This is a genomic window from Pseudomonas sp. zfem002 (genome assembly GCF_032621685.1).
GTDB classification, from domain to species: domain Bacteria; phylum Pseudomonadota; class Gammaproteobacteria; order Pseudomonadales; family Pseudomonadaceae; genus Aquipseudomonas; species Aquipseudomonas japonica.
Map to the genome: position 1 here is coordinate 169,706 of NZ_JAVYJH010000002.1, position 224,652 is coordinate 394,357.

Consider the following 224,652-nt stretch of genomic DNA (forward strand, 5'->3'; position numbering starts at 1 on the left):
TCCCCGCCGGCATCGCCCTGAGTCGACCGCAGCGGATCGACCGCGCCGAACGCTTCATGCAGGTCTTCAACATCGGCAACACCGTTCCACCCCTCGCCGTCCTCGCCATCGCCCTGAGCATCCTTGGCATCGGCGCCGGCCCCGCGATCTTCGCGCTGTTCCTCGCCTCGCTGCTGCCCATCGTGCGCAACACCTACGAAGGCCTGAAGAACGTCCCCGCCTCGCTCAAGGAAGCCGCCACCGGCATCGGCATGACCCCGCGCCAGACGCTGTACCAGGTCGAACTGCCGAACGCCGTGCCGATCATCGTCGGCGGTGTGCGCGTGGCCCTGGCGATCAACGTCGGCACCGCGCCGCTGTCGTTCCTGATCGGCGCCAACAGCCTGGGCAGCCTGATCTTCCCCGGCATCGCCCTGAACAACCAGCCGCAACTGCTGCTGGGCGCGGCCTGTACCGCAGCCCTGGCGTTGCTGCTCGATGCGCTGGTCAGCCAGTGCAGTCGCCGCTGGCTGGAACGCGGCCTGACCCACTGACCGAGGGACCCTCATGAAAAGAATCGCCTTGTTCCTGGGCGCGGCCCTGCTGTTCGCCGGATTTGCCCAGGCCGCCGACAAACCGCTGATCCGCATTGGCGCGCGGGTCTTCACCGAGCAGACGGTGCTCGCCGAAATCACCGCGCGCTACCTGCGCCAGCACGGCTTCGACGTGCGCATCACCGGCGGGCTGGGCAGCAACCTGGCGCGCAGTGCCCAGGAAAGCGGCCAGCTCGACATGGTCTGGGAATACACCGGCGTCTCGCTGGTCTCCTACAACCATATCGACGAACGCCTGCCCAGCGCCGCGGCCACCTATGCACGAGTCAAGCAACTGGACGCGCAGAAGGGCCTGGTCTGGCTCGCGCCATCGCGCTTCAGCAACACTTATGCCCTGGCCCTGCCGCGCTCGGTGGCCGAGCAGTACCCACAGGTGAACAGCATCAGCCAGCTCAACCAGGTGCTGCGCGACGAAGCGGGCAAGCCCCACGTCCTCGCCCTCGACACCGAGTTCGCCAACCGCCCGGACGGCCTCGCCGGCCTCACCGAGACCTACGACCTGCAGTTCACCCGCAAGGACATCCGCCAGATGGACGCCGGCCTGGTCTACACCGCGCTGCGCAACGGCCAGGTGTTCAGCGGCCTGGTCTACACCACCGACGGCCGCCTCAGCGCCTTCGACCTCAAGCTGCTGGAAGACGACCGCCACTACTTCCCCGACTACACGGCAGCGCCCGTGGTGCGCAAGGCCGTGCTCGACGCCCACCCCCAACTGGCAACCCTGCTCAAGCCACTGGCCGACCAGCTGGACGACGAGACTATGCGCCGGCTCAACGCCAGGGTCGACGTCGAACACCAGAGTCCGGGCCAGGTGGCCGACGACTTCCTGCGCGAGCATCCCCTGCAAGGAGGTGGGCAATGAACCTGCTGGAGACCTTCGCCCACCTCGACTGGGCGCAAGTACTGCAACTGACCGGCCAGCACATCACCCTGGTGGGCATCGCGGTCGGCCTGGCGATCCTCGTCGGTGTGCCGCTGGGCATCCTCATGACCCGCTTCCCCAGCCTCGCCGGCCCCTTGCAGGCCAGCGCCACGGTGCTGCTGACGGTGCCGTCGATCGCCCTGTTCGGCCTGCTCCTGCCGTTCTACTCGAAGTTCGGCCAGGGCCTCGGTCCGCTGCCGGCGATCACCGCGGTGTTCCTCTATTCCCTGGTGCCGATCATGCGCAACACCTACCTGGCCCTGACCAGCGTCGAGCCGGGCATCCGTGAAGCCGCCCGCGGCATCGGCATGACCTTCGGCCAGCGCCTGCGCATGGTCGAACTGCCGATCGCCGTACCGGTGATCCTCGCCGGGGTGCGTACCGCCGTGGTGATGAACATCGGCGTGATGACCATCGCCGCCACCATCGGCGCCGGCGGTCTCGGCGTACTCATCCTGACCTCCATCAGCCGCAGCGACATGTCGATGCTGCTGGTCGGCGCCGTGCTGGTGAGCCTCCTGGCCATCCTCGCCGACCTGCTGCTGCAAGCCCTGCAACGTTCGCTGACTCCAGAAGGACTGCTCAAATGATCGAACTCCAGAACCTCTCGAAAACCTTCCAAAGTAACGGCAAGGAGGTCAAGGCAGTCGACGCGGTCAGCCTGACCGTCAACGAAGGCGAGATCTGCGTGTTCCTCGGCCCGTCCGGCTGCGGCAAAAGCACCACGCTGAAGATGATCAACCGCCTGATCGAACCGACCTCGGGCAAGGTGCTGATCAACGGCGAGGACACCACCGGCCTCGACGAAACGACTCTGCGCCGGCGCATCGGCTACGTGATCCAGCAGATCGGCCTGTTCCCCAACATGACCATCGAGGAAAACATCACCGTGGTTCCACGGCTGCTCGGCTGGGACAAACAGAAATGCCACGAGCGTGCCCGCGAACTGATGAGCATGATCCGCCTGGAGCCCAAGCAGTACCTGCAGCGCTACCCGCGCGAGCTGTCCGGCGGCCAGCAGCAGCGCATCGGGGTGATCCGCGCGCTCGCCGCCGAGGCCCCGTTGCTGCTGATGGACGAGCCGTTCGGCGCGGTCGACCCGATCAACCGCGAGATGATCCAGAACGAGTTCTTCGAGATGCAGCGGGCGCTGAACAAGACGGTGATCATGGTCAGCCATGACATCGACGAGGCGCTCAAGCTGGGCGACAAGATCGCCATCTTCCGCGCCGGCAAGCTGGTCCAGCTGGACCATCCGGACACCCTGCTGGCGCATCCGGCGGATGAGTTCGTCAGCAATTTCGTCGGCCAGGACAGCACCCTCAAGCGCCTGCTGCTGGTGCGTGCGGAGGATGCGGCGGACAACGCGCCGTCGGCGAGTCCCGGGATGGCGGTGGCGGACGCCCTGGAACTGATGGACGAGCACGACCGCAAGTATGTGGTGGTGACCGATGACGACAACTGCGCGCTGGGTTATGTGCGGCGGCGTGACCTGCATCGCCAGCAGGGTACCTGTGCCGATTTCCTGCGCGAGTTCAATGCCACGGCGGCCCATGACGAGCACCTGCGCATCCTGTTGTCGCGGATGTACGAGTTCAATCGGGCGTGGTTGCCGGTGCTGGATGGGCAGCAGGTGTTCCTGGGCGAGGTGACCCAGGAATCGATTGCGGCGTACCTGAGTTCGGGGCGCTCGCGAGGGGGCAAGACCAGCATCGTGTCGCCGGCCGAGACAGCGGAGTCGTAAACGGCGCTCCTCTCCCCCGGTAGGAGCGTGGCTTGCCCGCGAAGGACCGCGTAGCGGTCCCGGATTTCAGCGCTAATGGGACCGCTGCGCGGTCCTTCGCAGGCAAGCCAGCTCCTACAAGTCCTTCGCAGGCATGCCACGCGCCTACGGGGAGCGCGCCAGCCTGGGTCAGAACCCTACACTGGCCTGCACATAGAAGGTCCGCGGCTCGCCCAGGTAGATCCCCGAGTTGTTGTCGCTGGAACGGGTGTAGTACTGCTTGTCGAAGATGTTCTTCACCCCCACCCCCAGCTTCAGGTTCGACAGTTCCTTGCCGAAGTCATACCCGCCGCGGGCACTCCAGGTCACGTAGCCGGGAATGTCGCCGTACTGCCCATCGGCGCTCGGTGTGGTGATGTAGTTGCCGTTGAAGCTGCCATCGGTATTCATCCCGGTACCCGGCGCGCGCTGTTTCGATTGGGCGAAGGCATCCAGGTTCCAGGTCCAGCGGTCCACCTGGTAACGCAGCCCGGCATTGACCACCTGACGCGAGTAGAACGGCAGGTCGCGGCTCTTGAAGCCGGGGATCTCGCCTTCGTAGGTGGCACGGGTGTAGGTGAACCCGGCATTGGCGCTCAGGCCATCCAGGCGCGGGTCCAGCCCCGACAGGTCGTAGTGCACCGACGCCTCGATGCCCTGGTGCTTGGTCGCGCCGAGGTTGGTCCAGCCGATGTCGTTGCTGATGTACTGCAGTTCGTCGTCGAAGTCGATGTAGAACGCGGTCAGTTCGCCACCCCAGGTGCCGTCGTTGTAGCGGGTACCGATCTCGTAGGTCTTGGCCTTTTCCGCCTCCAGGCCGTTGGCGGTCGCGTCGCCGGTGCCACCCTGGCCCAACTGGAAGTACTGCAGGCTGCCGAACGACGTTTCGTAGTTGGCGAACAGCTTCCAGGCATCGGACAAGTGGTACATCACGCTCAGCGCCGGCAGCGGTTCGTTGCTGGTCACGCTGCGGTTCTTCTCCTGCACGCGCACGCCGTTGGTGCCACGCACCGCGCGCTCATGCCAGTCGGTGTTGATGTGCTCGAAGCGCACGCCCGGGGTGATGGTCCAGTTGCCGACGTCGATCTTGTCGTCGATGTAGTAGGCGCTGGCCTCGGTGCCGCCGGTGCGGTCCTGAAACACGTGGCCGTCGGACGTCGGGGTGATGGTCGGCACATTGTTGACCAGGGCCAGTCGGCTGGACTGCTCGTGCATGGCTTCCTTCAGGTAGCGATAGCCGACGCTGACTTCCTGGGTCGCGGGGCCGGTGAAGAAGATCCGCGAGACCCGCGGCTCCACGGCGAAGGTGTGGTAGCTGCGCGGGAAGGAACTGAGGGTCTTCTGGTCGCGGGCGGCGATGGTGCTGCCGCGGAAGCTGTCGGTGTAGTAGGTCAGCACTTCGAACTGGGTGACGTCGTCGATCTGCCGCAGGTACTTCAGCGACACGTCCTTGCGCCGGCCACTGAAGCTGTCGTAGTCGCGGTCGGACTGGTACGGGTCGGCGTCGAACTGCGCCTGGGTCAGGCCGCCGGGCATGTCGGCCTTGCCGTCGTAGTAGTGGAAGTTCAGCGACAGCTCGTCCTGCTCGGTGACGGCCCAGTGGGTCTTGAGCAGCACGTCGTCGATGTCGTTGTCATTGTTGCTGCTGCGGTAGCCGTGGCCATTGACCCCGGAGTACAGCAGTGCCGCGCCCAGGCCGTTGTCGGCGGTGCCGCCGATGAAGGCCGACTCGATGTGTTTCCAGCCGCCGTGACGGGACGTTTCCAGGGTCGTGGCGACCTCGCCGGTGGCTTCCTGCGGAATGGCGCGGGTGACGAAGTTGATCACCCCACCGACGTTCTGCGGCCCGTAACGCACGGAGCCCGCGCCGCGGACCACGTCGATGCTGTCGAGGTTGCCGGACGAAATCGGCGCCATCGACAGCTGCGGTTGACCGTACGGCGCGAACGCCGCGGGAATGCCGTCGATCAGCACGGTGGAGCGCGGCGACAGGCGCGAGGTCAGGCCGCGCACGCCGACGTTGAGCGACAGGTCGCTGCCGCCGGTGCCGTTGGAGTCCTGCACCTGCACCCCGGGAATGCCCTTGAGCACGTCGCGCACGTTCATCGCGCCCTGCTCGATCATCGCCTCGCGGCGGACCACGGTACGCGCACCGGGGTGGTTCTGCACCACGCGCTCCTCGGCGTCGCCGAGCCAGTCGCCGACCATGCTGACATCGGTAGGCGCCAGCTCCAGGGTGCCGCTGGCGGCCTGGGTGTCGGCCTGGGCCGGATGCAGGACCACAGTGCCCTGGGAAATCTCGTAGGTCAGCCCGCTGCCTTGCAGCAACGCCTGCAGCGCCTGCTCCGGCGACAAGCTGCCGGACACCGCCGGCGCCTGCTTGCCGGCCACCAGCGCGGGGCTGAAGAACAACTGCAGCGAAGTCTGCTGGCCCAACTGATTCAGCGCCGTGGCCAGCGACTGGGCCTGGATCTGGATGCTGGTCGGGGTCGAATCGGCGTAGCTGGTGCCGATGCTGGCGCTGACCGCCAGGGCCAGGGCCAGTGGCAGCCAGCGCGAGCGGCCGGCGGAACGCGGGGAAAGCTTGTTGTTGTTCACGTCTTCGAGAGGTCCTGAGGGGCGGATCGGGATCAACTGCCTGCGAATGAAAATGCTTGGCAATTACAAGTCGGACAGGAAGACGAACAACTCGAAAAATACCTGAATCTATTTCGCGATTATTTCCCGGGAGCCATCGGCATGGGCCACCACGGTGACCGGCAGGATGCTCGGCAAGGCACGCAGCAGAGCGTCCGTATCGTCGACGCGGAAGGTGCTGCTCAGGCGCAGGCCAGCGACTTTTGGCGCCACTTTCAAGGGCTGCTGGCGGTAGCGCGAGACTTCTTCGGCCACCTGCGCCAGCGCGGCGTCGTTGAACACCAGCTTGCCGGAGCGCCAGGCGGTGAGCGCGGCGGCGTCCACCGCATAGGGCGCGGCGACCTTGCCCCGGGCATCGATATGGGCACCGAGGCCGGCGCTCAGCAGGGCCTGCGACCCGCCCTGGCCCTGTACCCGCACCGAACCCTGCTCCACCGCGACGCGGGTCTGCGCTGCATCGCGGCGGACGTCGAAGCGGGTGCCGGTCACGGTGACCGTGCCATTGCCGGCATCCACCACGAAGGGCCGGGCACTGTCGTGGGCGACGCTGAACATCACTTCGCCTTGCTCCAGGCGTACATCCCGCTGCCCGGCGCTGAAACGCACCTCCAGGCGGGTACGGCCGTTGATCTCCAGGTGCGTGCCGTCGGGCAACTCCACCTGGCGCCGTTCGCCAAGGGCGGTCTGCAGTTGTTCGGAATAATCGAGGCGCTGCTGCTGCCAGCCGAACCAGCCCAGGCCCAGCGCGGCGGCGGCCATACCGGCCGCGAGGGCCTGGCGGAGGAAGCGACGGCGCGGCAGGGCGCGCACCGGGTCGGCGACGCAGAGTTTTTCCAGGCGCTCGGGCGACAGCAGATCGCTGGCCCGCCACAGTCGCGCCAGCAGCTCGTATTCGTCGCGATGAAGGGGATCCGCGGCCAGCCAAACCTCGAAGCGCGTCTGCTGCTCGGGCGCCAGCGGCGCATCCTGGACCCGGGCGAACCATTCGGCCGCCTGCTCGCGCGCGGCCTCGTGCGGCCCGGAACTCGCGCCCTGATTCATGAATACATTCGCCTGACTCATCTCGTCGACACATCCAGGTGCTCACGCAGATGACGGAGCGTGCGGATCATATACTTTTCGACCATGTTCTTGGTCAATCCCATGCGTTCGGCGATCTCCGCCTGGGTCAGCCCCTCGAGCTTCTGCCAGACGAACACCTTGCGACAGTTCAGTGGCAGCTCGGCCAGCGCGCGCTCGACGCTGTCGGCCAGTTGCAACGCATTCATGAACGCCTCCGGGTCGTCGCCCGGCACCGGGCCGAGGTCCACGGCCTGCTGTTCGAGCAACTGGCGGCGATCCTCGCGGCGGTAACCGTCGACGGCGATGTTGCGCGCGGTCTGGTGCAGGTAGGCGCGCGGCTGCTCGACGCCGGCCTGTTCGCTTTCCAGCACCCGGACAAAGGCATCGTGCGCCAGATCCTCGGCCTGCTGGCGACTGCGCAGCTTGCGCGTCCAGGTGCCGATCAGCTCGTGGTAGTGGTCGAGGAAGCCTTTGTGTCGAGACACGGTGTGGAGGTCATCGTCAGGCGGAGAGAAGGTGCGCGAATAGTAATGTTTCTTATTAAGAGCGGCAAATATCTCGTCACTTCGTCCGATCGGAGGTGTGCGGGCTAATTTTTTTCACCTCGGCTATCGCTGCAACGGGTGGCCATAAATATGAACAGTCGGACCCGGCACAGGGATGACCGGCGGGTTACGACAAATGGTCACTTTGATTCAATCAAAGACACTTGGTGGCGAAACTCGGCGAATGAAACAGCTGCGGAACAACTTCGGCGAACATCGGCAAATCGCCAGCTATTCCACAATTCTTTACGCAGCGACGATTCTCGGGAACATATGGCTGTCACCTGAGTCGGTTATGAAGGAAACAAGCCGACAACGCACCGCCGAGGAGTACGAAAACGCGACATTTTTAGTTGATCTTGAACCCCTCAGGTCCTAAAGTTCGCGCCGAACGTCCATGCTGGAAACGATCCATCCGGCTCAAGTACTGACGACGAGACAGCAAGGTCACCCGTGGAGCAAGTTATCGCGCGCGGTTGACCTTTTTGCTTTCGGCGACATGCCTTGGGAAGTAGGCGAACCAAAGTGGGGATACGGAGGGCGTTCAGTTGCAGCCACTTATTTATTCAGTTTGCCCATGGAGTCCCCCGGTATGTCGATTCAGGTCGAAGACTACTTCGCGCGCGAAACCTTCCAGAAAATGAAGGCGTTCGCCGACAAGCAAGAAACCCCGTTCGTACTCATCGACACCCAGATGATCAGCCAGGCCTACGACGACCTGCGCGCCGGCTTCGAATTCGCCAAGGTCTACTACGCGGTCAAGGCCAACCCAGCAGTCGAAATCATCGACCTGCTGAAGGAAAAGGGTTCGAGCTTCGACATCGCCTCGATCTACGAGCTGGACAAGGTCCTGGGCCGTGGCGTCAGCGCCGACCGCATCAGCTACGGCAACACCATCAAGAAGTCCAAGGACATCCGCTACTTCTACGAGAAGGGCGTGCGCCTGTATGCCACCGACTCGGAAGCCGACCTGCGCAACATCGCCAAGGCCGCGCCGGGCTCGAAAGTCTACGTGCGCATCCTCACCGAAGGCTCCACCACCGCCGACTGGCCGCTGTCGCGCAAGTTCGGCTGCCAGACCGACATGGCCATGGACCTGCTGATCCTTGCCCGTGACCTGGGCCTGGTGCCGTACGGCATCTCCTTCCACGTCGGCTCGCAGCAGCGTGACATCTCCGTGTGGGACGCCGCGATCGCCAAGGTCAAGGTGATCTTCGAGCGCCTGAAAGAAGAAGACGGCATCGAACTGAAGCTGATCAACATGGGTGGCGGCTTCCCGGCCAACTACATCACCCGTACCAACAGCCTGGAAACCTACGCCGAAGAGATCATCCGCTTCCTCAAGGAAGACTTCGGCGACGACCTGCCGGAAATCATCCTCGAGCCGGGCCGTTCGCTGATCGCCAACGCCGGTATCCTGGTCAGCGAAGTGGTACTGGTCGCGCGCAAATCGCGTACCGCCGTCGAGCGCTGGATCTACACCGACGTGGGCAAGTTCTCCGGCCTGATCGAAACCATGGACGAGTCCATCAAGTTCCCGATCTGGACCGAGAAGAAAGGCGAAACCGAAGAAGTCGTGATCGCCGGCCCGACCTGCGACAGCGCCGACATCATGTACGAGCACTACAAGTACGGCCTGCCGCTGAACCTGGCGATCGGCGACCGCCTGTACTGGCTGTCCACCGGTGCCTACACCACCAGCTACAGCGCCGTCGAATTCAACGGCTTCCCGCCGCTGAAGGCGTACTACCTGTAACATCCACTCCCTTGTAGGAGCTGGCTTGTCGTGTGACGAACCACGCTCCTACAGGGGTAGCGTCTCCAATTCGGTGAGACGAGCCCGATAAGCCCCCGCCATCGCCCTGACCTCCGCCTGCGACGCCTGCTCCAGCGCCGGCCCGGCTACCCGCAGGAAATTCGCGTTGCCGCCTTCCAGCGCCCGCTGCAGCCACAGCAGCGCTTCATCGAGCTGCCCCTGCCCCGCCAGCATCGCCGCATGGCTGAACTGACCGCGAAAATCGCCGCCCTCGGCCGAACGCCGATACCACTGTCGCGCCGCCGGCAGGTCGGCCTGGCAGTGCCGGCCCTCCTCCAGATAGCGCCCGAGCAGGTTCATCGACTTGGCATGGCCCATCTGCGCCGCGCGGCGATAGCAGGCCAGCGCCAGCTGATGGTCCTGGGCCACGCCACGTCCGGTCGCCAGCAGGTTGGCCAGGTTGTAGATGCCCCAGTCCAGCCCGGCATTGGCCGCATGGCGGTAATGCAGCGCGGCCTGGACCACGTCCTCGGCACCGCCCCAGCCATGCTCCAGGCAACGTCCGAGCATGTTGTGCGCCATCGCGCTGCCCTGCTGCGCGGCAATGCCGAACCAGCGCCGGGCCAGGGCCGGATCCTGTTCGATGCCGCGCCCATCCAGGAGAATCTGCCCCAGCAAGGCCTGGGCCTCGACCACGCCCTCGGCCGATGCCATCAACAAGGCCTGGGCCGCCTTCGCCGGACTCTGTTCGAGCATCTGCCCCAACTCGTCGGAACCCACCACCTCCTCGCGCCGCAACTGAAACGTCATGCCTCAGACCTCGACCCAGCGCCGCAGCAGGTTGTGATAGGTGCCGGTAAGCTGCAGCAGGGACGGATGCTCCGGCACGTCGGCGGTCAGTTGCTGGATCGCGTTGTCCATCTCGAACAGCAGGGCGCGCTGGCTGTCCTCGCGGACCAGGCTCTGCGTCCAGAAGAACGCCGCATAGCGCGCGCCACGAGTCACCGGGTTGACCCGATGCAGGCTGGTGCCCGGATACAGCACCAGGTCCCCGGCCGCCAGCTTGACCCGCTGCATGCCATAGGTGTCCTGGATTTCCAGCTCGCCGCCGTCGTAGTCCTCCGGGTCGCTGAAGAACAGGGTCGAGGACAGGTCGGTACGCACCCGCTCCACGCTGCCGCGCGGCTGGCGCACGGCATTGTCGATATGGAAGCCGAAGCTGCCGCCTTCGCGATAGCAGTTGATCAGCGGCGGAAACACCTTGTGCGGCAGCGCCGCGGACATGAAGCGCGGGTTGCTCCACAGCCGCTCGAGCATCGCCGTGCCGATTTCCTTGGCCAGCGGATGGGCCTCCGGCAACTGCAGGTTGTGCTTGGCCTTGGCCGACTGGTAGCCCGCGGTGATCTTGCCGTCGGCCCAATCGGTCTTCTCGAGTGCCTCGCGGATGCGCAGCACTTCCTCGCGGTTGAACAGGCCGGGAATGTGTAAAAGCATGGCGATCTGGCACCTGATGGAAAAGATGCCAATGGTATTGATTCTTATCCAGTAGCCACAAGCCCCATCCGAGGGGCGGACATTGATCCGCGACAAAATTCCCTGACAAAGGTGTAAAGAATGTAAATGCCAGTCTTTCTCAATTGTGACTGTCAATCACTTGCTCTTATATTCCGCCCCCTCGAAACCTTGGGAGGGGGTCCACCTGATGTCGCGTCAATTCGTACCAGCCACTGTCAGTTCACCGCGCTTGCTCGCATCCGCCATCGGTGTCGCGCTCACCGCAACGTCCGCCGCGCACATGGCCTGGGCCGCCGAGCCAGCGCCTGCCAGCCAGGACGGTTCGATCGCCCTCGACGCCACCAGCGTCACCGGCCAGGCCGAACAGGCCAGTACCGACTACAAGGTGGAAAAGGCTTCTTCGCAGAAGTACACCGCGCCGCTGGTGGACACGCCGCGCTCGGTCACGGTGATTCCGCAGCAGGTCCTCAAGGACACCGGCGCCGTCTCGCTGCAGGACGCCCTGCGGACCGTACCGGGCATCACCTTCGGTGCCGGCGAAGGCGGCAACCCGCAGGGTGACCGTCCGTTCATCCGCGGCTTCGACGCGCAGGGCGACACCTCGATCGACGGCGTGCGCGATACCGGCGCGCAGACCCGGGAAATCTTCGCCGTGGAATCCATCGAGGTCAGCAAGGGCCCGAACTCGGCCATCAACGGGCGCGGCGCCGCCGGCGGCAGCCTCAACCTGGTGAGCAAGGCGCCGAAACAGGCCGACTTCACCAACGGCGCCTTCACCTACGGCTCCGACCAGACCCGTCGCTACACCCTCGACGTCAACCGCCAGTTCCTCGACACCGCGGCGTTCCGCCTGAACCTGATGAGCCACGAGCAGAACGTGGCCGGACGCGACGCGATCGACTACGACCGCTGGGGCGTGGCACCGTCGGTGACCTTCGGCCTCGGCACGCCGACCCGGGTCAACCTGAACTACTACCACCTGGAAAGCGACGACCTGCCGGACTCGGGCATCCCCTATGGCTACAAGCTGGCCGGCGCCACCGCGCCACACGTCCACGACAAACCGGACGACGGCGGCGACAGCAGCAACTTCTATGGCCTGAAGGGCCGCGACTTCCGCAAGACCCGCGCGGACATCAGCACCATCAGCATCGAGCACGACATCAACGACTCGATGACCCTGAAGAACACCCTGCGCCATGGCAACACCGGCCAGGACTACGTGCTGACCCAACCCGACGACAGCGCCCACAACGTCAGCCAGTACGGCACCGTATGGCGCCGGGCCAATACGCGGATCAGCAACACCGCCACCACCACCAACCAGACCGACCTGTTCGGTGAATTCCAGGCGCTGGGCTTCAAGCACAGCTACTCGACCGGTCTCGAGTTCACCCAGGAAGACACCATGACCAGCAGCTACGTGGTCACCCCGAACAGCAAACTGACCTGCAACCCGGGTACCCGTCCGTATTGCACCTCGCTGGCGAACCCGAACCCGAACGATCCGTGGACCGGCAGCGTCAAGCGCAACTACGCCAGCGTCACCAACACCGACTCCACCACCCGCGCGGCCTATGCCTTCGACACCATCGAGCTGGACCCGCAATGGCAGTTGAACCTCGGCACCCGCTACGACGCCTTCGACACCACCGCCAAGAGCAGCACCACCGGCAAGGCCAGCAACAACAGCCACTTCTGGAGCTGGCAAGCGGGCCTGGTGTGGAAGCCGGCCGAGAACGGCAGCATCTATACCTCCTTCGCCACCTCGGCCACCCCGCCGGGCGGCCTGGTCGACGGCGCCGAGCCTAACCCGCTGACCGCGGGCAACAGCACCCTGGTCAGCGACCTCGAACCGGAAACCACCAAGAACTACGAGATCGGCACCAAGTGGGACGTGTTCCACAACCGTGTCGCCCTGACCGCGGCGATCTTCCGCACCGAGAAGGAAAACACCCGCATCCTGGTGTCCAACAACACCTACCAGAACGCCGGCACCACCCGCGTCGACGGTATCGAACTGGGTGCCAGCGGCAAGCTCACCGACAAATGGCAGGTCTTCGCCGGCTACAGCTACCTCAAGAGCGAAGCCGTGGACCCGGGCCTGGCTGGCCGCAGCGGCGTGGTGACCGCAGGTCCGAACCCGGCCAAGGGCAACGAACTGCCGAACACGCCGAAGCACAGCTTCAGCCTGTGGACCACCTACGACGTGACCGACAAGCTGACCCTGGGTGGTGGCGCGTTCTATGTCGACGATGTCTGGGGTGACGTCAACAACACCGTCTACGTGCCGTCCTACGTGCGCTACGACGCCATGGCCAGCTACAAGCTGACGAAGAATGTCGACCTGCAGCTCAACGTGCAGAACCTGACCGACGAGGTCTACTACGACAAGGCCTACGCCGCCCACTTCGCCAACCAGGCCGCGGGCCGCACCGCCCTGCTGACCACCAGCTTCCACTTCTGAGGTCGCTGACGGTCCAGCCCCGCTCACTCAAGTGAGCGGGGCTTTTGTGTATCAAGGCATAATAGGCGAATCAATTCGCATTCCCTGTAACGACTAGGTGGTCGCTGTGGTGAAAAAGACGTTGTTCCAACTGCACTGGTTCTTCGGCATCACGGCCGGCCTGGTGCTTGCACTGATGGGCATCACCGGGGCGGCCTATTCGTTCCAGGACGAGATTCTCCGGGTGATCAACCCGCAGGTGCTCAAGGTCCAGGTCCGCGACAGCGGCGTGCTGCCGCCGGCCGAACTGGTGCGGCGGGTCGAGGCGAGCGAGGGCAAGAAGGTCGCCATGCTCTGGGTCGAGACCCACAGCGACGCCGCCGCCCGCGTGTTCTTCACCCCGCCACCGGGGGAGCGCCGCGGCCAGCTGCGCTATGTCGATCCCTATACCGGCGAGTTCCAGGGCGATGTCGCCGGTCTCGGCTTCTTCAACCTGATGCTTAACCTGCACCGCTTCCTCGCCATTGGCGATATCGGCCGGCAGATCACCGGCGCCTGCACCCTGCTGCTGGTGTTCTTCTGCCTCTCCGGCCTGTACCTGCGCTGGCCGCGCCAGGCACTGAACTGGCGCGCCTGGCTGACCCTCGACTGGGCCAAGAAAGGCCGCGCCTTCAACTGGGACCTGCATGCGGTGTTCGGCACCTGGTGCCTGCTGTTCTATCTGCTGTTCGCCCTGACCGGGCTGTTCTGGTCCTACGAGTGGTATCGCGCAGGTCTCAACAAGCTGCTGGCGGACAAACCGGCCGCCGGCCAGGAACAGAAACGCGGCGAGGGTCGCGGCGGACGTGGCGGCCCGCCCAAGGCCGATCCGAACGCGCCGGCGCTGGTGGTCGACTACGACGCCATCTGGGCCAGCCTGCAGAAAGCCGCGGGGCCGGGCCTCGCCGCTTACAACCTGCGTCTGCCGCCGGTCGGTGGCCAGCCGGCGACGCTGTTCTATCTGCTCGACGATGCCGCCCACGAGCGCGCCCTCAACAGCCTGACCATCGATCCGGCCAACGGCCAGGTGAAGCGTCAGGAGGTGTACACCGACAAGTCGTTCAAGGCGCAGTTGCTGACCAGCGTCTACGCGCTGCATGTGGGCAGCTACTTCGGCCTGCCGGGACGGATCATCGTCACCCTGGCCAGCCTGACCATGCCGTTGTTCTTCGTCACCGGCTGGCTGCTGTACCTCGATCGCCGGCGCAAGAAGCGCCAGGTCCGCGCCGCGCGCGGCGGTCTGAAGCCGTCTGCCGACCAACAGAATGGCTGGCTGGTGGGCTTCGCCAGCCAGAGCGGTTTCGCCGAGCAACTGGCCTGGCAGAGTGCCGGGCAATTGCAGGCCGCCGGGCTGCCGGTGCGGGTGCAGTCGCTGGCCAGCCTGAGCGAAGAGGACTTGCGCCAGAGCCAGCGTGCGCTGTTCGTGGTCAGTACCTTCGGCGACGGTGAAGCGCCCGACAGTGCCCGCGGTTTCGAGCGCAAGGTGCTCGGCCAGCCGTGGGCCCTGGGTGACCTGGACTACGCCCTGCTCGCCCTCGGCGATCGCCAGTACCCGCATTTCTGCGGCTTCGCCCGCCGCCTCGACGCCTGGCTCGGCGAGCGTGGCGCCCGCGCCCGGTTCGCCCCGGTGGAGGTGGATAGCGCCGACCCGCTGGCGCTGCAGCGCTGGCAGCAGCAGTTGGCCGAACTGAGTGGCAGCAGCACGGTGCCGGCCTGGCAGGCACCGACCTTCGAGGCCTGGACCCTGGCGCGTCGCGACCTGCTCAACCCTGGCAGCCAGGGTCAGCCGGTGTTCCTCCTTGGCCTGACTCCGCCGTCGCCGGCGCAATGGGATGCCGGTGACCTGGTGGAGATCCTGCCGCGCCAGGCGCCGCAGCGGATCGAGCAGTTCCTCAAGGGCCTCGGCCTGGATGCCACCACGCCGGTGCAGGTGGACGGCCTGCGGGAGCCGTTGTCCGTGGCCCTGGCCAGCCGCCAGTTGCCGGTCAGCCGCGAGCATCTGGTCGGCCTGCACGCCCAGGCGCTGGTGGATGCGCTGATTGCGCTGGATGCCCGCGAGTACTCCATCGCCTCGATCGCCGCCGATGGCGTGCTGGAACTGATCGTGCGCCAGGAGCGGCATCCGGACGGATCGCTCGGCCTTGGCTCGGGCTGGCTGACCGAACACCTGGCGATTGGCGGCACACTGAGCCTGCGCCTGCGTCGCAACAGCGGCTTCCATCTGCCGACGGAACCGGCGCCGATGATCCTGATCGGCAACGGCACCGGCCTGGCCGGGCTGCGCAGTCTGCTCAAGGCGCGTATCGCCAGCGGCGAACAGCGCAACTGGCTGCTGTTCGGCGAACGCAATCGCCAGCAGGACTTCCTCTGTGCTGATGAATTGCAGGGCTGGCTGGACAGCGGCGACCTGGCGCGCCTGGATCTGGCGTTCTCGCGGGACCAGGCGGACAAGGTGTATGTCCAGGACCTGCTGCGCGAGCAGGCGGGCAAGCTGCTGCACTGGTTGAACCAGGGGGCGTCGATCTATGTCTGCGGCAGCCTGCAGGGCATGGCCGGGGGTGTGGATGCCGCGCTCGACGAGCTGCTGGGCCGGGCGAAGGTCGAGCAGTTGATCGAGGACGGGCGTTATCGGCGGGATGTGTATTGACCGCCGCCTGACTCCTGTAGGAGCGTGGCTTGCCCGCGAAGGACCGCGCCAGCGGTCCCAGACCTCACCGCTATCAGGGACCGCTGACGCGGTCCTTCGCAGTGGTTCGTCACACGACAAGCCAGCTCCTACAACCCGGTCACGCCGCAATCACATCAGTGCAATTCGAAACTATCGGCATCCAGGTTGGCCGGGAACTTCGTCCGGTAGGCCGCCAGCTCCGCCGCTTTCAGCACCACGGTAAACACCCCGTCCGCCTCCCCCGCGCTCAGCAGGCTTTCGCCCTGGAAGTCCAGGACCTGGCTGTCGCCGGTGTAGGCAAAGCCCTTGCCATCGGTGCCCACCCGGTTCACCGCCGCCACGTAGCACAGGTTCTCGATCCCCCGCGCCGGCAGCAGGCGGTTCCAGTGCTGGCGCCGCGCCGCCGGCCAGTTGGCGGTGTACAGCAGCAGGTCGGTGTCCTGGGCATCACGGCTCCACACCGGGAAACGCAGGTCGTAGCAGATCAGCGGACGCACCCGCCAGCCCTTGAGCTCGAACTGTACCTGGCGCTCGCCCGGGGTGTAGTGCTTGTGCTCGCCGGCCATGCGGAACAGGTGGCGCTTGTCGTAATGCAGGATCTCGCCGTCCGGACGCGCCCAGAGCAGGCGGTTGCGATGGCTGCCGTCGGCGGCCTGGATGATCACGCTACCGGTGATCACCGCGTCGATCCGCTTGGCCTGGGCCTTGAGCCAGGCATAGGTCGGACCGTTCTCCGGTTCGGCCAGACGCTCGGATTCCATGGAGAAGCCAGTGGTGAACATCTCCGGCAGGATCACCAGGTCGGCGCCGCGGGCCTGGTCGAGCAGGCTTTCGAAGTGCTCGTAGTTGGCCTGGCGGTCCTGCCAGATCAGGCTGGTCTGGACCAGGGCAAGGCTCAGGTTGGGCAGGCTGCTCAGATCGCGCATAGTTTTTCCGCTGCCTCGCGCAGCGTCTCCTCGCGTTTGGCGAAACACAGGCGCACCAGGCGCTGTTCGGGAATGGGCTGCTGGTAGAACACCGACACCGGAATGGTCGCCACACCGTGCTCGCGGGTCAGCCACAGGGCCATGTCGACGTCGTTCAGGTCTGGGCGGATCGCCGAATAGTCGACCAACTGGAAGTAGGTGCCGGCCGAGCGACGGAACTGGAAGCGCGACGGCGCCAGCAGGTCGCAGAACAGATCGCGCTTGGCCTGGTAGAAGGCCGGCAGCTCGTCGATATGCTCGGGATGACTGGCCATGAAGTCGGCCAGCGCCCACTGCAAGGGGGTCACCCCGCAGAAGTTGACGTACTGGTGGACCTTGCGCAGCTCGGCGCTCAGGGCCGGCGGCGCGATCACATAGCCGGTCTTCCAGCCGGTGACGTGGTAGGTCTTGCCGAACGAGCTGACCACGAAGGCGCGCTGATACAGCGCTGCATAGCTCAGCACGCTGGCGTGGGTGACGCCGTCGAACACCAGGTGCTCGTAGACCTCGTCGCTGATCAGGTAGATATCGCGCTCGGCGATCAGCGCCGCCAGCTGGTCCAGGTCGGCGCGGGTGATCAACGCGCCGCTGGGGTTGTGCGGCGAGTTGATGATGACCATGCGCGTCTTCGCACTCAGGGCATCGCTGAACTTCTGCCAGTCGATGCTGAAGTCGACCGGGTCCAGCTGCACATGCACGCAGCGGCCACCGGCCAGTTCCACGGAAGGCTCGTAGCTGTCGTAGCTGGGGTCGAAGACGATCACTTCGTCGCCGGCGCGGATCACCGCCTGGATGGCACAGAAGATGCCCTCGGTGGCGCCCGGAACGATGGTCACTTCATGATCGGCATCGACACTGACGCCGTAGTGACGGGCGATCTTCGCCGCCACCTGCTGGCGCAGCGCCGGCAGCCCGGTCATCGGCGAATACTGGTTGTGCCCGGCGCTCACATGCCGCCCCACCGCATCGAGCAGGGCCTGCGGGCCATTGAAGTCGGGGAACCCCTGGGACAGGTTCAACGCGCCGGTCTGTACGGCGAGCTGAGACATGGTGGTGAAGATGGTCGTGCCGACATTCGGCAGCTTGCTGCTGATCATGAAGCCCTCTTTCCTGCGGACCCGGCCCACGCGCGGTAGACCACCGAGCATAGCGGATCGACGGGGCAGGAAAAAGGTTGTAACACGCGGCCGGCGGAGGGCGCTGACCGGGATCAACAAGGCGTGCGGCGCAGGGGCTGGCCCTGCGCCGCGACGCGCTTACTTGCGCTTGTCCTTGCGCTTCTTCTCGGCTTTCTTGTGGTGCGACATCAACCGGCGCTTCTTGTTGACCTGGCGGTCGGTGAGGGTGTTCTTGTTGCCCTCGAACGGGTTGTCGCTGCCCTTGTACTCGATGCGGATCGGCGTACCGACCAGCTTGAGCACGCGGCGGTAGGTGTTTTCCAGGTAACGCGAGTAGGAACGCGGGACCTTCTCCACCTGGTTGCCGTGGATCACGATGATCGGCGGGTTGGCACCACCGAGGTGGGCATAGCGCAGCTTGATGCGGCGACCGTTGACCATCGGCGGCTGGTGCTCGCTGACCGCGTCCTCGAGGATCTGGGTCAGGCGGCTGGTCGGCCAGCGGGTGACCGCCGACTTGAAGGAGTTCTGCACCGACTGGTACAGGTTGCCGACGCCGGTGCCGTGCAGTGCGGAGATGAAGTGGATGTCGGCGAAGTCGACGAAGAACAGCCGGCGCTCCAGCTCGGTCTTCACGTAGTCGCGCTCGCCCGGCTGCATGCCGTCCCACTTGTTCAGGGCGATGACGATGGCACGGCCGGCCTCGAGGGCGAAGCCCAGCAGGTTGAGGTCATGGTCGACCACGCCTTCGCGGGCATCCATGACGAAGATCACCACGTTGGCGTCCTTGATCGCCTGCAGGGTCTTCACCACCGAGAACTTCTCGACTTCCTCGTGGATCTTGCCGCGCTTGCGCACCCCGGCGGTGTCGATCAGGGTGTACTTCTCGTCGTTGCGCTCGAACGGAATGTAGATGCTGTCGCGGGTGGTGCCGGGCTGGTCGTAGACCACCACGCGCTCTTCACCGAGCATGCGGTTGACCAGGGTCGACTTGCCGACGTTCGGCCGGCCGATGATGGCGATCTTGATGCCGTCCTTTTCGCTCGGGCCGGGGATGCGCGTGGCTTCCTCGCCTTCGGCGACGTTTTCGTCGAGGGACTCTTCTTCCTGGTCGCGCGGTACGTCACCGAGGACGATTTCCATCAGCGAATTGATGCCACGGCCTTGCGAGCCGGCCACCGGGATCGCGTTGCCCATGCCCATCGGGGCGAATTCGGCGCGGGCGGTGTCCGGATCGATGTTGTCGATCTTGTTCGCCACCAGGAACGACTGTTTGTTCCGCTTGCGCAGGTGCTCGGCGATCATCTGGTCGGCGGCGGTCAGGCCGGCGCGGGCGTCCACCAGGAACAGCACGTAGTCGGCTTCTTCGATGGCCATCAGCGATTGCTCGGCCATCTTCTCGTCCATGCCCGCCTCGTCACCGGTGATACCGCCGGTGTCGATCAGGATGTAGGAACGGCCCTGCCAGCGCGCTTCGCCGTACTGGCGGTCACGGGTCAGGCCCGAGAGGTCGCCGACGATGGCATCGCGGGTCTTGGTCAGGCGGTTGAACATGGTGGACTTGCCGACGTTCGGGCGACCCACCAGGGCGATTACGGGAACCATGCGGCTCTCCATTGCGTAAATTCAGAAAATACAAAGGCCGCTGCGGGGCAGCGGCCGGAGTTTGGGGCGTCGTCTCACGACGTCGCGGCCCGGGGCCCGAAGGCCCCAAGCATAGACTTACTTGATGGTCAGCGCCTCGAGGGTACCGCTGTTGCCATACACGTAGATCATGTTGCCATCGACCAGCGGACGGGCGCGCAGGCCGTCGCTGTCGATACGCTCACGGCCGACGAAGCGGCCGTCCACCTGGCTCAGCAGGTGCAGGTAACCTTCCAGGTCACCGACCGCCACGTAGCTGGAGAACACTTCCGGCGCCGACAGTTGACGGCGAGCCAGTTGGTCGTTGCTCCACAGCGCCGAGGACGAACGCTCGTCGATCCCTTCGACGGTGCCCGAGGCCCCGCTCACATACACGTTGCCGAAGCCCTGGGCCACGCCGGTGTAGCTGGAGGCATCGCGCTGCCAGAGGACACGACCGCTTTCCAGGTCGAGGCCGGCGACGCGGCCCTGGTACGTCGAGACGTACAGGGTGCCAGCCGACAGCAGCAGGCCGCCGTCGATGTCGACCACGCGGTCCAGCTCCGAACGACCTTGCGGAATCGCGACACGCTGCTCCCACACCGGCACGCCGTTGCGGGTATCCAGGGCGACCACCTTGCCGCTGGACAGGCCAGCGACCGCCAGTGCGTTGGTCACTACCGGCGCACCGGTGCCGCGCAGGGTCAGGACCGCCGGGGTGCTGTCGTAGATCCAGCGACGGTCGCCGGTGGCGGCGTCGAGACCGATCACCCGGTCATCCTGGGTCTGCACCACGACGATGTCGCCGTTGGTCGCGGGCGGGGCCAGCACTTCGCTGGTCACGCGGGCCGACCATTTCTTCTCGCCGGTGCTGGAATCCAGGGCGATCACTTCGCCCTTGAGGGTGCCCAGCAGGACCATGCCGTAGCCGACACCGACCGCGCCGGAAACCGGCAGCTCCAGGTCCTTCTTCCAGATCACGTCGCCGTTCATGCGATCCAGGGCCATCACCACGCCGGTGACGTCGGATGCGTAGATACGGTCGTTCTCGATCGCCGGAACCAGCATGTTGAAGGTTTCGCCCTGACCGTCACCGATCGAACGACTCCACTGTTTCTGCAATACCACCTCTTCGGTGAACTTGGTCAGCTCGGCCGGGGGCAGTTCCTTCTTGCTGTTGCTGCTGCAACCCACGGCCAGGATGGCCAGGCTCAGCACTGCTGCATGTTTCCAACCGATCACGTCAGGCATCCCCTTTGGCCAGGTCGTCGAGCTTGAGTTGCAGGCCACCTACCGCGTCGTCATCGGACAGCGCGGCCTTGGCCTTTTCGTATGCGGCATGGGCATCGGCGGTACGGCCCAGTTGCACCAGCAGGTCGCCCTTGAGCTCCTCGCGGGAGGCAACGAACGCCTTGTCGGCATCGCCGTCGAGCAGCTTCAGGGCTTCGTCGGCCTTGTTCTGCGCGCCCAGCACGCGGGCCAGGCGCTGACGGGCGATTTCGCCCAGGGTCGCGTCGGCCGGCTTGTCGTAGATGCTCTTCAGCTCGGCAGCGGCATCGTCCAGCTTGCCGCCGTCCACCGCGACCTTGGCCACGAACAGGCTGCCGTACTGGGCGTAGGCGCTACCACCGAACTCGCTCTTGAGCTTGCCCGACAGTTCGGCGACCTTGGCCGCGTCCGGCGTGCCGGTCGGCGTCAGCGAAGTTTCCAGCAGGGCCTGATAGAGGTTCGAGGCGCCTTGCGACTGGTTGTTCTGGTACTTGTGCCAGGCTTGCCAGCCAAACACGATCACCAGGGCCAGCAGACCGCCAGTGACCAGTGGCTTGCCATTGCGCTCCCACCAGTCCTTGACCGCGGCCAGTGTTTCATCATCGGTACTCGACACCCCAATACTCCTTTCGACAATTCGGCTGTGGGCGCTTCACGCCTGCGCGAGGGAAGCTTCCAGGTGCTCGGCCAGAGCATCCCAGGCAATGTTTTGTTGTTCGCCCTGACCACGCAGGGGTTTGAAACCTACCACTTGTTGCGCCAGCTCGTCCTCCCCGAGGATCAGGGCGAACAGTGCGGCGCTCTTGTCGGCCTTCTTGAACTGGCTCTTGAAGCTGCCGCCACCGGCGTTGACCTGCAGGCGCAGGTTCGGCAGGCGATCACGCAGACGCTCGCTCAGTTGCAGGCCGGCCAGCTCGGCCGCTTCGCCGAAGGCGCAGAGGTAGACGTCGACCTGGCGGGAGATCGACTCGGGCACCAGCTCCAGGGTTTCCAGGAGCAGGATCAGGCGCTCGATCCCCATGGCGAAACCGACGCCGGGGGTCGGCTTGCCGCCCATCTGCTCGACCAGGCCGTCATAGCGGCCACCGGCACAGACGGTGCCCTGGGCGCCGAGTTTGTCGGTGACCCACTCGAACACGGTCTTGCTGTAGTAGTCGAGGCCGCGCACCAGCTTGGTGTTGATCACGTAGGGAATGCCGGCGGCATCCAGGCGTGACTTGAGGCCTTCGAAGTGAATGCGCGACTCTTCGTCCAGGTACTCTTCCAGCTTCGGCGCGCCGACCAGGGCGGCCTGTGTCCGGGCGTCCTTGCTGTCGAGGATGCGCAGCGGGTTGGTCTTCAGGCGGCGCAGGCTGTCTTCGTCCAGCTGGTCGAGACGGGCGGAGAGGAATTCCACCAGGGCCTCGCGGTAACGGGCGCGGGCTTCGCTGGTGCCAAGGCTGTTGAGCTCCAGGGTCACCGCGTCGCGCAGGCCGAGCTGGCCCCACAGGCGCCAGGTCAGGGCGATCAGTTCGGCGTCGATGTCCGGACCCTGGAGGTTGAACACCTCCACGCCGATCTGGTGGAACTGGCGATAGCGGCCCTTCTGCGGACGCTCGTGGCGGAACATCTGGCCGATGTACCAGAGTTTCTGCACCTGCTCGTTGCCGCTGATACCGTGCTCCAGCACCGCGCGCACGCAGGCGGCGGTACCTTCCGGACGCAGGGTCAGGGAGTCGCCGTTGCGGTCGGTGAAGGTGTACATCTCTTTTTCGACGATATCGGTCACTTCACCGATGGAACGCTTGAACAGCTCGGTGAACTCGACGATCGGCGTGCGGATCTGGCGATAGCCATAGGTATCCAGCAGGCCCGCCACAGTGCTCTCGAAATAGCGCCACAGGGGCGTCTGCTCGGGCAGGATGTCGTTCATGCCACGAATGGCTTGCAGCGATTTGCTCACGAAAAATCCTTAACGAAAACGGTAGCGGTCAACCGCGGGCAATCACTGCCGCGTCGGCCTCGGCCTTCTCGGCCGCTTTCTGGCGGATGAGCCTTTCCAGGTCATCCACCAGGTTGTCATTGGTCAGTTTCTGCGCCGGCTTGCCATCGATGTAGATCAGGTTCGGTGTGCCGCCGGTCAGCCCGACATGAGCTTCCTTGGCTTCACCGGGGCCGTTGACCACGCAACCGATCACCGCGACGTCCAGCGGCACCAGCAGGTCTTCCAGACGGCCTTCGAGCTCGTTCATGGTCTTGACCACATCGAAGTTCTGCCGCGAGCAGCTCGGGCAGGCGATGAAGTTGATGCCACGGGAACGCAGGTGCAGCGACTTGAGGATGTCGTAACCGACCTTCACTTCCTCGACCGGATCGGCCGCCAGCGAGATGCGGATAGTATCGCCAATCCCCTCGGCGAGCAGCATACCCAGACCGACCGCCGATTTCACCGTGCCCGAGCGCAACCCACCGGCTTCGGTGATGCCCAGGTGCAGCGGCTGCACGATCTGTTTGGCCAGCAGGCGGTAGGCTTCGACGGCCATGAACACGTCGGAGGCCTTCACACTGACCTTGAAGTCCTGGAAATCCAGGCGATCGAGGTGCTCGACATGGCGCAGCGCCGATTCCACCAGCGCCGCCGGGGTCGGTTCGCCGTATTTCTTCTGCAGGTCCTTTTCCAGCGAGCCCGCGTTGACGCCGATGCGGATCGGGATGCCGCGGTCACGCGCGGCATCGACCACCGCGCGCACACGGTCTTCGCGACCGATGTTGCCCGGGTTGATGCGCAGGCAGTCGACGCCCAGCTCGGCCACGCGCAAGGCGATGCGGTAGTCGAAGTGGATGTCGGCGACCAGCGGCACGCTGACCTGCTGCTTGATACGGCCGAAGGCTTCGGCGGCATCCATGTCCGGTACCGAGACGCGGACGATGTCGACGCCGGCGTCGACCAGACGGTTGATCTGCGCCACGGTGGCGGCGACGTCGTTGGTATCGGTGTTGGTCATGCTCTGGACGGCGATGGGAGCATCGCCGCCGACAGGTACGTTACCGACCCAGATTTTCCGGGATTCGCGACGTTTGATCGGAGATTCGCCGTGCATGACTTATTGTCCCAACTTCAGGCGAGCGGTCTCGCCACTGGTGAACGGAGCGACATCGACCGGCTGGCCGTTCCAGCTGATCTGCGCGCCGCGGGCAACGCCCAGGCGCACGGCGAACGGCGGCTTGCCGGCCAGTTCGAGGGTTTCACCCTTGCGCTTGATGCCGCTGTACAGGACCTTGCCGTTGCCGTCGGTGACCGAGGTCCAGCAATCGGCGGTGAACTGTACATGCAGTTGGCCACTGCCGGCTGGCGCTGCGACAGGCTGGGTGGTCGCAGCCACAGGGGCCGGCGTGGCGGCGGCGACGACCGGAGCGGTCACCGGCGCAACCGGGGCGACCGGTGCAGCAGGTGCGGGCGTTGCGGCAACCTGGGCAACCGGTGCGGTAGCAGCGCTCGGCGTGGCCGGTGCGGCGGTCACGGCTGGCGCGCTGGTCACCGGCGCGACCGGGGTGGCGGCTGCCGGGGTTTGCGGCGCGGCTTCGGCAGCGCCGGCTGGCGCCTGCTCGGTGAGCGGAAGCACGGTTTCAGGTTGTTCGCCCGCGGTCACGGCCTGGTCTTCCGGCTCGTCCAGCGGATGGATCTGGGTCGTGCCGTCGGCACTTTCCACTTCGATATGTTCCGGGGCGATGCTGAACAGTTCCTTGCCGGCGTTGCCGCTCTGGTCTTTCCACCAGACGAAGCCACCGCCGACGACGACCACCAGCAACAGCAGGCTGACGATGCGCAGGATGTTGTGCGACAGGCGCACCGGCTCCTCGATGCGGCCCAGCGCGTGCACGTCGCTGCCCTGGGCATGGGTGCCGGTGCAGTGGTCGAAGGACTGGACCAGGGCGGCCTGGTCCATGTCCAGCAGTTTGGCGTAGGCGCGGATATAGCCGCGGGCGAAGGTATGCCCAGGCAGCTTGTCGAAGGCGCCGTCTTCGAGGTTGTTCAGGGAACTCACGGTCAGATTGAGCTTGCGGGCCACTTCGGCCTGCTCCCAGCCCCGCTTTTCACGGGCCTGACGCAGAATCTCACCGGGATTTTCGCGAGTCGCTGCTGCTGCTTCGGGATGCGCCGCTTTCATCATTGCTCCGACAGGTATTGCTGGTATTCCGGCGTACCGGGATAAAGTCGTTGTAATTGCAGGCCCAGTTCGCTGGCCTTGGTCGTTTCTGCGAAGACCGTTGCCAGGCGACTGCCAAGCAACAGGCTGCGGGCGCTCGGTTCACTCAGACGGCTGTGCCGGTCGTAGAAATCGCGAGCCGGCACATAATGCCTGTCTTCGTAAGACATCTCAGCCATTTCCAGCAGGGCTTTGGGCTGCGTCCGGTCGAGACGCAAGGCTTTCTCCAGGTATTCCCGCGCCTGGTCGCGCTGCCCCAGCTTCAGAGAGGTCAGGCCGAGGTTCTCGAACACCCGGGACCGCTCAGGATACAGGGTATCGGCCGCGGCTTGGCGAAACATCTGCTGTGCCTTGGCATATTGCCCGTGAGCGTAGAGAAAGCTGCCGTAGTTGTTGCGGATCCGCGCATCGGAGGGCGTGGCCGACAGGGCCTTGCGAAAGTGCGCCTCGGCCAGTTCGGTCTCGCCTTCGCGCTGGAACACCAGGGCCAGTGCCGCATTGGCCTGGGCATCGTCGGCACCGAGTTCGAGGGCCTTCTTCAGCGGAATCTTCGCCCGCTCGGTCTGGCCTTGCTGCAGATACCCCAGGCCCAACTGCACATAGGCCTGGCGCGCTTCGTCACGCGCCTTGCCGCTGAACTTTGCGCCGGAACCGCCGGAGCTGACACAGCCGCACAGCAGCGTCGTCAGCAGAACAAGCGGCAGCGCGGCGCGCAGGGTCATGGCGATCCTCGTCTCAGTTGCCCGCCACGCCGTTGGAATCGGCGTCGGCGTTCAGTTGCCGCACGGCGATGTAACGCTCACTGCGACGGGTGCGGTCCATCACCTGGCCGACCAGCTGGCCACAGGCGGCGTCGATGTCCTCGCCACGGGTGGTGCGCACGGTGACGTTGAAGCCCGCGTGGTGCAGGTGATCCTGGAAGCGACGGATGGCGTTGTTGCTCGGACGCTCGTAGCCGGAGTGCGGGAACGGGTTGAACGGGATCAGGTTGATCTTGCACGGCACGTTCTTGAGCAGCTCGGCCATTTCCACGGCGTGTTCGAGCTTGTCGTTGACGTCCTTGAGCAGGGTGTACTCGATGGTCAGCACGCGCTTCTCGCCCAGTTCCGACATGTAGCGCATGCAGGAGTCGAGGACGACCTTGAGCGGGTACTTCTTGTTGATCGGCACCAGTTCGTTGCGCAGCGCGTCGTTCGGCGCGTGCAGCGACAGGGCCAGGGAGACGTCGATGTGCTTGGCCAGCTCATCGATCATCGGCACCACGCCGGAGGTGGACAGGGTCACCCGGCGCTTGGAGATGCCGTAGCCGAGATCGTCCATCATCAGGTGCATGGCAGCGATCACGTTGTCGAAGTTCAGCAGCGGCTCGCCCATGCCCATCATCACCACGTTGGTGATGGCGCGGTCGATGGTGGCCGGCACGGAGCCGAACGACTTGTTGGCAATCCACACCTGGCCGATCACTTCGGCGGCGGTGAGGTTGCTGTTGAATCCTTGCTTGCCGGTGGAGCAGAAACTGCAGTCCAGGGCGCAACCGGCCTGGGACGATACGCACAACGTACCGCGCTTGCCCTGGGGGATGTAGACGGTTTCGACGCAACTGCCGGAGGCGACGCGCACGACCCACTTGCGGGTGCCGTCCGAGGAAATGTCCTCGCTGACCACTTCCGGGCCGCGAATCTCGGCGCGAGCCTTGAGTTTTTCGCGCAGGGCCTTGCCGACGTTGGTCATGGCGTCGAAATCATCGACGCCAAAGTGGTGAATCCATTTCATTACCTGGCCGGCACGGAAGCGCTTCTCCCCTATCGAGTCGAAGAACTTTTCCATTTCCGGTTGGGTCAGCCCCAACAGGTTGATTTTGTCGGTAGATGTCGTCATGGATTCACCCTCACTCGTCAGCCGTGGCTTAGCGAGTGGTTACCTCGGTAGCTGCGAAGAAGTAGGCGATTTCGCGAGCGGCAGCGGCTTCGGAGTCCGAACCGTGGACGGCGTTGGCGTCGATGGACTCGGCGAAGTCGGCACGGATGGTGCCTGGAGCGGCTTCTTTAGGGTTGGTGGCGCCCATCAGCTCACGGTTGCGAGCGATGGCGTTTTCGCCTTCCAGAACCTGAACGACAACCGGACCGGAAGTCATGAAGGCAACCAGGTCGCCGAAGAAGCCGCGCTCTTTGTGCTCGGCGTAGAAGCCTTCGGCTTCGGCCTTGGACAGTTGCTTGATTTTCGAAGCGACGATTTTCAGGCCGGCGTCTTCGAAACGGGTGGTGATCTTGCCGATCACGTTCTTGGCAACGGCGTCAGGCTTGATGATGGAGAAAGTGCGTTGAACAGCCATGGTGTAACTCCAGAAACAGTAAGTGATGCGAAAAATTAAACCCGCGAATTATACGCGGGTTCCGGGGGATTGCCTAACCTGCCGAGCGCGCGTCAGTCGGCTTCTTCGATCCAGGCGGCCTGGATGGCTTCCAGGACCTTCTCGCCACCGCGGGACGGATCGTCGCTGAAGTCCGGCAATGCCAGCACCCAGCTGTGCAGATCGACGAAATTCAGGTAGCGAGGATCGACTTCCGGCTTGCTTTCGGCAAGCTGGATAGCAATTTCAAGTACATCAACCCATTTCAGACTCATGTCGACTCCGGGAATCAGTGCGGCGCTTCGGCGGCGTGGTTGAGCGAGTACTTCGGAATTTCGATGGTCAGGTCTTCGTCACCGACCTTCACCTGGCACGCCAGGCGCGACTGTGCTTCCAGGCCCCAGGCCTTGTCCAGCATGTCTTCTTCCAGTTCGTCCGCTTCTTCCACCGAGTCGAAGCCTTTGCGCACGATGCAGTGGCAGGTGGTGCAGGCGCACACCCCGCCACAGGCGCTTTCGATCTCGATGTGATGGTCATGGGCCAGTTCGAGAATGGAAGTCCCCGGTGCTGCCTCGACGGTCAGGCCGTCCGGACAGAACTTCTCATGGGGCAGAAATGTTACCTGCGGCATCAGTTATCCTCGATCTCATTCAGGTTGCGCCCGGCCAGTGCGGCTTTTACCGTCGAATCAAGGCGCCGGGCGGCAAAGGCATCGGTCACCTGCGACAGACGCTTGGTCTGCTGCTCGATGGCCGCGCCATCGGTGCCGTTCATCAAATCACGCAAGTCTTGCATCTGTTGTTCGATCGCCGCGCGCTCCTCGGCATCCAGCAGGCGCTCGCCATCGGCGTCGAGGGCGCCCTGCACCGCTTCGAGCAGGCGCTCGGCGTCGACCTGGTGCTCACGCAACTGCCGCGCGGCCTTGTCGTTGCCGGCATGTTCGAAGGAGTCCTTGAGCATGCGCGCGATCTCGCCGTCGGTCAGGCCGTAGGACGGCTTGACCTGGATGCTCGATTCGACGCCCGAACCCAGCTCCCGTGCCGAGACGCTGAGCAGGCCGTCGGCGTCGACCTGGAAGGTCACGCGGATCTTCGCCGCACCGGCGACCATGGCCGGAATGCCGCGCAGCTCGAAGCGCGCCAGGGAACGGCAGTCGCTGATCAGTTCGCGCTCGCCCTGGAGCACGTGGATCATCATCGCGCTCTGGCCGTCTTTATAGGTGGTGAATTCCTGGGCGCGGGCGACCGGGATGGTGGTGTTGCGCGGAATCACCTTCTCCATCAGCCCGCCCATGGTTTCCAGGCCCAGGGACAGCGGAATCACGTCGAGCAGCAGCAGCTCGCCGCCTTCACGGCGGTTGCCGGCCAGGGTATCGGCCTGGATCGCGGCGCCGATGGCGACCACCTGGTCCGGGTCGATATCGGTCAGCGGCTGACGACCGAACAGCTCGCCCACGGCGCTGCGCACCCGCGGCACACGGGTCGAACCACCGACCATGACCACCGCGCTGACCTCTTCCAGCTCGATGCCGCTGTCGCGCACGGCGCGGCGGCAGGCCTTGAGGCTGCGGGCGATCATCGGTTCGATCAGCGCATCGAAGGCAGCACGGGTCAGCTCGGCCTGCCAGGCGTCGTAGCGCACGGTCACGGCGTCGGCGTCGGTCAGGGCTTCCTTGGCCGCGCAGGCGGTTTCCAGCAGGCGACGCTGGGCGCCCGGGTCGAGGTCGGAAGACAGTCCGGCGGACTGCACGATCCAGCTGGCGATGGCATGGTCGAAATCGTCGCCGCCCAGGGCGGTATCGCCACCGGTGGCCAGCACTTCGAAGACCCCGCCGGTCAGGCGCAGGATGGAAATGTCGAAGGTCCCGCCACCCAGGTCATAGATGGCCACGACGCCTTCGGCGTTCTGGTCCAGGCCATAGGCCACGGCAGCCGCGGTCGGCTCGTTGAGCAGGCGCAGGACGTTGAGACCGGCCAGACGCGCGGCGTCCTTGGTGGCCTGGCGCTGGGCGTCGTCGAAATAGGCCGGAACGGTGATCACCGCCCCCACCAGCTCGCCGCCGAGGCTGTCTTCGGCACGCTGACGCAGCACCTTGAGGATGTCCGCCGACACTTCCACCGGGCTCTTCGCGCCCTGCACGGTGTCGATGAACGGCATGTGCGACTCGCCGCCGACGAAGCGGTACGGCAGTTGCTCGCCGAGCTGCTTGACGTCCGCCAGGCCACGGCCCATCAGGCGCTTGACCGAGAGAATGGTGTTCAGCGGATCGGCCGACGCGGCCTCGCGGGCGGCATGGCCGACGTCGACGCGGTCGGCGTGGTAGCGCACCGCGGACGGCAGGATGACCCGGCCTTCGGCGTCGGGCAACGGAGCGGAAAGACCACTGCGCAGGGCAGCGACCAGCGAATTGGTGGTGCCAAGGTCGATACCCACGGCCAGACGACGCTGGTGGGGTTGAGGGCTCTGACCGGGTTCGGCGATCTGCAGTAGGGCCATGCTTATCTGAATACCAAAGGTGTCGCCACGGGCGGCACCGGGTTAATCGTCGAGGCGCTCTTCCAGCTGGCGCACTTCGTAGGCGAGCTTGTCGAGGAACTGCATGCGGCGCATCAGGCGCTCGGCCTGATCACGCTGCGCGGCATCGTTCCAGCAGGCGGCGAACTCCTCGTTGAGGGCTTCCTGGGCGACTTTCAGGCGGCGCTTGAACGCGGCAACGCCATCGAGGTCGGCACTGTCCTGGAGGTCTTCGAGCTCTTCGCGCCATTGCATCTGCTGGAAGAGGAACTCGGGATCGTGGACGGTGACTTCCTGCGGCACTTCGTGACCGCTGATCGCCAACAGGTAACGCGCCCGACGGGGCGCGCTCTTGAGGGTCTGGTAGGCCTCGTTGAGACCGGCGGAGCGCTCCAGCGCCAGGCGCTGCTCGCGCTCGGAGGCATCGGCGAAACGATCCGGGTGCACGGCGCGGGCCAGCTCGCGGTAGCGGGTGGCCAGCTGGTCCAGGTCCAGGCGGAAGTCCGGTTGCAGGTCAAACAGGGCGAAATGACAAGGAGTACCCACGCGCAGCCTCAGACGTTGAAGCTTTCGCCGCAGCCACACTCACCGCGCACGTTGGGATTGTTGAACTTGAAGCCTTCGTTCAACCCTTCCTTGACGAAATCCAGTTCGGTGCCGTCGAGGTAGACCAGGCTTTTCGGATCGATGATCACCTTCATGCCATGGCTTTCGAAGACCTGGTCTTCATCGTTCGGCTCGTCGACGAACTCCAGCACGTAGGCCAGGCCGGAGCAGCCGGTAGTGCGCACGCCCAGGCGAATGCCATCGCCTTTGCCGCGTCCTTCGAGGGAGCGCCGCACGTGGTTGGCGGCGGCTTCTGTCATGCTGATAGCCATCGAGACTCCTTGACCTGCATCCAGGCTGTTAGATCAAACCTTTCTTCTGCTTGTAATCGCGGACAGCCGCCTTGATGGCGTCTTCAGCGAGTACCGAGCAGTGGATCTTGACCGGCGGCAGGGCCAGCTCTTCAGCCAGCTGGGTGTTCTTGATGGTTTCGGCTTCGTCCAGGGTCTTGCCCTTCATCCACTCGGTGGCGAGGGAGCTGGAAGCGATGGCCGAGCCACAGCCGTAGGTCTTGAACTTGGCGTCTTCGATGACGCCCTGCTCGTTGACCTTGATCTGCAGGCGCATCACGTCGCCGCACGCCGGAGCGCCGACCATGCCGGTGCCGACATCCGGGTCTTCGGCATTCATCTTGCCGACGTTGCGCGGGTTTTCGTAGTGGTCGATGACCTTTTCACTGTATGCCATGGTGCAATTCCTTCCTCATCAGAGAGCCGCTCTTGCCGGCGACTACTTAGTGCGCAGCCCACTCGATCTTGGAGATGTCGACGCCGTCTTTGTACATATCCCACAGCGGCGACAACTCACGCAGCTTGGTAACGGCCTCGCAGACTTTCTGCGCGGCGTAGTCGATTTCTTCTTCGGTGGTGAAACGACCGAAGGTGAAGCGGATCGAGCTGTGCGCCAGCTCGTCGTTGCGGCCCAGGGCGCGCAGGACGTAGGACGGCTCGAGGGATGCCGAAGTACAGGCGGAACCGGACGAAACGGCCAGGTCCTTGAGCGCCATGATCAGCGACTCGCCTTCGACGTAGTTGAAGCTCAGGTTCAGGTTGTGCGGAATGCGCGAGGTCAGGCTGCCGTTGACGTACAGCTCTTCCAGGCCCTGGACCTGCTTGAAGAAGCGATCGCTCAGGGCCTTGATGCGCACGTTCTCGCTGGCCATCAGTTCCTTCGCCACGGCGAAGGCTTCGCCCATGCCGACGATCTGGTGGGTGGCCAGGGTGCCGGAACGCATGCCGCGCTCGTGACCGCCGCCGTGCATGGCCGCTTCCAGACGCACGCGAGGCTTGCGGCTGACGTACAGCGCGCCGATGCCTTTCGGACCGTAGGTCTTGTGCGCGGAGAAGGACATCAGGTCGACCTTCAGCTTCTGCAGGTCGATCTCGACCTTGCCGGTCGACTGCGCGGCATCGACGTGGAACAGCACGCCGCGGGAGCGGGTCAGTTCGCCGATGGCAGCGATGTCGTTGATGGTGCCGATCTCGTTGTTTACGTGCATGACCGAGACCAGGATGGTGTCGTCACGCAGCGCGGCTTCCACCAGCTGCGGCGTGATCAGGCCATCTTCGCCCGGCTCCAGGTAGGTGACCTCGAAGCCTTCGCGCTCCAACTGGCGGGTGCTGTCCAGGACCGCCTTGTGCTCGATCTTGGAGGTGATGATGTGCTTGCCCTTGCTGCCGTAGAAGTGCGCAACACCCTTCAGGGCCAGGTTGTCGGACTCGGTGGCACCGCTGGTCCAGACGATCTCGCGCGGGTCGGCGTTGACCAGGTCGGCGACCTGGCGGCGGGCGTTTTCGACCGCTTCCTCGGCTTTCCAGCCGAAGACGTGGGAGCGCGACGCCGGGTTACCGAAGTTCCCGTCGACCAGCAGGCATTCGCTCATCTTCTGGGCGACACGTGGGTCGACCGGAGTGGTCGCGGAGTAATCGAGGTAGATCGGCAACTTCATTGAATATCTCCTATCAGGCAGGCGCGTCGCTCGTTCGATACGGTCATTCGACGGCGGACGTTTCAATCTTGTCCAGATGCGGGGCACGGCCGGCGATGCGGCGCAGGTCCTGGCGCTGGGCGACTTCCTGGACCTCACGGCGGGTCACGAGGTCGGCCAGGCTGATTCCGCTGAGGAATTCGTGGATCCGCGCGCTCAGGTCGCACCACAGGTGGTGGGTCAGGCAGGTATCACCGGCATGGCAATCACCGAGCCCCTGGCAGCGGGTGGCATCGACCGATTCATTGACCGCATCGATGACCTGGGCAACCTGGATGCTTTCCATGGTCCGCGACAGCTGGTAGCCGCCACCCGGACCGCGCACGCTGGACACCAGGTTGCTGCGGCGCAGCTTGGCGAACAGCTGTTCCAGGTAGGAAAGGGAAATGCCTTGGCGCTCGGAAATGTCGGCCAGGGAGACCGGCCCATTCTGCGCGTGCAATGCCAGGTCGAGCATGGCAGTCACGGCGTATCGGCCTTTGGTAGTCAGTCGCATGGCTATTTGATACCACGGAGGTTACGGAATGTGTGCGAGTATGCGATTCCCGAGCATTTAAGTCAACTATAAGACCCACTGCTTTAGTCGGGTTTACGCCTGGAGGGCGGCGCAGATCATAGCAAAGTCGGGGCGTGAGCACACGCCCCAATGTCGCGCACAGCTGTCAATGCGTCGTCGCGTCGCCGCGCACTTCGCCCTTCACGCAGGCGAAGTCCTCGTCGTGCAAGGCCGGCAGCTCCTTGGCGCAGTAGTCGCTGCCGAGCCTGGTCAGGGCACCGCACATGTCTTCCAGGCGGCCGTCGACGGCCTGCAGGTGGTCGAGCAACTGACCAATGGCGCGGGCCACCGGGTCCGGCATGTCCTCGCTGACGCCGTAGGCATCGAAGCCGATCTTCTCGGCCATGGCCTTGCGCCGGGCTTCCTGCTCGCCATCGCTCTTGACGATGATGCGCCCGGGAATGCCCACCGCGGTGGCGCCGGCCGGCACCGCCTTGGTCACCACCGCGTTGGAGCCGATCTTGGCCCCGGCGCCGACAGTGAACGGGCCCAGCACCTTGGCGCCGGCGCCGACCACCACGCCGTCCTCCAGGGTCGGGTGACGCTTGCCCTTGTTCCAGCTGGTGCCGCCCAGGGTCACGCCCTGGTAGAGGGTGACGTCGTCGCCGATCTCGGCGGTCTCGCCGATGACGATGCCCATGCCGTGGTCGATGAAGAAGCGGCGGCCGACCTTCGCCCCCGGGTGAATCTCGATACCGGTCAGCCAGCGCCCGAAGTTGGACACCAGGCGGGCCAGCCACTTCCAGTCCCTCTTCCACAGGCTGTGCGCCGCGCGGTGCAGCCAGATCGCGTGCATGCCCGGATAGCAGGTCAGCACCTCGAAGGCATTGCGCGCCGCCGGGTCACGGTGGAAAACGCTTTGGATATCTTCACGCAGACGCTCGAACATCTATTGATCCTTCCGCTTGTGCGCATCGCCCCGGGCCGCTTTCTGGGTTTCGGTGAGGATGCCGCGCAAAATACTCATTTCCGAACGATTCACCGCGCTGCGCCCGAACAGGCGCCGCAGACGCGGCATCAGGTGCTTGGGCTTGGCCGGATCGAGGAACCCGATCTGCACCAGGGTGCTTTCCAGATGGCCGTAGAAACGCTCCATTTCATCCATGGTGGCCAGTTCTTCGACCGCTTCGTCCTTGTTCACAGGCACGGCCTGGGGCTCACGGGCGAGCCAGGCCATGCGAACTTCGTAAGACAGCACCTGCACCGCAGCCGCCAGGTTCAGCGAGCTGAAGTCCGGGTTGGAGGGGATATGCACGTGGTAGTGACATCGCTGCAGCTCGTCGTTGGTCAGGCCGGCGTGTTCACGGCCGAACACCAGGGCCACTTCCTCGCCCTGCGCCGCCCGCTTCACCGCCTCGGCGCCGCACTCGCGGGGATCGAGCATCGGCCACGGCAGGCTGCGACTGCGGGCGCTGGTGCCGACCACCAGGGTGCAGCCGACCAGGGCGTCTTCGAGGGTGGCGACCACTTGCGCGCCCGCCAGCACATCGTCGGCGCCAGACGCGCGGGCGCTGGCCTCGGGAGAAGGGAAATCCGCCGGATCCACCAGGACGAGGCGCGACAGTCCCATGTTCTTCATGGCACGCGCAGCCCCGCCGATGTTGCCGGGATGACTGGTACAGACCAGGACGACACGAATATTTTCCAGCACGTCAGGCGCTCACAGGCATCAAATCAGGGGGAGCAAATCTTACAGAAGGGACCGGCGCAACGCTACGTAAGCAAATGTTACCCTTCTGCCCCGGAAGTTTTCTGATAGAATGTTCGGCTTTCTTTAACATCTCAGGTGAAACGTCCATGCAGCCCATGCTGAATATCGCGCTGCGCGCCGCCCGCAGCGCCAGCGAACTGATTTTCCGCTCAATCGAACGCCTGGATACCATCAAGGTTGATGAGAAGGACGCCAAGGACTACGTGTCCGAAGTCGACCGCGCGGCGGAAAAGGTCATCATCGACGCCCTGCGCAAGGCCTACCCGACCCACGCCATCCAGGGCGAAGAAACCGGTCTGCATGCCGGTAGCGGCGAAGGCGAAGACTACCTGTGGATCATCGATCCGCTGGATGGCACCACCAACTTCCTGCGTGGCGTTCCACATTTCGCGGTGAGCATCGCCTGCAAATACCGTGGCCGCCTGGAACACGCCGTGGTTCTCGATCCTGTCCGCCAGGAAGAATTCACCGCCAGCCGTGGCCGTGGCGCCCAGCTGAACGGTCGTCGCCTGCGCGTCAGCTCGCGCACCAGCCTGGAAGGCGCGCTGCTCGGCACCGGCTTCCCGTTCCGTGACAACCAGATGGAATACCTCGACAACTACCTGGGCATGTTCCGCGCCCTGGTTGGCCAGACCGCCGGCATCCGCCGCGCCGGCTCCGCCAGCCTGGACCTGGCCTACGTCGCCGCTGGTCGTTTCGATGCCTTCTGGGAATCGGGCCTGTCCGAATGGGACATGGCTGCCGGCGCACTGCTGATCCAGGAAGCAGGCGGTCTGGTCAGCGACTTCACCGGTGGTCATGACTTCCTCGAAAAGGGTCATGTGGTCGCCGGCAACATCAAGTGCTTCAAGGCCGTTCTCACCGCCATCCAGCCGCACCTGCCGCCTTCGGTCAAACGCTGAGTTTCGCCTGAAATGAAAAAAGCACCTTTCGAGGTGCTTTTTTTGTGCCTGCAATTCTGGGAGGGTGCCGTGTTGACTGGACCGGCCTCATCGCGGGCAACGCCCGCCCCCACAAGGCCCAGTGGCGCACGCGGTCCCTGTGGGAGCGGGGCATTGCCCGCGATGAGGCCATCAGCCACACCACTTATTGTGCAGACTGCCCCGGCTGTGCCTGACCCAGAACCAGATTGCCCTGCTTGTCCAACGGAATCTGCGAGCCTGGATCACGATCCATGCGCACCTGCCCCACCTTGTCGCCGATCGAGTACTTCACGTCATACCCGATGACCTTCTCGCTCACGTCATTCACCGTGTTGCAGCGAGTCTGGGTGGTGGTGTAGGTGTCGCTGTTCTGCATGTGTTCCTGGACCTTGTTGCCGGCGTAACCGCCGCCGACCGCACCCGCCACCGTGGCGATCTTCTTGCCGGTGCCGCCACCGATCTGGTTGCCGAGCAGGCCACCGGCCAGCGCACCGACCACCGTACCGGCGATCTGATGCTGGTCCTGTACCGGCTTCTGCCGCGTGACCGTGACGTCCTTGCAGACTTCCCGTGGCGTCTTGACGGTCTGCTTGACCGGTTGCACACCCACCACCTGGGCATACTCCGGTCCGCTGTTGACCAGGCTGTAGGTCGCGACAGCACCTCCGGCAGTCACACCGACAGCACCCAGTACCGCACCCACGAGCATCGACTTGTTCACGTGAACCTCCTGATTTACCCCGCGGATTTCACCGCGCTTCTCCCAGCCTTGGAGCAAAAAAAAGGGCGCGAGTTCAATACTCGCGCCCTCTTCTTCCGCCAGAGGCGTAGGAAAAAGCCTTATGGACGGTCGTCCACACCCTCGGTTTTCGCCGGAGGAATCAGGTCTTCACTGCTCAGGTTCAGCCAGATCAGCACCACGTTGGCGATGTAGATCGACGAGTAGGTACCCGCCAGGACACCGATGAACAGTGCCAGGGAGAAGCCGTACAGGTTGTCGCCACCGAACACCAGCAGCGCGGCGATGGCCAGCAGGGTCGACACCGAGGTCGCCACGGTACGCAGCAGGGTCTGGGTGGTCGAGATGTTGATGTTCTCGATCAGCGAAGCCTTGCGCAGGACCCGGAAGTTCTCGCGAACCCGGTCGAACACGACGATGGTGTCGTTGAGCGAGTAACCGATGATCGCCAGCACCGCCGCCAGCACCGTCAGGTCGAAGGTGATCTGGAAGAACGAAAGGATGCCCATGGTCACCACGACGTCGTGGATCAGCGAGACGATTGCGCCCACGGCGAACTTCCACTGGAAGCGGAAGGCCAGGTAGATCAGGATGCCGCCCAGCGCCAGGAGCATGCCGAGGCCGCCCTGGTCGCGCAGCTCCTCACCCACCTGCGGGCCGACGAACTCGACGCGCTTGACCGTGGCCGGGTTGTCGCCGCCCGCCGCCTTCAGCGCATCGGCGACCTTGTTGCCCAGTTGCGGATCATCGCCCGGCATGCGCACCAGCAGGTCGGTGGTCGCGCCGAAGCTCTGCACCACGGCCTCATGGAAACCGGACTTGACCAGCTCCTCGCGCACCTGGCCGAGGTCGGCCGGACGCTCGTAGGTCAGCTCGATGAGCGTACCGCCGGTGAAGTCCAGGCCGAAGTTCAGGCCCTTGTGGAACCAGCTGAACAGGGCCAGCACGGTAAGGAGCATGGTGATGGCGAACGCAACGTTGCGCACGCCCATGAAGTTGATCGTACGTAGCATGGCAGCCCCTTAAACCCACAGCTTCTTGACGTCGCGGCCGCCGTAGATCGAGTTGACGATCGCACGGGTAACCAGAATGGCGGTGAACATCGAGGTGAAGATACCCAGCGACATGGTGACCGCGAAGCCCTTCACCGGGCCGGTGCCCATGGCGAAGAGGATGCCGCCGACCAGCAGGGTGGTCAGGTTGGCGTCGAGAATCGCCGTGTAGGCACGGTCGAAACCTTCGTGGATGGCGCGCTGCGCGGACATGCCATTGGCCAGCTCCTCGCGGATCCGCGAGAAGATCAGCACGTTGGCGTCCACCGCCATGCCCATGGTCAGCACGATACCGGCGATACCCGGCAGGGTCAGGGTCGCGCCGAGCAGCGACATCAGCGCCAGCAGCAGGACCATGTTGCCCGCCAGGGCGACGGTGGCGATCAGACCGAAGAAGCGGTAGATGGCCATGATGAACAGCGAGACGAACAGCATGCCCCACAGGGAAGCGTCGATACCCTTGGTGATGTTGTCGGCACCCAGGCTCGGGCCGATGGTGCGCTCTTCGGCGAAGTACATCGGCGCGGCCAGGCCACCGGCACGCAGCAGCAGGGCCAGCTCGGAGGATTCGCCCTGGCCGTTGAGACCGGTGATGCGGAACTGGCTGCCCAGCGGCGACTGGATGGTCGCCAGGCTGATGATCTTCTTCTCTTCCTGGAAGGTCTGGATCGCCACGTCCTTCTCGACGCCGCCCACGGTCTGCTTCTCGTAGCGGGTGACCGGACGCTGCTCGATGAAGATCACCGCCATGCTGCGCCCGACGTTGCTGCGGGTGGCGCGGCTCATCAGCTCGCCGCCATGGCCGTCGAGACGGATGTTCACCTGCGGACGGCCGTGCTCGTCGTAGCTGGCCTGGGCATCGGTGACCTGGTCACCGGTGATGATCAGGCCACGCTCGACCATCGCCGAACGCCCGCCTTCACGGAACTCGAAGACCTCGGTGGTGGCTTTCGACGCACCAGGCTCGGCGCCCAGGCGGAATTCCAGGTTGGCGGTCTTGCCGAGGATACGCTTGGCTTCGGCGGTGTCCTGCACGCCCGGCAGCTCGACCACGATGCGGTTGGCGCCCTGGCGCTGTACCAGTGGCTCGGCGACACCCAGCTCGTTGACGCGGTTGCGTACCGTGGTCAGGTTCTGCTTGATCGCGTATTCACGGATTTCCGTGATCTTCGCCGGGGTGATGGCCAGACGCAGCACCGACAGCTCGTTACGCTCGGTGGTGGTCAGGTCGAAATCGTTGAAATTCTTGCGGATCAGGCTGCGTGCCTGTTCGCGGGTCGCGTCGTCGGAGAAGCCCAGCTGGATGCCACCATCCTGCTGCGGCAGGCTGCGGTAGCGGACTTTTTCCTTGCGCAGGAGGCTCTTCACCTCACCTTCGTAGACTTTCAGGCGCGCGGCCATGGCCTTGTCCATGTCCACTTCGAGGAGGAAGTGCACACCACCGGACAGGTCCAGACCCAGCTTCATCGGGTGTGCCCCGAGGTTGCGCAGCCATTGTGGGGTGGTCGGGGCCAGGTTCAGCGCCACCACGTAATCGTCACCCAGTGTCTTGCGCACCACATCCTTGGCCGGAAGCTGGTCTTCCTGCTTGCTCAGACGCAGCAGCGCGCCCTTGCCGTTCTCGCCCAGGGTGGCTGCCTTCACCGCGATCCCGGCGTCGGTCAGCGCCTTGCTGGCACGGTCCAGATCGGCCTGGCTCACCTGCAGCGCGGTGCTGGCGCCGCTGACCTGCACCGCCGGGTCGTCAGGATAGAGGTTGGGAGCGGAATAAATAAAACCGATCACCAGTACGACCAGGATCAGTGCGTATTTCCATAGAGGAGTTTTGTTCAGCATCACGCCGCCCGTTCAAGACGCGGGGCGCCTTGCGCGCCCCGTCGATTGGTGAAAAACGTAACTTAGATCGCTTTCAGCGTGCCTTTCGGCAGGGTGGCCGCTACAGCGCCTTTCTGGAACTTCAGTTCGACCGAGTCGGACACTTCCAGAACGACGAAGTCATCGCTGACCTTGACGATCTTGCCGGCGATACCGCCGTTGGTGACGACTTCGTCGCCCTTTTGCAGGTTGCTCAGCAGGTTCTTCTGCTCTTTGGCCCGTTTGGCCTGTGGGCGCCAGATCATCAGGTAGAAGATGACCAGGAAACCGACCAGGAAGATCCATTCGAAACCGGTACCGGCCGGGCCGGCAGCAGCGGCAGGGGCTGCGGCGTCCGCGTAAGCGGCAGGGATCAGAAAGCTCATTTAGCACTCCAGTTTGCAGAAGTTGTGTTTGTCAGGATGGCAAAACATCAATCCAAAGGCGGTACGGGAAGTCCGCGTTTGGCATAAAAGGCGTCGACAAAGGCGGCCAATGTACCCTGTTGAATAGCCTCGCGCAAACCAGCCATCAAGCGCTGGTAATGCCGCAAGTTGTGGATCGTATTCAACATGGCGCCGAGCATTTCGCCGCATTTATCCAGGTGATGCAGATAAGCGCGGGAGAAGTTCTGGCAGGTGTAGCAGTCGCAGGTCGGATCCAGGGGCGAATCATCATGACGATGGAACGCATTGCGGATTTTCAGCACGCCGGTGTCGATGAACAGATGGCCGTTGCGCGCATTGCGCGTAGGCATCACGCAATCGAACATGTCAACGCCGCGGCGCACACCCTCCACAAGATCCTCCGGCTTGCCAACACCCATAAGGTAACGAGGTTTGTCAGCCGGCATCTGGCCGGGCAGGTAGTCCAGCACCTTGATCATTTCGTGCTTCGGCTCGCCCACCGACAGGCCGCCGATGGCCAGGCCGTCGAAGCCGATCTTGTCGAGGCCTTCCAGGGAGCGCATGCGCAGGTCCTGGTGCATGCCGCCCTGGACGATGCCGAACAGCGCCGCGGTGCTGTCGCCGTGGGCATTCTTCGAGCGCTGGGCCCAGCGCAGCGAGAGTTCCATGGAGATACGCGCCACGTCCTCGTCGGCCGGGTACGGCGTGCATTCGTCGAAGATCATCACGATGTCCGAGCCCAGGTCGCGCTGGACCTGCATCGACTCTTCCGGGCCCATGAAGACTTTCGAGCCGTCCACCGGCGAGGCGAAGGTCACGCCCTCTTCCTTGATCTTGCGCATGGCGCCGAGGCTGAACACCTGGAAGCCGCCGGAGTCGGTGAGGATCGGGCCTTTCCACTGCATGAAATCGTGCAGGTCGCCGTGGGCCTTGATCACTTCGGTGCCTGGGCGCAGCCACAGGTGGAAGGTGTTGCCGAGGATGATCTCGGCGCCGATGGCCTCGATGTCCCGCGGCAGCATGCCCTTGACCGTGCCATAGGTGCCCACCGGCATGAAGGCCGGGGTTTCCACGGTGCCACGGGGGAAGGTCAGGCGGCCGCGACGGGCCTTGCCGTCGGTGGCCAGCAACTCGAAGGACATACGACAGGTGCGACTCATGCTTGATCCTCGGGCCCGCGTGGCGCCGGATTGCGGGTGATGAACATGGCATCACCGTAACTGAAGAAGCGGTACTCGTTGGCCACGGCGGCGGCGTAGGCGGCCATGGTTTCCGGGTAACCGGCGAAGGCCGAAACCAGCATCAGCAGCGTGGACTCGGGCAGATGGAAGTTGGTGACCAGGGCATCGACCACATGGAATGGCCGGCCCGGGAAGATGAAGATATCGGTGTCGCCGCTGAACGGCTTGAGCACGCCATCGCGCGCCGCGCTTTCCAGCGAGCGCACGCTGGTGGTGCCGACCGCCACTACCCGGCCACCACGGGCACGGCAGGCGGCGACCGCATCCACCACATCCTGGCCGACTTCCAGCCATTCCTTGTGCATGTGATGGTCTTCGATGCGCTCGACCCGTACCGGCTGGAAGGTGCCGGCGCCGACGTGGAGGGTGACGAACGCGGTGTCGACGCCCTTCTCGGCGATCTTCGCCAGCAGTTCCTCATCGAAATGCAGGCCCGCGGTCGGTGCCGCCACCGCGCCGGCGCGTTCGGCGTAGACCGTCTGGTAGCGCTCGCGGTCGGCGCCCTCGTCGGGGCGATCTATATAAGGAGGCAGCGGCATGTGGCCGACGCGGTCGAGCAGCGGCAGCACCTCCTCGGTGAAGCGCAGTTCGAACAGCGTGTCGTGGCGCGCCACCATCTCGGCCTCGCCGCCGCCGTCGACCAGGATCTGCGTGCCGGCCTTGGGCGCCTTGCTGGCGCGCACGTGGGCGAGCACGCGGTGGCTGTCGAGCACGCGCTCGACGAGGATTTCCAGCTTGCCGCCGGAGGCTTTCTGGCCGAACAGGCGTGCCGGGATGACCCGGGTGTTGTTGAACACCATCAGGTCGCCGGGGCGCAGGTAGTCCAGCAGATCGCCGAAATGCCGGTGGGCCAGTGCGCCGCTCGGGCCATCGAGGACCAGCAGCCGGCTCGCCCGGCGTTCGGCCAGGGGATGGCGGGCGATCAGGGAATCGGGGAGTTCGAAGGAAAAATCGGCGACGCGCATGGCAATGGGGTACGGGTTCGACAGGGCCGGGAAGTTTAGCCGAAAGCGGAAAAATTGACCATGAAAGCCGATTGACCAACGGTAGGCCCCTCTTTATACTGCGCCGCCACAAGCCCTGATGGCGGAATTGGTAGACGCGGCGGATTCAAAATCCGTTTTCGAAAGGAGTGGGAGTTCGAGTCTCCCTCGGGGCACCAAGACGCAAAAAGAAACCGACCTTAGAGTCGGTTTTTTTGTTTCTGCATTTTGAGTTCGAATCGGCGAGTGAAACCCGCGTGTTAGCATCCGCGCCCCCTTGGGAGGGGAATCGTTTCACCTACATTCAGCAAGGAACTCGCCTGTGAAAGATTTCGTTATCAGTGTCAACAACATCGTCCTTTATGTCTCCCTGGTCGTGATCTGGCTGATCGCGTTGTTCGTCATGTTCACCAACGGCTTTTGGAGCGGTCTGGGGACGCTGGTGGGCGGCACCCTGGGCTGGTGCATCGTTTCCGGATTCTGGTTCGTCCAGTCGGCGACTTACCAGGAACTGCACAAGCTCAACGCCAACAACGGCTGATCGGCCATCGCGATGCTCCTGCGTACCACCGTAGGAGCTGGCTTGCCTGCGAAGGGCTGCGAAGCGGCCCCGAAACCTGCCAACCCATATGCCCGCTGGCATGCCCTGATTTCCCTTCTCTTTCTAAGCTGTCTGTGCGGCAGTGAACGACAGTGTGCTCTTGGCAGCGCCTATGGCTGTTTTCTGAGCTACCTATACGGCAGTGAACAGCTCTGGCTGTAGGCTTGGAGGTCCCGGCGGTTTCTGAGCTGCCTATACGGCAGTGAACAACCACTGGGCAGGCGGGCGTGTGGTCGGTATTTTCTGAGCTGCCTATACGGCAGTGAACTTCATGGGCGCCTCGGCGCCCTCGCTTTTCGATTTCTGAGCTGCCTATACGGCAGTGAACTAACCCGAAACCTTACCAATCCTTTGATAAGAAAGGCAAAACCGCGATTCAGCGGTTCCAGCCCCTTTTTCCATCTGTTGCGTAACTTATTGATTTTCCTAAGCCCAATCCTTCGCTTCAAAAAAAGGTCAGGGCTGTCGAGTGAAAATATGACTCAAGGGACACAAAGAAGCCCTTTCGTGAACTTTGATTCTGTCATTGAGGGCCCGTCGGCTGGGTTTGGGGCTGCTTTGCAGCCCTTCGCAGGCAAGCCAGCTCCTACAGAAATCGAGCTAGCTCCCATCACAACCTGTCGCATACGGCTACGAAACTTCCCCCATCTCCGACTTTCTTGTAGGCAATTTCCCAAGCATACTCCCCACCCCCGCCTGGCGGTTGCGTCCTGTGGAAACGCTGCCTAATCTCCGCCGGTCGTTGCCAAATCAACGACCGGATTAGCAGTCCGAACACACCGGTTCGCACCAGCTCCTTTATGGCGGCTGTACGTGTGGGCACCTTCGGGTGCGCCGGGTTTCTCCTGTGTCTCGGTCTGCTAACCCTCGTACAGTCGCCACCATTCGTTTAGCGGCGAAAGGTGGCTACTCCCGTCAACACAGGAGATCCACCATGAAAAAACTCGTCCCCGATCCACCCCCAACCCTCTCCGTCCGCCCCGGCCTCACCCACGACGAAGCCATCCGCACCGCCGACGAACACTTCAAAAGCGCCCTCAATTCCCTGACCCGGCTCCCCCTGCAACTGCTCCCGCGCAACCAGGACCTGCTCGACGCCGCCGTCATCGATCTGCGCATCGGCAAGGCCCTGCTGAGCATCGCCCTGGCCCCGTCCACCACCAGCATCCCCATCGACTGACCACCCCGGCCGCGGGCCCGCCCCGCGGCACCATCCTGTTACACCGCGAATTGATTTGATAATCGTTATCAATTAACGTGCCGCCATTCACCCCCGAGGACTGCACGTGATGCACGACGATCTGAGTCAGGTCTACGCCGAGCACAACAGCTGGCTCAAGCAGTGGCTGTACCGGCGCCTCGGCTGCTCGGCGCAGGCGGCGGACCTGGCGCAGGACACCTTTCTGCGTATCCTCCAGGCCCAGCAGAAGGCCGGCGCCCGCCTCAGCCTGGAAAAACCCCGGGCCTACCTGGCCACCGTCAGCCGGCGCCTGGTCTACGACCATTTCCGCCGCCAGTCCCTGGAACGGGCCTACCTGGAAATGCTCGCGCAGCTACCGGACGTCTTCGCGCTGTCCGAGGAAGACCACTACTGCCTGCGGGAAACCCTGCAGCAACTCGACGCGCTGCTCGACACCTTCAAACCGGTGGTGCGCTCGGTGTTCCTGCTGGTGCAACTGGAAGGCCTGACCTACGTGCAGGTCGCCCAGCGCCTGGGCATCGGCGAGCGCACGGTCAAGCGGCACATGGCCAACGCTCTCGAAGCCTGCATCCTCTGCGACGACGATTTCTGATGGCCGCCGAACCCGCCCGCATCGCCCCCGAAGTCGCCCGGCAAGCCGCGCACTGGCACATGCTGATGCTCGACCCGAGCACCCACCCCGCCCAGCGCGAGGCCTGTGCACGCTGGCGTGCGGCGGCGCCGGAACACGAACGCGCGTGGCAGAAGGCGCAACGGGTGCAAGCCCGCCTCGGCCTGCTGCCGCCACAACTGGCCATGGGCACGCTGAACCGCGAACGCCGCCAGGTGATGAAGCAATTGCTGGTGCTGGCCCTCGTCGCGCCCGCAGGCTACGTGGGCTATCGCCAGATAGCACCCGCCGGGGACTACCGCACGGCCATCGGCGAGCGCCGGCGCCTGGAGCTGGCCGACGGCACCGTGCTGCAACTCAACACCGACACGGTGGTGGACGTGGACTTCGACGACCAGCAGCGCCTGATCACCCTGCGCCGCGGCGAAATCCTCGTCGACAGCGGCAAGGATCCGCATCGCCCGCTGCGCGTCGCCAGCGCCCAGGGCGTGATGGAAGCCTTGGGCACCCGCTTCCTGGTCCGCCAGCGCGAGGGCCGCACGCAGTTGAGCGTGTTCGAAGGCGCGGTCCTGGTGACGCCCGCCAACCAGCGTGTCGACGCCGGCCAGCAACTGATCTTCGACGGCCGCAACCCATCGACCACCACCCCCGCCCGCGAACAGGACAGCCAGTGGACCCGCGGCCAGCTGATCGTCGAGGCCATGCCCCTGCGCGACTTCCTCGGCGAACTGGGTCGCTACCGCAGCGGCTGGCTGCGCTGTCAGGACGAGGTGGCGCCACTGCTGATCAGCGGCGCCTTCCAGCTGGACAACACCGATGCGATCCTCGCCGCCCTGCCCGCCACGCTGCCGGTGCGCGTCGGCTACCGGACCCGCTACTGGGTCACGATTGCCCGACGCTGATGAGAATTGGCCCCTTTTCCATCGTCGTCAGTCCTTGTCTGTGAAACTGCCAACACATAAGGACAATCCCTCGATGATTCGCGCCGCGTCACCCCATCCGCGCCAGCTGCTCGCCCTCAGCCTGCTGACCCTCGCCCTGCATGCCGCCACCGCCAGCGCGGCTCCCGCCACGGCGCCCCACGCCTACAGCATCGGCGCCGGCAGCCTGGCCCAGGTGCTGGCGCGCTTCGCCAGCGAAGGCGGGATCACCCTGCAGTATTCCCCGGCGCTGACCCAGGGCCTGAGCAGCCCCGGCCTGTCGGGCAACTACGGTATCGAGGACGGCTTTCACCAGGTCCTCGCCGGCAGCGGCCTGCGCGCGGTGCTGCGCGGCGATGGCGTGTACGGCCTGGAACCCCTGCCCCTCGGCGGCTCGGCGCTGAACCTGGAACCGCTGAACATCGACGGCCGCGCCATGGACGCGACCACCGAAGGCTCCGGCAGCTACACCAGCAACGCGGTCAGCATCGGCAAGTCCACCCACCGCCTGAAGGACATCCCGCAGTCGGTCAGCGTGGTCACCCGCCAGGCCATGGACGACCAGCGCCTCGACACCCTCGACGAGGTGCTGGAGAAAACCACCGGCATCACCACCTTCCAGAGCCCGTCCGGCGGCAAGTACATCTACTCGCGCGGCTTCGAGGTGGAGACCATCCAGTACGACGGCGTGCCGCTGGACCGCCGCTACTACGCGATCGGCAGCAGCTTCACCGCCGACACCCTGCTCTACGACCGCGTCGAGGTGCTGCGCGGCGCCAACGGCCTGCTGCAGGGCAGCGGCAACCCGGGGGCAGCGATCAACCTGGTGCGCAAGCGGCCGAAGGCCGAGCCGTCGCTGTCGGTCACGGCCAGCGCCGGCTCCTGGGACAGCTACCGGCAGACCCTCGACGCCAGCGGCCCGCTCACCCCCGACGGCAGGCTGCGCGGGCGCCTGGTGGCCGGGCATGAGGACCAGGATTACTTCTACGACACCGCCGAAAGCCGCAAGAACGTGCTCTACGGCATCCTCGAATACGACCTCGCCGACACCACCACCGTGGCCGCCGGCGCCAGTGTCGAAGACCTGCACTCGACGCCGTTCTTCAGCGGCCTGCCGCGCAACAAGGACGGCAGCGCGGTGAACGCTGGCCGCTCGACCTTCACCGGCGCCGACTGGAACCAGTGGGACAACAAGCAGGTGACCTACTTCGCCGACATCACCCACGACTTCAACGAGGACTGGCGCCTGAAGGCCTCCGGCAGCTACATCCGCGAGACCAACGACATCCTCTACAGCTTCGGCCGCGGCGCGGTGGATCCGGCCACGGGCAATGGCATGCGTTCGCGGGCCTATCTCTACGACTTCGAGAACGTCAACAAGGGCGCCGACATCAACCTCACCGGCAAATGGCGCGCCGCCGGCCGGGAACACGAAGTGGTGGTCGGCGCCAACGCCAGCGACCTGCAGACCGACGACCTGCAGGCAGGCCTGCTCAACCTCGGTCCGATCAATCTCTACGACCCGGTCTCGCCGCAGCGCCCGACCATGGAGCAGTTGCTCGGCACCACCTACGCCGGCACCTCCCACGGCAAGATCCGCCAGAACGGCCTCTACGGTGTGGTTCGCTACAAACTCACCGAGCCGCTGACCCTGGTACTCGGCGGGCGCTCCAGCAACTACCGCTACGACTATGAGTTGAACCGCTTCAACACCGGCTCCCCGGCGCCAGCGCATTCGAAGCACACCGGCGAGTTCACGCCCTACGGCGGCCTGATCTATGCACTCAACGAGCAGTGGTCGGTCTACGCCAGCTACGCCGATATCTTCAAGCCGCAGACCGAGCTGACCGTGGACAGCGCCGCGCTCGATCCCATGGAAGGCGCCAACTACGAGCTCGGCCTGAAGGGCGAACTGCTCGACGGCCGCGTCAACACCAGCTTCGCCCTGTTCCAGATCGACCAGGAGAACCGTGCGCTGTACGACGGTGCGTCAGGCTGCGACGACTGCTACGTGGCGGGCGGCAAGGTGCGTACCCAGGGCTTCGATGCGGAAGTGAGCGGCGAAGTGCTCGATGGCCTGCAACTGTTCGCCGGCTACACCTACACCAGCACCGAGTACCGCAACGATCCGAACGACGGCGTGTCGGGCGCCGGTGCCGCGTTCAACAGCTACACACCGCGGCATCTGCTGCGCTTCTGGGCGGACTACACACTGCCGGGTGAACTGCAGCAATGGAGCGTCGGCAGCGGCGCCAACATCCAGAGCCGCAACTACCACAGCAACTTCGGCGGCACCGATGGCGTCGGCGATATCGAGCAGGCCGGGTATGCGATCTGGAATGCGCGGGTGGCGTACAAGATCAACAAGAACTTCAGCGTGGCGCTCAACGGCAACAACCTGTTCGACAAGAAGTACTACTCGACGATCGGCTGGTTGTATGCGGCGAACCACTATGGCGATCCGCGTAACTACACGGTGACGTTGCGCGCGGATTTCTGAGGGATCGGAGCCTGTGGAGGGCCGGGCCGGCGATCAGATAGCGGCTAATTGACAGCAACGATTGACCAGCTAAGGTCTTTCACGGGGTCGAAATGGATATGGAAAGTCCGTTCACCGCAACTGCGCACTTTGCCGTCCCGGTCCTTGCTGCCCCTCCCCAACCACGCAGTTGATAAATAAAGGAATATTTATGGCGACCGAACGCGATAACCAACTTTCCTTCAAGAAAACCGGGATTACCCGTGCGGACTACAAGGTGCTCGACTATTCGATCACCTCCGGGCAACCCTTCGACGGCGTCAAGACCCAGGCTGTCAGTGATGGCATCGATTTCGATTTCTATGCCGGCCGCAAAGGCAACAAATCGAATGCGGAGTGGTTCAAGAACCACGCCAGCGGAGGCGCTGCCATTGCCACCGAGGATTTTGACAGCTGGCCCGGTGAACTGAACTTCGCCACGCTAGGCACCCTGACCATTACCCTCAACGGAAAGATCTACGTCGCCGAGAACCTGCTGATCGCCCAGGGGCATTCGTCGAGAGACAGAAACAACTGGTGGATCGCTTCGGCAAAAGGGGAACAGGTTGTAGGGGACAACCCCATCTATCAGATGCTGCTGGTCCCGGTCAGCGGCTGGGTGATCGGCAAATTGAAATTCCAGGCCGTCGTTGGCCAGGTGTCGAACTTCAGCATGGACCTCCTCTCGGTGTAGTGAGCGGCTCGGCGCCTTGCAAGACTGAACGACGACGGTGCCGCAAGCCTGCTTGCGGCACCGTTTTCATTTGCGCGGCAAACGCGCCGTCCCGCATCACCGAGCGCTGCGCCTGGAGAACCGACAGGCCTGGAAAGTCCCGGTTTCAGGGCCGTCAGGCGACCCCAAACAACGATGGTCAGAACTTGCTGCGCACGGTCAGCACGAAGTTGCGCGGCTCGCCGTAGAAGTTGCCGTTAGCCGACGTCCCGACGGTCTGGTAGTAGCGCTTGTCGAGCAGGTTGTTGGCATTGAGCGTGGCGCTCCAGTTCTGGTCGATGCGGTATTCGACACTGGAATTCCACACCGCATACCCCGCCTGGCTGAACTTGTAGTCGCGCGTGGGCCCGCTGTAGTCCTGGGTCGCTTCGTTGAACGTGGCCACCTGCCCGGCACGGTAGTTCACGCTCTGCGCACTGACCCCCGCCCCGACCTTGAAACGCTCCAGCACGCCAGGCAACTGGTAGGTGCCCCACAGCTTGAACAGGTGCTTCGGCGTGACGCCGCTGTAGATGGCGCGGGTCTCGTCGCTCTTCTGGTCGACGGTGTGATTGTAGGTGTAGCCGGCGAACAGGTTGAAACCCTCGGCCACTTCGCCGCTGATCTCGGCGTCGAAACCTTCGCTGACGACCATGCCCTGGTTGAGGTAGCAGCAGGTGGTGGCACCGTACTCCATGGGGTAGTTCGGGTCCTGGATCGCCGCACCGTCCTGCTCGATGCGATAGATCGCGAAGCTGGTGTCGAGACGGTTATCCAACAGCTGACCCTTGATACCCAGTTCGTAGTTCTTCGAGGTCACCGCAGCCAGCGGCGTGCCCGGCGCCGGCCCTTTGACCTGCTGGAACTGCGGCTTGTAGGTCTCGGCATAGCTGACGTAGGCGGTCCACTGCTGATTCAGGTCGTAGGTCAGGCCAGCGTAGGGCGTGAACTTATCGTGGGTACGGAAGGTGGGAAGGATCGAGTCGGAATTGTACGAGCCGTCTTCGTTCTGGAAGATCTGCGTGTCGTGGTAGTGGTAGCTCGACAGGCGCCCGCCCAGGATCAGTTTCAGCGGATCGGCCAGGGACAGGCGGAGCATGCCGTAGCCGGCGTACTTCTCGGTCACGTTGTCGTCGGTCTTGTTGGCGGTGCTGCCGGTGTCGACGGGCCGGGTGAAGTCGAAGACGTTGAACGGGGCGAAGTTGTCGTTGCCCCAGCGCTGCACGGTGTAGCCCTTGCTGTGGGCATAGTCGCCGCCGAGCAGCACTTCATGGTTGCGGCCGAGCAGGTCGAAGTTGCCTTTCACGTAGGTGTTGATCGCCTTGCGCTCCAGGCCGGTTTTCGCCGGGTAGTGCAGCCAGCGCGCGCCGTCGCCGGTGAGCGGGTCGATGCCGCCGTTGGCGAACAGCGAGTTGGCGTCGCGGTCCATGTCCATCCAGGTCAGGTCGGTGGTCCAGCTCCAGTCATCGTTGAAGGCGTGTTCCAGCTTGAGGTACGCCTGTTTGGTGGTTTCGTCGACGGTGTCCCAGCTGGTGACCAGCGCGGTGTCTCTCGGCAGGCCGATGTCGTCGCCATTGGTGTAGCGCGGCAGGCCGCCGAAGTTGGCCACGCCCTCGCCCGTCTGGTAGCTGCCGCCGACGGTGAGCAGGGTGTCCGGGCTCAGGTCGAACTCCAGCGCGCCGTAGACCAGTTGCTTGTTCATGTTGGCGACATCGTAGAAATAGCGGTTGTCCTGGTAGGCCATGCCGAGGCGCCCGCGGATGTTGCCCTGCTCGGTCAGCGGACCGGTGGCGTCCAGCTCGGTGCGGTAGGTGTCCCAACTGCCGGCGGAGGCGGAGAAGGTCAGTTGCCGCTCGGGCAAGGCGCGCTTGCGCACCAGGTTGATGGTGCCGCCGGGGTTGCCGCTGCCGGAGTACAGGCCGTCGACGCCACGCAGGAACTCGACGTGGTCGAACTGCGCCAGGTCCAGCTGGCTGGTCGAGCCATAGCCGGAAATGGTGGTGTCCAACGGCGCGCCGCCGTCGATCTGGATGTTCGACACGGCGAAGCCACGGGAGAAGAAGTTGCTGTCGTTACCCAGGGATGAGCCGCTGGCGCCATTGCGCTGCAGGGTCACGCCGGTGGTCTTGTCGAGGGCGTCGGTGAGCGTGGTGAGGTGCTGCTCCTCGATGCGCTGGCGCGTGACCACCGACACCGAATGCGGCACTTCGCGCACGGATTTGGCAGTCTTGCTGCCGACGGCAACCTGGTCGGCGTTGTACGACCCGGTGTTCTCGGTAATGCCGCTCAAGCCAACGGCGGTGACCGGCGTTGCGCCCAGCTCCAGGGCATCACCGCTGGGCGCATTGTCGATGGTCAGCACGTTGGCGCTGCTGCGCCGCCATTGCAGGCCGGTGCCGCGCAGGAGGATGTCCAGCGCCTGCTCCAGGCTGTAGCGACCGCGCAGGGCGGCCGGGCTGTGCTGCTCGAAGATCCGCTCGTTGCTGTACAGCAGTTGCTGGCCGGTGGCCAGGGACAGTGCGGCGATGGCTTGCGGCAAGGGCCCGGCGGGGATATCCAGCTGGTACTGGCGAGCGGCGGGCTGCGCCTGCGGCTGCTCCGCGGCCTGCACCAGCTGCGGCGCCAGCAGCCATAGCGCTGAACTGGCGGCAATCGCCCTGACCTGCCCGTTGAAACTGAAACCCTTCATACCGCGTGCTCCCCGTTGCGTCCTGAGCCGTGCAAATGCCATTCATTCGCGTTCTGCAAGACAACGAAGCAGCGTGGGGTTCTCCCCCACTGTTGTCGGAAAAATATTTTTCGCGGGTCAGCGCAGGATGACGACACCCAGGCCGAGACGGGTGACCTTGACGCCGAGGGTATCGTGCAGCGCCTGCAATACCGCATCCGCCGAGGCGGTGGCGAATACCCCGGACACCGGCAGGCGGGCCAGCGCTTCGCCCTGGATGAACACATGGCCACGGTGATAGCGCTCCAGCTCGGCGATCACCTGCTTGAGCGGCGTGCGGTAGAACACCATCTGGCCCTGGCGCCAGGCATGGGTGACCTGGCTGTCGAAACGTGCGGTGGGGCACAGGCCGCTGGCGTCGAGGCAACTCTGCTGGTCGGGCAGCAGCTCGGCGTGCTGGCCGGCACTGTCCAGCTCGACCCGGCCCTCGACCAGGCTGACAGTGCTGCGCTGCTCGTCCAGGCGCACGTTGAAACGGGTGCCGGTGACGGTGACCGTGCCCTGGGGCAGCTCGACCACGAAGGGCCGCGCGGGGTCCTTGCGCACCTCGAACCAGGCCTCGCCGCGCAGCAGGCGCACGTGCCGGCGACCGTCGCTGAAGGACACCGCCAGGGCGCTGTGGGTATTGAGTTCGACCAGGCTGCCATCGGCGAGGGTGACGCTCTGCCGCTGGCCGACGGCGGTGTGGTAGTCGCTGCGCAGATCCTCCAGCGCCCCGCCCTGCCAGAGCAGGCCGGCGCCGAGGGCGAGGACCAGGCAAGCCGCGGCGGCCAGCGGGCGGAACAGACGATGGCGCTGGCGCCGGGCCCGCCAGTGCGCCTGTTCCTCGGCGCGGACCCGCGCCACCGGCTCGGCCAGCCGGTCCCACAGTTGCCCGGCCTGGGCGAAGGCCTCGGCGTGCCGTGGATCGGCCGCCAGCCAGCGTCGATGGGCCTCGCGCAGCGTCTCGTCGGCCCCCGGCTCGCGCAGGCGGACATACCAGAGCGAGGCCTGCTCGTGGATATCGTCGGAAGGGCGAGGTGGCTGGGTCATGGGCGGCCTGGACGGGAGAAGTCGAAGTGCGGACGGCGGGCATTATTTCCGAAAACGCCGGGCTTTGCCTGCTGCAGGTGGCGAATCACGACAATCGCCCCAGACGCTGACGGCAATGCTGCAGGGCCTTGGCCACGTGCTTTTCCACGGTGCTTTCGCTGATCTGCAGGCGCGCGGCGATCTCACGCATGGTCAGGCCCTCGCCACGGTAGAGCAGGAACACTTCGCGGCACTTGTCCGGCAGGTCGCGCACCGCGTCGGCGAGCAGTTCCAGCTCCTCGCGGATGCCGGCGGCTTCGTCGGGGGCAACCCGCGGGCATTCGCGGTCCTCGGGCGGTTCGACATCGCTGAAATGGCGGCCATGGAGCTTGTCCTGGCGCAGCTTGTCCAGCAGCAGGTTGCCGGCGATGCGATAGAGGTAGCCGAGGGGATTGTCCGGCACCTTGTCCGAGTGGCGGGCGGCGCGCAGCCAGGTTTCCTGAACGATGTCCGACGCGGTGGACGACGAGCCGGTGCGGCGCTGGATATAGCGCTTGAGCTCTTCGTAGTGGGTCTCGACCAACCGGGTCAGGGGGTGACGCTCACGTGGGGTCATGGCGCGACGTTCAGGGACCGGAAAGGAGCGGCACATTACTACAAGTGATATAGATTCTCAAATAGGTGAAATTCTCGATTCACTGCCGGGGTCCGGCGACGCTCTTGGTGAAGCTCCCGTTGAACGTCTCGGCGATCCGCTCGCGCAGCCAGCGATGACTCGCCCCCGCCGCATAGCGCGGATGAAAGAACGCCTTCAGGTAGCACACCGGCGTGACGAATGGCGCCTCGAAGTAGGTGAGGCTTTCGCCACGGACGAAGTGCTGCACCGCCCGCCGCGGCAATGTCGCCAGGTAGTCGGTGTGACTGACGATGGCGGGCGCGGCCATCATGCTGGGCAGCTCGACCGCCACGTCGCGGTGCACCGCGTGCACGCTCAGGGCCTGGTCGATGATGCTGGTGGAGTCCTTCCACGGCAGCACCACGACGTGCCGCTCCGCCAGATAGCCCGCCAGGCTCAGGCCGTCGTTCAGCCGCGGGTGACTGGCGCTGGCGAGGACCACGTAGTCGTCGGCATAGCAGTCGATCGCTTCGAGTTCTTCGACCCGCGCCTGCGCGTCGTGGGTAAAGCCCAGGGAGAAATGCACCCGCCCCGCCGCCAGCTCTTCCAGGGCGTCCTGCTGGGTCGAGTACACCACGCGCACGCGGACATGCGGCGCCAGGCCTTCCAGGCGCCGCAGCAACAGCGGCAGGAGAGAGAAAGCGGTGAAATCGGTGACGGCGAGGATGAAGGTCTCGTCGCTGCGCGCCGGCTCGAAATGCCCACGCTGGCTCAGGCGCGTGCCGAGCAGGCTGAGCGCCGCCGAGACATCGTCGGCCATCTGTTCGGCCTGCACGGTGGGTTGCATCGCGCTGCCGTAGCGCACGAAGAGTTCATCCGCCAGGGCCTGGCGCAGGCGCGTCAGCGCATGGCTGCAGGCGGACGGGCTCATGGCCAGTTCGTCGGCGGCGGCGACCACGCTGCGGTGCCGGTAGATGGCGTCGAAGACCAGCAGCAGGTTGAGGTCCAGGTTGCGCAGCGAGGAATGCATGACGTGCAGTACCGACTGAAAAGAATGCAGCGTATACAGCAGAACGCTGCATTACCATGGTGGCGTTTCCCTCTTCACAGGAGCCCCGCCATGCTTTTCCGCCACCCCGACGCGCGGGACGCCGAGCGCTGCCACGCCATCGAAATCGGCGCCTACGAAGGCGACGAAGCGGCCACCGCGGAGAAGATCCGCACCCGTATCGAGCAGTACCCGCAGGGCTTCGTGCTGCTGGAAGTGGACGGGGCGATCGTCGGTTTCATCAACAGCGGCTGCGCCCATGAGGTGGTGATGTCCGACGAAGCCTTCAAGGAACTGGTCGGGCACGACGCCGCAGCGCCCAACGTGGTGATCATGTCGGTGGTGGTCGATCCGGCGTTCCAGGGCAAGGGTTACGCGAAGGCGTTGATGAACGAGTTCATCCGCCAGATGAAAGCCCTGGACAAGGCCACGATCCACCTGATGTGCAAGCAACGGCACGTCGAGCTGTACCGCCGGATGGGCTACGCCTATGTCCGGCCTTCGCCGTCCGATCACGGCGGCATGGCCTGGCATGAAATGCTCATGCGGCTCTGAGGTTTCCCGCGATTCGATGTTTGACCCACAGGACAATGGACTTCTGCCATGAAAGCGAGCGACACCGATTTCTCCCTGGCCACGCAACTGACCCGCCTGGGTCGCGACCACGAGCTGCAGCAGGGCTTCGTCAACATGCCGGTGTTCCGCGGCTCGACCGTGGTGTTCAAGACCCTGGCGGACCTGGAACAGGGCAACGCACGCTTCACCTACGGCACCCTCGGCAGCCCGACCATCGAAGCGCTGGAAAACGCCTGGAGCGAGATTTCCGGGGCCGCCGGCACGGTCATCTCGCCGTCCGGCCTGGGCGCGGTGGCGCTGGCCCTGTTCAGCACCCTGAAGAGTGGCGATCACCTGCTGATGCCCGACTCGGTCTACCGCCCCACCCGCCGGCTGTGCCAGAACCTGGTGGAGAAGTTCGGCGTGGAGATCAGCTACTACGATCCGCTGATCGGCGCCGGCATCACCCGGCTGCTGCGTGACAACACCTCGACGATCTTCCTCGAATCGCCGGGTTCGCAGACCTTCGAAGTGCAGGACGTGCCGGCGATCACCGCCATCGCCAGGCAGCGCGGGATCAAGACCATCCTCGACAACACCTGGGCCACGCCGCTGTTCTTCCGCGCCCACGAGCACGGTTGCGACCTCTCGGTGGAGGCCGGCACCAAGTACCTGGGCGGGCATTCCGACCTGCTGATGGGCCTGGTCAGCGCCAATGCCGAGACCTGGCCGCAGCTGCGCAAGACCTACGACGCCATGGCCATGCTGCCCGGCGCCGAAGACTGCTTCCTGGCCCTGCGCGGCCTGCGCACGATGAACCTGCGCGTGCAGGAAGCGCAGCGCCGCGGGCTGGAGATGGCGCAGTGGATGGCGCAGCAGCCGGAGGTGACGCGCGTGCTGCATCCGGCCTTCCCGGATTGCCCGGGACATGAGATCTGGAAACGCGACTTCAAGGGTTCGACCGGGTTGTTCTCGGTGATCCTCAAGCCTGGCTACAGCAAGCAGCAGCTCGCCCATATGCTGGATAACCTGGGGATCTTCGGCATGGGTTATTCGTGGGGCGGCTTCGAGAGCCTGCTGATTCCGTTCGACTGCCGCGACTACCGCACCGCGACCCGCTGGGCCCCGGAAGGCCAGGCCCTGCGCCTGCAGATCGGCCTGGAGGACATGGAGGATCTCAAGCGCGACCTGCGCAGCGGACTGGATCGCCTGGGGCAGTAGATTCACATCCAGAAACATCCAGCCCTTTGCCATCATTGCCCGGCTCTGCTTGCATGCCCGATTCCGCCCATCTCGTAGGCACCAGCTTGCCTGCGGACCCGTAGGAGCTGGCTTGCCTGCGATGGACCGCACAGCGGTCCCCATAGCGCTGATATCTGGGACCGCTACGCGCTCCATCGCAGGCAAGCCAGCTCCTACAGGTTCGCAGGCAAGTCAGTTCCTACGGGGTGGGCACCGGACCTACACAGGAGTGCAGCGATGAAAACCATGGTGATCGGGGCCAGCAAGGGCCTGGGCAAGGCGTTGATGGAGGGGCTGGGCAACCGCGGCGATACGTTGATCGGCGTGTCCCGCCGCCGCCCGGCGGCACTGACGACGCAAGCCGGGGTCGCCCTGCACTGGCTCGAAGCCGACCTCGGCGACCCGCTCGGCGCCGCCACCCTCCTCGCCCACTGCGCCGGCGAAAGCGGCCTGGACACCCTGATCTACAACCTCGGCATCTGGGAAGACCAGGCCTTCGACGACACCTACGATTTCCTCGCCGACCGCGACCAGCAGTTGCAAGATATCGTCGCCTGCAACGTCACCGCGCCGATCCTGCTGATCAAACACCTGCTGCCGGTGCTGCTGCGCAGCGAGCGTCCGCGCATCATCCTCACCGGCTCCACCTCGGGCCTGCCGCAGAGCGGTCGCCCGGAAGTCACCTTCGGCGCCAGCAAGTTCGCCTTGCGCGGCATGGCCGATGCGCTGCGCGAGGGCTATCGCGACCAGCGCCTGGGCGTGACCTGCCTGAACCTCGGTTACCTGAATACGCAAGACGACCTGAGCCAGCCACGCGATATCGCCGCACAGCACGGCGACGGCGAGCTGATCCCGGTGCATGACGTGGTGCAGGTGGTGCGGATGGCCCTGAGCCTGTCAGCCGCGAGCTTCGTCAAGGACATCACCCTGCCGGCGATCCTCGACCCGCGCTTCTGATTCGGCCATCTCGCGCAACTGACGCTTGATCACCGCCACCGGCGGCGCATAGAGGAAGCCGAACGACACGCTGTTGCGCCGCCCCTTCACCGCGTGGTGCATCAGGTGCGCCTGGTACAGGCGGCGCAGGTAGGGGTGGCGCGGCTTCGGCCGGGTCGGCCAGTGGCGATGGACGATGCCGTCGTGGATCACCACATAGAGAACGCCGAACGCCGCCACGCCCGCGCCGATCCACTGCAACGGATCGTGCCCGGCATTGCCCAGCACGATCAGGGTGATCGCCGCCAGGGCGAGGATCACCAGGTAGACGTCGTTGGTCTCCAGCACACCGAGGTGCGGCTCGTGGTGCGAACGATGGAGAAACCAGCCGGGCCCGTGCATCACGTACTTGTGCGCAAGGAAACCGACACCCTCCATGGCGACCAGGGTGCAGAGGAAGATGGCGAGGTGGCTGAGCATGCGACGTCGGGTACCGGGGAAAAGGTGCGCGTCAGATTAGGGGAAGTGGCGGCGAGAATCCATGACGGGTTTGTCATGTGCGGTTTGGGCTGACGGGCTGTTGAAAGGGTGTAAGCCGTTGTAGGAAATGGGCCGCGGGACTGCTCCCCACGGCATGTTTGCCGATTATTTCGTCGGCTCTTTTTCTTCCTGCAGCGCGATCTGCGCTTCCATGTACTGGCGCAGCAACTGGTTGATGCGGGTCTGGTAACCCGGGCCCTGCTGCTTGAACCACTCCAGCACGTCCGCGTCGAGGCGGATGGTCATGGCTTGTTTGACCGGCAGCCTCAGCCGGGCATTGCGGAAAAAGTCGTCGCCCAATTCAGGGATATCGGAGAAATCGATGTCCTCGTCTTTCATGTTGGCGAGGCGGTCCCAGTCAGTTTTGGAATGTCTTGGCATAGGTTCGGCTTTCCTCTCTGGTGGCTTTGCGCACAGAAATGATGCGAATCACATCACCTTGTCGCTCGGTGTATACGACTACGCCAACGTGCTCCTTGAGCCAGCCGAGGCTGACCGTCCGCTCCTCGCCGTAGTCGTCTCGCGTATCGGGCAGGATCAGCATCGGGTAGCGGAACATGTCCTCGACGCTGGCGAAATCGATACCGTGCTTACGAATATTGGCCTGGTTCTTGTTCTGGTCCCATTCGAAAAAGAACGGGCCCGTGTATTTACAGCTGTACATACACGATAGCCTCCATGCTTGATCTGTTCAGCCCCCGCTCGTCAGTACGAGGGCCGCGTCCTCTCATCCGTGAGGGTCGACTTCGCTCGCGACCCGCGCCGTTGAGCGAGGCGAGCCTGTCATGACGGCAGCCTGGAAATGGCAGGCCAATGAAGTCGGAATGTTTCCCCGGCAAAACCCGCTTGACCTCAACCTAAGTCGAGGTCCGAGACTCCCCGCACGTTCGTCCTACGGAGTTTCGCCATGACCTCTGCTTTCCAGCTGTTCAACCCTGAAGGCCTCTACGATCCCAGCGCCAATGCCTATTCCCATGTCGCCGAGGTGAAGCTCGGGACGCGGCTTCTGTTCATTGCCGGGCAAGGCGGCGAGGACCGCAGCGGTGCGCTGTCGCCGCTGTTCGCCGAGCAGGCGCGGCAGGCCCTGGAGAATGTGCGCACGGCACTGGCATCAAGGGGCGCGGAGATGGGCGATGTGTTCAAGCTGACGCTGCTGATCGTCGATCACTCGGAGGAGAAGCTGGGTCAGTGGGCGGCGGTGGCGGGGCGAGTCTGGGAAGGGAGGATGGCGCCGACCTGCACGCTGATTCCGGTGCCAAGACTGGCGCTGGACGGGATGCAGATCGAGATCGAGGCAGTGGCGGTCGGAATCTGACGTACTGCCGTAGGAGCGTGGCTTGCCCGCGAATGGACCGCGCAGCGGTCCCAGACGGCAGCGCTATCCGGGACCGCTATGCGGTCCTTTCGCGGGCAAGCCGCGCTCCTACGGGTGTTGTGATAGGAGCTGCCTCGGCGTCAGGGCCGCACCACCACCGTACAGGTCGTCCCCGCCGCCAGCAGAAACCCTTCCGGCACTTCGTCGATATGAATCCGCACCGGCACCCGCTGCGCCAGGCGCACCCAGTTGAAGGTCGGGTTCACGTCGGCGATCAGCTCGCGGCTCTCCGGGTTGTCGCGGTCATAGATGCCGCGGGAAATGCTCTCCACATGCCCGCGCAGCACCTCGCCGCTCATCATCTGCAGCTCGGCCTGATCGCCCACCTTCACATGGGGCAGCTTGGTCTCCTCGAAGAAGCCGTAGACCCAGAACGAATCCCGATCCACCACCGCCATCTTCGGCTCGCCGGTGCGCGCATAGTCGCCACGGTGCACATTGAGGTTGGTCACGTAGCCATCCACCGTGGCCAGGATCTCGGTGCGCTTCAGGTCCAGCTGCGCCGCCGCCAGCTGGGCCTGGGCCTGCTGGTAGTCGGCCAGCGCCGAGTTGGCGATGTTGCTGGCGTCGTCGCGGTTCTCCTTAGAGATCACCAGGTTGTCCAGGTCGGCCCGGCGGCTGGCGTTGACCTTGCGCATCTCCCAGGTGGCCTTGCGCGAGGCCACCAGCGCCTCGGCCTGGCGCACCGCGACCTGGTAATGCTCGGGGTCGATGCGCAGCAGCACATCGCCCTTCCTCACCAGCTGGTTGTCCTTCACCGGCACCTCCACCACGTAGCCGGGCACGTCGGCGGCGACGTTGATGATGTCGGCACGCACCCGGCCGTCACGGGTCCACGGCGTGGTCATGTAGTTGATCCACAGTTGCCGGCCGATCACCACGGCGGCAGCCAGCACGAGCAGGGTGGCGATCAGGCTGAAAAACTTCTTCATCGACGGGCTCTCAACGGTAGACGGTCAGCGCCATGGCGCCGAACAGGCAAAGAAACAGGCACAGGCGCAGCAAGGCCGGGTGCCAGAAAAAACGGTAGCCATCGACGCTGGCGATAAAACGGTCCAGCCCCCAGGCAAGGCCCGCCGCGAACAGGAACATCAGGGTCACGGTGGGCATGTACAGGCCATGGAAGGCGATTTCACGAAGCATGCGGCAGTCCTTGCACCGCGCCGTATTCGGCCAGCGGCGATTGTGGGTCGAGCAGCGAAGTGCGGATGAAGTGCAGGTAGCTCTGCACCCGGCGCAAAGCCGAGGTATCGAAGTGACGGGCGAACGGTTCGTCGGTGGCCTGCACGCGGCTGATGGCATGTTCCACCGCCACCAGGGCGCGCTCGTGGTTGCTCGCCGACGGCTGCAGGAACAGCCGCGCCAGCGCCCGGCCCATGACCCGGATCGCCTGGCGCCACGGCTGCGCCTGGGCATAGGACGGATGCACCGGAAGGATCGCCTGCTCCTTGCGCAGCTCGATGACGGCGTGACCGACTTCCAGCACCACGAACATCCAGCGCAACAGGCGGCTCTGCACCCGCGGCTGGCCGACCGCCAGGCCATAGGCCTGGTGCAGCAGGTCACGGGTGCGGCTTTCGAAGCCGGAGCCGAGGCCCCGCAGGCGCCCGCTGATGGCGAACAGCACCTGTTCGCGCAGGTCCTGCTCCAGGCGGCTCCACAGCCAGCGGCTGTTGGGCGGCAGGATGATCGCCCCGGCGGCGGCGCAGACCAGCATGCCGATGATCATGCCGATGTAGTCGTTGATGAAGGTGTAGGGGTTGTACAGCGTCAGGTTGTTCGGCACCGAGCCGATGGCGAAGAACACCAGCAGGCCGATACCGTAACCGGCGTAGGCCGGGCGCGAGGCGAGGAAGGCACCAATGGCCAGCACCGGCGCGAGCACCAGGCACAACAGCGTGAAGCCGTCGATCCAGGGGAACACGAAGAAGGTCTCGAAGAAGCCGACCAAGGCGCCGAACAAGGTGCCGCAGGCCATCTGGAAGGACAGCCGCTTGGGGTTCGGCGAGGCCGCCGAGAGGCCCACGGTGACCGTGGCGATCAGGGTCATCATGCCGCCGCTGGGCCAGTCGCTGAGCAGCCAGAAACTGCCGAGCAACAGCAGCACCGCCGCCGCGCGCACCCCGGCGGCGGCCGAGACCAGCCAGCTGGTCTGCGCCACGTAGGGCTCGTCCCACTGCTCGCGCGCGTGGTTGTGCGCGGCCAGCGAGGCGTGGGTCTCGGCGTAGCTGTGCATGTCGTCGACGAAGCGGTAGAGCAGTTCGTAGGCGGTATGGAAATCCAGCAGGTCGGACTCGCTCGGCGCGGTTTCCTCGTAGGCCGCGCGCAGGGCGCGGACCTGTGCCGGCAGACCGTCCTTGTAGGCCGCCAACTGCAGGGCCAGGTGCACTGCATCGGCATCGGTCAGGGCACGGCCGACATAGGGATCGAGCAGTTCGGCGAGGGTCTTCAGGCCCGGCTCGATGGCCCCGACGATCTGCAGCGGGCCACGCAGGCGCAGGCGCTCGAGCAACTGGTGCAAGGCGTTGTAGCGCGTGGTGATGGCCATGAACTCGCTGTTCATGCGCACCAGGCGGCCGCTGCGCCGGCGCATGTGCGGGTCTTCGAAGGCGGTGACGCTGCGCAGGCTCTCCAGGCCCACCGCCTCGGCGATGAAGCGCACGTTGCTGGTCTCCAGGCGATCGCGCTGGCTGTCGCCGCGCAGGCCTTCCACCACCACCCCGGCGAACACGCCGAAGCGCTGGTACAGGGCGTTGCGCATGGCGGCGCTGGCCGATTGCGGCAGGATCGCGGCGCTGACCATGGTCGAGACGAAGATCCCCAGGCCGATCTCCAGCACCCGCCAGACCGCGGCCATGAAGGCCTGCTGCGGCTGGTCGAGAATCGGCAGGCCGATCATCGCCGCGGTGTAGCCGGCGAGGACGAAGCCATAGGCGCGGAAGGTGCGGTAGCGCATCGCCCCCGCCGAACACAGGCCGACCCACAGCGCCAGGCTGGGCAGGAACAGCTCGGTGTTCTGCGGGAAGATGGCGATCAGCGCGACCATCATCGCCGAGCCGGCCAGGGTGCCGAGCACGCGGTAGAAGCTCTTGGCGAACACATGCCCGCTCTGCGGCTGCATGACGATGAACACGGTGATCATCGCCGTGCGCGGCTGCGGCAGCTCCAGGCGCATGGCCAGCCACAGGGTGACGAAGGCGGCGGTCAGCACCTTGAAGATGTACACCCAGGTCACGCCGTCGGTACGCGCCCATTCGAGAAAGCCGCGGCGCCACTCCAGGGAGGCGAGCCAGCGCAGCGGCAAGGTCAGTGCGTTCATGGCTGCTGGCCGGGGGTGTCGAAGATCGCCAGGGTGCGCGGCGTCGGCGGCGGCGCCTGGCGCTCGGCGTCAGGCACGTCGGCGCCCGCGCCAAGGCCGCCGCCCAGCGCCGTGACCAGCCCGGCATGGGCGCTCAGGCGCGCGGCCTGGACCTGCTGCTCGATCATCTGCTGCTTGAACAGCAGGGTCTGCGCGTTGAGCACGTTGAGGTAGTCGGTGAGGCCGCGCTGGAAGGCGACCAGGGCGATGTCGTAGGTCTTGCGCGCCGAGGCCACGGACTCGGCGGCGAAGTGCGCCTGTTCCTTCATCGACTCGCGACGGATCAACTGGTCGGAGATGCCCTTGAGCGCCTCGACCACGGTCTGGTTGTAGCGCGCCACGGCGATGTCGTAGCCGGCCGAGGCGACGCCGAGCTGCGAGCGCAGGCGGCCGCCGTCGAAGATCGGCAGGCTGATGGCCGGACCGACGTTGTAGTTGAACTTGCGCCCCGTGAGGAACTCCAGCGGCCCGCCGCCGGTGGCCATGAAACCGAGGCCGCCGACCAGGTCGACATTGGGGAAGAACCCAGCATGGGCGACCTCGATGCCGCGGGCCTGGGCCGCCACCCGCCAGCGACTGGCGACCACGTCCGGACGCTGGCCGACCAGCTCCGCGGGCAAGGCCGACGGCAGTTTCAGCGGTGCCGCGAGGGACAATTGCGGACGCTGCAACTGCGCGCCCTCCCCCGGGCCCTTGCCGGCCAATGCGGCGAGCTGGTTGCGCGCCAGGGCGATTTCCTCGTTGAGGGCATCGAGCTGGCGATGGGTTTCCGGCAACGGGGTCTGTGCCTGGCTGACTTCGAAATGGGTGCCGATACCGCCGGCCAGACGCCGCTCGGCGAGGGCGAGGATCTGTTCCTGCTGGGCCAGTTCGGCCTTGACCACGTCGCGCTGGGCGAAGTGCAGGGACAGCTGGATGTACACGCGAACCACGTTGTTCTGCAGTTCGAGCTGGGCCTGGCGGGCCTCGGCCACGCTCAGGTGGGCGAGGTCCACGGCCTGCTCGCTGGCGTTCTGCTCGCGGCCCCAGAGGTCGAGGGCGTAGCGAAAACCAAGGGCGGCGTTGTTGTCCCAGGTGTTGGCGCCGGACAGCGCGCCGGGCCCGTAGAACTGGTCTTCCGGCCAGTTGTGGCGCTTGAGGGTGGCGTCGCCATTGACCTGGAGTTTCTCCGCCGACTCGACCACCCCGGCCATGGCCCGCGCTTCGCGAACCCGCGCCGCGGCCATGGCCAGGCTCGGGCTGCCACTCACGGCCAGGCTCATCCAGCGATCCAGCTGGGCATCGCCATAGGCGCGCCACCACTGCTGCTCGGGCCAGTGGGCATCGCGGGCGGCGGCGGCGATGGCCGCGTCGGGGGTCAGGGTATTGGCTTGCAGCGTCTTGCTTTGCGGGGCGATGCCCCAGGTTCCGATACAGCCGCTCAAGGTCAAGCTAAAGGCACAGGCACTGAGCGCATTCAGCGCTCTGATGATGCGACGCGGCACAGCTGCGAATTCCCGACGTAGGTGGATGAAGCCAAGAGAGCGCAATTCTATGAGGGCACCGCGATGGCGATAAGCGTGCTTTCCTGCGAATCTTTGTTACCAAAACGGCGATAATCCGGCTTTAGTCGGAAGACCGGCTTAGTAACTTCATGTCACAATTCCGTCGTCTTCTTTGAGAGCGCCCCATGGACACCCTGCAAAACATGCGTGCTTTCAGCTGCGTCGCGCAGGTCGGCAGTTTCACCGCCGCCGCCGTGCAGCTGGATACGACCACCGCGAACGTCTCGCGGGCGGTTTCCAACCTGGAAGCACACCTGCAAACCCGCCTGCTCAACCGCACCACCCGGCGCATCGCGCTGACCGAGGCGGGCAAGCGCTACCTGATGCGCTGCGAGCAGATCCTCACCTATGTCGAGGAAGCCGAGGCCGAGGCCAGCGACGCCCACGCGCGTCCCGCCGGGCAACTGAAAGTGCACTCGATGACCGGGGTCGGCCAGCACTTCGTCATCGACGCCATCGCCCGCTATCGCCAGACCCATCCGGACGTCACCTTCGACCTGACCATGGCCAACCGCGTGCCGGACCTGCTGGACGAGGGCTACGACGTGTCCATCGTGCTCGCCAGCGAACTGCCGGACTCCGGTTTCGTTTCGCAGCGCCTGGGCATCACCTACAGCATCGTCTGCGCCTCGCCGGAGTACGTGGCCATGCACGGCGGCGCGCACAAGCCGTCGGACCTGCTCAAGCACGCCTGCCTGCGCATGGTCAGCCCGGTGATCCCGCTGGAGAAATGGCTGTTCGACGGCCCGGAAGGCCAGGAAGTGGTGAACATCACCCAGGCGCCGTTCCAGGTGAACTCGGCCGATGCGATGAAGGCGGCGATCCGCAGTGGCATGGGGGTCGGCGTGCTGCCGATCTACTCGGCCATCGACGGCCTGCGCGACGGCACCCTGGTGCGGATCATGCCGGAGTACCGCCTGCAGGAGCTGAACCTGTACGCGATCTACCCGTCGCGGCAGTACCTGGATGCGAAGATCAAGACCTGGGTCGAGTACCTGCGCAACTCGCTGCCGGAGATTCTTGCGGCCCATGAGGCCGACCTGAAGACCCACGAGCTGCGTGTGGCCAACTGAAATCTCCGCACACAGCGGCGGCGGGGAATGGTAGCGTGCTACCCATTTCCCGACGCCCGCTGAGATTTCGCTGATGAAAAAGACGGTACTCGCTTTCAGCCGCATCACCCCGACCATGGCCGAGCGCCTGCGGCAGGACTTCAACGTCATCGTTCCCGACCCGAAGCACGGCGATATCGCCGCCCAGTTCAACGAAGCGCTGCCCGAGGCCCACGGCCTGATCGGCGCCGGGCGCAAGCTGGGCCAGGCGCAGCTGGAAGGCGCGCTGAAGCTGGAAGTGGTGTCCAGCGTCTCGGTGGGTTACGACAACTATGACGTCGCCTACCTGAGCGAACGCGGCATCGCCCTGACCAACACCCCCGACGTGCTCACCGAAAGCACCGCCGACCTCGGCTTCAGCCTGATCATGAGCAGTGCCCGGCGGGTCGCCGAGCTGGATGCCTGGACCAAGGCCGGCAACTGGAAGGCCACCGTGGCGCCGTCGCAGTTCGGCTCGGACGTGCATGGCAAGACCCTCGGCATCGTCGGTGCCGGCAATATCGGCGCGGCCATCGCGCGGCGTGGTCGTCTCGGTTTCGGCATGCCGGTGCTGTACAGCGGCAACAGCCGCAAGCCGGCGCTGGAACAGGAGCTGGGGGCGCGTTTCGTCAGCCTGGAGACGCTGCTGGCCGAGGCCGATTTCGTCTGCCTGGTGGTGCCGTTGAGTGCGCAGACCCGCCACCTGATCGGCGCCGAGCAGCTCAGGCAGATGAAGCGCAGTGCCTTCCTGATCAACGTTTCCCGCGGGCCGGTGGTGGACGAGGCGGCGCTGGTCGAGGCGTTGCAGAACGGCACCATTCGCGGGGCCGGGCTGGATGTGTACGAGAAGGAGCCGCTGAGCGAGTCGCCACTGTTCGCGCTGAGCAATGCCGTGACCCTGCCCCATGTCGGCTCGGCGACCGCCGAGACCCGCGAGGCCATGGCCAACCGCGCCATCGACAACCTGCGCGCGGCCCTGCTGGGTGAGCGGCCGCGGGACCTGGTGAATCCGCAGGTCTGGAAGTAGGCCTTGAGGGCCTCATCGCGGGCAACGCCCGCTCCCACAACCGCAAACCTTGTGGGAGCGGGCGTTGCCCGCGATGAGGCCCTTGAGACCACCGAAAAAACCTCTACCTCAACACCGCTTCACCAGCCAGCACCTTGCCCTTCGGCTTCCTGAACACCAGCACGTTCCCCGCCATCACCAGCACCAGCCCCACCAGCGCCGGCGCCGTCCACTCATACCCCTCCACCACCGCCGATACGTTCAGCGCCACCAGCGGAAACAGCACGGTGCAATACGCCGCCCGCTCCGGCCCCATGCGCCCGACCAGGGTCAGGTAGGCAGTAAAGGCGATCACCGACCCGGGAATCGCCAGGTACAGCAGCGAGCCGATGTACTGCGTGCTCCAGTCCATGCCGAACGGCACCCCGCTGACCAGGCAGTACAGGGCCAGCATCGTCGCGCCATAGAGCATGCCCCAGGCATTGGTGGTCAGCGGTCGCAGCCCGGCTTTCTGCTGCACGCTGGACAACATGTTGCCCGCGGAGAAGCACAGGGTGCCGGCCAGCCCCAGGCCAAGCCCCAGCAGGGTCTCGTGGCTGGCGCCATGCCCGGACAGCTCCGGCCAGAACAGCAGGCCCAGCCCGCCCAGCCCCAGCGCCCCACCGAGCAGCACGTTGGCGGCGATCTTCTGGCCGAAGAACAACCGCGCATTCAGGGCGTTCCACAGCGTCGCGGTGGAGAACACCACGGCGATCAGGCCGGTGGTCACCCACTGGCTGGCGCTGAGGAAGCAGATGAAGTTGACACAGAACAGGCACAACCCCTGCGCCACGCAGACCAGGTGCCCGCGCCGGTTCATCGGCTGCAGCTTGCGACTGAGCAGGAGAAAGACGAACAGCACCAGCGCGGCCAGGGCGAAGCGGTAGACGATGGACACGGGAATGGCGACCACGCCCAGTTGCAGTTTCAGGGCGATCCAGGTGGTCCCCCAGATCAGCACGGTCAGCAGATAGAGCGACAGGTTCATGGCAAAGGCTCCTACGGTTGCCTTCAGTCTCCTGCGCAAAGCGGGTCGGACGCTTGCACAAACTTGCGCTTTTATCGGGTGACTGGCTGTCAGACCAATTCCTACGGCGTAGGATGGCGTCGGAGGTAGCCATCATGACCGCGCTCGAACAGCTGCAGGTATTCAAGTCCATGCATGCTTCGCCCCATGCCCGCCTGGAAACCAGTGCGCTGCTGGGCGAGGGCATGGCCGTGGCGTTGTGGCACAACCGGCATGACGCGCGGGACTACGAAGCGCCCAGCCATCACACCCTGTCCTGCTACATCGCCGAGGGCACCGGCACCTTCCGTCGCGGTCGCCCCGGGCACAAGGGCGCGCCGGACAAGCTGTGCGTCATGCCCGCGGGCTGCGTCTCGCACTGGATCGTCAACGGCAGCATTCGCCTGGCCCACCTGTACATCAGCGAAGAGCAGTTCGCCCTCGGCTGCGTCACCCTGCTGGACCGCGAGCCCAGGCAGTTGCAACTGCGCGAGGCGGACTTTCTCGAAGATCCGCAGCAGGCGTCACGCTTTCGCCAACTGATCGCGCTGAACTGGAACGAGCCCGGCGAGCGTTTGCTGACCAGCAGCCTGGCCCATGAAATCCTCGGCCACGCGATCCTCAGCCAGGTCGGGCTGCGCGAGGGACTGAAGCTCAAGGGCGGGCTGGCGCCGCACCAGCGCCGGCAATTGGCGGACTACATCGAGACGCACCTGGAGCAGTCGATCGGGCTGAGCGAGCTGGCCGGCTTGTGCAGCCTGTCGGAATACCATTTCGCGCGGATGTTCCGCGAAAGCTTCGGCTTGCCGCCGCATCAGTACCTGCTGGCGCGGCGCCTGGCCAAGGCCCGGCAGTTGCTGGCGGGCGGGGAGCTGCCGCTGGGCGAGGTGGCGCTGGCGTGCGGGTTTGCCAGTGCCAGTCATTTCAGCAACCGCTTTCGGCAGGCGCTGGGGGCGACGCCAGGGGCGTATCGAGCGGCATTGCGCGTGACCCCGTAGGAGCGTGGCTTGCCCGCGACAGGTTGCAAGGCAGGCTCACTCCTGACACACCCGGAACCACTCCCCCATCACCCACCGCTCTCTCCACCACTACCTTGAAATCTCGACTTTCAAGGAAGAACCCCAATGTCTGATCGCCTGCGTCGTGGCCGGTTTTCCGAAACCGGCCGACTTTACTTGCTCACCAGTGTTGTCCGGGACCGAGAACCTCTTTTCCATGATTTGAAACTGGCTCGACTGATCGTTGGCCAGTTTCGTCTTGCTCAAGAAGAGGGTCACGCCAGTTCGCTGGCTTGGGTGGTCATGCCGGACCATATCCATTGGCTGGTGGATCTGCATGAGGGGACCCTGGGGGCGTTGATGCGTCGCTTCAAATCTCGTAGCGCACTCGGGATCAATCGGGCGCTTCAGCGTAAGGGACAGTGTTGGCAGGAAGGGTTTCACGACCACGCATTGCGCCGGGAGGAAGATGTCCGGGAAGTGGCGCGGTACATCATTGCCAATCCAGTGCGCGCAGGGCTAGTTGCCCGGGCGAGAGATTATTCGCATTGGGACGCGGTGTGGTTGTAGGAGCGCGGCTTGCCCGCGAAACGGGCGCGCAGCGGCCGCAAGATTGCTACCGCCGACATCGCTTCAGATCGGGAACCGGGACCGCTTTGCGGTCCTTCGCAGGCAAGCCAGCTCCTACGACAATCGGCCGCTTCACCCCGCCACCGTAGGAGCGCGGCTTGCCCGCGAAACGGGCGCGCAGCGGCCGCAAGATTGCTACCGCCGGCATGGCTTCAGATCGGGAACCGGGGCCGCTTTGCGCTCCTTCGCAGTGGTTCGTCACACGACAAGCCAGCGCCTACAGCCCGCCTCAGAACTCCAACGTACTCGACAGACTCACCTGCCGCGCATCCCCCATCGCCACGAAATAGCGGTTCACCGCCGAGGTGTAGTAGGTCTTGTCGAACAGGTTCTTCACGTTCAACTGAAAGCGCACCTTGTGCTCGTCCAGCTTCGTTTCATAACTGGCGAAGGCATCCGCCACGGTGTACGACGGCAGGTCGAAATCGTTGACCGGGTTGCCCGCCCGCTCACCCACATAGCGCGCCCCCGCCCCTACCCGCAGGCGGTCGCCACCAAACACCGCACCGACGTCATACACCGCCGACAACGAGCCACTGTGCTTCGCCACGTTCTGCAGGCGATTGCCCTGGTAGTCCGGGTCCTTGCTCACCTGCGCATCGGTGTAGGCATAACTGCCCATCAGGCTCCAGCGCTCGCTCAACGGCCCGCTCACGTCCACTTCCAGCCCCCGGGACTTCACCTCCCCCGCCGCGCTGTAGACGGTGTCGCCAGTCGCGGTATCGAAGTTGGACACCAGCACGTTGCGCTTGGTGATGTCGAACAGCGCCACGCTGGCGCTGAGGGATTCCGGCAGGTCCAGCTTGGCGCCGATCTCCCAGGACTTTCCCTCCTCCGGCGCGATCGCCGAGTCGAGCACCAGGCCACCGGTCAGCGGCGCGATGCTGGAGTTGGGCTTGAACGATTCGCTGTAGCTGCCGTACAGCGACAGCGTGTCGTCGACCTTGTATACCACCCCGGCATGCGGCACCCAGGCCTGGTCGTTGTTATCGGTGTTGGCCGTGAACGGACGGCCGCGCCCGGCGTACTGGTCGTAGGTCTGCCAGCGCGCGCCGGCCACCAGGATCCAGTGTTCGTCCAGGTGCAGCGAGTCCTGGAAGAACAGCGCGTCATTGCGCAGCTTGTCGGTCTGCGCGCTGTCGCTGGCACGCACGGTGCTGCCCTCGACTTCGCGGCCATACACCGGGTTGAGGTAGCTGAAGGTGCTGCGCGAAGCCTGGCGGATCAGGTCGGAGCGGTAGATCTTGCGGTACTCGCTGTCGACGCCGAACAGCAGGTCGTTGCGCAGCCCGGCGATCTGCACCTGGCCATCGAAGCTCAGGGTGGCGAAGCGGTCGCTGCTGAACGAGCCGTGGGTGCCGTCGATGCTGCGCGTCAGGGTGCCGCGGGTGGCGTTGACCCCGGTCACCCGCACCTGGCTGGCGTCGTAGGTCTCGCGGTTCCAGCTGTAGCCGAAGTGGGCCTTCCAGTCGTCGTTGAACTGGTGGTCGATCTCCAGGCGATACAGGTCCGAGCGCCCTTCCATGTCGTTGAACGGCTCGTCCAGGCGGCGTTCGGCGGGAACGTGCAACGGCCGGTTGGTGTTCGGGTCGATGGCGGTGCCGCGGTCGAACGGGTAGACGAACTCGCGGTGCTCGTAGGCCAGTTGCACCTGGGTGTTCTCGCCATACCAGGCCAGCGACGGCGCCACCAGCGATTCGCGGTGCACGCCGTAGTTGCGCCAGTAGTCCTCGTCCTCGTGGTCCAGCACCAGGCGATAGGCCAGGCCGCTGTCGCCCAGCGCGCCGGTGCTGTCGAGGCCGCCGCCGCTGCCGTTCTTGCCCGCGCCATAGGTCGAGCCGCGCAGGTTGAGGGCGTTGTAGCCCTGCAGTTGCGGGCGCTTGCTGAGCACGTTGATCACCCCGCCCGGGTCCTGGATGCCGTACAGCAGCGAGGCCGGGCCCTTGAGCACCTCAACCCGCTCGGTGGTGGCGTTGAGGCTGCGGCCCTGCACGATGGGCATGCCGTCGCGCATGATCGAGCCGTCGCGGTTGTCGCCGAAGCCACGCTTCATCACGGTGTCGGAGGTGCCGCCGAAGTTGTTGCCCTGGGTGATGCCGCTGACGTTGTACAGGGCATCGTCGAGGTTGCGCGGGGCCTGGTCCTTGAGCACCTGCTCGGGCACCACGTTGATCGCCTGGGGGATGTCCATGGTCGATGCCGAGCCACGCATGATCGAGGTGCTCTGCGGCTGGCGATAGCTGCCGACGCCGTTCGCCTGCGCGGTGACGCTGGTGGCGTCGAGGCTCAGGGCACCGGCATCGCCGGCCAGCGGTTCGAGGGTCAGGGTGCGGGCGTTGAGGCGACGATAGCCGAAGCCGGAATCCTGCAGCAGACGTTGCAGGGCCTGCTCGGCGCTGAGCCGGCCGCTGAGCGCCGGTGCCTGCCGGCTCGGCAGGTCGACGGTGTAGACCACGCTGAGGCCGGTGATCCGGCTGAAATCGCTCAGCGCCTGGGGCAGCGGCTTGGCCGCGAGGTCGAAGGCATAGACCTGCTCGACCTGCTCCGCGGCATACGCCGGCACCACCCCGACGGCCATCAGGCCCGCTGCCATACCGATTGAAAGACTGTGAACCACCGCCGACCTTGCACGCATGCCGATGAACCTGTGAGAGAGTTGTATCAATGCGAATAAATCGCACTTCCACTCACTACACGGATGCCGCCGCGAAGTACCTCAGCGCTTTTTCGAAATATTTTTTCAGCGCAGCAAGGTGACCCGGCCGAGCAGGGTGTGGCGCTGGAATCCGGCCACCGCGCCGAGGGCGTCGAGGGCCGCCAGCGGGTCGTTGCCGGGGAAGCTGCCGCTGACCTTGCGCGCGCCGAGGTCGCCGTCGAGCAGCAGGATCCGCCCCGGATAGTAGCGGGCCAGGTCGTCCACCACCTGGCGCAGAGGCACCTGGTAGTAGTTCAGCCAGCCCTGGCGCCAGGCCAGGCGGCTTTCACTGTCGACCCCGTGCACGCCGCCGGCGCGGCCGTCGCGGTAGTCCACCTGCTGGTTGGCGCCGAGGATCTGCGGCGGCTGGCCTTCGCCGGCGCTGACCGCGACCCGCCCGGACAGCACGGTGACGTCCACCCCGCCGGCCTGCCGACGCACCTCGAACTTCGTCCCCAGCACCTCGGTGCGCCCGCCGTCGGCCTCGACGATGAACGGCTGGCCAGTGTGCGCGACCTGGAAGAACACCGCGCCACGCTGCACCTCGATGCGCCGCTGGCCGTTGCTGAAATCGACGCTGATGGCGCTGTCGGCATCCAGCGTCAGCTGCGAGCCGTCGGCCAGGGTCACGTCACGGACCTGCCCCACCGCCGCCACATGGTCGGCGCCGAAATCACGCAGCCAGTCCGCCGGATGCCAGCAGGCACCGATGCCGAGCATCAGCAGCACCGAGGCGGCCGCCGCCAGGCTGCCCAGCCGGCGCCAGGACGACGCGGCCGGGCGCTGCATGGCACGCAGGTACGCCTGCAGCGCCGGGTCTTCTTCCATGGCCAGGCGCGCGGCCGGCGCCTCGCTGAGCTGCCACAGCTGCTGCGCCTCGCGGTAGGCCTGGCCATGCGCCGGATCGCTGAGCAGCCAGCGCTTGAACGCAGCGCCCTCGGCCAGCGCCGGCTGGCCGTTGATACGGGTCAGCCAGTCAAGGGCGGTCTGCTGCTGTTCGGGACTGGTCGGGGCGGTCATCGCGGCGCGCTTCCTGGCTTGCGGGATTGCTCGGGGTCCACGGCGACACTCGCCTTGCAGGCCTCGAGGGCGCGCATCATATGTTTTTCCACGGCACTTTGGGACAGCTTCATGACCTTGGCGATCTCGCCGTAGGTGCGCCCATGGATGCGGTTGAGCAGGAAGATATGCCGGGTGCGCTCGGGCAACTGGCGCAGGGCCGCCTCGATCCGGCGCAGGTCGCTGTCGGCTTCCAGGGCGGCCTGCGGCTCGCTGTCCAGCGCCGGCTGCAGCGGCTCGGCCAGGCTGTCGGTGACCCGCTCGCGGGCACCTTCGCTGCGCAGGTGATCGATGGCGATATTGCCGGCGCAGCGCATCAGGTAGCTGTCCAGGGCTTCGACCTCGACCTGCGGCCGGCGCCAGAAGCGCAGGAACAGGTCCTGCACCAGGTCCGCCGCCGTCGCCCGACAGCCGACCCGCCGGCTCACCAGGCTTTCCATGCGCCCGCGCTGGGCCAGGAACACCTGGAGGAAGCGTGCTCGCGCCGGGGTGTCGGCGGGTGGCGGGTCGAAGGGTTCGTTCATCGCCTCAGATCAACCCCAGCGCGGCACAGGGCGCCAGCAGCAGGCTGAGCAGGGCCAGCCCGAGCAGCCAGCGCGGTCGATAGGGCAGGACGAACACCCACAGGCACAAGGCGGCCATGAACAGGCCGAAGAACTCGGCCAGGCCCACGGCCCAGCCCGCGTGCTCGACCGCCGCGCCCAGGGCGAGGGCCAGCAGCAGCCAGCCGGCGCAGCGCAGGCCGAGCAGTTGCGCCGCCGTCGCCTTGCGCCCGAGCAGGTCGTTGAAATGCTTGTCCATGGCCAGGCACAACGCGGCGGAGCCCGCGAAGGCAAACAGGGCGATCGCCAGCATCAGCCTGCCTCCGCTTCGCGCTTGCCCGCGGCAGCGGCCTTGGCCGGCCGTGGCACGCGCCTGGGCGCTGCGCTCGGCGCACCGAGCATCTTGCCGGCGCCCCAGGCGAGGAACAGGCCGCAGCCGAGGGCGGTGAGGTCGAAGCCGGCCATGGCCCAGTCGCCGGCGCGCAGGGAATGCTGCAGGCCCTGCCCGGTGCTCAGGGCGTTGAGCAGCGGCAGCCCCGCCCAGAGCAGCGCCGCCAGGGCCAGTTGCTCACCCCAGGCGCGTCGGCCCGGCCGCAGCACGGCATGCAGCAAGGCGGCCAGCCAGACGCCGAAGAACACATTCACCTCCCAGTCGGCGCGCCCCTGCAAGGTCACCGGCAACAGGCGATTGGCCCAGAAGAAACCGGCCACGGCGAGGATCAGCCCGCTCATGCTGGCGATATTCAGCACCTCGACCAGACGCAGCTCGAACGGCTGGGTGCCGCTTTTCGCATGCTTGAGCTGGCGCTTGCCGAGCCACAGCACCAGTCCGGTGCCGATCACCGCGGTGCCGGCCAGGCCGAAGAAGAAGTACAGCCAGCGCAGCAGCGGCCCGGCGAACGAGGCCATGTGCAGACCGTAGAAGCCACCACTGATGATCCCCGGGACATGCTCGGCGCGCGCGCTCCACCGCAGCGAGCCGTCGACACCGTCGTAGCGCCAGCCGGCGCCGCGCTGCACAGCGACGCGCTCGTGGCCGTCGGGGATGAACAGCACCTGCGCATTGCGATCGCCGGGGCGCTGCACGTCGACCCAGATCACCTTGGCCTCGGGCGCCTGCTCCAGCACCTTCGCGTACAGCTGCGGCAAGGCCGGCAGCGGCTGCTTCTCGCCGGACGGCTGCAGGTTCTGCCGCGGGCTGAAGACGTCGTTGAAGAACGCCTGCTCGTCGCTGCCATAGCTGGCGAGGATGCTCGCCGGCATGACCATGTACATGAAGATCACCAGGCTGCTGTAGCTGATCATCAGGTGGAACGGCAGCACCAGCACGCCGATCGCGTTGTGCCCGTCGAGCCAGGAACGCTGGCCCTTGCCGGGACGGAAGGTGAAGAACTCCTTGAAGATCTTCTTGTGGGTGATGATCCCGGTGACCAGGCCGACCAGCATCATCAGCGCGGCGAAGGTCGCCAGCCAGCGGCCCCAGGGATAGGGCATCTCCAGCTGGAAGTGGAAGCGGTAGAAGAACTCCCCGCCACGGGTATCACGGGCCTCGATCTCCTCGCCGCTGGCGGCGTCGAGGGTCTTGCGGGTGAAGCCGCGCGGACCTTCGCCGCCACGCCAGCCGACGCCGATGCCGGGGGTGCGTTCGTCCGGCAGCTGGATGAACCAGCTCGGCGCATCGGCGGCATGCCGCTGCAGGTAGTCCTGGGCCGTGGCCAGGCTGCTGGCGGTGTCCAGCGCGCGCACGGGGATCTCCGGCTGGCTCCAGCGGGTGATCTCGGGCTTGAAGTAGGACAGGGTCCCGGTGAGGAAGATCGCGAACAGCAACCAGCCGAAAATCAGGCCGGCCCAGGTGTGCAGCCAGGCCATCGCCTGGCGGAAACCCTCTTTCATGGCTGGTTCATCCAGTACGTCAGTCCATTGATCACCGCCAGCACCGCGGCCGGCAGCAGGATACCCAGCCAGGCCCTGGCCGCGGTACGCGCGGCGAACGCCCAGAGGAACGCGCCGAGGTAGAACAGGAACGCGCTCATCATGCCGCTGAGCACCGCCTCGGGGCGTGACAGCGGCAGCCACAGGCTCAGGCAGACGCTGGCCATGGACGCCAGCAGATAGCCACCGAGCAACGCCGCGAGGCAGCGCGAGGCCACGGCCAGGCGGTAACTCAGGTTCAGGCCGGCGGCTTTGCTCTTCATGAAGGAATATCCACGGCGGAAAAGGCCGACAATATAAATGATAAGGATTCTCACACGCAAAACTGTCTTGCGTGCCGCCGGTCATTGTCCGATTGCAGCCAGCGCTGCCTGCGTCGACGCGAGCATGCACCGATCCCCGGTGACCTGCTGTTCAGCAGCCACTGGAAGTGAGGAATAGCTTCAATCGCGAGTACTTCACCCGGTGGTTCGACGGCAACAACAAGGGCAAGTACGGAAGGGCACCACGCAGGGTGGATCTGCAGAGGTCGGTGGCGTTCTGAAAGACGTGGGGGCCGCTCTGCGACCCTTCGCGAGCAAGGGGGGAAGCTTGCCCGGTGAGTTATCTCCCTGATCCTAACCCGATTTCACGGCCCGTTTGAAAGAATAATTTTTTATTTTCCAGGGGGTTGAAATGTTCGGCGAAGTGCCTGACCTTGTAGTCAAGAGGCAATGATTTCCACAGGGGTCCCTCCCCTCATCGGCCTCTTGCGAGCTAGCTGAATAAGGATTGGAATCATGCAAATCCAGGTCAATAGCGACAACCATATTCAAGGCAACATCCGGCTGGAGCAGTGGGTACGCAGCACAGTGGAAAGCACGCTCGACCGCTACGACGATTCCCTGACCCGCATCGAAGTGCATCTGCGGGACGAGAACGGCGACAAACCCGGCCCGCACGACAAACGCTGCCAGATGGAGGCACGCCCCAAAGGCCATCAACCGATTTCCGTCACCCACAAGGCCGCTTCGCTGGACCAGGCCGTTGAGGGTGCAGCACAGAAACTGAACAACGCCCTGGAACACCTGTACGGCAAGCTGCGCAGCAAGCGCGCGGTGACCGAGCAGGTCGGCAGTGCCAATGACGCGCTCCTGCAGGAAGAATTCCTCGAGCGCCTTGGCTGACAGAAAAATACACACGCGAGACGGTAAAAGCCCCGGGGCCCAAGGACCCGGGGCTTTTTATTTGCGCGTCCTGAAGGTCGGCACGCGGGCCGGATTCAGTGGCTCTGCAGTTTCTCCAGCTCATCCGCCCGCTGCTGGGTCATGTCCACTTCACACCCTGCGCCATTGAGCTGATCGATGGTCCCACCGGTCAGCCCGTAATACATCCCGCAATTGGCATCGCGGTACTTGACCCACAGCCGCTGGGCATCGCGCAGCTTGCCCTGCTGCTCGGCTTCGAGGCTGGCCATGGCCTGCTTGTAGGCCTGGTTCAGGCGGCTGTCCTGACGCTTGAGTTCGACACCGGAACAGTCGCGCATGGCGACCGTGCTGGCGGCGCCTTTCATGCACTGGCTGTAACTGTCGGCCTGGGCCATCGGGCTGGCGCCCAGCAGGGCCAGGGCGCTGGCGAGGATTCGCGGGTTCATCGGCAAACTCCATGTCGGGGTGAACGGGTTGGATAACTCATGAAACAGCAGGTTCCAGCAGGCAGGCACGCATCACCTGCCCGCGCAACCAGCAATGTGCGGCATCGCCCTCGCGGCGCACGTGCCAGGCCTGCTGGAAGGCGAAGGCGCGAATCGGCAGTGGCGGCGCAAAACAGCGCAGCCCGCGAGGCGGCCGCGACAGGCTGCGGCGGGCCACGGTCAACAGCAGATCGGTGCCCGCGATCACTTCGGTGGCCGCCGTCCAGTGTGGCAGCGCGAGGGCGACCCGGCGCTGCACGCCCAGCGCGGTCAGGGCCAGGTCGATCTCGTTGTCGGCACCTGGACGCACCGCCACCAGCACATGGGGCCGCGCCAGCCACTCGGCAAGGTCCAGGCCGCCACGGACCGGCAGGGTCTCGCGGTCGGCGAGGCAGGCGAAGGTTTCCTCGAACAGGGTCTCGGCACACAGCGGCGCGGCGAGGTCGGGGAAGACGCCCAGGGCCAGGTCGACTTCGCCATCCATCAACTGACTGAGCATGGCCTCGCGGCTGCCCTGGGTCACCACCAGGTCGATGCCCGGCGCTTCCTCGCGCAAGCTGCGCATCAGCGGCGGCAGCACCACCCGCGCGCCATAGTCGGACATCGCCAGGCGGAAGCTGCGCCGCGCCCGCGCCGGCTCGAAACCGGGACTGCTGAGCAGGGCGTCGAGCTGCTGCAGCGCTTCCTGCAGTGGCTGGCCGAGGGCCTGGGCGCGGGCCGTGGGTTGCAGGCGCCCACCGCGACGCACCAGCAGCGGGTCGGCGAAGATCTCGCGCAACTGCGCCAGGGCATGGCTGACCGCCGGCTGGCTGCGGTGCAGGCGCAAGGCCGCGCGGGAGACGTGCTGCTCGGCCAGGAGGGCGTGCAGGGTCAGCAGCAGGTTGAGGTCGATACGGCGCAGATCATCCATCTGACGAATAGCCTGTGTGCAGAATTCGAATTTCCATCCAGCGTGTGGATAACCAAGACTGCCTCATGCCTGTCGTGCGTATCAAGGAGTCCGCCATGAATCTGAACCTCGCCCCTGCCGTCGTGCTGCTGCCGCTGATCGCCCTGCTCGCCGGTGCCGCCGTGCCGTTCCAGGCCGGGAGCAATGCCGCGCTCGGGCGCCTGCTCGGTCATCCGTTGTGGGCGGCCCTGGTGTCGTTGTCGGTGAGCGTGCTGCTGGTGCTGCCGGCGCTGTGGCTGATGCGCGCGCCGCTGCCGCACCTCGCCGCGCTGGCCAATGCGCCGTGGTGGACGTGGTTCGGCGGCGTGGCCGGGGTGGCCTACATCACCGCGGCGCTGATCCTCACGCCGAAGCTGGGGGCGGCGGGGTTCATCGTCTGCGTGATCGCCGGGCAGGTGCTGTCGTCGCTGGCGATCGACCAGTGGGGCTTGATGGGCCTGCCGGAGCGGCCGGTGAACCTGGCGCGCTTGCTCGGGGTGGGCTTGATCGTGGTGGGGATGCTGGTGGTGCAGTGGGGGACCACGTCCAGTCGCTAGCTGTTCAGGCGGCGGTGGAGCCGAACTCGAACGGCTGCAGGGGCGGCAATCCATGGGCCGCGCGGGCATCGTCGCAGCGCTGGTTGTGCTCGCCGTTTTCCCAGGACGCCTCGAACTCGCGACACGGGGTCGAGCGCTGTTCGTACATGTTGCAGGCGACCGCCTTGCCCACCTCGCCGGTCAGGGAAATGCAGCGGGCCGGCTTGGCGTCGGTGCCGATCATGGCCACCCGGTGCGGGGTGATCTGCACCACCAGGTCGTCCGGTACGCAGCCCCCGGCCGAGGCGCATTCGCCCCAGAAGAAGGAGACACGGAAGTGCGCGCAGCAGGCGCCGCAAGTCAAGCAAGGATGGGTATCGGACATGGTGTCGGGAGGGGGAAGAATTGTCGTTATGGGGAGGATCCCGTCGCCAATTCTATGCAACGGCACGCCGTTGAGAAGGGGGTGAAGAAAAGAAAGTTCGGCGCCCGACCAGCGGAATGAAAAAAGCCCGAAGCGCCCCTGCAGCGGGGACTTCGGGCTTTTCGCCAGCGCCTTACGCCTTGGCCGGTTTCAGGCTTTTCGGCGGCTCGATGCCATCTGCGCGGAACATCTGGCGGATGCCGCGAACCGCCTGGCGGATCCGGTCCTGGTTCTCGATCAGGGCGAAGCGCACATGGTCGTCGCCGTAGTCACCGAAGCCGATGCCCGGCGATACGCAGACCTTGGCCTCGGCCAGCAGCTTCTTGGAGAACTCCAGCGAGCCCAGGTGCGCGTACTGCTCGGGGATCTTGGCCCAGACGTACATCGACGCCTTGGGGTTGTCGACCATCCAGCCGATCTCGTGCAGGCCCTTGACCAGCACGTTGCGGCGCTGGCGGTACTGCTCGGCGATGTCGCGCACGCACTGCTGGTCGCCTTCCAGGGCGGCGATGGCCGCCACCTGCAGCGGGGTGAAGGTGCCGTAGTCGTGGTAGCTCTTGATCCGCGCCAGGGCGCTGACCAGTTCCGGGTTGCCGACCATGAAACCGATGCGCCAGCCGGCCATGTTGTAGCTCTTGGACAGGGTGAAGAACTCCACCGCGATGTCCTTGGCCCCCGGCACCTGCATGATCGACGGGGCTTTCCAGCCGTCGTAGACGATATCGGCGTAGGCCAGGTCGTGAATCACCAGCACGCCATACTGCTTGGCCAGTTCCACCACACGCTCGAAGAAGTCCAGCTCCACGCACTGCGACGTAGGGTTCGAGGGGAAGCCGAGGATCATCATCTTCGGTTTCGGAATGGATTCGCGGATGGCCCGCTCCAGCTCGGTGAAGAAGTCCACGCCCGGGACCAGCGGTACCGAACGGACCTGGGCGCCGGCGATGACCGCGCCATAGATATGGATCGGGTAGCTGGGGTTGGGCACCAGCACCGTGTCGCCGTGGTCCAGGGTTGCCAGCATCAGGTGAGCCAGGCCTTCCTTGGAGCCGATGGTGACGATGGCTTCGCTTTCCGGGTCGATCTCGACCTTGTAGCGTTCCTCGTACCAGCGCGAGATCGCGCGGCGCAGACGGGGGATGCCTCGGGACGTGGAATAGCCGTGGGTGTCTTCGCGCTGGGCGACCTGCACCAGCTTCTCGACGATGTGCGGCGGCGTGGCCCCGTCGGGGTTGCCCATGCTCAGGTCGATGATGTCCTCGCCACGACGGCGCGCGGCCATCTTCAGTTCGGCGGTGATGTTGAAGACGTAGGGGGGGAGACGATCGATGCGCGCGAAACGGCGCGGCGAGCTGTTGTCGGCCATGCTTTCCTCGGAGACGTAAGCGCCCGGAACCGTCCGAGCGACGTTGGCCACTGCGGTGACCGAGGGAGAATGTAGGGCTGGGCCGGGATGGATGTAAAGAGGTATTTCGTGAAAGCTCGCAAGTGCACCTCGGTCAGTGTGGGAGCGGATTCATCCGCGATCGGCGGCGCAGCCGTCGTAAAACCTGGGTCCCAAGTCTGCCTGACACTCCCGGGATACCGGTTTTATGGCCGCTTCGCGCCCAATCGCGGATGAATCCGCTCCCACAGGGCCCGCGGCGCAAACAAAAACGCCCCGGAACCTCTCGGCTCCGGGGCGTCTTCGTCAAACCGTTCGTGCTCAGTGCACGTAGGTCATCAGCACTTCGGCAGGCGAGCGGGTATCCACCGACATCATCACGCTCAGCGCGGTGATGGTGAAGATGGAGAAGGCGAACACCTTGCGCGCCCACAGACGATCGTCCGCCACCTTGTTGCCGCCCCAGGCCATGTACAGCCAGTACAGGCCCATGGCCGCCGCGACCGCCAGGTAGCCCAGGCCGGCGTAGCCGCCGACGGTGAGCATCAGGGTCGCGACGATGAACGCAACGATGTACCAGAGGATCTGCTTCTTCGCCGCCTGCACGCCACGGGCGACCGGCAGGACCGGAATCGACGCGGCGCGATAGTCGTTGAAGCGGAAGATCGCGATGGCATAGGAATGCGGCATCTGCCACAGGCTGAACATCACCAGCAGGGTCAGCGCAGCCAGGTCGAAGGTGCCGCTCACGGCGCAGTAGCCGATCACCGGAGGCATGGCACCGGACAGGCTGCCGACCAGGGTGCCGTGCACCGACTTGCGCTTCAGGTACAGGCTGTAGAAGCCGACGTAGATGACGAAGCCGATCAGGCCGCACAGCGCTGCCAGGGCATTGGCCTTGAAGTACAGCAGGCCGAAGCCGACGACCCCGAGCAGGGTCGCGTAGGCCAGTGCCACGGGCGACGAGATCGCACCCTGGACCATCGCGCGGTTCCTGGTGCGCTCCATCTTCACGTCGATGTCGCGGTCGATCCAGTTGTTGAAGACACAACCGGAGGCGACCACCAGCGAAGTACCGATCACCGTGGCGAGGAACAGCATGAAGTCGACATGCCCTTGCGCGGCGAGGAAGAACCCGCCCGCTACCGACAACACGTTGCCGAAAATGATTCCCGGCTTGGTGATTTGAATGTAGTGCTTAAGGGACATGTCGCCTTACCTCACTTCGCCATCATGCTGGTATGGATGCTGAACATGATCCACAGCGACAGACCGACCAGCAGGGCGATCACCAGCGCGGTGAACAGGAACGACGTCACGCTCGAGCGTGCCGCCTTCGAGCCATCCAGGTGCAGGAAGTAGTACAGGTGCACGACGATCTGGATCACCGCGAAGGCGATGATGATCAGCAGGGTCATGTCCTTCGGCAGGGTCGGGTACATCACCAGGCCGAACGGAATGACGGTCAGGATCACCGACAGGATGAAGCCGATGGCGTACGACTTGACGCTGCCGTGGTTGGCTTCTTCGTGGCCGTGGCTGTTGTGTGCGTTAGCCATTTACAGAACTCCCATCAGGTACACGACGGTGAACACGCAGATCCAGACCACGTCCAGGAAGTGCCAGAACAGGCTCAGGCAGCTCATGCGGGTCTTGTGGGTGTTGGTGATGCCGTGCTTGTTGATCTGGTACATCAGGATCGCCATCCAGATCAGACCCGCGGTCACGTGCAGACCGTGGGTACCGACCAGGGCGAAGAAGCCCGACAGGAAGCCGCTGCGGCTAGGACCGAAGCCCTCGCTGATCAGCAGGTGGAACTCGTTGACTTCCATGCCGATGAAACCGGCACCGAGCAGCCAGGTCACCGCCAGCCAGCCGAGTACGCCGGCCTTGTTGCCCTTGTACATCTGCAGCATGGCGAAACCGAAGGTGATACTGGAGAACAGCAGCAGCGCGGTCTCACCCAGTACGTAGTTCAGCTCGAAGATGTCATGACCCGACGGGCCGCCGGCAAAGTTGCCGGACAGCACCGCGTAGGTGGCGAAGATCGACGCAAACAGGATGCAGTCGGTCATCAGGTACAGCCAGAAACCGAAGACGGTCATCTCGCTGCTGTCGTGATGGTGATCGTCGTGCCCATGGTCGTGACCATGAGCACCTGCGTTGATTACATGACTGGACATTGATTAAACCCGCTCAAACGATTCGACACGTGCACCGACAGGCGCACCGGTGGCCAGGCCCAGAGCTTTCATGCGCTCACCTTCGATGCGCGCCACTTCCTCGGCCGGAACCATGTAGCCCTGGTCGTCACGCGCGGCGTGGCGAACGAAGACTGCGACGGTAGCGAACAGGCTCACACCCACCAGCCACCAGATGTGCCAGATGAAGGCGAAACCGAAGATGGTCAGGAACAGGCCCATGAACACACCGGTGGAGGTGTTGTTCGGCATGTGGATCGCTTCGTACTTGGCCGGAACCTTGTACGCAACGCCGGCTTCCTTGGCTTCGTGCCAGGCATCCAGGCCCACTTTCTCAGGCATGGTGGCGAAGTTGTAGAACGCGGGTGGCGACGAAGTCGACCATTCCAGGGTACGGCCGCCCCATGGGTCGCCGGTCACGTCCAGGTTGTCCTTGCGGTCGCGGATCGAGACGTACAGCTGGATCAGCTGGCAGGCGATACCGAACAGGATCAGCACGGCGCCGACCACGGCAACGTACAGGTACGGTTCCCAGGCAGGGTTGTCCGAGGTGTTCAGACGACGGGTCATGCCCATGAAGCCCAGGGCGTACAGCGGCATGAAGGCCACGTAGAAGCCGGAGATCCAGAACCAGAAGGCAGCTTTGCCCCACTTCTCGTTCAGGGTGAAACCGAAGGCTTTCGGGAACCAGAAGGCGAAGCCCGCGATGTAGCCGAAGACCGCACCGCCGATGATCACGTTGTGGAAGTGCGCGATCACGAACAGGCTGTTGTGCAGAACGAAGTCGGCACCTGGAACGGCCAGCAGAACGCCGGTCATGCCACCGATGGAGAAGGTGACCATGAAGCCCAGGGTCCACAGGACTGGCGCGGTGAAGCGCAGACGGCCCTGGTAGATGGTGAACAGCCAGTTGAACAGTTTGACGCCGGTCGGGATCGAAATCAGCATCGTCGCCAGACCGAAGAAGGTGTTGACGCTGGCGCCGGAGCCCATGGTGAAGAAGTGGTGCAGCCATACCGCAAAGCCCAGTACCGCGATCGCGCCCGATGCGTAGATCATCGAGTGGTGACCGAACAGGCGCTTGCCGGTGAAGGTCGAGGTGACTTCCGAGAACACGCCGAAGGCCGGCAGGATCAGGATGTAAACCTCGGGGTGACCCCAGGCCCAGAACAGGTTGACGTACATCATCGGGTTCCCACCAAGCTCGTTGGTGAAGATGTGGAAGTCCAGATAACGGTCAACGGTCAGCAGAGCCAGTGCAGCAGTCAGGATCGGGAACGAAGCGACGATCAGCACGTTGGCCCAGGTGCAGGTCCAGGTGAAGATCGGCATGTCCATCAGCTTCATGCCAGGTGCGCGCATTTTCAGCACGGTCACCAGGAAGTTCACGCCGGTCAGTGTCGTACCCAGACCGGACAGCTGGAGTGCCCAGATGTAGTAGTCAACGCCGACACCCGGGCTGTACTGGATACCCGACAGCGGTGGGTACGCGACCCAGCCGGTCTTGGCGAACTCGCCGACGCCCAGGGAGATGTTGACCAGCGCAACGCCGGACACCAGCAGCCAGAAGCTCAGGGAGTTGAGGAACGGGAAGGCCACGTCACGGGCGCCGATCTGCAGCGGCAGCGCCAGGTTCATCAGGCCGGTGAAGAATGGCATCGCCATGAAGATGATCATGATCACACCGTGAGCGGTGAAGATCTGGTCATAGTGTTCAGGCGGCAGGTAGCCCTCGGCACCGCCGGTGGCGGCCGCGAGCTGGGTACGCATCATGATCGCGTCGGCGAAGCCGCGGATCAGCATCAGCATGGCGACGATGATGTACATCACGCCGATCTTCTTGTGGTCGACCGAGGTCAGCCACTCGGACCAGAGGTAGGTCCACTTCTTGAAATAGGTGATTGCCGCGAACAACGCGATACCGCCGAGCGCGATCATGGCGAGGGTCACCATGACTATCGGCTCGTGGTACGGGACCGCGTCCAGACTTAATTTACCGAACATCTCTTACTCCTCTGCCCCGGCAGCTGAATGCATACTCACGTCCATCCCTTCGGTACCGGTAGTGGCCGCTGCTGCTTTGTGCTCGGCCTTCTCGTGTACCACCGGCTTGCCGCGGTTCATGCCTTCGTACTTGTCGACGATGGACTGGAACTGGTCGGCCGGCGCCACGCTGTACAGCGCGACTGGATTGTTTTCGCTTGGTTTGGCCAAGGCTTCGTATTCAGCCTTGTCCAGCTGTTTTGGCGATTGCTTGACTTCGTTCACCCACGCCTCGAAATCGGCCTGGGAGGTGGCGACTGCCTTGAACTTCATACCGGTGAAGCCGGCACCGCTGTAGTTCGCCGAGATACCGTCGAACTCGCCGTTTTCGTTGGCGATCAGGTGCAGCTTGGTGGTCATGCCGGCCATTGCGTAGATCTGGCCGCCCAGCGCCGGGATGAAGAACGAGTTCATCACCGCATCGGAGGTCACGCGGAAGTTCACCGGGGTGTTGGCCGGGAAGACGATCTTGTTGACGGTGGCGATGCCTTGTTCCGGGTAGATGAACAGCCATTTCCAGTCCAGGGCGACCACGTCGATCTGCACCGGCTTCACGTCGGAAACCAGCGGACGATACGGGTCCAGCTCATGGGTGGTTTTGTAGGTGACGACACCCAGGGCGATGATGATCAGGACCGGGATGGTCCAGATCGCCACTTCGATCTTGGTCGAGTGCGACCAGTCCGGGGTGTACTTGGCGGCCTTGTTGGAAGCGCGGTACTTCCAGGCGAACGCCAGGGTCATGAAGATGACCGGAACGACCACCAGCAGCATGAGGCCGAAGGCGATCAGGATCAGGTTCTTTTGCTCAATGCCGACCTGGCCCTTCGGGTCGAGCAGGGTCCAGTTGCACCCACTGAGTAAAAGCATGCCTAAAAAGGGCAGAATGCCAAACAGTCTGGGGTAACGCTTTTTACTCATCTCACGACCTCTAGATCAGCTTGCTTCAATGCAATTTGTGTTTTGGTCGCCAACACTTCGTCCTGCCAAGTGTCAGCATTTACGGGCGAATAAGGTCATACCTTGAGAAGCGACGCTGCTCGGCATGAACCTTGGGTGGTGCGTGGTTATTGTTCTGACTTCGTGGGCAACAGGCCTGTATTTCAGACCAAGTCCATTTGGTGCGGAAAATCACGGAGGGGAGTCAGCCCGGCATCGCCGCGGGCGATGCTCGTCGAAGTCAGCGAAAAAGGCCTCGGGGCCTTTGAAACTGCGACTTAGCAAGCAGTGCCGAACGGAAATTGGGGGCGATTGTAGATAGGTCGCCCCCCCTTGACTATGACTTATTGAGCAACAGTCTTTTACAGAAAGTGTAATAATCTCAGGTAAAAAATCAGTTTCGCGACAGTTTGTCGCACCCGCTCCACTAGCTCTGAAACGCCCGTACTACAAGGGCTGCGGGTTGACGCAAGTCAATCGCCCTGTGTGCGTTGTGGGAAATCTCGCCGCACAAGGGGCTTGCGTCAAAACAGGACTTTTGTCTAACCCCGACGACGGTTGCGCCAGATGCCCAGCGGCACCAGGATCGCGGTCAGGACGAATGCTACAAGTGCCCATTGTGCAAGGGAAAGTCCCAATACAGGTGGGTATGGCGTGGAGCAGAAACCGTCGACCTGGAACACCAGCGGCAGGACCGAGGCCAGCGGCAGTCCGTCGACGATCGGTTGCAGGGTATCGATGCCGCAACTGACCGCCGGGTTGGCGAGGATGTACACATGGTTGCCGGCGGCGGCGACGCCACCGAGGGCGCTGAGCACCACCAGCACCTCGAACAGGGTAAGGCTGCGCTTGCCGGGCATGGCCGCGCCGATGAAGGCGAACAGGGCGATCAGCAGCAGTGCGTAGCGTTGCAGGATGCACAGCGGGCAAGGTGCCTCGCCGAGGACGATCTGCATGTACAGGGCGCCACCGATCAGCGCCAGACAGATCACGCCCAACAGGACCAGAAAGCGCCGTTCGCGGTTCAGGCGCTGTGATTGCTCGTTCATTGGCATTCCCTTCACTCAGTGGTTCGGCCGCGCGAAATTCGCGGGGCGCACAAGATGACCGTGCGCCGGCGGAAAGTCTACAGGCAGACCATGAAACAGAAGTGAAGTCCGCGTGAAAAGCCAGGCGCGGGGAGAGAGTGAAGTTTGGGCGGATTAAAGGAGGATTAATGAACGGGGGAATCGGAACCGCGGACAAACCACGCGCCTACGCAGGGCGGTGAATCCCCGTAGGAGCGTGGCTTGTCGTGTGACGAACCACCGCGAAAGGGCCGCAAAGCGGCCCCGACTGTCGAAGGTTACTCCAGCGCCGCAGCCGGCCCGAAGAACTCGTAGCGGCTCTGCCCTTCCGGCACCCGCAGCGCCTTTAGATGGCGCTTGATCGCCGCCATGAAGCCCTTGGGCCCCAGGAAGTAGGCATCCAGGTCACGCTCCTGCGGCAGCCACTGGTCCAGCTGCGCCTGGCTCAGTTGCCCCAGGGCATCCCCCGGCAGGCTCGTGCCGTCATCCACGTCATAGCAATAGAAGCGCTTCAACTGCGGATTGCGCGCCGCCAGGGCATCCACATGCTCGCGGAAGGCATGCACCGCGCCGTTGCGCGCACAGTGGATGAAGTGGATCTGGCGCCCGCTGTCCAGCGCCGCTTCCAGCATCGCCAGGGTCGGGGTGATGCCGACACCACCGCTGATCAGCACCAGCGGCTTGTCGCTCGCGCCCAGGGTGAAGTCGCCCGCCGGCGGGAACAGGTTGAGGCTGTCGCCGACCTTGAGCTGGTCATGCAGGTAGTTGGAGACCTTGCCCTCGGCCTCGCGCTTGACGCTGATGCGGTACAGACGACCGTCACCCAGGGTCGACAGCGAATAGTTGCGACGCTGCTCGACGCCATCGATCAGCAACTGCAGGCCGATGTACTGACCCGGTTCGGCCACCAGCACCGGCTTGCCATCTACCGGGGCGAAATAGAAGGAGACGATCTCGGCGCTCTCCTCGACCCGCTCCACCAGGCGGAACGCCCGCGCACCACGCCAGCCACCCGCGGCCTGTGCCTTCTCCTGGTACATGCCCTCCTCGGCACCGATGAGGATATCGGCCAGTTGCTGATAGGCCGCACCCCAGGCTTTCAGCACCTCGGGGGTGGCGATGTCGCTGCCCAGCACTTCCTCGATGGCGCGCAGCAGGCAGCTACCGACGATCGGGTAATGCTCCGGAAGGATCTGCAAGGCCACATGCTTGTTGACGATCTGCCCGACCAGGCCACCCAGTTGCTCCAGCTGGTCGATGTGCCGGGCGTACATCAGCACGCCGTTGGCCAGGGCGCGCGGCTGGTCGCCGCTGGCCTGGTGAGCCTGGTTGAACAGTGGACGGACCTCGGGGTACTCGCTGAGCATCATCTTGTAGAAATGCGTGGTCAGGGCTTCACCACCGCTTTCCAGCAGCGGAACGGTGGCCTTGATGATTGCACGGTCTTCGGCGGTCAACATGAAACGACTCCTGAGCCTGTCGGCTTCTGGTGAAATACTGAAAGAGTCATTTCAGGAAGCGTGCCAACCCTTAACACCAATGAAATCAGGGTCTTGAAGACCAGTAGAGTCAAATTGACCTGAAAACTGATAGAGTCATAAAGACCCGAAGGAGTCATTATGACCGCAAAGCCCCTGCTCACCGCCCTGCTGCCCCTGGTCAGCGACCTGTCCCGCGACCTGCCCGAACGCGAGCGCTATCGTCGCCTGCTCGGAGCCATGCGCGCCCTGCTGCCTTGCGATGCCGCCGCCCTGCTGCGCCTGGATGACGAGTGGCTGGTGCCGCTGGCGGTGGACGGCCTGAGTCCCGACACCCTCGGCCGGCGCTTCCGGGTCAGCGAGCACCCGCGCTTCGCCGCCCTGCTCAGCCGCAGCGGCCCGACCCGCTTCGCCAGCGACAGCGAGCTGCCCGATCCCTACGACGGCCTGGTCGAAGGCCTGCACCAGCACCTGGAAGTCCACGACTGCATGGGCTGCCCGTTGTTCGTCGACGAGCGTCCGTGGGGCCTGATCACCCTCGACGCGCTGTCGCCAGAGAGCTTCCAGCAGGTCGAACTGGATGCCCTGCAGGCCTTCGCCAGCCTCGCCGCGGCCACGGTCAACGTCGCCCGGCGCATCGAGCGCCTGGCCCTGCGCGCCGAGGACGAGCACCAGCGCGCCGAGGTCTATCGCCAGGCGAGCGGCCAGCAGGTCCGCGAACTGATCGGCCAGAGCAAGGCGCACAAGCGCCTGCTGGAAGAGACCCGCCTGGTCGGCGGCAGCGACCTGACCGTGCTGATCACCGGGGAAACCGGGGTCGGCAAGGAGCTGGTGGCCCAGGCCATCCACCAGGCCTCGGCGCGCGCCGACAAGCCGCTGATCAGCCTCAACTGCGCCGCCCTGCCCGACACCCTGGTGGAAAGCGAGCTGTTCGGCCATGTGCGGGGCGCCTTCACCGGCGCGGTGGGCGAGCGCCGCGGCAAGTTCGAGCTGGCCAATGGCGGCACGCTGTTTCTCGACGAGGTCGGCGAACTGTCCCTGGTGGTCCAGGCCAAGCTGTTGCGGGTCCTGCAGAGCGGGCAGTTGCAGCGCCTCGGTTCGGACCAGGAACACCGCGTCGACGTGCGCCTGATCGCCGCCACCAACCGCGACCTGGCCGAAGAGGTCCGCGCCGGGCGTTATCGCGCCGACTTCTATCACCGCCTCAGCGTCTACCCGCTGCCGGTGCCGGCCCTGCGCGAGCGCGGCCGCGACGTGCTGCTGCTGGCCGGCTACTTCCTCGAACAGAACCGCTCGCGCATGGGCCTCAACAGCCTGCGCCTGAGCCCCGAGGCCCAGGCCGCGCTGCTGGCCTACGACTGGCCGGGCAACGTGCGCGAACTGGAACACCTGATCGGTCGCTCGGCGCTCAAGGCCCTCGGCCAGCACCAGGATCGGCCGCGGATCCTCACCCTCGACAGCCACGACCTCGACCTGCCGGGTGCCGCCCCCGAGGCGCCGACCGCGACCGCCAGCGCAACCGCGCCGCCCGCTCACGGCGACCTGCGCCAGGCGCTCGACCAGTATCAGCGGCAACTGATCGGCCAGTGCCTCGAACGGCATCAGCACAACTGGGCCAGCGCCGCGCGCGAACTCGGCCTGGACCGTGCCAACCTCGCGCGCCTGGCGCGCCGGCTTGGCCTGCGCTGATTTGCTGATAGGCTAAAGCGTTGCGCGCTCGGGTCGATAACCCGGGACACGCCCTGGAATTCATCACTCACTGCCACGAAGGTTTCTATGTTCTCGCAAAAAGCTCGCGCGGACTCGCTGTCGCTGCTGCTGTTCACCCTGCGCAGCGGCAAGCTGATGGCGATCAACCTGCTCAAGGTCAGCGAGATCATTCCCTGTCCGCCCTTGACCCGCCTGCCCGAGGCTCACCCTCACGTCAAAGGCGTCGCGACCCTGCGCGGCAACCCACTGCCGGTGATCGACCTGTCCCGCGCCATCGGCGAGCGGCCACTGGCCGATCCCAACGGCGGCTGCCTGATCGTCACCGATATCAGCCGCTCCAAGCAGGGCCTGCATGTCCAGGCGGTGAGCCGCATCGTGCATTGCAAGAGCACCGATATCCGTCCGCCGCCCTACGGCTCGGGGGAAAAATCCTTCATCACCGGCGTGACCCGCATCGACGACACCCTGGTGCAGGTGCTGGACATCGAAAAGGTCATCCACACCATCACCCCGGCCCAGCATCACGATGCCCCGGCGCAGCTCAGCGAAGAGGACGCGGCGGTACTGGCGGCGACCAACATACTGGTGGTGGATGACAGCCAGGTTGCCCTGCAGCAGTCGATCTACACCCTGCGCGGGCTCGGCCTGGAATGCCATACCGCGCGCAGCGCCAAGGACGCCATCGCGGTGCTCCTGGACCTGCAGGGCACCGCCCAGGAAATCGACGTGGTGGTCTCGGACATCGAGATGTCGGAGATGGACGGCTATGCCTTCACCCGCAGCCTGCGCGAGAGCCCGGACTTCCAGCACCTGTACGTGCTGCTGCACACCTCGCTGGACAGCGCGATGAACAGCGAGAAAGCCAAGGCAGCGGGCGCGAACGCGGTGCTGACCAAGTTCTCCTCGCCGGAATTGACCGATTGCCTGATCGTGGCGGCGCGGACGGTGGCCTTTACCGAGCGCTGACTGCCGGCGTGCCCTACTCCGTAGGAGCGTGGCTTGTCGTGTGACGAACCACCGCGAAGGACCGCGCAGCGATCCCGGATAGCAGTGAGGTCTGGGACCGCTGGCGCGGTCCTTTGCGGGCGAGCCACGCTCCTACAAAAAGAGATGCGCGGGGCATCGTCAGGCATAATCAGCCCTCATTCCGCGGGAGCCACTTCCTTCCATGAAAGCGTCCATCCTCGCCCTGCTCCTGCAAGGCCGCTACCCGCAGAAGCACATGAACAACCGCAAGGGCACCGAGCTGTGCCTCTACGACCGCCGGCAGAAGACCGCCTACGTCACTGAATGGACCCCGGGCACGCCGTGAACAGCACCGCCGAGACGCTTCACTTCAACTGCACCGGCTGCGGCAAATGCTGCACCGGCCACCATGTCCCGCTGACCCTGGACGAAGCCCGGCAGTGGGTCGACGACGGTGGCCAGGTCATCGTCCTGGTCGAAGCGTTTCTCGACAACGGCCTGGGCCTGCCCGCCGCGCAACACGAGCATGCCCGCCGGCGCTCCTGCGCGGTGCCCTGCGGGACCACGGAAATCTTCGTTGCCATCACCTTCGCCGCCTTCAACCCCGGCCCCTGCCGCAATCTCGACGCCGATCTGCGCTGCCTGATCTACGAGCGCCGGCCGCTGGTCTGCCGCATCTATCCGATGGAGATCAACCCGCACATTCCGCTGCGCCCCGAGGCCAAGGACTGCCCGCCGGAAGCCTGGGACCACGGCGAAGCCCTGATCCATCGCGAGCGCGTGGTCGACCCGAAACTGCTGGAACTGATCGAGCGTTCACGCCAGGCCGACCGCGACGATATCCGCGACAAGGCGCTGATCTGCCAGCGCCTGGGCATCGACACCAGCGCCCTGAAAGGCAACGGCTTCACCGCCTACCTGCCGGACACCACGGCGCTGCGCCAGGCCATGCTGGCGACCGCCGGCGACCGGCATGCGCCACTCGCCGCCTGGGCTGTGCATGTGGAGGATGGCGACCTTGCCGGAAAACTGGACTCGGCAGGGGCCAGGATCACCGGCACCAGCGCCGGGCACTACAGTTTCATCGGGTTCTGAGCCGCCGCGCTATTGGCGCCGGCACCAGAACTCCTCGGCCAGGCGGCGCAGGTCTTCGGCCAGGCCGGCCACGTCGCTGGCGGTGGAATGACCGCGCTGGCCAGCGCTGACGCTCTGCTCGCTGGCCTCGCGGATGCTGATGATATTGCGGTTGATGTCTTCGCTGACCAGGCTCTGCTGCTCCACCGCCGCGGCGATCTGCATGCTCATCTCGCTGATCTGGTTGACCCGCTGGCTGATGCCGTGCAGCGCCTGGGTGGCGTGCTGCGCCTGTTCGACACTCTGCCCGGCATGGCTGCTGCTCTGCTGCATCGCCACCACCGCATCCCGCGCGCCGCTCTGCAGCACCGTGATCATGCGCTGGATCTCGCCGGTGGACTGCGCCGTGCGCTGGGCCAGCCCGCGCACCTCGTCGGCCACCACGGCGAAGCCGCGCCCATGATCGCCCGCCCGCGCCGCCTCGATCGCGGCATTCAGGGCCAGCAGGTTGGTCTGCTCGGCGATGCTGTGGATAACTTCCAGCACCCCGGAGATTTCCTCGCTGTGGTTTTCCAGGGTGTGCACCACTTCGGTGGCTTCGGCCAGGGCATTGGCCAGTTGCAGGATGGTGCTGCGGCTCTGGTCCACCAACTGATGACCGACCTGGGTCTCGCCTTCCGCCTGGTCCGCCGCCTTCGAGGCCTGCTGCGCGCTGTCGGCCACTTCGGCGACCCGCGCGGCCATGCGGTGGATGGCCTCGGCGACCTGGTCGGCATCGCCCTGCTGCCCCACCGTGGTGGTGTGACTGTGCTGCAGATGGCTGGCCAGGTCGGCGGTATGCCCGGCCAGGCGCCTGGAGGTGTCGCCGATGCGCCCGACCACCGCGCCGATCTGTGCTTCGAGCATCTGCAGGGCGAACTCGATCTGCCCCACGGCATCCCGCCGGCCGGTGTACAGGCGCTGGCTCAACGGGTTGTCGGCGATGCTGCGGGCGCGACGGCGCAGTTGCTCCAGCGGGTTCAGGGTATGGCGGATCAGCAGCGCCCCAAGCCCGGCGAACGTCAGCCACTCCAGCGCGCCCTGGTACGGCAACTCGGGCAGCAGCAGGCGGCTGCCCCCCAGCACCACGGCGAGCAGCCCACCCAGCCCGAGGCTCAGGCGCGCGCCCATGCCCAGCATCGGCAGCCGCTCGCGCAGGCTGCGTTCGCCATTGCGCAAGTCGGCGTAGTGACGCTCGGCGGCCTCGACCTGGGCCTGCGTCGGCTTGGTCCGCACCGACTGATATTCCACGGTCTGGCCGTGACTGGTGATGGGCGAGACGAAGGCGCTGACCCAGTAATGGTCGCCGTTCTTGCAGCGGTTCTTCACCAGCCCCATCCACGAACGGCCCTGCTTCAGGGTCTGCCACATGTGCTCGAAGGCCTGCGCCGGCATGTCCGGGTGGCGCACGATATGGTGCGCGCTGCCGAGCAGTTCATCGCGGGAGAACCCGCTGATCCGGATGAACTCGTCGTTGGCGTAGGTAATGGCACTCGTCAGATCCGTGGTAGAGAGGATGTTCGCATCCACGGGGTAATCCACATTTCGACCGGTCACAGGCAGATTGCTCTTCATCGAGAGGCGCTCGTCGTTCGGGTGGGGGTATAAAGCAGGGCGGAAATACTACGTTTGCCCCCTTGCCGGAACCTTGACCCAGAGCAGCATAAAGGCCTATTGCCAGCACCACTCATCCAGTGGTAAAGGCAACTGACAGCCGTGACAGGTAGCGGTCACGCTGCTGACCGTGTCGCTCCTATATATATGGGTACAAGCCCTGTCTGCCACTTCTGCCCGGCCATCCTGACGCATGCGAATCTCCAGCCCCCGAACGCTGCTTGTCCTGCTCGCCATTGTCCTTCTGGGCGCCGCCGCCTGGTTCGTCGGCCAGCGCCCGCAAGCCGCCCGTCCCGTTCAGGCGAGTGCCGTGCCGGTCAGCGTGATCAGCGTGCAGCGCGAGGACGTACCGCGCTTTCTCAGCGCCATCGGTACCGTGCAATCCCTGCACAGCGTGGTGATCCGGCCGCAGGTCGAGGGCGTGCTGACGCGCATTGCCGTGCAGGAAGGGCAGACCGTCCGGCAGGGCGACCTGCTGGCCACCCTCGACGACCGCGCCATCCGCGCCAGCCTCGACCAGGCCCGCGCCCAGCTCGGGCAAAGCCAGGCGCAACTGCAGGTGGCGCAGACCGACCTCAAGCGCTATCGCCTGCTCAGCGCAGACAACGGCATCTCGCGGCAGACCCTCGACCAGCAGCAGGCCCTGGTCGACCAGCTCAAGGCCACACTGCTGGGCAACCAGGCCAATATCGCCGCCGCCGAGGTGCAGCTGTCCTATACCCGGATCCTCTCGCCGGTCGGCGGCCGGGTCGGCATCCGCAATGTCGACGAGGGCAACCTGGTGCGCAGCAGCGACACCCAGGGCCTGTTCAGCGTGACCCGCCTCGACCCGATCAACGTGGACTTCTCGGTGCCGCAGCAATGGCTGCCGACCCTGCAGCAACTCACTGCCAGCAACCAGCCGGCGCCGATCCAGGCCTACCTGGAAGGCGACGGCGACAGCGGCGGCACGCTGCTCGGCGAGGGGCGCCTGAGCCTGATCGACAACCAGATCGCCGCCGGCACCGGCACCCTGCGCGCCAAGGCCACGTTCGCCAACCCCGACGCACGCCTGTGGCCCGGGCAACTGGTGACCCTGCGCGTGCAGACCGGCATCGAGCGCAACGCCCTGGTGGTGCCGCCCGGCGTGGTGCGCCAGGGCGTCGACCAGCACTTCGTCTATCGCGTCAAAGGCGACAAGGCCGAGGCAGTGCCGGTCAAGGTGCTCTACCAGGACAGCAAGCTGAACGTGATCAGCGGCGTCGAGGCCAACGACCGCCTGGTCGCCGACGGCCAGTCGCGGCTCAAGCCCGGGGCGCATGTGGAAGTCCTCGAGGCCGCGCCCGCCGCCGGTGAAGACGTCGCCGCGAGCGCCCGGCCATGAACGCCGCCCTGCCCAATGGCAGCAAGGGCCTGTTCGGCTGGTGCATCGATCGTCCCGTCGCCACCCTGCTGCTGACCTTCGCCCTGGTCCTGCTCGGCGTGGTCGCCTTCCCGCGGCTGCCGGTGGCACCGCTGCCGGAGGCGGACTTCCCGACCATCCAGGTCACCGCGCAGTTGCCCGGCGCCAGCCCGGAAACCATGGCCTCGTCGGTGGCGACCCCGTTGGAGGTGCAGTTCAGCGCCATCCCCGGCATGACCCAGATGACCTCCAGCAGTGCCCTGGGCTCCACCAACCTGACCCTGCAGTTCACCCTCGACAAGAACATCGACACCGCCGCCCAGGAAGTCCAGGCGGCGATCAACACCGCCACCGCGCGCCTGCCCCAGGACATGCCCAGCCCGCCGACCTGGCGCAAGGTCAACCCGGCCGACAGCCCGGTGCTGATCCTCAGCGTCAGCTCCGCGCAGATGCCGGCCAACGAACTCAGCGACTACGCGGAAACCCTGCTGGCCCGGCAACTGAGCCAGATCGACGGCGTCGGCCTGGTCAACATCATCGGCCAGCAGCGCCCGGCGATCCGCGTGCAGGCGCAGCCGGACAAGCTCGCCGCCATCGGCCTGACCCTCGCCGACCTGCGCCTGGCGATCCAGCAGACCAGCCTCAACCTGGCCAAGGGCGCGCTGTACGGCGCCAGCAGCGTGTCGACCCTGGCCACCAACGATCAGTTGTTCCATCCCGAGCAGTACGCGCAGCTGATCGTCTCCTACCGCGACGGCGCGCCGGTGCAGCTCAAGGACGTGGCCAAGGTCATCAGCGGCTCCGAGAACGCCTACGCCAAGGCCTGGTCCGGCGAGCAGCAGGGCCTCAACCTGGTGGTCTTCCGCCAGCCCGGGGCGAACATCGTCGACACCGTGGACCGGGTCAACGCCGAACTGCCGCGCCTGCAGGAGATGCTGCCGGCCACGATCGATGTCTCGGTGCTGCAGGACCGTACCCAGACCATCCGCGCCTCGCTGCACGAAGTGGAACTGACCCTGGCCATCGCCGTGCTGCTGGTGATCGCGGTGATGGCGCTGTTCCTGCGCCAGCTGTCGGCGACCCTGATCGTCTCGGCGGTGCTCGGCGTGTCGCTGGTGGCCAGCTTCGCCCTGATGTACCTGTTCGGTTTCAGCCTGAACAACCTGACCCTGGTGGCCATCGTCATCGCCGTGGGCTTCGTGGTCGACGATGCCATCGTCGTGGTGGAAAACATCCACCGCCACCTGGAAGCCGGCGACAGCCGTCGCGAGGCGGCGATGAAAGGCGCGCGGGAAATCGGCTTCACCGTGGTCTCGATCAGTTTCTCCCTGGTCGCGGCGTTCATTCCCCTGCTGTTCATGGGTGGCGTGGTCGGTCGGCTGTTCAAGGAATTCGCCCTGACCGCCACCTCGACCATCCTGATTTCCGTGCTGGTCTCGCTGACCCTGGCGCCAACCCTGTGCGCCCTGTTCATGAACGCCCCGGCCCACGGCAAGGAGCGCAAGCCGGGCTTCGGCGAGCGCCTGCTCGGCGGGTATGAGCGCGCCCTGGACAAGGCCCTGGCCCACCAGCGCCTGATGCTCGGGGTGTTCTGCCTCAGCACCGCGCTGGCAGTGGTCGGCTACGTGCTGATTCCCAAGGGCTTCTTCCCGGTGCAGGACACCGGTTTCGTCCTCGGCACCAGCGAGGCCGCCGCCGACGTGTCCTACCCGGACATGATCGCCAAGCACCAGGCCCTGGCCGCGATCATCGGCGCCGATCCCGCGGTGCGCGCCTTCTCCCATGCGGTGGGGGTCACCGGCAGCAACCAGACCATCGCCAACGGGCGCTTCTGGATCTCGCTCAAGGAGCGCGGCGAGCGCGACGTGTCCGCCAGCGAGCTGATCGACCGCCTGCGGCCGAAACTGGCCAGGGTCCCCGGCGTGGTCCTCTACCTGCGCGCCGGCCAGGACATCAACCTCAGTTCCGGGCCGAGCCGCAGCCAGTACCAGTACGTGCTCAAGAGCAACGACGGCCCGGCGCTGAACCTGTGGACCCAACGCCTGACCGAACGGCTCAAGGCCAACCCGGCCTTCCGCGACCTGTCCAACGACCTGCAACTGGGGGCCAGCGTCACCCGCATCGTGATCGACCGCCAGGCCGCGGCGCGCTTCGGCCTGACCACCAGCGATGTCGACCAGGCGCTCTACGACGCCTTCGGCCAGCGCCAGATCAGCGAGTTCCAGACCGAAACCAACCAGTACAAGGTGATTCTCGAACTGGACGCGCGCCAGCGTGGGCGCGCCGAGAGCCTCAACTACTTCTACCTGCGCTCGCCGCTGAGCGGCGAAATGGTCCCGCTGGCGGCCGTGGCCCGGGTCGAAGCGCCGAGCACCGGACCGCTGTCCATCGCCCACGACGGCCTGTTCCCCGCCGCCAACCTGTCGTTCAACCTGGCCCCCGGCGTGGCCCTCGGCGACGCGGTGAACATCCTCGAACGGACCCAGCGCGAGCTGGGCATGCCGGCCTCCATCAGCGGTACCTTCCAGGGTGCGGCGCAGGCCTTCCAGAGTTCGCTGTCGAGCCAGCCGTGGCTGATCCTCGCCGCACTGGTGGCGGTGTACATCATCCTCGGCGTGCTCTACGAGAGTTTCGTCCACCCGCTGACCATCATCTCCACCCTGCCCCCGGCCGGCCTCGGCGCCCTGGCCCTGCTCTGGGCGTGGGGCGAGGACTTCACCATCATGGGCCTGATCGGCGTGGTGCTGCTGATCGGCATCGTCAAGAAGAACGGCATCCTGCTCATCGACTTCGCCCTCGATGCCCAGCGCAACCAGGGCATGACCCCGGAAGAAGCGATCCACCAGGCCTGCCTGACCCGCTTCCGGCCGATCATCATGACCACCCTCGCCGCCCTGCTCGGCGCGGTGCCGCTGATGTTCGGCGCCGGGGCCGGCGCCGAACTGCGCCAGCCGCTGGGCATCGCCGTGGTCGGCGGGCTGCTGGTCAGCCAGGCCCTGACACTGTTCACCACCCCGGTCATATACTTGGCCCTGGAGCGCCTGTTCCACCGGCGCCAGCGCGCTGCCCCGGCGCCCCGGCCTATAGAGAACTGAGAGCCGACCATGCGCGTGCTGATTATCGAAGACGAAGAAAAGACCGCCGACTACCTGCACCGCGGCCTGACCGAACAGGGCTTCACCGTGGACCTGGCGCGGGACGGCATCGAGGGCCTGCACCTGGCGCTGGAAGGCGACTACTCGGTGATCGTCCTCGACGTCATGCTCCCTGGCCTCGACGGCTACGGCGTGCTGCGCGCCCTGCGCGCACGCAAGCAGACCCCGGTGATCATGCTCACCGCCCGCGAACGGGTAGAAGACCGCATCCACGGCCTGCGCGAGGGCGCCGACGACTACCTCGGCAAGCCGTTCTCCTTCCTCGAACTGGTCGCCCGCCTGCAGGCCCTGACCCGCCGCAGCGGTGGCCACGAGCCGGTGCAGATCCAGGTCGCCGACCTCTGGGTCGACCTGATCAGCCGCAAGGCCAGCCGTGCCGGCCAGCGCCTCGACCTGACCGCCAAGGAATTCTCCCTGCTCAGCGTGCTGGCCCGGCGCCAGGGCGAGATCCTGTCCAAGACCGCCATCGCCGAGCTGGTCTGGGACATCAATTTCGACAGCGACGCGAACGTCGTCGAAGTGGCGATCAAGCGCCTGCGCGCCAAGCTCGACGGCCCGTTCGAAAGCAAACTGCTGCACACCATCCGGGGTATGGGCTATGTCCTGGAAAGCCGTGCGCACTAACTCCCTGGCCCTGCGCCTCAGCGCCCTGTTCACCGGGGTGGCGCTGCTGGTGTTCCTGCTGATCGGCTGGGCCCTGTACAAGCAGGTCGACCGCAGCCTCGACCTGCTGCCCTCGGCCGAACTGGAGGCGCGCTACAGCGTGCTGGAGTCGTCGCTGATGCGCTTCGGCAACCAGGAGCACTGGGGCAAGATCACCCGCAAGCTCGACCTGCTCGGCGAGGAAGACCGGCGCATCCGCTTCTGGGTGGTGAGCGGCGACAGCCGGTACGAATACGGCCATCCCGACGCCCTGATCCGTCACCTCGCCGAAGGCCGGCCCGGCATGCGCGACGTGTACCTGGCGGACAACCCCTACCCGTTCAAGATCATGCTCAGCGAGCTGCCGGCCCTGGAAGAACGCCCGCCGCTGCGCTTTCTCATCGGCATCGACACCGACACCTTCTGGAATACCCAGCGTACCCTGCTGATCGCCCTGGTCAGCCTGGCGGTGGTCGGCGTGCTGCTGGCCTCGGTGCTGGGCTACTGGGTGGCGCGGATCGGCCTGCGGCCGTTGCGCCAGCTCTCCGCCGAAGCCCAGCAACTGGCGCCGCCACGCCTGAGCGGGCGCCTGCGGGTATCGGCGCTGCCGCCGGAACTGGAACAGTTCGCCCAGGCCTTCAACGCCACCCTGGAGCGGGTCGACCAGGCCTACACGCGGCTGGAGGCGTTCAATGCCGACGTGGCCCACGAACTGCGCTCGCCGCTGACCAACCTGATCGGCCAGACCCAGGTCGCCCTGACCCGCGGGCGCAGCGCCGAACACTACTTCGAAGTCCTGCAGTCGAACCTGGAGGAGCTGGAGCGCCTGCGCAGCATCGTCAACGACATGCTCTTCCTCGCCAGCGCCGACCAGGGCAGCAAGGCCACGGCGCTGATCAGCACCTCGCTGGCCGAGGAGGTGGCGACCACCCTCGACTACCTCGACTACATCCTCGAAGACGCCCAGGTGCGGGTCGAGGTCAGTGGCGACGCCCAGGCCCGCATCGAAAAGGCCCACCTGCGCCGGGCCCTGATCAACCTGATCAACAACGCGGTGCAGCACACCGCCCCGCAGCAGGTCATCCACATCGGCATCGACAGCCAGGACGGGCAGATCCGCATCGCCGTCAGCAACCCCGGCCCGGCCATCGCCGACGAGCACCTGGCGCGCTTGTTCGAGCGCTTCTACCGGGTCGACGCCGCGCGCAGCAACAGCGGCGGCAGCAATCACGGGCTGGGACTGGCGATCGTCAAGGCCATCGCCGTGATGCATGGCGGCAGTGTGTTCGTGCGCAGCCAGGCCGGCGCCAATACCTTCGGCATTCTCCTGCCTGCCTGAACCCCGTAGGAGCGCGGCTTGCCCGCGAAAGGACCGCATAGCGGTCCCGGTTCCCATGTGCATGGTCTGTCTGTAGATCAGGAACCGGGACCGCTATGCGGTCCTTTCGCGGGCAAGCCGCGCTCCTACAGGCCGCAGTGCTCTAAACAGCGGCTTTGCGCGACTATTACCTTTCCTGCAACAGTGCATCTCGAAAAACAGGCTTTTTCGTTCGCTTGCTAACGATTAATTTGGACACACCAAACAGATACCTGCCCCGCAGGAAGGTTGTTCCAAATGTCCAACAGCATGGGTATTGCCAGCGTTTTCGTTCTGTCCTCCATCCTGCTTTCGCCGCTGGCGATGGCCGAAGAGTCCCAGGCCTTCGTCGCCCAGACCAGCCGCCATCAAGCCGCCATGGAGCAGTCCCGCGAAGCCTTTGCCAAGCAATCGCAGGACGCTGTCAAAGGCTCGGAGCAGACAGCATCCAAGGTAAACGCGAGTGACAGCAAAGACAGCTGATCCTCGGCACCCCGCTCCTGTTTTTCCCTCGACTTTCGCGCTGGTGACTTTTCCCCTGGCGCGTTTGTCATTGAAAGCCGCTGCTCGTCAGCGGCTTTTTTTTGCCTGGTGAAAAGTACCGGAATACGGCCGGTCCCCTACAAGAAAAAACCCGTTCGCAGTATTGAAACTGCCGCCGACAGCACCTCAAGGAGTTCATCACGGTGACATTCACAGCCCGTTTCACCCCGCTTTTCGTTGCAATGGCTGCAACGATGCCGTTCCACGCCCAGGCCGAAGACGAAAAACCCGAAGGTTTCATCGAAGGCGCCAGCCTCGATGTCCTCGCGCGCAACTACTACCTGAATCGCAACCAGCTGCTGCCCGACGTGCGCGACAACCGCGAATGGGGCCAGGGCTTCATCGGCAGGTTCGAATCGGGGTTCACCCCGGGCACGCTCGGCTTCGGTCTCGACGCCTACGCCATGCTCGGCCTGAAACTGGATGGCGGTGGCGGCACCGCGGGCTCCAGCATTCTGCCGATCAACAGCCCGGGCAAGGACGGCTACGACTACGGCAAGGCCCCGGACCAGTTCTCCAGCGCCGGTGCGTCGGTCAAGCTGCGTGCCTTCGACACCGTGCTGCGCGCCGGTGACCTGTTCCTCAGCAACCCGGTGATCGCCGGCGGCGAAAGCCGCATGCTGCCGCAGACCTTCCGCGGCGTGAGCCTGAGCAACACCAGCGTCGAGCACCTGATGCTCGAAGCGGGCCAGGCCAGCTTCACCAAGCCCTACAACCAGAGTGGCCACCGCCGTATCGACACCTTCTATGGCAGGCTCGCCGACGACCGCGACAGCCGCCACCTGAACTGGGCCGGCGCGGCCTGGACGCCGGTCGAAGGGCTGAGCAGCAACCTGTACGCCGCCGAGCTGAAGGACATCTGGAACCAGTACTACTTCGACCTCGACTACACCTGGCAGCTCAACGACCTGGTCAGCCTGAATCCGGGCCTGCACTACTACCACACCCAGGACACCGGCGAGCGCCTGCTCGGGCACATCGACAACAACACCTACAGCCTGCACTTCGCGGTCAACGTCGGCTTCCACTCGGTGACCGCGGTGTACCAGCGGGTCAATGGCAACACGCCGTTCGACTACATCAACCAGGGCGACAGCATCTACCTGGACAACTCGCAGATCTACTCGGACTTCAACGGTCCCAACGAGCGTTCGTGGAAGCTCAAGTACGCCTATGACTTCGCCGGCGTCAGCCTGCCGGGGCTGACCACCGCGCTGTCGTACTCGCGGGGCGAGCTGGACCTGAGCAAGGTCGATCCGAACAGCAGCGGCTATGGCCACTGGTACAGCGCCGAGGGCAACGACGCCCGGCACTGGGAGCGGGATGTCGACCTGGCCTACACCTTCCAGGACAGCCAGCTCAAGGACCTCACCGTGCGCCTGCGCTGGGCCGCCCATCGGGGCAGCCAGGGGTATTCGGCGGTGGACAACGATGTCGACGAGTACCGGGTGATCGTCGAGTATCCGCTGAACGTCTTCTGAATCGAAGCTGCACCCTGCTCTCGTAGGAGCGTGGCTTGCCCGCGAAAGGACCGCATGGCGGTCCCGGACTTCATTGCTGCCAGGGACCGCTAGGCGGTCCTTTCGCGGGCAAGCCACGCTCCTACGAGTAGAGGATGTGTCGAGCGATCGCCCTACCGCACATCCGCCCCCGCCACACACATCTTGTCCTACAATCCGCCCCCACCTAGAATACCCGCCGCCGCTCGGGCCCCTCGCTCGCGGCCGTAATGGATTTCCATCACCAGAACCGCCCCCGGAACAGCCTGTCCTGTCGCCGGCGGAGGGTTTTACCCATTTTCCGGCCCAACCGACGCCCAGGCACCTTCGCGACCATGAACGCGCACTCCCCGCCCCCGCGCCCCAGCCTGTACCGCAGGCACCCGGAACTGATCCTGAATCTGGGCAGCTGTCTGGCCGTGGTGGCGATCATTTCCATCGTCACCTTCCTGCTGATGCGCGAACGGATGAACGTGGAACAGAGCGCGGTCCGCTCGGCAGGCAATATCGTCAAGCTCATCGAGACCGACATCATCCGCAATGTCGAGCTCTACGACCTGTCCCTGCAAAGCCTGATCTGGGCCGTGCAACACCCGGAACTGCTGGGCATCCCCGCCCACATGCGCCAGCAGGTGCTGTTCAACCAGGCCTTCAGCAGCCCGGTGCGCGGCGACATCCTCTGGCTCGACCGCGACGGCAACGTGGTCGCCGATTCCGCCAGCACCACCCCACGCACGGCCAACTTCGCCGACAACGCGATCTTCCAGGAACACCGGCGCAACCCCGACCTGGGCATGGTCATCAGCCCGCCCTTCAAGGCACGCCTCGGCGATCCCGACTGGTGCATCAGCTTCAGCCGGCGCATCGACGATGCCGATGGCAGTTTCGCCGGGGTCGCCGGTGGCGCCCTGCGCCTGTCGCACTTCAGCGACATGTTCAAGCGCCTGGACGTCGGCCACGACAGCAGCATCAACCTGATGAACACCGACGGCCAGTTGCTCGCCCGGCATGCCTCCGGCGCCAGTGTGCCGAGCAACGAGCGGATCGGCGTCAGCTTCGCCAAGCGCCCCAATTTCCAGCGCCTGCTGGCCGAGGGCAGCGGCAGCTTCAGCGGCCCCTCCGGGCATGACGGGCGGATGCGCCTGTACACCTTCGCCCGGGTCGAGAACCTGCCGCTGGTGCTGGTGGTGACGCAGTCGGTGGACGAGGTCTACAGCGCCTGGAAACGCACCGCGCTGCTGGTCAGCGCGGCCACCGCGGTGCTGTGCATCGGCATCCTCTGGCTGACCCTGATGCTCGGCCGCGAGCTGCAGCGCCGGCACAGCGCCGAGCGCAGCCTGGCCGAACTGGCCGCCACCGACAGCCTCACCGGCCTGCCCAACCGCCGCCAGCTGGACCAGGTACTGCGCCGCGAATGGGCCCGGGCCCAACGCACCCAGCGGCCGATCGCGGTGTTGATGATCGATGTCGACCACTTCCGCTGCTTCAACGAACGCCATGGCCACCTGGGTGGCGACGAAGCCCTGCGCCGGGTCGCCGAGGCCATCGCCGACAGCCTGCTGCGCCCCACCGACCTGGCGGCGCGCTACGGCGGCGAGGAGTTCGTCGCGGTGCTGCCCGACACCGACCTGCCCGGTGCCCTGACCCTGGCCGAACGTATCCGCCAGGGCGTCGAGGCACTGCCGCCGTATGGCAAGGACGAGCGCTCGGTGAGTGTCAGCGTGGGGATCGGCGTCTACGCGCCGGGCAGCGCGCAGAGCCTGAGCGACTTGATGGCCCGCGCCGACGAAGCGCTGTACCGGGCCAAGCGCGACGGCCGCAACCGGGTCGAGGCGGCATTGCCGGCTTGAGAGGGTGGCCGCTTTGCGGCCCTTCGCGAGCAAGCTCCCACAAGGCCTGTCCCGAATTCGGCGGGCTTTTCTGTGGGAACGAGCTTGCTCGCGAAGGGCTGCGAAGCGGCCCCCGGGTATCAGGACTGGGCGCGAGCGCTGTTGCGCAGCACTTTCACCTGGTCATGGTTGCGCTGCACGCCGTGGTACTGGCGCTCGACCAGGCTGTAGGACGCCGAAGCCGGAGCGACCCTGGCCAGTTTCTCCAGCGCTTCCTTGTACGCCTTGAGGGCATGGTCCTCGCCGCGTTCGGCTTCGTTGAGCACCGCTTCGTCGTCCTTGCCGGTGACCATGGCCTTGAGGTCGACCCAGCGACGGTGCAGGTCACCGCTCAGGCTGGTGGAGGTTTCCGGATCGCCGCCCAGGCTGCGCACATGCTGCTGCAGCTCGGCCGCGGCACTGGCGCAGTCGCCGGAGCGCTGCAGGAAGTAGGTCTTCAGGTCACCACGCTTGACGTCCTCGGCGCAGGTGGCGAAACCCTTTTCACCGTCCTTGCTGAATTCGATGAGGTCATTGAGTACGGAGATGACTTCTTTGTTGGTATCGGTCATGACACAGCTCCTTTTTGCATGAGGGATGTGGCATGACTCGTCGCAGGCTTCGTGCCAGCTCGACCCTTGTCAAAAAATCTCCATTTATCAGAGACCTATAAAAAATCGCGAAAACTGTATGCCCGCTTTCTGCATGAACTGTCCTTTGGCCTTCATGCAGATTGCCTGTATCGTCCTGGCCATTCGTCAGCCTTTTCCCGCCTGTCCACCTCATGCTGCCCACCTCATGAATCCCGAAGCCCTCGAACTGCTGGTCACCCGTGAAATGCCCTATGGCAAGTACAAGGGCCGCCTGATCGCCGACCTGCCTGGCCACTACCTCAACTGGTTCGCCCGCCAGGGCTTTCCCAAGGGCGAGCTGGGCGGCCTGCTGGCGCTGATGCACGAGGTCGACCACAACGGTCTGTCGGACCTGCTCGAACCGCTGCGCAAGAAGCATCCCCGCCCCCGCCCCTGAAAAAGCGAGAACGCCCATGAGTCAGTTGCCTTCGTCCGAGACCTCCCTGCTGGCCCGCGATGAGGGCTACTGGCAGCGCATCGCCGCGAAGTACGCCGTCGAACCCGGCCCGATCAACCTCGAGCATGGCTACTTCGGGCGCATGACCCGCACGGTGAGCGAGGTCTACCAGCAGCACATCGAGTCCATCAACCGCCTCAACTCGCTGCCGGTGCGCCAGCACTTCGAACAGGTCGGCAGCGTCGAGGTCCGCGATGCCGTGGCCGGGCTGATCGGCGTGGCGCCGCGCAGCGTGGCCATCGCCCAGAGCGCGTCCGCCGCCTTGCAGTCGATCATCCGCAACTACAACCGCCTGCAGCCGGGCGATGAACTGCTGGTCAGCGACCTGGAATACGACAGCGTGCAGAACGCCATGGACTGGCTGGCGCGCCAGCGTGGCCTGAAGCTGATCAGGCTGGACCTGCCGCACCCGGCGACCTTCGACAACATCGTGCAGAGCTACCGCGATGCCTTCGTGCGCAATCCGCGCATTCGCCTGATGGCGCTGACCCATGTCACCCATCGCACCGGGCTGGTGATGCCGGTCGAAGCCATCGCCCGCTGCGCCCGCGAGCATGGCGTGGACGTGATCCTCGACGGTGCCCATGCCCTGGGCCAGATCGACTTCGACCTGGAGCAACTGGGCATCGAGCTGGCGGGGTTCAACCTGCAGAAGTGGATCGGCGCGCCGCTGAGCCTCGGCGTGATCTATATCGCGCCGGGCAAGCTCGACGCGGTGGACGCGGACATGGGCGAAGTGCGTTATCCACAGGACGACATCCGTTCACGGGTGCCCTATGGCACGCCGAATGTCCCGGCCTGGCTGACCTTGCCCACGGTGATCGACGAGCATCGGGCCATGGGCGGCTCGCGGTTGAAAGGGGCGCGGCTGAATTACCTGCGCGACCTGTGGGTCGCACCTGCGCGGGAAATCGACGGGATCGAGGTACTGACGCCGGATGATCCACGCCTGTACTGCGGGATCACCTCGTTCCGCTTTACCCGGCAGGCCGACCAGGTGGCCATGGCCGAGCGGCTGCTCAAGGAACACAACCTGTTCACCGTGGCCCGGGAGGGCTCGGCGTGCGGGCCGTGCATCCGGGTGACCCCGGGGTTCGTGACGACGCCGCAGGAGGTGGGGTTGCTGGTCAAGGCCCTGGAGCAACTGGCCTGACGCGCCCCCTCCCCGTAGGAGCGTGGCTTGCCCGCGAAGGACCGCGCAGCGGTCCCAGATAGCAGTGAGGTCTGGGACCGCTGCGCGGTCCTTCGCGGTGGTTCGTCACACGACAAGCCACGCTCCTACGAGGTCTGCACCGCCAGCTCCACCACCTCGCTCTTCTTCACCAGGGCATAGACCACCCCGGTCAACAGGCTCCCCGCGACGATCGCCAGCAGGTACAGCAGGGCATGGTTGATCGCATTCGGGATCAGCATCACGAACAGCCCGCCATGCGGTGCCATCAGCTTGCAGCCGAAATACATCGACAGCGCCCCGGTCAGCGCGCCGCCGGCGATGCTGGCCGGGATCACCCGCAGCGGGTCCTTGGCGGCGAACGGAATCGCGCCTTCGGAGATGAAGCACAGGCCCAGCACCAACGCCGCCTTGCCGGCCTCGCGCTCGCTCTGGGCGAACTTGCGTCGGGCAAGGAAGCTGGCGATGCCCAGGCCGATCGGCGGCACCATGCCGGCGGCCATGGTCGCGGCCATCGGCGCATAGCTCTGCGACGCCAGCAGCCCCACGGAAAACGCATAGGCGGCCTTGTTCACCGGCCCGCCGAGGTCGACGCACATCATCGCGCCGAGGACGATACCCAGCAGGATGGCGTTGGTCGTGCCCATGCTGTCGAGGAACTGCGTCAGCCCGGCGAGCAACCCGGCCACCGGCTGGCCGACCACGTAGATCATCACCAGCCCGGTGAACAGGCTGGCGAACAGCGGGATCAGCAGGATCGGCTTCAACGCCTCCAGGCTGGTCGGCAGCGTCAGCCAGCGGCTGATGGCCCTGGCACTGTAGCCGGCGAGAAAACCGGCGATGATGCCGCCAATGAACCCCGCGCCCAGCGTGCTCGCCAGCAACCCGCCGATCATCCCCGGCGCCAGCCCCGGCCGGTCGGCGATGGACCAAGCGATATAGCCCGCCAGCAACGGCACCATCAGCTTGAACGCCGCCTCGCCGCCAATCTGCATCAGCGCCGCCGGCAGCGTGCCCGGCTCCTTGAAGGCCTCGATGCCGAAGACGAAGGACAGGGCGATCAACAGACCGCCGGCTACCACCATCGGCAGCATGAACGACACGCCGGTGAGCAGGTGCTTGTACACCCCGGTCTTCTCGCTGCGCGCCGCCGGCGCCTGGCCGGCGGCGGACGGGCTTTCCTCGCGGGCTTCGGCCAGCGCCCGGGTCAAGGTCGCCCTGGCCTGCTTCAGCGCCACGCCGGTGCCGCAGCGATAGATGCGCTTGCCGGCGAAACGCTCGGTGGGCACCTCGATATCGGCCGCCAGCAGCACCACGTCGGCCTCGGCGATGGCCGCCGCACTCAGCGGGTTGCGCGCGCCCACCGAACCCTGGGTTTCCACGCTCAGTTGCAGGCCCATTTGCTGCGCCGCCTGCTGCAAGGCCTCGGCGGCCATGAAGGTGTGCGCGACGCCGGTCGGGCAGGCGGTGACGGCGACGATCCGCCGGCCCGGCTCGACTGCCGCGGCCGCGCTATCCGGCCGCTGCAGCGTCGCCTGCTGCGCCGCCTGCTGCGCCGCCTCCCGCAGAAAGTTATCCACATCCCCCAGCGCCTGGGCCGGGGTGCTCTGGAACAGGCGCTTGCCGGCAAAGCGCTGCAAGGCCAGCGGGCCGCTGCTGACCACCAGCACCCAGTCGGCATCGGCAATGGCCGCCGCCGACAACTGCCGTTCCGGGCGCGCCGGGTCGTGCACCTCGACACAGGTGCTCCAGCCCAGGCGCTGCGCGGCGGCATCCAGCAGGCGCGCGCTGACCACGCTGGACACCTGGCCGTTGGGGCAGGCGGTAATGATCGCGAGTTTCATTGGGCACCTTCTTGTTCTGCGTCGGGGTTGTGGATAACCACCTCAGTTTCCAGGCGCGCCAGTTGCGCGCGGTCGTTGATGCCGAAACCGATCTGGCTGACCGCCTGGGCGGCAATCGCCGTGGCGCGGCGCAGGGTCTGCGGTGCCGGCTCCGCCGCCAGCAGACCGTGCAGCATGCCGGCCAGCAGCGAGTCGCCGGCGCCGACGGTGCTGGCGACCGTCACCTGCGGCGGCACGCCGTGCAGCAGGCCGTCGCGGCTGAACCAGTTGACCCCCTGCTCGCCCTGGGACACCACCACATGGGCGATACCTTGGTCGAGCAGGCGTTGCGCGGCCTCACGCTGCTGGGCCAGGCCGGGCAACGGCTGGCCGACCGCCTCGCCGAGTTCCTCGACATTCGGCTTGATCAGCCACGGCGTGGCGCGCAGCCCGGCATCCAGGGCCGCGCCGCTGCTGTCGAAGGCAACTTTCAGGCCCATGCCGTTCAGGCGCAGGAGCAACTGCTCCAGCCATTGCGGGGTGATCCCGCGCGGCAGGCTGCCGGCCACCACCACGGCGTCATGCCCCGGCGCGAGCTGGTCCAGACGCTGCAGCAGCGCGTCCCGCGCCGCCGCGTCCACCTGCGGCCCGGGGCCGTTGATATCGGTGACCTGGCCACCGGCTTCGACCAGCTTGATATTGCTGCGGGTCTCGCCGGGCACGCGGATGAAGCCATCGACGAAACCGCGCTGGCTGATCAGCGCCTCGAACGGGCCAAGGTTATCCACACCCAGGAAACCGCTGACGCTCAGCTGGTGCCCGAGATCGGCCAGCACCTGGGCCACGTTGAGGCCCTTGCCGGCGGCATGGCTGTGCTGCGCCGAGGCACGATTGACCGCGCCGGGACGCAGCGCGTCGAGGCTCACGGTGACGTCCAGCGCCGGGTTGAGGGTCAAGGTCAGGATCTTCGCCATCAGTGCATCTCCACCAGTGCCCGCACCTCGCCGGCACTGCCCAGGGCCAGCGCCTGTCGCGCCAGTGTCCGGGCCTGTTCAATACTCAGCGCGCGCACCTGTGCCTTGACTTCGGCAATGCCGCGCGCCGCCACGCTCAATTCATCCACATCCAGCCCGACCAGCAGCGGCACCGCCTGCGCATCGGCGGCCAGCTCGCCGCACACGCCGACCCACTTGCCATGGGCATGGGCCGCACGCACGGTCAGGTCGATCAGGTTCAGCACCGCCGGGTGCAGGCCGTCGGCCTGGGCCGACAGGCTCGGGTGGCCACGGTCGATGGCCAGGGTGTACTGGGTCAGGTCGTTGGTGCCGACACTGAAGAAGTCCACCTCCGCCGCCAGAACCGGCGCCAGCAGGGCCGCCGAGGGTACCTCGATCATGATCCCGACCTGCAGGTCGGCCACCGGGATCTCCTCCAGCAGACGGTCGACCATGCGCCGCGCCTCGCGCCACTCCTCGACCTGGCCGACCATCGGGAACATGATCCGCAGCGGCCTGTTGCCGGCGGCGCGCAGCAGGGCGCGCAACTGGCTTTCCATGACCTTCGGCCGCTGCAGGGTCAGGCGAATGCCGCGCACGCCGAGGAAGGGGTTTTCTTCCTTGGCGATCGGCCAGTACGGCAACGGCTTGTCGCCACCGACATCGAGGGTACGCACCACCAGCGGACGCCCGTCGAGACCGTCGAGCACCCGGCGGTACTCGGCTTCCTGGGTGGCCTCATCCGGCAGTTGCGGATGGGCCATGAAAATCAGCTCGGTGCGCAGCAGGCCGACGCCTTCCGCGCCCTGTGCCACCACCGCTTCGATCCCGGCGCTTTCGCCGATATTGGCGCACACCTCGACGGTGTGGCCATCGCGAGTGATCGCCGGCTCCAGGCGCCGAGCATCGGCGGCGCGCTGGCGCTGCGCGCGCAGCTCGCGTTCGGCCAGGGCCTTTTCCAATTGGTCGCTGGCCGGCTCGACGGTGGCGCAACCGCGCTGGCCGTCCAGCAACAGCGCGGTGCCCGACTCCAGCAGCAGCACGCCATCACCGGCGCCGACCACAGCGGGAATACCCAGCGCCCGGGCGACGATGGCGCTGTGCGCGGTGGCGCCACCACGGGCGGTAAGAATCCCGGCGACCCGCGCCGGATCGAGACGGGCCACATCGGACGGCCCGACTTCCGCCATCACCAGCACGTAGGGTTGCTTCGGCTCCGGCGTTTCGCTGAGGCCGCAGAGTTGCATCAGCACGCGGCGGCCGACATCGCGCAGGTCGGCGGCGCGTTCGGCGAGCAGGGCGTCCTGCAACGACTCCTGCTGGCGCGCCGCGCTGTCGATCACCGCCAGCCAGGCCGCCGCCGCGCTTTCGCCCTGGCGCAGGCGTCGTTCGACCTCCTCGGCCAGGCCAGGGTCGGCGAGCATTTCCTGGTGGGTGATGAAGATCTCGCGGATCGCGCTGACGTCGCTGCGCTGGATCAGTTCGTCGATATCGTCGCGTACCCGCGCCAGGGCCTGGCCCAGACGTTGGCGTTCCAACGTCGGCGATTCGCCGCGCAGCGGGTAGTCGAAGTGCTGCAACAGTTGGACATGGGCCGGGCCGCTGGCGATGCCGGGAGCCGCGGCCACGCCCTTGATGACCGAGCCCGCAAGCGGTGCCAGCGGGGCGCTGTCCGCTTCGTCCGGTTCCAGCGGCAGCGGCGCGAGCGGTGCCAGCGCCTCGACTTCCTCGCCCAGGCCCTCTTCCACCGCTTTCAACAGCACCGGCAATGCCTCGGCAAGCGCCGGCTCGACGCTGAATTCCAGCACCTGACCGCGCCGCGCACCGAGGCCAAGCAGCTTGCTCAGGCTCTTCACCGACACCGGCGCAGCGCCACCCTCGGCCAGACGGACGCGGACTTCACCGGTGAACTGCTTGGCCAGTTGCGCGAGGACCTTCGCCGGCCGCGCATGCAGGCCGTGGGGATTGGCCAGGACGATCCGCGCGCTGGGCCAGTCGTCCGGCACCGCGCCACCGAGCAGCGCCAGCACGCCCTGCACCGTGCCGGCGCGCAGCAGTTCCAGGCCGCGGCCTTCGATCAGCAGGGTGCACAGGCGATCCAGCAGGGCCTGCTGCGCCTCGCCCTGGGCAGCCAGGCAGAGCAGGCCGTCAAGTGCCTGGCCGAGATGACGCAGCGGCTGTTGCGGGGTGACGAAGGCCAACCCCGGCTGACGCACCGCCTGGTCGCTGGACAGCAGCCACAGACCGTCGCCCAGCGGCAGCGCCTGGGCCTGCTGCAGGTGCGCGGCGAAACCGCTGTCCACGCACTCGGCGCGGCGCAGCAGACGCGCGCCCTGCCACAACAGGTCGTCGACGTCATCGGCGGATACGCCGATGCCGACCGTCCGCTCATCCAGCAGCATCTCCCGTGGCACGCCCTGCAGCAGTTGCACCACGGCCTCGGCACTCTCGGCGCGGCTCAAGGCCTCGGCCAGATCGCCTTCGCCAAGCGCCCGGGTCAGTTGCTGGAGCAGGCTCAGGTGCTCGTCGGAGCGGGCGGCGATGACGATCGCCAGGTGCACGATCTGCCCGTCGCCCCAGTCCACACCGGCGGGAAACTGCATCAGGCGCACCCCGGTGGCGAACACCTGGTCGCGGGTCTGCGGGGTGCCGTGGGGAATGGCGATGCCTTGGCCGAGAAACGTCGAGCCCTGCGCCTCGCGAGCCTGCAGGCCGGCCAGGTAACCCTCGGCCACCAGGCCATCCTCGACCAGTCGCGCCGCCAGCAGGTCGAGGGCCGCGGCTTTATCCACAGCCACCTGACCCATGGCAATCTGCGCCGTGGTGAATTCGAGCATCGTCCTCTCCTTTTGCAACGCCAGGGCGGCGCCGAGGTATTGTTGTGTGGTTACAAGCATAGGGCCAGTACTTGTCCGATCCCTTGGCAAGCCGATCGTGCGGCAGAAAATGGCTTGCTGAAACGTTTAATCTACAAATGATGTGCACGTTACTCGATAACCTGCGAACAAAGAAGCCCTTTAGTGTCGGACAATTGCGACAATGGTCGCCTGCGCCAATGGCACAGGATCGGCGACAATGACCGGTCAGGCTTCGCGCCCGCCCCGGCATATAACAAGGAAAATCTGGTGAAACTCAGCGATATAGCCCGTCTGGCCGGTGTCTCCGTGACCACCGCCAGCTACGTCATCAACGGCAAGGCCGAGCAGCAACGCATCAGCAATGCGACTGTGGAGCGTGTCCGCGCTGTGGTCGAAGCCCATGGCTTCACCCCCAATCCGCAGGCAGCCGGTCTGCGCAGCCGGCACACCCGGACCCTCGGTTTCATTCTTCCCGACCTGGAAAACCCCAGCTACGCGCGCATCGCCAAGCAGCTCGAGCAAGGCGCGCGGGCACGCGGCTACCAACTGCTGATCGCCAGCAGCGACGACCAGCCGGACAGCGAGCGGCAGTTGCAGCAACTGTTCCGCGCGCGGCGCTGCGATGCGCTGTTCGTCGCCAGTTGCCTGCCGCCGAGCGATGACAGCTACCGCGAACTGCAGGCCAAGGGCCTGCCGATCATCGCCATCGACCGCAGCATGGACCCGAAAGCCTTCTGCTCGGTAATCAGCGACGACCAGCCGGCCAGCCTGGAGCTGACCCGCAGCCTGCTGGCGCTGAAGCCTGCGAATATCGCCCTGATCGGCGCCCGCCCCGAACTCAGCGTCAGCCAGGCCCGCGCCAGCGGCTTCGACCAGGCCCTGCATGCCTTCACCGGCAAGGTCAGCCAGTACCAGGGCGAGGCGTTCAGTCGCGAATGCGGACGCCAGTTGATGAGCGAACTGCTGGCCGAACAGGGCGGCCTGCCGGATGCCCTGGTGACCACCTCCTACGTCCTGCTGCAAGGGGTGTTCGACGTGCTCTCCACCCGCCCGGCGGACTCGCGCGCCCTGCACCTGGGGACCTTCGGCGACACCCAGTTGCTCGACTTCCTGCCGCTGCCGGTCAACGCCATGGCCCAGCAGCACGGCCTGATCGCCGAAACCGCGCTGGAACTGGCTCTCGCCGCCGTGGAGCAGAAGCACTACCAGCCGGGCATCCATGCCGTGGCGCGAACCTTCAAGCAGCGGATCTTCAAGGGCTGACATGCGCCTGATCGACACCCACACCCACCTCGACTTCCCCGACTTCGACGCCGACCGCCACGACCTGCTGGCGGCGGCCCGGGCCGGCGGGGTGGAGAAGATGGTGGTGCTGGGGGTGTATGCGGCCAACTGGCAGCGGGTGTGGGAGCTGGTCAAGGCCGAGCCGACGCTGTATGCGGCCTTCGGCCTGCACCCAGTGTATCTGGACGAACATCGACCGCAGCACCTGACCGAGCTGGGCGACTGGCTCACCCGGTTGCGCGGCGATCCACAGCTGTGCGCGGTGGGCGAGTTCGGCCTGGATTACTACCTGGAGGCCCTCGATCGCGAGCGCCAGCAGGCGCTGTTCGAGGCCCAGCTGCAACTGGCCGCGGACTTCAAACTACCGGCGCTGCTGCACGTGCGCCGCAGCCATGCCGCGGTGATCGCCACCCTCAAGCGCTTCAGGCTGGAGCGCGGCGGGATCATCCATGCCTTCGCCGGCAGCTACGAAGAAGCGCGGGAGTACATCAAGCTAGGCTTTCGTCTCGGCCTCGGCGGCGCGGCGACCTGGCCCCAGGCCCTGCGCCTGCACAAGGTGCTGCCGCGCCTGCCGCTGGACAGCGTGGTGCTGGAAACCGATGCCCCGGACATGGCGCCGGCGATGTTTCCCGGGGTGAGGAACAGCCCGGTACATCTGCCGCAGATTGCCGGGGCGCTGGCCGGGATCATGGGCATCGAGACGGCGACGCTGGCCGAGGCCAGTAGCCGCAATGCCTGTGAGCTGTTTGGCTGGCAGTGATGCTGGTCAGACGCGGAACGCCCCGATCAACTGCTTCAACTCCATCACCTGTGAGCTCAGCTGCCGGCTGGCATCCTCGGTCTGGTGCGCGCCCTGGGTGGTGTGCTCCGCGGCGCGGTTGATCTGCACGATGTTCTGGTCGATATCATGGGCCACCGCGGTCTGCTGCTCCACCGCCGCGGCGATCTGCTGGTTCTGGTCGACGATCATGCCGATCGCGCCAAGGATGTTTTCCAGCGCCTGCTGCACCTGCTGCGACTGGCTCACCGTGCCCGCGGCCATCTGATGGCTGCTGTCCATCGCCCGCACCGCCGCGCCGACGCCGTTCTGCAGGCGCGAGATCATCTCGTCGATTTCCCCGGTGGACTGCTGGGTGCGCTTGGCCAGGGTACGCACTTCATCCGCCACCACCGCGAAGCCACGCCCCTGCTCCCCCGCCCGCGCCGCTTCGATGGCGGCGTTGAGGGCCAGCAGGTTGGTCTGCTCGGCGATGCTCTTGATCACTTCCAGAACCCGGCTGATGGCCTGGCTGTCGCTGACCAGCTGGTTGATCACCGCTACCGACTGATCGATTTCCTTCGCCAGCCCGGCGATGCTGCCCTGCTGCGACTCCACCAGGCTGCGACCGGTTTCGGTTTCGCTGTTCACGCTGTGGGCGCTGCTCACCGCCGCCGCGGCGCTGCGCGCCACTTCCTGGGCGGTGGCCGACATCTGGTTCATCGCCGTGGCCACCTGCTCGATCTGCCCGCGCTGGCCACTGACCGCCTGGTTGCTGCGCGACGACACCTGGTGCACCTGCTCGGCCTGGCGCTCCACTTCGCTGACGGTACGGCCGACCTTCTCGATCAGGTCGTGGATGCGCTTCACCGTGCCGTTGAACATCTGTCCCAGCTCGCCCAGCTCGTCGCGACTCTGCACCTCGTAGCTGACCGTCATGTCCCCCGCCGCTACCTTGTCCATGACCTCGCCGAGGCTGGTCAGGGTGTTGCGGGTCGAGGCATAGAAGCCACTGTAGAGATAGACCACCAGCAGGAACACACTGGCCAGGGCCACCACCAGCAGGATCATGTGGCTGCGGTACTCGCCCAGGCGCGCCTGCAGTTGCTGGTCGAGGAAGGCCAGGGTGGACTCGTTGAGTTCATAGGTGCGGGCCATCAGCTCGCTGGTCTGCTTGTAGAAGCTCGCCCAGGGCGCATCCAGGGTTTCCGCCACCACCACCTGGTTCTCGAACAGCTCCGAGGCCTGCTTCAACGAGGCCTGGCTGGCCGCCGCCTGGTCGCCGAGACGGGACTGGGCCTGGCGGTCGTTCGACAGGGCTTCCTGGATCTTCAGGGCGTAGTCGGCGGAAAGCTTCTCGATCTGCAGCAGCAGGTCTTCGAAGCGGGCACTGGCGGTTGAATTGATGAAGCCCTGGCCCAGGGAATAGGAACCCATGGCACGACCTTCACCGAGTGCCTGGGTGACCTGCGGGGTGACCGTGATCAGCAGTTCGCTCAACTGGCGCATGGCGCCGTCGACATCCTGGCTCAACCCGGACTGACTGGCGATCAGGCGCGGCAGGTTCTGCGCCGGGGTCTGCAATTTGTCGAACAGCGCCACCTGGGTCTGCAGCGAGGTCTCGCCGAGGGCTGCGCGCAAGGCCTCGAGCAGTTCATCGCGCTTGTCGACGAACGCCTTGCCCAGCGCTTCGTCGCTGTGCACCGGCTGCAGCGCCGTCAGCCTGGCCTGGACCTGCTGGCCAAGGCTGGCGATCCGCGCCTCGACGTCCTCGGCCTTGCCCGACTGGCCGAGCACGGCGTTGATCTGCACCAGGTTGTCCAGGGTTTCCAGATCGCCGCGCACCGCCAGGCTGCCGCGCAGCAGGTCGAGGCTCTGCAGCTCGATGCGGGTGGCATTGAATTTGGCGTAGGAATCACGGACCAGATAGAAGTTGGTCACCAGCATGGGCAGGAAGAACAGGACACTGATCAGGCTGAACTTCATGCCGAAGCTCAGGCGATTCATCAGCGCAATGGCCGGACGCAGCAGGCTCTTCACTGGTCGTCTCCTTCGATTTCTTATTGTTGTCAGGCGCAATAGCAGTTAGCCATTGGCGACGCTCCTGCACTTGTATAGCGCATATCGAAGGGAGGCTTTGTAACTTAAGGTAAATGACTTGCCGGTCACCGATCGGGACCGCTCTGCGGTCCCGGAAATCTCACCCCAGCACGGTCCACAGGGCAAAGAACGCATACCACAGCACCGCCGAGCGCAGCAGCAGCTCCCAGAGCTTGTCCAGCCCCGCCAGCCCTTCCTCGCCCACCGGGGCGGTCGCCGGCAACTCCGCCGCCGCATGCCCGGCAATGGTGATCAGCCGCGGCGCGGCGATATGCCAGTTGAGCAGTTCGTGGAGCATCACCCGGCTCACCGCGACGAAGTTGCCGACCAGGGCGAAGCTCGCCGCAAGCACCCGCACCGGCGCCCAGTCGAAGGCATGCCGCAGCTGCCGCGCGCGTTCCTGCAGCGCCGGGGTACGCGCGTTGTCGGCGGCCAGCGCCAGCAAGCGATAGGCCAGCGCCGCCGCGGGACCGAGCAGCACATACCAGAAGATCACCGCGAAAAAGCTCTGGCAGGCATCCCACAGCAGGTGCGCCTGAACCTTGTGCAGCAGGCTCTGCTCATCGTCGGCGAGCACCTGCAGGTCGCGCTCGGCGACATGCACCGCGGCCTGCTCGTCACCCCGCCGCCAGGCATCGCGGAACGGCCCGAGCGCGGCCTTCACATCACCGCGGCCCAGGCTGTAGATCAGCACCAGCAGATGCACCGGCAGGGCCAGCAGGCCATAGGCCACCGGATCCAGCACATGCAGCAGCAGCGCCAGCAACGCCACCGGGGCCAGCACCACGATCGCCAGCACCCACCAGGGATGGGTCTTGCCGGTACGCTCCAGGCGCGCCAGCTCCGTCAGGAAAAAACCGTCACGTTGCAGGCGAGCCCGCAGGGCGGAAAACTTCTCCACCCAGAGCACCAGCAACAACACCAGGAAAGTCATCGATTCAGTTCTCCTTGTCCCGCAGGGTGGCGCGGTAACGGGCCCAGTCGAAAGCCGGGCCGGGATCGGTCTTGCGTCCGGGGGCGATATCGCTGTGGCCGCAGATGCGCTCGCCGTCGAGCGCCGGCCAGGCCGCGCGCAACTGCCGGGTCAGGCACTCCAGCGCCCGGTACTGGGCATCGCTGTAGGGCAGCTCGTCGGTGCCCTCCAGTTCGATGCCGATGGAAAAGTCGTTGCAGGCCTCGCGCTCGCCGAAGCGCGACACGCCGGCATGCCAGGCGCGGTCAAGGCAGGAGACGAACTGGGTCACCGCGCCGTCGCGCTCGATGAAGAAATGCGCGGACACCCGCAGGTCCTTGATGGTCTCGAAAAACGGATGCTCGGCCGGATCGAGACGGTTCTGGAAGAACGCCTGGACCTTGCCGGTGGCGAATTGCGCGGGCGGCAGGCTGATGTTGTGGATCACCAGGAGAGCGATCGCTTCGCCATCCGGACGCGCGTTGAAGTTGGGGGAAGGGCAATGGGTGACGCCAGCGAACCAGCCTGTGGTGCGATCCAGCTGCATAGAAAATCCTGAAACACGGGGGCACCGCAGCAGTATGCCCCGAGCCGGCCGGGTCTGTATCGTTAAAAAGTGTGAGGTGCCTCAGTGACGATCACCCTTGAGCTGGCTGACCACGGAGTCAAGGGCACGATCGAACAACAGGCTGTCGTCGAGCAGGCTGACATCCCCGCGCTGCAAGGCCAGCGCCAGGCCCGTGGCGCTCCACTCGCGGACCTTCATCCCGCTGCGGTTGACGAAGACATAGCGGTCGCTGTCGTCGAACAGGGCGATCAGCTTGCAGCGCAGCGGCTCGTCGTGGTCATGCAGCTCGATCCAGGTGCCAGGTTGCAGCTGGCGCACCCTGAGCAGTTGCGGGTCGTCCTCGGCCAGGCATTCGTCGCTGTCGCACAGCGGCCAGTCTTCCGGCCCGCGCAGGACGATCTCGTCACGCACCAGCACGCGCTCGGTGCCCGGCTGCCCCTCACCGCCCTCGCCCGCCGGAGCGAAGGCACCGACATGCAGCGCCTCGAGGGCGGCGAAGAATTCGCTGGTGGCGAAGGGATCGAAAACCGCGCCACCCAGCCCCTCGCGCAACGCCTTGAGCAGACCCGGCACCCGCTCCAGCAGCAGCTGGCGATCGTCCGGCTGCTCCAGCGGGCCGACACTCCACAGCAAGGCGTCCATGGTCGCCAGGGCGTCGTGCCAGGGCGCCGAGTGCTCGCCGTGCTTGAGCCACGCCAGCAACAGCACCTGGCTCCAGGCATCCTCCAGCACCCGCACGACGATGCGCGGCAACTGCCGGCCCTGCAGCCGGCAATTGAGTTCGTGCTGCACCCGACCGCGGGCATGCTCGGTGAGCGCGCGGCCTTCCTCGGCATCCCGGGTGCGCTGCTCCAGCAGTTCGGCGCGGCGGCGTTCGTCGTTGTTGAAAGCCAGGAAATCGTTGAGCAGTTCGCCGAAGATCGCCGGATCGTCGCTGAAATCGTCGAGCAGGCGCTGCACCAGCATGTCCACATGCTGGTACAGGTGATCGCGCTGCTGATCGTCGCGCCTGTCCCAGCCCATGGCGGCCGCGGCCAGCTCATTGAGCAGGCGCCGCGCCGGGTGGGTGGCACGGCTGAAGAAGCGCTTGTCCAGCAGCGCCACCTTGAGCAGCGGGATCTGCAGGCGCCCGATCAGCACCCGCAGGGAATGGGGCAGGTTGCGGTCGCCGAGAATGAAATCGAAGAGCATGGCGATCAGGTTGATCACGTCCTCGTCGCAGGCCTCCAGGCGCCGATCGCTGCCGCTCTGCACGCTGAGGCGGGTCAGCAGTTGCTCGAGGTGATGGCGCAGGTCGAAATCCTCGTGCTCCAGCTCGACGGGCACGTACTGCTGCAGGTGGGTCAGCAGGCGCAGCAGGTCGCGGCCGCTGACCGGACGCGCCGGGCCGCCGCCCAGCCGCGGATTCAGGCGCCCACGCACCGGGCGCAGCAAGGACTGCAGGGAGGAAAACACCGCCTGGGTGTTGGCATCGAGCGCTTCGACCTCGGCCTCGGCATCCGCCTCGTTGGCCGGCGCGCGGATCTCCAGCACCGCGCGGTCCTGGGCGCGCCGCCGGGGCACGACCTTGAGCTCGGGAAGAATGCCGGTGGCGATCAGCAACTGGTTGGCTTCGCCGTAGAGCTGGTCGGCCTCGCGCAGTACATAGCGCTCGAACAGCTTGAGCAGGACCAGCTTGACCTTGATCCCCACCCCCAGGCTGCGCCCGGCGCGCAGGAAGTATTCACAGAGCAGGGCCGGGCCCAGCGGGTTGTTCTGGTCGTTCAGCCGCTGCTGCACCAGGCTGTTGAAGCGCAGGGTCAGCTGGCCGAGGGCGAAACCGTCACGGGCCAGGACCCGGGCGACCATGCCATCCACCGCCACGGTGCGCTCCAGCTCGTCGCTGGCCACCAGGCTCAGGGTGTCATGGGCAGGGGTGCGAGCCGGCAAGGCGGCCAGCGGGTCGCCGTGACCGACCTCCATGAAGGCGGCATAGAAACTGTCGAGAAAACCGCGCTCGATGCTTTTGCGCTTGTGCCGCAGGTCGCGCATGGCCTCGAAGAGCAGGTTCTGCTCCTTGTCGCTGGCGGCCTTGTCGGCCATTTCGAAAAGCGTGTCGTCGGCGTTGTCGAACAACACCTGGAGGGACTGGCGCAAATGCAGCGCGGCCTTGTCACGCACATGCAGCAGAGCGACCGGCAGACGAGCCAGGGGCGGGTGCGACGCCTGAATGGCGACGCTGCGCAAGGGCAGCACCTTCCCGTCTTTTTGCATCCCGGACTCCTTGCAGGGGGGTGGCTTTCGAAATCGTCAAAGGCATGACGTCAAATATCGGTCGCGCATTATCTGGAAAAAATATCCCGTTCGCCAGAGGTACAATGCGCGGCACTCCAGCCTTTTGTAGACCCCCATTCCCGCCAAAACGCTCAACTTTCCCGACCAAAGGCGCACCGTCGCTGCAACGCCCGCTGGCTGCTGCGCTCCCGCCCCCGCCTGCCCTATAATCCCGGCCACTTAGCTTGTGGAGCTTGTCATGCCGAACCTACGCCTCGCCGATCTGACCGCCGAAATCGAAGCCAACGTGCGCCGTGCGTTGCAGGAAGATATCGGCAGCGGCGACATCACCGCCCAACTGATCCCCGCCGAACGCCTGGCCAAGGCCACCATCATCACCCGCGAAGACTGCGTGATCGCCGGAACGGCCTGGGTCGACGCGGTCTTCCGTCAGCTCGATCCGCGGGTGGCGGTGCACTGGCAGGTCCAGGACGGTGAGCGCGCCGTGGCCAACCAGGCGCTGTTCCACCTGGAAGGCCCGGCCCGCTCGCTGCTGACCGGCGAGCGCAGCGCGCTGAACTTCCTGCAACTGCTGTCCGGCGTGGCGACACGCGCGCAGTTCCTCGCCGACCAAGTCGCCGATACCCAGGTGCGCCTGCTCGACACCCGCAAGACCCTGCCCGGCCTGCGCCTGGCGCAGAAGTACGCGGTCACCTGCGGCGGCTGTCACAACCACCGCATCGGCCTGTTCGATGCCTTCCTGATCAAGGAAAACCACATCGCCGCCAGCGGCGGCATCGCCGAAGCCATCAGCGCCGCGCGCCGCATCGCCCCGGGCAAGCCGGTGGAAGTCGAGGTGGAAAGCCTGGATGAGCTGCAACAGGCCCTCAATGGTGGCGCCGACATCATCATGCTCGACGAACTGAGCCTGAACGAAATGCGCGAAGCGGTACGCCTGACCGCCGGCCGCGCCAAGCTGGAAGCCAGCGGCGGGATCAACGAAAGCACCCTGCGGGTGATCGCCGAGACCGGCGTGGACTACATCTCCATCGGGGCGATGACCAAGGATGTGAAGGCGGTGGACCTGTCGATGCGCCTGAGTCTCTGAGAAATCCCGAAAGCGACGCGGAACCCGTTCCCACCGGCTCCGCGTTCGCCCTTGCTGTCTCTTCGCGGCATGTCGCAATCCGACACTCCCAGGCCGCAACCGCATCAATTCCCACTCCTCCCCCCGCGTTAAGGTAGCCCCGCCGGAACGCCTGAGCCGGCCAATCACTACACACGTAGAGGCACGTTCCTTGAAGCGGCCCTGATTCGCCCCGTCGCTGCTTCGTCTCTGCCTTCAATGGACCCATCAACAAGAGCAGAGTATGTCGAGCCTGAACGACTCCGGCAGCGGACAGCTGTCCACCGGTTTCAAACCCCGTCACGTCACCATGTTGTCCATCGCCGGGATCATCGGCGCCGGACTTTTCGTCGGTTCCGGCCACGCCATCGCCGCCGCCGGCCCCGCGGTGATCCTCGCCTACCTGGTAGCCGGTACCCTGGTGGTGCTGGTGATGCGCATGCTCGGTGAAATGGCCGTGGCCAACCCCGACACCGGCTCCTTTTCCACCTACGCGGAAAAGGCCATCGGCCCTTGGGCCGGCTTCACCATCGGCTGGCTGTACTGGTGGTTCTGGGTACTGGTGGTGCCCATCGAAGCACTGGCCGCCGGGCATATCCTCAACCAGTGGTTCCCGCTGATCGACAGCTGGATCTTCGCCCTCGCCTCGGTGGTGCTGCTGAGCATCACCAACCTGTTCGGCGTGGCCAAGTACGGCGAGTTCGAATTCTGGTTCGCCCTGCTCAAGGTCACCGCCATCATCCTGTTCATCGGCTTCGGCGCGGCGGCACTCGGCGGCTGGGTGCCGAACCATGAAGCCAGCGGCCTGTTCAGCCTGATGGAAAACCACGGCGGCTTCGCCCCCAACGGCATGACCGCGGTAGTGGGCGCCTTCATCACCATCATGTTCAGCTTCATCGGGACCGAGTCGGTGACCATCGCCGCGGCGGAATCGGGCGAGCCTTCGCGCAACATCGCCAAGGCCACCCGCTCGGTGATCTGGCGCATCGGGGTGTTCTATCTGCTGTCGATCATGGTGGTGATTTCCGTGGTGCCCTGGAGCGATCCGCAACTGGCCGAGGTCGGTTCCTACCAGCGCGCCCTGGAGCTGCTGCAGGTGCCCCATGCCAAGCTGATCGTCGACCTGGTGGTGCTGGTGGCCGTGACCAGTTGCATGAACTCGTCGATCTACATTGCCTCGCGCATGCTGTTTTCCCTGGCCCGACGCGGCGATGCGCCAGCGGCCACGGCACGCACCTCGGGCAACGGCGTGCCACGCAACGCCGTGCTGGTGACCGCGTTCATCGGCGCCTTCATCGCCGCGCTCAATCACTTCGCCCCGGCGAGCCTGTTCGATTTCCTGCTCTCCAGCTCCGGCGCGATCGCCCTGCTGGTGTACCTGGCCATCGCCATTTCCCAGTTGCGCATGCGCCGTCGCCACGGCAACGCCCTGACTCTGAAGATGTGGCTGTTCCCGTGGCTGACCTACGGCGTGATCCTGTTCATCTCGGCGGCCCTGGCCGTGCTGCTGTTCACCGAAGACCATCGCGCCGAGGCGACCAGTACGCTGATGCTGGCGATGGGCGTGTCGTTGCTGGGGATCGTGATCTGCCGCAAGCGCGGCAAGGAATCGGAGGTGGGACTGGAACGCGCGTACTGAAGACTCGCGTGAAATGAAAAACCGCGAAGGGCCTGGCCCTTCGCGGTTTTTTTCGATCAGAACGAAGCGTTGGCCAGGCCGTCGAGGTAACGCTCGACGTCCAGCGCGGCCATGCAGCCGGCACCGGCAGAGGTGATCGCCTGGCGGTAGACGTGGTCGGCCACGTCACCGGCGGCGAACACACCTTCGATGTTGGTCGCGGTGGCGTTGCCTTCACGACCGCCGGCCACCACCATGTAGCCGTCCTTCAGCTCCAGCTGGCCTTCGAACAGCGAGGTGTTCGGGGTATGACCGATGGCGATGAACACGCCGTCGACCGTGATCTCGTCCGAGCTGCCGTCGTTGTTCTTCAGGCGCGCACCGGTGACACCCATGTTGTCGCCCAGGACTTCGTCCAGGGTGGCGTTGAGCTTGAGCTCGATCTTGCCTTCGGCAACCCGGGCGTGCAGCTTGTCGATCAGGATCTTCTCGGCGCGGAAGGTTTCGCGACGGTGGATCAGGGTCACCTTGCTGGCGATGTTGGCCAGGTACAGCGCCTCTTCCACCGCGGTGTTGCCGCCACCGACCACGGCGACCGGCTTGTTGCGGTAGAAGAAGCCGTCGCAGGTGGCACAGGCCGACACGCCCTTGCCCATGAACGCTTCTTCCGAAGGCAGGCCCAGGTAGCGGGCGCTGGCGCCGGTGGCGATGATCAGCGCGTCGCAGGTGTAGGTGCCGCTGTCGCCCTTGAGGGTGAACGGCTTCTGCTGCAGGGCGACTTCATTGATATGGTCGAAGACGATTTCGGTCTCGAATCGCTCGGCGTGTTCCTGCATGCGTTGCATCAGCGCCGGGCCGGTCAGGCCATGGGGATCGCCCGGCCAGTTGTCGACTTCGGTGGTGGTGGTCAGCTGACCGCCAGCCTGCATGCCGGTGATCAGCAGCGGCTTGAGGTTGGCACGGGCGGCATAGACCGCGGCGCTGTAACCGGCAGGGCCGGAACCGAGGATGATGACGCGAGAATGACGTACTTCGGACATGACACGCTCCTGTCGGGCTGGCACTTGCTGGCCAGCCCGGTGACACCGGGATCGCCGGTGAAATTAAAAAAGAACCCGCAAAGCCTTGGGGAAGGCCTGTGGCTGCGGGTTCTGAAAACCGTTGCAGCGAGGCCTTACAGGCTCTTGGCGTTTTCCGCCAGGTAATCGGCGACGCCCTGGGCGTCGGCCTTCATGCCTTTCTGGCCTGGTCGCCAGCCGGCGGGGCAGACTTCGCCATGTTGCTCGGTAAATTGCAAGGCTTCGACCAGACGGATCATTTCGTCCACTTCGCGACCCAGCGGCAGGTTGTTCACCACCTGGTGCTGCACCACGCCTTGCTGGTCGATCAGGAACGAAGCGCGCAATGCCACGCCGTCATCGTGCTCGACGCCATAGGCGCGGGTGATCTCGTGCTTGACGTCGGCGACCATGGTGAACTCGACCGCGCCGATGCCACCCTTCTCCACCGGCGTGCTGCGCCAGGCGTGGTGGGTGAACTGCGAATCGATGGAGACGCCGACCACTTCCACACCCAGTTCGCGGAAGCGCGACATGCGGTTGTTGTGGGCGATGATTTCCGACGGGCAGACGAAGGTGAAGTCCAGCGGCCAGAAGAACAGCACGACGTATTTGCCGCGCAGCGAGGAGAGCTTGAAGCTGTCGACGATCGAGCCATCGCCCAGGACCGCCGCCGCATCGAAATCAGGGGCTTGCTTGTTGACCAGAATACTCATGGGAACTCCTTGAGAACCGTGGATTCGAAGGCGTTGAAAAAGAATGTGCGCACTGTAGCGAGGGGCCAGAGATTAAGGAAATATCCTTAAACAATCCACCTCATAGACCGGCTCTATACAGCCCGTCATTGTTCAGATCTTTTCCTATGAGTGGCCACCCGGCGCATTTGTTACACACCGTTTCTCTGCCCTCGAGCGGCTTTCGTCCCGCCGGCAAACTCGGTAAGGTCGGCGCGTTTTCCATCCCCCGGAGCTCCTTATGCAAGCCCCTGTACTATCCGGCCCGCAATACCTGCGCGAAGGCCTGAAGCTGGTCCTCAGTCCCGGGCTGCGCCTGTTCGTGCTGCTGCCCCTGGCGATCAACCTGCTGCTGTTCGTCGGCCTGGTCTACCTGGCCGGACATCAGTTCGCCCTGTGGGTCGACGCATTGATGCCGAGCCTGCCCGACTGGCTGAGTTTTCTCACCTACATCCTCTGGCCGCTGTTCGTGGTGCTGGTGGCGCTGATGGTGTTCTTCAGCTTCACGATGCTGGCCAACGTCATCGCCGCGCCGTTCAACGGCTTCCTTTCGGAAAAGGTGGAAGTGGTGGTGCGCGGCAAGGACGACTTCCCGCCGTTCAGCTGGGGTGAACTGATGGCCATGGTGCCGCGCACCTTCGGTCGCGAACTGCGCAAGCTCGGCTACTTCGCGCCGCGGGCGCTGGGGTTGTTCATCCTGTCGTTGATCCCGGTGGTGAACGTCGTCGCCGCACCGCTGTGGCTGCTGTTCGGTATCTGGATGATGGCGATCCAGTACATCGACTACCCGGCGGACAACAACAAGATGAGCTGGCAGGACATGCTCGCCTGGCTGCGCAGCAAGCGCTGGCAGTCGCTGGGCTTTGGCGGGATTACCTACGTCGCGCTGCTGGTGCCTTTCGTGAACATCCTGATGATGCCGGCGGCCGTCGCCGGGGCGACGTTGTTCTGGGTGCGGGAACGAGAAGGACGCTGATCACCAGCGCAGCAGGCGTGGTCCCAGGGCCGCGCCTGCCAGGGTCGGCACCAGGATGCCCAGCAGGTACCAGATACCCCAGAACGGCACACCCATTTCCGGGCAATGCAGGCAGTAGGCGAGGGTCGCCGTGGCACCCGCCAATAGCCCCCCCGCCGCACCGGCCTGGCGCAGGCGAGTCGGCGCCAGGCCACGCAAGGCCCAGAACACGCCGATGAACACCGGCAGCGACAGCAACGCGATATTCAGCGTGCAGGTGCGCCAGGTGCGGCCGAAGATCAACTCGCTACGCGCCTCCGGCGCGGCACCGGCAAGGCTCAGCGCCGCTCCCAGCCAGACCAGGAGCAGCGGTAGCCCGAGCAGCAGCCAGACACCACCACCCTTCACCCCCGGCCGCGACAGTCGCCGGTTCAGCCAGATCGCCAGCACGGCCAGGCTGCCCGGCAGGGCCACCTTGGCCCAGAACAGCGGCGTACGTGCGACCTCGCCCAGATCGGCGCGCACACCGTAGAGGGAAATGGTCAGTAGCAGGGCGGCCAACCCGCCGCCCAGCAGGGCGATCCCCAGGCGTCGCAGCAAGACGCGGCGATCCACCGGGCCTTCGCCGCTGGCCAGCAAGTTGATCAGTTCATCGGTGTTCATCGTTACCTTTACCTCGAATCAAGCCCGCCAGCGCCTTCAGCCCGCGGTGGATGCCGACCTTGACCGCCGAACTGGACAACCCGGTGAGTCGCGCCGCCTCCTCCACCGAAAGCCCCTCGACCTTGACGTGCACGATCGGCAGACGCTGGCGCTCCGGCAGTTGCAGGAGCAGCTTGCCCAGATCACGCCTGGCCGAGGCCGACTCCGTGTCGCCCTCGGCAAACAGTTCGCCGTCATCGTCCAGCGGGTCATGCAGTGCATCACGGCGGGCGAACCCGCGAAAATGATCGGTCAGCTTGTAGCGCGCAATGGCCTGTACCCACACGGTCAGTGGCTGCTCGGCGTGATAGGTGTGTCGAGCATTGTGCACTGCCAGCAACACCTCCTGCAGCAAATCCTCGATCTCGTCCGGACACTGAGCCAGGCGGCGGCGCAGGAAACCGCGCAGATGAATGGCCAGGGCAGCGAGAAACTCGCGGTAAGCCGCCGCTTCGCCATTCATGCCGCGCAGCAGCAAGGCCCGCAGAGCCGCCTCGCGCTCGCTCAGTACATCCTGTGAAGTAGTTCGTCGCATCGATCGCCCTGGTTACATCCATGGGGAAATTTCGTTTATGGCCTCCCGGCCTGTCGTGACCGGGAAACGTCGCCAAGGGGGAGCACATTAGAAGCCCGCCGAACAAACCTCAAAAAAAAACTTGCGCAGGCTGTAACCAATTTCCCTCAGGCAACGAACTACTCCTCGAGCCACCGGTACATCACCCTGGCCTTCCTATCTCGTGGAGACTGCATCATGAAAAGCCTCACCCTGACCGCCGCCGCCCTGGCCCTCGCCACCCTCGCCGGCAACGCAATGGCCGACGAAACGAAAACCGACCAGGGCGTCGCCATGGAGAAATGCTACGGCGTGGCCATGGCCGGCAAGAACGACTGCAAGGCCGGTGCCGGCACCACCTGCGCGGGCACCTCGAAGAAAGACTACCAGGGCGATGCCTGGAAGCACGTTCCCGCCGGCACCTGCACCTCGATCAAGACGCCCAATGGCATGGGTTCGCTGACCCCGCTGAAGTCCTGACCCGGAGCGCCGACCATGAACAGGTATGACCGACTGGGCGCCGGACTGGGGCTGAAGGCGGAGCACTACGCCGAAGCAGCGGAGTGTGCCGCCGAGGGCCTGTGGTTCGAGGTCCATCCGGAGAACTACATGGTCGGCGGTACCCGTCGAGCCTGGCTGCAGCGGATCGGCGAACGCCATCCGCTGTCGCTGCACGGCGTCTCGCTGTCGCTGGCGGCGGACGCCAGCCCTGATTCCGAACATCTGCGGCGCCTGCGCGAGCTGGTGGATCTGCTAGATCCGGTCCTGGTCTCCGAGCACCTGGCCTGGTCGACCTGGCGCGGCAGCTATCACCCCGACCTGCTGCCCTTCCCACGGACCGACGAGGCGCTGGCGCGCATCGCCGACAATGTCCAGCGCACCCAGGACGCACTGGGTCGACGTATCGCAGTGGAAAACCCCAGTCATTACCTGCGCCTGGACGGACATGCCTGGGACGAGATCGATTTTCTCGTCGAACTCACCCGTCGCACCGGCTGCGCGCTGCTGCTGGACATCAACAACGTTCATATCAGCGCCCACAACCTCGGCTACGACGCCTGCGCCTGGTTGCAGCGGGTACCCGCCGCGGCCATCGCCGAAATCCACCTGGCCGGCTTCAGCCCTGACGAGGCCGGTACCCTGCTGATCGACTCCCACGCCGCGGCCATCGCCGAACCGGTGTGGGCGCTGTATCGGCAACTGATCCAGCGCATCGGTCCCCGTCCCACGCTGATCGAGCGCGACGATGCCATCCCCGCATTCGCCGAGCTGCTGGCCGAACGCGACATCGCCCAGACCGTGCTCATGGGCGCGAAGGAGCACGCATGAACCTCTCCCTCGGTCAATTTCAGGATGCCTTCACCGAGGCGCTCTACCAGCGCCCCGCCCCGGCCCTGCAGGACCTCAGCGCGCAGCCGGCATTCGCCGTCTACCGCAACACGGTGCTGAAGGGCTGCGTGGATGCTCTCTGCGCCAACTTTCCCGCGGTCGAACGCCTCGTCGGCACGCCATGGATGCGCGCGGCCGCCAGCGATTACGCGCTGCGCTCGCCACCCACCGATGTCCGCCTGGTGCTCTACGGCGCGGCATTCCCGGCATTTCTCGAGCAACTGGAAAACCTCGATGAATGGCCCTGGCTGGCGGATGTCGCCCGCCTCGACCACGACTGGCTGACGGCTTTCTGCGCGCCCGACGAAGCGCAACTGACCTTGGCCGCACTCGCCGGGCACACCGCCAGCGACCTGAGCGAGCGCTGCCTGGTACCGCGGCGAGGCGTCCGCTGGCGCTGGTTCGAGACGCACCCGGTCTACAGCCTGTGGCAGCACAGCCGCGACGGTCTGGACTGGAACGACGATATCCCCTGGCAAGGCGAAGGCGCGCTGCTGGTCGGTAGCCCGGAGGGGGTCAGTCATCAGCTGCTGGAAAAAGGCGCCTGCACCTTTCTCGAGGCCTGCGCCAGCGGTCACGGCCTCGACCAGGCCTCGACCCTGGCCCTGCAAGTGCAGGCCGATCTCGACTTCACCGACCTGCTCGGCCGCCTCCTGCGCGCCGGCGTATTCCGCTCACTTGCCCTCGCTTGAAGGAGTCCCGTCATGGACATCGCCCACCCGACATCGCCCCGTCCGCAGTCACGCTACAACCAACTGGCCGACTTCGCGCAACGCGCGCTCAGCGAGTCTCTGCTGTATCTGGTGGCACGCCTGGGAATCGCCTCGGTGTTTTTCCTCTCGGGACGCACCAAGGTCGAAGGGCTGCTGAGCCTGACACCGAGCACCTTCGAACTGTTCCGCAGCGAGTTCATGCTGCCACTGATCCCACCAAACATCGCAGCCTATCTGGCGACCTATGCGGAACACCTGTTCCCGCTGCTGCTGGTGCTGGGGCTGTTCACGCGCCTGTCAGCGCTGGCCCTGCTCGGCATGACCCTGGTGATCGAGATATTCGTCTATCCGGACGCCTGGTCCACTCATCTGTCGTGGGCCGGCCTGCTCTTGCTGCTGGTCGCGAGGGGCGGGGGCGGCTGGTCGCTGGACCGGCTGCTGCGGATTCGCTGAAAACAACGGCCGGCGCCTTGCGCGCCGGCCGTTACTGTCGAGGCTTACTTCAACTGATTGGAAAACTGCCCAACCGCATTCACTACCTTCTGTGCCCCATCCTGAATCTCGGTGATCACCGTACCGGTCTGCCCGGCCAGCTCCAGGCCCTGCTCGGCCTGACGCTTGCTGCTGTCGATGATGTCCACCGCGGCCTTGGCCAGCTGTTCGTTCTGCTGCACCACCCGGGCGATTTCCTCGGTGGCGGTGCTGGTGCGCGAAGCCAACTGGCGTACTTCGTCGGCGACCACGGCAAAGCCGCGACCCTGTTCACCGGCGCGAGCAGCCTCGATCGCGGCATTGAGCGCCAGCAAGTTGGTCTGCCCGGCGATGTCACTGATGGTCTTGATGATCGAGCCGATCACCTGAGACTGCTTGTCCAGTGCCTGGATGCCGTCGGCCGCGTCCTGCATGTAGGTTTCCAGGCCGCGCATCACCTCGACGGTCTGGGTCACCACGGAAGTGGCGCGACGTGCGCTGCTGTCGGTTTCCAGGGAGGTGGTGTAGGCGATATCGGCAGCCTGGGCGACGGCGTTCTCCTGGTTCACCTGATCGGTGATCACGGTGGCGAACTTGACCACTTTATAAAGCACGTCGTGGGCGTCGATGATCGGGTTGTACGAGGCTTCCAGCCATACGGTACGGCCATGGGCGTCGACGCGCTTGAAGCGCTCGGCGACGAATTCGCCACGGCGCAGCTTTTCCCAGAACGCCTGGTAGGCGGCGGAGTTGTACTCCTCCGGCTCGCAGAACATGCGGTGGTGTTTGCCGCGAACCTGCTCGAGGGTGTAGCCCATGGTCCGCAGGAAGCGGTCGTTGGCGCTGAGCACTTCACCGTTGAGGTTGAACTCGATCACCGCGGTCGAACGCATCAGCGCGTTGATCAGGCTTTCGTTTTCGCGAGACGTCTCGATGGTGCGGGTCAGGTCGCTGGAGTGCATCGTGAAGTACTTGATACGCCCGTTGCCATCCCTGACCGGCTGCAGGATCGAGCGCAGCCAGGCTTCCTCACCGTTGCCGCGGAGCAGACGGAAGGCACCATTGAGATGCTCGCCACGGGCGATGGCCTGTTTCATGCGCTGGTAGAAATCCAGCGGTTTGACATGGGCGGGGACGATTTCCTCGATATGACGACCGACCAGTTGCGAGTTGCTGTAGACCATTTCCTTTTCGAAATTGATGTTCACCGACTCGATGCGCCCGTTGGGGTCCAACTGCAGCACCAGCATCTCGCTGTCCAGGCTGTCCTTGACCTGTTCAAGGCTCATCAGCCGCTCGCGTAACTCGTCGTTTTCTTTTTTCAGTTTGCTGTTGAACATCACCGCTCTCCTGGAGCGCTAGCATCATCGGGAATGCCTACTGCATCGGCTGGCGGGCAGCCATTCTTGAGGCATAAAACGGGAATATTTCGCAGGCCGACACCGCCGGGAATCGGGCGTCACGTATTTGTCATGCGAGTGTCATCCAGGCGCAATTTCGCCGCTCGACACTGGGCACCATGACGACACTCCCGTTGCACATCACCCTCATCAGTGAAACCTTCCCACCGGAAATCAACGGCGTGGCCAATACCCTCGGCCGTCTCAGCGAAGGCCTGCGCCAACGCGGCCATCGGGTGGAACTGGTGCGACCGAGGCAGAGCGACGATCCGCCCGGGCAGCCCGACACCGACCAGTTGCTCTGCCGTGGCTGGCCGTTGCCCGGCTACCCCGGTCTGCAGTGGGGCCAGGTGTCGATGCACAAACTGCTGCGACGCTGGCGGCGCGACCGCCCGGACGTTCTGTACATCGCCACCGAAGGCCCGCTGGGGCTGAGCGCCCTGCGGGCGGCGCGACGCCTGGGCATTGCCGTGGTCAGCGGCTTCCACACCAATTTCCAGCAGTATTCCAGCCAGTACGGCCTCGGCCTCCTGGCGCGGGCGCTGACCCACTACCTGCGCTGGTTCCACCACCGCACCCACAGCACCCTGGTGCCCAGCCCGAGTCAGCGGCTGTCCCTGGAGCGGCGTGGTTTCGAGCGCCTGGCCCTGCTCTCCCGGGGTGTCGACAGCAGCCTGTTCAGTCCGGCGCGACGCAATCCGGCGCTGCGCGAACAGTGGGGCCTGGGCAACGATGACATCGCCCTGCTTTACGTCGGCCGCCTGGCCGCGGAAAAGAACCTGGGCATGCTCGGGCGCACCCTCGAAGAGCTGCAGCGCAACTATCCGAAACGGCGCATGCGCCTGGTGATCGTCGGCGACGGGCCGCAATGGGCGGCGCTCCAGACGCAACTGCCGGACGCCATCTTCTGCGGCCCGCAGCGCGGCGCGCAGTTGGCCGAACACTATGCCTGCGGCGATATCTTCCTGTTCCCGAGCCTCACCGAAACCTTCGGCAATGTGGTGCTGGAAGCGCTGGCGTCGGGTCTGGGGGTGGTCGCCTATGACGAGGCCGCCGCGGCCCAGCACATTCGCCACGGGCATAATGGTGCGCTGGCCATGCCTGGCGACGCCGCAGCGTTCATCGATGCCGCCTGCTGGCTGCTGGAAGACAGCGAAACCCTGCGCCGGGTACGCCTGAATGCCCGCCAGCACGCCAGCCGTCAGGGCTGGCCGGCGATCGTCGAGCAGTTCGAGATGCACCTGCGCGGGGCCTGCGAACCCTTGCGCGCCGGACCGGCCGGGCGCAACGAGTCCGGCCTGCTGGTCAAACCAGGCTCGTCAGCGCCTCACGGCTGAACGGCAGGATCTCTTCCTCGCGGCCATCGCGGACCTTGGCCGCCCACTGTGGATCGACCAGCAACGCGCGTCCCACCGCTACCAGGTCGAACTCCTCGGCGTTCAGCCGCTGCAGGAGGTTTTCCAGGCTCGCCGGCTGCGCCACCTTGTCGGTATCGACCATGAACTGCAGGAACTCGCCATCCAGGCCGACGCTGCCGACGGTGATGGTCGGCTTGCCGGTGAGCTGGCGGGTCCAGCCGGCGAGGTTGAGCGGCGAACCTTCGAATTCAGGCTCCCAGAAGCGTCGGGTCGAGCAGTGGAAGATATCCACACCGGCATCCGACAGCGGCTTGAGGAAATCGGCCAGGGCTTGCGACGTGGTCACCAGACGCGCGGTGTAGTCCTGCTGCTTCCACTGGGAGAAACGGAAGATGATCGGGAAGTTCGGGCCGACCGCGGCGCGCACGGCCTGGATCAGCTCGATGGCGAAGCGCGAACGGCCGGCCAGGTCGCCGCCGTATTCATCGGTGCGGCGGTTGCTGGCGTCCCAGAAGAACTGGTCGATCAGGTAGCCGTGGGCACCGTGGATTTCCACGCCGTCCATGCCGATGGCCTGGGCGTCCTTCGCGGCCTGGGCGAAGGCGGCGATAACCTCCTGGATGTCCTCGCGGGACATGCCGTGGACGACCACCTGGCCATCCTTGATTTTCTCGCTCGGGCCATAACCCGGCACGCTGGCATCCGGCTCGGTGCCGAGACGACGCACCGCGCCCACATGCCAGAGTTGCGGGACGATACGCCCACCTTCGGCATGGACCGCGTCGACCACCTGCTTCCAGCCGGCCAGGGCGTCTTCACCGTAGAAGCGCGGCACGTTCGGGTAGCCGTTGGCGGCCTTGTGGCCGACCGTGGTGCCTTCGGTGACGATCAGGCCGACACCGGCGGCGGCGCGACGGCGGTAGTACTCCACCACCTCGGCGTGCGGCACGCCGCCGGGGCAGAAGGTACGGGTCATCGGCGCCATGACCACACGGGTCGGCAGCTCCAGGGCGCCCAGTTGGAAGGGGGTGAACAGTGCGTTGACGGACATGTGGCGCTCCTCGGGATGAAAGGCGCCTGAGCATAGGATGGGGGGTATGGCGCGACGAGTACTATTGATCTGAGTGATTTAAGGGCATGGGCCTTGTGGTGTTCTTTCGGGCCTCATCGCGGGCAATGCCCACTCCCACAAGGTCCGCGGCGAGCACATGACCTGTGGGAGCGGGCATCGCCCGCGATAAGGCCCTCAAAGGCAGCACTCAGCCCAGGGCCTTCTCGATCGCCTGTACCACCGTCGGATCGTCCGGCGCGGTCCGCGGCGAGAAACGCGCCAGCACCCGGCCGTCCTTGCCGACGAGGAATTTCTCGAAATTCCAGGTGATATCCCCCGGAAACTCCGCGCCCTCGCCCGCCAGCAGGCGGTACAGCGGATGCCGATGGGCACCGTTGACCTCCAGCTTGCTGCCCAGCGGGAAGTTGACGCCGTAATTGAGGCTGCAGAACTCGGCGATCTCCGCCTCGCTGCCCGGCTCCTGTCCGGCGAACTGGTTACACGGCAGGCCCAGCACCGCGAAGCCTTTGTCCTTGTACTGCTGATAGAGATTTTCCAGCGCCGCGTACTGCGGCGTCAGGCCACATTTGGAGGCGACATTGACCACCAGCACCACCTGGCCCTTGAACGGCGCCAGCGGCAGGTCCTGGCCGTCCAGCGCTTGCAACTTCAGGTCGTGAAATGCACTCATGACGTACTCCCCTCTACGGATCCCGGTTGTCCCGGCGGCCGACCACGAACGCGGCCCACTAAAAAGGCGCCTGGCCTGCCGCATGCACCCTCGCGGGTTGCACAACGGAAGGACAAGGCGCCTTCGCGACTCTCTGAGCTTAGCGCAGAAAATCAGTGGTGATGGCCACCTTCGCCATGGACGTGGCCATGGGCGATTTCTTCTTCGCTGGCGTCACGGACATTGACCACCTTGACCTTGAAGTTCAGGCGCTGGCCAGCCAGCGGGTGGTTGCCGTCGACGGTGACGTCGTCGCCGTCCAGGTCGCGGATGGTGACGATCTGCATCTGGCCGTCCGGCGCCGAAGCGTGGAACTGCATGCCGACTTCCAGTTGGTCGACGCCTTCGAACATGCTGCGGTTCAGGGTGCTGACCAGTTCGGCCAGGTATTCGCCGTAGGCGTCTTCCGGCTCGATGGTGACGTTCAGTTCTTCACCGGCGCCTTTGCCTTCCAGCGCTTTCTCCAGGCCCGGGATGATGTTGCCGGCACCGTGCAGATACACCAGCGGCGCGCCGCCAGCGGAGCTGTCGATGACCTCACCGGCGTCGTTGGTCAGGGTATAGTCGATGGAGACAGCCTTGTTGGCGGCGATCAGCATGGGGGCGAGACCTTTTGCATAAGAAGTATGAAGGGCCAAGTGTAACCAACGCCTCGCCCGAAAGCGAACGCAACCCGGACAAACGGGTCAGCCGCATCGAGGGCTTTCACCAGGACGAAGACGGCCATTGGGTGGTCGAACTGTCCTGCGCCCACACCCAGCACCTGCGCCACCAGCCGCCCTGGCAATCCCGCGCCTGGGTCCTCGACGCTGCCGAGCGACAGCGCCGCATCGGCGAGGCTTTTGCCTGTGGCTGGTGCGCGCAGGGGTGCGATAGCGATACCCTTGGCAATTGACTCTTTTTTGCACCGCTCATTCCGAGAAGCCCGCATGCAGACTTTTTTCATCGCGCCGACCGACTTCGGGGTCGGCCTGACGTCCATCAGCCTGGGCCTGGTCCGCACCCTGGAGCGCGCCGGCCTGAAGGTCGGCTTCTTCAAGCCGATCGCCCAGCCGCATCCCGGTGACACCGGGCCGGAACGTTCCACCGAACTGGTCTCGCGCACCCACGGCCTGAAGCCGCCCACACCACTGAGCCTGAGCCATGTCGAGCGCATGCTCGGCGAAGGCCAGCTGGATGAACTGCTGGAAGAAATCATCACCCTGTACCAGCAGGCCTGCGTCGACAAGGACGTGCTGGTGGTCGAGGGCATGGTGCCGACCCGCCACGCCAGCTACGCCGCGCGGGTCAACCAGCACCTGGCCAAGAGCCTGGATGCCGAGGTGATCCTCGTCTCGGCACCGGAGAACGACGTACTCGCCGAGCTCTCCGGCCGGGTCGAGCTGCAGGCCCAGCTGTTCGGCGGGCCGAAGGACCCGAAGGTCCTCGGGGTGATCCTCAACAAGGTCCGCGGCGACCAATCCATGGCCGACTTCGCCATGCGCCTGCGCGACCATTCGCCGCTGCTGCGCAGTGGCGACTTCCGCCTGCTCGGCTGCATCCCGTTCCAGGCCGGGCTCAACGACCCGCGCACCCGCGATGTCGCCGACCTGCTCGGCGCTCAGGTCCTCAATGCCGGCGACTATGAAACCCGGCGCATGAACAAGATCATTCTCTGCGCCCGCACCGTGGCCAACACCGTGCCGCTGCTCAAGCCCGGCACCCTGGTGGTGACCCCGGGCGACCGCGACGACATCATCCTCGCCGTGAGCCTGGCGGCGATCAACGGCGTGCCCCTGGCCGGCCTGCTGCTGACCAGCGACAGCAAGCCCGACCCGCGCATCCTCGAACTGTGCCAGGGCGCCCTGCTCGCCGGCCTGCCGATCCTTTCGGTGAGCACCGGCTCCTACGACACCGCCAACCAGCTCAACCAGCTGAACAAGGAAATCCCGGTGGACGACCGCGAGCGCGCGGAGATCATCACCGATTTCGTCGCCAGCCACCTCGACGCCGACTGGCTGCACCAGCGCTGCGGCACGCCGCGGGAGATGCGCCTGTCGCCGGCGGTCTTCCGCTACCGCCTGATCCAGCAGGCGCAGGCGGCGGACAAGCGCATCGTCCTGCCCGAAGGCGCCGAACCGATGACCGTCCAGGCCGCCGCCATCTGCCAGGCCCGCGGCATCGCCCGCTGCGTGCTGCTGGCCAAACCGGACGACGTCCAGGCCGTGGCCCGCGCCCAGGGCATCAGCCTGCCGGAAGGCCTGGAGATCCTCGATCCGGACCTGATTCGCCAACGCTACGTCGAGCCCATGGTCACCCTGCGCAAGAGCAAGAGCCTGAACGCCCCGATGGCCGAGCAGCAGCTGGAAGACCCGGTAGTGATCGGCACCATGATGCTGGCCCTGGACGAAGTGGACGGCCTGGTTTCCGGCCTGGTCCACTCCACCGCCAACACCATCCGCCCGGCCCTGCAGTTGATCAAGACCGCGCCGGGCTGCAGCCTGGTGTCCTCGGTGTTCTTCATGCTCTTCCCGGAGCAGGTGCTGGTCTACGGCGACTGCGTGATGAACCCGCACCCGAGCGCCGCCGAACTGGCGGAAATCGCCCGGCAGAGCGCCGACTCGGCGCAGGCCTTTGGCATCGCGCCGCGGGTGGCGATGCTCAGCTACTCCAGCGGCGACTCGGCCACCGGCGAGGAAGTGGAGAAAGTCCGCGAGGCCACCCTGCTCGCCCAGGAGGCGCAACGCGGCCTGCTGATCGACGGCCCGCTGCAGTACGACACCGCCGCCAACCAGGACATCGCCCGCCAGCTGGCGCCCAACAGCCAGGTCGCCGGGCGCGCCACGGTGTTCGTGTTCCCCGACCTGAACAGCGGCAACACCACCCACAAGGCGGTGCAGCGCAGCGCCGACTGCGTCAGCCTCGGGCCGATGCTGCAAGGCCTGCGCAAACCGGTGAACGACCTGCCGCGCGGGGCCCAGGTGGACGACATCGTCTACACCATCGCCCTGACCGCGATCCAGGCCAGCCACGCGGCGGAATACTGAGTCATGGCCGATCATCTGCGCGGCGCTCTCGCCGCCTTGCTGCTGGGACTCAACACCGTGCTCTGCTGCACGCCGCTGTTCATCGTCAGCCTGTTCAAGCTGTGCCTGCCCTTCGCCGCGGCGCAGCGCGTCACCGACGAGCTGATGCGGCATATCCACGAAGCCTGGATCAGCAACAACAAGGGCTGGATGAAACTGCTCGGGCGCACCCGCTGGCAGGTCCAGGGCCTTGCCGGACTGGACTACCAGCACAGCTACCTGATCACCAGTAACCACCAGAGCTGGGTCGATATCCTGGTGCTGCAGTACGTGCTGAACCGGCGCATCCGGCCGCTGAAGTTCTTCCTCAAGCAGGCGTTGATCTGGGTTCCGGTGATCGGCCTGGCCTGGTGGGCTCTGGGCTTTCCGTTCATGAAGCGCTACAGCAAGGCGTACCTGGACAAGCACCCGGAAAAGCGCGGCAAGGACCTGGAAACCACCCGGCGCACCTGCGCGAAATTCCGCGGCAAGCCGACGGCGATCTTCAACTTCGCCGAGGGCACGCGCTTCATTGCGGCCAAGCATCGCCAGCAGAATTCACCGTTTCGCCACCTGCTCAAGCCCAAGGCCGGCGGGATTGCCTTCGTGCTGGATGCGATGGGCGAGCAGCTGGAATCGATCATCGACGTGACCATTCACTATCCCGAGGGTGCGCCGGGGTTCTGGGACCTGTTGTGCGGGCGGGTGCGGCGGATCGTGGTGCAGTTCGAGGAACTGCAGATTCCGGCGGAGTTCCTTGGCCGCAGCTACGACCAGGATGAAGCGTACCGGGCAGCGTTCCAGGCGTGGATCAACCGGTTGTGGGAGAGGAAGGATGAGCGGCTGGAGCAGTTGAAGACGTCTGCCCCGTAGGAGCGCGGCTTGCCCGCGAAAGGACCGCGCAGCGGTCCCTGAACAATCGGGACCGCTGCGCGGTCCTTTCGCGGGCAAGCCACGCTCCTACGGAAAGGGCGCGTGGCGTTGCAGCGATTATTGCTGGTAGTTCTGCCCCGGAATCGGCTTCAGGTTCACTTCCACCCGACGGTTCTGCGCCCGTCCGTTGGCATCGGCATTGCTCGCGATCGGCTGGTCCGGGCCCATGCCGCGCACGCTCACCCGCGAAGCATCGACACCCTGCGAGGTCAGGTAGGTGCTCACCGCCTGCGCGCGACGCTGCGACAGGTCCATGTTGTGCTGGCGGCTGCCGGTGCTGTCGGTGAAACCGATCACTTCGATGTTGTTCTGGTTGAACTGCTTGAACGAGTTGGCCAGGTTGTTCAGCGGCGAGTAGAAGCTCGGGGCGATGTTCGCCGAGTCGGTGGCGAAGGTGATGTTGCCCGGCATGATCAGCTTGATCTGGTCGCCTTCACGCTGCACTTCGACACCGGTGTTGGCCATGCTGGCGCGCAGCTCGGCTTCCTGCTTGTCGGCGTAGTAGCCGTAACCCGCGGCCGCGGCCCCCACTGCCGCCGCGCCGATCAGCGCGCCCTTGCCGCGGTTGTCGTGATTGATGGCGGCACCGGCGATGGCGCCGGCCAGTGCGCCCAGGCCACCGTACTTGGCGGTCTTGCTCATCCCTGAGGAGCCCTGCGCCTGACCGCCCTGATTGTCATAGGGGTTCTGGCCGGCACAGCCGGTCATCAGGGCAGCGGCGGTAGCGACGATAATCAAACGACGCATGGTGTACATGGAAAGCTCCTGCAGTAATTCGGTATAGATGGCGAACTGCTTTGAGTTCGCCACCAGCCTTGGAGTGCGGCGGAGCGGAAAAATTCCCTGCTGACTTCACGCCCGTACGAACGGGTTCTCACGCATTTCCTCGCCCAGGCGGGTGTCGGGACCATGCCCGGCCACCACCGTCGCCTCTTCGTCGAGGCGATACAGCCGCTGTTTGATGGAGCGAACGATAGTCGCCTGATCGCCCCCCCACAAATCGGTGCGCCCCACGCCGCGGCGGAACAGGGTGTCGCCGGCGATCAGCAGCTTGGCATCGGCGAACCAGAAACTCATCGAGCCCGGGGTATGTCCCGGCGTGTGCAGGGCCACGCCGCAGCCGCAGGCCAGTTCCTCGTCATCGGCCAGCCAGCGGTCCGGCGCCGGCACCGGCGTGTAGGGCACGCCGAACATGCGGCACTGCATTTCCAGGTTGTCCCAGAGGAACTGGTCGTCCTTGTGCAGGTGCAGGGTGGCGCCGGTCTTTTCCTTCAACTGCCCGGAGGCGAGGAAATGATCGAGGTGCGCATGGGTGTGGATGATGCTGACGACCTTCAGGCCATGGGCATCGAGCTTCTGCATGATCAGCTCGGGATTGCCGCCAGGATCGACGACAATCGCCTTTTTCGTCAGCGGATCACCGATGATCGTGCAGTTGCACTGCAACGGGCCGACGGGGAAGGTTTCGCGGATAAGCGTGGTGGGGGCGGGATTCATGGCAGCGTCCTCTCAGGCGAATCGGCCATTCTAGCGATTCCCGCGGCGATGCCCCGCATCTCGTTGCCAACGCATAAAAATCTCAATTGCGAAATATTCTTATCCATTGCTACCATGCGCGCGCTTCGCTCGGGGGAGACGCGCAATGGAGCCGGGAGTCGGCAAACAAGAGCTGGACGCTTTATTCGTCGACCAACGGCCGGTGCTGGTGCGCATGCTGGCCAAGGTCGTCGGCTGCGCCAATCTCGCCGAAGACCTGGCCCAGGAGGCCTACCTGCGGGTCGCCCAGGCCGTGCAGGGCCGCCACATCGAGCACCTGCGCGCGTTTCTCTACCAGACGGCGCAGCACCTGGCCTTCGATCACCTGCGCAGCCAGCGCAGCAAGCGCCGCTTCGAATGCACACCGGACGACAACGCGCAGATCGCCGCGGTCCCCACGCCGCAGCCCGGCCCCGAATCCCATGTCCAGGGCCAGCAGCAGTTGCGTCAGTTGCAGAACGTGCTGCGCCGTCTGCCCGAGCGCCAGCAGCGTATACTCCTGCTCCACCGCTTGCATGGCCTGTCGCAGAGTGCCATCGCCGAGCGTCTGGACATCTCGCTCAGCACCGTAGAAAAGGACTTGCGCATTGCCCTGGCCGCTTGCCTCGAAGGCACCGAGTGGGGGTCGCGATGACTGAACACGACACCTGTGAAGAACAGGCCCTGATCTGGTTCACCCGCGGCCTCGACGCCCCTCTCTCCGTCGACCTGCAACAGGCCTTTCTCGACTGGCTCGACGCCAGCCCGGAGCACGCCGAAGCCTACGCGCGGGTGGAAAACCTCTGGCAGGCCGACAGCTTCGAACACGCCCTGCGCGAACTCGAAACCGAACTCCCCGAGCACGGGTTTCCCCCCGTAGGAGCTGGCTTGCCTGCGAAAGCCCGCAAAGCGGGCTCCATTTCACACTCGCGAAAAAGACGCTGGCCCACCTACGCCAGCGCCGCCGCCCTCTTCCTGGCCCTCGGCACCTGGCTCGGCGACCTGCCCCTGCGCCTGCAGGCCGACTACCTCACCGCCAGCGGCGAACAGCAACGCATCACCCTCGCGGACGGCTCAAGACTCCTGCTCGGCAGCGACAGCGCGATCAGCGCCAGCATCGACGACGACCAGCGCTCCCTGCGCCTGCTGCGTGGCGACCTCTACATCGAGGCGGCCCACGACACCCGGCGCCCGCTGCGGATCAAGGCCGCCCAGGCCAGCGTGGAAGTCGTCGGCACCCGCTTCAGCGTCAGCCTGCGCGACGACCACGTGGCGGTCGCAGTGGACGAGGGCAAGGTACGCCTGAGCAGCCCCGACGGCGACGCCAGCCTGCTCGGCGCCGGCGCCTGGCAACAGCTGCAGGCCGGACACCTGGGCGAGCGTCACCCCCAGGGCAGCGCTGAACAGCACGGCTGGACCGAAGGCCGCCTGATCTTCCAGGACCGCCCGCTGGCCGAGGTGCTGAAGGAGCTCGGCCGCCAGCGCCGCGCACCGATCCTGCTGTTCGGCGATGCCGGCAGCCTGCGGGTCAGCGGCAACTACAAACTCGACGATCCCGATCTGGTGGTCGCCGCCCTTGCCCGCCTCGGCGGCGCGCGACTGACCCGCCTGCCCGGCGGCCTGCTGATCGTGCACTGAGCCGCACCCGGCACACCGCGAAAAAAGTTTTACGGGTTTCCTGCCCTCAACCCGTCAAGGCGATTCGCGGTTGCAAATCATTCCTGTTCACGAGGGTTCCATGCAGCACTTCAACGTCAAAACCATCTTCGCCTACAGCACCCTGGCGCTGGCCGTGTGCCTGGGCAGCGCTCAGGCCCTGGCGGCCGCGGACAGCAGCGGCATCAGCGCCGAGCAAGGATCGCGGCAGCGCTTCGACATTCCCGCACAGCCGCTGGCCGGCGCCCTCAACCAGTTCAGCCGGCAGACCGGCTGGGAAGTCGGCTACACCGCCGACCTGGCGCGGGCGGTGGACAGCCACGCCGTGCGCGGCGAGATGACGCCCGCCGAAGCGATCGTGCAACTGTTGATCGGCACTGGCCTGGGTTTTGACTTCAGCGGTCCGCGGGCGATCCTGCTCAACCGCCTGCCGGCCGATGGTTCCGTGCAGTTGTCCGCCACCAGCGTGACCGGCGTCGGCGAGCTGGGCGCCTACACGGAAAACTCCGGGTCCTACACCACCGGCGCCGTCAGCGTCGGCGGCAAGATGCCGCACAGCCTGAAGGACACGCCGCAATCGGTGACGGTGATCACCCGCCAGCGCATGGAAGACCAGGCCATGACCAACCTGGCCCAGGCCCTCGAACAGACCCCGGGCATCACCCTGGTGGGGGGCAACGACGCCAACACCAAGATCCTTTCCCGCGGCTTCAGCCTGACCAACATCCAGGTCGACGGCGGCGCCCCGGCGATGCGCGAGCAGACCTACGACACCCTCGCCGACACCACCGCCTACGACCACATCGAAGTGCTGCGCGGCTCCGATGGCCTGTTCGGCGGCACCGGCGAGCCGGGCGGCGCGATCAACCTGGTGCGCAAGCGTGCCCTGGCCGAACCGCAACTGAAGTTCAGTACCTCCGCCGGCAGCTGGGACACCTACCGCAGCGAAGTGGACGTCACCGGCCCGCTGGCCTTCGACGGTGCCCTGCGCGGGCGCCTGGCCGCCTCGGTGGAAGACAAGCGCTACTTCTACGGCGGCGCCGACAGCGACAAGCACGTGCTCTACGGCATCCTCGAAGCCGACCTGAACCCGGACACCACGCTCAGCCTCGGCGGCATCCACGAATGGCGCGACATGGACGGCTACTGGGAAAACGGCCTGCCGCGCTACAGCACCGGCGCGCCACTGGGCCTGTCGCGCAGCGACAAGCTCAGCGCCGACTGGTCGACCAACAACTACAAGCGCAGCGAGGTCTTCTTCAAGCTCGACCACCGCTTCAATGACGACTGGAAGGTCAACGGCAGCTTCACCCGCAGCCGCTACGACACCGAGCAGGACATGGGTGAAGTCAGCAATCCGGTGAACCCCGACACCCACACCGGCGCCACCTACCAGCGCGTGGTGCGCAACTTCGACAACAACCAGGACCTGTTCGATGCCAACCTGCAGGGCACGTTCGAGGCCTTCGGCCGGCGCCACGAACTGGTCACGGGGGTGGACTACACCGATATCCAGCGCAGCTACGCCGACCACAGCGAATGGACCTCGCGCGTGCCGGTGGACCTGTTCAGCACCGATATCGGCGCGCTGCCCAAGCCGGCGAAACCCGCGCTGTACTACGAGTACCCGGACTGGAACATCCGCAAGCACGGTGCCTACGTCACCACCCGCCTGAGCCTGGCCGATCCGCTCACCGCCGTGCTGGGTGCGCGCTATTCCGACTACAAGAGCACCCTGCACGCGATCGTCCCGTCGTTCGGCACCGACAGCAAGGACGGCGGCAAGGACAGCGGCATCGTCACCCCCTATGGCGGCCTGATCTACGCGCTGACCCCGCAGTGGTCGGTCTACACCAGCTACGCGCAGATCTACAAACCGCAGATCGAAACCCTGGGCGCCGACTTCGCCCCGCTCGATGCGATCGAAGGCGACACCTACGAGTTCGGCGCCAAGGGCGAACTGCTTGACGGCCGCCTGAACCTGTCCGCCGCGCTGTACTACACCAAGCAGGAAAACAACGCGATCTACGTGTTCTCCCAGGCCACCACGTCCAACGCCTGTTGCTACGTCGCCGGCGGCGAGAACATCAGCAAGGGCGTCGACCTGGAAATCAGCGGCGAACTGACGCCGGGCTGGCAAGTGAGCGCGGGCTACACCTTCAACATCAACGAACAGCGCAAGACCGGCGACGACGAGGCGGCGGGCACGCCGATCAGCACGCAGACGCCGAAGCACCTGCTGAAGTTCTTCACCACCTACCAGTTGCCAGGCCAGTTCAACGACTGGAAGGTCGGCGGCGGCGCGACGATCCAGAGCAGCAACTACGTGACCGGCAACGTCCAGCGTCGTCTCGAAGACGGCTCGCTGAGCCCGAGCACCAACAGCTTCGAATACACCCAGGCCGGTTACGCGGTGTGGAACGCGCTGGTGGAATACCGTATCGACGAGCACTGGACCGCGGCGCTCAACGGCAACAACCTGTTCGACAAGACCTACTACCAGACCGTGGCCAGCAGCGCCTACGGCAACTGGTACGGGGCGCCGCGCAACTACATGCTGACCCTGCGCGGGAGCTTCTGAAACCCGCGCGGCCGCAGCCCCCGGGCGCTGCGGCCGCGTCTCGCGCAATCAATAGTGGCCTAATGTTATCCTTGTCCTTTTCCCTGCTGCGCAGGCTTCCTCCGACAAGGAACGTCCCATGACCTCCCGGCCGACCCTGCAAGTCGATCCGCTGCTCACCGCCAACCTCGATGCCCTGCTCAGTTCCGTGGTCGATGCCGACCAGCGCCAGCTGCAGGTCCCCGACAGTCCCCGCTCCGAGCGCGAAGCGCTCAAGCACCAGCGTCTCCAGGAGCTGCTCAACCGCTGCCGCGAAGAAGCCCTGCAGCAGGTGGTCGGGCCCTTCGGCCTGACCCCGGCGATGTTCTCGGATATCGAAGGCGGCAACGTCACCACCCAGCACAACGCCAACCAGGACATCTACGCCAAGGAGTCCGAGTACTACGACCGCGAGGCCGACTACGACTACTCCGCCGCGAAAAGCGAGAAGAAGAAGGAAGCCGTGCAGAACGGCACGATGAACTCGGACACCTTCGTCGACGCCTACACCAACAAGACCGAGGCCACCAAGCGCACGGCCAAGTCGAACGGCAAGCTGGTGATGAACGCCGAACTCGACCACACCATCCCCCTCAAGCAGGCGCACAAGGAAGGCGGCTGGATGCTGACCCCGGAGCAGCGCAAGAAGCTCGCCTCGGAAAAGGACAACCTGCACTTCACCACCCACGAGAACAACCGGGCCAAGAGCGACATCGCCGCCGAGACCGCGCTCAGCGCCGAGAACGGCTACGACGAGTCCATCACCCAGCCGCTGATCGACAAGGCCCGTGCCGCGATCGACTCGCACCTGCCGCAGACCAGCGACCGCCTGCTGTACCACGGCAAGGAGCTGGGTATCACCGGCGCCAGGGAGTTCGGCAAGACCGGCCTGCGCCGGGCCATGGGCGTGCTGCTGTTCGAAGTGGTCAACGGCAGCTTCGTCGAAGTGCACAAGGTCGTCAGCCAGCGCGACGACGAGCGTCCCCTGCTCGATCGGGTGATGGCCGCGGTGGAGCGCGTGCTCAAGCGTGTGCAGGGCAAGTTCAAGGCGGCCTTCGAGGCCTTCTTCGAAGGTGGCCTGCAAGGCCTGGTGAGCAACCTGCTGACCTTCCTGATCAACAACCTCATCACCACCTCGGCCAAGGTCGTGACGATCATCCGCGAAGGCATGCAGGAGCTGTTCAAGGCCGTGAAGCTGTTGCTCTGGCCCCCCGAGAACATGTCCGGGGCCGAGGTGGCGAGGGCCGTGAGCAAGAGCCTGGCCGGCCTGTTCACCCTGGGCGCGGGCATGCTCTGGGAGCAGTCGGTGAATGCCTTCATCGTCGGTATTCCAGTACTCGCGCCCATGGCCGGGGTGATCGCGCCGGTGCTGACCGGCCTGATGACCGGCCTGGCCAACGCCCTGCTGATGTATGGCATCGACTCGTTGATCGACTGGATGCTGGACAAGGGCACCGACTTCATCAATGCGCAGATCGACACCCTGGAAGCCACCGCCGAGCTCGGCCAGCGCATGATCGAGCGGGTGGAGCAGCAGTTCCGCCTCTCGGCCCGCTACCGCATGATGGCCCAGCTCAACCAGCGCATCGCCGGGCACTTCGAACAGGCCGGCCAGGCAACGCAGGCCGCGCTGGACCACGCGCAACAGACTGTGGCGGAACAGGCCGGCACGATCGCCGCCCTGTCCCAGGCGATCGACACGAAAAAACACTTCAACGAACGACTCGGTTCGTTGCTTCAGCAGTTCAGGAAGGAAAGCTAAGGAATGTCCCAGGTCATTGCCCAACTGGCCAGCACCGTACCCAGCGAAGATCTGCTGGCGCAGATCGACATCGCCGAGGTGTACGAAAAATTTCATAACACCTTCAAGCGCCTGGATGACTTCAAGCGGGTGCGCGATGAACACGAGCAGCGCAGCTTCCTGGGCCGCCTGTTCAACCGCGGCGAGCTGAAGAACGCTCAGCTGGATGCCCAGGAAGTCCAGGCCGAGTTTTCCAAGACCCTGGCCCAGTTGATGGTGATCAGTTCGCTGCAGGCGCAGCAACTGACCGAGCAACAGAACCAGTTGAGCGCCCAGCAGAACGCGCTCGACGCCAGGGCCGAGGAACTCGCCCGGCAGAACACCCGCCTCGAACAGCACCAGGCGGTGATCAAGCACCAGGCCGCCAACCTGCGCACCTACGTCACCGAACTGCTGAAAGTCCAGGGACTGACCGACGATCATGGCGAGCAGTTGATCAGCATCGCCAACGAAGTGCTGGAAACCCGGGACAAACTGCTGGCCAATTTCGATGAGCGCATGCGGCGGATCCAGGGTGTCCTGGATGAACAGCAACAGTTGGTGCGGGAAGTCATCGACGAGCAGTCGAGCACCTTCGAACAGGCTCAGGCGCAACTGCGCCAGGGGATCGAGACGGCGTTCGAACAACGCCTCGAGGCCCTCGACCAGCGCCTGCTGGACACGCTCGAAGCCCGGCATCGCACTGCCGTGGAAAACACCGATCGACTGAGCGCCGAGATCACCAGCCAGGCGCAGCAGCAGGAATACCGGCAGGCCGACCTGAACCGGCAGTTGTCGGAGCTGCGCGAAGTACTGGCCGAACAGGAACAGACGCTGCGCAGCGAACGCAGCGAGCGCCAGCAGGAGCAGGCCGAGCGGCACACCGCGCTGGAGGCCCTGCGCCAGGCGCACAGCGAGGCCCACGAACGCCTGGCGCGCAAGCAGGGCCGCCTGCTGGCCGGGCTGTGCGGCCTGGCCCTGGCCGGCGCCGCGGCGATCGGCAGCATGCCCCTGTGGCTGGCGCCGCCAGCGCCAGCGGCCGTCGTAGTCCAGCAGGCCCCGCCAGCGCCACCGGCGGTCGAGGTCCAGCAGGCTCCGCCAGTGACGCCGGCCGTCGAGGTCCAGCAAGCCCCACCAACGACGCCGGCCGCCGAGGTCCAGCAGGCCCCGCAAACGACGCCTTGAGCCGGTTCAGATCCAGGGCAACAGACTGCTGACGGCCAACGGCAAGGCCAGCGCCGCCAGCAGCGTCTGCCCGGCGATGATCCCCGCCATCAAGGGCGCATCGCCGCCCAGCTGGCGGGCCATGATGTAGGACGACGACGCGGTCGGCAGCGCCTGGAACAGCAGCGCCGCGATCGCCGCCTCGCCCTTGAGGCCGAACAGATGACAGGCCGCCAGGGTGATCAGCGGCATGAGCATGAACTTCGCCACCGACGACTGGCCCACCGGCCGCAGCCAACTGCGCACCGCGCGCAGGTCGAGGGCCGCGCCGACGCACAGCAGGCCCAACGGCAAGGACGCCTGGCCAAGGGTTTTCAGCAGTGGTTCGAGCGCCAGTGGCAGCCCCCAGCCCGTGGCGTGCAGCAGAATCCCGCCGGCACAGGCCAGCAGCAGCGGATTGAGCGCCATCTGCCTGAGCACGTCCTGCCAGGTCATGCGTCCCGCCGAGCCATAGCGGGCGAACACCAGCACGCAGAGAATGTTCACCGTCGGCACGATGGCGGCGTTGGCCACCGCCGCCAGGGCGATGCCCTGGGTCCCGAACAGCCCCGCCGCCGCGGAGACGCCGACGTAGTTGTTGAAGCGCACGCCACCCTGGAACACCGAAGTGAACGCCGCGTCGTCGACCGCGAAGCAGCGCCGCAGCGCCACCAGCAGCAGGGCCACCAGCACCGTGGAGGACACCAGGGCGAGCATCATGCCTTGCACCGGCACGCCGTCCAGCTTCGCCGTCGCCAGCCCGTGCACGAACAGCGCCGGCAGCAGCACGTAGTAACTCAGGCGCTCGGCCTGCGGCCAGAAGGCATCGGCGAGGAACTGGCGGTGGCGCAGCCAGGCACCGAGCATGATCAGCAGGGCGATGGGCAACAGGGCGAGAAGCAGGGCAAGGGTCATGGCGCCGTCCGGAAAAACGCGGGATGGACGCTACGATAAAGAGCCGCTCGCTTGATTAAAAACGATGAATTATTGAGCCATCCTCAAGTTTTACTCATCAGTCAACGTCGCCTGGCGCTGCACCGCCTGGGCCAGGGCTGCGGCCAGGCGCCCGCGAGGCCGGTCCTCGCGTTCGATCAGCACCACCTGGCGGGTCCGTTGCGGCTCGCCGAAAGGCATGCACGCCAGCGTGCCGAGGCGCTGCAGATTGCGCGCTGACGACGGCACCACGGACACGCCGAGGCCGCTGGCGACCATCTGGATGATCGCCTCCTGGCTGTCCAGCTCCATGGTCGTGCGCACCCGCAGGCGCAGGCGCCGCAGTTCGCGCTCGATGGTGCGCCCGGCCCAGGCGAGACGGTCGAAGCGGATGAAGGGTTGCTCCTGCAGGAGCAGGCGCGGGTCGACACCGGCGAGGTGCCTGGGCGCGATCACCCAGAAACCCTCCTCGTACAGGGTGGTGCTGACCAGGCCATAGGGATGGGGCTTGACCGGCGCGGTGGTGACTGCCGCGTCCAGTTCGCCCGCCTCGACCCGGGTGGCCAGTTCCGCCGACATGCCCGAGGCGACGTTGACCCGCAGATGCGGATGCTCGGCGCCCAGCGCAGCCAGTGCCGCCGGCAGGATGCCCGCCAGCGCGGTATGGATCGCGCCGACCCGCAGGCGACCGCGCAGCTCGCTGTCCTCGCCCAGCTCGACCGCGATGCCGTCGTACAGCGCGAGGATTTCCCGCGCCCGCTCCAGCGCCAGGTGCCCGGCCTCGGTGAGCACCGGCAGGCGTCGCGAGCGATCGAACAGCGGGGCGTTGAATTCCTCTTCCAGCCCACGGATATGCAGGCTCACCGCCGACTGGGTGAGGTGCACCGCTTCGGCGGCGCGGGCGAAGGAGCCGTGCTGGGCGATGGCGACCAGGGTACGCAGGGCGCGGAGAGACATGGGCAGGGTCCGTGGCAGTGGGGGTAGCGGGAGACGGCGGGAACCTGCGCAGCGCAGGAACGGATCTTGCTGGGCGACAGCATACTATCCTTGGGTAATGGTTCCTTCTCAGTGTGTTCGATTGAACCCGACAGCCACCCGGCGAGTCACGGGAAAAAGGACGCGGCGTTAACCCCAGGACGTTTCGAGAACAACCGATTTTGCAGGACCGAACCGATGCCAGACAAAGCCCGTGGATGCAAAGCCAGAGCGACGATCATTTGCCTGCGCAGCGGAAAGATACTCCTGGTGCGCAAGAAAGGCGGCAAGTGGAACTTCCCCGGCGGCACCATCGAGGACGGCGAGCAGCCGATCCAGGCCGCGGCGCGGGAACTGCGGGAAGAAACCCGGCTCTGCTGCAGCGGACTGTTGCCGCTGTGCATTCTGGAAATCGGCAATATCGTCCACCACGTCTTCACCACCCAGTTCGACGATTGCAGCCAGGCGGTGGCCAACAATGAAATCGTCGCGTGCAAATGGGTCAGGCGAAACCAGTTGAATGCCACCTTGCTCACCCCCAGCGCCGCCGCGCTGATGACCCGGCAATTGCCTGCCCTCAGCGTCTGACCCTCCCGCGCTTTGCACGGTGCGCGAGTGGCCGATCATGCAAGTTGCAAGTCAACGCCCGCGCCAGCGAAGCGCGTCCCCCCGGTTTTGCTGGGGCCGGCCCTGGGAGCGGGGCCGGCACGGGTTTCGCAACAGCCCTCTCGACACCCTCGCGTCAGCCCGGCACGCGGGCGCTCGACCACCGGTTCGATCCGAATGAATTTTCAATGACCCTCTCGCTCAATTAAGCGTGGATGGAACGGAGGGGATTCCAATGGCAGGACAACAATTGTACGTAATCGACTATGAGCTTCAGGGGCAGCCGCGCACCTTCATCATCCGTCTCGAACGCATGGACAACGCCGAGGCCTGGCACTGGGCGAGTTGCGATGCGGGGGTGGGGGTGATCCCGCGCTTCGGCCAGCACAAGATCAAGAAGGTCAGCCGGCCCATGGCCGAGCGCTACGGCATTGCCAACGTACGCTGGCGGGTGTCCGGCCAGGGTCCGGAGTTCGTGCCGATGCCGATCGATACCGGCAAGTTCGCCAAGTCGGATTGAGGTGGGTTCGGGGGCCTGCTGCGCAGGCCTTCGCGAGCTTCCTTTGCTCGCGATGGAAGCACCGCGCACTAACGGATGGTCACCCCAGCACCTTTGCCATCTCCGCCGTCGCATTCCAGCCCAGCCCCGCATACACCGGCCGCCCCGCCGCGGTCGCATGCAACACGGCAAAGCCCAGCCCGCGCCGGACAAACTCCGCATCGGCCAGTTGCATCAATTTCGACGCCAGCCCTCGCCGCCGATACGCCGGCTCTACATACACATTCAGCACATACCCACGCTGATCCAGCTGCGGATGGGCCGGATGAGGCGGCCAGTCGATGCTCATCAGGCCGATGGCCGCCGCGACCTGCCCGTCGTCCTCCAGCACGAACCCGTAGTAGCGACCGTCCTCCAGCCGTGGCTGCAGCCAGGGGCGGAAATGCTCGGTCATCACCTGCAAGGTCGCGGCATCGCCACCGGCCTCGAGAAACATCGCCTCACGGTGCCGGCATACCAGCTCGCCATCGGCGCTGTGCACCCGCCGTACCGTCAGCCCCACAAAGTCCAGATCACCCGGGATATCGTTCATCGTGCTCATACCTTGGTCGCAGTAGCCGATGCTAGATCCACCCCGCTTGCCGCGTTAGACACAGATCCGCTTTCCGCTCGCCATACAGATGCCAGAGCTGTCTGCTTCGTGGCGCGGGGGCTACGACCAAAGTACCGGCATAGCGAAACCATCCCGCCGACAAAGAAAAACTTCTTTGCGAGTCAGCCCGATGCCCTCTATGAATTGCATGAAATGCCTGTCGGACTGCACCTCAATGCAATCAACGCAACGACAGCCAGGACAGCTTTTCTACCTCCCGGGCAAACCCTGAGATGAATAACCACAAGACCACGGCTGCCGTAGCACTCACCCCTCCCGCCGGCTGGATCGCCCCCGCGGCCTTCGCCCTGCTGGCCTTCGCCGCCAACTCGATCTTCTGCCGCCTGGCCCTGGTCCACGGCGATATCGACGCGCACACCTTCACCGCCGTGCGCCTGCTCGGCGGCGCGCTGTTCCTGTTCTGCCTGGTCAGGCTGCGCCAGCCCGGCAAGCCCCTGGGAGGCAGCTGGAAAGGCGGGCTGGCGCTGTTTCTCTATGCCTGGCTGTTCTCCCTCGCCTACGTGCGCCTGGGGGCCGGGGTGGGTGCGCTGATCCTGTTCGGCGCGGTGCAGATCACCATGTTCGCCTGGTCACGGTTCAAGGGTGATCGCGTCGAGGGCCGGGTGCTGGCGGGCATGCTGATCGCCTTCGCCGGCCTGATCGCCCTGCTGCTGCCCGGCGCCAACGCGCCAGCGCCGCTCAGCGCGCTGTGCATGGTGATTTCAGGGATCGCCTGGGGCGCCTATTCGCTGATCGGCAAGGGCTCGGCCAATCCGCTCGGCGACACCGCCGGCAACTTCGTGCGCAGCCTGCCGCTGCTGCTGGTCCCGGCGCTGGCTGCCGCCTCCGGTGGCCAGTTCAGCATCGACAGCCAAGGCCTGGTCTACGCCCTGGCCTCGGGAATGCTCGCCTCCGGTGCCGGCTACGCGGTGTGGTACGGCGTATTGAAACGGATCAGTGCGCAGCAGGCGGCGACCCTGCAACTGAGCGTGCCGGTGATCGCCGCGCTGGGGGGGGTGCTGTTGCTGAGCGAGCCGTTGTCGCTGCGCCTGGTGGTGATCTCCACGGTGGTGCTGGGTGGGGTGGGGATGGCGTTGAGCGTTCGTAAGGCGAGGTCTGGCTGAGGCCTTGGTGATCCATCGCTTCCGTCTTGAGTCTTGCAGCGCCCTCCAGATCGAGCGCCGTCCGCACGGCGCATCGCGGGCAACGCCCGCTCCCACATTCGCTGCAACGTGCCATGGCCTGTTGGATTTGAGTTGTCAGCCTTTGTTTTTTCGGCGATGCATCGCGGGGAGGCTGTTGGGCTCGACTCGGTATCGCGTCGAACCGACAAGGCGGTCAACCATGGCCTGTCAGGCATAGGTACGTTGCAACAAATGTGGGAGCGGGCGTAGCCCGCGATGCGCCGCGCGGGCGGCGCTCGATCTCAAGGGCACTGCAAGGCTCAAGACAGGCACCTGGCGGCCCTTATGCGGTTTCCCGTCAGGCCGTCAAAGATGTGTAGATACCCACGCCCATCGCCAGCAAGAACACCACCATCACCCCCTGCTGACCTGCAGATCAGCGCCACAAACCGCAACGAAACTTCACCCACTTCCGACTTTGATGTAGGCAATTTCCCAAGCATACTTCCGCGGCTTATCAGCTGTTGCGTGCTGGGGAAACGCTGCCTAGGCTTGCCCCCGTCGTCGAGGTTTGACGACCGGCTTTGACAGGCCGACGGTAATTGGATTCCCGCAGCACCCCACCTTGTCCAGGCGCTTCTGCGGCCTGGCTTCGTGTTATGGCGGCTGTACGTGGGGCGCACTCGTGCGCGCCGGGTTTTCCTTTTGCCTCGGTCTGTCAACCCATGTACAGCTGCCACCCGCCGTTTGACAGCAGCATGTGGCAGTCCCTTTTCGCAAAAGGAAATGCTCATGAAAAAGATCGTCCCGGATCCAGCCGTTTCAACCCGCCCAGCCCTTACCGTCCATACCCCCTTCGCCGCCTGCGCCGGACATCACCCGCCGCTGTTCGCGGTCTGCGCCGGCGCCTCCGTGGACGACGCCCTGGCCCACCTCGCCGTCATGCTGCGCTCCGCCTACGAAACCAATTTCCAGGCGTGCGAAGCCATCAGCGAAAACAGGCTGGCCGGCATGCTCTGGGCGACCCAGCACACGCTGGAAGCGTCCCTGGCCTTGACCGAGTCGATGCTGCGAGGGGTCGCCGAACGACAGGCCACATCCCGCCAGTAGCCAGGACAGGACCGCCGCGCGAGCCTGCGAGCAGAGGGCTGCCAGGCTCGCGCAGGGCCACACCGGAGTTCCGCGTCAGCGGACCTGACACCGCAGCGAAGCGCTCATCAACGGTAGTCGTCGAACTGCTCGGGAGCGGAATCCGGAACACGTTCGCCGCCGCTGAGGCTCCCACCGTCATTGCTTAAACCGGGCACAGAGTCATAGACGTAATGCCCACTCTGTGGAATGAACACCCCCTGCCCCATCTTGGCGCATGACGCGGTGATGATGCAGCCGTTGATCTCCCCTTCCATCTTCTCGATCTTGCAGGACTTGGCCGCACGCGAGACTTTCCAGGCGTCCAGGCATTGCTGGTCTGTAACCGGGGTGGGCGTCACGACTTCGGGCGGCGTTGCTTCGGTCCCGCCGCGCAGGATGCCGTTCTCGTTGGTCAGTTGCGAAACGCTATCCAGCTTCCGGTGAACGACGTTCGAGGCTTTCATGTCGTAGCCGATGCTTTTCTTGCACTCGACGGTGATCTCGCAGGAGCCCGGCTCGTATTGCCGGGTAAAGGCTCTGTCGCACGAGGCGCTTGCCGTCGATTTCGCGAATGCCGCGTCACACGCGGCATCCGCGTGGACAAGCTGGGGCAACGTGAGGATTACGAGCAATGCGGTGGTTTTGGTCATGCAGGCAATGGGCGATGCAGTGGTCACGTTGTTTGCTCCGAGACAAGGGAGATCGGCCGTGCACCACTCACATCGCACGGGAACAACTTCGCGCCCGTTCGCCGCGCTGTCAATTCGTTGCAAACGACTAACTCGAAGGTCGAGGCCCGGTGACTCGATAGCGGTGTGGATATCAGGCCTGCGTATGCAACCAATCCAGAAAGGCCCTGACGCTGGCATGCCGCTCCTTCCCCGGTGCACAAAGCGCGATGTAGGACTTGCCAGGCAGCACGGTCTCGCCACGGTAGGGCGCCAGCGTCCCGTCCTTGACGCTACTGTCCGCCAGCACGCAACTGGCGAGCACGTAGCCCTGCCCTGAAATGGCCGCCTGCAGCGCCAGGTGCTCGTTGCAGTAATCGAGCAGTTCCTTGCCCAGCCATGCCTGCAGACCAGTCTGGGCGCACCAGTCAGCCCAGGAGAACGGTGCGCTGGCATTGGCGCTCCAGGAAAGGTCGATCAATCGCGGCGGATCGTCTCCCGCCCGGGCGAGCAGCCGGGGCGCCGCGAACACACCGAACCGCTCGTCGAGCAGTACTTCCTGGTAGAGCTCGGGATAGCCCTGGCTGGTCGCGCGAATGGCGACATGAACATCGTGGTTGCGCAGCAGATCGATCACTTCGGTGTCGGGTACGACACGAATGCGGATGCTCGGATGGCGCAGGTAGAAGTCTTCCAGGCGCGGGACCAGCCACAGCGCGGCGAACTCCGGCGTGGTGGTGACGTTGAGGGTGTCCAGGTCCTTGCTCCGACGCTGCGTGTTGAGGACGACGGAAAGTTCGTACAGCATCGTGTGCGCCGACTTGAAGACGGTTTCGCCCGCAGCCGTCAGCACCAGCCCACTCGCCGTTCGCCGGAAGACGCTGGTGCCCAGCCATTCCTCAAGGCTCTTCACCTGCAGCGAAACCGCCGAAGGCGTGACCGACAGTTCGACAGCCGCGCGCTTCAGACTGCCCAGCCGGGCAACCGCCTCGAAGTACCTCAGCGCGTTCAGCGGCAAGTGATTGAACATGGCACCCCTGTCAATTCAGCTCTGCTCAAGGGGGTTGAGTATAGGGAAATTGAGCGCGGGCCCGAAATGCCGTTCCATGCGCTGAACGACCAGCGCACAGGTGCAACCATGCAGGGCCCGAAACGCAAGATCTTCCAGGCTGTCGCCTACGAACTGCTGGCGGTCTTCTGCATCACCCCGGCCTTCAGCCTCTTCTACGACAGCGGGCTGGCACACTCGACCGCATTGTCCCTGCTCATCTCGACCGTCGCGCTGAGCTGGAACATGCTCTACAACCATGCCTTCGAACGCATCGAGCGCACCCTGGAAAACCGCGAGCGCACCTTCGCCCGGCGGGTGCTCCACTCACTCGGTTTCGAAGGCGGCCTGACCCTCATCCTGGTGCCGCTGGTCAGCTACTGGCTGGGCATCAGCCTGCTCCAGGCGCTGATGACCAACCTGGCGCTGTTCGTGTTCTTCTTTTTCTATGCGTTCGCCTTCCAGTGGGGCTTCGACAAGCTGTTCGATGTGCCCGATTCGGCGAAGCCACAGGACGTGCCGGAGGTCGGTTGAAGACGCACCTCGGGAAAAATCTTCAGGCGTCAGGAAACTTGTCTGCGAACGCCCGGTCTGTAATGGCAAGCTGCCACAACCTTCGATCAGACCCGGATGGCAGCCCTTTCCTGTCGGTCTGATCTGGAGCCGCATCCACTTCTCCTTCCCTGCTTTTTCGGTGCTTTGCGCTGTGCCCACGCTCGCGCCCACGGAATGCGCGAGCCTTGATACCGATCGCTGATCACGAGACTTCTCGTAAGGAAACACCCATGAAACTCAAGGTATTGTTGCTGGGTTCGATTCTGCTCGCCTCGCCTTTGCTCCAGGCCTATGCCGACAGCTGCCGACCGAACTCCTACCACGGCATGGATTGCCGCCATGACAATGGCACGACCTCCAGCAGCCGGCGCAACTCCTATGGCGGACAGGACATCCGCTACAGCGATGGCAACTCCTCATCCAGCCGCCCCAACTCCTACGGTGGCCAGGACACCCGTTACAAGGATGGAAGCCAATCCAGCAGTCGGCCCAACTCCTATGGCGGCATGGATACCCGCTACAGCGATGGCAGCAGCGCCAACAGCCGACCCAACTCGTATGGCGGCCAGGACACGCGCTACAGCGACGGCCGGAAGTCCAGCAGCCGGCACAACTCCTACGGCGGAGAAGATACGAGATACTCCCGCTGATTCGAGGCAGCACTCGAAATAGCAACACGCACAGTCGGGGCCTGTCATGCAGGCCCCGACACTCAGGGCAGGTACAACCTGAACAACCCACCCCCCAACGCCCCGCCATTGGCAATCTCGATCCTGCCCGGCACGCCGTTGCGTTCATGCAGCGCCGCAATCCGCGCCGCAAAATACAAGCCCAGCCCGGTGCTCGCCGTGCTGTGTTCGATGCCCTGCACGTACTGGTCCTGCTGGGCGATCATCGCCGCCGGGAAGCCGGTGCCGTCGTCGTTGACGCTGATCACCAGCGCCTCGTTTTCCTCGCGCACGCTCACCAGCAGGGCATGCCCGGCATAGCGGGTGGCGTTGTTGATGATGTTGGAGATCACCGAGCCCACCAGTTCGCGGTCGAAGAAGCCCAGCGGCGTGGCTTCGTCGATCTCGTAGCGGGCAACGATGCCGCGGCTGTCGAGAATCTCCTGGTAGCCGGCGAGCAGGCCACCGATGAAGTCGTCGAGTTCGTGGTAGTCAGGCAGCATCGGCAACTGGTTGATCCCCAGTTTGTACAGGCCGAGCAACTGCACCAGCATACCGTTGAGGTGGACGAACTCGTGTTCGATCACCCCCTGCTCCGGGGCCTGCTGATGTCCTTCCGGCAGGCGCGCCAGCCACTGGCTGTGAGCCTGCATGAGCATGGCCAGCGAGTTCTTCATGTCGTGCACGGTGGAGGCGATCACCGTGGAAAAATCCAGCCCCGATTCCTTGTCCCTGGACATCATGACCCCACAGCGCGAATGCGCAGTTTGCGATAGCGCTCGTAGCGCGGATCGGTATCGGGAATGCCGGCCACCTTGGCCAGGCACTCGCGACACTCCTGCAGCACCGCCGCCGGCGGGTTCTCGCCGCCCAGGCGCAGCAGGGCCTGGGCGGTGTTGAGGGCGATGCTGATGTTCTTCGATTGCAGTTTCAGCGCCTTGCGGAACAGGTTCAGGGCGTCGTTCAACTGTCCGGCCTGGTAGCTGCGCACGCCCTGGCGATTGAGGTCGACCGCTTCGTTGCCGGCACCGAGGATGGCCGGGTCGTCGGTGAGCTTGGCGATGTTCTGCATGACCGCGTTGTCGTCGCCGTAGACCTCGACGCAGTTGCGCAGGATGTTCTTGCCGGCGTCTTCCTGCCCCAGCTGCTTGAGCTGGGCGGCGACGGCCAGGGCCGCCTCGGCGGAGAAGAACTGGTCCATGGTTTCCAGGCGGGCCATGGCCGCCTCGGTGAGCTTGGCGGCGGTCTCGGCATCGCCGGCCTGGGCCACGCCAGTGGCCTTGATCAGCCGGGCGCGCACCTGCAGGCCCTGGTCCTCGGCGTACTCCTTGGCGACATCGCCGAGCACCTGGTTGATCTCGACCCGGGTCCGCGCGTCGAGGCCGTTGCCAGCGTTCTTCTGGATCAGCGCCTGGGCCAGGCCGAGGTTGCTTTCCGGGTCCTTGAAGCGCGAGTTCTGGCCCTGGCTGACGGCCTGGCGATAGGCCCGCGAGGCGCCGTCGAAGTCGGCGTTGCCCAGGGCCAGCTTGCCCAGCAGCATCTGCCGCTTGACCGCCAGCGGCGACAGGCGCACGGCATCTTCCAGGACGTGCTGGGCACGGCGGGTCTCGCCACCGGCGATCAGCACTTCGGCCAGGCCGTCGTACAGCCCGGGCATCATCGAGAAGGCCTTGATCGCCTGCTCGTAGACATCCTTGGCCTGGCTCACCTGCCCGCGCTTGAACAGCAGCTTGCCTAGCGCCGAATAGGCCCAGGGCGTCGGCCGGTTGGCGAGGATGGCCTTGAGGAAGCGCTCCAGGTCTTCATGGCGGTTCAGCGCGGCCATGGCATCGGCGCGGTAGCGCAGGCACAGCGGGGCGAAGCGCGGGTCCTTCTTGCACAGTTGCTCGCAGGCCACCAGCACTTCCGCCGGACGCCCGCGGTCGAGGGCCTGGAGGATCGGCTTGAGCAGGGTCTTGCGCTGCACCAGCTTGTCCAGGCGCTGGGTCAGGCCGACGCGGTTGAACGGTTTGGTCAGGTAGGCGTCCGGCTCGTGTTCGAGGGCACTGAGGACCACGGCCTGGCTGCTCTCGGCGGTGATCATGACGAAGATCGCTTCGTGGCTGATCAGCTTGTCGAGCATCAGGTCCTCGAGCACCTGCTGGCCGTTCTTCTTGCCGTCGCCCATGTGGAAGTCGTGCAGGACGAAGTCGTAGCGCTTCTGCGCGCACATGCGGATCGCGGTCTCGCCGCTTTCGGCGGTGTCGACGTCCTTGATCCCCATCTCGCGCAGCATCGAGCGCAACGACGTGCGGAAGTCGGTGAAGTCATCGACGATGAGAAAACTCTTTTGGCTGTAGACCAGCATCCGCAAAACCTGTCTTGGAAATTATTGAAACACGCACGAAACACACACAAGGACAGGCCCGGCGCCCCCACGAGGGCACGCCGGTCACGCATGAGCGTCGGCCGTCGCCAGCAACCCGTGGCTTCCCAGCCGGTATTGATTGTCGCCACTGCGCTTGGCCTCGTACATCGCCAGGTCAGCGGCGTGGAGCAGCGTATCCATGCCTGTGGCGTGCTGCGGAAACACCGCCACGCCCAGGCTGCTGCCCACCTGCAGGATGCCTTCGGCCAGGCTGATCGGCTCGGCCAGGGTGTCAATCAGGCGGCGGCACAGCGCATGCAGTTGCGCCTCGCCGCCATCGCCCTCGGGCATCCCGTCGAGGATCAGCACGAACTCGTCGCCGCCGATCCTCGCTACGGTATCGGCAGCACGCAACATTTGCTTGAGCCGCCGGGCGATCTGCACCAGCACGCGGTCGCCGACGGCATGGCCGTGCTGGTCGTTGATGCGCTTGAAGCCATTCAGGTCGAGGAAGATCAGGGTCACCTGACCAGCGCTGGCACGGGCCTGTTCCAGCGCCTGCAACAGCCGATGCTCGAGCACCAGGCGATTGGGCAGGCCGGTCAGCGCGTCGCTGTGGGCCAGTTGCTGGAGCTGGGTGGCCCAGGCCTTTTCCTCGGTGATCTCGCGGACCACGCCGATCATCTTCACCGCCACGCCATCGGCATTGCGCACGATGTTGCCGGTCTCGCGCAGCCAGTGGACGCTGCCGTCGGGCCAGACCACGCGGTACTCCTCGTCGTGGTTGTTGCCGGTGGCGATACAGCGCAGTTCCCCGGCGCGGACCTGGGCGCGGTCGTCGGGGTGCACGGCGTTGCAGAAGCGCTCGTAGCTGGGGGTGATCTCGCCGACCTGGTAGCCGAACATGCCGTAGATGGCGTCGGACCAGTACAGCACCTCGGTGTCGATGTCCCAGTCCCAGGTACCGATCCGGGCGAAGTACTGGCTGCGCTGGTAGCGTTCGCTGTCGTCGCGGGGGGCGAAGCTCGGCGGGCTCTGCGGCTGGTTGTCGAGGCGGATCTGGCATACCGCGAGACGCGCGCGCAGACGCCGCTCGCGGCGTCGGGCGCGCAGCAGCAGGGCCAGCAGCATCAGCGATGTGCCAAGGGCGAGCCAGTCGAAGGCGGTCATGGGGCGGGGCCAGAAGAAGGAAAGCGGCGCTAAAATAGCTAATCGCCACCATCTGCGTCCAATTTTCCGCGCCCCGCTGTGCGCTAGTTCACTCCCGCCGCGGCGCCGGCGGCCTTGCGCTGGCGGCTGTAGTTCAACGCCCAGTGCGCCACCAGGCCGAAGATCAGGCCCCAGAAGGCCGCGGCCAGGCCCAGGAAGCTCATGCCCGACGCGGTCACCAGGAAGGTGATCAGGGCCGGCTCGCGCTGTTTTTCGTCGGCCATGGCACCGGCCATGCCGGTCATGATCGCGCCGAACAGGGCCAGCCCGGCCAGGGCGGCAATCAGCTCCCGCGGCAGTGCGGCGAACACCGAGGCCAGGGTGGCGCCGAAGGTGCCCATGAGGATGTAGAACAGACCGCAGGCGATCCCGGCGATGTAGCGCTTGCCCGGTTGTTCGTGGGCTTCACGGCCGGTGCAGATCGCCGCGGTGATGGCGGCGAGGTTGAAGCCGTGGGAGCCGAATGGTGCCAGCAGCACCGAGCCGATCGCGGTGACCGCGAGGATCGGTCGCGCCGGGGTGGTGTAGCCGGCGCTGCGCATCACCGCCATGCCCGGCACGTACTGCCCGGTGAGGCTGACCAGGGCCAGCGGCAGACCGATGTTGACGATGGCGTGCCAGCTCCATTGCGGGGTGATGAACACCGGTTCGGCCAGGGCCAGGGTCAGCGCCGAGGCGTTCAGTTGACCGAGCAGGCCGGCCACCGTGCAGCCGACGAGCAGCACCGAGAGAATCGCGTAGCGCGGCGACAGGCGCTTGAACAGCAGGTAGCTGGCGAACATCGCCAGGACCAGCGTCGGCTGCAGCTTGATCGAGGTGAACAGTTCGGCGCCGAAACGGAACAGGATACCGGCCAGCATCGCCGCGGCGATGGCCTTGGGCAGGCGGCTCATCAGGCGGTCGAAAGCGCCGCTGAGGCCGACCACGGCGATCACCAGCGCGGCGACGATATAGGCACCCACCGCCTCGGCCAGCGACACCTGCGGCAGCATCGAGACCAGCAGTGCCGCGCCCGGCGTCGACCAGGCGGTGATCACCGGCGCACGCAGGCGCCAGCTGAGCAGCAGGCCGGTGACGCCGCTGCCGATGGAAATCGCCCAGATCCATGACGACACCTCGGCCGGCGCCAACTGCGCCTCGCGGGCGGCCTGGAAGACGATGATCAGCGGGCCGGCGTAGGAAATGATCACAGCGATCAGGCCGGCGACGATCGCCGACAACGAACAGTCTTTTCTCAGGGACTCCATACAGCTCTCCAGTCAGCGGGGGGCAGGCAAATTGATTCGATTCATTTCAAATCTATTCGATTCAATCGAATCAATTCAATAGACTCAATTAAACAATTTGAAATATTCTTCACCCCTTCATGCCTGCCCGGGGTCCGCCCGGATTGCAGCGCGGCGAGGTCGGATTGCTGCGATGTGATAGGCTCGGCGCACTTGTTTGCCTCGGTAGTACGTCCATGTGGGTTCCCCAGCTCAATGCCTTCAATCAACCGGTCTACCTGTCCATCGCCGACGCGCTGGAGCGGGATATCGCCAGCGGCCAGCTGAAGCCGGGCGAGCGCCTGCCGACCTTGCGCGAACTGGCCCATGGGCTGCAGGTGACGCCGGGCACGGTCAGCCGGGCCTATGGCGAGGCGCAGCGTCGTGGGTTGCTGCAGGGCGAGGTCGGGCGCGGCACCTACGTGCGGGCGACGCCGCTGGCCGAGCCGCCGGCGCCGGAGCCGCAGGTGCTGCCCGCCAGCCTGTCGGCGGAACCGCGGGTGCTCGACCTGTCGATCATCAAACCGGCTGGCGACACCGCGTCCACCTGGCTGCGCGGTGCACTGGTGGAACTGGCCAATGGCACCGACTTCGCCCAATCCCTCGACTACGCCCCGGACGGTGGTCATCCGGCACACCGCGAGGCAGGCGCGCAGTGGTTGCGGCATGCCTTGCCGCAGGCCGTATGGCAGCAGGTGGTGATTACCGCCGGTGCCCAGCACGGCCTGTTGGTGGCGATCAGTGCGCTGACCGAAAGCGACGACCTGATCCTCTGCGAGTCGCTGTGCTACCCGGGGATCATTTCCCTGGCGCACAGCCTGCAACGGCGGTTGCGCGGCGTGGAGATGGACGAGGAAGGCATCATCCCCGCCTCGCTGCGCGAACAGTGCCAGCACGAGCGCCCGGCCATGCTGGTGTGCGTCGCCACCTGCCAGAACCCCACCACCGCGACCATGTCGCACCAGCGCCGGGCGGAAATCGCTGCCATCGCCGAGGAATTCGACTTCCTGATTCTCGATGACGACATCTACGGTTTCCTCGCCGCCGACACCACGCTGCGGCCGTTGGCCAGCTATGCGCCGGAGCGTTCGGTGTATCTCACCAGCCTGTCCAAGTCGGTGTTGCCGGCGTTGCGCATCGGCTACCTGTACAGCCCGCCGCGCCTGCTGTCGCGCCTGACCGCGATGGTCCGCAGCAGCGTGTGGATGCCCTCCCCGCTCACCGCGCAACTGGCCAGCAACATCATCGCGCAGGGGCTGGACCAGCGTCTGGTGCAACTGCAGCGGGACGAGGCGGCAAAGCGTCAGGCGCTGGCACGGGAAGTGTTGCCGGGCCTGAAGATCAAGGCCGAGCCGCACAGCTATCACCTCTGGCTGGAACTGCCGGAGCCGTGGAGCGCGGACGAGTTCGCCACCCTGGCGCGGGCGCAGGGGGTGAAGGTGCTCAGCGGATCGCAGTTCCAGGCGGAACGCAGTGGCGGGAGTCGTGGTGTGCGGGTGGTGCTGATGTCACCGACCCGGGAGGATGAACTGCGCTTTGCCTTGACCCAGTTGGCGAGCCTGGTGGGGGTTGCTGATCCGCGGCGGTTTTACTGACAGCGCCATCCTGCGCCTCGTGGATTCCCTGCTAGCCTGCAGAACGCCCCGGCGAACCGGGATCCCGACGCTATATGCCAGTGTTGAACCGACTATCCACAGAGCAGGCCATGGAGGCCTGCGCCAGGCAGTTCACACGATGCGCGATATTCACAAAAGGACTTGTCATGAATCGCAACGAAGCAGAACGCCTGCTCCAAAAGGCCCTGAATAACAACACGTCACAATTTCGTGATCGCCAGTGGGAGTCGATCGACGCCTTGGTCAATCACAACAAGAAACTGCTGGTGGTAGAGCGTACCGGGTGGGGCAAAAGCGCCGTTTACTTCATCAGCACCCGAATTCTCCGTGACCAGGGAAAGGGCCCGACCCTGATCGTTTCACCATTGCTGGCACTTATGCGCAACCAGATCGCGGCAGCGGAACGGCTTGGCATTCGGGCGGTGACCATCAACTCGACCAATCAGCAGCACTGGCGCGCGGCGAAACAGGCCGTGCAGGCAGGTAACGTGGATTGCCTGCTGATTTCTCCAGAGCGCCTGGCCAACGACGACTTTGTCGAAAACACGCTGCAACCGATCGCCGACCGGATCGGCCTGATGGTGATCGACGAGGCGCACTGCATCTCGGATTGGGGCCATGACTTCCGGCCGGACTACCGCCGCATCGTCAACATCATGAAGTTTCTCCCGGCCAACACCCCGGTACTGTGCACTACAGCCACCGCCAACGACCGGGTGGTGGAGGATATTCGCCAGCAATTCGAAGCTATCGTCATCCAGCGTGGACCGCTGGTCAGGGAAGGTCTTTCGCTGCTGAACCTCCGTGTGGAGGGGCCCATCAAGCGTCTCGCCTGGCTTGCCCGAATAATCCCGGAGATGCCGGGCACAGGCATCGTTTACACCCTGACAAAGCGTGACGCCAATATGGTGAGTACATGGTTGCAATCCCGAAACATTGCTTCGGCGGCCTACTACAGCGGCGTCACTCATGAAGACTTCGTCGACTCGGATGCCTATCGTCAGCACCTGGAAGACGCCCTTCTCAACAACCAGCTCAAAGTGCTGATCGCCACGAGTGCACTGGGCATGGGCTATGACAAGGCAGATCTAGCCTTCGTCATTCACTATCAGACCCCAGGCTCCGTGATTGACTACTACCAGCAGGTTGGTCGAGCGGGACGTGGTATCAGGTCCTCGCTAGGCGTACTCCTCTCAGGCGCGGAAGATGCCGCCATTCACGCCTTTTTCCGCACCTCGGCTTTCCCGCCAGCGGGACAGATGAAACGTGTACTGGATGCCCTTGAACAACACGATGGCTTGACTGTTCAAGAACTGGAAGAGCACAGCAACCTCCCTCAGTCCCAGATCGAGAAGGTCCTGAAGCTGCTGAGTGTCGAAAACCCCGCGCCGCTCATCAAGCTGGGCAGCCAATGGCGACGTACTCGGCACCCCTACGAATTTGACGAAGTACGGGTCAAGCGCCTTTCTCGGCGCAGAGAAGAAGAATGGGAGCAGATTCAAAATTATCTTGAAGAGCGCGGTTGCCTGATGAATTTCTTGCGCCGAGCCCTGGATGATCCAGACGGTGAGCCGTGCGGTACATGCATCAATTGCGGAAATCAAAAATTGCCGTTGGATTTCGTCGAGCCTGGCGTTGTCCATCTGGCGGCAGCCTTCCTTCAAAGGGCAGAGGTTCCCATAAAGCCACGAAAGCGTATCGCCAGGGGCGTATTCAGAGAATATGACTTTCCGAACAACCTGCCGCTGGATCGACAAGCAGAGGAAGGACGGGTGCTATCCCGGTGGCGGGATGGCGGCTGGGGAGATTTGGCGGCAGAAGGCAAGGCCGAAGGTCATTTCAGCGATAAGCTCGTCCAGGCCATGGCAGATATGATCCAGAAACGCTGGCAACCACTGCCAAAGCCGGCCTGGCTGTGTTGTGTGCCCTCCCTGGACCATCCCGAGCTGATCCCCGCCTTCGCCCGGAGACTGGCGGACACGCTGGGTATCCCCTTCATCGGTTGCGTGAAGAAAATCAAACCCAACCAACCGCAAAAACTTCAACAGAACAGTTTCCATCAATGCCGCAATCTCGACGGTGTTTTCCAGATCGATGAAGGTATCCTTCCCGGACCGGTGCTGCTGGTCGACGACATGATCGACTCCGGCTGGACATTCACCGTCATCTCGGCCTTGTTGCGCAGGGCAGGCAGTGGCCCGGTCTACCCGGTGGCGATTTCTTCTACGGCAAGCCAGACATGATGAACACCAATACCCAGGCGATCCTGCTATTGACCGCCCACTTCTCCAGATCAGCCAAGGACAGCGTGAAACCACTGTCCCCTACGGAGTGGGGACGTTTCGCCCAGTGGCTCAACGAGGAGGGCAAAACGCCGGCCGACCTGCTGATCGGCGAAACACGCTTTCCTTTGCAGGGATGGAATGATCGCGCCGTCCCGCTGGAACGTATCGAGCAACTTCTCAATCGCGGCCATTCACTGGCCCTGGCACTGGAGAAATGGAGTCGAGCGGGTATCTGGGTTCTGACACGCTCCGACGCGGACTACCCGCGCGCGCTCAAACATCGCCTGCGCAATGACGCCCCTCCCGTTCTGTTCGGCTGCGGAAATGTCCAACTGCTCAATTGCATGGGGGTCAGTGTCGTCGGTTCACGAAGCGCTGCGCAGGCGGATCTCGACTATGCCCACGAACTTGGGCGACGCATCGTCGAGGCTGGCTACACCGTGGTTTCCGGCGGGGCAAAAGGTATCGACGAGACGGCAATGCTGGCAGGCCTGAGCAACAATGGTCCCGTGGTCGGCATCATGGCGGATGGCCTTCTGGCGGCCGCCACTGCTGCGAAATGGCGACAGGGACTGGTCGACGACAATCTCGTTCTGGTATCGCCGTTCCATCCGGAAGCCGGCTTCAATACCGGTAATGCCATGGCCCGCAACAAATACATCTACTGCGTGGGACAAGCGGCCGTAGTTGTTCATTCAGGCATGTCGGGAGGCACCTGGACCGGCGCTCTGGAGAACATCAAGAAGGCGTGGGTGCCCCTCTGGGTCAAACCCACCGCGGACGCCAATGCCGGCAACTCGACGCTGGTTTCACGCGGTGCGCATTGGCTGCTGTCCGACACGGATAAACTCCATGTTCCTTCATTGATCGCCAACGAAGCGGGTGCAGCGTCGCCAGCCAGCAGTATTTCAGTTCAGGAAGAACGGCCCACCGTCGAGTACGCAATACAGGACGAGCAAGGTTTCTATGAGTTGTTCCTGCGCAAGATGCAGCAATTCGACAATGCCGTGACCATCGAAGAAATGATGACGAAATGGCATTTGCCCAAAAGCCTGTTGAATGAATGGGTGAAACAGTCCATTCAGGAAGGTCGGGTGAAGAAGCTGGAAAAGCCGGTGCGCTATCAGTTCGTAGAACAGGGCCAGATGGGGTTGCAATTGGGCTGACCAGGCAAGAGCGAGGTTGCCCTTGGGGACCGCTTCACGGTCCTTCGCAGGCAGGCCTCGCTTCTGCAGTGCCGGTTCCGGCTCAACGAGAGATCAGCGCACAAACACCTGCGCCGTAGTAATCGCCATGTCCCCACCCGGCAAGGTGATCTTGCCCAGCGGCTTCAGGCTGTCGGCATCGAAGATCGCCACGTCGTTGTACGTCCCCGCCAGATACACCTTGCTCCCCGCCCGGTTGATCGAGATGCAGTAGTACGAGTGATCCAGGGTCGCGGCCTTGACCAGTTTCTTCTCCTTGATGTCGTACTTGGCCAGCCTGTTCAGCACGCCATACACCAGGTTCGGATCCTTCGGCGAACGCATGCCGCTGAAGTAGATCTCGGTCAGCGGACCGAAATCCACGGTCTGGGTCTTGCCGGTCTTCAGGTCGATGTTGAAGAAGCCATAGAGGTTCTCCGCGGTCGCCGGATCCTGCTTCTCGTCGGTGTATTTCGCCGTGGTGTAGAGCAGCGAGAAATCATGCCGCCAGGTCTGCTGGTTCCACACGTAGAGCACGTCCGGCGCACTGTAGTTGGGACGCTTCCAGCTGCGACTCGGCACGATGACCTCGAACTTGCCGGTCTTCACGTCGACCTTGTAGATGTCCGGCCCGGCCACGTACAGCGTGCCGTCGTCGCCGCTCTGCATGATGGTCAGCTGGCGCGGCGCCGGGAAGCTGCGCAACGGCTTGGCATCCAGCCCGCCATCGGTGCCATAGACATCCAGGCGCGGCGCCTGCACTTCGTAGTGGTCGCTGAACAGCTTGGTCGGGTTGGCGACGGTGTAGATCTCCTTGCCGTCATGACTGACGGTGAAGGAGAACATCGAGCGCGCCTTCTCCCCCGGCTGCTGGGTGATGCTGGCGTGGAACACCTGTTTGCAGCTGTCCAGCTCGACTCCGTAGATATCGGCGTAGTGGTTGTTCAGCACGTAGGCGATGCGCCGGTCCGGCGACAGCTGCACCGAGCCCGGGCCGAAGGCATCGGGCATGGCGCAGGTCTTGAACAGCTTCTCACTGGCCAGGTCGATGACGTGCAGGTTGTTCGGGTAGTTGGTGACCACCATGTATTCGTCGCCGGCATTCAGCGGCGTGCCTGCGTCGGCCGCCTGGGCCGTACCGACAGCGGCGCCGAGCGCCACCAGGGCGGCCAGGCCGCGGGTTGCAATCTGGAGCATGCGGATATCCCTCTTCTTGTTCGCCTGGGGGCTCATTTGTCGTCCGGGAACACGGTCCCGAGGTTGCGCCAGCTGTCCCCGGAGGACTGCGCGTCCTTGTTCCAGTCGGGGAAGGTGCTCATCATGTCCGGCACCTGGGCCGGCCACCAGCAGGGGTCGGAGCAGCCGTAGAGGTCCGACTCCATCGGCTGGCACAGCGACGAGACACCACCGAAGGCATCGATTTCCCAACCCGGGTCGGTGGTCGAGGCGCAACCGGCGATCGAGTTCATCGCCAGCACTTCCTCAATGCGGTTTTCCTCGGCGGCCTGTTCCAGTTTCAGCGCTTTGTTGTTGATCGGTTTCAGATGCTTCATGTCAGTGGACCTTGCGCGCGGTGATGTAGCGGCTGATGAAGGCCGGGTTCTCGGCCATGATCCGGCTGTAGACTTCGATGCCGAAGTCCACCCAGTCACGCATCAGTTCGCAGTAGTGGTAGGTCGGATGAGTCGGGTCGCCGTAACGGGCGTAGCTCTCGTGGTAGCAGCCACCGGAACACAGGTTGCGGATGCGACAGCTGTCACAGCCGGTGTTGGTGCGGTCCAGGCGCTGCGAGAGGAAGTCGTTGAGCTCGACCTGCTTCACCCCGCTGTGGACGTTGCCAAAGGTCGGCAGCGACGAGCCGGTGAAGCGATGACAGAGGTTCAACTCGCCCTTGTGGTCCACCGCCAGCATCTTCAGGCCCGCGCCGCAGGGCAGCGCCTTCTTGTGCCCCTCGTGGATGTCGGTGAGCAGCTGGTGCAGGTTGGAGAAACCGATATTGCGATGCTCCAGCGCCGCCTCCAGGTAGCGCCGGCCGAGAGCCTTCATGTTGGCGAAGACCTCGATCAGTTCCTCGCCGCTGAGGTTGTAGGCGCTGATATCGCCTGACGTCACCGGGGCGAAACCGACTTCGGCGAAACCCATCTCGTTGAACAGGTGGTTCCAGATGGTCTCGATGTCGGTGACGCCCTTGGTCAGGGTCACCCGTGCCCCCACCGGGCGGCTGTCGTAGCGTGACAGCAGCATGTCGGCCTTGCGCCGCACCACGTCGTAGGTGCCCTGCCCGCCCACGGTGATGCGGTTGCGGTCGTGCACGGTCTTTGGCCCGTCGATGCTCACCGACAGCCCGAAACGGTGGGCATTGAGGTAATCGACGATCTCCTCGGTGAGCAAGGTGGCGTTGGTGGTCATGACGAACTCCACGCGCTTGCCCGCCTCGGCGAAACGCCGCTCGCAGTAATCGACCATGTACTCGATCAGCTTGCGATTGCTCAACGGCTCGCCGCCGAAGAACACCACGGTGTAGACCGGCTCGTCCGGCGACTCCCTGAGCAGCATCTCCACCGAGGCCACAGCGGTCTCGACGTCCATGCGCTTGCCCGCCGAGGGCTTGTCCAGGTCTTCCTTGTAGCAGTAGGTGCAACTCAGGTTGCAGCCGGTGTTGACGTTGAGCACCACGGTGTTCAGCGCCGTGCGCTCGACCCGCTTGAGCGCCGTCTCCGGGCTCAGCGGCGAGCCGTCGCTGACCAGTTCCAGGGCGATCAGCTCGCGCAGGGTCTCGTTGATCTCAGCACCGTCGAAACGCGCCGCCAGGCGCTGCACCAGGGCATCGCTGGAGCAGCTTTCGCGGCGCAGTGCGTCGATGATTTCCCCGGTCAGAGCATCGCTGGCGAACAGCGAACTGCTGGGGATGTGGAACAGCATGCGGGCATCGTCGACCCGCACTTCATGCAGATTGCGTTCTACCAGGTTCAGGATGGCGCCCATCACAACCTCCTCGAAAACTCGGATATGGCCAGGTCAAACCGCCGGACTCACGGGATCGGCGGGTTGTTCCAGCGCTGGATGGTCACGATCATCTGGCCCTCGCCGGTGCGCGCCTTGCCGGCGTCGTCCACGGCGGCGATGACCTTGAGGTTGCCGGCGTTGTTGGTGGACATCTTGCGCGCCGGGTTCGGTCCGGCATCGCCCGGGGTGAAGACACCCGTATCGGCCTGCATCACACCGGCGAACTTGACGTCCTCATCCTCGCGGGCGCGCTCGTCGAACGGCTCGACCTTCCACCTGGCCGGGAACACGCCGATGCGATAAGCCTTGCCATCGGCACCCTGGCCCCAGGCCTCGGCGTCGAAACGGCCCTGGACCTTCGGCGTGGAACCACCGTTGTCACCCACGCGCGCCACCGAGAAGGCCGGAACCACCTTCACTTCGGCGATCTCGCGGTACAGCGCCAGTTGCTGGCCACCCAGGGCACCGACCTTGACCTCCTGCAGACCGCTGGCAGCATCGGCGGCGGCCTTGACCCGGACCTTGATCCGTTGCGGGGTGTTCTCGATCACCTGCAGCACTTGCACGCCCTTGCCGAACGATGGCGTGCCGTTGAGGCCGCTGCCGACCAGGGTCAGCTCGCTTTCGCTGCCCGCCTTCACATAGCCCGGCTGTACCGCCAGCAGGCGCGCCTTGCCCTGCTGCGCGGCAGTGAAATCGAGGCCGCGTTCGTCGTGGGTCTTGTCGAACATGCGCCCGCTCAACTGGCCGTTACTGGCGGCGAACACCTGGCGCATGCTCACGCCATCGACGTCCACCGTGCCGCGCCATTCGTAGCCGCTGTACAGCACCGCGCTGCCCTCGCCTTTGAACGGCGTGCCGTCGGCGTACTGACCGTCGAGGCTGACCTTGAAGCGGTCGCCGTCCTCGGCGCTGACCTTCATCACCCCGTTGAGCTCACCCTTGCCCGGCAGATGGCCGCTGAAACTCCAGTCGCCGGCCAGGGTCGCGGCCTTGGGCATGGACTTGCGCCAGTCGCTCCAGGCCTGGGTATCCAGCGGATATTTCTGCGCCAGCAAGGGGACCATGTCCTTCTTCGCCAGCTCGAACCAGTCACGGTCGCGGGACATCGCCTGGTATTCCAGCGACGGCCACTGGCCGAGGTGGAAGTTCACCAGCCGCTCCCACTCCTGCGCCGGCCGCCGCTGCAGGGCGATCCGCGCCCCGGAGTGACAGCGGGCACACATCTGCTTGGTGGGTTCTTCGATCTGCTCGACGGTGTTCAGCCGCCGTTCGAGGGCGTAGCGCACACCGTCGGTTTCGCTGGGCGCCAGGCCCTGGGTGTCGGCGAGGTACTTGACCAGGGTGCGCCGGTCCTCGTCGCTGATCTGCAGCTGGTGCATGGTCTGCATGCGGCCGATGGTCATCAGCCAGCCTTCCGGGGTCTTGCGCTGGTGGCTGATGCGGCTCAGGGCATCGTTGCCCTCGGGCAAGTGGCAACCCTGACACGTCTCCATAAGGATCTGCCGGCCCTCCCGGGCCTGACTGACCTGGGGCTGCAAGGCAAGGCTGACCGCCACTGCCAGCAGGCCACCGGCGCTGGCGAACCTGAGTGTTCTCTTCATCGATGACTGACCTCCCACGGGGTTCTTCTTATTGTTCGTACACTTCTTATAGGTCTCTTCCGTCGGCCACATTGGGCAGAGCGCACACCGAAGAGCCGCTTGCAGGGGTCGATACATATTGCGTGCCAAACGCTGCAGGCGCCGGTTTACATGGCTTGCAGGCCACGACAGACAAGCCTTTCGACTCGTTTCGCGACAGATGAGACAGCCTGAGACAGTCCGATACAGCTGTCTCAGGCCAATGAGACAGTCTCAGCGACTGTCGCATTTTGCGACAACCGGCAGACCGGCCAGTGCCCGCCGTCCCACGGCGCGGCCTTGGTTTCATCGGGCCCGCGCCGGTATTGGCGACCTTGGCACAGCGGTTGCCATGTCCTGGCATTCACTCACAAGAAAGAGGTCTGCCATGTCCACCACTGCCCCCCTGCATCCGGCCGTCGAGGCCTTCATCCGGCGCGCGCCGACCATGTTGATCGGCGCCGACTGGGTCGAGGCCAGCGATGGCGAGCGCCTGACCCTGCGCAATCCGGCCACGGGCGAGGCACTGTGCCAGGTACCGGCGGCGACGCCGGCCGATGTGGCACGGGCGGTGGGTGCCGCGCGCCAGGCCTTCGATGATTCGGCGTGGAGCCGTGCCCGCCCGCGCGAGCGGCAGAACCTGCTGCTGCGCCTGGCCGACCTGATGGAGCGCGATGCCGAGATCCTGGCCCAGCTGGAATGCCTGAACAACGGCAAGAGCGCGGTCGTGGCGCGGGTGATGGATGTGCAGTTGTCCATCGACTTCCTGCGCTACATGGCCGGCTGGGCGACCAAGATCGAAGGCCATACCGTCGACGTATCGCTGCCACTGATGCCCGACGACCAGTTCCATGGCTTCATCCGCCGCGAAGCGGTGGGTGTGGTCGGCGCCATCGTCGCCTGGAACTTCCCGTTGCTGCTGGCCTGCTGGAAGCTCGGCCCGGCCCTGGCGACCGGCTGCAGCGTAGTTCTCAAGCCCGCCGACGAGACCCCGCTGAGCGCCTTGAAGCTGGCCGAGCTGGTACTCGAGGCTGGCTACCCGAGCGGCGTGCTCAGCGTGGTCACCGGGGTCGGCGCGGTCGCCGGCGATGCCCTGACCCGCGACCCGCGCGTCGACAAGCTGACCTTCACCGGCTCCACCGCCGTCGGCCAGCACATCGGCCGGGTGGCCATGGACAACATGACCCGGGTCACCCTGGAACTGGGCGGCAAGTCGCCGACCATCGTCATGGCCGACGCCGACCTCGCCACCGCTGCCGCGGGCGCGGCCCAGGCGATCTTCTTCAACCAGGGCCAGGTGTGCTGCGCCGGCTCGCGCCTGTACGTGCACCGCAAGCACTTCGACAACGTGGTCGCGGACATCGCCGGGATCGCCAACGCCATGAAGCTGGGCAACGGCCTCGACCCGAGCGTGCAGATGGGTCCGCTGATCTCCGCGCGCCAGCAGAAACGTGTGTTCGACTACATCGAGCAGGGCCGCGGCAGCGGCGCCACCATCGCCTGCGGCGGCGAGCAGTTCGGCCCGGGCTACTTCGTCAAGCCGACGGTGATCGTCGACGTCGACCAGAAACACCCGCTGGTGCAGGAAGAAATCTTCGGCCCGGTGCTGGTGGCCATCCCCTTCGATGACGAAGCCGAAGCGCTGCGCCTGGCCAACGACAGCCCGTACGGGCTGGGGGCGAGCATCTGGTCGAACAACCTGGGCGCGGTGCACCGCATGATCCCGCGCATCAAGTCCGGTTCGGTCTGGGTCAACTGCCACAGCGCACTGGACCCGGCACTGCCGTTCGGCGGCTACAAGATGTCCGGCGTCGGTCGCGAGATGGGTGCGGCGGCGATCGAGCACTACACCGAGCTCAAGTCGGTGTTGATCAAGCTTTGAAGAATTCAGGTGCCAGATGCTCAGTGGCTGATCGGGGCTGATCATCACAAAGCGAGGGCGGTAGTGCCATCGTGGGGTCTGGTGCCTGACCCATACCGTTGAAGGCGCGACATGGGTCGTGTGGAAGCTGGCAAGCCAGTTACCCCAGGGTCCGTGTCGCGCCTTTACCTTGTTTCAGGGGCGGTAGCCCTGACTCAGCAACCAGCTACGCACGTAGCGCTGCTGTTCGGGGCTCAATGGCGCCAGCACCTGTTCGGCAGGTTCATCACGCAAGCGGCTGACCAGCGGCGCCAGCTCGACACCATTCAGGTGCCAGATACCCAATGGCTGATCGGGGCTGATCACCACCTGCGCAAGGTCCACCAGGCCCTCGCGCAGCACTGGCGCCTGCTCTATGCGCAGGCTGGAGAAATCCGCTTCGGCATGCACTGGCTCGGCATCCGGCCAGTTGCGCCGCGCCTGCCAGAAGGGCTCGTCGGCCCACCGCCGTTCCTCCAGGTAGAAATCCCGCCCCAACCGGGCGAAACGCCAGAACAGGTGCTCGACCCGCTGCTGATGAAAACGCAGGGCCAGGTCGCGGCGTTCGGGATGGCGCAGCAGGGTGTTGATCACCGCCGGCGCCTGCAGGGCCGAAGACAGCGACTGGAAGATGCCGTTGCCCGACAGCGGATCCACCGCCATCGCCGCATCCCCTACCCGCAGCCAGTTGGCAGCGCCGCAAAGCGGCGTGAGGATCGCCGTGCTGCTGCGCGCATGGAGTTGCAGGTCGTGTTCCTGGTCGCTGTCGAAGAAGGCCCGGGCCAAGGGCGACTGCCAGCGCCGCTCACGGCAGAACTCCAGCAGTGCGGCTTTGTCCGGCAACGCGGAGGCGGCGACATCCAGGGTCCACTGCCAATAGCAGCGGCCATCGGCCTGGCGGGCCATCCACACCCAGCCGTCGGACTGGCTTTCCACGGCGCTGGCGCTCTTGCCCGGCGGCCCCTGCCAACGGTTGAGCAGGCTGAGGGTTTCCGGCCCTCGCGCGGCACGGCCGAGGGATCGGTCATGCTGCGGCGCCTGGCGGCCCCGGGCCTCGACGTGGAAGTCGGCGCTCAGGGGCGCCGCGCCCTCCAGTTCGATCAGGCTGCGCCCCTGCTCCTGGTGCACCGCCAGCACCCGCGCCTCGATCACCCGGATGCCGGCGTGGTGCAGGTCATCACGCAGGCCCTGGTCGAACCGCGGGCGGTCAAGAAGGAATTCGACATTGCGGCTCTGCGCCTCGCTGTTCCAGCGCGCATGCCGCCGCGAGGGCTCGCCGGCCACCGTCAGGGCCCGGCTCAGGCCGACCCCGCGCAGCGCCTCCAGCACCCGCTGGGAAACCCCTTCCAGCGCGGCGAAGCGGCGCCACTCGCTGACCACGCAGACCTCGTAGCCCATGCGCTTCAGGCCCAGGGCCACCGCGGCGCCGGCGGGGCCGGCACCGAGCACGACGACGGCGCTCACGCCCGGCCCCGGTATTCGCGGCCGCGGTAATGGGCGTTGTGCAGCAGCCAGGCCATCACCAGCGCGTTGCTGGCATGCGGCTGGTCACGCAGGAACGCGGCGATATGCCCGGTCAGCGCCGCGCAGCCGAAACTGGCACCGGACAGCGGACTCTCCTTGGCCCGCACGCAGGCGCCGAAATCGGCCTGGGGGCTGTCCAGCCAGCTCCACTCATCGCGCTGGCAACGGGCATCGCCGGTGATGCGCAGCACGCCCGGATAGGCGGCGGGATACACCGGCAGGCCCTGGGCCGGGGTCGAGGCGCAGATCAGCACGCCGGCGTCCTGGGCCGCCGCGCAGGCCTCGCGCAGCGCCGGGCGATCCTCGCGCAGGCCGAGGCTGAGATTGATCAGGCGCACGCCGCGCATGACCAGCCATTCGATCCCGGCGGCGACCTGCAAGGCGCTGGTGATGCCGCGCTCGTCGAACACCTGGGCGACATGGATCGGCAGGTCGCCCGCCCCCGCCGCGATCAGTTCGACCACCGCCGTGCCGTGGCCCAAGGCATCCTCCCGCGCCGCCTGTTCGCTGACGCCAACCGCTGCCAGCTGGAAGCGCCGGGCATCGGCCAGGCGCTCCGGCGGACCGCCGCTGTCGACCACGCCGATGCGTACCTCAGACATGCCCGGCCTCCCGCACGCGCAGTCGACCGTCCTGCAGCAGCAGGTGCAGATCGGCATTGGCCAGGGTCGAAGGGCGGTGGCTGACCAGGATCCGGGTCCGGTCGGCGAACAATTGGTCTATCGCGGCAATCACTTCTCGCTCCGTGTCTTCATCGACTTGTGAGGTGGCTTCATCCAGCACCAGCAGCAGGGGATTCTGGAGCAATGCGCGAGCGATGGCGATACGTTGTTTCTGTCCGCCGGAAAGTTGCTGGCCGCGCTCGCCCAGCGGGCTGTCCAGCCCTTGCGGCAGGCTGGCGATCAGGCCGTCCAGGCGCGCCAGGCGGGCGACCTCGGCAATGGCTTCGCGGCTGGCCTCGGGCACGCTGTAGGCGAGGTTGTCGGCCAGGCTGCCGCGAAACAGCACGATATCCTGGCTGACCACCGCCACGCGCTGGCGCAGGGCATGCAGATCGAGTTCGCGCAGATCGACACCGCCCAGCAGGATCTGACCGGCCTGGGGATCGTAGAAGCGTTGCAGCAGGTCGATCAGGGTCGACTTTCCGGCGCCGGACATGCCACTCAAGGCCACCTTGCAGCCGTGCGGGATGCTCGCCTCGACCTGCTGCAACAGCGGCGGGCGTCCCGGATGGGCGAAGCACACGCCGCGCAGTTGCAGGTCGCCGCGTTCCGGCATCGGCGTTGTCCGCGCCGGGCTGTCCACCTCCGGCGCCACCCCGCGCAACTCCATGACCCGGCCCAGGCTGACGCTCATGCGCTGCACTGCCACATACAGGCCGAGCAGGCTCTGCACCGGCCCGACCGCCATACCCAGGTAAGTGGAAAAGGCGATCAGCGCGCCCAGTTGCCAGGTGCCCTGCACCACCCAGTAGCCCCCCACCAGAAAGGCGCAGGCGCGCGACAGCGAGGTCAGGGTGCCGGGCACCGCCTGGGTGAAGAATTCGGTGACCTGCACGCGCAACAGCTGGTTCATGTAGCCCTGCCCCAGCCCGTCGAGCCGCCGCGCCTCGCGCTGTTGCTGACCAGCGGACTGGATGAATTTCATCGCCGGCAGGGTCTCCACCAGGAACGACGAGACGTCCGCCGAGCGCTCGCGCAACTGACGCACCTCGCGCTCGACCTTGCGCCGCATCCAGCGCAGCCAGAGCACGTCCAGCGGGATCAGCAGCAGCGCCAGCAGCGACAGCTGCCACGACAGCATCAGCAGCATGCCCACGGCGCAGACCAGGCCGATCACGCTGGACACCGCGGAGAACAGCGAGTCCACGGCGAAGCGCTGGATCTCGGCGACATCGCCGTCCAGCCGCGACATCAGGTCGCCCAGGCGGCGCTGGCCGTAGAAGCTCGGCGACAGGCGCTGCAGGTGGCGATACAGCGCATCGCGCAGGGCAAACAGGATGCGCCCGGACAGCCGCGTGTGCAGGTAGCGATTGAGACCGGAAAGCAGCGTGCCGAGGATGCCGGCGAGGACCATCAGCCCGGCGATCGACGCCAGCCGCGCAAAGTCCTTGGCCAGCAAGCCGTCGTCGATCAGCAGCTTGGTCAGCCAGGGCTGCACCAGCACCAGCGCCGTGGCGCACATCGACAGCCCCAGCAGGCCGGCGATGGCCAGCCGCTGCGGGCGGATGAAGCCGTACAGCCAGTGCAGGGCATCACGCAGGGCGGGTCGGTCCTGATGCTCGATCAGGCGGCTGAGCAGACGCTGGATCACGGTGCGATCCGTTTGAGCTTGCGGTACAGCGTGGCCCGGCTGATCCCCAGGGCGACCGCGGCGGCGGTGGCGTTGCCATGATGCCGGTCGAGGGCCTGGCGGATCAGCTCCAGCTGGCTGTCACGCAGGTTCTCCGGCTGCGCCCCGGGCGCGCCGCTGCGCAGTTCATCGAGCAGCGGCTCCGGCAGGTGGTCGATGTCGAGCACCTGCTCGCCCTCCTCGCGCATGGCCAGGAGCAGGCGCAGGCTCATCTCCAGCTGGCGGATGTTGCCCGGCCAGTGATAGGCCTCGAACAGCCGCATCAGTTCGTCGGACAGGCGCACGCCGTGGCCACCGAGGCTGCCCAGCAGGCTGTCGATCAGCGCCGCCAGGTCGTCGCGCTCACGCAGGGCCGGCAGGCGCACGCTGATGCCGTTGATGCGGTAGTAGAGGTCTTCGCGGAACTGCTGGTCGGCCACCTGCTGCTTGAGGTCGCGGTGGGTGGCGCAGATCAGGGCGATATCCAGGTCCTGCTCCTGGGCCGCGCCCAGCGGCGCCACCTTGCGCTCCTGCAATACCCGCAGCAGCCGGGCCTGCAGGGCCAGCGGCATGTCGCCCACTTCGTCGAGGAACAGCGTGCCGCCATGGGCCTGTTGCAGACGGCCGACCATGCCGCCACGACGCGATCCGGTGAAGGCACCCTCGCGGTAGCCGAACAGTTCCGACTCGATCAGGCCCTCGGGGATCGCCGCGCAGTTCACCGCGATGAACGGTTTGCTGGCACGCGCGCTGTCCTGGTGCAGGGCACGGGCGACCACTTCCTTGCCGCTGCCGGTCTCTCCCAGCAGGACCACCGGCAGGTCGCTGGCCAGGCCCTGGCGGGCCATGCGCAGGGTGCGGGCGAAACGGGCGTTGCCGGCCCCCAGCGACGCCAGCGTGGGCGAGACGGAGGCCGGCGCGGCGCGGCTGACGGTCGCCGGCAGCGACACCGCCAGCGAGCGCTGCGGCAGGTGCAGGGTCTTGTAGTGGAAGGCGCCCTTGGCGGTCTCGACGCTATCGACCTGGCCTTGCTGCAGGCGCGCCAGCCACTGTTCGACACGCATGCCCAGCAGGCTGTCGCAGCGCTGGCCGATCAGGCTGGCACGCTCGCAGCGCAGCAACTGGCAGGCCTGGTTGCTGGCGGCGAGGATGCGCCCGTCCAGGCTGATCGCCAGCAGCCCCTGCCAGCAGGAATCGAGGTACTGCCGGCGGCTGTGGAACGCCAGGACGATCTGTTCCGGGAAGCTGTTGCGGAACAACCGGCTTTCGATCTGCATCACCGCCATGGCCAGCAGCGCGGTGCGGTCGTGCAGGCGTCCGAGCGGGCCCTGGCGGGTCAGGTCGAGGACGCCGAACAGTTCGCCCTGCGGGCAGTGGATGGGCACCGAGGTGCAGGAAAAGTCGCTGAGGCGTTCGAGGAAGTGTTCGCCGCAATCGATCTGCACCGTGCGCGCCTCCACCAGCGCGGTGCCCAGGGCGTTGGTGCCGCGGGTCGCCTCGCTCCAGCAGGTGCCGGGGGCGATATCGTCGAGGCCGCGGCGCTTGAGCACGCCGGACTCGCCCTGGATGGCAAGGATGGTGGCGTCGGCGTTGGCGAGGATGATCAGACTGTCTTGCCCCTGACGCGCGCCGAGAAAGTCCAGCTCGGCGCTGGCGGCATCCAGCAGCGGGCGATTGCAGGCCAGCAGCAGGTCGAGGCTGGCGGCGGAAGTCAGGCTGATTTCCTGGCCGGCGTTACCGGTGACCCCATGGTCGAGACTGCGGCGCCAGGAGGCATCGATTTCGGCACGCAGGAAACCGTCGGGCAATTGCCCCTCGACGGACAGGCGTTCGCGGGCAAGACGGGGATTCGAGGTCGGGGGAGTTTTTATTGTGCTCATCGGCGGCTCCGGATCGGTTATCCGATACAAGCAAGACCTGCGCCATGTCCCTTTGGTAACACTTCCCTGGAAACCCGTGGAGATGACTGGCCGCGCTCCTACGGAGAGTTTGGAGTATAAGCCTGTTACAAAAGCCCCAGTGACTTGGCCCGGGCCACCGCCTGGGTGCGCCGTTCGACCCCCAGCTTGCTGTTGATATGACTCGCGTGGGTCTTCACGGTGTGCAGGGAGATGAACAGCTGCTCGCTGATTTCCTGGTTGGAACAGCCCTGGGCGATCAACTTGAGCACCGCGTGTTCGCGCACACTCAGGGTTTCCGCGCTGATGGCGCTTTCCTGGCTCGGCAGCAGGGCGAGCAGGCTGCCCTGGGTCGGGCTCGAAGGTTGCGCCTGCAGTTGTTCGCGCAACCAGTCGGGGTGTTCGTTGAGCAGTCGCTGGAACGGTTGCAGCGCGCCCCCTCGCGCGGCATCGAGGGCCTGGGCCAGACGCTCGCGCGCGCCCGCCTGCTCACCCTGGGCCAACGCCAGCCCGACCTGCTGGCACAGCGCGACCAGGCACAGCAGTTGCCCGCCACTGGCCTGGCCACGATTGAGCAGCGCCTGCAGCCGCTGCCCGGCCTGGGCGAGGCGCCCTTGCGCCTGCTCCAGCAGCGCCTGCTGCCATTCGATATGCAGCGGCAGCATCGGGTGGAACTCCGGCGCCGCGGCGGCCTGCTGGCCGCCATAGGTCTGGCTCAGGCGCAGCAACCAGGATTCGGCCAGGTCGTTGCGTCCCTGGGCCAACCACAGTTCGCATTTCACCAGGGTGATCATCGCCAGGTAGAAGATCGGCGGCACATCCCAGATATGCATCAGGCGCTCGGCCTCGGCCAGTTCGGCGAAGGCTTCGGCGAAACGGCCTTCGCGCCCGTCCAGGGCCGCCAGGGCGCAGTGGCCGATCAGCACGCTGATATCGCGACAGGCCCGCGCCTCGATCAGTCCGGCGCGCAGGCGACTGCGCCCGGCCTCCGCCTGCAGGCGCGCCACCAGCAGGTAACCCTCGTAGAGCGTCAGCCGCGCGCGCACCGCATACAGCCGCTGCGACGACAGCCCACGCAGACGGTGCAGGCCTTGGCGCACTTCATCCATGGCCCGCAGGACTTCGCCGCGGGCATGCAGCACCCGCGCGCGGTCGTAGTGGGCCAGGGCCTCGAACAACGGATTGCCGACCCGCTGGGCCAGCTCCAGGGCCTCGCGGTTCCAGCCACGGGCACGCCAGAAGTCGGCGTCGGCGATGGCCAGGTTGGACAAGGTCGACAGGCACATCAGGCGCTGCCCGTAACGCTTGTGCGGCAGGCTTTGCAGGGCCTGCTCGCAGAACGAGCGGGTGCGTTCGCGATCGCCGCGCCCACGGGCGATGATCCCACTCAGCGCCAGCCACTGCGCCAGCATGGATTTCTGCGCGGTGGCCGAGGGTGCCGGGAGGAAGCGACTGAGGTGACTGGCCAACTCCTCGGCGGCATCCAGTTGGCAGGCCAGGCCCAGCGCCCAGCTGTACAGCACGATCAGCCGCGGCGTGCTGATCAGCAGGCTGTCGGGCAGGTCCATCTTCCAGCGCAGGAGCATGCCGACATTCTGCTCGGCCAGCAGTTGCTCCTCGGAGAGGTTCTGCACCAGGTTGGCCGCGACATCCAGGTGCCCGGCACGCAGGGCCTGCTCCACCGCCTCGTCGAGCAGGCCCTGGCCATGGAACCAGCGGCAGGCACGCAGGTGCAGGCTGGACAGGGGTAGGCTGGCCTGGCGGGTGCGCAGCAGGTCGGAGAACAGATGGTGATAGCGGAACCAGTAGCCGTGCTCGTCCAGCGGTACCAGGAACACCTGGTGGGACTGCAGGTAACGCAGGATTTCGCCACTGTCGTGGCTTTCCCGCAGGGCGTCGCACAGATCGCCGCAGAAGCGGTCCTGGCAGGCCGTGTCGTTGAGGAAGGCCTGGACCTCCGCCGGCAGGCAGTCGATGACTTCTTCCAGCAGGTAGTCGCGAATCAGCCCTTCGCCGCCGTGCAAGGCCTGGGGCAAGGCGTTGTCGGCACCGGACTCGGTGGCGGCGAGCAGCCAGAAACGCAGCCCGGCGACCCAGCCATCGCTGCGCTGCACCAGGTTGTCCAGGGCCTGGCCACGCAATGCTGCGGGATGCTGGCCGAGCACGGCGAAGGATTCGTCGGGGGTCAGGCGCAGATCCTGCTCGTTGAGCTCCAGCAATTGCCGCGACAGGCGCAGGCGCGCCAGGTGCCAGTCCGGACGCTGGCGCGAGGTGACCAGCAGCACCAGTCCGGGCGGCAGATGATTGAGGAAGAACTGCAGGCAGCGATCGAGGACCGGGCCCTGGGCCAGGTGATAGTCGTCCAGCACCAGCAGGATGGGCGCCGAAGCCTGCAGATGCAGGGTCAGTTCGTCGAGCAGGCCATCGAGCCATTCCTCGAAGGCGAACGGCTGGTGGCGCTGGCGCATCTTCAACAGGCCGAGGGCCTGGCTGCCCAGGCTGGGGCAATGCTGTTGCAGACCTTCCAGCAGGCGTTCGAGAAAACGTCCGGGATCGGCATCGCGCTTGCTCAGGCCCAGCCACAGGCTGCGCCAGTGCGCGGGCAGTCCCTGGCAGAACTCCACCGCCAGCGAACTCTTGCCGAATCCGGCCGGGGCATTGACCAGCAGCAGACGACCACCGAGCCCGGCCTGCAAACGCTGGCACAGGCGTGCCCGCGGCACATGCCCATCGGGCAGTGGCGGCCGGTAGAAGCGTCCTTCCAGCGCGGACACGGTCTGGCTGGTGAACCCTTGCGTGCTGGACAGGTCGGTCATGGCCGGCTCTTTCCTGGGAAAATCTCGGCGACAGGGATTGGCGCAGACTAGCGGGTTAACCGGCACATTTGAAGGCGATTGCCGCAGGTATGGAAAAAAAGACTACAACAAGAAGCAACAAGAACAACATTGATGGAAGGCAAGAAATGACAGCGATGGGTGATAAATCAGCTGGTCACGGAGACTTTTTCTGATACCCACCAATCAAAACGCCCCGGCAAGCCGGGGCGTTCTGGGGGATCACACGGAGTCGCTCAAACGTTAACGCACACCCGACTGACGCAGGGCTGCCGGCTGGAACTCGGACTTGGAGGCGGTGAAGCCGAAGTCGTAGGAGCGTTTCTCCTCGTTCTTCATGCCCAGGGCCAGGTAACGGCCGGATTGCAGGTCATAGATGGCTTCCAGGGTGTACCACGGCACCTGGACGTTGTAGTAGTTCTGGGAGTGGGCCTCGGATACCCGCCACAGCTGGCCGCGACCGTCGTACTGGTCGATCACCGCGGCTTGCCAGGTGTCCTCGTCGATGTAGAAGTCACGCTTGGCGTAGATGTGGCGCTGGCCTGGCTTCAGGGTCGCCACCACGTGCCAGACGCGGCGCAGCTCGTAACGGGCGAGGTCCTGGTTGATATGGCCGGGCTTGATGATGTCGGCGTACTTCAGGGTCGGCGAGTCCAGCTTGTAGCTGTTGGAGGCGATGTACAGCTCCTTCTTGCCTTCCAGCTTCCAGTCGTAGCGATCCGGCGCACCGTTGTACATGTCGAGGTTGTCGGAGGTACGCAGGCCATCGGCAGCGGTACCCGGACCGTCGTAGGACACCTGCGGCGCCTGACGCACACGACGCTGACCGGCGTTGTAGATCCACGCCTTGCGCGGTTCCTTGACCTGGTCGAGGGTCTCGTGCACCAGCAGCACGGTACCGGCCAGGCGCGCCGGCGCGGTCACTTCCTGCTTGAAGTAGAACAGCACGTTGCCCGGATCCTGCGGGTTGAAGTCCTTCATCTGGTCGCGGAAGACGAACTGGTCCTGGAAGTACACCAGGCTGTAGCTGCCGTTCTGCTGCGGCGTGGCCTGGGTCACCAGGCGGGTCACGCTGCCGCCGCGGTAGCGGGTGATGTGGTTCCAGATCACCTCGACGCCACTCTTTGGAATCGGGAACGGTACCGAGACCTGGAAGTTGTTCAGGCCGTTGCCGCCTTCGACCAGGGTGGTCTGGGTGGCGTTCTGCTTGATCGCAGCGAAGACGTTGTCCGGCACGGTGGCGCCGCGGTGGGTCTTGTACACCGGAATCTTGAAGGTTTCCGGGTAGCGCTTGAACATCGCCAGTTGGCCTGGGGACAGCTTGTCCTTGTACTGATCGACGTTCTGCGCGGTGATGGTGAACAGCGGCTTGTCGCTGGCATAAGGGTCGGACAGGAAGCCGCGGGCATCGGCGGTGCCGGCGGTCTTCGACAGCGGCTCCCACGGGCCGATGGAGCCGTCGGCGTTACCGGCCTTTTCCGCGCCCATCGGGGTCAGGGTGGTGCCCAGCTTGGCTGCTTCGTCGGCGGAAACCGCCGCCATCACGCTGCTCGCCAGCAGGGACAGACCCAATACGCCGGCTTTCAGAAAGGTCTTGGTGCTTTTCATGGTCATGTGCTTCTTCCTGAAAAATGCTTAGAAGTTCACGCCGAAGCTGAGGGCGACGAAGTCGCGGTCATCCACGGTGCTGTACTTGCCGTCGAAGAAGTTGGTGTACGACAGGCCGGCGGTGTAGGTGTTGAGGTAGTCGAAATCGAGACCGAGGCTGACGGCCTTGCGACCTTCCTCGAAGTTGCCGCCAGGGCCAGGCGAATAGCCGTCGACGTCATGCGACCAGGCCACGCTCGGCTTGAGGTTCACACCGGCGAACACGTCCGGGTAGTCCCAGATGGCGCGGGCGCGGTAGCCCCAGGAGGTGCGGGTGGTGTAGCCGTCGTCTTCGCAGTTGCGGCTGAGGTTGGCATTGGAAGCACCGTTGGCGGCGCCAGCGATGGTGCTGGTGTTGAGCACCATGCAGGTGTTGCGACCACCGGTAGGCGCCAGAGGGCCAGGGCCGAACACCGGGTCACGGCCATAGCGAACCTTGTCGGTGCTTTCCAGGCCGCCAACCACTGTCATGCCGACTTCACCGACGAGGGTCAGGCGACTGGCGCCCATGACCTGATCGAAGAAATGGGTGAAGGTGGTCTGCAGTTGGGTGATTTCCTTGCGGCGATAGCCGTGCAGATCCTGGCCCGGCTGCCCCTTGAGCAAGGACGCATTGCTCAGACCGAAGGCTGGCGGCAGTGCCGTAACCCCGGCATAGAGAATGTCGGTGGTGTTCAGTTGCACCGGCGCATTCGGCCGATAGCTGATTTCCCCGCTCCAGGCGGTGCCAGTGGGCAGCGTGGTAGAGAAGCTCAGACCATAGAGGCGAATGTCCTCGGGGTATTCAACGAAGTACTTCGAACTGCCCGCGACGATGATCGGCGCGGCCGCTCCCGAAGCTGCCGCCACGGTGTAGGCCGCCCGTGGAGCACCGGTGGCGCTGAAGATCGGCGCGCGGCTGTGATAGTTCATGGCGTACAGACCGAACTCGGTATTCAGCGGCTCGTACATGTAGCGCAGCGCTACGCCGAACTGTCCGCTGTCGCGCGCATCGCGGTCCGGTCCACGGGCGACTTTTACCCCTTCTGCGTTGATATCGATGCCGCGGGCGCGCAGCGCTGCCAGGTTTGCCGCGGGCAGTGCGCGACTGCTGGAGAGCACGCGAAGGTTGTCGGTGCAACCATCGGCGATCACGTCCGGCTGGGAGAAGAAGGTCCCGCAGTTATCCACTACGGTCTGGTCCCATTCCAGCTGGTAGAAAGCTTCGGCCGACAGGTTGTCGGTCAGGCTCTGCGAGAAATAGAACATGTTGACCGGGATCAGGCCTTCCTTGATCTCGGCCCCCGGACGACGGAACGCGGCCACGTCGATCGGGTTGATGCTGTTGATGCCGCCACCGATGAAGGTACTTTCACCCCAACTCACCACCTGCTTGCCCAGGCGCACGGAGCCTGGCTGATCGGCGATGGAGTAGTTGTGGTAGACGAATGCGTCGAGAATCTGTCCGCCGGAAGACTGGGCGCCTTCCTTGCGATTGGAGTCGCTGATGTCCTTGTACTCGCGGCCTTCGTCCTTCAGCTCGAAGTCGTACCAGTACTTGCCGCGAACGAAGACGCCGGTGTCGCCGTACTTCAGTTCGAGGTCATGGATACCCTTGAAAATCTTCGAGAAGGTTTCACCGCGCTTGAAGTTCAGGTGACCATCATCGGAGGTCTGCGACAGGCCGCGACCGCCGTTGTTCACCCCGATCAGGTTCTTGTTCGGGCTCTGCGTGGACCAGCTGGCACCGACCGACAGCGACGAGTCGAAGCTCCCCTCGATCTCCCCGATGTTGAAACTGACCGCGAATGCAGGACTTGCAAGCGTAGAAGCGAGGCTGACGGCCAGGGGCAGTTTCGCCCGGCGCCAGAACAGATTTACTGATGTCATCGACGCTACTCCATGTACTTTATTTTTATGGCAGTGAGTCCTTCAAAGAAACGAGCCGATGGACACCAGGCCGCATGTCGGTGCGCTGCTTGCGCATTCCCCGTTCCTCAAAATCCCCTGACCCGACTATAGCCAGCAGGTAGTAGTGCTTGATCCCTCTAAAGTGTGATTTGCACATCACCCTCGCCCATGGCAGCGCCATCGCGGGCGACACGAAGACTGGCCGGGCAAGGATGGCTCATATTTTTCATTTCACAAGGCGGCGAAGCCTCTGGAACGCGGCTCGCACCGGTCAGGGCGCGAGCCGGCGTGGCTTACAGGGTGGAAAGGAATGCGCTGTTGCTGGCCTGCCAGTGGCTGATGTCGACGCGGATGCGCTTCTTGTCGAGCTTGCCGACGCTGGTCTTGGGAATTTCGGTAACAAGGGCGATCTGGCTGGGAATTGCCCACTTGTTGATGTGTCCCAGCTCGACGAACGGCTTGAGGTGTTCCTTGAGTTCCCGCGCGTCGATGCTCGCGCCTTCGCGCACCACCAGCAGGGCGAACGGGCGTTCACCCCACTGCGGATCGGGGACGCCGACCACGGCCACTTCGCGCACCGCGGCATGGCGGCTGATGAGGTCTTCCAGGTCCAGTGAGGAAATCCACTCGCCGCCGGTCTTGATCACGTCCTTGATGCGGTCGCGGATGTCGATCACGCCCATGGCGTCGAGGGTCGCCACGTCGCCGGTGTGCAGCCAGCCGCCGTCCCAGAGCTCCTCGCTCTTCTCCGGCTCGCGGAAGTAACCCATGGTCAGCCAGGGCGCGCGCAGCACCAGTTCGCCCTGGGACTCGCCATCGGCCGGCAGGAACGTGCCATTGCCATCGACGATCGCCGCCTCCACCAGCGGCACCGGCACCCCGGCCTTGATCCGGTAGGTGATGCGCTCGTCCTCGCTGCCGGCGAGCAGCTCATCGTTGAGGTGGGCGCAGGAGATCAGCGGGCAGGTTTCCGACATGCCATAGGCGGCGGTGAGCTGGATCCCGCGGGCCTTGGCCGCTTCGTACAGGGCGCGGTTCAGCGCGCTGCCGCCGATAATGATCTTCCAGCCGCCGAAATCCTGGTCCTGGGCGTTCTTGCAGTTGAGCAGCATCTGCAGGATGGTCGGCACGCAATGGGAGAAACTGACCTTCTCCTCGCGCCACAGGCGGACCAGCATGTCCGGCTCGTAACGCCCGGGATAGACCTGCTTGAGCCCGAGCATGGTGGCCACGTAGGGGATGCCCCAGGCGTGGACGTGGAACATCGGGGTGATCGGCATGTACACGTCGTCGGTGCCGAGCAGCCGCACGCTGTCGATGCTACCGGTAACAGTGGCCACGCCCAGGGTGTGCAGCACCAGCTGGCGGTGGGTGAAGTACACGCCCTTGGGGTTGCCGGTGGTACCGGTGGTGTAGAAGGTGGTGGCGACGGAGTTCTCGTCGAAGTCGGGGAAGTCGTAATGCGGGCTGGCGGCGGCCAGCAGTTGCTCGTATTCGCCGACCAGGTTGGGCAGTTCGGCGGTTTTCTCCGGGCCGTCGGTGAGCAGCAGGGTCTTCTCTACCGTGGTCAACTGCCCGGCGATGCCCTGGTAGAGGCCGACGAAATCGCTGTTGACCAGCACGACGCGGTCGTCGGCGTGGTTCATGGTGTAGAGGATCTGCTCCGGCGACAGGCGCACGTTGATGGTGTGGGCCACGGCACCGATCATCGGGATGGCGAACATGCATTCCAGGTAGCGATGGCTGTCCCAGTCCATCACCGCCACGGTGTCGCCCGCCTTGACCCCGGCCTCGGTCAGTACGTTGGCCAGCCGCGCGATGCGCTCGTTGAGGGTCAGGTAGCTGTAGCGCAACTGGTCGCGATAGACGATCTCGCGGGTTTTCTCGTAGCGGCTGCCGGACATCAGCAGGCGCTTGATCAGCAACGGGAACTGATACGCACCCTCGGTGGGGGCGATGACGCGAGTCTGCAACATGGGAATCCCTTTTCTGGAGTTGCACGGGGCATGGACAAAGCTGTCTCTACTCTAGAACGGGGCGGCGGCGGTCAAATCAGCCAAAGGAATGATTTGACCGTGTTTCGACCGAACGGTCACGCCGCTGGGCGCCTCTGTTCAGCGGATTTCGCTGAAGGCGATCTTCACCCCGAGGGCGATCAGCACCGCGCCCATGGTGCGGTCGAACCAGTGGCCCATGCGGGCGAACGCGGCGCGCACCCGGACCTGGCTGAACAGCATCGCCACCAGGCAGAACCACAGGCCGGTGGCCATGGCCAGGTAGACGCCGTAGCCGGCCTGGACCAGACGCGGGGTATGCGGGTCGATGACCACGGTGAACAGCGAGAGGAAGAACAGCGTGGCCTTGGGGTTGAGGCCGTTGGTCATGAACCCGGCGACGAAGGCCGCGCGCGGCGTGCGTTCGACGCTCGACACCTGGATCGACTCGGCCCCCGCTACCGCGGGCCGGGCGCGCAAGGCCTTGAAGCCGATGTAGATCAGGTAGGCGGCGGCGGCCCATTTCAGCACGTTGAACAGCATGATCGACTGCGACACGATCAGGCCGATCCCCAGCAGCGAATAGCCGACATGCAGGAAGATCGCGGTGCCGACGCCGAAGGCAGTCCAGGTCCCGGCGCGACGGCCATGGGTAACACTTTCCCGCACCACCACGGCGAAGTCCGGGCCGGGGCTGGCCACGGCGAGCAGGTGGATCAAGGCTACGGTGAGAAATTCTGCCCAGTACACGAATGGCGGCTCCTGGTAACGAATGGGGTGAATACCTTACCCATTAACACCTTGTTACAACAGGACTTGTGGAGGTAAGGCCCTGAGCAACACCGCAAACCCTTGACTCTCCCCCATGGGTCATCCCCCACCCTGCCCGGCTTTCCAGCAGGAACCCACCATGAGCAAACGCATCCTGATCCTCCTCGGCCACCCCTCCAGCGACAGTTTCTGCGCCGCCCTGGCCCGGCATTACCGCGATACCGCCATCCACGCTGGCCACGACGTGCGCCTCATCACCCTCGGCAGCCTCGACTTCGACCCGGTCCTGCGCGACGGCTACCGCCTGCCACAGCCCCTTGAACCCGCCCTGCTCGAAGCCCGGCAGGCCATCACCTGGGCCGAACGCCTGGTCCTGGTCTTCCCCATCTGGTGGGGCGGCGCGCCGGCCCTGCTCAAAGGCTTCCTCGACCGTGTCCTGCAACCGGGCTTCGCCTTCCGCTACAGGTCCGGCTCGCCGTTCCCGGAAAAACTCCTGGCCGGCCGCCACGCCCACCTGCTGGTGACCATGGACACCCCGCCCTGGTACTACCGCTGGTTCCAGGCCATGCCCGGCCTGCACCAGATGCGCCGGACCACCCTGGCGTTCTGTGGCATACGCCCGGAAAAGACGCTAACGTTCGGCCCGGTTCTCGATTCCACCCCGCAACGCCGCCAGGCCTGGCTGGCGCAAACCCGCGCCCTGGCCCTGCGCTGACAAGGAAGTGCAATGTTCATCGGCGAAGCCGCCCGTCTTTCCGGCACCACCCTCAAGACCATTCGCCATTACGAAAGCATCGGCCTGCTGCCTGCGCCCCGGCGCCAGGGCAAGTACCGGGTGTATGCGCAGCATGACGTCGACCTGCTTGTCCTGATCAAGTGCGCGCAGAAGCTCGGCTTTACCCTCAAGGAGATGCAGGCTCTAATGGCCGACGGCCAGACCCGCCGCGACGGCATCCGCGCCGCCATCGCCGCGAAGAGCGCCCAGGTGCGCCAGCGGATCGACCAATTGCAACACCAGCTCGGCGAGCTGCAGGCGTTCGATGCCAGCCTCCAGCAGATGCCCGAGCGCTGTTTCCCTCTCTGAAATCCACAGGAGCCCCGCCATGACCCACGCCGTCTTTCTCGATCACAGTTCGCTGGACCTCGGCGACCTCGACCTCGGCGGTCTGCGTGACTGCTTCGCGCGCTTCGACGTGCATCCGGCGACGGCGCCCGAGCAGATCGTGGAACGCCTGCGCGGTGCCAGCGTGGCGATCAGCAACAAGGTCGTGCTCGATGCGACGACGATCAAGGCCTGCCCGGAGCTCAAGCTGATCCTCGTGGCCGCCACCGGCACCAACAACGTCGACCTGCAGGCCGCCCGCGAACAGGGCATCGTGGTCAGCAACTGCCAGGGCTACGGCACGCCGTCGGTGGCCCAGCACACCCTGGCCCTGCTGCTGGCCCTGGCCACCCGCCTGCCGGACTACCAGCAGGCGGTCGCCGCCGGCAAATGGGCCGAGGCGAAACAGTTCTGCCTGCTGGACTTCCCCATCGTCGAGCTGGAGGGCAAGACCCTCGGCCTGCTCGGTCACGGCGAACTGGGGGGCGCGGTGGCACGCCTGGCGGAGGCCTTCGGCATGCGCGTGCTGCTCGGCCAGCTGCCCGGCCGTCCGCCCCGGGAAGACCGCCTGAGTCTGGAAGAGCTGCTTCCGCAAGTGGACGCCCTGACCCTGCACTGCCCGCTCAACGACAACACCCGCCACATGATCGGCGCGGCGCAACTGGCCCTGCTCAAGCCCGGCGCCTTCATCGTCAATACCGCCCGTGGCGGGCTGATCGACGAGCAGGCCCTGGCCGACGCCTTGCGCGCCGGTCATCTGGGCGGCGCGGCCAGCGATGTGCTGAGCGTCGAACCGCCGGTCAACGGCAACCCGCTGCTGGCCGGCGATATCCCGCGCCTGATCGTCACCCCGCACAGCGCCTGGGGCGCGGTGGAGGCACGGCAGCGCATCGTCGACCAGCTCGGCGAGAACGCCCGCGCCTTCCTCGCCGGCACGCCACGCCGCGTGGTCAGCTGAGCCGCGTCGGCTTCTGCTAGACTTCGCCCCTTTTTTCAGGAGCCGCCGTCCATGGACCCGCGCAGTGAAGTGTTGCTTCGTCAGGCTGATCTGTTCACCGGCCCGCTGTTGCTCGCCGGGTTACCCGCCGACAGCCTGCTGGGCAGTTTTCCACAGGCCCGGGGCTGGAGCTGGCACGCCGGCGACCAGGCGCTGCTGAACGCCCGTTTCGCCGGGCGCAGCGATTTCGGCGTGGCCGTTCCGGATGTGGCGTTCGACGGCGCCGTGCTGTTCCTGCCCAAGTCCCGCGACCTGGCCAACTACCTGCTCAACGCCCTGGCCTCGCGCCTGGGCGGCCGCGAACTGTATCTGGTCGGGGAAAAGCGCGGCGGCATCGAGGCCGCGGCGAAGCAACTGCATGCATTCGGCAAGCCGCGCAAGCTGGACAGCGCGCGGCACTGCCAGCTGTGGCAGGTCAGCGTGGACAACCCGCCGGCGGCGCAGTCGCTCGATAGCCTCGCGCTGCGTTTCGATCTGCCGCTGGCCGATGGCCCGCTGCACATCGTCAGCCTGCCGGGGGTGTTCAGCCATGGCCGTCTGGACCGCGGTAGCGCGCTGTTGCTGGAGCATCTGGACGGGCTGCCGTGCGGTCATGTCCTGGATTTCGGCTGCGGCGCCGGTGTGCTCGGGGCCACCGTCAAGCGGCGTTATCCACAGAGCCGGGTGACCCTGCTCGACGTCGATGCCTTCGCCGTGGCCAGCAGCCGCCTGACCCTGGCCGCCAATGGTCTGGAGGGCGAAGTGATCGCCGCCGATGGCATCGACTCCGCACCTCGCGGACTCGACGTCATTCTGAGTAACCCGCCGTTCCACAGCGGTGTCCACACCAACTACCAGGCGTCGGAGAACCTGCTGAAAAAATCCGCCGATCACCTGGAAAAAGGCGGCGAAATGCGCTTGGTGGCGAACAGTTTCCTGCGCTATCAACCGCTGATCGAAGCTGCCCTGGGCAACTGCGAAGTGCGTGCCCAGGCCGATGGCTTCAAGATCTACCGGGCCCTGCGCGGTTGAAAGACGGCACTTGCGCAAACGAATCCGTGTAGGCAGAATCCGCTCCGTCCTAGGGGAGTAGTCTCCCGCGAGCGCCCTGCTCGCCCGGTGCGACGTCAACATACTTGGTCCACAGACCATGGCGCGCACGACCCACGGTCCGCATCAGACGGATCCAGGGTTTGACAAGACCTATGACACGCACACCTTACCCGGGGCGGGAAGGCTGTACGTGTCATAGCCGTGTCGACCCGCCCCCGTAGGAATCCTGATGCTGGAATCGCTGCTCGTTCCCACCGCAATCGTTGCCCTCGCCGAAATCGGCGACAAGACACAGCTGCTTGCCCTCATTCTCGCCGCGCGCTTCCGCAAACCGTGGCCGATCATCGCCGGCATCGTCGCCGCCACCCTGGCCAACCATGCCGCCGCGGGTGCCGTGGGGGCATGGGTCGGCAGTTTCTTCAGCGACACCGTGCTGCACTGGATCCTCGCCGCGAGCTTCCTCGCCACGGCCGCGTGGACCCTGATCCCGGACAAGATGGATGACGACGAAGCCGGCAGCGTGCGCCGCTTCGGGCCGTTCGTGACCACGCTGATCGCCTTCTTCCTCGCCGAGATCGGCGACAAGACCCAGGTCGCCACGGTGATGCTGGCGGCGCAGTACCCGCACCTGATCATGGTGATCATCGGCACCACCCTGGGCATGCTGATCGCCAACGTACCGGTGGTGCTGGCCGGCAACTTCGCCGCCGAGAAACTGCCGCTGACCCTGATTCGTCGCCTGGCGGCGAGTGCGTTCGTGGTGCTGGCGATCATCGCGGTGTATGCGGCGATGCAGGCCAGTGGGTGGGTGGGCCGAACTTGAATGCTATCCGTGTAGGAGCTGGCTTGCCTGCGAAGGACCGCACAGCGGTCCCGGCTCCTGATCTACGGTCTCCTCCTGGCTGCAGATTGGGAACCGGGACCGCTGCGCGGTCCTTCGCAGGCAAGCCAGCTCCTACAGAGAGATGTAGCCAGACCGCTACTTCCTGGCCTTCTCGTACAGCGGCATGACCTTCGGAATCGCCGCCTGCAACGAGGCGATCCGGCTGTCCGAGGCCGGGTGGGTACTCATGAATTCCGGCTGCGAGCTACCGCCCGAGGCCTTGGCCATCTTGTTCCACAGGGTGATCGCGGCGTTCGGGTTGTAGCCGGCGCGGGCCGCCAGCTCCAGGCCGATCAGGTCGGCTTCGTTCTCGTTGCTGCGGCTGTTGGGCAGGGTCAGGCTGTACTGGACCACGGTATCGGCCAGTTGCAGGCTGTCTTCACCCAGGCCCAGCAGGGCCCCGGCACCGGAACGGGCCATCTGGATGCCATAGGCCTTGGACATCGCCTCACGGCCATGCTCGCGCAGGGCGTGGGCGATTTCATGGCCCATCACCGCGGCGATCTCGTCATCGGTCAGCTGCAGCTTGTCGATCAGGCCGCTGTAGAAAATGATCTTGCCGCCAGGACCGCAGTTGGCGTTGAGCTCGTCGCTCTTGATCAGGTTGACTTCCCACTGCCACTGCGCCGAATCCGGGCGGAACTGCGGCGCCTGGGCGATCAGGCGATCGGCGATGGCCTGGACGCGCCGGGCATTGGCGCTGGTCTTGTCGAGCACGCCCTGGTTGGTCGCCTCCCCCAGCGTCTGCTGGTAGGACTGCGCGTACATCTGGTTGACCTGGTCGGTCGACAGCATGCTGAACATGTATTGCTTGCGCTCGACACCGACCGCTCCACCGCTGGTGGTGTTCACCGCCTGGCAACCTGCCAGCAGGAGCGAAGCGCCCAAAGCACCGACAACAACCAAATTACGCATGTAAAAACTCCCGTCTGACGTGGGCCGTATCCTAGGACGGCGCGGGGGAACGCGCCACAGCCGTAAGTAAAGATTTCTCTCTGACAGGCTAATGGTTTTTCGGTTTCACGCCGATATCACGGGGGTAAGGCGACCTTTTCCTGTGCTCGGAGCTCTCCATGAAGTTCAAGTCGATCCAGTTGTCCGTTGCCGCCCTCGCCGGGGCCATCGTGTTGAGTATCGTCGCCGCCCTGGTGCTGTACGCGGTGTTTTCCGGAGCACGAACCCAGGAACTGGTGCAGCAGCGAACACAGGAACAGTTCGACACGGTCATCGAGCAGCGCCTGACTGCCCTGGCGCAGACCCAGGCCAGCCAGATCCTGCGCCGCCTCGAGGCACCGCTGCTGGTCGCCCGTGGCGTGGCCACCACCCACGCGCAACTGGGCCTGAAGGACGAGGCCGGCAACCCGCGGCTGAAAGTCGATCGCGCGCAACTGATCACCCTGCTCAAGCAGAGCCTGGTGGACAACCCGCTGCTGCTCGGCGCCTACGTCGCCTGGGAGCCGAACGGCGTGGACCGTGACGACGCCAGCTACGTCGGCACTGCGGTGGAGGGCATCGATCCGGCCACTGGCCGCTTCCAGCCCTGGTGGTACCGCAATACCGATGGCAGCTTCGCCCTGGAAAAACTGGTCGACCTGAACAACAACACCCTGCTCTCCACCGGCGTGCGCGCCAGCGAGTACTACCTGTGCTCGAAGGAAAGCAAACGCGCCTGCACCATCGACCCCGCGCCCTACAAGGTGGGCGACAAGATGGTGATGCTCGCCTCCTTCGTCGAACCGGTGCTCATCGACGGCCAGTTCCAGGGCATCGTCGGCGTCGACCTGTCGGTGAACTTCATCCAGGACCTGCTCAAGGCCGCCGACAACCAGCTCTACAACGGTGCCGGCGAGCTGGCGCTGATCGCCAACAACGGTCGCCTGGTGGCCTACACCCGGGACGAAAGCAAGTTCGGCGAAAAGGCCAGCGATGTCCTGCCCGCCGCCGAGGCCGCCAGCCTGAAGAAGGTCACCGGCGATGCACCGGTGTATGAAGTCGACCGCGAAGCCGGTCAGATCCGTCTGTTCCTGCCCTTCCAGATCGGCGATACCGCCCAGCGCTGGACCCTGCTCCTGGACCTGCCGCTGAACGTGGTGATGGCCGCTGCGGAAAAACTGCAGAACGACCTCAGCGACCAGCGCCATGCCGACATCACCGGCATGACCCTGGTCGGCCTGGCGATCGCCGCCGGCGGCCTGCTGGTGATCTGGCTGCTGGCCCACGGCATCGCCCGGCCGCTGCGGCAGATGGTGGCGATGCTCGACGATATCGCCCAGGGCGAAGGCGACCTGACCCGCCGCCTGCACAGCGACCGCCACGACGAGCTGGGCTCCATCGCCAAGGGCTTCAACACCTTCCTCGGCAAGCTGCAGAGCATGATCAGCCAGGTGGTGAGTTCGGTGCAGAAGGTCAGCGACTCGTCGGAGCACACCGCCGATATCGCCATCCGCACCAACCAGGGTGTGCATAAACAGATGGCCGAAATCGACCTGGTCGCCACCGCGGTGCATGAAATGACCGCTACCGCCCAGGACGTGGCGCGCAATGCCACCCACGCCGCCCAGGCCGCGAGCAATGCCGACCAGGCCGCCAACCAGGGGCTGTCCATCGTCCGCGACACCTCGCAGTCCATCGCCGCCCTGGCCGACGAGATCGGCCGCGCGGTGGGCGTGGTGCAGAACCTGGCCCGCGACAGCGAGAACATCAACGCCATCCTCGTGGCGATCCGCGCCATCGCCGAGCAGACCAACCTGCTCGCGCTCAATGCCGCGATCGAGGCGGCCCGAGCTGGCGAACAGGGCCGCGGCTTCGCCGTGGTCGCCGACGAAGTGCGCAACCTGGCACAGAAGACCCAGCAGGCCACCGAAGAAATCCAGCAGATGATCCAGCAACTGCAGCAGGGCACCCGCGACGTGGTGCGGGTCATGGAAGACAGCCAGAGCAAGACCGACGTCAGCGTGCAGCAGGCGGCGCGGGCCGCCGATGCGCTGGAAAGCATCACCCGCGCGGTGTCGGTGATCAACGACATGAACACCCAGATCGCCAGCGCCGCCGAGGAGCAGAGCGCGGTGGCCGAGGACATCAACCGCAATGTGATCAACATCGGCCAGGTGGCCAATGAGGTGGCGGGCGGTGCCGATGAGTCGAGTACTGCCAGTGCCGAGCTGACCAAGCTGGCCGAGCAGCAGCGGCGGTTGATCAATCAGTTCCGGGTGTAACCCTGACTGGGGCCGCAAAGCGGCCCCAGTCAGGCCGGGGTCAGGCACTCCGGCGCATCCAGCTTCGGATCATTGACGAAATTCGCCAGCACCCGCTCGCGCAAGGCGGCGGGGGGACTGGCCAGCAGGCCGTGCAGGTCGGCCGGCGGCGTATCCGCATCGAGCCAGGCGGCCTGCCCCGCCGCATCGAGGATCAGCGGCCGACGCTGGTTCATCGCCGCCTGGGTCACCACCGCCACGCTCAGCCAGACCTGCTCCTGCACGGGATAAGCCTCCCAGATCGCGGCGAAGAACAACGACGAACCCTCCCCCGGCGTCAGCCAGTAAGGGCGCTTGCGCACGTTGCCGCGCCATTCGTAGAAACCGTTGGCCGGCAGCAGGCAGCGGCGCCTGGCGAAGGCGTCGCGGAACATCGGCTGGTCGGCCAGGGTTTCCGCGCGGGCGTGGGCCGGGGTGCGGGTCAGGTCGGTCAGCCACGGCGGGGTCAGGCCCCAGCGGGCGCGGGCCAGGGTCAGGCGCCCCTCGTCCAGGCGCTGGATCAGCACCTGGGCACCGGGCGAGATGTTCCACTGGGCCTTCTGGTCAGCGGGAAAGCCGGGCAGCGCGGCAAAGGCCGGCGACCAGCGGAAGAGAGCGTAGCGTCCACACATCAGGCGAAACCTAGCAAATCAGAACTCCGGGATAACTCTCCGGCTCATCGCCAGGAAGTGGCTGGGCGGCATTGTACGCGGCGATCAGTTGCCGTGCGTACTCGGCCTGTTCATCGGCCACGGCCAGCCCCAGCAGCCCCTGCAACGGCAACTCGCCGATCGCGCCGAGCAGATCGCGTCCCACCAGGTGCGCCTCGACGCCCTCGTTGTCGAGCATGCCGATCAGCACCTCGGCTTCCATCAGGTTTTCCGGTTCGTAGATGCGCCGCATCAATCGTCCTCGCGTTTCACATCGAGCATCCATTCGTCACCATGCACCTGCAGAATGAAGACGATCGGACGACAACAGACGGCGCAGTCCTCGATATAGGTCTGGTCGCCACCGGAGAGGTCGACCGTGGTTTCGACCCGTTCACCGCAATAGGGACAAACGTAGAACTCGCTTTCCAGCATCGCGGCCTCCGCTGTTACTTGTGCGTATAATTGCCGGTCCTGCGCCCCCGAGCCCGGTTTTGCGGCGCAGCCCTACCTTTACCCTAGCCGTTTCACAACAAGAGAGCATGATGGGCGAATTCGATGCCATCCGACCGTATGACGACGCTGAGGTCCCTGCCGTTCTGGCACGCCTGCTCAGCGATCCGGCATTCCTCGATATCCTTACCCGGTTCCGCTTTCCGCGGATGGCGACGAGCTTCGGCTGGCTGCTCAAACCGCTGATCGCCCGCCGCCTGCGCCAGGAGTTCGCCGGGGTGAAGTGCGTCGCGACCCTGCAGGACAAGGTCGAGTTCTACGTCGATCACACCATCGAGCGCGCCACCGATGGCGTCACCTATACCGGCGTCGAGCAGTTCAAGTCGGGTACCGCCTATCTGTTCCTGGCCAACCATCGCGACATCGTCATGGACCCGGCCTTCGTCAACTACGCCGTCTATCACGCCGGCCTGCCGACCCCGCGCATCGCCATCGGCGACAACCTGCTGCAGAAGCCGTTCGTCAGCGACATGATGCGCCTGAACAAGAGCTTCATCGTGCACCGCTCCATCAGCGGCCGGCGCGAGAAGCTGGCGGCCTATCAGTTGCTCTCGGCCTACATCAATCACTCGATCCGCAACGATGGCGCCTCGATCTGGATCGCCCAGGCCGAAGGCCGGGCCAAGGACGGCGACGACCGCACCGATTCGGCGATCCTCAAGATGTTCCACATGAGCCGCAAGGACGAGCCGTTTGGCGCGGTGATCCAGTCGCTGAACCTGAGTCCGGTGTCGATCAGCTACGAATACGACCCCTGCGACCAGGCCAAGGCCCGCGAGCTGTACATCCGCGCCACCACCGGCAGCTACAGCAAGGCGCCGGGCGAGGACGACCTGAGCATCGGCCTGGGCATCACCGGCTACAAGGGCCGGGTGCACATCAACTTCACCCCGCCGGTAACCGCGCAGTTCGAGGACACCAAGCAACTGGCCGCGCATATCGACAAGCAGATTCTCGGCGGCTACCGGCTGTTCCCGGTGCACTACCTGGCCTATGCGCAGTGGGCCGATGCCGATCCGCAGTTGCAGGTGCCAAAGGCCAGCGAGGTGTTCGGCGCCGAGGAGCTGGCCAAGGCCCAGGCCGAATGGCAGCGCCGGCTGGAGGCGTGCCCGGCGGAGCACCGGCCGTACCTGGTGTTGCAGTATGCGATGCCGGTGCGGAATCAGTATCGGGTCAAGGCCGGGTTGCCCCTTTGAGCTTTTTGGGGCTGCTTTGCAGCCCTTCGCGGGCAAGCCACGCTCCTACGGGATAGACACGCCCCTTGTAGGCGCTGGCTTGCCTGCGAAGCGCTCCCACCTCAGATCCAGGTACTGACCCAGGACAGCAGCAGGGCCATAGCCAGGAATGCCCCACCCAGGCTGTAGTAGAAGCGGTTGACCCGCTGCGTCAGCAGGTCGATCGCCGCCTCGCCCGCCGGCAGGCTGGCCACCGCCCGCGACGCGCGGCGGCGTGCGTTGTGCAGGAGCATGCCGCCCGGGCAGGTGAGCAGCAGGGCGAACAGATTGATCAGTTTGGCCGGGTGGCCGGCGAACAGCCCCCAGAGCATTTGCAGCGACATCGCCTTACCTCGAAAAACGGAACGTGCGCATTCTACCCAAGCCGACCGCTTTCGCCCGCCCTTTACGACCAAATGACCAACGGCAGCCCGCCGTCACACGCCGGTCATCATCACAGGCCACTCTGTCGCCCTCGCAAAGCACCGGAGCCCGTCATGCTGCACGCCGAAAACCAGGATCGCCTCTATCTGATAGCCCAGAGCGAGGAGCAGGAAGCGCTGATCGACGGTTTGGCCATCAACGTCCAGGACCGCCAGTGGCTGGTCTACTGCGCCCTGGGCGGCCATCCACACGATCATTTGCCGGAGGTCGACAGCCAGACCGGCATCAGCGTGCTCGATTTCTACGTGGACGCGGCCTGATACCTGGCCGCAGGTTTCTGTGCACCACCGGAAAAGCAAAAAGCCCGCGTCCTGAGCACAGGACGCGGGCTTTTCGTTGAGGCAGTGAAGCTTATTCGCCCAGGACCTGACCGATGGTCGGATCCTTGAACAGACGGGTCAGGGCATCGCTGAGCACGTCGCTGACCAGCTTGGTGTTGGTTTCCTGGTTCGGCGCCATGCCGAAGCGCTGGTCCAGGGATGCGCCGTAACGGCCGCTGTAGCGACGGTTGGCGTTGTTCACGTCAGCCTTGAAGGTCGCGCCGATGGTGGCTTCGGTCACGTACAGGCCTTCCTTGGGCGACTGGTACTTCAGCTCGGCCAGGGTCACGGTCAGTTGCGGTGCGTTGTAGGCATTCGGCGTCGGGGTGAAGCCGAGCAGGCGCACCGCGGCTTCGGCCTGGGCCTGCAGCTTGGGCAGGACATCGTTGCCAGTGACGGTGATGGCACTGGTTTCCGGGTACAGACCGCCGCGGGTACCGAGGGTCTGGGTGCCACGTCCATCGACCACCCGCACCACCACCGGCTGGCCATGGCCAACGGGCGCAAGCTGGGCGGTGAGTTTCGGTTGCGGGCTGAGTTGTTGCGGACTATGGGCGCAACCCGCCAGGGTCAGGCTGGTCACAGCGATCAAACCGAACAACAAACGTTGCAACATGCTCATCTCTCCTGGAATAGCGGCAAAGGCTGCCAGTATACCCAGCGCGCCATGCGCCAGTCATCGGCCTCTCCCTGCATGGGACAGCACTTTCACCTGGCGGATTCCCGGCTGTCATACGGGTTTCATCATCGCCCCCGTATCCTTGCGCCAGATCCCAACAGGTACCTCGCCATGTCCAGCTTCTGGTCCCTCTTCAAGCGCCAGCCACAACGCCACTTCGCCCGCCTCGACAGCCAGGGGCTGTGCCAGGCCCTCAAGTGCTGCGAGCAGCCGCCCGCCGGGGCCGGCTGGGTCGAAGTCAGCGAGTCCGGCCTGCACTGGCTGAACCGTCCGTTGCCCGCCAGCGCCCGGGTCGTGCCGCAGCACCGCGGCAATCTGCTGCAACGTGCCCTCGCTGCCTGACCGGTCAGCAAGAAAAGTCATTAATAAAGGCCATTTCTGCCCGCGACATCGTTATAATCTGCCCCCGATTATAAGGACGTCTCCTGATCGGGCCCCGCAGCACCGCCAATGTCATGCATCGGCATCCCCCCAAACGCCCACAGAGAGCCGTTCACACAGGTCTTGCGAAGCCGGTGTGCCCGCTTTTTTTCGGCCCCCACGCTCTGCCTGAACCTGCCGAGCCTGCCCTGCACGGCTCCTTTTTGAGGTTCACGTCTCCAAAAGAGCGTGAAAAAACGGGTTTTCACAACTTCACGAGAGTGTGGCGAGCATGAACAGTCTGGTATGTGCAAAAGCATCATCAGTGTCCCGAACAGCCCCGATCAGCCGGTATCAGTCTTCATCCGCGGTGGATGACTGAAGCCGGTGCACAGCGCACGACGGGCGCCTCGACCATAAGTCGAATTGCCGCGCCGGCCCTCGAATGCGTTCATATGCAACGTCGAGAGCCCGGTTGGCGGTGTCCGTGAACGTTGGAAAAACTGTGAAGTAGCGGATATGGCGATCCCGCGTGACCGGGATCCTATGCTGTCAATTAGGTGCTGAAGATTTTGGAGATGCGTTAAATGGCGCAGAACGAAACAGTCGATGTGGTACTGGTAGGGGCGGGCATCATGAGTGCCACCCTGGCCGTGCTGCTCAAGGAACTCGATCCGGCGATCAAGCTGGAAGTCGTCGAGTTGATGGATTCGGGTGCCGCGGAAAGTTCCAATCCGTGGAACAACGCGGGTACCGGCCATGCCGGGCTGTGTGAACTGAACTACACGCCTCAGGCTGCCGACGGCAGCATCGACATCAAGAAAGCGGTGCACATCAACACCCAGTTCGAGGTATCCCGGCAGTTCTGGGCCTACCTGAGCAAGAAAGGCGCGTTCAGCTCGCCACGGGCGTTCATCAACCCCGTGCCGCACCTGAGCTACGTCGAGGGTGAGAAAGGCATTGCCTTCCTCAAGAAGCGCTACGAGCTGCTCAAGCAGCATCACGCCTTCGCCGAAATGGAATACACCGAAGACCAGTCGGTGATGAAGGAATGGATGCCGCTGATGATGCCGGGCCGCCCGGCAGACCAGAAGATCGCCGCGACCCGCGTGATCAAGGGCACCGACGTCAACTTCGGCGCACTGACCAACAAGCTGCTCAAGCATCTGGGCAATAGCGCCGACGCTCAGGTCAAGTACTCCAAGAGGGTCACCGGCCTGCGCCGTAACGGCAGCGGCTGGACCGTCAGCATCAAGGACGTCAACAGCGGCGGCAGCCGTGACGTCGACGCCCGCTTCGTCTTCCTCGGCGCCGGTGGCGCGGCCCTGCCGCTGCTGCAGCAGTCGGGCATTCCGGAAAGCAAGGGCTTCGGCGGCTTCCCGGTGAGCGGCCAGTGGCTGCGTTGCGACAACCCGGAAATCGTCAAGCAGCACCAGGCCAAGGTCTACAGCCAGGCCGCGGTGGGCGCGCCGCCGATGTCGGTGCCGCACCTCGACACCCGCGTCGTCGACGGCAAGAAATCCCTGCTGTTCGGGCCATACGCCGGCTTCACCACCAAGTTCCTCAAGCACGGTTCGTTCCTCGACCTGCCGCTGTCGGTGCGCATGGGCAACATCGGCCCGATGCTGGCCGTGGCCCGCGACAACATGGACCTGACCAAGTACCTGGTCAGCGAAGTGATGCAGTCGATGGAGCAGCGCCTGGAATCCCTGCGGCGCTTCTACCCCGAGGCGAAAGCCGAGGACTGGCGCCTGGAAGTGGCTGGCCAGCGCGTGCAGATCATCAAGAAGGATCCGAAGAAAGGCGGCATCCTGCAGTTCGGTACCGAACTGGTCGCCGCGCAGGACGGTTCGCTGGCCGCCCTGCTGGGCGCCTCGCCAGGTGCGTCGGTGACCGTGTCGATCATGCTGGAACTGATCGAACGCTGCTTCGCCGACAAGGCCAAGGGCGAGTGGGCCGCCAAGCTCAAGGAAATCTTCCCCGCGCGGGAAAAAGTCCTGGCCGCCGATGCCGACCTGTACCACAAGGTCGCGGCGTTCAACGACGAGGCCCTGGGCCTGGTCGAGAACAGTCCGGCGCCAAGCTACGCCTGAGTTGCAGCCACAAAAAACGCCCTTCGGGGCGTTTTTTTATGGCTGGACCTCCGCAGGAGCTGGCTTGTCGTGTGACGAACCACTGCGGTCCCAGATATCGCCACCGATGAGGACCGCTGCGCGGTCCTTTCGCGGGCAAGCCACGCTCCTACCGAGAAACGCGCAGCAGATAGATCAGCCCCGCGCCTTCTCGATGATCTCGATGTAATCCGGCGCATTGCGCTGGTCGGCGATCACCTCGGCGAAGGTCTTGCCGTGCTCGTCCTTGCCGTCCAGGTCGTAGCCGGCCGCGACGAAGAAGCCGACGAAGCGCTCGAAGTCGTCGATGCGCAAACCGCGGTAGCCCTTGATCAGCTTGTGGTGCGACGGCGAGGTCAGGCCATCGGCCGGCTCGAAAATGAGGAACGATTTGACGTAGTCGTCGCTGATTTCGTCGCCAATCACCTGCTTCTTGTCTTTACGCATTACCGACTCCAACTGAACCATCAAGGACATTTTCCACGGGCCGGCAGTGTACCCCCCGGTGGGCCCGCCACTCAACGCGCGCGAAGGGTTCCGGTGTGCACATCGGCCCAGATATGCCCGTTGGGGTAGCTGAGGAACTGCACATAGACGGTGTCGTTGCGCAGCAGGTCGAGGATCACCTGGTACTGCGCCGGCGGATAGTTCAGGGTCAGGGTGCGGCTTTCGCTGTCGTAGACCGGCTTGCGCAGGCTCTTGCCCTCGCCGTCGAAGCTGATCAGCACCTGGCTGATGGTCGCGCCCTGGCTCAACGGCTTGCCCTTCAGGCGCATGACCTGGGACGAGGTGATCGGCAGCGGCTGCTGATTGGACTGGCGCTGGTTGCCGACCACCACCGAATAACTGGTGACCTGCAGCAATTGCTGGGCTTCGGGGCTTTCCTGACGCACCGCCTGTTCATCCGGCGGCAGGAACTGGCTGTGCATCGGCGCGGCAGCCAAGGGGAGGCTGATGAACAGGAGAAGCGGGAGAATCGCACGCATGACAGGCTCCTTGTAGGCGGCCTGGCACTCTAGCATGCGGCAAGGGCCCGGAGCGTCGCGCCAGGGCCCCGGGAACGATCAATCGAACTGCGCGCGCATCCAGGCCTGGTAGGCGGCCACTTCCGGCTCGCCTTCCTTCGGCGCCCAGGTCGCCATGTCGCCCTCGCCCACCGGACGGTACGGCCCGGCCTTGCATTCGAACATCACGCTGTCACGCTCCAGCACCACCAGGCCATGGAAGGTGCCAGGCGGCAGGTCGACGCCCAGGCAATCGCCACCGGCCTGCATCACGCGCTTGTCGATGACCTGGCCGGCCTCGTCGAAGATCAGCAGGCCCAGCGTGCCCTTGAGCACGATCAGGGTTTCCGCCTTGTCCAGGGCCTGATGGCGATGGGGCGGGATATAGGTTTCCGGCTGCAGGCCAACGGCCATGCGATGGCAGGGGTCGTCCATCTCGTGGAAATTGTGATGCTGGCGCCCGCGCGGGCTCTGCGCGGCCTTTTGCGCCATGTCGGTGAACAGCGACTGATCCAGGTAAGACGACTTGCTCATGCTTCAGAGTCCTTTGACGGCGTAGATACCATTGGCGTTGCGCCAGTAGCCTTTGTAATCCATCCCGTAGCCGAACACATAGCGGTCGACGCAGCTCAGGCCGGTGAAATCGGCCTTCAGCCCGGCGCTGGCCTTGCGATCGTGGTCCTTGTCGACCAGTACGGCGGTGTACACGGCGCGGGCGCCGGCGTGACGGCAGAAATCGACGATGGCACTGAGGGTGTGCCCCTCGTCGAGGATGTCGTCGATGATCAGCACGTCGCGATCGATGAACGAGACTTCCGGCTTGGCCTTCCAGAACAGGTCGCCGCCGGTGGTCTGGTTGCGGTAGCGGGTCGCATGCAGGTAGGAGGCTTCCAGCGGGAACTGCAGCTGGGTCAGCAGCTTGCCGGCGAAGATCAGGCCGCCGTTCATCACACAGAAGACCACCGGGTTGCTCTCGGCGAGCTTTTCACTGATCTGCGCGCCGACACGGACGATCGCCGCCTCGACATCGGCTTCGCTGTGCAGGCAGTCGGCTTCTCGCATGACTTGACGGATGTGCTCGAGATCAGCGGACATGTTGCTCTCCAAGTGGTCAGGATTTGGAAAAGCGGGCAAAGGTACGCATCCACACGCACCAGATCAAGCATTTCTGGACTAACGTCCAGTGTGCCTACAGGACACGCGCGATCGAATAGATTAATCTAGCGCGGTTTTTTTGCCCGCATTCCGGAGCCCTCCTCTATGCCCATCCGTGAGATCCGCCATCCGCTGATCCGCCACAAGCTCGGCCTCATGCGCCGTGCCGACATCAGCACCAAGAACTTTCGCGAACTCGCCCAGGAAGTCGGCGCGCTCCTGACCTATGAAGCCACCCAGGACCTGCCACTGGAGACCTACGAGATCGATGGCTGGTGCGGCAAAGTCCAGGTCGAGAAGATCGCCGGCAAGAAGATCACCGTGGTGCCGATCCTGCGCGCCGGTATCGGCATGCTCGAGGGCGTTCTCAGCCTGATCCCGGGGGCCAAGGTCAGCGCCGTCGGCGTCGCGCGCAACGAGGAAACCCTCGAAGCGCACACCTACCTGGAAAAGCTCGCGCCGGAGATCGACCAGCGCCTGGCCCTGATCATCGACCCGATGCTGGCCACCGGCGGCTCCATGGTCGCCACCATCGACCTGCTCAAGCGCGCCGGCTGCAAGGACATCCGCGCCATGGTCCTGGTCGCCGCGCCCGAAGGCATCGCAGTGGTGGAGAAAGCCCATCCGGACGTGCAGCTGTACACCGCCTCGATCGACCAGCGCCTGAACGAAGACGGTTACATCATCCCCGGCCTGGGCGATGCCGGTGACAAGATCTTCGGCACCAAGCAGAAGGACGCCTGAACATGCGGGACGAGTTCAACGACCCGCTCTGGCGTCAGGTCGTCTCCGGCGCGCAGATGCTCTTCGTGGCCTTCGGCGCCCTGGTGCTGATGCCGCTGATCACCGGCCTGGACCCCAACGTCGCGCTGTTCACCGCGGGCCTGGGGACCCTGCTGTTCCAGCTCGTCACCGGCCGTCAGGTACCGGTGTTCCTGGCCTCCAGCTTCGCCTTCATCACTCCGATCATCCTCGCCAAGGGCCAGTTCGGCCTGGCCGAGACCATGGGCGGGGTGATGGCCGCGGGCTTCGTCTACACCTTCCTGGGCCTGGCGGTGAAGATCAAGGGCACCGGATTCATCGACCGCCTGCTGCCGCCGGTGGTGATCGGCCCGGTGATCATTTCCATCGGCCTGGCCATGGCGCCGATCGCCGCCAACATGGCGATGGGCAAGGCCGGTGACGGCACGGTCCTGCTGCCGTACAGCACGGCGATGATGATCTCCATGCCGGCGCTGCTGACCACGCTGATCGTCGCCGTGTTCGGCAAGGGCATCTTCCGCCTGGTGCCGATCATCGCCGGCGTGCTGGTGGGCTTCGCCCTGTCGTTCGCCTTCGGCGTGGTCGACGTGGCCAAGATCGCCGCGGCGCCCTGGCTGGAACTGCCGAAGTTCACCGCCCCGGCCTTCAACTGGCAGGCCATCCTGTTCATCGTCCCGGTGGCCCTGGCCCCGGCGATCGAGCATATCGGCGGGGTGATCGCGGTGGGCAGCGTGACCGGTCGCGACTACCTGAAGACCCCGGGCCTGCACCGTACCCTGCTCGGTGACGGCATCGCCACCACCACCGCCGGCCTGTTCGGCGGCCCGCCCAACACCACCTACGCCGAAGTCACCGGCGCGGTGATGCTGACCAAGAACTACAACCCGAAGATCATGACCTGGGCAGCGGTGTTCGCCATCGCCCTGGCCTTCATCGGCAAGTTCGGCGCGCTGCTGCAGAGCATTCCGGTACCGGTGATGGGCGGCATTCTCTGCCTGCTGTTCGGCTCGATCGCCGCGGTGGGCATGAACACCATGATCCGTCACAAGATCGACCTCAGCGAAGCGCGCAACCTGGTGATCGTCTCGGTGACCCTGGTGTTCGGCATCGGTGGCGTACTGGTGGGCAGCGGCGACGGCCCGGATGACTGGGGCCTGAAAGGCATCGCCCTGTGCGCGGTGGTGGCGATCGCCCTGAACCTGCTGCTGCCGGGCAACGATGGCTGGAAGAACAAAGTGATGGACGATCATCTGCCGTGAGCGGAATCATCCTCGCGTGAATGACGAAGGGGCTGCACATGCAGCCCCTTCGTTTTTTCAGGCCCGCTCGCAGAGCGTGATCAGGGCCTCGACCCACTGTGGGTGGTCGTTCAGGCATGGCACCAGGGTCAGTTCCTCGCCGCCCGCCTCGATGAACTGCTCGCGGCCACGGTCGCCGATTTCCTCCAGGGTCTCGATGCAGTCGGCAACGAACGCCGGGCACATCACCAGCAGCTTCTTCGCCCCGGCCCTGGCCAGTTCGTCCAGGCGCGCCTCGGTGTAGGGCTCGATCCACTTGGCCTTGCCCAGGCGCGACTGGAACGAGACCGACCACTTGCCGTCAGGCAGGCCCATCTGTTTCGCGAAGGCCTGGGCCGTGCGCAGGCACTGGCCGCGGTAGCAGACCGCGAGCATCTCCTGCGAGGCGTCGCGGCAGCAGTCGGCGTCCTGGAAGTTGTGCGTACCGGTGGGATCGAGCTTCTTCAGGTGGCGCTCCGGCAGGCCGTGGAAGCTCAGCAGCAGATGGTCGAAATCCTGTTCCAGATAAGGCCTGGCGCTGGCGACCAGGGCATCGATGTATTCCGGCTGGTCATAGAAAGGACGCAATACCTTCATCTCCAGCGCCAGCTTGTGCTCGGCGATGGTCGCCCTGGCCAGCTCCACCACCGTGGTCACGGTGCTGTCGGCGAACTGTGGATAAAGCGGCGCCAGGGTCACCTTGCGTACCCCCTGGGCAGCCAGGCGCTGCAAGACCGAAGGCAGCGCCGGCTCGCCGTAGCGCATGGCGATTTCCACCGGGCCGTGGGGCCAGTGCGGCCGCATGGCCTCCTGCAGACGCCGGGTCAGCACCACCAGCGGCGAACCCTCCGGCCACCAGATCGAGGCGTAGGCATGGGCAGACTGCTCCGGGCGCTTGATCAGGATCAGCGACACCAGCAGACGCCGCACCGGCCAGGGCAGATCGATGACACAGGGATCCATCAGGAACTGATTGAGGTAACGGCGCACGTCAGCCACGGACGTGGACGCCGGCGACCCCAGGTTGACCAGCAGCAGAGCATGATCGGTCATGCAACATCCTTTTCAGAGGCGCGGGGACAAGTCGTCCAGCGCCGATTGCACATCGTTGAAACGGAAGGTGAACCCCGCCGCCAGCGCCCTCACCGGGCGGGCGCGCTGGCCACCGAGCAGCAGCGTCGACAGCTCGCCCAGGCCGACCTTGAGCAGCGGTGCCGGCAGCGGCAGGAATGCCGGGCGATGCAGGGCGCGACCCAGACGCCGGGCGAACTCGCGATTGCGCACCGGCTCCGGAGCGCAGGCATTATAAGGACCGCTGGCGTCATCGCGCTGCAAGAGAAAATCGATCAGGGCGATTTCGTCGTCGATATGAATCCACGGCATCCACTGCCGACCATCGCCCAGAGGCCCGCCCAGCCCGAGTTTGAACGGCAGGCGCAGGCGCGACAAAAAGCCGCCCTGCGCCGACAGGACCAGGCCGGTACGCACCAGCACCACGCGAATGCCCAGGGCTTCGGCGCGCAGCGCGGTTTCTTCCCAGGCAATGCACAACTGGCTGGCGAAATCCTCCTTCACCGGTCGCGAGGCCTCGGTCAGCTCGCGCTCGCCGCCGTCGCCGTACCAGCCCACCGCGGAGCCGGAAACCAGCACCGCCGGGCGTTGCTCGCGCTGCTCCAGCCAGGCCAGCAGGTGTTCGGTCAGGGTGATCCGGCTGCCCCAGAGCAGGGCCCGGCGTGACGCACTCCACGGACGATCGGCAATCGGCGCACCGGCGAGATTGACCAGCGCATCCAGCGGAGCGTCGCCGTATTCGTGCAATTCGGCGATCCCGCGAACTCCGGCGCCGCAGCGCTTTCCAACCTGCTCGGGGTGCCGGCTCCACACCGTCAGGTGGTGCCCCTGGTCGAGCCACAGACGACACAGTTGCTGCCCAATCAGGCCGGTACCGCCGGTCAGCAATATATTCATGGCCGTGTCCTCTCTAGTGCGTGGGCTGGTCTATTTTTAAGAGCAAGGCACTTTTTTGACCGTTCGCTCTGGGATAAACATTAGGCCAACCTGTCGTAACGAGCCGATCAATCTTATACAGAACATCAGAGTTGTACAGGTTTGTCGACAGCCAAGGCTGTCTGTACCTCACACAGGTTCGAAGAGGCCATCATGACTGTACCTATCGCGATCATCGGTGCCGGCATCGCCGGACTCTCCGCAGCACAGGCATTGCAGAAAGCAGGCTTGACCGTCCACCTGTTCGACAAGGGTCACGGCAGCGGCGGCCGCATGGCCAGCAAGCGCAGCGAAGTCGGTGCTCTCGATCTCGGCGCGCAGTACTTCACCGCCCGCGACCGGCGCTTCGTCGAGCAGGTCCAGCACTGGCAGGAAAGAGGCTGGGTCGCGGAGTGGAAACCGCAGCTGTACAACTACCGCGACGGCCAGCTGACCCCCTCGCCGGATGAGCAGGTGCGCTGGGTCGGCGTGCCGCGCATGAGCGCCATCACCCGCGGCCTGCTCAAGGATGTCACGGTGAACTTCAGTTGCCGCATCAGCGAGGTGTTCCGCGGCAAGCAGTACTGGCATCTGCAGGACACCGAAGGCTGCAGCCACGGCCCGTTCAGCCGGGTCATCGTCGCCGTGCCGGCGCCCCAGGCCACGCCACTGCTGGCCGCCACGCCGAAACTCGCCGCCGCCGCCGCCGGCGTGCAGATGGAGCCGACCTGGGCCGTCGCCCTCGGCTTCGACACCCCGCTCGACACGCCCATGCAGGGCTGCTTCGTGCAGGACTGCGCCCTCGACTGGCTGGCGCGCAACCGCAGCAAACCGGGGCGCGAGGAACACCTCGACACCTGGGTCCTGCATGCTTCCTCGGCCTGGAGCAAGCAGCACATCGACCTGCAGAAGGAAACCGTGATCGAACAGTTGCTCGGCGACTTCGCCGAACTGGTCGGCTGCGCCGTCTCGGCACCGAGCTTCAGCCTGGCCCATCGCTGGCTGTACGCGCGCCCCGCCGGCAATCATGAATGGGGCGTCCTCGCCGACGCCGACCAGGGCCTCTACGCCTGCGGCGACTGGTGCCTGTCGGGCCGGGTCGAAGGCGCCTGGCTCAGCGGCCAGGAAGCGGCACGGCGACTGATCGAACACCTGGAGTAAACCCTGCGGGCCACGCAACCTCTACAGGGATATTGACTTGTACAACGCCCGGCCTATGCTGTGTGACGTTGTACATGTTTTTATCTTTGTACAAGAAAGGTCGCCCCGTCATGCCCGACACCAAGCCCAAGATCGCCATCAGCGCCTGCCTGGCAGGTGAGGAAGTCCGCTTCAATGGCGGCCACAAGCAGTCGCGCCTGTGCACCGAGGTCCTGGCGGAGCATTTCGAACTGGTGCCGGTCTGTCCGGAGGTGGCGATCGGCCTGGGCACGCCACGGGCAGCGATTCACCTGAGCGGCGATCCCGAGCATCCCCGCGCGACCGGCAGCCGCGATCCTTCCCTCGATGTGTCCGATGCCCTGCGTGACTACGCGGACCACACCGCTGCGCACCTGGACGATATCTGCGGCTACATCTTCATGCAGAAGTCGCCGTCCTGCGGGCTGGAGCGCATCAAGGTCTACCAGGCCAACGGCTACCCGGCCCGGGAGCGCGCCAGCGGGCTGTATGCCGCGCGGTTCTGCGAACTGCGTCCGGACCTGCCGGTGGAAGAAGAAGGCCGCCTGTGCGACCCGGTGCTGCGGGAAAACTTCGTCACCCGGGTACTGGCCCATGCCGACTGGCAGCGCCTGCGCGCCGAAGGCCTGAGCCGGCATGCGCTGATCGCCTTTCACTCGCGCTACAAATACCAGTTGATGGCACATAACCCCGAGCAGTACCGGGTCCTCGGCAAGCTGCTCGGCAGCATGACCCGCCAGGACGATGCCGACGCGCTCGGCGCCCGCTACTTCAGCCAGTTGATGGCCGCCCTGCGCCGCTGCGCCAGCCGCGGTACCCACGGCAATGTGCTGATGCACCTGAGCGGCTACCTGCGGCCTGTCCTCGGCCCGCAGGACAAACAGGAAATCCGCCACCTGATCGACCAGTACATGGCTGGCGTGGTGCCGCTTGTCGTGCCGCTGACCCTGCTCAAACACCATCTGCGTCACCACCCCGATCCCTATCTGCTGGGTCAGGTCTACCTGCAACCCCATCCGGAAAACCTGAGCCTGCGCAATGCCATCTGAGCCCCTGCTGCCGATCCGCGAAATCGCCCGGCTGACCGGGGTCAATCCGGTGACCCTGCGCGCCTGGGAACGGCGCTACGGCCTGGTGGTGCCACAACGCACCAGCAAAGGCCACCGGCTGTACAGCCAGGAACAGGTACAACGGATCCAGACGATCCTGTCCTGGCTCAACCGTGGCGTCGCGGTCAGCCAGGTCCTGCCGCTGCTGGACCATGAGCAGGCGGCGGCGCAGCCCACCCCGGGCGACGACTGGCAGGCGCAGCGCGCAACGCTCACCGACTGCATCGCCCATCTCGCCGAGCGCCGCCTCGACCAGCAGTTCAACCAGGCAATGGCGCTGTACCCGGCGTTCACCCTCTGCGAACACTTGCTGCTGCCGCTGCTCGGCCACCTGGAAACCCGCTGGCAGGTGCATCCCTGCGCCAACGTAGAGCAGGCATTTTTCCAGAGCTGGCTGCGCAGCAAGCTGGGGCTGCGGGTGTATCACAACAACCGCCAGTTGAACGGCGCGCCGGTGCTGCTGATCAGCGCCGACACCCACCCCGTCGACCCCGCCCTGTGGCTGTGCGCCTGGCTGGTCAGTGACGCCGGCTACCCGGTCGAGGTCTTCGACCTGCCCCTGCAGGGCCGCGACCTGGCCCTGGCGGTCGAACGACTGCACGCCCGCGCCCTGCTGCTCAGCATCAACAGTGCGGCCGACAGCGAACGCCTGCAGCGCAGCCTCACCCTGATCGAAGTGCCGAAACTCCTGTTCGGCGCCGCGGTCACTCTCCATAGGCAAGCCGCGCGCCCCGACGCCGAGTGCTACCTGCTCGATTCGCCGTTGGCCGCACTGCGCTGTCTGCAAGGACTTGGCGCACTTGCCCCGAACACCTCCGCCCCCGGAAACCCAGCATGCAACTGATCTGGCTGCGCAGCGACCTGCGTATTCACGACAACACCGCGCTGGCCGCCGCCTGCGAGCGCGGCCCGACCCTGGCCCTGTGGCTGACCAGCCCCGGCCAATGGCAAGAACATGACGACGCGCCCTGCAAGGTCGACTTCTGGCTGCGCAACCTGCGCCACCTGAAGGACGCCCTGGCGCACTACGGCATCCCCCTGCTGATTCGCCACGCCGAGCACTGGAAGAGCGCGCCGCGGGTGATCCACCAGGTCTGCCGCGAGCATGGCGTGCAGGACGTGCATGTGAACGAGGAATACGGGATCAACGAGGAGCGCCGCGACCGTGAGGTCGCCGACCTGCTGGCGCGTCACGACATCCGCCTGCACGCCCATCTCGACCAGTTGCTGTTCCGGCCCGGCACGGTGCTGACCCGCAGCGGCGACTATTTCAAGGTCTTCACCCAATTCCGCAAGGTCTGCTACCAGCGTCTGCACCATGCTATTCCGGCCCTGCACAAGCTGCCGAAAAAGCAGGAACCGACCGGTATCGCCAGCGACGAGATCCCCACGGCGATAGCGGGTTTTCCCGCGCCGCCGGAGGCGCTGCGCGAGTACTGGCCGGCCGGTGAGGAGCCTGCGCGTGAACGCTTGAAAGAGTTCGTCGCCGAGGCGATGGCCAACTATCCTGAACAGCGCGATGTGCCGAGCATCGACGGCACCAGCCAATTGTCGCCGTACCTGGCGGCCGGGGTGATCTCGGTACGGCAGTGCCTGCATGCGGCGCTGGCGAACAACCAGGGGGAGTTCGAAAGCGGCAATCCCGGCGCGGTGAGCTGGATCAACGAGCTGCTCTGGCGCGAGTTCTACAAGCATGTGCTGAGCGGCTACCCGCGGGTGTCGCGGCATCGGGCCTTCCGTCCCGCCACCGAGGCGGTGAAATGGCGCGATGCCCCCGAAGACCTGGCGGCCTGGCAGGAAGGTCGCACCGGCGTGCCGATCGTCGATGCCGCCATGCGCCAGCTGCTCGCCACCGGCTGGATGCACAACCGCTTGCGCATGGTCGTGGCGATGTTCCTCAGCAAGAACCTGCTGATCGACTGGCGCAAAGGTGAAACATTCTTCATGCGTCACCTGATCGATGGAGACCTGGCGGCAAACAATGGTGGCTGGCAGTGGAGCGCCTCCACCGGGACCGACTCCGTACCCTATTTCCGGGTATTCAACCCCGTGAGTCAGTCCGAGCGCTTCGACAAAAAGGGACGCTTCCTGCGACACTGGTTACCGGAACTGAGAGACTTGGATGACAAGGATGTTCACAGCCCCGGCGGCCTGTTTGCGGTAAAGGGTTATCCACAACCCATCGTCGACCTGGCCATGAGTCGCCAGAGGGCGATAGACGCATTCAGGCAGCTCCCAAAAGCACAAGAAGTAGAGCCAGACCGTGAATACTGAGCATCCAAAACGAATCTGGGTCACCGGCGCCGGAGACGGCCTCGGTCATGCATTGGCCTTGCACCTGCTCACCCTCGGTCACCAGGTGGCGGTCAGCGGCCGAGCCCCGCTCGAACCCCTGCCCGACCCGTTGGCCGGACAGTGCCTGATCCTCGACGGCGACCTCAGCGACAGTGCCCATGCCGAGCGCATGACCCAGTGCATCCAGGAACAATGGGGCGCGCTGGACACCCTGATCCTCAATGCAGGCACCTGCGATTACCTCGACGACCAGGCGCAAGGCACAGCGATGCTGGAAGCCTTGATCGCCAGCAACCTGGCCGCCAGCCGCAACGGCCTCGAGAGCGCCCTGCCGCTGCTGGTGGCCGGACAGAACGCCCATGTGGTGGGGATCCTGAGCAGCCTCACGGCGCTGCAGCAGCACGAAAGCAGCCAGTGGCCGAGCGCCCAGAACAGCCTGGGGCAGTGGTTCAGCGAAGCGCGCAGTCGGCTGTCGCCGATGGAGATCGATCTGACCCTGGTCGCGCCGCAGACCCTGAAGAAGCCGATCACCCAAAGCATTGCCCTGCCCCAGCAATGGACGGCCGAGAGTGCTGCCCTGGCGATCATCGACCGCTTGCCGCTGCGCATGCCGGAGATGGTCCTGGAAGCCTTGTCGGTCAGCAGCCTGTGGCCATTGCGGCGCTGACCGCCGGCGACCGCGCAAAAGAAAACCCCGCCATCCGGCGGGGTTTTCGTTCATGCCTCAGAGCGACATGCGGTAATGCAGAGCGAAGCTCTCGACCCCGTCGTTGGGCTGGCTGAGTCCGGCATTGGAATAGTGGATGGCGCGAATGCCGACTTCGTGGCCGCCGGCGAAACGCAGGCCGAAGCCGATGCGGTCTTCGAACTGGAACGAGGACCCCAGGTCGTTGCTTTCCAGTTCGGTGTTGGCGAAGGCCGCGACACCGATACCGGCCTCGATGTATGGCTTGACCGAGTCGCCGGCGAACTCGTAGACGAACACCGGGGCGAACGACAGGCTGTGGTTGCTCGAAGTCTTGTCGCCGTCCCAGTAGGTGTAGCCGGCGTCCCAGTAGCCGGTCAGGCGACCGACGCTGGTCTGCCACCAACTGACGTCCCAGGCGGACTCCAGGCCGAGGCGATAGGTCATGGTGGAATCGCTGGTCTGCCCCACGGCGAACGTGACGTCAGCGGCCTGCGCAGTGAATACGTACCCCAAGGTTGCGGCTGCAACCACAGCCAAGCAAAGTTTCTTCATGAGAAACGTCCTTTATAGGAAATCCTGTTCGTTGGTTTTTTGTCTCATCAGACAACTTAGTAGAAATCAGCGCTTACAAAGGAGTTCAGTGGCATTTCGACATTTTGTGAAAATTTTGTCGATTTACCGAGTGAAGCTTTGCACACCGTCGGATTTCTTCCACAGCAAAGGCAGGATGTTTCTCAAATGATCGGGGTCAGCGCTGGTCCAGAATTGCGTCGGCCGTGCCGGCCCGCTGGCCAGCAGGTTGCGCTCGGCGAGCAGGCGCTGCAGCTGGCGGGCGACCGCGGCGCCGGTGTCGATGATCGCCACGGACGCCGGGACCATTCGGCTCAGCAGCGGGCGCAGGAAGGGATAGTGGGTACAGCCAAGGATGATGGTGTCGCAGCCCGCGGCCAGCAGGGGTTCGACATAGCCCTGGAGCATCCGCTGCAGGACCGGGCTGTTCAGGTCGCCGGCCTCGATCAGTTCCACCAGGCCGGGACAGGGCTGGGTCACCACCCGCACATCACTGGCGAAGCGATCGAGCAACGCGGCGAACTTGGCGCTCTGCAGGGTGCCGGTGGTGGCGAGGACTCCCACCACCCCACTGCGGGTCGCCGCGGCGGCCGGCTTCACCGCCGGCTCCATCCCCACCAGCGGCCACTGCGGAAAACGCTCGCGCAGGTCGGCGGCGGCGGCCACGGTGGCGGTATTGCAGGCCAGGACAACGGCCTTGACACCCTGCTCCTGGAAGAACTCGGCCACGCTGCGGCAGCGCTGGCGAATGAACTCGGGAGACTTCTCGCCATAGGGAATGTTGCCGCAGTCCGCCACGTAGAGCAGCGACTCGTCGGGCAGCAGGCGGGCGATCTCGGCCAGCACCGACAGGCCGCCGACGCCGGAATCGAACACGCCTACCGGCGCCGCCGCAGCCTCAGCCATGAGCGCTCCCGCACACGGTGCAGGCCGGATCGCGCTTGACCCGCAGCTCGCGGAAGCGCGTCCCCAGCGCATCCACCAGCAGCAGGCGGCCCACCAGCGGTTCGCCGAAACCGGCCAGCAGCTTCAGCGCTTCCAGGGCCTGCAGGCTGCCGACCAGGCCCACCAGCGGGCCAACCACGCCGGCCTCGCTGCAGGTCAGTTCGGCGTCGCTGCCGTGGCCATACAGGCAGTGGTAGCAGGGGCTTTCCGGGCGGCGCGAGTCGAACACCGACAACTGCCCTTCCAGGCGAATCGCCGCGCCACTGACCAATGGCTTGCCGGCCTTGACGCAGGCGGCATTGACCGCCTCGCGGGTGGCGAAATTATCCGAGCAGTCCAGCACCAGATCGACGGCGGCCACCGCGGCGGCGAGGGAATCCTCGTCCAGCGCGCGGCGGTGGGCGACCAGCTCGATATCCGGGTTCAGCCCCCGCAGGCGCGCCAGCGCCGAATCCACCTTGGGCTGGCCGACCGCGGCGACGTCATGAATGATCTGCCGTTGCAGGTTGGTCAGGTCGACCGTGTCGAAGTCCGCCAGGTGCAGGCTGCCAACCCCCGCCGCCGCCAGGTAGAGGGCCACCGGCGAGCCGAGGCCGCCCAGGCCGACGATCAGGGCGCTGGCGTTCTTCAGGCGCAACTGGCCGTCGATATCGATCTGGGCCAGCAGAATCTGCCGGCTGTACCGCAGCAGTTCTTCGTCGCTCAGCACGGCAGGCGCCCCAGGGTAATACGCTCGTGAGCGTTCAGGTCGAGGTGGCTTTCGATCTGCTCGAAGCCGTGGCGGGCCAGCAGCTCACGCACCGCGGCGGCCTGGTCGAAGCCATGCTCCAGCAGCAGCCAGCCACCCGCGAGCAGATGCGCCGGGGCTTCGGCGATGATCTGGCGCAGGTCGTCCAGACCGTCCTGCCCGGCGACCAGGGCGCTGCTCGGCTCGAAACGCACGTCGCCCGCCACCAGGTGCGGGTCCGCGTCGGCGATATACGGCGGGTTGCTGATGATCAGTTCGAAGCGCTGCCCGGCCAGGGCACTGAACCAGTGGCTGGCAAGCACCCTGACGTTGTCCAGCTGCAGGCGCTGGCGGTTGCGCTCGGCCAGGGCCACGGCCTCCTCGACGCGATCCACCGCAGTCACCTGCCACTGCCGGCGCTCGCTGGCCAGGGCCAGGGCGATGGCACCGGTGCCGGTGCCGAGGTCGAGGACCCGGGCCGGGCCGCTGGACTGCAGGCGCATGGCGGTCTCCACCAGCAACTCGGTTTCCGGACGCGGGATCAGGGTGTGCGGGGCGACTTCCAGGTCCAGGTTCCAGAAGCCCTGCTGACCGAGAATGTAGGCCACCGGTTCGCCGGCGCGGCGGCGCTGCAGGTAGTCGGCGAAGGTCTGCGCCGCCTCGCTGGAGACGATGCGCTCCGGCCAGGTGTGCAGGTAGCTGCGGGTCTTGCCGATGGCGGCGGCCAGGAGCAGTTCGATATCCAGGCGCGCGGTGGGCGAGTCGGGAAGCTCCGCGCCGCGGAGCAGGCTGGCGATGATGGTCATTTAGTCACCCAAAGCGGCCAGTTGGTCGGCCTGGTATTCCGCCAGCAGCGGTTCGATCACGGCGTCCACGCCACCCGCCAGCACGTCGTCCAGCGAGTACAGGGTCAGGTTGATGCGGTGGTCGGTGACCCGGCCCTGTGGATAGTTGTAGGTACGGATGCGCTCGGAGCGGTCGCCCGAGCCCACCTGCAGCTTGCGCTCCGAGGCCATGGCGCTCTGCGCGGCGCTGGTCTGCATGTCGTTGAGCTTGGCCGACAGCCAGGACATCGCCCGGGCCCGGTTCTTGTGCTGCGAACGCTCTTCCTGGCACTCCACCACGATGCCGGTGGGTAAGTGGGTGATGCGGATCGCCGAGTCGGTCTTGTTCACGTGCTGACCACCGGCGCCGGACGCGCGGTAGGTGTCGACGCGCAGGTCGGCCGGATTGATCTCGATGGCGACCTGTTCGTCCGGCTCCGGCAGCACCGCCACGGTGCACGCGGAGGTGTGGATACGGCCCTGGGACTCGGTCTCCGGAACCCGCTGCACGCGGTGCGCGCCGGACTCGAACTTGAGCTTGCCGTAGACGCTGTCGCCCTCGACCCGGGCGATGATTTCCTTGTAGCCGCCGTGCTCGCCCTCGTTTTCCGAGAGGATTTCCAGGCGCCAGCCGCGTCGCTCGGCGTAGCGCGAGTACATGCGGAACAGGTCGCCGGAGAAGATCGCCGCCTCGTCACCGCCGGTACCGGCGCGGATTTCCAGGAACACGTTGCGCCCGTCGTTGGGGTCCTTGGGCAGGAGCATGCGTTGCAGCTCCTTTTCCAGTTCCTGCAACTGCTCCTTGGCTTCGCGCACTTCCTCCACAGCCATCTCGCGCAGATCGGGATCGCTGTCCTTGAGCAGAGCCTGGGCGCCCTCCAGATCGTCCTGCAGCTTGCGCCACTGCACATAGCCGGCGGCCACCGGTTCGACTTCGGCGTATTCGCGGGAATAGGCGCGGAAACGGGTCTGGTCGGAAATGACCTCGGCATCGCCGAGCAGGGCGGTCAGTTCCTCGAAGCGGTCCTGGAGAATCTCCAGTTTGTTCAGCAGCGACGCTTTCATTGCGGGGTTTTATCCGTCGGGCCCTCGTTGAGGGCGAAGAGTTCCTGGGCCATGGCCAGCGCATCGACGCGGCCTTCGGCGGAGAGCTTTTTCAATTGCACGCTGGGGGCATGCAGCAACTTGTTGGTCAGGCCACGGGCCAGTTGCACCAGCACGTCCTCGGCGCTGGCGCCATTGGCCAGCAGGCGCTGGGCCTTCTGCAGTTCTTCGTCGCGCACACGCTCGCTCTGCTGGCGGTAGGCCTTGAGCACATCCACCGCGGCCAGTTCGCGCAGGCGCGACATGAAATCCTCGGCGCCGACCGTGACCAGTTCCTCGGCGGCCTGGGCAGCGCCCTGGCGGCTCTTGAGGTTTTCCGCGACCACATCGTGCAAGTCATCGACGGTATACAGGTAGACGTCGTCCAGCTCGCCGACTTCCGGCTCGATGTCCCGCGGCACGGCGATGTCGACCATGAAGATCGGCTTGTGCCGGCGCAGCTTCAGCGCGCTTTCCACCGCGCCCTTGCCGAGGATCGGCAACTGGCTGGCGGTGGAACTGATGACGATGTCGCTGTTGACCAGTTCCTGCGGGATGTCCGCCAGCAGCACCGCGTGAGCGCCGAACTGTTCGGCCAGGGTGCTGGCACGTTCCAGGGTGCGGTTGGCCACGACGATGCGGCGCACGCCCTGCTCGTGCAGGTGGCGGGCGACCAGGGTGATGGTCTCGCCGGCACCGATCAGCAGCGCCTGGCTGCGCCCCAGGTCACTGAAGATCTGCTTGGCCAGGCTCACCGCGGCGAAGGCCACCGACACCGGGTTCTCGCCGATGGCGGTATCGGTGCGCACCTGCTTGGCGGCGCTGAAGGTGGCCTGGAACAGACGGCCGAGCAACGGGCCGATGGTACCGGCCTCGCGCGCCACGGCATAGGCGGACTTCATCTGGCCGAGGATCTGCGGCTCGCCGAGCACCAGCGAATCGAGCCCGGAGGCGACCCGCATCATGTGCCGGACGGCGTCATGGTCCTCGTGGATATAGGCACTGGCACGCAGTTCGTCGATGCTCAGCTGGTGATAGTCGGCCAGCCAGCGCAGCACGCTGTCCGCCGCCAGATGGTCCTGCTCGATGTACAGTTCGCTGCGGTTGCAGGTCGAAAGGATCGCGGCTTCGCGGCTGGCGGTCAGTCGGCAGAGCTGCTGCAAGGCTTCGACCAGCTGCTCGGGGGTAAACGCCACGCGCTCGCGTACGTCTACCGAGGCAGTCTTATGGTTGATACCGAGGGCAAGAAAGGCCATTCAAGGTCGCTGGTTGTGACGTGAAGCCGATAATTGTCCTACTTCGCTGGATCGAGAACAACCACCGCTCGCGATTGTCTCTATAGACTGTATCCACAATCCCCATCGCGAGTGGGTTTGCCATGACGCTTGTGTCATGATGGCCCGACCGCAGGTTAGCCGCTCAAAATCCTCATTATGAATAGATCTTCCGCGTTGCTTCTCGCTCTTGCCCTGCTCCAGGGCTGCCAGGTCCTGCCAGGCGCCGGGGAGGCCACGACGCCCGCCGGGCAGCAGGCCGTGGCGCCGGCAGCCGCGCCCGAGCCGACGGTCTATGGCTCGTTCAGCCAGGAAACCCTGTACAGCCTGCTGGTCGCCGAGCTGGCCGGGCAGCGCAACCGTTTCGACATCGCCCTGGACAACTATGTGGCCCAGGCCGAGAAGACCCAGGACGCGGCAATCTCCGAGCGCGCCTTCCGCATCGCCGAATACCTCGGCGCCGACCAGTCGGCGCTGGACACCTCGCTGCTGTGGGCGAAGAACGACCCGGAAAACATCGACGCGCAGCGCGCCGCGGCCATCCAGCTGGCCCGCGCCGGACGCTACGACGACTCCATGAGCTACATGGAGAAGGTCCTGCAGGGCCAGGGCGACACCCATTTCGACTTCCTCGCCCTGTCCGCCGCGGAAACCGACCAGGACACCCGCGACGGCCTGCAGAAAAGCTTCGATCGCCTGCTGCAGAAGTACCCCGACAACAGCCAGCTGGTGTTCGGCAAGGCCCTGCTGCTGCAACAGGACGGCAAGTCCGAGCAGGCCCTGGCGCTGCTCGAGGCCCAGCCGCCGAAGGACGACAGCGAAATCGCCCCGATCCTCCTGCGCGCGCGCCTGCTGCAGAGCCTGGACCGCGGTTCCGAGGCCCTGCCGCTGCTGCGCAAGAGCATCGCGCGCAACCCCGACGACAAGCGCCTGCGCCTGACCTACGCGCGCATGCTGGTGGAGCAGGACCGGGTCGACGACGCCAAGGTCGAGTTCGCCAGCCTGCTCCAGCAGTACCCGGACGACGATGAACTGCGCTATTCGCTGGCCCTGGTCAGCCTCGAAGCCAAGGCCTGGGACGAGGCCGCCGGCTATCTGCGCGACCTGATCGAGCGCGACAGCCACGTCGATGCCGCCCACCTCAACCTCGGCCGCATCCGCGAAGAACGCAACGACCTCGAAGGCGCCCTGGCCGAATACGCCCAGGTCGGTCCGGGCAACGACTACCTGCCGGCGCAGCTGCGCCAGGCCGATATCCTCATTGCCAACGGACGCACCGACGAAGCCTTGCGGCGCCTCGACGAGGCCCGCGAAAACCAGCCCGACTACGCCATCCAGCTGTACCTGATCGAGGCCGAGACCCTCGGCAACAACCAGAAGGAAGAGCAGGCCCTGCGCGTCCTGGAAAAAGCCATCAAGCAGTACCCGGACGACCTCAACCTGCTCTATACCCGGGCGATGCTCGCCGAGAAGCGCGACGATCTGTCGCAGATGGAAAAGGACCTGCGCAGCATCCTCGTCCGCGAGCCGGAAAACGCCATGGCCCTCAACGCCCTCGGCTACACCCTGGCCGACCGCACCACGCGCTACGGCGAAGCCAAGCAACTGATCGAGAAAGCCCACCTGCTCAGCCCGGAAGATCCCGCCGTGCTCGACAGCCTCGGCTGGGTCAACTATCGCCTGGGCAACCTCGACGAGGCCGAGCGCCTGCTGCGCCGTGCCCTGGAGCGCTTCCCCGATCACGAAGTCGCCGCGCACCTGGGCGAAGTGCTCTGGGCCAACGGCAAACGCCGTGAGGCCCGCCAGGTCTGGGCCAAGGCCTTCGAAGCCCAGCCCGACAGCCCCATCCTGCGCAAGACCGTCCTGCGCCTGACCGGATCCGAGACCCTGTAAGCCTATGTTCCTGCGCCACATCATCACCTTCAGCCTGATTGCCCTGCTCGCCGGTTGCGCCGGCTTCGGTTCCCGCGAGGCCGTCCAGGGCCAGGGCAGCCCGCAACTGTGGAAGGCCCACAAGCAGCAGTTGAGCACCCTCGACGGCTGGCAGATCAACGGCAAGGTCGGCATCCGCGCGCCTAAGGACTCCGGCAGCGGCACGCTGTTCTGGCTGCAACGCCAGGACTACTACGACATCCGCCTGTCCGGCCCGCTGGGCCGCGGCGCCGCGCGCCTGACCGGACGCCCGGGCCAGGTGGTGCTGGAAGTCGCCAACCAGGGCCGCTTCGAAGCCCCGACCCCGGAAACCCTGCTGGCCGAACAGCTGGGCTGGGAATTGCCGGTGTCGCACCTGGTCTGGTGGGTCCGCGGCCTGCCGGCACCGGACAGCAAGAGCCGCCTGACCCTCGACAGCGACAGCCGCCTGGCAAGCCTGGAACAGGATGGCTGGCAGGTGGAATACACCCGCTACACCGAACAGAACGGCTACTGGCTTCCCGAGCGGATCAAGATGCACGGCCAGGACCTCGACGTGACCGTGGTCCTCAAGGAATGGCAACCCCGCCAGCTGGGGCACTGACATGACCAGCAGACTGACCCTGCCAGCCCCGGCCAAGCTCAACCTGATGCTGCACATCCTCGGCCGCCGCGCCGACGGCTATCACGAGTTGCAGACCCTGTTCCAGTTCCTCGACCACGGCGACGAACTGAGCTTCGCCGCCCGCGAGGACGGCGAGATCCGCCTGGTCACCGAGATCCCCGGGGTGGACCACGACAGCAACCTGATCGTCCGCGCCGCGCGCAAGCTGCAGCAACTGACCGGCACCACGCTGGGCGCCGATATCTGGCTGGACAAGGTCCTGCCCATGGGCGGCGGCATCGGCGGCGGCAGCTCGGATGCCGCGACCACCCTGCTCGGCCTCGACCACCTGTGGAACACCCGCTGCAGCGAAGACCAACTGGCCGAACTGGGCCTGGGCCTGGGCGCCGACGTCCCGGTGTTCGTCCGCGGCCACGCCGCCTTCGCCGAAGGGGTCGGGGAAAAACTCACCCCGGTCGACCCGCACGAACCCTGGTACGTCGTGCTGGTACCGCAAGTCTCTGTAAGTACGGCAGAAATTTTTTCGCATCCTTTGTTGACACGTAATTCAAAGCCCATTAAAGTGCGCCCCGTTCCCGAGGGAAACAGTCGAAATGACTGTCAAGCGGTAGTTGAGCAGAGTTACCCAGAAGTACGTAACTCCTTGAATTTGCTAAACAAATTCACTGATGCAAGACTTACCGGTACTGGAAGTTGTGTGTTTGGGGCCTTCCCAGGCAAAGCCGAAGCTGATAGAGTTTTGGCCCTTCTTGCAGACTCCCAAACAGGGTTCGTGGCAAAGGGAAGCAACGTTTCGATGTTGCATCGCAAGTTACGAAGTCTGCGCTAGGAATCGAGTACCAGGTACTCGCAGCAACAGATACAGGGGCGTCGCCAAGCGGTAAGGCAGCAGGTTTTGATCCTGCCATGCGTTGGTTCGAATCCAGCCGCCCCTGCCATTTTCCTTATACTCATCCAGGTATACCCTCAGCCTTCAGGTACTGCGCGTGTCCAAGATGATGGTCTTTACGGGGAACGCCAACCCCGATCTGGCTCGGCGCGTCGTGCGTCAGCTGCATATCCCACTGGGTGATGTTTCTGTCGGCAAGTTCTCCGACGGCGAAATCAGCACTGAGATTAATGAAAACGTCCGCGGTAAGGACGTCTTTATCATTCAGCCGACTTGCGCGCCAACCAACGATAATCTGATGGAACTGGTAGTGATGGCCGATGCCTTCCGCCGCTCCTCTGCGTCCCGAATCACCGCCGTGATTCCTTATTTCGGATATGCCCGCCAGGACCGCCGTCCGCGTTCGGCGCGTGTAGCGATCAGCGCCAAAGTCGTCGCTGACATGCTCACCGTCGTGGGTATCGACCGTGTTCTCACCGTCGACCTGCACGCTGACCAGATCCAGGGTTTCTTCGATATTCCGGTAGATAACATCTACGGCTCCCCCGTTCTGGTGGATGACATCGAAGACCAGCGTTTCGAAAACCTGATGATCGTCTCCCCGGACATCGGTGGTGTCGTGCGTGCACGTGCCGTCGCCAAGTCCCTGGGTGTCGACCTGGGTATCATCGACAAACGCCGCGAGAAGGCCAATCACTCCGAAGTGATGCACATCATCGGCGACGTCGAAGGACGTACCTGCATTCTCGTCGACGACATGGTCGATACCGCCGGCACCCTGTGCCACGCGGCCAAGGCCCTGAAAGAACACGGCGCGGCCAAGGTTTACGCCTACTGCACGCACCCTGTACTCTCCGGCCGCGCCATCGAGAACATCGAGAACTCCGTGCTCGACGAGCTGGTGGTGACCAACACCATCCCGCTGTCCGCCGCCGCACAAGCCTGTGACCGTATCCGCCAGCTGGATATCGCACCGGTCGTCGCCGAAGCGGTTCGCCGCATCAGCAACGAAGAATCGATCAGCGCGATGTTCCGCTGAGGCGCAAGCCCGGCGAACCTCCGTTGACGTAAAGCGCCCCGCCCCAACACCTGTTGTTGGGGCGGGGCTTTTTTGCCCTCTCCGCTTCGGCATTGGTCGCAAATGCCACGCGGAGCCGGCTAATTTTGGAGATACAAAATGACCGATTTCATCCTGAACGCCCAAGCGCGTACTGACCTGGGGAAAGGTGCGAGCCGCCGCCTGCGTCATGCCGCCAACATCCCAGCCGTTGTCTACGGTGGTAACAAGGACGCCCAGTCCGTGACCATCCTGGCCAAGGAAATCACCAAGCTGTTCGAAAACGAAGCTGCCTTCAGCCACGTTATCGAACTGAACGTCGACGGCGCCAAGCAGAACGTCATCGTCAAGGCCATGCAGCGCCACCCTGCCAAAGGCTTCATCCTGCACGCTGACTTCGTCCGCGTCGTGGCTGGCCAGAAACTGACCGCCGTTGTTCCGGTTCACTTCGTCAACGAAGAAGCTCCGGTCAAGAAAGGCGGCGAGATCTCCCACACCCTGAACGAGATCGAAGTTTCCTGCGAAGCCAAGGACCTGCCTGAGTTCATCGAAGTCGACCTGGCCAACGCCGAAGTCGGCACCATCATCCACCTGTCGGACCTGAAAGCTCCGAAAGGCGTGGAGTTCGTCGCTCTGGCCCACGGTGATGACAAGGCTGTTGCCAACGTTCACGCTCCGCGCGTTGCTCCAGAAGCAGAAGGCGCTGCCGAGTAATCTACTCGGTTCGCCGGTGTTGCCCGGGTGGCGGTGATCACGCCGCCACCCCCAACTCCAAGGAAGAGCCCCTGACGTGACCGCCATCCAGTTGATCGTCGGCCTGGGAAATCCCGGCCCCGAATACGAACAGACCCGGCATAACGCAGGGGCTCTTTTCGTTGAACGCATCGCCAGCGCCCAGCGTGTCAACCTGACCGCTGACCGCAAGTATTTCGGCCTGACGGCAAAATTCAGCCATCAGGGCCATGATGTTCGTCTGCTGATCCCCACCACCTACATGAATCGCAGCGGCCAGTCCGTTGCCGCTCTGGCCAATTTCTTCCGAATCGAGCCGGATGCCATCCTGGTGGCCCACGACGAACTCGACCTGCCTCCCGGCGTCGCCAAGCTCAAGAAGGGCGGCGGCCACGGCGGGCACAACGGCCTGCGCGACATCATCGCGCAGCTCGGCAACAAGAACGACTTTCACCGTCTGCGGCTTGGCATCGGCCACCCGGGTGATGCCAAGCTGGTGTCCAACTTCGTCCTCGGCAAGGCGCCGCGCGCCGAGCAGGACAAACTCGACGCCAGTATCGATTTTGCCCTCGGCGTGCTGCCGGACATCCTCGCCGGCGAATGGGCGCGTGCGATGAGAGAGCTGCACAGCCAGAAGGCCTGACTTCACGAAGAGGGATTCACCATGGGATTCAATTGCGGCATCGTCGGCCTGCCCAACGTCGGCAAGTCCACCCTGTTCAACGCCTTGACCAAATCCGGCATCGCGGCGGAGAACTTCCCCTTCTGCACCATCGAGCCGAACAGCGGCATCGTGCCGATGCCGGACGCCCGCCTGGACGCCCTGGCGGCCATCGTCAAGCCGCAGCGCATCCTGCCGACCACCATGGAATTCGTCGATATCGCCGGCCTGGTGGCGGGCGCGTCCAAGGGTGAAGGCCTGGGCAACAAGTTCCTCGCCAACATCCGCGAGACCGATGCCATCGCCCACGTCGTGCGCTGCTTCGAAGACGAGAACGTGATTCACGTGTCCAACAGCGTCGACCCCAAGCGCGATATCGAGATCATCGACCTGGAACTGATCTTCGCCGACCTCGACAGCTGCGAGAAGCAACTGCAGAAGGTCGCGCGCAACGCCAAGGGCGGTGACAAGGATGCCCTGGCGCAGAAAGCCATCCTGGAAAAACTGATCCCGCACTTCACCGAAGGCAAGCCGGCGCGCAGCCTGATGAAGAACATGGGTGACGACGAGAAGGCCGTGATCCGCGGCTTCCACCTGCTGACCAGCAAGCCGGTGATGTACATCGCCAACGTCGCCGAAGACGGTTTCGACGACAACCCGCACCTGGACGTGGTCCGCGCCATTGCCGAAGAAGAAGGCGCGGTGGTGGTGCCGGTGTGCAACAAGATCGAGGCGGAAATCGCCGAGCTCGACGATGGCGAAGAGAAGGACATGTTCCTCGAGGCCCTGGGCCTGGAAGAGCCTGGCCTGAACCGGGTGATCCGTGCCGGCTACGCCCTGCTCAACCTGCAGACCTACTTCACTGCCGGCGTGCAGGAAGTCCGCGCCTGGACCGTCCGCGTCGGCGCTACCGCGCCACAGGCCGCCGGCGTGATCCACACCGACTTCGAGAAAGGCTTCATCCGCGCCGAAGTGGTCGCCTATGACGACTTCATCCAGTACAAGGGCGAAGGCGGTGCCAAGGAAGCCGGCAAATGGCGCCTGGAAGGCAAGGACTACATCGTCAAGGACGGCGACGTGATGCACTTCCGCTTCAACGTCTGACGATTTTTTCTGATCTCAGGAGCGCTTGGCAGCTCTCGGCGGACTGAGCAGACCCTGCAAAATCAAGGGCTTGCCAAACAATACGATCTGCTGAGCGTTCCTATTGTTCATCGAGGTCTGAAAAATTCGGGGGTAGCGTTGGGGGTACATCTCCCCACAGTGGAGTCCAACGATGCCCGAGAATCTGCTCACCGACGCCAAGATCAAGTCGGTCAAACCTGCTGATCGAGACTGGAAATTTTCAGACGGCGAGGGCCTGTTCCTGCTGGTCAACCGGCTTACCTACGCCATGCGCGATATGAATCTGGGCCGGGGAACGACGTCCCATTGCTGGCGCACCAGCTTTTCGACCCTGGGCGCCTGAGTGCGGCAGAGCACAGAGGACTGGAGCCTATAAACGGGGCAATCCAATGATTAAAAAGGGGTAATTTAGGCATTAATACCCCTTTATAGACCGTGATTTACGTGGTCGCCCCCTTGCCAGACAGGGCGACAACAGGGTAACCAAACGACTTTAATGAGGTATTACAAAAGACAATACCCCATTTAACGACTATGATTGCCCCGTTTAGACCGCCTGAGCCTACATTTCCATGCACTCGCTTACCCCCGAGTACCTCACCGCGCTTCGCTTCGATGGTATCCAGGCCGCCACACTGCGCGCATTGGGCGAGTATCAGGGCAAGCAACAGCTCTACGCCGCCCAGTCTCCGGAAGCCCTCAAGGGCCTGCGCCAGATCGCAGTGGTCGAATCCACCGAATCATCCAACCGATTGGAAGGTGTCGTCGTCGCGCCCTCGCGGCTGAAGTCCCTGGTCATCCGCAATGCAGCACCGAAGAGTCGCTCCGAACAGGAGATCGCCGGCTACCGCGATGCCCTGGCATTGATCCACGAATCTGCTGCGCACATGCCCTTCAACGAAGGCATGGTGCTGCAACTGCACACCATGCTTTACCGCTACATGCCGCAGGCAGGCGGGCGCTGGAAAGCCACTAACAACGACATCATCGAACGTCACCCGGACGGCACATCGCGGTTGCGCTTCCAGCCGGTCGCCGCGCACCTGACGCCGATGGCCATGGCCGATCTGACTCGGCACTACGCCACCTCACTGGATCAGCATCTGGCCGACCCACTGGTGTTGGTGCCGCTGGCGATGCTCGACTTCCTGTGCGTCCACCCCTTCCCGGACGGCAACGGCCGCATGTCCCGCTTGCTGACCTTGTTGCTGCTCTACCACTTCGACTATGCCGTGGGCCGCTACATCAGCCTGGAACGCATCTTTGAAGAAACCAAGGAAGGCTACTACGAGACGCTGGAAGCCAGTTCGCAGGGCTGGCATCAGGGGCAGCATGACGTCAAACCCTGGCTTGACTACTTCTGGGGTGCCCTGCTGCGGGCGTACCGCGAGTTCGAGGAGCGTGTCGGCACCATTGAGCGTGGCCGCGGCAGCAAAGGCGACCGGGTGCGCGCAGAAGCCCTGGGGCGAACCCTGCCGTTTTCGATCTCGGAGATCGAGGAAGCCTGCCCAAGCGTGAGCCGTGACATGGTGCGGCTGGTGCTGCGGGCAATG

The 224,652-nt window shown here is 65.2% G+C and carries 210 protein-coding genes, 2 tRNA genes, 4 pseudogenes and 1 CRISPR repeat array (2 of these 217 only partly in view); of the genes and pseudogenes, 94 read left to right on the forward strand and 122 right to left on the reverse strand.

Going from position 1 to position 224,652, the window contains the following annotated elements; translation table 11 throughout:
- The 4 genes in view from RTI28_RS04085 to RTI28_RS04100 are tightly spaced (at most 13 nt apart) and all read left to right on the forward strand, a layout consistent with a single transcriptional unit that may run on beyond the window.
- A protein-coding gene (locus RTI28_RS04085) for an ABC transporter permease (RefSeq protein WP_316919248.1) crosses the window boundary here: on the forward strand, nt 1–533 show its 3' portion. It extends 181 nt beyond the left edge of the window; the window shows 533 of its 714 coding nt (coding positions 182–714); the start codon falls outside the window, past its left edge; the stop codon is at nt 531–533.
- Between the two features lie 13 nt (nt 534–546).
- Nucleotides 547–1,455 carry a glycine betaine ABC transporter substrate-binding protein gene (locus RTI28_RS04090; RefSeq protein WP_316919249.1) on the forward strand — a complete coding sequence of 303 codons (909 nt, stop codon included), beginning with the start codon at nt 547–549 and terminating at the stop codon, nt 1,453–1,455.
- Nucleotides 1,452–2,105 carry an ABC transporter permease gene (locus RTI28_RS04095; protein WP_316919250.1) on the forward strand — a complete coding sequence of 218 codons (654 nt, stop codon included), beginning with the start codon at nt 1,452–1,454 and terminating at the stop codon, nt 2,103–2,105. The genes RTI28_RS04090 and RTI28_RS04095 overlap by 4 nt, the downstream gene beginning before the upstream one ends.
- Complete coding sequence (locus RTI28_RS04100) at nt 2,102–3,259, forward strand: ABC transporter ATP-binding protein (RefSeq protein WP_316919251.1); 1,158 nt, start codon at nt 2,102–2,104, stop codon at nt 3,257–3,259. The genes RTI28_RS04095 and RTI28_RS04100 overlap by 4 nt, the downstream gene beginning before the upstream one ends.
- Before the next feature lie 168 nt (nt 3,260–3,427).
- Here the strand turns inward: RTI28_RS04100 and RTI28_RS04105 are convergent, their stop codons facing one another.
- The 3 genes from RTI28_RS04105 to RTI28_RS04115 all read right to left on the reverse strand — a co-directional run bounded on the left by RTI28_RS04105 (nt 3,428) and on the right by RTI28_RS04115 (nt 7,461).
- The gene (locus RTI28_RS04105; RefSeq protein ID WP_410478946.1) at nt 3,428–5,875 is read right to left on the reverse strand and encodes a TonB-dependent siderophore receptor; all 2,448 of its coding nucleotides are present in this window, start codon (nt 5,873–5,875) and stop codon (nt 3,428–3,430) included.
- A gap of 108 nt (nt 5,876–5,983) precedes the next feature.
- Nucleotides 5,984–6,955: a FecR family protein gene (locus tag RTI28_RS04110; RefSeq protein WP_316919252.1), complete on the reverse strand. Its 972-nt coding sequence runs from the start codon at nt 6,953–6,955 to the stop codon at nt 5,984–5,986.
- Between the two features lie 17 nt (nt 6,956–6,972).
- Nucleotides 6,973–7,461, reverse strand: a complete 489-nt coding sequence (locus RTI28_RS04115; protein ID WP_316919253.1) for an RNA polymerase sigma factor — start codon at nt 7,459–7,461, stop codon at nt 6,973–6,975.
- A gap of 652 nt (nt 7,462–8,113) precedes the next feature.
- Here RTI28_RS04115 and RTI28_RS04120 point away from each other — a divergent pair.
- Nucleotides 8,114–9,277 (forward strand): type III PLP-dependent enzyme, encoded by a 1,164-nt coding sequence (locus RTI28_RS04120; protein WP_316919254.1) that lies wholly within the window; start codon nt 8,114–8,116, stop codon nt 9,275–9,277.
- Between the two features lie 48 nt (nt 9,278–9,325).
- On the opposite strand, the gene RTI28_RS04125 is transcribed toward RTI28_RS04120, so the two are convergent.
- Nucleotides 9,326–10,087 (reverse strand): tetratricopeptide repeat protein, encoded by a 762-nt coding sequence (locus tag RTI28_RS04125; RefSeq protein WP_316919255.1) that lies wholly within the window; start codon nt 10,085–10,087, stop codon nt 9,326–9,328.
- A gap of 3 nt (nt 10,088–10,090) precedes the next feature.
- Nucleotides 10,091–10,771, reverse strand: coding sequence for a Fe2+-dependent dioxygenase (locus RTI28_RS04130; protein ID WP_042120824.1), 681 nt, complete (start codon nt 10,769–10,771; stop codon nt 10,091–10,093).
- Between the two features lie 208 nt (nt 10,772–10,979).
- On the opposite strand from RTI28_RS04130, the gene RTI28_RS04135 reads away from it, so the two are divergent.
- Together RTI28_RS04135 and RTI28_RS04140 are read left to right on the forward strand one after the other, a co-directional pair.
- The gene (locus tag RTI28_RS04135) at nt 10,980–13,259 is read left to right on the forward strand and encodes a TonB-dependent siderophore receptor (protein WP_316919256.1); all 2,280 of its coding nucleotides are present in this window, start codon (nt 10,980–10,982) and stop codon (nt 13,257–13,259) included.
- A 106-nt stretch (nt 13,260–13,365) separates the two neighbouring features.
- A complete protein-coding gene (locus RTI28_RS04140) occupies nt 13,366–15,924 on the forward strand; it encodes a sulfite reductase flavoprotein subunit alpha (RefSeq protein ID WP_316919257.1) in 2,559 nt (852 codons plus the stop codon).
- 155 nt (nt 15,925–16,079) lie between these two features.
- On the opposite strand, the gene RTI28_RS04145 is transcribed toward RTI28_RS04140, so the two are convergent.
- The 21 genes from RTI28_RS04145 to trmJ all read right to left on the reverse strand — a co-directional run bounded on the left by RTI28_RS04145 (nt 16,080) and on the right by trmJ (nt 34,771).
- Complete coding sequence (locus tag RTI28_RS04145) at nt 16,080–16,871, reverse strand: amidohydrolase (RefSeq protein WP_316919258.1); 792 nt, start codon at nt 16,869–16,871, stop codon at nt 16,080–16,082.
- Entirely contained in the window at nt 16,859–18,007 is a 1,149-nt protein-coding gene (locus RTI28_RS04150; RefSeq protein ID WP_316919259.1) for a pyridoxal phosphate-dependent aminotransferase, read from the reverse strand. The genes RTI28_RS04145 and RTI28_RS04150 overlap by 13 nt, the downstream gene beginning before the upstream one ends.
- A 159-nt stretch (nt 18,008–18,166) precedes the next feature.
- Nucleotides 18,167–19,633: a ribosome biogenesis GTPase Der gene (der, locus tag RTI28_RS04155; protein WP_316919260.1), complete on the reverse strand. Its 1,467-nt coding sequence runs from the start codon at nt 19,631–19,633 to the stop codon at nt 18,167–18,169.
- Between the two features lie 117 nt (nt 19,634–19,750).
- Nucleotides 19,751–20,902, reverse strand: coding sequence for an outer membrane protein assembly factor BamB (gene bamB, locus RTI28_RS04160; RefSeq protein WP_316919261.1), 1,152 nt, complete (start codon nt 20,900–20,902; stop codon nt 19,751–19,753).
- Nucleotides 20,895–21,536 (reverse strand): tetratricopeptide repeat protein, encoded by a 642-nt coding sequence (locus tag RTI28_RS04165; protein ID WP_316919262.1) that lies wholly within the window; start codon nt 21,534–21,536, stop codon nt 20,895–20,897. Before RTI28_RS04165 ends, bamB begins: the two co-directional genes overlap by 8 nt.
- Nucleotides 21,537–21,572: 36 nt before the next feature.
- A complete protein-coding gene (gene hisS / locus RTI28_RS04170; RefSeq protein ID WP_316919263.1) occupies nt 21,573–22,862 on the reverse strand; it encodes a histidine--tRNA ligase in 1,290 nt (429 codons plus the stop codon).
- 28 nt (nt 22,863–22,890) lie between these two features.
- Nucleotides 22,891–24,000, reverse strand: a complete 1,110-nt coding sequence (gene ispG / locus RTI28_RS04175) for a flavodoxin-dependent (E)-4-hydroxy-3-methylbut-2-enyl-diphosphate synthase (RefSeq protein ID WP_316919264.1) — start codon at nt 23,998–24,000, stop codon at nt 22,891–22,893.
- A gap of 3 nt (nt 24,001–24,003) precedes the next feature.
- Nucleotides 24,004–25,068 (reverse strand): RodZ domain-containing protein, encoded by a 1,065-nt coding sequence (locus RTI28_RS04180; RefSeq protein WP_316919265.1) that lies wholly within the window; start codon nt 25,066–25,068, stop codon nt 24,004–24,006.
- On the reverse strand, nt 25,068–25,829 hold the full coding sequence (gene pilW, locus RTI28_RS04185) for a type IV pilus biogenesis/stability protein PilW (RefSeq protein WP_316919266.1): 762 nt from the start codon (nt 25,827–25,829) through the stop codon (nt 25,068–25,070). The genes RTI28_RS04180 and pilW overlap by 1 nt, the downstream gene beginning before the upstream one ends.
- 13 nt (nt 25,830–25,842) lie before the next feature.
- Nucleotides 25,843–26,985, reverse strand: coding sequence for a 23S rRNA (adenine(2503)-C(2))-methyltransferase RlmN (rlmN, locus tag RTI28_RS04190; RefSeq protein ID WP_042120836.1), 1,143 nt, complete (start codon nt 26,983–26,985; stop codon nt 25,843–25,845).
- Between the two features lie 28 nt (nt 26,986–27,013).
- Nucleotides 27,014–27,439, reverse strand: a complete 426-nt coding sequence (gene ndk, locus RTI28_RS04195) for a nucleoside-diphosphate kinase (protein ID WP_009398515.1) — start codon at nt 27,437–27,439, stop codon at nt 27,014–27,016.
- A gap of 92 nt (nt 27,440–27,531) precedes the next feature.
- Nucleotides 27,532–27,732, reverse strand: a complete 201-nt coding sequence (gene iscX, locus RTI28_RS04200) for a Fe-S cluster assembly protein IscX (protein ID WP_042120837.1) — start codon at nt 27,730–27,732, stop codon at nt 27,532–27,534.
- A gap of 14 nt (nt 27,733–27,746) precedes the next feature.
- Nucleotides 27,747–28,088 carry an ISC system 2Fe-2S type ferredoxin gene (gene fdx / locus RTI28_RS04205; RefSeq protein ID WP_042120838.1) on the reverse strand — a complete coding sequence of 114 codons (342 nt, stop codon included), beginning with the start codon at nt 28,086–28,088 and terminating at the stop codon, nt 27,747–27,749.
- Nucleotides 28,088–29,953, reverse strand: a complete 1,866-nt coding sequence (gene hscA, locus RTI28_RS04210) for a Fe-S protein assembly chaperone HscA (protein ID WP_316919267.1) — start codon at nt 29,951–29,953, stop codon at nt 28,088–28,090. The genes fdx and hscA overlap by 1 nt, the downstream gene beginning before the upstream one ends.
- A 42-nt stretch (nt 29,954–29,995) precedes the next feature.
- A complete protein-coding gene (gene hscB, locus RTI28_RS04215) occupies nt 29,996–30,517 on the reverse strand; it encodes a co-chaperone HscB (RefSeq protein ID WP_009398509.1) in 522 nt (173 codons plus the stop codon).
- Between the two features lie 8 nt (nt 30,518–30,525).
- Complete coding sequence (gene iscA / locus RTI28_RS04220) at nt 30,526–30,849, reverse strand: iron-sulfur cluster assembly protein IscA (protein ID WP_316919268.1); 324 nt, start codon at nt 30,847–30,849, stop codon at nt 30,526–30,528.
- A 28-nt stretch (nt 30,850–30,877) separates the two neighbouring features.
- Nucleotides 30,878–31,264 (reverse strand): Fe-S cluster assembly scaffold IscU, encoded by a 387-nt coding sequence (iscU, locus tag RTI28_RS04225; protein ID WP_003248539.1) that lies wholly within the window; start codon nt 31,262–31,264, stop codon nt 30,878–30,880.
- A gap of 46 nt (nt 31,265–31,310) precedes the next feature.
- Nucleotides 31,311–32,525: an IscS subfamily cysteine desulfurase gene (locus tag RTI28_RS04230; RefSeq protein ID WP_316919269.1), complete on the reverse strand. Its 1,215-nt coding sequence runs from the start codon at nt 32,523–32,525 to the stop codon at nt 31,311–31,313.
- Nucleotides 32,526–32,568: 43 nt separating this feature from the next.
- A complete protein-coding gene (iscR, locus tag RTI28_RS04235) occupies nt 32,569–33,060 on the reverse strand; it encodes a Fe-S cluster assembly transcriptional regulator IscR (protein WP_316919270.1) in 492 nt (163 codons plus the stop codon).
- A 166-nt stretch (nt 33,061–33,226) separates the two neighbouring features.
- The gene (gene cysE, locus RTI28_RS04240) at nt 33,227–34,009 is read right to left on the reverse strand and encodes a serine O-acetyltransferase (protein ID WP_316919271.1); all 783 of its coding nucleotides are present in this window, start codon (nt 34,007–34,009) and stop codon (nt 33,227–33,229) included.
- Nucleotides 34,010–34,771 carry a tRNA (cytosine(32)/uridine(32)-2'-O)-methyltransferase TrmJ gene (gene trmJ, locus RTI28_RS04245; RefSeq protein ID WP_316919272.1) on the reverse strand — a complete coding sequence of 254 codons (762 nt, stop codon included), beginning with the start codon at nt 34,769–34,771 and terminating at the stop codon, nt 34,010–34,012.
- Between the two features lie 146 nt (nt 34,772–34,917).
- Here trmJ and suhB point away from each other — a divergent pair, with 146 nt between their 5' ends.
- A complete protein-coding gene (gene suhB / locus RTI28_RS04250; RefSeq protein ID WP_042120846.1) occupies nt 34,918–35,733 on the forward strand; it encodes an inositol-phosphate phosphatase in 816 nt (271 codons plus the stop codon).
- Between the two features lie 184 nt (nt 35,734–35,917).
- On the opposite strand, the gene RTI28_RS04255 is transcribed toward suhB, so the two are convergent.
- The 6 genes from RTI28_RS04255 to queA form a co-directional block, all read right to left on the reverse strand.
- On the reverse strand, nt 35,918–36,475 hold the full coding sequence (locus tag RTI28_RS04255; RefSeq protein WP_316919273.1) for a glycine zipper 2TM domain-containing protein: 558 nt from the start codon (nt 36,473–36,475) through the stop codon (nt 35,918–35,920).
- Between the two features lie 119 nt (nt 36,476–36,594).
- The gene (gene secF, locus RTI28_RS04260) at nt 36,595–37,506 is read right to left on the reverse strand and encodes a protein translocase subunit SecF (protein WP_316919274.1); all 912 of its coding nucleotides are present in this window, start codon (nt 37,504–37,506) and stop codon (nt 36,595–36,597) included.
- 9 nt (nt 37,507–37,515) lie between these two features.
- Entirely contained in the window at nt 37,516–39,381 is a 1,866-nt protein-coding gene (secD, locus tag RTI28_RS04265) for a protein translocase subunit SecD (protein WP_316919275.1), read from the reverse strand.
- Nucleotides 39,382–39,443: 62 nt separating this feature from the next.
- Nucleotides 39,444–39,785 carry a preprotein translocase subunit YajC gene (gene yajC / locus RTI28_RS04270; protein ID WP_042120850.1) on the reverse strand — a complete coding sequence of 114 codons (342 nt, stop codon included), beginning with the start codon at nt 39,783–39,785 and terminating at the stop codon, nt 39,444–39,446.
- Between the two features lie 47 nt (nt 39,786–39,832).
- Nucleotides 39,833–40,948, reverse strand: a complete 1,116-nt coding sequence (tgt, locus tag RTI28_RS04275) for a tRNA guanosine(34) transglycosylase Tgt (protein WP_009399721.1) — start codon at nt 40,946–40,948, stop codon at nt 39,833–39,835.
- 14 nt (nt 40,949–40,962) lie between these two features.
- Nucleotides 40,963–42,012: a tRNA preQ1(34) S-adenosylmethionine ribosyltransferase-isomerase QueA gene (gene queA / locus RTI28_RS04280; RefSeq protein ID WP_316919276.1), complete on the reverse strand. Its 1,050-nt coding sequence runs from the start codon at nt 42,010–42,012 to the stop codon at nt 40,963–40,965.
- Between the two features lie 112 nt (nt 42,013–42,124).
- Here queA and RTI28_RS04285 point away from each other — a divergent pair.
- From RTI28_RS04285 to RTI28_RS04315, 7 genes are all read left to right on the forward strand, one after another.
- Nucleotides 42,125–42,209 (forward strand) — tRNA-Leu (locus RTI28_RS04285).
- A gap of 143 nt (nt 42,210–42,352) precedes the next feature.
- Nucleotides 42,353–42,571 (forward strand): hypothetical protein, encoded by a 219-nt coding sequence (locus RTI28_RS04290; RefSeq protein ID WP_316919277.1) that lies wholly within the window; start codon nt 42,353–42,355, stop codon nt 42,569–42,571.
- Between the two features lie 120 nt (nt 42,572–42,691).
- Nucleotides 42,692–42,959: a CRISPR direct-repeat array (repeat unit 28 nt; unit sequence TTTCTGAGCTGCCTATACGGCAGTGAAC).
- Nucleotides 42,960–43,565: 606 nt separating this feature from the next.
- Nucleotides 43,566–43,811: a hypothetical protein gene (locus RTI28_RS04295; RefSeq protein ID WP_316919278.1), complete on the forward strand. Its 246-nt coding sequence runs from the start codon at nt 43,566–43,568 to the stop codon at nt 43,809–43,811.
- A gap of 109 nt (nt 43,812–43,920) precedes the next feature.
- Nucleotides 43,921–44,424: a sigma-70 family RNA polymerase sigma factor gene (locus tag RTI28_RS04300; RefSeq protein WP_401251632.1), complete on the forward strand. Its 504-nt coding sequence runs from the start codon at nt 43,921–43,923 to the stop codon at nt 44,422–44,424.
- Nucleotides 44,424–45,344 carry a FecR domain-containing protein gene (locus RTI28_RS04305; RefSeq protein WP_316919280.1) on the forward strand — a complete coding sequence of 307 codons (921 nt, stop codon included), beginning with the start codon at nt 44,424–44,426 and terminating at the stop codon, nt 45,342–45,344. The genes RTI28_RS04300 and RTI28_RS04305 overlap by 1 nt, the downstream gene beginning before the upstream one ends.
- A gap of 73 nt (nt 45,345–45,417) precedes the next feature.
- Complete coding sequence (locus RTI28_RS04310; protein ID WP_316919281.1) at nt 45,418–47,862, forward strand: TonB-dependent siderophore receptor; 2,445 nt, start codon at nt 45,418–45,420, stop codon at nt 47,860–47,862.
- Nucleotides 47,863–48,052: 190 nt separating this feature from the next.
- Complete coding sequence (locus RTI28_RS04315) at nt 48,053–48,574, forward strand: hypothetical protein (protein ID WP_316919282.1); 522 nt, start codon at nt 48,053–48,055, stop codon at nt 48,572–48,574.
- A gap of 178 nt (nt 48,575–48,752) precedes the next feature.
- Here RTI28_RS04315 and RTI28_RS04320 read toward each other — a convergent pair whose 3' ends face one another.
- From RTI28_RS04320 to RTI28_RS04335, 4 genes are all read right to left on the reverse strand, one after another.
- On the reverse strand, nt 48,753–51,281 hold the full coding sequence (locus RTI28_RS04320; RefSeq protein ID WP_316919283.1) for a TonB-dependent siderophore receptor: 2,529 nt from the start codon (nt 51,279–51,281) through the stop codon (nt 48,753–48,755).
- A 117-nt stretch (nt 51,282–51,398) separates the two neighbouring features.
- Entirely contained in the window at nt 51,399–52,352 is a 954-nt protein-coding gene (locus RTI28_RS04325; protein WP_316919284.1) for a FecR family protein, read from the reverse strand.
- Nucleotides 52,353–52,437: 85 nt separating this feature from the next.
- Nucleotides 52,438–52,947: an RNA polymerase sigma factor gene (locus tag RTI28_RS04330; protein WP_316919285.1), complete on the reverse strand. Its 510-nt coding sequence runs from the start codon at nt 52,945–52,947 to the stop codon at nt 52,438–52,440.
- Between the two features lie 79 nt (nt 52,948–53,026).
- Entirely contained in the window at nt 53,027–53,977 is a 951-nt protein-coding gene (locus RTI28_RS04335) for a LysR family transcriptional regulator (RefSeq protein WP_316919286.1), read from the reverse strand.
- A gap of 90 nt (nt 53,978–54,067) precedes the next feature.
- Here RTI28_RS04335 and RTI28_RS04340 point away from each other — a divergent pair, with 90 nt between their 5' ends.
- From RTI28_RS04340 to RTI28_RS04350, 3 genes are all read left to right on the forward strand, one after another.
- The gene (locus tag RTI28_RS04340; protein WP_316919287.1) at nt 54,068–54,550 is read left to right on the forward strand and encodes a GNAT family N-acetyltransferase; all 483 of its coding nucleotides are present in this window, start codon (nt 54,068–54,070) and stop codon (nt 54,548–54,550) included.
- 48 nt (nt 54,551–54,598) lie between these two features.
- Nucleotides 54,599–55,771 carry a cystathionine beta-lyase gene (metC, locus tag RTI28_RS04345; protein ID WP_316919288.1) on the forward strand — a complete coding sequence of 391 codons (1,173 nt, stop codon included), beginning with the start codon at nt 54,599–54,601 and terminating at the stop codon, nt 55,769–55,771.
- A gap of 258 nt (nt 55,772–56,029) precedes the next feature.
- Entirely contained in the window at nt 56,030–56,749 is a 720-nt protein-coding gene (locus RTI28_RS04350) for an SDR family oxidoreductase (protein WP_316919289.1), read from the forward strand.
- On the opposite strand, the gene RTI28_RS04355 is transcribed toward RTI28_RS04350, so the two are convergent.
- From RTI28_RS04355 to RTI28_RS04365, 3 genes are all read right to left on the reverse strand, one after another.
- A complete protein-coding gene (locus tag RTI28_RS04355; protein ID WP_316919290.1) occupies nt 56,690–57,208 on the reverse strand; it encodes a sterol desaturase family protein in 519 nt (172 codons plus the stop codon). The two genes, RTI28_RS04350 and RTI28_RS04355, sit on opposite strands and share 60 nt — an antisense overlap.
- 165 nt (nt 57,209–57,373) lie before the next feature.
- Nucleotides 57,374–57,649 carry a BrnA antitoxin family protein gene (locus tag RTI28_RS04360; RefSeq protein ID WP_316919291.1) on the reverse strand — a complete coding sequence of 92 codons (276 nt, stop codon included), beginning with the start codon at nt 57,647–57,649 and terminating at the stop codon, nt 57,374–57,376.
- Nucleotides 57,627–57,932 (reverse strand): BrnT family toxin, encoded by a 306-nt coding sequence (locus tag RTI28_RS04365; protein WP_316919292.1) that lies wholly within the window; start codon nt 57,930–57,932, stop codon nt 57,627–57,629. Before RTI28_RS04365 ends, RTI28_RS04360 begins: the two co-directional genes overlap by 23 nt.
- A 243-nt stretch (nt 57,933–58,175) precedes the next feature.
- Here RTI28_RS04365 and RTI28_RS04370 point away from each other — a divergent pair, with 243 nt between their 5' ends.
- Nucleotides 58,176–58,583, forward strand: coding sequence for a RidA family protein (locus tag RTI28_RS04370; RefSeq protein ID WP_316919293.1), 408 nt, complete (start codon nt 58,176–58,178; stop codon nt 58,581–58,583).
- A 140-nt stretch (nt 58,584–58,723) separates the two neighbouring features.
- Here the strand turns inward: RTI28_RS04370 and RTI28_RS04375 are convergent, their stop codons facing one another.
- From RTI28_RS04375 to RTI28_RS04390, 4 genes are read right to left on the reverse strand one after another with little or no spacing between them, the layout of a single operon-like run.
- Nucleotides 58,724–59,575 carry an HlyD family secretion protein gene (locus tag RTI28_RS04375; protein ID WP_316919294.1) on the reverse strand — a complete coding sequence of 284 codons (852 nt, stop codon included), beginning with the start codon at nt 59,573–59,575 and terminating at the stop codon, nt 58,724–58,726.
- A gap of 10 nt (nt 59,576–59,585) precedes the next feature.
- Nucleotides 59,586–59,786, reverse strand: coding sequence for a DUF1656 domain-containing protein (locus tag RTI28_RS04380; RefSeq protein WP_064302741.1), 201 nt, complete (start codon nt 59,784–59,786; stop codon nt 59,586–59,588).
- Nucleotides 59,776–61,962 carry an FUSC family protein gene (locus RTI28_RS04385; protein WP_316919295.1) on the reverse strand — a complete coding sequence of 729 codons (2,187 nt, stop codon included), beginning with the start codon at nt 61,960–61,962 and terminating at the stop codon, nt 59,776–59,778. The genes RTI28_RS04380 and RTI28_RS04385 overlap by 11 nt, the downstream gene beginning before the upstream one ends.
- Nucleotides 61,959–63,485: an efflux transporter outer membrane subunit gene (locus RTI28_RS04390; RefSeq protein ID WP_316919296.1), complete on the reverse strand. Its 1,527-nt coding sequence runs from the start codon at nt 63,483–63,485 to the stop codon at nt 61,959–61,961. The genes RTI28_RS04385 and RTI28_RS04390 overlap by 4 nt, the downstream gene beginning before the upstream one ends.
- 185 nt (nt 63,486–63,670) lie before the next feature.
- On the opposite strand from RTI28_RS04390, the gene RTI28_RS04395 reads away from it, so the two are divergent.
- On the forward strand, nt 63,671–64,618 hold the full coding sequence (locus tag RTI28_RS04395; protein ID WP_316919297.1) for a LysR family transcriptional regulator: 948 nt from the start codon (nt 63,671–63,673) through the stop codon (nt 64,616–64,618).
- A 73-nt stretch (nt 64,619–64,691) separates the two neighbouring features.
- Complete coding sequence (locus RTI28_RS04400; protein ID WP_316919298.1) at nt 64,692–65,663, forward strand: D-glycerate dehydrogenase; 972 nt, start codon at nt 64,692–64,694, stop codon at nt 65,661–65,663.
- Between the two features lie 103 nt (nt 65,664–65,766).
- Here RTI28_RS04400 and RTI28_RS04405 read toward each other — a convergent pair whose 3' ends face one another.
- Entirely contained in the window at nt 65,767–66,669 is a 903-nt protein-coding gene (locus tag RTI28_RS04405; protein ID WP_316919299.1) for a DMT family transporter, read from the reverse strand.
- Between the two features lie 134 nt (nt 66,670–66,803).
- Here RTI28_RS04405 and RTI28_RS04410 point away from each other — a divergent pair, with 134 nt between their 5' ends.
- Nucleotides 66,804–67,685 (forward strand): AraC family transcriptional regulator, encoded by an 882-nt coding sequence (locus RTI28_RS04410; protein ID WP_316919300.1) that lies wholly within the window; start codon nt 66,804–66,806, stop codon nt 67,683–67,685.
- 126 nt (nt 67,686–67,811) lie between these two features.
- Entirely contained in the window at nt 67,812–68,255 is a 444-nt protein-coding gene (locus tag RTI28_RS04415) for an REP-associated tyrosine transposase (protein WP_316919301.1), read from the forward strand.
- Nucleotides 68,256–68,544: 289 nt separating this feature from the next.
- On the opposite strand, the gene RTI28_RS04420 is transcribed toward RTI28_RS04415, so the two are convergent.
- The 6 genes from RTI28_RS04420 to RTI28_RS04445 all read right to left on the reverse strand — a co-directional run bounded on the left by RTI28_RS04420 (nt 68,545) and on the right by RTI28_RS04445 (nt 74,806).
- A complete protein-coding gene (locus RTI28_RS04420) occupies nt 68,545–70,950 on the reverse strand; it encodes a TonB-dependent siderophore receptor (protein ID WP_410478947.1) in 2,406 nt (801 codons plus the stop codon).
- A 105-nt stretch (nt 70,951–71,055) separates the two neighbouring features.
- A complete protein-coding gene (locus RTI28_RS04425) occupies nt 71,056–72,030 on the reverse strand; it encodes a FecR family protein (RefSeq protein ID WP_316919303.1) in 975 nt (324 codons plus the stop codon).
- Nucleotides 72,027–72,593, reverse strand: coding sequence for an RNA polymerase sigma factor (locus RTI28_RS04430; protein WP_316919304.1), 567 nt, complete (start codon nt 72,591–72,593; stop codon nt 72,027–72,029). The genes RTI28_RS04425 and RTI28_RS04430 overlap by 4 nt, the downstream gene beginning before the upstream one ends.
- 4 nt (nt 72,594–72,597) lie before the next feature.
- A complete protein-coding gene (locus tag RTI28_RS04435; RefSeq protein WP_316919305.1) occupies nt 72,598–72,924 on the reverse strand; it encodes a DUF3325 domain-containing protein in 327 nt (108 codons plus the stop codon).
- A complete protein-coding gene (locus RTI28_RS04440; protein WP_316919306.1) occupies nt 72,924–74,504 on the reverse strand; it encodes a PepSY-associated TM helix domain-containing protein in 1,581 nt (526 codons plus the stop codon). Before RTI28_RS04440 ends, RTI28_RS04435 begins: the two co-directional genes overlap by 1 nt.
- Nucleotides 74,501–74,806, reverse strand: coding sequence for a DUF3649 domain-containing protein (locus tag RTI28_RS04445; protein WP_316919307.1), 306 nt, complete (start codon nt 74,804–74,806; stop codon nt 74,501–74,503). The genes RTI28_RS04440 and RTI28_RS04445 overlap by 4 nt, the downstream gene beginning before the upstream one ends.
- Nucleotides 74,807–75,322: 516 nt before the next feature.
- On the opposite strand from RTI28_RS04445, the gene RTI28_RS04450 reads away from it, so the two are divergent.
- The gene (locus tag RTI28_RS04450) at nt 75,323–75,709 is read left to right on the forward strand and encodes an HPF/RaiA family ribosome-associated protein (protein WP_316919308.1); all 387 of its coding nucleotides are present in this window, start codon (nt 75,323–75,325) and stop codon (nt 75,707–75,709) included.
- 95 nt (nt 75,710–75,804) lie between these two features.
- Here RTI28_RS04450 and RTI28_RS04455 read toward each other — a convergent pair whose 3' ends face one another.
- Both RTI28_RS04455 and RTI28_RS04460 read right to left on the reverse strand, forming a co-directional pair.
- Entirely contained in the window at nt 75,805–76,176 is a 372-nt protein-coding gene (locus RTI28_RS04455) for a lysozyme inhibitor LprI family protein (protein ID WP_316919309.1), read from the reverse strand.
- 37 nt (nt 76,177–76,213) lie between these two features.
- Complete coding sequence (locus RTI28_RS04460; RefSeq protein WP_316919310.1) at nt 76,214–77,125, reverse strand: LysR family transcriptional regulator; 912 nt, start codon at nt 77,123–77,125, stop codon at nt 76,214–76,216.
- A gap of 95 nt (nt 77,126–77,220) precedes the next feature.
- Here RTI28_RS04460 and RTI28_RS04465 point away from each other — a divergent pair, with 95 nt between their 5' ends.
- Complete coding sequence (locus RTI28_RS04465; protein ID WP_316919311.1) at nt 77,221–77,700, forward strand: DMT family transporter; 480 nt, start codon at nt 77,221–77,223, stop codon at nt 77,698–77,700.
- 4 nt (nt 77,701–77,704) lie between these two features.
- Here RTI28_RS04465 and RTI28_RS04470 read toward each other — a convergent pair whose 3' ends face one another.
- The 9 genes from RTI28_RS04470 to hmpA form a co-directional block, all read right to left on the reverse strand.
- Complete coding sequence (locus RTI28_RS04470; protein ID WP_316919312.1) at nt 77,705–78,064, reverse strand: YkgJ family cysteine cluster protein; 360 nt, start codon at nt 78,062–78,064, stop codon at nt 77,705–77,707.
- Between the two features lie 172 nt (nt 78,065–78,236).
- On the reverse strand, nt 78,237–79,469 hold the full coding sequence (alaC, locus tag RTI28_RS04475) for an alanine transaminase (protein ID WP_316919313.1): 1,233 nt from the start codon (nt 79,467–79,469) through the stop codon (nt 78,237–78,239).
- A 339-nt stretch (nt 79,470–79,808) separates the two neighbouring features.
- Nucleotides 79,809–80,696, reverse strand: coding sequence for a heme o synthase (gene cyoE, locus RTI28_RS04480; RefSeq protein ID WP_316919314.1), 888 nt, complete (start codon nt 80,694–80,696; stop codon nt 79,809–79,811).
- 11 nt (nt 80,697–80,707) lie between these two features.
- The gene (gene cyoD, locus RTI28_RS04485) at nt 80,708–81,046 is read right to left on the reverse strand and encodes a cytochrome o ubiquinol oxidase subunit IV (RefSeq protein ID WP_316919315.1); all 339 of its coding nucleotides are present in this window, start codon (nt 81,044–81,046) and stop codon (nt 80,708–80,710) included.
- Nucleotides 81,047–81,670 carry a cytochrome o ubiquinol oxidase subunit III gene (cyoC, locus tag RTI28_RS04490; RefSeq protein ID WP_042120901.1) on the reverse strand — a complete coding sequence of 208 codons (624 nt, stop codon included), beginning with the start codon at nt 81,668–81,670 and terminating at the stop codon, nt 81,047–81,049.
- Nucleotides 81,671–81,673: 3 nt separating this feature from the next.
- Nucleotides 81,674–83,692, reverse strand: coding sequence for a cytochrome o ubiquinol oxidase subunit I (gene cyoB, locus RTI28_RS04495; protein WP_316919316.1), 2,019 nt, complete (start codon nt 83,690–83,692; stop codon nt 81,674–81,676).
- 3 nt (nt 83,693–83,695) lie between these two features.
- Nucleotides 83,696–84,652 (reverse strand): ubiquinol oxidase subunit II, encoded by a 957-nt coding sequence (gene cyoA / locus RTI28_RS04500; RefSeq protein WP_316919317.1) that lies wholly within the window; start codon nt 84,650–84,652, stop codon nt 83,696–83,698.
- Nucleotides 84,653–85,212: 560 nt separating this feature from the next.
- The gene (locus tag RTI28_RS04505) at nt 85,213–85,719 is read right to left on the reverse strand and encodes a disulfide bond formation protein B (RefSeq protein WP_316919318.1); all 507 of its coding nucleotides are present in this window, start codon (nt 85,717–85,719) and stop codon (nt 85,213–85,215) included.
- 296 nt (nt 85,720–86,015) lie between these two features.
- On the reverse strand, nt 86,016–87,197 hold the full coding sequence (gene hmpA, locus RTI28_RS04510) for an NO-inducible flavohemoprotein (RefSeq protein WP_316919319.1): 1,182 nt from the start codon (nt 87,195–87,197) through the stop codon (nt 86,016–86,018).
- Between the two features lie 159 nt (nt 87,198–87,356).
- On the opposite strand from hmpA, the gene norR reads away from it, so the two are divergent.
- The 4 genes from norR to RTI28_RS04530 all read left to right on the forward strand — a co-directional run bounded on the left by norR (nt 87,357) and on the right by RTI28_RS04530 (nt 90,986).
- Complete coding sequence (gene norR, locus RTI28_RS04515; protein WP_316919320.1) at nt 87,357–88,904, forward strand: nitric oxide reductase transcriptional regulator NorR; 1,548 nt, start codon at nt 87,357–87,359, stop codon at nt 88,902–88,904.
- A gap of 87 nt (nt 88,905–88,991) precedes the next feature.
- Nucleotides 88,992–89,891 (forward strand): chemotaxis protein, encoded by a 900-nt coding sequence (locus tag RTI28_RS04520; RefSeq protein WP_316919321.1) that lies wholly within the window; start codon nt 88,992–88,994, stop codon nt 89,889–89,891.
- Between the two features lie 202 nt (nt 89,892–90,093).
- Nucleotides 90,094–90,237 carry a hypothetical protein gene (locus RTI28_RS04525; protein ID WP_316919620.1) on the forward strand — a complete coding sequence of 48 codons (144 nt, stop codon included), beginning with the start codon at nt 90,094–90,096 and terminating at the stop codon, nt 90,235–90,237.
- Complete coding sequence (locus tag RTI28_RS04530; RefSeq protein ID WP_316919322.1) at nt 90,216–90,986, forward strand: YkgJ family cysteine cluster protein; 771 nt, start codon at nt 90,216–90,218, stop codon at nt 90,984–90,986. The genes RTI28_RS04525 and RTI28_RS04530 overlap by 22 nt, the downstream gene beginning before the upstream one ends.
- A gap of 9 nt (nt 90,987–90,995) precedes the next feature.
- On the opposite strand, the gene RTI28_RS04535 is transcribed toward RTI28_RS04530, so the two are convergent.
- Both RTI28_RS04535 and RTI28_RS30225 read right to left on the reverse strand, forming a co-directional pair.
- Nucleotides 90,996–92,144 (reverse strand): methyl-accepting chemotaxis protein, encoded by a 1,149-nt coding sequence (locus tag RTI28_RS04535; RefSeq protein ID WP_410478956.1) that lies wholly within the window; start codon nt 92,142–92,144, stop codon nt 90,996–90,998.
- 153 nt (nt 92,145–92,297) lie between these two features.
- Nucleotides 92,298–92,579: pseudogene (locus tag RTI28_RS30225) on the reverse strand (PAS domain-containing protein); the annotation flags it as partial.
- Between the two features lie 232 nt (nt 92,580–92,811).
- Here RTI28_RS30225 and RTI28_RS04540 point away from each other — a divergent pair.
- The 7 genes from RTI28_RS04540 (at nt 92,812) to RTI28_RS04570 (ending at nt 103,045) form a co-directional block, all read left to right on the forward strand.
- Nucleotides 92,812–93,981, forward strand: coding sequence for an efflux RND transporter periplasmic adaptor subunit (locus RTI28_RS04540; protein WP_316919324.1), 1,170 nt, complete (start codon nt 92,812–92,814; stop codon nt 93,979–93,981).
- A complete protein-coding gene (locus RTI28_RS04545) occupies nt 93,978–97,094 on the forward strand; it encodes a multidrug efflux RND transporter permease subunit (protein WP_316919325.1) in 3,117 nt (1,038 codons plus the stop codon). Before RTI28_RS04540 ends, RTI28_RS04545 begins: the two co-directional genes overlap by 4 nt.
- A 9-nt stretch (nt 97,095–97,103) precedes the next feature.
- Nucleotides 97,104–97,778 carry a heavy metal response regulator transcription factor gene (locus tag RTI28_RS04550; protein ID WP_042120913.1) on the forward strand — a complete coding sequence of 225 codons (675 nt, stop codon included), beginning with the start codon at nt 97,104–97,106 and terminating at the stop codon, nt 97,776–97,778.
- Nucleotides 97,753–99,135 (forward strand): heavy metal sensor histidine kinase, encoded by a 1,383-nt coding sequence (locus RTI28_RS04555; RefSeq protein WP_316919326.1) that lies wholly within the window; start codon nt 97,753–97,755, stop codon nt 99,133–99,135. The genes RTI28_RS04550 and RTI28_RS04555 overlap by 26 nt, the downstream gene beginning before the upstream one ends.
- Before the next feature lie 276 nt (nt 99,136–99,411).
- Entirely contained in the window at nt 99,412–99,636 is a 225-nt protein-coding gene (locus RTI28_RS04560) for a hypothetical protein (RefSeq protein WP_316919327.1), read from the forward strand.
- Between the two features lie 203 nt (nt 99,637–99,839).
- Nucleotides 99,840–101,177 carry an OprD family porin gene (locus RTI28_RS04565; protein WP_316919328.1) on the forward strand — a complete coding sequence of 446 codons (1,338 nt, stop codon included), beginning with the start codon at nt 99,840–99,842 and terminating at the stop codon, nt 101,175–101,177.
- A 353-nt stretch (nt 101,178–101,530) separates the two neighbouring features.
- Nucleotides 101,531–103,045 (forward strand): diguanylate cyclase, encoded by a 1,515-nt coding sequence (locus tag RTI28_RS04570; protein ID WP_316919329.1) that lies wholly within the window; start codon nt 101,531–101,533, stop codon nt 103,043–103,045.
- 119 nt (nt 103,046–103,164) lie between these two features.
- Here RTI28_RS04570 and RTI28_RS04575 read toward each other — a convergent pair whose 3' ends face one another.
- The gene (locus tag RTI28_RS04575) at nt 103,165–103,635 is read right to left on the reverse strand and encodes a PA2169 family four-helix-bundle protein (RefSeq protein WP_316919330.1); all 471 of its coding nucleotides are present in this window, start codon (nt 103,633–103,635) and stop codon (nt 103,165–103,167) included.
- A gap of 226 nt (nt 103,636–103,861) precedes the next feature.
- Between RTI28_RS04575 and RTI28_RS04580 the strand changes: the two genes are divergently transcribed.
- Together RTI28_RS04580 and RTI28_RS04585 are read left to right on the forward strand one after the other, a co-directional pair.
- Nucleotides 103,862–104,092, forward strand: a complete 231-nt coding sequence (locus tag RTI28_RS04580; RefSeq protein ID WP_042120920.1) for a DUF3820 family protein — start codon at nt 103,862–103,864, stop codon at nt 104,090–104,092.
- 16 nt (nt 104,093–104,108) lie between these two features.
- A complete protein-coding gene (locus RTI28_RS04585) occupies nt 104,109–105,305 on the forward strand; it encodes an aminotransferase class V-fold PLP-dependent enzyme (protein WP_316919331.1) in 1,197 nt (398 codons plus the stop codon).
- Between the two features lie 125 nt (nt 105,306–105,430).
- On the opposite strand, the gene RTI28_RS04590 is transcribed toward RTI28_RS04585, so the two are convergent.
- The 3 genes from RTI28_RS04590 to ptsP are packed head-to-tail and all read right to left on the reverse strand — an operon-like array spanning nt 105,431 to nt 110,978.
- The gene (locus RTI28_RS04590) at nt 105,431–107,167 is read right to left on the reverse strand and encodes a PTS fructose-like transporter subunit IIB (RefSeq protein WP_316919332.1); all 1,737 of its coding nucleotides are present in this window, start codon (nt 107,165–107,167) and stop codon (nt 105,431–105,433) included.
- The gene (gene pfkB / locus RTI28_RS04595) at nt 107,164–108,120 is read right to left on the reverse strand and encodes a 1-phosphofructokinase (protein WP_316919333.1); all 957 of its coding nucleotides are present in this window, start codon (nt 108,118–108,120) and stop codon (nt 107,164–107,166) included. The genes RTI28_RS04590 and pfkB overlap by 4 nt, the downstream gene beginning before the upstream one ends.
- A complete protein-coding gene (gene ptsP / locus RTI28_RS04600; RefSeq protein ID WP_316919334.1) occupies nt 108,120–110,978 on the reverse strand; it encodes a phosphoenolpyruvate--protein phosphotransferase in 2,859 nt (952 codons plus the stop codon). Before ptsP ends, pfkB begins: the two co-directional genes overlap by 1 nt.
- Nucleotides 110,979–111,266: 288 nt before the next feature.
- Here ptsP and cra point away from each other — a divergent pair, with 288 nt between their 5' ends.
- Nucleotides 111,267–112,262: a catabolite repressor/activator gene (gene cra, locus RTI28_RS04605; protein ID WP_316919335.1), complete on the forward strand. Its 996-nt coding sequence runs from the start codon at nt 111,267–111,269 to the stop codon at nt 112,260–112,262.
- 1 nt (nt 112,263) lies between these two features.
- Nucleotides 112,264–113,043, forward strand: a complete 780-nt coding sequence (locus RTI28_RS04610; RefSeq protein WP_316919336.1) for a TatD family hydrolase — start codon at nt 112,264–112,266, stop codon at nt 113,041–113,043.
- Between the two features lie 6 nt (nt 113,044–113,049).
- Here RTI28_RS04610 and RTI28_RS30230 read toward each other — a convergent pair whose 3' ends face one another.
- The 5 genes and pseudogenes from RTI28_RS30230 to RTI28_RS04630 all read right to left on the reverse strand — a co-directional run bounded on the left by RTI28_RS30230 (nt 113,050) and on the right by RTI28_RS04630 (nt 118,913).
- A complete protein-coding gene (locus RTI28_RS30230; protein WP_410478957.1) occupies nt 113,050–113,925 on the reverse strand; it encodes a methyl-accepting chemotaxis protein in 876 nt (291 codons plus the stop codon).
- A pseudogene (locus RTI28_RS30235) lies at nt 113,905–115,047 on the reverse strand (HAMP domain-containing protein); the annotation flags it as partial. The gene RTI28_RS30230 and the pseudogene RTI28_RS30235, both read right to left, overlap by 21 nt.
- A gap of 193 nt (nt 115,048–115,240) precedes the next feature.
- Complete coding sequence (gene ampE / locus RTI28_RS04620) at nt 115,241–116,074, reverse strand: regulatory signaling modulator protein AmpE (RefSeq protein ID WP_316919338.1); 834 nt, start codon at nt 116,072–116,074, stop codon at nt 115,241–115,243.
- Nucleotides 116,075–116,078: 4 nt separating this feature from the next.
- Entirely contained in the window at nt 116,079–116,639 is a 561-nt protein-coding gene (gene ampD, locus RTI28_RS04625; RefSeq protein ID WP_316919339.1) for a 1,6-anhydro-N-acetylmuramyl-L-alanine amidase AmpD, read from the reverse strand.
- An 81-nt stretch (nt 116,640–116,720) separates the two neighbouring features.
- Nucleotides 116,721–118,913, reverse strand: coding sequence for a DUF1631 domain-containing protein (locus tag RTI28_RS04630; protein ID WP_316919340.1), 2,193 nt, complete (start codon nt 118,911–118,913; stop codon nt 116,721–116,723).
- A gap of 259 nt (nt 118,914–119,172) precedes the next feature.
- Here RTI28_RS04630 and nadC point away from each other — a divergent pair, with 259 nt between their 5' ends.
- Together nadC and RTI28_RS04640 are read left to right on the forward strand one after the other, a co-directional pair.
- Nucleotides 119,173–120,021, forward strand: coding sequence for a carboxylating nicotinate-nucleotide diphosphorylase (nadC, locus tag RTI28_RS04635; RefSeq protein ID WP_316919341.1), 849 nt, complete (start codon nt 119,173–119,175; stop codon nt 120,019–120,021).
- A gap of 262 nt (nt 120,022–120,283) precedes the next feature.
- Nucleotides 120,284–121,678, forward strand: a complete 1,395-nt coding sequence (locus RTI28_RS04640) for an amino acid permease (protein ID WP_316919342.1) — start codon at nt 120,284–120,286, stop codon at nt 121,676–121,678.
- A gap of 56 nt (nt 121,679–121,734) precedes the next feature.
- On the opposite strand, the gene trxB is transcribed toward RTI28_RS04640, so the two are convergent.
- Both trxB and RTI28_RS04650 read right to left on the reverse strand, forming a co-directional pair.
- Complete coding sequence (gene trxB, locus RTI28_RS04645) at nt 121,735–122,697, reverse strand: thioredoxin-disulfide reductase (RefSeq protein ID WP_316919343.1); 963 nt, start codon at nt 122,695–122,697, stop codon at nt 121,735–121,737.
- 134 nt (nt 122,698–122,831) lie between these two features.
- Nucleotides 122,832–123,431, reverse strand: a complete 600-nt coding sequence (locus RTI28_RS04650) for a peroxiredoxin (RefSeq protein ID WP_042120946.1) — start codon at nt 123,429–123,431, stop codon at nt 122,832–122,834.
- A gap of 259 nt (nt 123,432–123,690) precedes the next feature.
- On the opposite strand from RTI28_RS04650, the gene cysZ reads away from it, so the two are divergent.
- The gene (gene cysZ, locus RTI28_RS04655) at nt 123,691–124,425 is read left to right on the forward strand and encodes a sulfate transporter CysZ (RefSeq protein WP_316919344.1); all 735 of its coding nucleotides are present in this window, start codon (nt 123,691–123,693) and stop codon (nt 124,423–124,425) included.
- On the opposite strand, the gene RTI28_RS04660 is transcribed toward cysZ, so the two are convergent.
- Together RTI28_RS04660 and RTI28_RS04665 are read right to left on the reverse strand one after the other, a co-directional pair.
- Nucleotides 124,426–125,067 carry a DUF1109 domain-containing protein gene (locus tag RTI28_RS04660; protein WP_316919345.1) on the reverse strand — a complete coding sequence of 214 codons (642 nt, stop codon included), beginning with the start codon at nt 125,065–125,067 and terminating at the stop codon, nt 124,426–124,428. It abuts the gene before it with no gap.
- Nucleotides 125,054–125,641 carry a sigma-70 family RNA polymerase sigma factor gene (locus RTI28_RS04665; protein WP_316919346.1) on the reverse strand — a complete coding sequence of 196 codons (588 nt, stop codon included), beginning with the start codon at nt 125,639–125,641 and terminating at the stop codon, nt 125,054–125,056. The genes RTI28_RS04660 and RTI28_RS04665 overlap by 14 nt, the downstream gene beginning before the upstream one ends.
- Before the next feature lie 216 nt (nt 125,642–125,857).
- Here RTI28_RS04665 and RTI28_RS04670 point away from each other — a divergent pair, with 216 nt between their 5' ends.
- Genes RTI28_RS04670 through RTI28_RS04685 form a run of 4 tightly spaced genes read left to right on the forward strand, consistent with a single transcriptional unit; the run spans nt 125,858 to nt 128,214 of the window.
- A complete protein-coding gene (locus RTI28_RS04670) occupies nt 125,858–126,139 on the forward strand; it encodes a DUF2282 domain-containing protein (protein WP_316919347.1) in 282 nt (93 codons plus the stop codon).
- Between the two features lie 15 nt (nt 126,140–126,154).
- Nucleotides 126,155–126,988, forward strand: a complete 834-nt coding sequence (locus tag RTI28_RS04675; protein WP_316919348.1) for a DUF692 domain-containing protein — start codon at nt 126,155–126,157, stop codon at nt 126,986–126,988.
- The gene (locus RTI28_RS04680) at nt 126,985–127,740 is read left to right on the forward strand and encodes a DNA-binding domain-containing protein (protein WP_316919349.1); all 756 of its coding nucleotides are present in this window, start codon (nt 126,985–126,987) and stop codon (nt 127,738–127,740) included. Before RTI28_RS04675 ends, RTI28_RS04680 begins: the two co-directional genes overlap by 4 nt.
- 12 nt (nt 127,741–127,752) lie before the next feature.
- Nucleotides 127,753–128,214: a DoxX family protein gene (locus tag RTI28_RS04685; RefSeq protein ID WP_316919350.1), complete on the forward strand. Its 462-nt coding sequence runs from the start codon at nt 127,753–127,755 to the stop codon at nt 128,212–128,214.
- A 44-nt stretch (nt 128,215–128,258) separates the two neighbouring features.
- Here RTI28_RS04685 and RTI28_RS04690 read toward each other — a convergent pair whose 3' ends face one another.
- Nucleotides 128,259–129,572 (reverse strand): PAS domain-containing methyl-accepting chemotaxis protein, encoded by a 1,314-nt coding sequence (locus tag RTI28_RS04690; RefSeq protein ID WP_316919351.1) that lies wholly within the window; start codon nt 129,570–129,572, stop codon nt 128,259–128,261.
- Nucleotides 129,573–129,751: 179 nt separating this feature from the next.
- On the opposite strand from RTI28_RS04690, the gene RTI28_RS04695 reads away from it, so the two are divergent.
- A complete protein-coding gene (locus tag RTI28_RS04695) occupies nt 129,752–130,969 on the forward strand; it encodes a glycosyltransferase family 1 protein (RefSeq protein ID WP_316919352.1) in 1,218 nt (405 codons plus the stop codon).
- Here the strand turns inward: RTI28_RS04695 and RTI28_RS04700 are convergent.
- The 3 genes from RTI28_RS04700 to RTI28_RS04710 form a co-directional block, all read right to left on the reverse strand.
- Entirely contained in the window at nt 130,938–132,041 is a 1,104-nt protein-coding gene (locus RTI28_RS04700; RefSeq protein WP_316919353.1) for an NADH:flavin oxidoreductase, read from the reverse strand. The two genes, RTI28_RS04695 and RTI28_RS04700, sit on opposite strands and share 32 nt — an antisense overlap.
- A gap of 208 nt (nt 132,042–132,249) precedes the next feature.
- Nucleotides 132,250–132,732, reverse strand: a complete 483-nt coding sequence (locus tag RTI28_RS04705; protein WP_042120976.1) for a glutathione peroxidase — start codon at nt 132,730–132,732, stop codon at nt 132,250–132,252.
- A gap of 152 nt (nt 132,733–132,884) precedes the next feature.
- Complete coding sequence (locus tag RTI28_RS04710) at nt 132,885–133,370, reverse strand: peptidylprolyl isomerase (protein ID WP_316919354.1); 486 nt, start codon at nt 133,368–133,370, stop codon at nt 132,885–132,887.
- Between RTI28_RS04710 and RTI28_RS04715 the strand changes: the two are divergent.
- From RTI28_RS04715 to RTI28_RS04725, 3 genes and pseudogenes are all read left to right on the forward strand, one after another.
- Nucleotides 133,339–133,666: pseudogene (locus RTI28_RS04715) on the forward strand (DUF3565 domain-containing protein). The gene RTI28_RS04710 and the pseudogene RTI28_RS04715 overlap by 32 nt on opposite strands.
- A 34-nt stretch (nt 133,667–133,700) precedes the next feature.
- Nucleotides 133,701–135,797 (forward strand): phosphate acetyltransferase, encoded by a 2,097-nt coding sequence (gene pta / locus RTI28_RS04720; RefSeq protein ID WP_316919355.1) that lies wholly within the window; start codon nt 133,701–133,703, stop codon nt 135,795–135,797.
- Nucleotides 135,798–135,800: 3 nt separating this feature from the next.
- Entirely contained in the window at nt 135,801–136,688 is an 888-nt protein-coding gene (locus RTI28_RS04725; protein ID WP_316919356.1) for an acyltransferase, read from the forward strand.
- A 117-nt stretch (nt 136,689–136,805) separates the two neighbouring features.
- On the opposite strand, the gene RTI28_RS04730 is transcribed toward RTI28_RS04725, so the two are convergent.
- Nucleotides 136,806–137,504, reverse strand: a complete 699-nt coding sequence (locus RTI28_RS04730; protein WP_316919357.1) for an OmpA family protein — start codon at nt 137,502–137,504, stop codon at nt 136,806–136,808.
- 96 nt (nt 137,505–137,600) lie between these two features.
- A complete protein-coding gene (locus tag RTI28_RS04735; protein ID WP_316919358.1) occupies nt 137,601–138,245 on the reverse strand; it encodes an MBL fold metallo-hydrolase in 645 nt (214 codons plus the stop codon).
- Between the two features lie 145 nt (nt 138,246–138,390).
- On the opposite strand from RTI28_RS04735, the gene RTI28_RS04740 reads away from it, so the two are divergent.
- From RTI28_RS04740 to RTI28_RS04760, 5 genes are all read left to right on the forward strand, one after another.
- Nucleotides 138,391–138,918, forward strand: coding sequence for an RNA polymerase sigma factor (locus RTI28_RS04740; protein ID WP_316919359.1), 528 nt, complete (start codon nt 138,391–138,393; stop codon nt 138,916–138,918).
- Nucleotides 138,915–139,901, forward strand: a complete 987-nt coding sequence (locus tag RTI28_RS04745) for a FecR family protein (protein WP_316919360.1) — start codon at nt 138,915–138,917, stop codon at nt 139,899–139,901. Before RTI28_RS04740 ends, RTI28_RS04745 begins: the two co-directional genes overlap by 4 nt.
- 100 nt (nt 139,902–140,001) lie before the next feature.
- Nucleotides 140,002–142,500 (forward strand): TonB-dependent siderophore receptor, encoded by a 2,499-nt coding sequence (locus tag RTI28_RS04750; RefSeq protein ID WP_316919361.1) that lies wholly within the window; start codon nt 140,002–140,004, stop codon nt 142,498–142,500.
- A gap of 118 nt (nt 142,501–142,618) precedes the next feature.
- Nucleotides 142,619–144,280 (forward strand): hypothetical protein, encoded by a 1,662-nt coding sequence (locus RTI28_RS04755; protein ID WP_316919362.1) that lies wholly within the window; start codon nt 142,619–142,621, stop codon nt 144,278–144,280.
- A gap of 3 nt (nt 144,281–144,283) precedes the next feature.
- Complete coding sequence (locus RTI28_RS04760; protein ID WP_316919363.1) at nt 144,284–145,483, forward strand: hypothetical protein; 1,200 nt, start codon at nt 144,284–144,286, stop codon at nt 145,481–145,483.
- 6 nt (nt 145,484–145,489) lie between these two features.
- Here RTI28_RS04760 and RTI28_RS04765 read toward each other — a convergent pair whose 3' ends face one another.
- Nucleotides 145,490–146,416 (reverse strand): AEC family transporter, encoded by a 927-nt coding sequence (locus RTI28_RS04765; protein WP_316919364.1) that lies wholly within the window; start codon nt 146,414–146,416, stop codon nt 145,490–145,492.
- 90 nt (nt 146,417–146,506) lie between these two features.
- On the reverse strand, nt 146,507–147,391 hold the full coding sequence (locus tag RTI28_RS04770; protein WP_316919365.1) for a LysR family transcriptional regulator: 885 nt from the start codon (nt 147,389–147,391) through the stop codon (nt 146,507–146,509).
- 216 nt (nt 147,392–147,607) lie between these two features.
- Here RTI28_RS04770 and RTI28_RS04775 point away from each other — a divergent pair, with 216 nt between their 5' ends.
- On the forward strand, nt 147,608–147,997 hold the full coding sequence (locus tag RTI28_RS04775) for an NUDIX hydrolase (protein WP_316919366.1): 390 nt from the start codon (nt 147,608–147,610) through the stop codon (nt 147,995–147,997).
- A gap of 253 nt (nt 147,998–148,250) precedes the next feature.
- A complete protein-coding gene (locus tag RTI28_RS04780) occupies nt 148,251–148,535 on the forward strand; it encodes a DUF6555 family protein (protein ID WP_316919367.1) in 285 nt (94 codons plus the stop codon).
- 79 nt (nt 148,536–148,614) lie between these two features.
- On the opposite strand, the gene RTI28_RS04785 is transcribed toward RTI28_RS04780, so the two are convergent.
- The gene (locus RTI28_RS04785) at nt 148,615–149,106 is read right to left on the reverse strand and encodes a GNAT family N-acetyltransferase (RefSeq protein WP_316919368.1); all 492 of its coding nucleotides are present in this window, start codon (nt 149,104–149,106) and stop codon (nt 148,615–148,617) included.
- 293 nt (nt 149,107–149,399) lie between these two features.
- On the opposite strand from RTI28_RS04785, the gene RTI28_RS04790 reads away from it, so the two are divergent.
- Together RTI28_RS04790 and RTI28_RS04795 are read left to right on the forward strand one after the other, a co-directional pair.
- Nucleotides 149,400–150,290: a DMT family transporter gene (locus tag RTI28_RS04790; RefSeq protein ID WP_316919369.1), complete on the forward strand. Its 891-nt coding sequence runs from the start codon at nt 149,400–149,402 to the stop codon at nt 150,288–150,290.
- A 792-nt stretch (nt 150,291–151,082) separates the two neighbouring features.
- Nucleotides 151,083–151,400 carry a hypothetical protein gene (locus RTI28_RS04795; protein WP_316919370.1) on the forward strand — a complete coding sequence of 106 codons (318 nt, stop codon included), beginning with the start codon at nt 151,083–151,085 and terminating at the stop codon, nt 151,398–151,400.
- Nucleotides 151,401–151,507: 107 nt separating this feature from the next.
- Here RTI28_RS04795 and RTI28_RS04800 read toward each other — a convergent pair whose 3' ends face one another.
- Together RTI28_RS04800 and RTI28_RS04805 are read right to left on the reverse strand one after the other, a co-directional pair.
- Nucleotides 151,508–152,098, reverse strand: coding sequence for a hypothetical protein (locus tag RTI28_RS04800; RefSeq protein WP_316919371.1), 591 nt, complete (start codon nt 152,096–152,098; stop codon nt 151,508–151,510).
- Between the two features lie 145 nt (nt 152,099–152,243).
- Nucleotides 152,244–153,119, reverse strand: coding sequence for a LysR substrate-binding domain-containing protein (locus RTI28_RS04805; protein ID WP_316919372.1), 876 nt, complete (start codon nt 153,117–153,119; stop codon nt 152,244–152,246).
- 108 nt (nt 153,120–153,227) lie between these two features.
- On the opposite strand from RTI28_RS04805, the gene RTI28_RS04810 reads away from it, so the two are divergent.
- Nucleotides 153,228–153,671, forward strand: coding sequence for a PACE efflux transporter (locus tag RTI28_RS04810; protein ID WP_316919373.1), 444 nt, complete (start codon nt 153,228–153,230; stop codon nt 153,669–153,671).
- A 251-nt stretch (nt 153,672–153,922) separates the two neighbouring features.
- Complete coding sequence (locus RTI28_RS04815) at nt 153,923–154,342, forward strand: hypothetical protein (RefSeq protein WP_316919374.1); 420 nt, start codon at nt 153,923–153,925, stop codon at nt 154,340–154,342.
- Between the two features lie 62 nt (nt 154,343–154,404).
- Here RTI28_RS04815 and RTI28_RS04820 read toward each other — a convergent pair whose 3' ends face one another.
- The 4 genes from RTI28_RS04820 to RTI28_RS04835 all read right to left on the reverse strand — a co-directional run bounded on the left by RTI28_RS04820 (nt 154,405) and on the right by RTI28_RS04835 (nt 159,163).
- Nucleotides 154,405–155,100: a HAMP domain-containing sensor histidine kinase gene (locus tag RTI28_RS04820; RefSeq protein WP_316919375.1), complete on the reverse strand. Its 696-nt coding sequence runs from the start codon at nt 155,098–155,100 to the stop codon at nt 154,405–154,407.
- A complete protein-coding gene (locus RTI28_RS04825) occupies nt 155,100–156,707 on the reverse strand; it encodes a response regulator (RefSeq protein ID WP_316919376.1) in 1,608 nt (535 codons plus the stop codon). The genes RTI28_RS04820 and RTI28_RS04825 overlap by 1 nt, the downstream gene beginning before the upstream one ends.
- A gap of 84 nt (nt 156,708–156,791) precedes the next feature.
- Nucleotides 156,792–157,877, reverse strand: a complete 1,086-nt coding sequence (locus RTI28_RS04830; protein WP_316919377.1) for a sensor domain-containing diguanylate cyclase — start codon at nt 157,875–157,877, stop codon at nt 156,792–156,794.
- Nucleotides 157,878–157,960: 83 nt separating this feature from the next.
- On the reverse strand, nt 157,961–159,163 hold the full coding sequence (locus tag RTI28_RS04835) for a benzoate/H(+) symporter BenE family transporter (protein ID WP_316919378.1): 1,203 nt from the start codon (nt 159,161–159,163) through the stop codon (nt 157,961–157,963).
- Between the two features lie 215 nt (nt 159,164–159,378).
- On the opposite strand from RTI28_RS04835, the gene RTI28_RS04840 reads away from it, so the two are divergent.
- From RTI28_RS04840 to RTI28_RS04850, 3 genes are all read left to right on the forward strand, one after another.
- Nucleotides 159,379–160,776: a PLP-dependent aminotransferase family protein gene (locus RTI28_RS04840; RefSeq protein ID WP_316919379.1), complete on the forward strand. Its 1,398-nt coding sequence runs from the start codon at nt 159,379–159,381 to the stop codon at nt 160,774–160,776.
- A 167-nt stretch (nt 160,777–160,943) separates the two neighbouring features.
- The gene (locus RTI28_RS04845) at nt 160,944–163,040 is read left to right on the forward strand and encodes a RecQ family ATP-dependent DNA helicase (RefSeq protein ID WP_316919380.1); all 2,097 of its coding nucleotides are present in this window, start codon (nt 160,944–160,946) and stop codon (nt 163,038–163,040) included.
- A complete protein-coding gene (locus tag RTI28_RS04850; RefSeq protein WP_316919381.1) occupies nt 163,037–164,248 on the forward strand; it encodes a DNA-processing protein DprA in 1,212 nt (403 codons plus the stop codon). Before RTI28_RS04845 ends, RTI28_RS04850 begins: the two co-directional genes overlap by 4 nt.
- A 93-nt stretch (nt 164,249–164,341) precedes the next feature.
- Here the strand turns inward: RTI28_RS04850 and peaD are convergent, their stop codons facing one another.
- The 4 genes from peaD to peaA are packed head-to-tail and all read right to left on the reverse strand — an operon-like array spanning nt 164,342 to nt 168,876.
- Nucleotides 164,342–165,463, reverse strand: coding sequence for a quinohemoprotein amine dehydrogenase subunit beta (gene peaD / locus RTI28_RS04855; protein ID WP_316919382.1), 1,122 nt, complete (start codon nt 165,461–165,463; stop codon nt 164,342–164,344).
- 32 nt (nt 165,464–165,495) lie between these two features.
- A complete protein-coding gene (qhpC, locus tag RTI28_RS04860) occupies nt 165,496–165,819 on the reverse strand; it encodes a quinohemoprotein amine dehydrogenase subunit gamma (protein ID WP_042127048.1) in 324 nt (107 codons plus the stop codon).
- 1 nt (nt 165,820) lies between these two features.
- The gene (gene peaB, locus RTI28_RS04865) at nt 165,821–167,251 is read right to left on the reverse strand and encodes a quinohemoprotein amine dehydrogenase maturation protein (RefSeq protein ID WP_316919383.1); all 1,431 of its coding nucleotides are present in this window, start codon (nt 167,249–167,251) and stop codon (nt 165,821–165,823) included.
- 47 nt (nt 167,252–167,298) lie between these two features.
- Nucleotides 167,299–168,876, reverse strand: a complete 1,578-nt coding sequence (peaA, locus tag RTI28_RS04870) for a quinohemoprotein amine dehydrogenase subunit alpha (RefSeq protein WP_316919384.1) — start codon at nt 168,874–168,876, stop codon at nt 167,299–167,301.
- A 406-nt stretch (nt 168,877–169,282) separates the two neighbouring features.
- Between peaA and RTI28_RS04875 the strand changes: the two genes are divergently transcribed.
- Entirely contained in the window at nt 169,283–170,776 is a 1,494-nt protein-coding gene (locus RTI28_RS04875; RefSeq protein ID WP_316919385.1) for an aldehyde dehydrogenase family protein, read from the forward strand.
- Between the two features lie 174 nt (nt 170,777–170,950).
- On the opposite strand, the gene RTI28_RS04880 is transcribed toward RTI28_RS04875, so the two are convergent.
- The 9 genes from RTI28_RS04880 to RTI28_RS04920 form a co-directional block, all read right to left on the reverse strand.
- Nucleotides 170,951–172,258, reverse strand: a complete 1,308-nt coding sequence (locus tag RTI28_RS04880; protein ID WP_316919386.1) for an NAD(P)/FAD-dependent oxidoreductase — start codon at nt 172,256–172,258, stop codon at nt 170,951–170,953.
- Nucleotides 172,255–172,920: a S8 family serine peptidase gene (locus RTI28_RS04885; RefSeq protein ID WP_316919387.1), complete on the reverse strand. Its 666-nt coding sequence runs from the start codon at nt 172,918–172,920 to the stop codon at nt 172,255–172,257. The genes RTI28_RS04880 and RTI28_RS04885 overlap by 4 nt, the downstream gene beginning before the upstream one ends.
- The gene (locus RTI28_RS04890; RefSeq protein ID WP_316919614.1) at nt 172,913–174,628 is read right to left on the reverse strand and encodes an ABC transporter ATP-binding protein; all 1,716 of its coding nucleotides are present in this window, start codon (nt 174,626–174,628) and stop codon (nt 172,913–172,915) included. The genes RTI28_RS04885 and RTI28_RS04890 overlap by 8 nt, the downstream gene beginning before the upstream one ends.
- Nucleotides 174,628–176,529 carry a sigma-54-dependent Fis family transcriptional regulator gene (locus tag RTI28_RS04895; RefSeq protein WP_316919388.1) on the reverse strand — a complete coding sequence of 634 codons (1,902 nt, stop codon included), beginning with the start codon at nt 176,527–176,529 and terminating at the stop codon, nt 174,628–174,630. Before RTI28_RS04895 ends, RTI28_RS04890 begins: the two co-directional genes overlap by 1 nt.
- A 125-nt stretch (nt 176,530–176,654) precedes the next feature.
- The gene (locus RTI28_RS04900; RefSeq protein WP_316919389.1) at nt 176,655–179,363 is read right to left on the reverse strand and encodes a LuxR C-terminal-related transcriptional regulator; all 2,709 of its coding nucleotides are present in this window, start codon (nt 179,361–179,363) and stop codon (nt 176,655–176,657) included.
- A 261-nt stretch (nt 179,364–179,624) separates the two neighbouring features.
- The gene (locus RTI28_RS04905) at nt 179,625–180,989 is read right to left on the reverse strand and encodes a DUF1329 domain-containing protein (protein ID WP_316919615.1); all 1,365 of its coding nucleotides are present in this window, start codon (nt 180,987–180,989) and stop codon (nt 179,625–179,627) included.
- A gap of 27 nt (nt 180,990–181,016) precedes the next feature.
- On the reverse strand, nt 181,017–182,897 hold the full coding sequence (locus tag RTI28_RS04910) for a DUF1302 domain-containing protein (RefSeq protein ID WP_316919390.1): 1,881 nt from the start codon (nt 182,895–182,897) through the stop codon (nt 181,017–181,019).
- Between the two features lie 314 nt (nt 182,898–183,211).
- Nucleotides 183,212–184,894, reverse strand: a complete 1,683-nt coding sequence (locus tag RTI28_RS04915) for a fatty acid--CoA ligase (RefSeq protein WP_316919391.1) — start codon at nt 184,892–184,894, stop codon at nt 183,212–183,214.
- 138 nt (nt 184,895–185,032) lie between these two features.
- The gene (locus RTI28_RS04920; protein ID WP_316919392.1) at nt 185,033–185,662 is read right to left on the reverse strand and encodes a LysE family translocator; all 630 of its coding nucleotides are present in this window, start codon (nt 185,660–185,662) and stop codon (nt 185,033–185,035) included.
- Between the two features lie 160 nt (nt 185,663–185,822).
- Here RTI28_RS04920 and RTI28_RS04925 point away from each other — a divergent pair, with 160 nt between their 5' ends.
- The 5 genes from RTI28_RS04925 (at nt 185,823) to RTI28_RS04945 (ending at nt 189,637) form a co-directional block, all read left to right on the forward strand.
- Nucleotides 185,823–186,398, forward strand: coding sequence for an NAD(P)H-dependent oxidoreductase (locus RTI28_RS04925; RefSeq protein WP_316919393.1), 576 nt, complete (start codon nt 185,823–185,825; stop codon nt 186,396–186,398).
- 12 nt (nt 186,399–186,410) lie between these two features.
- On the forward strand, nt 186,411–186,767 hold the full coding sequence (locus RTI28_RS04930; RefSeq protein ID WP_316919394.1) for a MerR family transcriptional regulator: 357 nt from the start codon (nt 186,411–186,413) through the stop codon (nt 186,765–186,767).
- A gap of 19 nt (nt 186,768–186,786) precedes the next feature.
- Nucleotides 186,787–187,743, forward strand: a complete 957-nt coding sequence (locus RTI28_RS04935) for a 2-hydroxyacid dehydrogenase (protein ID WP_316919395.1) — start codon at nt 186,787–186,789, stop codon at nt 187,741–187,743.
- A 51-nt stretch (nt 187,744–187,794) separates the two neighbouring features.
- A complete protein-coding gene (locus RTI28_RS04940) occupies nt 187,795–188,793 on the forward strand; it encodes a class I SAM-dependent methyltransferase (protein ID WP_316919396.1) in 999 nt (332 codons plus the stop codon).
- A gap of 253 nt (nt 188,794–189,046) precedes the next feature.
- Nucleotides 189,047–189,637 carry a TMEM165/GDT1 family protein gene (locus tag RTI28_RS04945; protein ID WP_316919616.1) on the forward strand — a complete coding sequence of 197 codons (591 nt, stop codon included), beginning with the start codon at nt 189,047–189,049 and terminating at the stop codon, nt 189,635–189,637.
- A gap of 156 nt (nt 189,638–189,793) precedes the next feature.
- Here the strand turns inward: RTI28_RS04945 and RTI28_RS04950 are convergent, their stop codons facing one another.
- The gene (locus tag RTI28_RS04950; RefSeq protein ID WP_316919397.1) at nt 189,794–190,612 is read right to left on the reverse strand and encodes a M48 family metallopeptidase; all 819 of its coding nucleotides are present in this window, start codon (nt 190,610–190,612) and stop codon (nt 189,794–189,796) included.
- A 1,241-nt stretch (nt 190,613–191,853) separates the two neighbouring features.
- Here RTI28_RS04950 and RTI28_RS30240 point away from each other — a divergent pair.
- A pseudogene (locus tag RTI28_RS30240) lies at nt 191,854–192,054 on the forward strand (HAMP domain-containing protein); the annotation flags it as partial.
- A 114-nt stretch (nt 192,055–192,168) separates the two neighbouring features.
- Complete coding sequence (locus tag RTI28_RS30245) at nt 192,169–192,912, forward strand: methyl-accepting chemotaxis protein (protein WP_410478958.1); 744 nt, start codon at nt 192,169–192,171, stop codon at nt 192,910–192,912.
- 29 nt (nt 192,913–192,941) lie between these two features.
- On the opposite strand, the gene RTI28_RS04960 is transcribed toward RTI28_RS30245, so the two are convergent.
- From RTI28_RS04960 to RTI28_RS04970, 3 genes are read right to left on the reverse strand one after another with little or no spacing between them, the layout of a single operon-like run.
- Nucleotides 192,942–193,562 carry an SOS response-associated peptidase gene (locus RTI28_RS04960; protein WP_316919399.1) on the reverse strand — a complete coding sequence of 207 codons (621 nt, stop codon included), beginning with the start codon at nt 193,560–193,562 and terminating at the stop codon, nt 192,942–192,944.
- 10 nt (nt 193,563–193,572) lie between these two features.
- Entirely contained in the window at nt 193,573–193,833 is a 261-nt protein-coding gene (locus tag RTI28_RS04965) for a putative signal transducing protein (RefSeq protein WP_316919400.1), read from the reverse strand.
- Nucleotides 193,833–194,015 carry a CPXCG motif-containing cysteine-rich protein gene (locus tag RTI28_RS04970; protein WP_316919401.1) on the reverse strand — a complete coding sequence of 61 codons (183 nt, stop codon included), beginning with the start codon at nt 194,013–194,015 and terminating at the stop codon, nt 193,833–193,835. Before RTI28_RS04970 ends, RTI28_RS04965 begins: the two co-directional genes overlap by 1 nt.
- A 107-nt stretch (nt 194,016–194,122) precedes the next feature.
- On the opposite strand from RTI28_RS04970, the gene RTI28_RS04975 reads away from it, so the two are divergent.
- Nucleotides 194,123–195,289, forward strand: coding sequence for a 1-acyl-sn-glycerol-3-phosphate acyltransferase (locus RTI28_RS04975; protein ID WP_316919402.1), 1,167 nt, complete (start codon nt 194,123–194,125; stop codon nt 195,287–195,289).
- A gap of 101 nt (nt 195,290–195,390) precedes the next feature.
- Here the strand turns inward: RTI28_RS04975 and RTI28_RS04980 are convergent, their stop codons facing one another.
- Nucleotides 195,391–195,651 (reverse strand): hypothetical protein, encoded by a 261-nt coding sequence (locus RTI28_RS04980; protein ID WP_042127094.1) that lies wholly within the window; start codon nt 195,649–195,651, stop codon nt 195,391–195,393.
- A gap of 153 nt (nt 195,652–195,804) precedes the next feature.
- On the opposite strand from RTI28_RS04980, the gene RTI28_RS04985 reads away from it, so the two are divergent.
- Nucleotides 195,805–196,011, forward strand: a complete 207-nt coding sequence (locus RTI28_RS04985) for a hypothetical protein (RefSeq protein WP_316919403.1) — start codon at nt 195,805–195,807, stop codon at nt 196,009–196,011.
- Between the two features lie 91 nt (nt 196,012–196,102).
- Here the strand turns inward: RTI28_RS04985 and RTI28_RS04990 are convergent, their stop codons facing one another.
- Nucleotides 196,103–196,687, reverse strand: coding sequence for a YajG family lipoprotein (locus tag RTI28_RS04990; protein ID WP_316919404.1), 585 nt, complete (start codon nt 196,685–196,687; stop codon nt 196,103–196,105).
- Between the two features lie 174 nt (nt 196,688–196,861).
- Between RTI28_RS04990 and RTI28_RS04995 the strand changes: the two genes are divergently transcribed.
- Both RTI28_RS04995 and mqo read left to right on the forward strand, forming a co-directional pair.
- On the forward strand, nt 196,862–197,092 hold the full coding sequence (locus tag RTI28_RS04995; protein WP_316919405.1) for a hypothetical protein: 231 nt from the start codon (nt 196,862–196,864) through the stop codon (nt 197,090–197,092).
- A gap of 605 nt (nt 197,093–197,697) precedes the next feature.
- Entirely contained in the window at nt 197,698–199,203 is a 1,506-nt protein-coding gene (gene mqo / locus RTI28_RS05000; RefSeq protein WP_316919406.1) for a malate dehydrogenase (quinone), read from the forward strand.
- 174 nt (nt 199,204–199,377) lie between these two features.
- On the opposite strand, the gene RTI28_RS05005 is transcribed toward mqo, so the two are convergent.
- The 4 genes from RTI28_RS05005 to RTI28_RS05020 all read right to left on the reverse strand — a co-directional run bounded on the left by RTI28_RS05005 (nt 199,378) and on the right by RTI28_RS05020 (nt 201,320).
- A complete protein-coding gene (locus tag RTI28_RS05005) occupies nt 199,378–199,668 on the reverse strand; it encodes a PA4642 family protein (protein ID WP_316919407.1) in 291 nt (96 codons plus the stop codon).
- A gap of 71 nt (nt 199,669–199,739) precedes the next feature.
- A complete protein-coding gene (locus RTI28_RS05010; protein ID WP_316919408.1) occupies nt 199,740–200,207 on the reverse strand; it encodes a hypothetical protein in 468 nt (155 codons plus the stop codon).
- 78 nt (nt 200,208–200,285) lie between these two features.
- Nucleotides 200,286–200,759, reverse strand: coding sequence for a WbuC family cupin fold metalloprotein (locus tag RTI28_RS05015; RefSeq protein ID WP_316919409.1), 474 nt, complete (start codon nt 200,757–200,759; stop codon nt 200,286–200,288).
- A gap of 3 nt (nt 200,760–200,762) precedes the next feature.
- Entirely contained in the window at nt 200,763–201,320 is a 558-nt protein-coding gene (locus RTI28_RS05020; RefSeq protein ID WP_316919410.1) for a hypoxanthine-guanine phosphoribosyltransferase, read from the reverse strand.
- A gap of 165 nt (nt 201,321–201,485) precedes the next feature.
- Here RTI28_RS05020 and upp point away from each other — a divergent pair, with 165 nt between their 5' ends.
- A complete protein-coding gene (upp, locus tag RTI28_RS05025) occupies nt 201,486–202,124 on the forward strand; it encodes a uracil phosphoribosyltransferase (protein ID WP_316919411.1) in 639 nt (212 codons plus the stop codon).
- Nucleotides 202,125–202,126: 2 nt separating this feature from the next.
- Entirely contained in the window at nt 202,127–203,401 is a 1,275-nt protein-coding gene (locus tag RTI28_RS05030; protein ID WP_316919412.1) for a uracil-xanthine permease family protein, read from the forward strand.
- 57 nt (nt 203,402–203,458) lie between these two features.
- On the opposite strand, the gene hemH is transcribed toward RTI28_RS05030, so the two are convergent.
- Complete coding sequence (gene hemH, locus RTI28_RS05035; RefSeq protein ID WP_316919413.1) at nt 203,459–204,472, reverse strand: ferrochelatase; 1,014 nt, start codon at nt 204,470–204,472, stop codon at nt 203,459–203,461.
- A 12-nt stretch (nt 204,473–204,484) separates the two neighbouring features.
- A complete protein-coding gene (locus tag RTI28_RS05040; RefSeq protein WP_316919414.1) occupies nt 204,485–205,387 on the reverse strand; it encodes a TIGR01777 family oxidoreductase in 903 nt (300 codons plus the stop codon).
- Nucleotides 205,388–205,579: 192 nt separating this feature from the next.
- Here RTI28_RS05040 and RTI28_RS05045 point away from each other — a divergent pair, with 192 nt between their 5' ends.
- The 5 genes from RTI28_RS05045 (at nt 205,580) to RTI28_RS05065 (ending at nt 210,655) form a co-directional block, all read left to right on the forward strand.
- Nucleotides 205,580–206,566 carry an NAD(P)/FAD-dependent oxidoreductase gene (locus RTI28_RS05045; RefSeq protein ID WP_316919415.1) on the forward strand — a complete coding sequence of 329 codons (987 nt, stop codon included), beginning with the start codon at nt 205,580–205,582 and terminating at the stop codon, nt 206,564–206,566.
- Between the two features lie 110 nt (nt 206,567–206,676).
- The gene (locus RTI28_RS05050) at nt 206,677–207,633 is read left to right on the forward strand and encodes a DUF523 and DUF1722 domain-containing protein (RefSeq protein ID WP_316919416.1); all 957 of its coding nucleotides are present in this window, start codon (nt 206,677–206,679) and stop codon (nt 207,631–207,633) included.
- Complete coding sequence (locus tag RTI28_RS05055) at nt 207,623–208,537, forward strand: MerR family transcriptional regulator (protein WP_316919417.1); 915 nt, start codon at nt 207,623–207,625, stop codon at nt 208,535–208,537. Before RTI28_RS05050 ends, RTI28_RS05055 begins: the two co-directional genes overlap by 11 nt.
- A complete protein-coding gene (gene phrB / locus RTI28_RS05060; RefSeq protein WP_316919418.1) occupies nt 208,528–209,967 on the forward strand; it encodes a deoxyribodipyrimidine photo-lyase in 1,440 nt (479 codons plus the stop codon). Before RTI28_RS05055 ends, phrB begins: the two co-directional genes overlap by 10 nt.
- Nucleotides 209,957–210,655 carry an SDR family NAD(P)-dependent oxidoreductase gene (locus RTI28_RS05065; protein ID WP_316919419.1) on the forward strand — a complete coding sequence of 233 codons (699 nt, stop codon included), beginning with the start codon at nt 209,957–209,959 and terminating at the stop codon, nt 210,653–210,655. The genes phrB and RTI28_RS05065 overlap by 11 nt, the downstream gene beginning before the upstream one ends.
- A gap of 57 nt (nt 210,656–210,712) precedes the next feature.
- Here the strand turns inward: RTI28_RS05065 and RTI28_RS05070 are convergent, their stop codons facing one another.
- The 6 genes from RTI28_RS05070 to hemA form a co-directional block, all read right to left on the reverse strand.
- A complete protein-coding gene (locus RTI28_RS05070; RefSeq protein ID WP_316919420.1) occupies nt 210,713–211,228 on the reverse strand; it encodes an acyloxyacyl hydrolase in 516 nt (171 codons plus the stop codon).
- A gap of 123 nt (nt 211,229–211,351) precedes the next feature.
- Complete coding sequence (gene murI / locus RTI28_RS05075; protein ID WP_316919421.1) at nt 211,352–212,152, reverse strand: glutamate racemase; 801 nt, start codon at nt 212,150–212,152, stop codon at nt 211,352–211,354.
- Nucleotides 212,145–212,900: a molybdopterin-synthase adenylyltransferase MoeB gene (locus tag RTI28_RS05080; protein WP_316919422.1), complete on the reverse strand. Its 756-nt coding sequence runs from the start codon at nt 212,898–212,900 to the stop codon at nt 212,145–212,147. The genes murI and RTI28_RS05080 overlap by 8 nt, the downstream gene beginning before the upstream one ends.
- Nucleotides 212,894–213,724: a peptide chain release factor N(5)-glutamine methyltransferase gene (prmC, locus tag RTI28_RS05085; RefSeq protein WP_316919423.1), complete on the reverse strand. Its 831-nt coding sequence runs from the start codon at nt 213,722–213,724 to the stop codon at nt 212,894–212,896. Before prmC ends, RTI28_RS05080 begins: the two co-directional genes overlap by 7 nt.
- Nucleotides 213,725–214,807 (reverse strand): peptide chain release factor 1, encoded by a 1,083-nt coding sequence (prfA, locus tag RTI28_RS05090; RefSeq protein ID WP_316919424.1) that lies wholly within the window; start codon nt 214,805–214,807, stop codon nt 213,725–213,727.
- Complete coding sequence (gene hemA / locus RTI28_RS05095; RefSeq protein ID WP_316919425.1) at nt 214,804–216,081, reverse strand: glutamyl-tRNA reductase; 1,278 nt, start codon at nt 216,079–216,081, stop codon at nt 214,804–214,806. Before hemA ends, prfA begins: the two co-directional genes overlap by 4 nt.
- Nucleotides 216,082–216,258: 177 nt before the next feature.
- Between hemA and RTI28_RS05100 the strand changes: the two genes are divergently transcribed.
- The 10 genes from RTI28_RS05100 to RTI28_RS05145 all read left to right on the forward strand — a co-directional run.
- Nucleotides 216,259–217,992, forward strand: coding sequence for a tetratricopeptide repeat protein (locus tag RTI28_RS05100; protein WP_316919426.1), 1,734 nt, complete (start codon nt 216,259–216,261; stop codon nt 217,990–217,992).
- Between the two features lie 4 nt (nt 217,993–217,996).
- Nucleotides 217,997–218,614: a lipoprotein insertase outer membrane protein LolB gene (gene lolB, locus RTI28_RS05105; protein WP_042127143.1), complete on the forward strand. Its 618-nt coding sequence runs from the start codon at nt 217,997–217,999 to the stop codon at nt 218,612–218,614.
- A 1-nt stretch (nt 218,615) separates the two neighbouring features.
- The gene (gene ispE / locus RTI28_RS05110; protein ID WP_316919427.1) at nt 218,616–219,464 is read left to right on the forward strand and encodes a 4-(cytidine 5'-diphospho)-2-C-methyl-D-erythritol kinase; all 849 of its coding nucleotides are present in this window, start codon (nt 218,616–218,618) and stop codon (nt 219,462–219,464) included.
- A gap of 34 nt (nt 219,465–219,498) precedes the next feature.
- Nucleotides 219,499–219,573: transfer RNA gene (locus tag RTI28_RS05115), tRNA-Gln, on the forward strand.
- Between the two features lie 48 nt (nt 219,574–219,621).
- A complete protein-coding gene (locus tag RTI28_RS05120; RefSeq protein ID WP_009405962.1) occupies nt 219,622–220,563 on the forward strand; it encodes a ribose-phosphate pyrophosphokinase in 942 nt (313 codons plus the stop codon).
- A 138-nt stretch (nt 220,564–220,701) separates the two neighbouring features.
- A complete protein-coding gene (locus tag RTI28_RS05125) occupies nt 220,702–221,295 on the forward strand; it encodes a 50S ribosomal protein L25/general stress protein Ctc (protein ID WP_316919428.1) in 594 nt (197 codons plus the stop codon).
- Nucleotides 221,296–221,371: 76 nt separating this feature from the next.
- Nucleotides 221,372–221,956, forward strand: a complete 585-nt coding sequence (gene pth / locus RTI28_RS05130) for an aminoacyl-tRNA hydrolase (protein ID WP_009405966.1) — start codon at nt 221,372–221,374, stop codon at nt 221,954–221,956.
- A 21-nt stretch (nt 221,957–221,977) separates the two neighbouring features.
- Nucleotides 221,978–223,078, forward strand: a complete 1,101-nt coding sequence (ychF, locus tag RTI28_RS05135) for a redox-regulated ATPase YchF (RefSeq protein WP_316919429.1) — start codon at nt 221,978–221,980, stop codon at nt 223,076–223,078.
- Nucleotides 223,079–223,250: 172 nt separating this feature from the next.
- Complete coding sequence (locus RTI28_RS05140) at nt 223,251–223,442, forward strand: hypothetical protein (protein WP_316919430.1); 192 nt, start codon at nt 223,251–223,253, stop codon at nt 223,440–223,442.
- A gap of 229 nt (nt 223,443–223,671) precedes the next feature.
- Nucleotides 223,672–224,652, forward strand: partial view of a Fic family protein gene (locus tag RTI28_RS05145; RefSeq protein WP_316919431.1) — the 5' portion only. The gene runs 120 nt beyond the window's last position; 981 of the gene's 1,101 nt are visible here — the first part of the coding sequence; it begins with the start codon at nt 223,672–223,674; its stop codon lies off the right edge, out of view.

Excerpts from the sequence above, each read along its gene's own strand:
- RTI28_RS04090 (WP_316919249.1), top strand. The coding sequence starts at position 547 with ATGAAAAGAATCGCCTTGTTCCTGGGCGCGGCCCTGCTGTTCGCCGGA.
- RTI28_RS04095 (WP_316919250.1), top strand. The coding sequence starts at position 1,452 with ATGAACCTGCTGGAGACCTTCGCCCACCTCGACTGGGCGCAAGTACTG.
- RTI28_RS04100 (WP_316919251.1), top strand. The coding sequence starts at position 2,102 with ATGATCGAACTCCAGAACCTCTCGAAAACCTTCCAAAGTAACGGCAAG.
- RTI28_RS04110 (WP_316919252.1), bottom strand. The coding sequence starts at position 6,955 with ATGAATCAGGGCGCGAGTTCCGGGCCGCACGAGGCCGCGCGCGAGCAG.
- RTI28_RS04120 (WP_316919254.1), top strand. The coding sequence starts at position 8,114 with ATGTCGATTCAGGTCGAAGACTACTTCGCGCGCGAAACCTTCCAGAAA.
- RTI28_RS04125 (WP_316919255.1), bottom strand. The coding sequence starts at position 10,087 with ATGACGTTTCAGTTGCGGCGCGAGGAGGTGGTGGGTTCCGACGAGTTG.
- RTI28_RS04130 (WP_042120824.1), bottom strand. The coding sequence starts at position 10,771 with ATGCTTTTACACATTCCCGGCCTGTTCAACCGCGAGGAAGTGCTGCGC.
- RTI28_RS04135 (WP_316919256.1), top strand. The coding sequence starts at position 10,980 with ATGTCGCGTCAATTCGTACCAGCCACTGTCAGTTCACCGCGCTTGCTC.
- RTI28_RS04145 (WP_316919258.1), bottom strand. The coding sequence starts at position 16,871 with ATGCGCGATCTGAGCAGCCTGCCCAACCTGAGCCTTGCCCTGGTCCAG.
- RTI28_RS04150 (WP_316919259.1), bottom strand. The coding sequence starts at position 18,007 with ATGATCAGCAGCAAGCTGCCGAATGTCGGCACGACCATCTTCACCACC.
- der (WP_316919260.1), bottom strand. The coding sequence starts at position 19,633 with ATGGTTCCCGTAATCGCCCTGGTGGGTCGCCCGAACGTCGGCAAGTCC.
- bamB (WP_316919261.1), bottom strand. The coding sequence starts at position 20,902 with ATGCCTGACGTGATCGGTTGGAAACATGCAGCAGTGCTGAGCCTGGCC.
- ispG (WP_316919264.1), bottom strand. The coding sequence starts at position 24,000 with ATGCACGGCGAATCTCCGATCAAACGTCGCGAATCCCGGAAAATCTGG.
- RTI28_RS04180 (WP_316919265.1), bottom strand. The coding sequence starts at position 25,068 with ATGAAAGCGGCGCATCCCGAAGCAGCAGCAGCGACTCGCGAAAATCCC.
- pilW (WP_316919266.1), bottom strand. The coding sequence starts at position 25,829 with ATGACCCTGCGCGCCGCGCTGCCGCTTGTTCTGCTGACGACGCTGCTG.
- rlmN (WP_042120836.1), bottom strand. The coding sequence starts at position 26,985 with ATGACGACATCTACCGACAAAATCAACCTGTTGGGGCTGACCCAACCG.
- ndk (WP_009398515.1), bottom strand. The coding sequence starts at position 27,439 with ATGGCTGTTCAACGCACTTTCTCCATCATCAAGCCTGACGCCGTTGCC.
- iscX (WP_042120837.1), bottom strand. The coding sequence starts at position 27,732 with ATGAGTCTGAAATGGGTTGATGTACTTGAAATTGCTATCCAGCTTGCC.
- fdx (WP_042120838.1), bottom strand. The coding sequence starts at position 28,088 with ATGCCGCAGGTAACATTTCTGCCCCATGAGAAGTTCTGTCCGGACGGC.
- hscA (WP_316919267.1), bottom strand. The coding sequence starts at position 29,953 with ATGGCCCTACTGCAGATCGCCGAACCCGGTCAGAGCCCTCAACCCCAC.
- iscA (WP_316919268.1), bottom strand. The coding sequence starts at position 30,849 with ATGGCTATCAGCATGACAGAAGCCGCCGCCAACCACGTGCGGCGCTCC.
- iscU (WP_003248539.1), bottom strand. The coding sequence starts at position 31,264 with ATGGCATACAGTGAAAAGGTCATCGACCACTACGAAAACCCGCGCAAC.
- RTI28_RS04230 (WP_316919269.1), bottom strand. The coding sequence starts at position 32,525 with ATGAAGTTGCCGATCTACCTCGATTACTCCGCGACCACTCCGGTCGAC.
- iscR (WP_316919270.1), bottom strand. The coding sequence starts at position 33,060 with ATGCGACTGACTACCAAAGGCCGATACGCCGTGACTGCCATGCTCGAC.
- cysE (WP_316919271.1), bottom strand. The coding sequence starts at position 34,009 with ATGTTCGAGCGTCTGCGTGAAGATATCCAAAGCGTTTTCCACCGTGAC.
- suhB (WP_042120846.1), top strand. The coding sequence starts at position 34,918 with ATGCAGCCCATGCTGAATATCGCGCTGCGCGCCGCCCGCAGCGCCAGC.
- secF (WP_316919274.1), bottom strand. The coding sequence starts at position 37,506 with ATGCTACGTACGATCAACTTCATGGGCGTGCGCAACGTTGCGTTCGCC.
- secD (WP_316919275.1), bottom strand. The coding sequence starts at position 39,381 with ATGCTGAACAAAACTCCTCTATGGAAATACGCACTGATCCTGGTCGTA.
- yajC (WP_042120850.1), bottom strand. The coding sequence starts at position 39,785 with ATGAGCTTTCTGATCCCTGCCGCTTACGCGGACGCCGCAGCCCCTGCC.
- tgt (WP_009399721.1), bottom strand. The coding sequence starts at position 40,948 with ATGTCCTTCGAGTTGCTGGCCACCGACGGCAAGGCCCGTCGCGGCCGC.
- queA (WP_316919276.1), bottom strand. The coding sequence starts at position 42,012 with ATGCGCGTCGCCGATTTTTCCTTCGAACTCCCCGATTCCCTGATCGCC.
- RTI28_RS04295 (WP_316919278.1), top strand. The coding sequence starts at position 43,566 with ATGAAAAAACTCGTCCCCGATCCACCCCCAACCCTCTCCGTCCGCCCC.
- RTI28_RS04300 (WP_401251632.1), top strand. The coding sequence starts at position 43,921 with ATGCACGACGATCTGAGTCAGGTCTACGCCGAGCACAACAGCTGGCTC.
- RTI28_RS04305 (WP_316919280.1), top strand. The coding sequence starts at position 44,424 with ATGGCCGCCGAACCCGCCCGCATCGCCCCCGAAGTCGCCCGGCAAGCC.
- RTI28_RS04310 (WP_316919281.1), top strand. The coding sequence starts at position 45,418 with ATGATTCGCGCCGCGTCACCCCATCCGCGCCAGCTGCTCGCCCTCAGC.
- RTI28_RS04315 (WP_316919282.1), top strand. The coding sequence starts at position 48,053 with ATGGCGACCGAACGCGATAACCAACTTTCCTTCAAGAAAACCGGGATT.
- RTI28_RS04320 (WP_316919283.1), bottom strand. The coding sequence starts at position 51,281 with ATGAAGGGTTTCAGTTTCAACGGGCAGGTCAGGGCGATTGCCGCCAGT.
- RTI28_RS04325 (WP_316919284.1), bottom strand. The coding sequence starts at position 52,352 with ATGACCCAGCCACCTCGCCCTTCCGACGATATCCACGAGCAGGCCTCG.
- RTI28_RS04330 (WP_316919285.1), bottom strand. The coding sequence starts at position 52,947 with ATGACCCCACGTGAGCGTCACCCCCTGACCCGGTTGGTCGAGACCCAC.
- RTI28_RS04335 (WP_316919286.1), bottom strand. The coding sequence starts at position 53,977 with ATGCATTCCTCGCTGCGCAACCTGGACCTCAACCTGCTGCTGGTCTTC.
- RTI28_RS04340 (WP_316919287.1), top strand. The coding sequence starts at position 54,068 with ATGCTTTTCCGCCACCCCGACGCGCGGGACGCCGAGCGCTGCCACGCC.
- metC (WP_316919288.1), top strand. The coding sequence starts at position 54,599 with ATGAAAGCGAGCGACACCGATTTCTCCCTGGCCACGCAACTGACCCGC.
- RTI28_RS04350 (WP_316919289.1), top strand. The coding sequence starts at position 56,030 with ATGAAAACCATGGTGATCGGGGCCAGCAAGGGCCTGGGCAAGGCGTTG.
- RTI28_RS04355 (WP_316919290.1), bottom strand. The coding sequence starts at position 57,208 with ATGCTCAGCCACCTCGCCATCTTCCTCTGCACCCTGGTCGCCATGGAG.
- RTI28_RS04360 (WP_316919291.1), bottom strand. The coding sequence starts at position 57,649 with ATGCCAAGACATTCCAAAACTGACTGGGACCGCCTCGCCAACATGAAA.
- RTI28_RS04365 (WP_316919292.1), bottom strand. The coding sequence starts at position 57,932 with ATGTACAGCTGTAAATACACGGGCCCGTTCTTTTTCGAATGGGACCAG.
- RTI28_RS04370 (WP_316919293.1), top strand. The coding sequence starts at position 58,176 with ATGACCTCTGCTTTCCAGCTGTTCAACCCTGAAGGCCTCTACGATCCC.
- RTI28_RS04375 (WP_316919294.1), bottom strand. The coding sequence starts at position 59,575 with ATGAAGAAGTTTTTCAGCCTGATCGCCACCCTGCTCGTGCTGGCTGCC.
- RTI28_RS04380 (WP_064302741.1), bottom strand. The coding sequence starts at position 59,786 with ATGCTTCGTGAAATCGCCTTCCATGGCCTGTACATGCCCACCGTGACC.
- RTI28_RS04385 (WP_316919295.1), bottom strand. The coding sequence starts at position 61,962 with ATGAACGCACTGACCTTGCCGCTGCGCTGGCTCGCCTCCCTGGAGTGG.
- RTI28_RS04395 (WP_316919297.1), top strand. The coding sequence starts at position 63,671 with ATGGACACCCTGCAAAACATGCGTGCTTTCAGCTGCGTCGCGCAGGTC.
- RTI28_RS04400 (WP_316919298.1), top strand. The coding sequence starts at position 64,692 with ATGAAAAAGACGGTACTCGCTTTCAGCCGCATCACCCCGACCATGGCC.
- RTI28_RS04405 (WP_316919299.1), bottom strand. The coding sequence starts at position 66,669 with ATGAACCTGTCGCTCTATCTGCTGACCGTGCTGATCTGGGGGACCACC.
- RTI28_RS04410 (WP_316919300.1), top strand. The coding sequence starts at position 66,804 with ATGACCGCGCTCGAACAGCTGCAGGTATTCAAGTCCATGCATGCTTCG.
- RTI28_RS04415 (WP_316919301.1), top strand. The coding sequence starts at position 67,812 with ATGTCTGATCGCCTGCGTCGTGGCCGGTTTTCCGAAACCGGCCGACTT.
- RTI28_RS04420 (WP_410478947.1), bottom strand. The coding sequence starts at position 70,950 with ATGCGTGCAAGGTCGGCGGTGGTTCACAGTCTTTCAATCGGTATGGCA.
- RTI28_RS04425 (WP_316919303.1), bottom strand. The coding sequence starts at position 72,030 with ATGACCGCCCCGACCAGTCCCGAACAGCAGCAGACCGCCCTTGACTGG.
- RTI28_RS04430 (WP_316919304.1), bottom strand. The coding sequence starts at position 72,593 with ATGAACGAACCCTTCGACCCGCCACCCGCCGACACCCCGGCGCGAGCA.
- RTI28_RS04435 (WP_316919305.1), bottom strand. The coding sequence starts at position 72,924 with ATGCTGGCGATCGCCCTGTTTGCCTTCGCGGGCTCCGCCGCGTTGTGC.
- RTI28_RS04440 (WP_316919306.1), bottom strand. The coding sequence starts at position 74,504 with ATGAAAGAGGGTTTCCGCCAGGCGATGGCCTGGCTGCACACCTGGGCC.
- RTI28_RS04445 (WP_316919307.1), bottom strand. The coding sequence starts at position 74,806 with ATGAAGAGCAAAGCCGCCGGCCTGAACCTGAGTTACCGCCTGGCCGTG.
- RTI28_RS04450 (WP_316919308.1), top strand. The coding sequence starts at position 75,323 with ATGCAAATCCAGGTCAATAGCGACAACCATATTCAAGGCAACATCCGG.
- RTI28_RS04455 (WP_316919309.1), bottom strand. The coding sequence starts at position 76,176 with ATGAACCCGCGAATCCTCGCCAGCGCCCTGGCCCTGCTGGGCGCCAGC.
- RTI28_RS04460 (WP_316919310.1), bottom strand. The coding sequence starts at position 77,125 with ATGGATGATCTGCGCCGTATCGACCTCAACCTGCTGCTGACCCTGCAC.
- RTI28_RS04465 (WP_316919311.1), top strand. The coding sequence starts at position 77,221 with ATGAATCTGAACCTCGCCCCTGCCGTCGTGCTGCTGCCGCTGATCGCC.
- RTI28_RS04470 (WP_316919312.1), bottom strand. The coding sequence starts at position 78,064 with ATGTCCGATACCCATCCTTGCTTGACTTGCGGCGCCTGCTGCGCGCAC.
- alaC (WP_316919313.1), bottom strand. The coding sequence starts at position 79,469 with ATGGCCGACAACAGCTCGCCGCGCCGTTTCGCGCGCATCGATCGTCTC.
- cyoE (WP_316919314.1), bottom strand. The coding sequence starts at position 80,696 with ATGTCCCTTAAGCACTACATTCAAATCACCAAGCCGGGAATCATTTTC.
- cyoD (WP_316919315.1), bottom strand. The coding sequence starts at position 81,046 with ATGGCTAACGCACACAACAGCCACGGCCACGAAGAAGCCAACCACGGC.
- cyoC (WP_042120901.1), bottom strand. The coding sequence starts at position 81,670 with ATGTCCAGTCATGTAATCAACGCAGGTGCTCATGGTCACGACCATGGG.
- cyoB (WP_316919316.1), bottom strand. The coding sequence starts at position 83,692 with ATGTTCGGTAAATTAAGTCTGGACGCGGTCCCGTACCACGAGCCGATA.
- cyoA (WP_316919317.1), bottom strand. The coding sequence starts at position 84,652 with ATGAGTAAAAAGCGTTACCCCAGACTGTTTGGCATTCTGCCCTTTTTA.
- RTI28_RS04505 (WP_316919318.1), bottom strand. The coding sequence starts at position 85,719 with ATGAACGAGCAATCACAGCGCCTGAACCGCGAACGGCGCTTTCTGGTC.
- hmpA (WP_316919319.1), bottom strand. The coding sequence starts at position 87,197 with ATGTTGACCGCCGAAGACCGTGCAATCATCAAGGCCACCGTTCCGCTG.
- norR (WP_316919320.1), top strand. The coding sequence starts at position 87,357 with ATGACCGCAAAGCCCCTGCTCACCGCCCTGCTGCCCCTGGTCAGCGAC.
- RTI28_RS04520 (WP_316919321.1), top strand. The coding sequence starts at position 88,992 with ATGTTCTCGCAAAAAGCTCGCGCGGACTCGCTGTCGCTGCTGCTGTTC.
- RTI28_RS04525 (WP_316919620.1), top strand. The coding sequence starts at position 90,094 with ATGAAAGCGTCCATCCTCGCCCTGCTCCTGCAAGGCCGCTACCCGCAG.
- RTI28_RS04530 (WP_316919322.1), top strand. The coding sequence starts at position 90,216 with ATGGACCCCGGGCACGCCGTGAACAGCACCGCCGAGACGCTTCACTTC.
- RTI28_RS04535 (WP_410478956.1), bottom strand. The coding sequence starts at position 92,144 with ATGCTGGGCATGGGCGCGCGCCTGAGCCTCGGGCTGGGTGGGCTGCTC.
- RTI28_RS04540 (WP_316919324.1), top strand. The coding sequence starts at position 92,812 with ATGCGAATCTCCAGCCCCCGAACGCTGCTTGTCCTGCTCGCCATTGTC.
- RTI28_RS04545 (WP_316919325.1), top strand. The coding sequence starts at position 93,978 with ATGAACGCCGCCCTGCCCAATGGCAGCAAGGGCCTGTTCGGCTGGTGC.
- RTI28_RS04550 (WP_042120913.1), top strand. The coding sequence starts at position 97,104 with ATGCGCGTGCTGATTATCGAAGACGAAGAAAAGACCGCCGACTACCTG.
- RTI28_RS04555 (WP_316919326.1), top strand. The coding sequence starts at position 97,753 with ATGTCCTGGAAAGCCGTGCGCACTAACTCCCTGGCCCTGCGCCTCAGC.
- RTI28_RS04560 (WP_316919327.1), top strand. The coding sequence starts at position 99,412 with ATGTCCAACAGCATGGGTATTGCCAGCGTTTTCGTTCTGTCCTCCATC.
- RTI28_RS04570 (WP_316919329.1), top strand. The coding sequence starts at position 101,531 with ATGAACGCGCACTCCCCGCCCCCGCGCCCCAGCCTGTACCGCAGGCAC.
- RTI28_RS04575 (WP_316919330.1), bottom strand. The coding sequence starts at position 103,635 with ATGACCGATACCAACAAAGAAGTCATCTCCGTACTCAATGACCTCATC.
- RTI28_RS04580 (WP_042120920.1), top strand. The coding sequence starts at position 103,862 with ATGAATCCCGAAGCCCTCGAACTGCTGGTCACCCGTGAAATGCCCTAT.
- RTI28_RS04585 (WP_316919331.1), top strand. The coding sequence starts at position 104,109 with ATGAGTCAGTTGCCTTCGTCCGAGACCTCCCTGCTGGCCCGCGATGAG.
- RTI28_RS04590 (WP_316919332.1), bottom strand. The coding sequence starts at position 107,167 with ATGAAACTCGCGATCATTACCGCCTGCCCCAACGGCCAGGTGTCCAGC.
- pfkB (WP_316919333.1), bottom strand. The coding sequence starts at position 108,120 with ATGGCGAAGATCCTGACCTTGACCCTCAACCCGGCGCTGGACGTCACC.
- ptsP (WP_316919334.1), bottom strand. The coding sequence starts at position 110,978 with ATGCTCGAATTCACCACGGCGCAGATTGCCATGGGTCAGGTGGCTGTG.
- RTI28_RS04610 (WP_316919336.1), top strand. The coding sequence starts at position 112,264 with ATGCGCCTGATCGACACCCACACCCACCTCGACTTCCCCGACTTCGAC.
- RTI28_RS30230 (WP_410478957.1), bottom strand. The coding sequence starts at position 113,925 with ATGTTCAACGGCACGGTGAAGCGCATCCACGACCTGATCGAGAAGGTC.
- ampE (WP_316919338.1), bottom strand. The coding sequence starts at position 116,074 with ATGACTTTCCTGGTGTTGTTGCTGGTGCTCTGGGTGGAGAAGTTTTCC.
- ampD (WP_316919339.1), bottom strand. The coding sequence starts at position 116,639 with ATGCAGCTGGATCGCACCACAGGCTGGTTCGCTGGCGTCACCCATTGC.
- RTI28_RS04630 (WP_316919340.1), bottom strand. The coding sequence starts at position 118,913 with ATGCAAAAAGACGGGAAGGTGCTGCCCTTGCGCAGCGTCGCCATTCAG.
- nadC (WP_316919341.1), top strand. The coding sequence starts at position 119,173 with ATGCCGAACCTACGCCTCGCCGATCTGACCGCCGAAATCGAAGCCAAC.
- RTI28_RS04640 (WP_316919342.1), top strand. The coding sequence starts at position 120,284 with ATGTCGAGCCTGAACGACTCCGGCAGCGGACAGCTGTCCACCGGTTTC.
- trxB (WP_316919343.1), bottom strand. The coding sequence starts at position 122,697 with ATGTCCGAAGTACGTCATTCTCGCGTCATCATCCTCGGTTCCGGCCCT.
- RTI28_RS04650 (WP_042120946.1), bottom strand. The coding sequence starts at position 123,431 with ATGAGTATTCTGGTCAACAAGCAAGCCCCTGATTTCGATGCGGCGGCG.
- cysZ (WP_316919344.1), top strand. The coding sequence starts at position 123,691 with ATGCAAGCCCCTGTACTATCCGGCCCGCAATACCTGCGCGAAGGCCTG.
- RTI28_RS04660 (WP_316919345.1), bottom strand. The coding sequence starts at position 125,067 with ATGAACACCGATGAACTGATCAACTTGCTGGCCAGCGGCGAAGGCCCG.
- RTI28_RS04665 (WP_316919346.1), bottom strand. The coding sequence starts at position 125,641 with ATGCGACGAACTACTTCACAGGATGTACTGAGCGAGCGCGAGGCGGCT.
- RTI28_RS04670 (WP_316919347.1), top strand. The coding sequence starts at position 125,858 with ATGAAAAGCCTCACCCTGACCGCCGCCGCCCTGGCCCTCGCCACCCTC.
- RTI28_RS04675 (WP_316919348.1), top strand. The coding sequence starts at position 126,155 with ATGAACAGGTATGACCGACTGGGCGCCGGACTGGGGCTGAAGGCGGAG.
- RTI28_RS04680 (WP_316919349.1), top strand. The coding sequence starts at position 126,985 with ATGAACCTCTCCCTCGGTCAATTTCAGGATGCCTTCACCGAGGCGCTC.
- RTI28_RS04685 (WP_316919350.1), top strand. The coding sequence starts at position 127,753 with ATGGACATCGCCCACCCGACATCGCCCCGTCCGCAGTCACGCTACAAC.
- RTI28_RS04690 (WP_316919351.1), bottom strand. The coding sequence starts at position 129,572 with ATGTTCAACAGCAAACTGAAAAAAGAAAACGACGAGTTACGCGAGCGG.
- RTI28_RS04695 (WP_316919352.1), top strand. The coding sequence starts at position 129,752 with ATGACGACACTCCCGTTGCACATCACCCTCATCAGTGAAACCTTCCCA.
- RTI28_RS04700 (WP_316919353.1), bottom strand. The coding sequence starts at position 132,041 with ATGTCCGTCAACGCACTGTTCACCCCCTTCCAACTGGGCGCCCTGGAG.
- RTI28_RS04705 (WP_042120976.1), bottom strand. The coding sequence starts at position 132,732 with ATGAGTGCATTTCACGACCTGAAGTTGCAAGCGCTGGACGGCCAGGAC.
- RTI28_RS04710 (WP_316919354.1), bottom strand. The coding sequence starts at position 133,370 with ATGCTGATCGCCGCCAACAAGGCTGTCTCCATCGACTATACCCTGACC.
- pta (WP_316919355.1), top strand. The coding sequence starts at position 133,701 with ATGCAGACTTTTTTCATCGCGCCGACCGACTTCGGGGTCGGCCTGACG.
- RTI28_RS04725 (WP_316919356.1), top strand. The coding sequence starts at position 135,801 with ATGGCCGATCATCTGCGCGGCGCTCTCGCCGCCTTGCTGCTGGGACTC.
- RTI28_RS04730 (WP_316919357.1), bottom strand. The coding sequence starts at position 137,504 with ATGTACACCATGCGTCGTTTGATTATCGTCGCTACCGCCGCTGCCCTG.
- RTI28_RS04735 (WP_316919358.1), bottom strand. The coding sequence starts at position 138,245 with ATGAATCCCGCCCCCACCACGCTTATCCGCGAAACCTTCCCCGTCGGC.
- RTI28_RS04740 (WP_316919359.1), top strand. The coding sequence starts at position 138,391 with ATGGAGCCGGGAGTCGGCAAACAAGAGCTGGACGCTTTATTCGTCGAC.
- RTI28_RS04745 (WP_316919360.1), top strand. The coding sequence starts at position 138,915 with ATGACTGAACACGACACCTGTGAAGAACAGGCCCTGATCTGGTTCACC.
- RTI28_RS04750 (WP_316919361.1), top strand. The coding sequence starts at position 140,002 with ATGCAGCACTTCAACGTCAAAACCATCTTCGCCTACAGCACCCTGGCG.
- RTI28_RS04755 (WP_316919362.1), top strand. The coding sequence starts at position 142,619 with ATGACCTCCCGGCCGACCCTGCAAGTCGATCCGCTGCTCACCGCCAAC.
- RTI28_RS04760 (WP_316919363.1), top strand. The coding sequence starts at position 144,284 with ATGTCCCAGGTCATTGCCCAACTGGCCAGCACCGTACCCAGCGAAGAT.
- RTI28_RS04765 (WP_316919364.1), bottom strand. The coding sequence starts at position 146,416 with ATGACCCTTGCCCTGCTTCTCGCCCTGTTGCCCATCGCCCTGCTGATC.
- RTI28_RS04770 (WP_316919365.1), bottom strand. The coding sequence starts at position 147,391 with ATGTCTCTCCGCGCCCTGCGTACCCTGGTCGCCATCGCCCAGCACGGC.
- RTI28_RS04775 (WP_316919366.1), top strand. The coding sequence starts at position 147,608 with ATGCCAGACAAAGCCCGTGGATGCAAAGCCAGAGCGACGATCATTTGC.
- RTI28_RS04780 (WP_316919367.1), top strand. The coding sequence starts at position 148,251 with ATGGCAGGACAACAATTGTACGTAATCGACTATGAGCTTCAGGGGCAG.
- RTI28_RS04785 (WP_316919368.1), bottom strand. The coding sequence starts at position 149,106 with ATGAACGATATCCCGGGTGATCTGGACTTTGTGGGGCTGACGGTACGG.
- RTI28_RS04790 (WP_316919369.1), top strand. The coding sequence starts at position 149,400 with ATGAATAACCACAAGACCACGGCTGCCGTAGCACTCACCCCTCCCGCC.
- RTI28_RS04795 (WP_316919370.1), top strand. The coding sequence starts at position 151,083 with ATGAAAAAGATCGTCCCGGATCCAGCCGTTTCAACCCGCCCAGCCCTT.
- RTI28_RS04805 (WP_316919372.1), bottom strand. The coding sequence starts at position 153,119 with ATGTTCAATCACTTGCCGCTGAACGCGCTGAGGTACTTCGAGGCGGTT.
- RTI28_RS04810 (WP_316919373.1), top strand. The coding sequence starts at position 153,228 with ATGCAGGGCCCGAAACGCAAGATCTTCCAGGCTGTCGCCTACGAACTG.
- RTI28_RS04815 (WP_316919374.1), top strand. The coding sequence starts at position 153,923 with ATGAAACTCAAGGTATTGTTGCTGGGTTCGATTCTGCTCGCCTCGCCT.
- RTI28_RS04820 (WP_316919375.1), bottom strand. The coding sequence starts at position 155,100 with ATGTCCAGGGACAAGGAATCGGGGCTGGATTTTTCCACGGTGATCGCC.
- RTI28_RS04825 (WP_316919376.1), bottom strand. The coding sequence starts at position 156,707 with ATGCTGGTCTACAGCCAAAAGAGTTTTCTCATCGTCGATGACTTCACC.
- RTI28_RS04830 (WP_316919377.1), bottom strand. The coding sequence starts at position 157,877 with ATGACCGCCTTCGACTGGCTCGCCCTTGGCACATCGCTGATGCTGCTG.
- RTI28_RS04835 (WP_316919378.1), bottom strand. The coding sequence starts at position 159,163 with ATGGAGTCCCTGAGAAAAGACTGTTCGTTGTCGGCGATCGTCGCCGGC.
- RTI28_RS04840 (WP_316919379.1), top strand. The coding sequence starts at position 159,379 with ATGTGGGTTCCCCAGCTCAATGCCTTCAATCAACCGGTCTACCTGTCC.
- RTI28_RS04845 (WP_316919380.1), top strand. The coding sequence starts at position 160,944 with ATGAATCGCAACGAAGCAGAACGCCTGCTCCAAAAGGCCCTGAATAAC.
- RTI28_RS04850 (WP_316919381.1), top strand. The coding sequence starts at position 163,037 with ATGATGAACACCAATACCCAGGCGATCCTGCTATTGACCGCCCACTTC.
- peaD (WP_316919382.1), bottom strand. The coding sequence starts at position 165,463 with ATGCTCCAGATTGCAACCCGCGGCCTGGCCGCCCTGGTGGCGCTCGGC.
- qhpC (WP_042127048.1), bottom strand. The coding sequence starts at position 165,819 with ATGAAGCATCTGAAACCGATCAACAACAAAGCGCTGAAACTGGAACAG.
- peaB (WP_316919383.1), bottom strand. The coding sequence starts at position 167,251 with ATGGGCGCCATCCTGAACCTGGTAGAACGCAATCTGCATGAAGTGCGG.
- peaA (WP_316919384.1), bottom strand. The coding sequence starts at position 168,876 with ATGAAGAGAACACTCAGGTTCGCCAGCGCCGGTGGCCTGCTGGCAGTG.
- RTI28_RS04875 (WP_316919385.1), top strand. The coding sequence starts at position 169,283 with ATGTCCACCACTGCCCCCCTGCATCCGGCCGTCGAGGCCTTCATCCGG.
- RTI28_RS04885 (WP_316919387.1), bottom strand. The coding sequence starts at position 172,920 with ATGTCTGAGGTACGCATCGGCGTGGTCGACAGCGGCGGTCCGCCGGAG.
- RTI28_RS04895 (WP_316919388.1), bottom strand. The coding sequence starts at position 176,529 with ATGAGCACAATAAAAACTCCCCCGACCTCGAATCCCCGTCTTGCCCGC.
- RTI28_RS04900 (WP_316919389.1), bottom strand. The coding sequence starts at position 179,363 with ATGACCGACCTGTCCAGCACGCAAGGGTTCACCAGCCAGACCGTGTCC.
- RTI28_RS04905 (WP_316919615.1), bottom strand. The coding sequence starts at position 180,989 with ATGAAAAGCACCAAGACCTTTCTGAAAGCCGGCGTATTGGGTCTGTCC.
- RTI28_RS04910 (WP_316919390.1), bottom strand. The coding sequence starts at position 182,897 with ATGACATCAGTAAATCTGTTCTGGCGCCGGGCGAAACTGCCCCTGGCC.
- RTI28_RS04915 (WP_316919391.1), bottom strand. The coding sequence starts at position 184,894 with ATGTTGCAGACTCGCGTCATCGCCCCCACCGAGGGTGCGTATCAGTTC.
- RTI28_RS04925 (WP_316919393.1), top strand. The coding sequence starts at position 185,823 with ATGAGCAAACGCATCCTGATCCTCCTCGGCCACCCCTCCAGCGACAGT.
- RTI28_RS04930 (WP_316919394.1), top strand. The coding sequence starts at position 186,411 with ATGTTCATCGGCGAAGCCGCCCGTCTTTCCGGCACCACCCTCAAGACC.
- RTI28_RS04935 (WP_316919395.1), top strand. The coding sequence starts at position 186,787 with ATGACCCACGCCGTCTTTCTCGATCACAGTTCGCTGGACCTCGGCGAC.
- RTI28_RS04940 (WP_316919396.1), top strand. The coding sequence starts at position 187,795 with ATGGACCCGCGCAGTGAAGTGTTGCTTCGTCAGGCTGATCTGTTCACC.
- RTI28_RS04950 (WP_316919397.1), bottom strand. The coding sequence starts at position 190,612 with ATGCGTAATTTGGTTGTTGTCGGTGCTTTGGGCGCTTCGCTCCTGCTG.
- RTI28_RS30245 (WP_410478958.1), top strand. The coding sequence starts at position 192,169 with ATGGCCGAAATCGACCTGGTCGCCACCGCGGTGCATGAAATGACCGCT.
- RTI28_RS04960 (WP_316919399.1), bottom strand. The coding sequence starts at position 193,562 with ATGTGTGGACGCTACGCTCTCTTCCGCTGGTCGCCGGCCTTTGCCGCG.
- RTI28_RS04965 (WP_316919400.1), bottom strand. The coding sequence starts at position 193,833 with ATGCGGCGCATCTACGAACCGGAAAACCTGATGGAAGCCGAGGTGCTG.
- RTI28_RS04970 (WP_316919401.1), bottom strand. The coding sequence starts at position 194,015 with ATGCTGGAAAGCGAGTTCTACGTTTGTCCCTATTGCGGTGAACGGGTC.
- RTI28_RS04975 (WP_316919402.1), top strand. The coding sequence starts at position 194,123 with ATGATGGGCGAATTCGATGCCATCCGACCGTATGACGACGCTGAGGTC.
- RTI28_RS04980 (WP_042127094.1), bottom strand. The coding sequence starts at position 195,651 with ATGTCGCTGCAAATGCTCTGGGGGCTGTTCGCCGGCCACCCGGCCAAA.
- RTI28_RS04985 (WP_316919403.1), top strand. The coding sequence starts at position 195,805 with ATGCTGCACGCCGAAAACCAGGATCGCCTCTATCTGATAGCCCAGAGC.
- RTI28_RS04990 (WP_316919404.1), bottom strand. The coding sequence starts at position 196,687 with ATGTTGCAACGTTTGTTGTTCGGTTTGATCGCTGTGACCAGCCTGACC.
- RTI28_RS04995 (WP_316919405.1), top strand. The coding sequence starts at position 196,862 with ATGTCCAGCTTCTGGTCCCTCTTCAAGCGCCAGCCACAACGCCACTTC.
- mqo (WP_316919406.1), top strand. The coding sequence starts at position 197,698 with ATGGCGCAGAACGAAACAGTCGATGTGGTACTGGTAGGGGCGGGCATC.
- RTI28_RS05005 (WP_316919407.1), bottom strand. The coding sequence starts at position 199,668 with ATGCGTAAAGACAAGAAGCAGGTGATTGGCGACGAAATCAGCGACGAC.
- RTI28_RS05010 (WP_316919408.1), bottom strand. The coding sequence starts at position 200,207 with ATGCGTGCGATTCTCCCGCTTCTCCTGTTCATCAGCCTCCCCTTGGCT.
- RTI28_RS05015 (WP_316919409.1), bottom strand. The coding sequence starts at position 200,759 with ATGAGCAAGTCGTCTTACCTGGATCAGTCGCTGTTCACCGACATGGCG.
- RTI28_RS05020 (WP_316919410.1), bottom strand. The coding sequence starts at position 201,320 with ATGTCCGCTGATCTCGAGCACATCCGTCAAGTCATGCGAGAAGCCGAC.
- upp (WP_316919411.1), top strand. The coding sequence starts at position 201,486 with ATGCCCATCCGTGAGATCCGCCATCCGCTGATCCGCCACAAGCTCGGC.
- RTI28_RS05030 (WP_316919412.1), top strand. The coding sequence starts at position 202,127 with ATGCGGGACGAGTTCAACGACCCGCTCTGGCGTCAGGTCGTCTCCGGC.
- hemH (WP_316919413.1), bottom strand. The coding sequence starts at position 204,472 with ATGACCGATCATGCTCTGCTGCTGGTCAACCTGGGGTCGCCGGCGTCC.
- RTI28_RS05040 (WP_316919414.1), bottom strand. The coding sequence starts at position 205,387 with ATGAATATATTGCTGACCGGCGGTACCGGCCTGATTGGGCAGCAACTG.
- RTI28_RS05045 (WP_316919415.1), top strand. The coding sequence starts at position 205,580 with ATGACTGTACCTATCGCGATCATCGGTGCCGGCATCGCCGGACTCTCC.
- RTI28_RS05050 (WP_316919416.1), top strand. The coding sequence starts at position 206,677 with ATGCCCGACACCAAGCCCAAGATCGCCATCAGCGCCTGCCTGGCAGGT.
- RTI28_RS05055 (WP_316919417.1), top strand. The coding sequence starts at position 207,623 with ATGCCATCTGAGCCCCTGCTGCCGATCCGCGAAATCGCCCGGCTGACC.
- phrB (WP_316919418.1), top strand. The coding sequence starts at position 208,528 with ATGCAACTGATCTGGCTGCGCAGCGACCTGCGTATTCACGACAACACC.
- RTI28_RS05070 (WP_316919420.1), bottom strand. The coding sequence starts at position 211,228 with ATGAAGAAACTTTGCTTGGCTGTGGTTGCAGCCGCAACCTTGGGGTAC.
- murI (WP_316919421.1), bottom strand. The coding sequence starts at position 212,152 with ATGGCTGAGGCTGCGGCGGCGCCGGTAGGCGTGTTCGATTCCGGCGTC.
- prmC (WP_316919423.1), bottom strand. The coding sequence starts at position 213,724 with ATGACCATCATCGCCAGCCTGCTCCGCGGCGCGGAGCTTCCCGACTCG.
- prfA (WP_316919424.1), bottom strand. The coding sequence starts at position 214,807 with ATGAAAGCGTCGCTGCTGAACAAACTGGAGATTCTCCAGGACCGCTTC.
- hemA (WP_316919425.1), bottom strand. The coding sequence starts at position 216,081 with ATGGCCTTTCTTGCCCTCGGTATCAACCATAAGACTGCCTCGGTAGAC.
- RTI28_RS05100 (WP_316919426.1), top strand. The coding sequence starts at position 216,259 with ATGAATAGATCTTCCGCGTTGCTTCTCGCTCTTGCCCTGCTCCAGGGC.
- lolB (WP_042127143.1), top strand. The coding sequence starts at position 217,997 with ATGTTCCTGCGCCACATCATCACCTTCAGCCTGATTGCCCTGCTCGCC.
- ispE (WP_316919427.1), top strand. The coding sequence starts at position 218,616 with ATGACCAGCAGACTGACCCTGCCAGCCCCGGCCAAGCTCAACCTGATG.
- RTI28_RS05125 (WP_316919428.1), top strand. The coding sequence starts at position 220,702 with ATGACCGATTTCATCCTGAACGCCCAAGCGCGTACTGACCTGGGGAAA.
- ychF (WP_316919429.1), top strand. The coding sequence starts at position 221,978 with ATGGGATTCAATTGCGGCATCGTCGGCCTGCCCAACGTCGGCAAGTCC.
- RTI28_RS05140 (WP_316919430.1), top strand. The coding sequence starts at position 223,251 with ATGCCCGAGAATCTGCTCACCGACGCCAAGATCAAGTCGGTCAAACCT.